This is a genomic window from Geodermatophilus sp. SYSU D00814, from assembly GCF_054050055.1.
Window position 1 is genome coordinate 56,359 of record NZ_JBJGYP010000005.1, and the last position, 161,732, is coordinate 218,090.

A 161,732-nucleotide genomic window follows, 5' to 3' on the forward strand; every position below is an offset into this window, starting at 1 on the left:
CTCGCGGGCGCCGGACCGGACGACGTCCGGTGCCCGCAGCAGGACCAGCGCCACCGCGCCGGCGACGAGCAGGAACCCCGCGTAGAGGAGGAACGGCAACCGAGGGGACAGGGTGGCCAGCAGGCCGCCGGCCGCGGGCCCGGCGATGCCGCCGAGGATGAACCCGCCCTGGTAGGTGGCCGCGGCGCGCCCCCGGTGCGTCGGGGGCGAGACCCGCAGCAGCAGCGCGAGGGCGGCCACGGTGAACATCGCGCTGCCGATGCCGCCGGCCGAGCGCAGCGCGAGGAAGACGGGGAAGGACGTCGCCAGCCCGGCCAGGCCGGTGGTGACCGCGACCAGCACCAGCCCGGTGGCGAGCACCAGGCGCTCGCCGACGCGCTCGACCAGCGAGCCTCCGCCGAACGCGGAGACGAAGCGGAAGAAGGCGAAGGCGCTCACCGCCAGGCCCACGGCCGTCGTCCCGACGCCGAAGGAGCGGGCGAACAGCGGGATGGCCGGGGCGACGATGCCGAACCCGAGCGCGACGACGAACGCCACGACCGCCAGCACGCCGACCTCGCGGGGGAGCCCCGCTGCCCCCCGTCGCAGCACGGGCTGGATGCTCGCAGGTCGCGCCGGGAGGTCGTCGACCGGACCCCGGGTACCGGGCGTGCGTGCCCACCCGCCGCCAGGTGCTGCTCGCCGCAGGCGCCGGCCTGCTCGCCGGGTGCGGCGCCCGGCTGCTGCCGGGGGACGGGGACGCGGCCCTCCTGACCGCGCGCCTCCCGGGCGCCGGCGACGGGCCGGTCCCGGCCCCGGGGACCCGCGCGCTGGGCCTGGAGGAGACCCGGGACACCCTGCTGCACGTCCCGGCGGCGGGGGTCGGGGTGCCGGCGCCGCTGGTGGTCGTCCTGCACGGCGCGGGCGGGGACGCCGAGGCCGGGCTCGGGCTGCTGGAGGTGCCGGCCGGCGAGCACGGGCTGCTGCTCCTGGCGCCGGCCTCCCGCGGCCCGACCTGGGACGCCGTCGCCGGGGGCTACGGCCCCGACGTCGCCGTGCTCGACCGGGCGCTGGCCGCGGTCTCCCGCACCGTCCCGGTCGACCCCGCGCGGGTCGCCGTCGCCGGGTTCTCCGACGGCGGGTCCTACGCGCTGGGCCTCGGCCTGGCCAACGGGCGGCTGTTCCGGCGCGTCGTGGCGTTCTCGCCGGGGTTCCTCCCGCCGGGCCCGCGCAGCGGCCGGCCGCCGGTGTTCGTGTCCCACGGCACCGCCGACGGCGTGCTGCCGGTCGACCGGACCAGCCGACGGGTCGTGCCCGCGCTGCGCGACGACGGGTACGACGTCACCTACCGGGAGTTCGACGGCGGCCACGTCGTCCCGCCCGAGGTGGCCCGGGAGGCCGCCGGCCTGCTCGGCTGAGCGGCGGCGTCAGCCGACCTCCGCGGCGAGGGCGCGGATCGGGCCGGACCACGCCCCGGGGGCGGTCCACACGAAGCTGTGCGCCCCGGGCACCGAGGCGAACCGGCCGTCGCGGGCGAGGCCGGTCAGCGCGCGGGCCCACTCCTCGGTGCAGATCCGGTCCTCGCGGCCGTGCAGCACCAGCACCGGGACCGGCACGCGCGGGACGGCGTCCTCGAGGCGGTCGGCCAGGTGGGCCCGCAGGGCGTGCACGATGCGCCGCGTGCCGGCGCGCTGCCGCTCGGGCCGGTGGGCCTCGTCGAGGTCCGGGGGCTCCAGCCGGTGGTTGCGGTACCAGGCGCGCAGCACGCCGCCGAGGCTGCGGTACCGCGGGTCGACCGTCGGGCCGGCCAGCACCAGCCCCCGCACGCCGGGCGGGTTCCGCAGCGCGGCGCGGGCGGCGACCTGCGTGCCGCCGGAGTGCCCGGCCAGCACGACCCGCTCCAGCCCCGCGGCCGCGAGCCAGGCGACCACGGCGTCGCCGAACTCGACGACGTCGAGCTCGTGCGGCGGCTCCCCGCTGCCGGAGAAGCCGGGCAGCTCGACGAGGTGGGCGCGGGTCCAGGTCCCCAGCGCCCGCAGCCCCGGGACGAGGTAGTCGGACACGCCGATGCCCTGCACGACGGCGACCTCGGCGACGCCGGCGCGGGGCCGGCCCACCGAGCGGCTGTGCACCCGGCCGTACGGCGTCTCCCGGTCGGCCGGGACGAGGTCGGTGGACAGCGGGCACCTCCAGCGGCCGGGCGGTGCGGCACCAGGGCCAGTGTGTCCGCGCGGCCTCCCGGGTGCGCGACGTCCGGGTGGCTGGTTGGCTCGCCGCACGCGGCCGGAACAGGTCGGCCGCCCGGGCCGCTGACGGGAGACGACGTGGCCACGACCATCGCAGGGATGTCCAAGCAGACGGCGGCGCGGGCGCTGGGAGCCGCCGGCGTGGCGTTCGGGGCGCTCAGCGTCCTCGCCCCGCGCGCGGTCGCGGCCGGCTACGGCGTCCCCCCGACACCGCAGGGCCTGCAGCTGCAGCGCCTGTTCGGCAGCCGCGCGCTGGCCGTCTCGGCCACCGCGCTGACCGCCCGCACCCCCGAGGAGGTCGACCGCAACCTGGCCCTGGTCGCCGCGGCGAACCTCCTCGACGTGGTCACCGCGCTCGCGGCGGCCGCCGGGTCGGGCCGGACCACCACCGTGCGGGCGGTGGCCAGCTCGGCGCTCTACGGCGCGGCGGCCCTGGCGGTCCGCGCGATGCGGGACTGACGGCGGACGAGCGGCGCAACGGCGAGCAGCCCCCGGGCAAGCCGCTGCCCGACGTCGTCGCGCCCGACCTCGACGTCCTCTTCTGCGGGATCAACCCGTCGCTGCTCTCCGCCGCCCGCGGGCACCACTTCGCGCGGCCGGGCAACCGGTTCTGGCCGGCGCTGCACCTGGCCGGGCTGACCCCGCGCCGGCTGGCCCCCGAGGAGGACCGGGAGCTGCTGTGCCACGGCCTCGGGGTGACCAACCTGGTGGACCGGCCCACCCGGACGGCGGCCGAGCTCACGCCGGAGGAGCTGCGCGACGGCGCCGCGGCACTGGCCGTCCTCGTGACCGGGTACCGCCCGCGCACCGTCGCCGTGCTGGGCATCACGGCCTGGCGGCTGGCCACCGGGTCACCGCGCGCCGGGTGGGGGCGGCAGGACGCCTCGATCGGCGGCGCGCAGACCTGGGTGCTGCCCAACCCCAGCGGCCTGAACGCGCACTTCCAGCTGCCCGACCTCGCCCGCCTCTACGCCGGCCTGCGCCGCTGAGGCAGCCGGCGGGCACCGGCCTGCGCCTCCTGCGCCAGCCGGCCGACCAGCGCGACGGCGCCGCCGAGGTCCAGCCCCGCGCCCTCGGACTGCCCGGCGACCAGCTCGTCGTCGGGCAGCGCCTCCCGGGTGGCCGCCACGTAGCGCTGCCCGTCGAGCGGGTCCATCCGCAGCGGGTCGTAGCCGACCAGCCGGGCGTTGGCCTGCACCGCCCCCAGCAGCACCGCGGCGGTGTGCGGCTCGCCGGTCGCGGTGGCCGTGCCGACGGCGGCCAGCAGCCCGGCGAGGGTGCCGGTGGCGTCGCCCTCGCGGTGGGTGAGCTCGAGCATCTGCCACAGGTCGGCCAGCGCCTCGGCCGGCCGGCCGACGTCGGTGAGGACCTTGGCGCGGATCCACAGCACCGACGAGTGCGCCCACGAGTGGCCCAGCTCGACGGCGAGCCGCTCGGCGCGGGCCAGGTGGTCCAGCGCGCCGTCGACGTCGCCGGCGACCCGGGAGAACTGCCCGAGCGTCATGGCGATCTCGACCTGCACCCACTCGATGCCCGACGCCTGTGCCAGCTCCAGGCCGCGGGCGATGTCCTGCGGCGTCTGCGCGTCGGGGTCGGGCTGGCCGATCAGCGCCCGCACGAACCCGCGCAGGACCAGCGCCAGCGCCAGCACGCCGTCGGACTCGTCGGGGGCGGAGGTGACGATCTCGTTGGTCCGCGCCCAGATCGAGGGGACGTCGCCGGAGAGGTAGGCCAGCAGCGCGTCACCGAGCAGCGCGCCGCTGCGCACCTGCGGCGGCGCGTCCGGGGTCGCCTCCAGCGCGGCGGCCAGCCAGCGGCGGCCCTCGGCGACGTGCCCGCGGCGGTACCACCACCACGACAGCGCCGAGCCGATGCGCAGCGCCGCCTCGCCCTGGCCGGTGGCCAGCGCGTGCCCCAGAGCGGCGCGCAGCGCGGGCTGCTCGGCGTCGAGCCGCCGGGCGCTGGCGGTCCACTCCGGACGGCGCAGCGTCGGCTCGAGCCGCTCGGTGAGCTGCACGGCGAAGCCGGTCAGCCGGTCGCGCAGCCGCCGCGCCTGCGCCTCGTCGAGGCCCTGCTCGGCGTACTGCCGCAGCGTCTCGAGCATCCGGTACCGGCCGGCGCCGTGGTCGAGCTCGACCAGGGACTTGGCCACCAGCACCCGCAGCAGCTCCAGCGCCCCGCCGTCGACCTCCGGGCCGGCGACGGCCTCGACCAGGTCGGGGCCGAAGGTGCCCGGCAGGACCGCCACGGCGCGGTAGACCGCCAGCTCCGGCGCGGAGAGCAGGTCCACGCTCCACTGCACCGTGGCCGCCAGGGTGCGCTGGTGCGGCACGGCGGTGCGCCAGCCGCCCGACAGCAGGGCGAAGCGGTCGTCGACCCGCCCGGCGACCTCCGCCAGCGGCAGGGTGGTCAGGCAGGCGGCGGCCAGCTCCACCGCCAGCGGCAGCCCGTCGAGGGCGGCCACGAGCTCGCGGACCTGCGCCAGGTCCGCCTCCGACGGGTCGGCCAGGTGCGGGGCGGCCAGCCGGGCGCGGTCGAGGAAGAGCCGCTCGGCGTCGCTGCCGGGGGCGCCGGCCGGCATCGGCCCGCAGGGCAGCACCGCCTCGCCGGGCAGGCCCAGCGGCTCCCGCGAGGTGGCCAGCACCCGCAGCTCCGGGCAGCGCGGCAGCAGCTCGGCGCAGGCGGCCGCGGCCGCCTCCACCACGTGCTCGCAGTTGTCCAGCAGCAGCAGCAGCGGCCGGTCGGCCACGGCGGTGGCGACGGCGCCCAGCGGGTCGCCGCCGGCGAGGGTGACGCCGAGGACGGTGGCCACCTGCGCGGCGACCAGGTCGGGGTCGGTGACGCCGGCCAGCTCGACCAGCGCGGCCGGCGGCGCACCGTCCGGGCGCCGCCGGGCGGCCTCCAGCGCCAGCCGGGTCTTGCCGCTGCCGCCGGGGCCGACCAGCGTCACCAGCCGCGGGCCGGCCAGTGCGGCGGCGACCTGGGCGAGCTCGCGGTCCCGGCCGACGAACGCGGTCAGCGGCACCGGCAGCGGGCGGCCGAGCCGGACGGCGGGCCGCTCGGGCGCGGGCGCCGCCGGCGCGGCAGCGGGTGCGGCGGGCGCGGGACGGGGCGCGCCGGCCGCGGCCAGCGCCGGGTCCTGGCGCAGGATCTGCCCGTACAGCGTCTGCAGCGGCCGGCCGGGGTCGACGCCGAGCCCGTCGGCGAGCAGCCGCCGGCCCTCCTCGTAGACCTCCAGCGCCTCCGCCTGCCGGCCGCACCGGTACAGCGCCAGCATCAGCGAGGCGCGCAGCCCCTCGCGCAGCGGCTCGGCGCGCAGCAGCTCGCGGACGTCGTCGACGATCTCGGCGTGCCGGCCCAGCCGCAGGTCCAGCTCGGCGGCGAGCTCGCGGGCGGCCAGCCGCAGCTGCTCGAGCCGCTCGGACTCCTCGACGGCGAAGGTGGCCGACACGTCGGCGTAGGCCGGGCCGCGCCACAGCGCCAGCCCCTCGGTGACCGCCTCGCGCGCCCGCTCGACGTCGCCGCGCGCGGCCAGGTCGCGGGCGGTGCGCAGCAGCTGCACGAACCGGACGGCGTCGACGTCCTCGGGGGCGACCTCGAGCCGGTAGCCGGGCTCGCGGGTGACCAGCAGGGTCCACCGGCCGCCGGTGACGTCGGGCTCGAGCTCGCGGCGCAGCCGGGACACGATCGACTGCAGCGTGGCCGACACCGCCGCGGGCGGCTGGCCGCTCCACACCCGGTCGACGAGCAGGTCGACGGGGACGGTGCGGCCCGGGTCGACCAGCAGGGCGGCCAGGACGGCGCGGTGCTTGGGGGACTGGGGCGCGAGGAGGGTGCCGTCGCGCCGCACCTCCACGGGTCCCAGCACGCGGAACGAGGTGCCGGTCATCGCGCGGCAGCCTAGGAACCGGAACGCCTCCGTGGTGGTGTAGCCACTCCATCGAGTCCGGTCCGTGACCTGCCCCCGGGCGGCCGACCGTGCGCCGACCGTGCGCTGACCTGGCGCCCAAGCGCCCGGCAAGGGCGCACCAAGGACGGCGGCCGACTCTTGCGCTGCACCGTCGCCGCGCACCTGGGAGAACCCCCGTGACCTCCGCACCCGTCCTGCCCGCCGTCCTCCCGCCCGACCTGTCGGCCGCGCTGCGGTCCCGGCTCTCGCCCGCGGCGGAGGTCCGCGAGGACGCGGTCGTGCAGGTGGCCGAGGCCGCCGACGTCGCCGCGGCGGTGCGGCTGGCCGGCCGGCACGGCGTCGGGCTCGCCGTCCGCGGGCCCGGGCGCGGGGCCGGACGGGCGCGGCGGCTGCTGGTCGACCCCGACCGCCTGACGGAGGTGACCGTGTCCTCCTCGGGCTGGGCCCGGGTGGGGGCCGGCGTGCGCTGGCGCGACCTGGCCGGGGAGGCGGGCCGGCGCGGCCTGACCCCGCTGACCGGCGGGTCGGCGGCGGAGCGGGTCGCCGACACGGTGACCGGGGGCGGCGTCGGCCCGCTGGCGCGCACCTACGGCCTGGCCGGCGACCGGGTGCGGGCGGTGGAGCTGGTCACCGGCGACGGCGCGCTGCGGCGGGTCACGCCGGCCGAGGAGCCCGGGCTGTTCTGGGGCGTGCGCGGCGGCGGCGCGGCACTGGGGGTGGTGACCGCCGTCGAGCTGGACCTGCTGGCCGCCGGCCCCCGCTACGGCGGGCAGCTGCGCTGGGCGGCGGCCGACGCGGAGCGGGTGCTCGACGCCTGGCGGGCGTGGACGCCCACGCTGCCGGCTCAGGCCGGAACCTCGCTGCTGCTGACCCGGCCGCGCTCCGGCGAGTGCGGTGTGACGGTGCGCTTCGCGTGGGCGGGGGACACCGAGGACGGCGTCGAGGTGCTCGACGGGCTGCTGCGCCCGCTGGCGGCCACCGCGCGCCCGCTGGACTCCGAGATCGCGCCCCGCGGCCCGGCCGGGCTGGCCACCCGGGAGCAGGAGGCGGGGATCGGGTCCTCGCTGCTGCCCGACCGGGTCCCCGACGACGCCGCCGCCGCGCTGCTGCGGGCCGTGCGCGGTGCCCGGCCCCGCACGGTGGAGGTGCGGCTGCTCGGCGGCGCGCTGGGCTGGGTCCCCGAGCGGGCCAGCGCCGTCTGCCACCGCGACGCCCGGCTGGCGGTGCGGCTGGTCGGCGGCACCGGCGTCGAGGACCGCGCGGCCACCCGGGCGGCCGCGGCGGAGCTGGCCGACGCGTTCGACACCGACCTGGCCGGCCGCGAACCGGCGCACGGGTTCGCCGCGGTGCCCGACGTGCTGGCCCGCACGCCCACGCCGTCCGCGCGCGACCGGCTGGCGGCCCTGGCGGCCACCGCCGACCCGCACCGCATCCTCGAGGGCGCCGCCGGCGGCGACCGCCGCGGGGACTGAGGCCGGTCAGCCCGCGGCGGCGTGCACCGCGTCGGGCGAGGGCTCGGCCTGGAAGTCGGCCTGCCACAGGTCCGGGCCGAACACCTCGTACTGAACGTCGCGCGGGGGGACGCCCCGGTCGATGAGCGCGCTGCGCACCGCCCGCATGAACGGCAGCGGTCCGCAGAGGTAGTAGACGGCGTCGTCGGGCAGGTCCACCGCGTCGAGGTCCATGACGCCGGCGTGCACGCCGTCGACCGGCAGGGTGCCGGTGGCCCCGCGCTCGTACCAGACGTGGATCCGCGCGCCGGACAGCCGCCGGACGTCGCCGAGCACCTGCTCGCGCAGGGCGAAGGACTCCTCGTCGACGTCGGCGTGCAGCAGCGTGATCGGCAGGTGGGAGCCCGCCGCGGTCAGGTGGGAGAGCATCCCGGCCATCGGGGTGACGCCGATGCCGGCGCTGGCGAAGACCACCGGGCGGCCGGAGTCGTCGAGGACGACGTCGCCGAAGGGCAGCGACATCGTCAGCCGGTCGCCGACGCCGACCCGGTCGCAGAGGTGGGTGGACACCTCGCCGTCGGGCCTGCCGTCCCCGTGCACGCGCTTGACCGAGAACTGGCGGTGCTCGCCGTCGTCGGCCCGGGTGAGGCTGTACTGCCGCGGCTGGCGCACGCCGTCGGGCATCGGCACCTGCACCGTCACGTACTGGCCGGGCAGCGAGGTCCTGACCAGCCGGTCGTCGACCCGCCGGACCCGGAAGGTGACGACGTCGGCGGTCTCCTGGACCTTCTCGGTCACCTCCCACTCGCGCCAGACCGTCTCCGGGCGCACGCCGCGGGCGCTGTAGAGGCCGCGCTCCTGGTTGATCAGGGCGTAGGCCATCAGCCAGTAGACCTCGTCCCACGCGGCGGCGACCTCCGGCGTCACCGCGTCGCCGAGGACGTCGGCGATGGCCCAGAACAGGTGCTCGTGGACGACGTCGTACTGCGCGGGGGTGATGCCGAGCGAGGCGTGCTTGTGCGCGATGCGCGACAGCAGGCGCTCGGGTACCTGCTCGGGCGTCTGCACCAGCGTGCTCGCGAAGACGGCGACCGACCCGGCGAGGGCCACCTGCTGCTCGCCGGTGGCCTGGTTGCCGCGGTTGAAGACGCCGTCGAACAGCTCCGGGTGGGCGCCGAACAGGTGCGCGTAGAACCGCTGGGCGATCTCGCCGACGTGCTCGGCGACCACCGGCAGCGTCGCCTCGATGACGGGTCGGGAACGGTCGGACAGCATCGGTCCTCCTCGGACGGTCGACGGACGCGGCTCCCGACCCTGCCAGGAGGGACTGCGCACGGCGACTGCTGCCGTACCGGTACGACTCTGGCCGTCCGTTGTGATCGTCGTTACAGTGCCCGGACGACGGTCCGGCCACCCGGCCGGCCGAGGCCAGGCTCACGGGGGGCCCGCGTGGACATTCCGGCGATGCGCGCCAACTTCGCGAAGGCCGCGGCCGCGGGGGACGAGGCGCCGCTGTGGTTCTACGCGCACCTGTTCCTCGCCCACCCCGAGACCCGGCAGCTGTTCCCGGTCTCGATGGCCCACCAGCGCGACCGGCTCTTCGCCGCGCTCGGCGAGGTGGTGGCCCGGGTCGACGACCTCGACGCCCTCGTGCCGATCCTGCAGCAGCTCGGCCGCGACCACCGCAAGTTCGGCACGGTGGCCGAGCACTACCCCGCGGTGGGCGCGAGCCTGCTCGCCACCCTCGAGCACTTCGACGAGGAGTGGGACGAGGCGCTGGCCGCGGACTGGACGGCGGCCTACGAGCTGGTCGCCCAGGTGATGGTGCAGGCCGCCGAGGACATGTCCGACCAGCCGCCGTGGTGGGACGCGGAGGTGGTCGCCCACGAGCGGCGCACCGTCGACACCGCCGTCCTGCGCCTGCGGTCGAAGGTCCCGCTGCCCTACCGCCCCGGGGAGTCGATCTCGCTGGAGACGGAGCTGCGGCCCCGGCTGTGGCGCTACTACTCGCCGGCCAACGCCTGCCGGCCCGACGGCGAGCTGGAGATCCACGCGCGGGCACAGCCGGGCGGCCCGGTCAGCACCGCGCTGGTGCGGCAGGTCCACGTCGGCGACGTGCTGCGCCTGGGGCCCCCGGTGGACCACATGCGCTTCGACCCCGACTCCGACCGCGACCTGCTGCTGGTGGCCGGCGGGACGGGGCTGGCGCCGCTCAAGGCGATCGTCGACCACGTCGCGCGCAACGGCGGCGCGCAGCGGCGGGTGGACCTGTTCGTGGGCGTCCGCCTCGAGGAGGACCTCTACGACCGCGAGGACCTCACCCGGCTGGCGCAGGACAACCCGTGGCTCACCGTCACCGTCGCCGTCTCCGAGGACGAGCACACCCAGTTCGCCCACGGCGACGTCGGTGCGGTGGTCGCCCGCTCGGGGCCGTGGGGGAGCAGGGAGGCCTACGTCGCCGGCCCGCCGGCGATGGTCGACGACACCGTCGACAGGCTGCGGCAGCAGGGGCTGCCCGAGGAGCGCATCCGCACCGAGGTGTTCGCACCCAGCCGCCCCGGACCCGATGTGCACGGAGAGGTGACGACATGAGCACGACCCCCGAGCCCGCCGGCCCCGTCGGCCGGCGACTGAGTCCGGCCGACGTCCGCGACGTCCGGTTCGGCCGGTCCTCGGTGTTCCGCCCGGGCTACGACGACGTCGAGGTGGACCGCTTCCTCGAGCGCGTGGGGGAGGAGCTGTCCCGGCTGCACGCGGAGAAGGCGGAGCTGCGCGACCGGGTGCACGCCCTGCAGGCCCGCCTCGACGACGACGCCCCGCGGGCGGAGGCCCCCTCGGCGCAGGCCGTGGGCATCCTCGCGGCCGCGCAGCAGACCGCCGACCAGTACGTCGCCGAGGCCGAGGCGATCAGCCGGGTGATGACCGCCGAGGCGCGCGAGCACTACGAGGAGCAGGTGCGGGAGGCGCGGGAGAAGGTCGGCGCGATGATCCAGGCCGCCCACGAGGCCGCCTCCCGGATCGCCGCCGCCCAGGGCACCGCGGCCGCCGCGGCCCAGCCCGCCGGCGTCGACACCCGCACCGAGGAGGAGTTGCAGGAGCAGGTGCGGTACCTGCAGGCCTTCGGGCAGGCGTGCCGCACGCAGCTGCGCGCCTACCTCGAGGCGCTGCTCGCCGACGTCGAGCGCGAGTGGGGCGCCGCCTCCCCGCAGGCCGTGCCGGTGGCGCCGCGCCCGCAGGCCGAGCCGCTGCGGGCCGACCCGGCACCGGCCGCGGCGATCGCGGCGTCCGACCCGGCGGCGTCCGGTGGCGAGGGGTCGGGCCCTCCGTCGTCCGGCACGGCCGAGCCCCGGACGGTGGAGGCGGCAGCGGTGCTGCTCAGCGACGAGTCGCTGCGCGGGCAGGAGGCCGGCCGCCGGCAGTGAGCCGGCGGCCCGGCCCCGTCACGCCGCCGGGTGCGGGCGGGCCAGCCGGGCGGCGAGCACGTCCTCGGGCAGCACCGCCTGCCCGGTCGTCCCGCGCCCGAGCAGCCGGCCGTGCGCGTCGACGGCGGTCAGCGCGCAGGTCAGCCGGTTGCCCTGCACCTGCGTGCAGGTCGCGGTGACCCGGACCCGGTCGCCCACCCACGCCGGCGCCAGGTGCTCCACCGACACCGCCGTCCCGACGCCGGCCTCGCCCGGCTCGAGGTGGGCCAGCAGCAGCTTGCGGCCGGCCTCCTCGAAGTGCTTGGCCATCGCGTAGGTGGCGTAGACCGGGTGCACCCGGCCGAGCTCGTCGAAGTCCACGGTCATCGCCGCGGTGACGACGACGTCGAGGACGGCGCTCTCGCCGGCGTCGACCGGGGTCACGCGTCGAAGTCGACGGTGACCGCGTCGGACAGCGGCAGGGTCTGGCAGGTCAGCACGTAGCCGGCCTCGACCTCGGCCGCCTCCAGCGCGTAGTTGCGCCGCATCTCCACCTCGCCGTCGGTGACCCGTGCGCGGCAGGTGCCGCAGACGCCGCCCTTGCAGGCGAAGGGCAGGTCGGAGCGGACCCGCTGCGCGGAGTCGAGCACCGGGACGTCGCGGGGGAGGGCGAGGGTGGTCGAGCGGCCGTCGAGGACGACGGTGACCTGGCTGCTGGGGCCCTCGACGGTCTCGTCGTCGCCGCGCATCGGCTGCGGCGGGACGTCGTCGACGTAGAACAGCTCCTGGTGCACCCGCTCGGGCGGGACGCCGAGGCCGGCGAGCAGCTCGCGGGCGTCGGTGACCATGCCGTGCGGGCCGCACAGCCACCAGTGGTCGACCTGCCCGGCGTCGACGAACGTGTCCACCAGCGTGCGCAGCCGCTCGGCGTCGAGCCGGCCGGTGGTCAGCTCGGCGTCGCGGGGCTCGCGGGAGAGCACGTGCACCAGCTGCAGCCGGGTGCCGTAGCGGTCCTTCAGGTCGGCCAGCTCGTCGGCGAACATGACGGTGTTGGTGCGCCGGTTGCCGTAGAAGACGGTGACGGTCGACTCGCCGTCGCGCAGCACCGAGCTCGCCAGGCTCAGCGCGGGGGTGATGCCGGAGCCCGCGACGACGAAGACGTGGTCGGCCGGCTGCGAGAGGTCGGCGGTGAAGGTGCCCGACGGCGGCAGCACCTCGATCGCGTCACCGGGCCGCACCTCGTGCACCAGGTAGGAGGAGAAGAAGCCGCCGGGGACCTCGCGCACGCCGACCCGCGGCGGGGCGCCCACCGGCGCGCAGATGGAGTAGGAGCGGCGCTCGTCGCGGTCGCCGTCGACCCGGCGCAGGGTGAGCGCCTGCCCGGGCCGGAAGGCGTAGTCCTCGGCCAGCTCGGGCGGGACGTCGAAGGTGACGGCGACGGCGTCGTCGGTGAGCTGCTCCACGCGGGCGACCCGCAGGGGGTGGAACTGCGGCCGGCGGCGGGTGGGTGCGCTCAACTCAGATCTCCTTGACGTGCTCGAACGGCTCGCGGCAGCTCCGGCAGCGGCGCAGCGCCTTGCACGCCGTCGACCCGAACTCGCTGAGCTCCTCGGTGTCGGGGGAGCCGCACAGCGGGCAGGACGCCGTCCGCCGGGGAGGGCCCAGCTGCAGCGGCACGGGGCCGGCGGGGCGGTGCGGCGCCGGGCCGGGCGGGGCGATACCGGCGGCGGCGAGCTTGCGGCGGCCGACGTCGGTGATCCAGTCGGTGCTCCACGCGGGGGAGAGCACGGTGCGGACCTCGACGTCGTCGAAGCCGGCCGAGTGCAGCGCGTGCAGCAGGTCCGCGCGCATGACGCCCATCGCCGGGCAGCCGCTGTAGGTGGGCGTGATGTCGACGACGACGGTGCCCTCGTGCACCCGCACGTCGCGCAGCACGCCGAGGTCGGCGAGCGTGAGCGTGGGCAGCTCGGGGTCGGTGACGGTCTCGGCGACCGCCCGCGGGTCGGTGCTCACCGCCGTCACCAGGTGGCCGCCGGGTGCTGGCGGGCCAGGCCCTGCAGGGTCTCCAGCAGCGCGGCCACCTCGGGGCCGTGCTCGCCGAGCCGGCCGCGCGGCGGCGCGTCGGCCGGCCACGGGGGCACCGGCAGCGTCGCGCGCTCCAGCACGGTGGTGAGCACGTCGCGCACCTCGGCGCGGACGTCGGCGGGGTCGACGGCGACGCCGGCGGCGACCAGCCGCCGCTCCACGTCGGTGGCGGTGAACACGTCGGCCAGCAGCGGCCACACCGCGTCGACGCCGTCCTGCGCGCGGCGGGAGGACTCCGCCGTCCCGTCGCCGAGGCGCAGCACCCAGCGGGCGGCGTGGTCGCGGTGGTAGGTGAGCTCGTGCACGCCCTTGGCGGCGATCGCGGCGAGCACCGGGTCGCGGGAGTCCCGCAGCCGGGCGAACACCGCCAGCCGGACGGTGGCGGCCACCAGCAGGCGGACCATCGTCTGCCCGAAGTCGCCGTTGTCCGCGGCGGCCAGCGCGGTGCAGCGGAACTCGTCGGGGTCGCGGAAGTAGGCCAGCGCGTCCTCGTCGGGGATCGACGCGGACGCCCGCTCGCGGGAGCGGCCCAGCACGCCCACCGACCCGGCACGGGCCAGCAGCAGCCGGGCCTGCCCGAGCAGGTCGAGCGCGACGTTGGCGATCGCCACCTCCTCCTCGAGCTCGGGCGCGGCGGTCACCCACTCGGTGAGGCGCTGGGCGAGGACGAGGGCGTCGTCGCCGAGCATCAGGCAGTAGGTGCCGAGGTCGGTGCGGTCGACGCCGTCGGGGACGGTGGTGTCGACGCCGGCCAGCGGCTCGTCGAAGCCGGTGCCGAACGCCCAGTGCCCCTCGCCGCCGTGCGCGTGGTCCAGCGCGTCGTAGACGGTCTCCTCGTGCCCCATCTCAACCGTTCCTTCCGTGGTGGACGCGCCCAGCCGGTCGGCCCCCTCTCAGGGCCCCGCCGCCCGAGGTACGAGGGCGGCGGGGGGAGAAGGGGTCCTTCTCACATGTGGGGGACGTCCTCGGGGATGTCGTAGAACGTCGGGTGCCGGTAGACCTTGTCGCCGCTGGGGGCGAACATCGGGTCCTTCTCGTCGGGGCTGGAGGCGGTGATGTCGGCCGCCCGCACCACCCAGATGCTCACGCCCTCGTTGCGGCGGGTGTAGACGTCGCGGGCGGCGTGCACCGCCATCTCGTCGTCGGGGGCGTGCAGCGAGCCCACGTGCACGTGGTTGAGGCCCCGCTTGCCGCGCACGAACACCTCGTACAGCGGCCAGTCGCGCCGGGCGGTCGACGCCTGCGGCTCGACGGGCACCTCCGGCCCGGTCGGGACGGCGCCGTGCCCGCCCTCGGCGGTGACGTCGGTGCTCACGCGGCGCTCCCGGCGTGCTCCCCGGCGTGCTTGGCGGCGTACGCGGCCGCGGCCTCGGTCACCCAGGCGTTGTCGTCGCGGGCGGCCCGGCGGCGGGCGACGCGGACGGCGTTCATCGGGCCCTCGCCGCTGATGACCCGCTTGAACTCCGCCCAGTCGATGGCGCCGAAGCGGTGCTTCCCGGCCGCCTCGTCCCACACCAGGTCCGGGTCGGGCAGCGTCACGCCGAGGAACCGCGCCTGCGGCACGGTCATGTCGACGAAGCGCTGGCGCAGCTCGTCGTTGCTGTGCCGCTTGATGCCCCAGGCCATCGACTGCGCCGAGTTGGGGCTGTCGTCGTCGGGCGGGCCGAACATCATCAGCGAGGGCCACCACCAGCGGTCGACGGCGTCCTGCACCATGGCCCGCTGCTCGGGGGTGCCGCGCACCATCGTCATCAGCAGCTCGTAGCCCTGCCGCTGGTGGAAGGACTCCTCCTTGCAGACGCGGATCATCGCGCGGGCGTAGGGCCCGTAGGAGGAGCGGCACAGCGGCACCTGGTTGCAGATCGCCGCGCCGTCGACCAGCCACCCGATGACGCCGACGTCGGCGTAGGTGAGCGTCGGGTAGTTGAAGATCGAGCTGTACTTCTGCCGGCCCTCGATGAGCTTGTCGGTGAGGTCGGCCCGGTCGGCGCCGAGGGTCTCGGCGGCCGAGTACAGGTACATCCCGTGGCCGGCCTCGTCCTGCACCTTGGCCAGCAGGATCGCCTTGCGCCGCAGGCTCGGGGCGGCGAGCAGCCAGTCGCCCTCGGGCTGCATCCCGATGATCTCGGAGTGGGCGTGCTGGGCGATCTGGCGGACCAGCGTCTTGCGGTAGCCCTCGGGCATCCAGTCGCGCGGCTCGATGCGGTGCTCGGCGGCGACGGTGGCGTCGAACCGCTCCTGCAGCGACGCCTCGTCGGGGGTGCCGGCTGCGGTGCGGTCCAGGGTGGGCGCTGACATCGGGGTCCCTCGTTCGCGACGGCGGGAGGTCAATTACTGACCGGATGGTCGGTATCAGTGTGCACGACGCCGCGGGCCGGCACAACCCGGGCACGGGAGGGCTTGACAGCACCCGGCCGGGGGGAGTCCGATACCTGACCATCCGGTCGGTAATGGCGTCCCCGTGGCGGGTGCCGGCCGCCCGGCGACGACGCCCGCGCACCTCCCGGAGGCCTGCCGAGATGACGGTCCTGACCAGCGAGACGCCCCGGCGCCTCGGTGTCGCCCCCGAGCCCGGGACGCTGGACCCGGCCGAGCGGGTGTCGGTCGACGAGCTGCGCGCCCTGCAGCTGGAGCGGCTGCGGTGGTCGCTGCGGCACGCCTACGACAACGTGCCGCACTACCGGCGCGCCTTCGACGACGCGGGCGTGCACCCCGACGACTGCCGCGAGCTCGCCGACCTGGCGCGGTTCCCGACGACGAGCAAGGCCGACCTGCGGGAGAACTACCCCTTCGGCATGTTCGCCGTCCCGCAGGAGCAGGTGCGCCGCGTGCACGCCTCCTCCGGCACCACCGGACGGCCGACCGTCGTCGGCTACACCGAGCGCGACATCGACACCTGGGCCACCGTCATGGCCCGCTCCATCCGCGCCGCCGGCGGCCGGCCCGGCGACACGCTCCACAACGCCTACGGCTACGGCCTGTTCACCGGCGGGCTGGGCGCGCACTACGGCGCGGAGAAGCTCGGCTGCACCGTCATCCCGATCTCCGGCGGGATGTCGGCCCGCCAGGTGCAGCTGATCACCGACTTCCGGCCCCGCGTGATCATGGTGACGCCGTCGTACATGCTCGCCCTGATCGACGAGTTCGAGAAGCAGGGCCTCGACCCGCGGGCCAGCAGCCTCGAGGTCGGGATCTTCGGCGCCGAGCCGTGGACCGAGCAGATGCGCCGGGAGATGGAGGAGCGCCTCGACATCCAGGCCGTCGACATCTACGGCCTGTCGGAGGTCATGGGCCCCGGCGTCGCCCAGGAGTGTGTGGAGACCAAGGACGGCCTGCACGTCTGGGAGGACCACTTCTACCCGGAGGTCATCGACCCGGTCACCGGCGAGGTCCTGCCCGAGGGCGAGGTCGGCGAGCTGGTGTTCACGTCGCTGACCAAGGAGGCCATGCCGGTCGTCCGCTACCGCACCCGCGACCTCACCCGGCTGCTGCCCGGCACGGCCCGGCCGGGCATGCGGCGGATGGAGAAGGTCACCGGCCGCACCGACGACATGATCATCCTGCGCGGCGTGAACCTCTTCCCCACCCAGATCGAGGAGGTCGTGCTGCGCACCCCGGGGCTCTCGCCGCACTTCGGGCTGGAGCTGGTCACCCGTGGCCGGCTCGACCACCTCGTCGTCCGGGTCGAGGCCCGGCCCGACTGCCCGGCCGAGCGGCGGGACGCGGCGGCCCGGGAGGTCGCCGAGGGCGTCAAGGAGACCGTCGGCTCGAGCGTCGAGGTCCTCGTGGTGGACCCGGAGACGCTGCCGCGGTCGATGGGCAAGCTGCAGCGGATGGTCGACTCCCGGGCGAGGGCGTGACCGAGACCCGGGTGCGGCGCGGGCGGCCCGGGCACTCGCTGGACAGCCTGCTCGACGTCGCCGTCGCGGTGTTCAACGAGCGCGGCTACGACGCCACGAGCATGGAGGAGCTGGCCGCGCGGCTCGGGGTCACCAAGTCGGCGATCTACCACCACGTGACCAGCAAGGTCGAGCTGCTGCGGCTGGCCCTCGACCGCGCGCTCGACGCCCTGTTCGCCGTCACCGAGGAGCCCGCGGCCACCACCGGCCCGGCCATCGACCGGCTCGAGCACGTCGTGCGCGGGTCGGTGCGGGTGCTGGCCGCCGAGCTGCCGTTCGTCACCCTGCTGCTGCGGGTGCGCGGGAACTCCCCGGTCGAGCAGGCGGCGCTACAGCGGCGCCGCGAGTTCGACCGCGTCGTCACCGACCTGGTGCGCGCCGCCGAGGAGGAGGGCGACGTGCGCCCCGACGTCGACCCCGCCGTCACCAGCCGGCTGCTGTTCGGCACCGTCAACTCGCTCACCGAGTGGTACCGCCCGGGCGGCAGCCTCTCGGTCGACGCCCTGGCCGACGCGCTCGTCACCACCACCTTCGAGGGCCTGCGGGCCCGCTGACCCCTGGAGACCCGCATGACCGCACCCCTGCTCGAGAGCTACGCCGCCGGCCGGTGGTACGCCGCGCCCGACGAGGGCACGCCGATCGCCGACGCCGTCACCGGCGAGACCGTCGCCCGGATCAGCAGCACCGGCCTCGACGTCGCCGCGATGCTCGACCACGCCCGCACCGTCGGCGGCCCGGCGCTGCGGGAGCTGACCTTCCACCAGCGCGCCGGGCTGCTCAAGCAGCTGGGCCTGCGGCTGATGGCCGACAAGGACGCCTTCTACGCGCTGTCCCGGCGCACCGGCGCCACCGACGGCGACAGCGCCGTCGACGTCGACGGCGGCTTCGGCACGCTGCTGTCCTACGCGAGCAAGGGCCGCCGCGAGCTGCCCGACGACACGGTCGTCCTCGACGGCGCGGTCGAGCCGCTGGGCCGGCGGGGCACCTTCGCCGGCCAGCACCTGTACACGCCGTTGCGCGGGGTCGCGGTGCAGGTCAACGCCTTCAACTTCCCCGTGTGGGGGTTCCTGGAGAAGCTGGCGCCGGCCTTCCTCGCCGGCGTGCCGACGATCGTCAAGCCGGCCGGCCAGACCGCCTACCTGACCGAGGCCGTGGTCCGCGCGATCGTCGGGTCCGGGCTGCTGCCCGAGGGGTCGGTGCAGTTGCTGGCCGGCAGCCCCGCCGGGCTGCTCGACGGGCTGGCCGGGCAGGACCTCGTCTTCTTCACCGGCTCGGCGGCGACCGCCCGCAAGCTGCGCAGCCACCCTGCGGTCGTGGCCAACTCGGTGCGGTTCAACGCCGAGGCAGACTCGCTCAACTGCTCGGTGCTCGGCCCCGACGCGACGCCGGAGACCCCCGAGTTCGGGCTGTTCGTCGACCAGCTGGTCACCGAGATGACGGTCAAGGCCGGCCAGAAGTGCACCGCGATCCGCCGCGCCCTCGTGCCGCGGGAGCTGGTCGACGACGTGGTCGAGGCCACCCGCGAGCGGCTGGCGCAGGTCGTCGTCGGCGCGCCGGGGGCCGACGGCGTGACGATGGGCGCGCTGGCGAGCCTCGACCAGTGCGAGGAGGTGCTGCGCGCGCTCAAGGCGCTGCGCGGGGTCGCCGAGCTGGTGGCCGGCGACCCCGAGCACTTCGACGTGGTGGGCGCCGACCGCGACCGCGGCGCGTTCCTCCCGCCGCTGCTGCTGCGCTGCGACGACCCGGCCGCCGCCGAGCCGCACGACGTCGAGGCGTTCGGCCCGGTCAGCACCGTGCTGCCCTACGACGGGGTGGCTCAGGCGGTCGAGCTGGCCGCGCGCGGGCAGGGCAGCCTGGTCGGCTCGGTGGTCACCCACGACCGGGAGTTCGCGCGGGCCTTCGTGCTCGGCGCCGCGCACGCGCACGGCCGGATCCTCGTGCTCGACCGCGACGACGCCGGGGAGAACACCGGCCACGGCTCGCCGCTCCCGGTGCTGGTGCACGGCGGCCCCGGCCGCGCCGGCGGCGGTGAGGAGCTCGGCGGCATCCGCGGCGTGCTGCACCACATGCAGCGCACCGCCGTGCAGGCCTCGCCCGACGCGCTGACGGCCATCGGCGGCCGCTGGGTGACCGGCGCGCAGCGGCGCGACGACGGCGTCCACCCGTTCCGCAAGTCGCTGGCCGAGCTGCGCATCGGCGACTCGGTCACCGCCGGCCCGCGCCCGGTGACGCTCGCCGACATCGAGCACTTCGCCGAGTTCACCGGCGACACCTTCTACGCCCACACGGACGAGGAGGCCGCGCGCGCCAACCCGCTCTTCGGCGGCCGGGTCGCGCACGGCTACCTGATCGTGTCCTGGGCGGCGGGGCTGTTCGTCGACCCCGACCCGGGCCCGGTGCTGGCCAACTACGGCGTGGACGACCTGCGGTTCCTCACCCCGGTCAAGCCGGGGGAGGAGCTGACGGTGACGCTGACGGCCAAGCAGATCACCCCGCGCGGCGGCGCCGACCACGGCGAGGTGCGCTGGGACGCCGTCGTCGTCAACGGCGAGGGGACGCCGGTGGCCACCTACGACGTGCTGACCATGGTCGCGAAGACCTGGCCGCCGGTGGCCGCGGGCAGCTGAGGCGTCCCGGGGTCAGGCGGCTGCCCAGCGGATCGGCAGCCGCTTGACCCCGCGCTGGAAGTTCGACCGCAGCAGCGCCGGGGGCCCGTCGAGCTGCACGGTGCGCGTCCGCCGCAGCAGCTCGGCGAACAGCGCGCGCATCTGCACGCGGGCCAGCTGCGCCCCGAGGCAGAAGTGCGGGCCGTGGCCGAAGGACAGGTGCGGGTTGGGGGCGCGGCCGACGTCGAAGCGGTCGGGGTCGGCGAACACGGCCTCGTCGCGGTTGGCCGAGGTGAACGACACGACCACCTTGTCCCCGGCCGAGACGCGCACGCCGGCCAGGTCGACGTCGGTCGTGGCGGTGCGGCGGAACACCATGACCGGGGTCCACCAGCGCAGCACCTCCTCGACCGCGCCGGGCAGCAGCGACGGGTCGGCGCGCACCGCGGCCAGCTGCTCGGGGTGCTGCAGCAGCGCGATCAGCCCGCCCGGCAGGCCGTTGCGCAGCGTCTCGTTGCCCGCGACGGCGAAGAGCCAGAACAGGTTCTCGAACTCCTCCGTGCTCACCTGGCCGCCGTCGTCGTCGACCTGCGCCAGCAGGACCGACATGACGTCGGCGCCCGGTGCCCGGCGCTTCTCCTCGGCCAGCAGCCGGGCGTAGGCGTAGAGGTCGGGCATGCCGGCGCGGGTGCGCGGGTCGGGCATCCGCCCGTCCGGGCCGGGCGCCGGACGCAGCGCCAGCGCCTCCCGCGCCATCGCCGTCCCGCCGGTGCCGTCGAAGGCGGCCGACGTGGCGTAGTCGGGGTCCTGCCAGCCGATCACCCGGTTGGACCAGTCGAACATCAGCCAGCGGTCCTCGGCGGGCACCCCGAGCACGTCGGCGAGGGTGAGCAGCGGCAGGTCGGCGGCGACGTCCTTGGCGAAGTCGCACCGGCCCTCGGCGGCGCCGTCCACCGTGCGCTCGACCAGGCCGGCCGCTGCGGCCTCGATCGCCTCCGTCAGCGCGGCGACCGCGCGCGGGGTGAACGAGCGCGACAGCAGCCGCCGCAGCCGCGAGTGGTCGGGCGGGTCGGTGTTGAGCATCATCCGGCGCACCCACGCGAGGTCGGCGGCGTCGCGGACCTGGGTGGCGCCCAGCCACGAGGAGAACGTCGCCGGGTCGCGCAGCACCCGCTCCACGTCGGCGTGCCGCAGCACCAGCCAGAAGCCGGGACCGGCCGGCTGGCCGTGCAGTGCCGGCTCCTCGACCCACACGACCGGGGTCTGCGCGCGCAGCCGGCGCAGCAGGTCGAACGGCGGGCCGGTCTCGTAGGTGACCGGGTCGACCAGCGCGAGGGTCTCCGCGTCGGACAGCGGGGGGACGGTCCCCGGCGGTCGGCTGCTCACCCCGCGAGTCTCGTGTCGGCCCGGCGGGCGGACAAGGTGCGGCGCGCACCGGGGGGATGGGCACAAGCGCCCATTGAGGACCCGGCCGCCCCGGGGTTGTCTCCTGCCCGGGGAGGGGCCCCAGTCGGGAGGAGACGGCGATGGCGACCGGTGCGCTGTGGGACGAGAAGTACATGTGGTGGGACACCCGCTCGGCCGGGGCCTTCATCCCCGCCGGGGGGTGGATCGAGCCGGACGAGCACGCGGAGAACCCGCGCACCAAGCGCCGGCTGAAGAACCTGCTCGACGCCTCGGGGCTGTCCAAGCGGCTGCAGTGGCTCGACGCCCGGCCGGCCACGGTCGAGGAGCTCTGCCGCGTGCACGACGAGGAGTACGTGCGGCGCATGGAGGAGATGTCGGCCGCCGGTGGCGGTGACGCCGGGGAGCTGGTCCCGTTCGGCCCGGGCGGCTACGACATCGCCCGCCTCGCCGCGGGCGGGGCCGTCGTCGCCGCCGAGGCCGTGCACGCCCGGACCGTCGACAACGCCTACGCGCTGGTGCGCCCGCCGGGCCACCACGCCGAGCGCGACCGCGGCCGCGGGTTCTGCATGTTCGGCAACGTGGCGATCGCCGCCCGCCACCTGCAGGCGGTGCACGGCGTGGGCCGGATCGCGGTCGTCGACTGGGACGTCCACCACGGCAACGGCACCCAGCAGGCCTTCTACGGCGACGCCGACGTGCTCACCGTCTCGCTCCACCAGGACTCCTACTACCCGCACGAGAGCGGCGCCGGCGACGAGACGGGGGAGGGCGCGGGGGCGGGGACGAACCTGAACGTCCCGCTGCCGCCCGGCACGGGCGTCGGCGGCTACCTGTACGCGATGGAGACCCTGGTGGTCCCGGCGCTGCGGCGCTTCGCCCCGGAGTTCGTGTTCGTGGCGTCCGGTTTCGACAGCAGCGCGCTGGACCCCCTGGGCCGGCAGATGCTCCACTCCGACGCCTACCGGGAGATGACCCGCATGGTCGGCGACGTCGCCGCCGAGACCGCCGGCGGGCGGCTGCTCGTCGTCCACGAGGGCGGCTACTCCGCGGCGTACGTGCCCTTCTGCGGGCTGGCGACCATCGAGCAGCTCAGCGGTGTCCGCACCGGGGTCGAGGACCCGTTCCTCGACTTCCTGTCGGCGATCGGCGGCATGGACCTGCAGCCGCACCAGAAGGACGTCGTCGACGCCCTGTCGCCGGTGGTGGACGCCGTGCCGACGGCCTGACGCAGGGGCACCCGGCACGGACGGGCACTCAGCCGGGCACTCAGCCGGGCGCTCAGCCGGGCACTCAGCCGGGCAGCAGCCGCCAGCCGTCGCGCACCGCGCGGGCCGCGGCCGCGGCCCGGCTGGGTGCCCCGCACTTGGCCAGGACGTGCTCGACGTGGTGGGCGGCCGTCCGCTCGCTGATGCCCAGGCGGCGCGCCAGCGCGTGGTTGGACGCCCCCTCGGCGAGCAGCGAGAGGACCTCGAGCTCGCGGGGCGTCAGTCCGCCCGGCAGGTCCCCGGGCCGGCCGGCGACCAGGGTCCCGCCGGCGACCGCGAGCAGCCGCACGCGGTACCAGCCCGGCGGGCCGCGCCAGTACCAGGTGCCGTCCGCCTCGTCCCGGCGCCGGGCCCGCACGGCGCGCAGCAGCCCGGGGTCGACCGGCAGGGGGACGCGGCCGGGCAGCGGGTGCGGCGGCCCGCCCTCCCGGGGGACCAGGCAGGCCGCCTCGCCCGGGGAGAGGGCCGTGGAGAGCACACCGAGCCAGCGGGTGCCGTCCACCGCGGCGGCCAGGGCGGGCGCGGCGTGGTGCAGCGCGGCGACCACGTCGGGTGCGGGGCCGGCCTCGGTCCTCGCGCTGACGTGCAGGTCACCGGTCCAGCGGCCGTCCCGGGTGACCAGCCGTGCGGTGGCCCCGCCGCAGAACCCCGCCGGGCCGAAGACGTCGCGCACCGACGGCGTGGACGTGTAGCCCTCCACGTCGCGCCAGCACCGCGCCCGGCGGGTGGGGTCGGTGACCAGCAGTCGGTAGCCGACGTCGTCCTCCAGGAACCCCGGACCGCCGAGGTGGTCGAGGACCGGGCCCGGGTAGCCGTCGGAGGCGAGCGCGAGGTGCCGCCCGCTCAGGGGCTCGCGGACGTGCACCGCGACGGCGGCGACGCCGTGCTGGTCGCGGAGCTCGGCGACGACCTCGTCGGCCGTGGCGCGGGCGGTCGAGGCCGACGACGCGGCCGTGACGAGGCCGAGCGCGAGGTCCAGTGGGTCCGGCACGGGCGCGACCTCCCCTGCGGCCGGCTCAGCCCTGGGTGCCGGCCGACGGCAGCAGGTCCCGCCGGGGCCCCGTCCGGCGGTCGCGGGCCAGGGCCAGGACGCCGGCTGCCAGCGACCCGGCGACGAGCACGAGCCCGGTCCACGCCAGGCCGCCGGGAGCCGCGCCGGAGTGGGCCGCGTGCCCCGTGCCGCCGCCGGCCGGCCCGGCGAGCAGCTGCACGTGCAGGGCGAGCATCGTGACGTCGGCCAGCAGGGTCACCTGCCACGCCGAGCGGCTCGGCCGCCGCCACAGCCGCCACGCGCAGGGCAGGCAGACCGCCGCCGTCGCGGCCATGGCCAGTGAGGCCAGGGACGTGACGTCGAGCAGCAGCAGGTGCACCAGGCCGCCGGCCACGGCGAGGGCGGCGGCCGCCCGGCCGAGGGCGGGTGCCCCCGGCCGGGCGGCGACGGCAGCGGCCGTCACGACCCGTGCGACGCGCAGTGCGACGAGGTCGACCGCGGCAGGCCGAGCGCGGGGTTGCGGTCGAAGAAGCCGACCGGCTTGAGGGTGAAGCCGGTGTAGTCGGTCGGCATGACCGGCCAGTCCTCCGGGCGCGGGAAGTGGGTGAGCCCGAAGGTGTGCCAGAGGACGACGTCGGTGTCCTCCAGCGGGGCGTCGTCGGCGACGAAGGACGGCAGCCCGCCGGAGCCGGGGTGCTGGTTGACGAAGTCGCCGGCCGGATAGCGCTCGGCGGGGTCGTACTCGGTCACCCACAGGGTCTTGGTCGAGAACGCCGCGCGCTGGGCGATCGAGGACTCGTCGTCGGCGAGCAGCACCGGCGAGGCCTGCGGGTGCAGCGCGTAGCCCACGGGCTGCCCGAGCCGGTTGGTCCTCGACGGGTTGACCACGTGCCAGGTCCGCCCCACCGTCGCGTCGCTGACCCGCTGCGCCTCCGACTCCCGGGTGAGCGGGGTCAGCCGCCGCTGGAAGGCGTTGCCGTACGGGTTGGTGTCGCTCACCGGGAGCCGGACGGCGTCCACCTCGTGGACGGTGTTGCCGGTGCCGTCCACGGCCATGTCCAGCCGGGCGGAGAACAGGTGCTGGTGGAACGGCGCGCCGAGCCCCGGGGCGACCTCGGTGGCGTAGGGGTGGTCCTCCCCGCGGTAGGCGGAGGTGAACACGATGCCGGTGGCCTTGCTCTCCAGCTGGATCGTGCCGTCGGTGTAGAGGTACCAGTAGAAGCCGTAGTCGTAGTTGCCGATGGTCGTGAAGAAGCTGATCACCAGGCGGCGCGAGCGCCGGGTCTCGGCCATCCCGTTGAACAGGTCGGTGTGCTTCCAGGCGACGCCGTAGTCCTCCTCGTGCAGGCAGATCGCGTTGCGGATGGTCCGCGGCGCCCCGTCCTCGTCGGCCAGGGTGCCGTCGAAGTAGTGGATCTCGCCCAGGCAGTCGCAGCCCAGCTCGAGGGAGTTGGTGTAGCGGGCGAAGAGGTACTCGCCGACGTCGAAGTAGTTCTGCCAGAACCGCACCGGCGAGGGGTCGGCGTAGGGCACGACCATCTCCGCGATCGAGGCGCGGTGCACCACCGAGCGGCCGTCGATGGACAGCTGGTGGAGGACCAGGCCCTCGCGGGCGTCGAAGCCGACGCGGAACTCCCAGCCGGCCCAGCGGACGACGTCGTCCTCGACGGTGAAGCTCGGGCCCTCGGGCTGGGTGATCTCGATGGGCTTGAGGTCGCGGACCGCGTGCGGGTGGGTCTCCTGGTCGAGGTCGGCGCGCTCGGCCGGGACCGCCAGGTCGAAGTGGTCGTGCACGGCGGTGGTGACCCCGCGGGTGATGTCGACGTAGGCGACGACGCCGTCGACGGGGTGCGCCCAGGGGAGGTCGGCCGGGTCGGTCTGGTGGAAGCCGAGGACGCGCACGATCCGGTGCCCGGACTCGTCGGGGAAGTACGAGCCGGCCGACAGCGGCACGGCCCGCACGTCGGCCACCTGCAGGCCGCGCTTCTCCATCGCCGCGACCCAGCGCTCGTCGGCGGCGAGGATCGGCTCGATGGCCTCGAACTCGGCGTCGAGGATCGGTACCTGGCCGTCGGCGGCGCCGTCGATCTCGAGGTCCTCGACGACCGTGCCGCCGGTGATCGAGACGGTCAGGTCGCGGCCGTTGCCGGTGGCGCGGTCGAGCAGCAGCACGCGCGCCCGCCGCTCGACCGGGTCGCCCGGGGTCCAGGCGAGCACCTCGCGCTTGTGCGGCTCGACCAGGCCGACGTAGACGAACTTGGAGCTCTCCTGCACCAGACCGGCGTCGCGGACGATCGCGGCGGCGGCGGTGATCTCCTCGGCGGTGAGCCGGGACAGCGGGTGGGTGGCGGTGGAGCGGGGGGCGGTCAGGGTCATCGGGTTCCTCCTCAGATCTGCGGGGCGTGGTCGGCGGGGGTGGCGGCGGTGAGGTCGCGGGCGGCGTGGGGGCGGGCGCGGGCGAGCAGCCAGCCGGAGGCGAGGGCGACGGCGAGCAGGACGCCGGCGCCGACGCCGAGCGCCGTGGAGCCGCCCATGAGCAGCGGCAGGTTGCGGACGAGCAGCACGAGGATCAGCGCCAGGCCGACCGCGCCGAGGCCGGGGGCGACCAGGGTGTGCCACGGCCGCCGGTCCAGCCCGGTGCGGCGGAAGAAGACGACGACGGCGACGCAGGCCAGCAGCATCAGCACGACGATGCCGACGCTGGCGATGCCGGCCAGCCAGGTGAAGATCTCCAGCACCGGGTCGAGGCCGGCGAGGGCGCACACGGCCATCAGCAGGCCGCCGACCGCGGTGGTGATCAGCGAGGCGACGTGCGGCGAGGCGTGCCGGGTGTGGCTGCGCCCGCAGGCGACGGGCAGGACGCCGGTGTTGCCGAGGGAGAAGACGTAGCGCGAGAGCACGTTGTGGAACGACAGGATCGCGGCGAAGAGGCTGGTCACGAACAGCACCTGCATGACGTCGGCCGCGGCCGTGCCGACGTAGTCCGCGGCCGTCGCCACCACGATCCCGCCGGGGTCGGCGGCCGCGGCGTCGACGATCGCGCTGTCGCCCCACGCACTCACGATGGCCCAGGAGGACAGCGTGTAGAAGACCCCGATGATGGCCAGCGCCAGGTAGGTCGCCCGGGGGATGGTCCGCTCGGGGTCGCGCGCCTCGTCGCGGAAGATCGCGGTCGCCTCGAAGCCGATGAAGCCGGCGATGGCGAACATCAGCCCGATGCCGGGGGCGCCGGAGAGGACCTCGGCGGGCTGCAGCAGCGCGGTGGACAGGCCCTCGTCGCCGCCGCCCTGGAAGACGACCGCGGCGTCGAGCACCAGGACGATGCCCACCTCGGCGACGAGCAGGACCCCGAGCACCCTGCTGGACAGCTCGATGTGCCGGTAGCCGAGCAGGCCGGTGACGGCCAGGACGACGGCGGTCCACAGCCACCAGGGCAGCGACGGGCCGCCGTAGCCGGTGACCAGGTCGTCGAGGAGGAACCCGACGTAGCCGTAGACCGCGCCCTGCACGGTCACGTAGCTGATCAGCGCGACGAGGGCGCTGCCCAGGCCGGCGCCGCGGCCGAGCCCGGTGCCGACGTAGGAGTAGAACGCGCCGGCGTTCGGCACGTGGCGGGTCATGGCGGTGAAGCCGACGGCGAAGAAGAGCAGGACGACGGCCGCGACGACGTACATCGCGGGGTAGCCCGCGCCGTTGCCCGCGGCGATGCCGATGGGCACCGAGCCGGCGATGACCGTCAGGGGCGCGGCGGCGGCCACCACCATGAAGACGATGGCGCCGGCGCCGAGGCGGCCGGTCAGCCGGTGGCGCTCGGCGGTGCCGGTGGCCGGCGCGGCCGGTGGTGGGTCGGAGACGGTGGCCATGGGCGACCTCCGGTGCGGCGGCAGCCGGGAGCTGCCGGGCGGACGGGCGATGGCTGATGAGCCTGACCCGGCCCGCGAGGTGCGCGGTTACACGGCCGTCATGACGCGGAAACGTTCTCGTTACACCGAACGGGAGACGGCGGTCACGTTTTCTCATTCGGGGAGGACGTCGACGACACGCGCTCTGCCCTACCCTCGCGCAGCAGTCGAGGGGAGTGGCATGGCGCAGCGCAGCACCGCCGTCCGGCTGCCCGCGCGGTCGCCGGTGGAGGGGCTGCGCCGGCGGCGTCTCAGCTTCGCCGAGGTGCTCGCCCAGTCGGTGTCGGCGCTGGCCCCGACGGCGGCGATGGTCGTCGTCCCCTCGATCGTGCTGGTCGAGGCCGGTGCGGCCACCCTGCCGGCGTTCGTCGCCGCCACCGCCCTGGTGCTGCTCATCGGCTGGTGCCTCACCCAGTTCGGGCGCCGGATGGCCGCGGTGGGCGGCACGTACAGCTACACCGCGAAGGGCCTCGGCCCGGTCGGCGCGCTGGTCGGCGGCTGGGCGCTGCTCATCGGCTACGCCGCCGTCGCGATGTCGGCCCTGGTCGGCTCGGCGCTCTACGGCGCCGGGCTGGTCGGACTCGAGCCGACGCCGTCGGTCGTCGCCCTGCTGGCCGGCGGGCTCGGGCTGCTGGCCGCCACCTTCGCGGTGCGCGGCATCCGGCTGTCGGCCCGGGTCGCCCTGGTCCTCGAGGTCGTGTCGGTGCTGCTGGTCGTCGTCGTGCTCGGGGTGCTGCTGGTGGTCGCCCGCGGGGCCCCCGACACCGCGGCGCCCGTCGTCGACGCGCCGCTGCACTGGGGTGGGCTGGCCGTGGGCGTGGTGCTCGGCGTCACCGCGTTCATGGGCTTCGAGAGCGCCGCCGTGCTCGGGGTGGAGGCGCGCCGCCCGCTCGTCGCCGTCCCCCGCGCGGTGCTGTGGACCCCGGCCGTGGCGGGGGTGCTGGTGTTCGCCGCCGCGGTCGCGCAGGTGGTGCTCCTGCGCGCCGCTCCGCTGGACGTGCTCACCAGCCCGGTGCCGGTGGCCGAGCTCGCCGACCGCAACGGCCTGCTGCCCCTGCGCCGGCTGCTGGACCTGGGCATCGCCGCGTCGTTCTTCGCCTGCGTCACCGGCTCGACCAACGCGCTCGGGCGGGTGCTGTTCTCGATGGCCCGCGAGGAGGTGCTGCCGCGGACCCTGGGCCGCACCCACCGCCGGTTCGAGACCCCGCACCGGGCGCTGGCCCTGGTGGTGCCGGCGGTCGTCGGCGTGCCGGTCGTCGCGCTCGCCCTCGGGGCCCGGCCGCTGTCGGTGCTGGTCGGCTCGCTGACCGTCTCGGCCTTCGGCTACCTGGTCGCCTACGTGCTGGCGTGCCTGGCGATGCCGCTGTTCCTGCGCCGGATCGGGGAGCTCACCGTGCTCCCGCTGCTCGGTGGCGTGCTGGCCGCGGCGGTGGGCCTGGCCGGGCTGCTGGTCGCCGTCGCCGGGGCCGCGCGGTGGGACGGCGAGGCGACGGCGACGGTCTTCCTCGCCGCACTGGCGCCCGGGGTGGCGTGGGCGCGGTGGCTGCGGTGGCGCAGCCCGGAGCGGCTGCGCGCGGTCGGCGTGTACGACCAGGCCACGGCCAGCAGCGTGCTCCCGGGCAGCGTCGCGGCCGAGCCGCCGCGATGACGGCCATCGACCGGGGGCTCACCGGGCGTCAGCCCAAGGCCGTCCAGAGCGCGCTGGCCATCCTCGAGACGGTGGCCCGGGTCGGGGCCGGCGTGACGGCGAAGGAGGTCGCCGACGAGCTCGGGCTCCCGCCGGCGACCACCTACCGGCTGCTCAACCTGCTGGTGGGGGAGGAGTACCTGGTGCGGCTGCCCGACCTGCACGGCTTCGCGATGGGCCGCAAGGCCGCCCGGCTCACCGGCGCCGCGGCCACCGCGCCGCTGTGCACCGCGGCCCGCGAGGTGGTCGCCGAGCTGCGCGGCCAGGTGCGCTGGGGCGTCCACCTGGTGCTGTGCACGTCCTCGACGCTGCACTGCGCCGACGTCGACCCCGACCACCCGCTGCAGGCCCCGGAGCTCGTCGAGCGCCACCTGCACGCCTCCGCGCCCGGGAAGCTGCTGCTGGCCGAGCAGGCCGACTGGCAGGAGGTCCTCAGCCCCGCCCGGCTGCACCGCCTCACCGACCGGACCGTCGTGCGGCCGGCCGACCTCGACGCCGAGCTGCGCGAGACCCGCCGGCGCGGGTGGGCGGTGCAGGCGGGGCAGGTGCACGAGGACCTGACGTGCGCGGCGGTCCCCGTGCGGGCGCCGGCGGGGGCGCTGGTGGCCGCCGTCGTCGTCACCGTCCGGGGCGCCGCCCCCGCCGCGCTGGCCGCCTCCGCCGGCCTGGCGGAGGGGTTCGCCCGCCGCCTGGGCCCGCTGCTCGGCTAGTCGAAGACGACGACGCCGCGGATGTTGCGGCCGGCGTGCATGTCCTCGTAGGCCTGCGCCACCTCGTCGAGCGTGTACTCCTTGGTCACCAGCTCGTCGAGCTTGAGCTGGCCGGCCTGGTACATGCGCAGCAGGTTGGGCACGTCGTGGCGGGGGTTGGACTCGCCGAACAGCGAGCCCTGCAGCCGCTTCTGCATGAGCGTGAGGTCGCCGAGGGAGATGGGCGCGCCGACGGCGGTGAGGTCGCCCAGGCCGGTCAGCACCACGGTGCCGGCCTTGCGGACGCTGGCCAGCGCCTGGGCCACGTGCTCGCCCTGGACGACGCCGACGGTGACGATCGTGGCGTCGGCGCCCTGCCCGTTGGTGATCGACCGGGCGTACTCGGCCGCCTCGTCGATGCCCTCGAAGAAGTGGGTGGCGCCGAACTGCTGCGCCCACTCCGCCTTGGCCGCCACCGGGTCCACGGCGATGACCGTCGTCGCGCCGGCGTGCACCGCGCCCTGCAGGGCGTTGGCGCCGATCCCGCCGATCCCCATGACGATCACGGTGGCGCCCGGCTCGATGTTCGCGGAGTTGACCGCCGAGCCGAAGCCGGTGGGCACGCCGCAGCCGACCAGCGCGGCGGCCTTGAGCGGGATGTCCTCGTCGATCCTGATGACGGAGTCGACGGAGGCGGTCGTGTACTCGGCGAACGTGGAGATGCCGCACTGCTGGCCCACCGGCTGTCCGTTCTCGCTCATCCGGAAGCTCGTCGGGTCGTCGGCGCGGGCGCCGGTGAGCAGCGAGGCGCCCAGGTCGCACAGGTTGCTCATCCCCTGCGCGCAGAACTCGCACTTCCCGCAGGCGGGCAGGAACGAGAAGACGACGTGGTCGCCGACCTCGAAGCCGGGGGTGTTCGGCCCGACGGCGGTGACCACGCCGGCACCCTCGTGGCCGCCGACGAACGGGTAGATGCCGACCGGGACGTCCCCGGTGGCGACGTGGTCGTCGGAGTGGCAGAGGCCGGACGCGGCGATCTTGACGGTCACCTCGCCCTGGCGGGGGTCGTCGAGCTCGACGGTGGCGGTCTCGTACGTGCCGGGGGCCTGGCGGACCAGCGACACCTTGGTGGTGATGGGCACGGGGACTCCTCTCTCGGCGGGGTGGCTCGGGCACGTCCGCGGACGTGCCCGGGTCGGGCGGGTGGTGACAGGGGGTGTGGGTCAGGGCAGGGAGGAGGGCTCGACGCGGCCGGTGACCTCGCCGAGGGAGATCCGGCCGCCGCCGGTGCCCGGTGCGGTGGCGGTGAGGGTGACGACGTCGCCGTCCTGGAGGAAGGTGCGGGTGGAGCCGTCGGCGAGGGTGAGTGGCTCCTCCCCGCCCCAGGAGAGCTCGATGAACGAGCCGCGCTGGTCCCTCGCCGGGCCGGAGACGGTGCCGGAGGCGAACAGGTCGCCGGTGCGCAGCGAGGCGCCGTTGACCGTGGTGTGGGCCAGCTGCTGGGCGGCGGTCCAGTACACGAGGTCGAACGGCGGGCAGGACACGAGCTCCCCGTTGAGGCGGACCTCGATCGCGATGTCGAGCCCCCAGGGCGGCGTGCCGGCGTCGTCGAGGTAGGGCAGCAGCGCCACGTCCCGGGCCGGCGGGGCCACCCGCGCGGCCTCCAGGGCCGCCAGCGGCACCACCCAGGGGGACACCGAGGTGAGGAAGCTCTTGCCGAGGAAGGGCCCCAGCGGCACGTACTCCCAGGACTGGATGTCCCGCGCCGACCAGTCGTTGACCAGGCAGACGCCGAAGACGTGGTCGGCGAAGGCGTCCAGCGGCACCGGCGCGCCCAGCTCGGAGCCGGTCCCGACGACGAAGCCGACCTCGGCCTCGATGTCGAGGCGCTGCGAGGGGCCGAAGGTCGGGGCGTCGTCGGCGGGGCCCTTGCGCTGCCCGCTCGGTCGCACCACCGGCGTCCCGGAGACGGCGACGGTGCCGGCGCGGCCGTGGTAGCCGATGGGCAGGTGCTGCCAGTTCGGCGTCAGCGGCGGGGAGTCGGGCCGGAACATCCGGCCGAGGTTCTCGGCGTGGTGCCGGGAGCTGTAGAAGTCGACGTAGTCGGCGACCTCGACCGGCAGGTGCAGCGTCACCTCCGACCGCGGCACCAGGTGCGGCTCCACCCGGGCGCGGTGTGCCTCGTCGGTGAGCCACCCGGTCAGCTGCGCCCGCAGGTCCGCCCAGGCCCGCGGCCCGCGTGCCAGGAAGGCGTTGAGCGAGCCGGTGGCGTGCACCTCGTCGCCGGTGGCCGCGGCGAGGTCGAGCACGGCGTCGCCGACGGCGACCCCGGTGCGCGGCGCGGTGCCGGGCGTGGAGAAGACGCCGTGGGGGAGGTTGTCGACGCCGAAGCCGGTGTCGTCGGGCAGGTCGAGCCAGCTCATGCAGAGGTCCTGTCGAGGGAGGGGAGCAGCCCGAGGGCGACGAGGTCGTCGACCGGCTCGAGCACGCTGCAGGTGCCGAAGGAGGTGAACACGGCGCGGGCGCGGGCGGCACGGTCGGCCGGCCAGCCGCGCACCGCACCGGCCACGGCGGCGGGGTCGGTGCGGACCAGTTCCGCCGCGGCGGCCTCCGCGCTCGCCCCCGAGGCCAGCGCGTCGGCCGCCAGGAGCACGGTGAGGAAGCCGTGGTGGGCGGAGCCGGTGGCCGGGTCGGTGTGCGGCAGCGCGGCGTGCAGGCCGGCGGTGCACTTGACCGCGACGCCGCGGGCGACGCAGGCGGCCAGCGTGCCGGCGAGCTCGCCCGCGGAGGGGAACAGGTCGGCCCGCAGGCCGCCGGTGCGCAGCTTGGCGCGGGCGCCGGTGCCGGCGAGCACGTCGAGGACCGCGTCGCGGCCGGCGGTGCGCGGCACCTCGACGGCCACCGGGACGCCCGCGGGCACCACTGTGGCGGCCGCGGCGAGCGCCTCCCGCGCGGCGCCCGCGTCGGCGACGACCGGCACCTCGACGGCGGCCAGCCGCAGCCGCGGGTCGGCGTCGACCCGGGTCGTGGCGGCGGGCAGGTCGCCGGCCGCCGCAATCAGGGAGACGCCGAACCCCTCGCCGTCGTCGAGGTGTGCGGCCAGCTCGTCGAGCCGGGCGGCGGGGACCACGAACGGCCCCACCAGGTCCCCGAGCCGGGCCCGCAGCTCGCGGTGCGCCGGCACGGCGGCGGCCATCGGCGCGTCGCCGGGCGGGAACAGCGCGGCGTCGTCGAGGAGCCCGGTGAACAGGCCCGTCATGCCGAGGGGCCCCGGCCCGACCAGGTCCAGGCGTACTTCCCGTCGTCGGCGGCCAGGCCGGCCTCGCCGAGGTCGAGGGGGCGGAAGGTGTCGACCATGACGGCGAGCTCGTCGAAGTACTCCGCGCCCAGCGAGCGCTCCACCGCGCCCGGCTGCGGGCCGTGGCTGTGCCCGCCGGGGTGCACCGAGATCGAGCCCTTGCCGATGCCCGAGCCCTTGCGGGCCTCGTAGTCGCCGTCGACGTAGAACATGATCTCGTCGCTGTCGACGTTGGAGTGGTAGTAGGGCACCGGCACCGCCTGCGGGTGGTAGTCGACCTTCCGCGGCACGAAGTTGCAGATCACGAAGTTGGCGCCCTCGAACACCTGGTGCACCGGCGGCGGCTGGTGCACGCGGCCGGTGATCGGCTCGAAGTCGGCGACGTTGAAGGCGTAGGGGTAGAGGCAGCCGTCCCAGCCGACGACGTCGAAGGGGTGCTCCGGGACGACGTGGACGGTGCCGGCGAGCCCGCCGGGGCCGGCACCGCGGTGCTTGACGTAGATCTCGACGTCGGTGCCCTCGCCCAGCAGCGGCTCGGCCGGTGCCCGCAGGTCGCGCTCGCAGTAGGGCGCGTGTTCGAGGAACTGCCCGTACTTCGACAGGTAGCGCTTGGGCGGGGCGATGTGGCTGTTGGCCTCGATCGCGTAGGTGCGCAGCGGCTCGGGACCGGTGGGGATCCAGCGGTGCGTGGTGGTCCGCGGCAGGACCAGGTAGTCGCCCTGGCCGACCTCGAGCACGCCGAAGGTGGTCTCCACGGTGGCGCTGCCGCGCTCGACGTAGACGCACTCGTCGCCGGTGGCGTTGCGGTAGTACGGGCTGGTCAGCGACGACACGGCGTAGGAGATGCGGACGTCGCCGTTGCCGAGCACCAGCCGCCGGCCGGTGACCGGGTCGGTGGCCTTGTGCTCCTCGCCCGGGAACAGGTCGTGCAGCCTCAGGTGCCGCGGGACCAGCGGCGCGTTGGGGGTCAGGGTCTGGTCGGGCAGCTCCCAGGGGCGGGCGTCGACGATCGCCGAGGGGACGCCGCGGTGGTACAGCAGCGAGGAGTCGCTGGAGAAGCCCTCCTCGCCGACCAGCTCCTCGGAGTAGAGGCCGCCGTCGGGGCGGCGGAACTGGGTGTGCCGCTTGGGCGGGACCTCGCCCACCTGCCGGTAGAACGCCATCGGGGGTGCCTCCTGGTCTAGGCCGGGACGGGGACAGGGCGGGCGAGGGCCCGGGCGACCGCGGCGGCGACGTCCGCGCCGCGGGTGAGGACGGCGGCGACGTGGGCGTCCGGTCGCAGGACCCACACCTCGCCGGGACGGGCGCCCAGAGCCTCGCGCAGGACCGGGGTCGGGTCCAGGTCGGCCAGGCGGTGGACGGCCACCGGGAGGTCGCCGAGGCCGGCCAGGTCGGGCACGGGCGCGTCGTCGCCGAGCAGGACGGTGACGCCCTCGCGGGCCAGCTGCCGCAGCCGGACCACGTCGGTCCGGCCGGGCACGGTGACCGGGCAGTCGGGCACCAGCACGCCGGGGGCGGGCACCGGGACGTCGCCGCGGGCCGGGCGGCCCGGGAACGGGCGGGCCGGGTCGGGGGTGGTGAGCGGGGAGTCGACGTACCAGAAGGGCTCGGCCAGCCGGCCGGAGTCGACCTGGGCGCGCGCCGCCGGGTCGTCGGCGGCCCGCTCGAGGACGTCGAGCCGGTGGCGGGCGTCGGCCTCGGTGCCCGGCACCAGGAAGCGCATCGTCGCGGTGGTGACGTCGATGTTCTCCTGCGCCGCGGCGTGCCGTTCGTCGTGGTAGCTCTCCAGCAGCTCCTCCGGCGCCCAGCCGCGGCGGACGAAGGCGATCTTCCAGGCGGCGTTCTCGGCGTCCAGCACGCCGGAGTTCAGGCCGCGGGCACCGAACGGGCTGACCAGGTGCGCCGCGTCGCCGGCGACCAGCACCCGCCCGACGCGCATCCGGTCGACCAGTCGGGAGTGGAAGCGGTAGACCGACTTCCAGACGACCTCGTAGGGGCGGTCGCCGATCACCTGGCGGATGCGCCGGTCCAGGGCGCCCCCGGCCTCCTCGGCGGCGAGGTCGAAGTCCGGCGGCACCTGCCAGTCGATGCGGAAGGTCGAGTCCGGGCAGGGGTGGATGAGCACCTGGCGGCCGGGGTTCCACTCCGGGTCGAAGTAGAAGCGCCGCTCGGTCTCCCAGCCGGGCAGGTCGGTGCGGATGTCGCAGATCAGGAAGGAGTCGGCGAACGACTCGCCGGGGAAGGACAGCCCGAGCATCGAGCGGACGGCGTCGCTGCGCGGACCGGGACAGGCGACGGCGTGCGAGCCGGTCAGCCGCACCTCGCCGTCGGCGGTCGCGCAGGTGACGGTCACGCCACCGGTCCCGTCGGCGGAGCCGTCCTGCTCGAGACCGGTGACCCGGTGGCCCCAGCGGACGTCGACCAGCGGGGTGGCGGCGATGCGCTCGTCGAGCAGCGCCTCGGTCTCGCACTGCGAGACGTTGACGAACGGCGGGAAGGGGGAGCGGCCGCGGTCGGCGAAGGTGAAGGAGAACAGCTCCCGGTCCCGGTGGAAGGTGCGGGCGGTGGTCCAGGTGACCCCGCGGCGGGCGACCTCCGCGCCGACGCCGACGGCGTCCCACACGTCGAGGACGTCGCGCTGCTGGCAGATGGCCTTGGACCCGACCGGGTCGCGCTCGGCCCGCGCGTCGAGGACGACGACCGGCAGGCCCCAGCGGGCCAGCAGCAGCGCGGCGGTCTGGCCGACCGGGCCGGCGCCCAGGACCAGCACCGGCGTGTCGGGGGAGGTGGTCATCGCGGTGGTCCCGTCGGCTCAGCCCTGCAGCTGGTCCCACACGGCGCGGTCGCGCTCGGCGGTCCAGATGACCGGGCGCTCGACCCCGGAGAACTCGTCCCACAGCCGGGAGACGTCGAAGGGCAGGCAGTGCTCGAAGATCGGCCAGGAGCCGTACCGCGGAGCCAGCGCGGCGTGGGTGGCCTCGAAGGCCTGCTTGAGGGTGCCGCCGGCGCGGTGCACGTCGCCGACGGTGCGCTGCATGGTGAGCAGGAAGTCGCGGGTCTGCTCGATCGCGGCGTCGACCTCCTCGCGGCCGCGCGCGATCCGCCCGCGGCCGCCGACGAGCTGCCGGGCGCCGAGCGCCTTCACCCGGTCGAGGGTGCCGGCGGCCCAGTCGAGGTGGAACGCGTCACCGGTGTAGAGCGCGGCCTGGGACTCGACCAGGTCACCGGCGAAGACGATCTCCTGCTTCGGCAGCCAGGCGACGATGTCGCCCTCGGTGTGGCCGCGGCCGAGGAACTCCAGCACCAGCTCGCCGCGGTCGCCGCCGAGCTCGACGGTCAGCCGGTCGCGGAAGGTCATGGTGGGCCAGGTCAGGCCGGGGATGGACTCGGGCTCCTCGAACAGCCGCGGCATCCGGCCGTACTCGCTCTCCCAGTCCTGCCGGCCGCGCTCGGCGATGAGGTCCCGGGTCTGCTCGGAGCTGACGATCACCTCGGCGTCGAAGGCGCTGGCGCCCAGCACCCGGACGGCGTGGTAGTGGCTGAGCACCAGGTACCGCACCGGCTTGTCGGTGTGCTCGCGCAGCCGGGCCAGCCAGCGGCGGGCGGCGACCGGGGTGGCCAGCGCCTCGAAGCAGACGAGGAAGTCCTCGCCCTCGATGGCGCCGAGGTTCGGGTCGCCCTCGGCGGTCAGCGCGTACACGCCGTCGGCGAGCACCTCGAGGGTCTGCTCCTTGACGCCGAGGTCGGCGGAGGAGGCGAAGGGCTTGGCGGTCATGGGCTGCTCCCGGTGCTCGCTATCCGAACGGCGCGTTCGTTTACTGGTGGGAGCGTAGGCGTGCGTGGTCCGGGACACAACCCCGTGGGCCGGTCCTCCAGGTCCGCGGTTCCCGGGCCCGCCCGGGACCGGCGGGTCAGCGCAGGGCGGCGGCGACCTGCGCGGCCGCGGCGGCCACGGTGCGACCCAGCCGGTCGGTGTCGGCGCCGTCGTCGACGTAGACCACGGCGATCGCGGCGCGGGCGCCACCGTCGGGACCGAGGACGGGCGCCGCGACGGAGCGCAGGCCGGGGACCACCTCGCCGTGCGAGCTCGCCCAGCCCAGCCGGCGGGCCTCGACGAGCTCGGCGCGGTCGCCGGGGGAGGGCGGCTGGGGCAGGAGCAGGGCCAGCCCCGGGGCGCCGCGGTCCACGGGGTGGCGGGTGCCGGGCCGGTAGGCCACGTGGGCGGCGGTGTCGTGCGGCTCCACGGTCACCACGGTCACCGCCTCGTCGCCGGCCCGGACGACGAGGAACGCCGTCATGCCCAGCTCGGCGGCGAGGGCGTCGAGGCGGGGGAGGGCGGCGGCCTGCAGGTCGGTGCGCACCCCGCGGGCGAGCGCGGCCATCCCGAGGCCCAGGCGGAAGCGGCCGGCGGTGTCGCGCTCGACGAGCTGGTGGTCCTCCAGGGTCCGCAGCAGGCGGTAGGCGATGGAGCGGTGCAGCCCGACGGCGGCGGCGACCTCGGCGACGGGCTGGGGCGCGGTCGCGGTGGCGAGGTGCTCGAGGATGCGCAGGCCCCGGTCGAGCGTCTGGGACTGGGGCGCGCTCGCGCCGTCGTCGGCCGCCATCCCCGGTGCCTCCTCCGTCGGGTCCGACCAGCCTACGGCCGCCGCCCCGGCCGGCCGGGGGCGCGGCCGGGGCGGTCCCCCGGGCGGGTCAGCCCCGGTCGGGACGGGGCCGGTAGGGCAGGCCGGGGTTGAAGACCTCGAGGGTGTAGGCGTCGAGGCGGCGCAGCCACGCGCGGGTGCGGGTGGCGAGCGGGGCGGGCCGGTGGGCGGTGGTGGCGGTGCTGTCCATGGCGTCTCCAGGGAGGATCTCGATCGGGGACGTCGTCGTCCGGACGGGTCCCACGGTCCCCTCCCGCTGTTGCAGGGCGGTGTCACCACGCCCAACGGCGGGTGAACCGGGGCCGTGTCGTCGGCCACGTCCCGGGGGCGGGCGCAACTCCGGTGACAGGCCCGCGCTGCGGTGCTCCAATGGGCCGCGCACGGGGGAGTGCACCGAGTCTCGGAGGTCCTCCGGTGGACCCTGTCACCACGGCCGTGCGCCCGACCGCGGACCGTCGTCGCGAACTGCTGCCGGTCATGCGCGGGCTGCTGCTGGTGTTCAGCGTGCTGACCGCGCTCGGGTTCACCGCGCTGTTCGTCCTGTCGACGCGCACCGACGAGTCCTTCGCCTGGACGATCCAGCCGCCGGTGACCGCCGCGTTCCTCGGCGCGGGCTACGCGGCCGGCTTCACCCTCGTCGTGCTGTCGCTGCGCGACCCGGTGTGGGCGCACAGCCGGGTGCCGGTGCTCACCATCCTGGTGTTCACCCTGCTCACGCTGGTCGCCACGCTGGTGCACGCCGACCGCTTCCACTTCGCCGCGGAGTTCGCCGACTCGCCGGCCCTGGCGCGCGGCGCGGCGTGGTTCTGGACCGCCGTGTACGTGCTCATCCCGCTCGGGATCCTCGTCGCCCTCGTCTTCCAGGAGCGGGCACCCGGCACCGACCCGCCGCGGCGGTTCCCCGTGCCGGCCGTGCTGCGGGCGGCCCTCGCCGTCGAGTCGGTCGTGCTGTTCGCCGTGGGCGCCGCGATCTCCGTCGCGCCGTCGAGTGCCGAGACGCTGTGGCCCTGGACGCTCACCCCGCTGACCGGCCGGGTGGTCGGCGCCTGGCTGGTCGCGTTCGGCCTCGCCACCGCCCTGGCCGCGCTGGCCGGGGACCTGGAGCGGATGCGCACCGCGGCGATCGCCTACGCCGTGTTCGGCGCGCTGGAGCTGCTGGTGGTGCTGCTGCACCGCGAGCACGTGGCGTGGGACCGGCCGGTGGCCTGGTGCTACGTCGCCGCCGCCGTCGCGATCCTGTTGACCGGGGCGGCCGGCTGGCGGCTGGCCCCGGTGCCCGGGCGCGCGGCGCACGCCCGCCACCGGCCCTGAGCCGGGGACGTCCCGCTCAGCGGGGATCCGGCACGGCGGGGGAGGACCGCAGCGCCACGGGGCGGCCGGACCGCTCGGCCTCCTCCAGGGTGCCGGTCAGCAGCTCCCGGCCCGGCGGCGACAGCGCGGTGACCGAGCGGGCGTCGACGACGTCGACCCGCACCGGCTCGCGGCCGTAGCAGCGCCAGAACGCCTCCACCGCGGCCGCGTCGACCTCCCCGGCGAGGACCAGCACCCGCCCGGCGGAGGTGTTGAGCAGGCGCACCACGCCCCGGCGCGTGACGGCGGAGACGGGCACGCCGCCAGTGTGCGCGCCCGGGGTCCCCGGCGCTGTCGCACCCGTCGGCGAGACTGCGCGGGTGGACCGGGTGCTGCTGCGCCGCGACGGCGCGGCGGTGACGGCCACCGCGTGCGGCGACGACGGCCCCCCCGGCGCGGTCACCCGGCTCGCGCCCGACGAGCTGCCCGGCTGGGTCGCCGCCCGCGAACGGGCGGCCCCGGTGCGCTGGGTGTGGGACGACACCACCCGCTGGTACCCGGCGCTGCTCGACGCCGGTGTGCGGGTGCAGCGCTGCACCGACCTGCGGCTGGCCGCCGCGGTGCTGCGCCGCTCCCCGCTGGCCGGTCCCGGGCCGGCGGCGGACCCGGGCTGGGCGGCGCTGCAGCCGGTGACCGCCGACGACCCGGCGCTGTTCGACCTGGCCGACCCCGCCGACGAGCTCGACCCCGTCGCCGAGCACCGCCGGCAGCAGGCCGTCGTCGCCGCGTCGGCCCACCCCGGCCGGCTCGGGCTGCTGCTCGCCGCGGAGTCCTCCGGGGCGCTCGCCGCCGCGGAGATGACCTGGGCCGGGCTGCCCTGGCGGGCCGACGAGCACGGCCGCCTGCTGACCGCGCTGCTCGGCGACCGGCCGCCGGCCGGGCTGCGCCCCCCGGTGCTCGAGCGGCTGGCCGGCGAGGTGCGCACCGCGCTGCGCGCCCCCGACCTCAACCCCGACTCGCCGGCCGCGCTGCTGCGCGCGCTGCAGACCGCCGGGCTGCCGGTCGAGGACACCCGCTCGTGGACGCTGGAGCGCCTCGAGCACCCGGTCGTGGCGCCGCTGCTGGAGTACAAGCGGCTGGCCCGGCTGCTGGCGGCCAACGGGTGGGCGTGGCTGGACACCTGGGTGCGCGACGGCCGGTTCCGCCCGGTGTTCCTCCCGGGCGGCGTGGTCACCGGCCGCTGGGCCTCCTCCGGCGGCGGCGCGCTGTCGGTGCCGGTGCAGGTGCGCCCGGCGGCGGTCGCCGACGAGGGGTGGCGGCTGGTCGTCGCCGACGTCGCCCAGCTCGAGCCCCGGGTGCTCGCCGGCATGAGCCGCGACGGCGCGCTCGCCGAGGCCGCGCGGGCCGCCGACCTCTACGCCGGCATGGTGGCCGCCGGGGTGGTGGCCACCCGGGCCGAGGCGAAGGTCGGCGTGCTCGGCGCCCTCTACGGCGGCACCCGCGGCGAGAGCGGGCGGGTGATGCCGCGCCTGGCCCGCCGCTACCCGCGCGCGATCGGCCTGGTCGAGGACGCCGCCCGGGCCGGCGAGCGCGGCGCGGTGGTGTCCACCCTGCTCGGCCGCGGCTCGCCGGTGCCCGGTGGCGCGTGGGCGCAGCGGGACGCCGACCTCGGCGAGGCCCCCGAGCCCGGCGGCCGCGACACCGACCGCGCCCGCCGCTCCTGGGGCCGGTTCACCCGCAACTTCGTCGTCCAGGGCACCGGCGCGGAGTGGGCCCTGTGCTGGCTGGCCGACCTGCGCAACCGGCTGTGGCGCCTCGGCGAGGGTCGGCTCGACCGGCGCCCGCACCTGGCCTTCTTCCTGCACGACGAGGTCGTCGTCCACACGCCGGTCTCCCTGGCCGACGAGGTCGCCGAGCAGGTGCGGCAGGCGGCCGCCTCGGCCGGGCGGCTGCTGTTCGGCGAGTTCCCGGTGGACTTCCCGCTCGACGTCGCCGTCGTGCGGTCCTGGGCCGACGCCGGATGACCTCCCTGTGGGCGGGCCGCGGGTCTACCGTCGTCGCGTGCTCCGCCGAGCCGCCGCCCTGGCGGCCGCGGTCGCGGTCCTCGGGGCGTGCACCTCGTCCACCGCGACCTCCGGGGAGGAGGCCGCGGCGACGGTGTCGTCCGGCCTGGAGGAGCAGATCGCCCGCAGCGAGGCGCTCGTCGACGAGGTGCTGACCGACGACGAGCCCGGGTGCTCCCTGGCGGTCGGGGTCGACGGCGAGGTCGTCTGGGCTGCGGCCCGGGGCGTCGCCGACGTGCGCACCGGCCGCCCGCTGACCCCGGAGACCACCTTCGACGTCGCCTCGGTGAGCAAGCAGTTCACCGCCACGGCCGTGCTCCTGCTGGAGCAGGACGGCGTCCTGACCCTCGGCGACCCGGTGTCCCGGTGGCTGCCGGGCCTGCCCGCCTGGGGGCAGGAGGTGACGCTCGACCAGCTCGTCCACCACACCAGCGGCATCCCGGACTACGTCGCCGACCTCGAGGCCGCCGGGTTCGCGATCACCGACGTGACCACGCAGGAGCAGGCGGTGCAGGCGATCGCCGCCCATCCGGAGCTGCCGGAGGCGGAGGGCTTCGCCTACTCGAACTCGAACTACGTGCTGCTGGCCGAGGTGGTCCGCGCGGCGTCCGGGCAGCCCCTCCCGGAGTTCCTCGCCGAGCGCGTGTTCGGGCCACTCGGCCTCGTCATGGCGGTCGACCCCACGGTCGCCGATCCCGACTCGCCCGACGACTCCTCGGCGCGCGGCCACGTCAAGGACACCGCCACCGGGCCGTGGCGGGTCGCCGGCTCGCGGTGGCAGCAGGTGGGCGACGGCACCGTGCGGGCGACGCCGTCGGAGCTGGTGCGCTGGGCCGACGAGTACCGCACCGGCCGGCTGGGCGGTGAGGAGCTGCTGGCCGCCCGGCTCGCCGACCCGGCGCCGGTCAGCGGCACCGGCGACTACGGCGCGGGCATCGGGCTCGCCCGAGGCGGCGCGCTCGAGCACGCGGGCGACTGGGCCGGCTCCCTCAGCATCATGCGGGTCTCGGCCGACCGGCACACGGCGGCGGCGGTCAGCTGCAACGGCGACGAGCCGGGCGTGACTGACTTCGCGCGCATCTGGCGGGTCCTGCCCGGCGTGTGGGCGGTCTGAGCCCGCATCGCGCAGGGGGATGTGGACGGCGCTGATCCGGTGGATGCTGTGACGCGAGTCACAGCGGATGCGCGGACGGGGGCGGTGCGATGAGCGTGCTGCGGCGGGCCGTCCCCGCCCGGCGCGCCCTGTCGGCCACCGCCCGCGTCGCGGTTGCGGGCGTGCAGGTGGCGGCCACGCCCGCCCTCCTCACCGCCGGGCTGCTGGCCGGCACGTCGCGGGCCGCGGTGCGGACGGCGTCGGGGCTGACCTCGCGGGTGGCCGGGCGGCCGGTCGACCTCGCGCAGGCGGCCGTGTCCGGCGCCCGCTCGGTCGGCACGCTCGTGACCGGCGCCGATCCGCTGCCCACCGGGCGGGTCCGCGACCTCGCCGGGGTCGTCACGGGGGTGTTCGAGCCGGTGCACCGCCGCCGGACGCCGCGCGTGTGGGCCGACCGGGGGCTGGTGCAGGTCGAGGTCCCGGCGCCGTCCCCGGACGCCCCGCCCGAGGCCCGGCACGCGCTGCGCCGGCAGCTCGAGCGCCTCGAGGGCGTGCAGTGGGCGACGGTCAACGACGTCCTGGGCCGGGTCCTGGTCGGCGTCGACCAGCGGCGGGTCGACGTGGAGGACGTCGTCGAGAGCGTGCGGTCGGTGCAGGCCGCCGGGCGCCGGCGCGGCGTCCTGCCCGAGCCGGCCGACCACCCCGCCGACCTCGAGCCGCTGCTGGCCGCGGCGGCCGCGGCGGCGGTCGACGCGCTCGGCGTCGCCGCCGCGCTCACCGGCCGGGCGCTGCCGGTCCCCGCGCTCAGCCGGCACGCCACGCTGGCGGTCACGCTGCTCGACAGCCAGGACTGGTTCACCGAGCTGCTCGTGCGGCGGATCGGCCGGTTCGGCGCCCGGCTGGCCCTCGAGGGGCTCTCGGCGGTGCTGCACTCGGCCACCCAGAGCCCCACGGTCCCCGCGATCAACGCGGCCGCCTCCGCCCTGCAGGTGCTGGAGGTGCGGGCCCGGCGCCAGGTGTGGCGGCGGCGCGAGCAGGAGCTGTGCCGCCCCGAGCCGGACGCCGCCGACCCCGACTCCGCCGACCCCGACCCCGGCCCCGCCGACGCCGGGCGGCGGCCGGTCCCCCTGGCGGCGGGTGCCGTCGGCCGCTACCAGTCCCGGCTGGGGCCGACGACGACCGCGCTCGCGCTGACCGTCCTGGCCCTCACCGGCCGGCCCGGCCGCTCCGCCGACCTGGTCAAGGCCCTCTCGCCGAAGGCCGCGCTGCAGGGCTCCGAGTCCTTCGCCGCGACGCTGGACCTGCTGCTGTGCCGCTCCGGCGTGCTGCCGCTCGACGGCGCCGCCTACCGCCGCCTCGACCGCGTCGACTGCGTCGTCGTCGACGGCGGCGCGCTGTGCACCGGCCCGCCGGTCGTGCTGGAGGCGACCGCCGAGGCGGACGGGTGGGACGACGCCGCCGTCTGGACCGCCGCGTCCCGGCTGCTCGCCACCGACGCGGCCGCGGACGGCGGCGGGCGCGGCACCCGGCTGAGCGACCCGCGCGAGGCCCCGGACGCGCCGGGCGCGGTGCTGCGGACCGTGTACGACGGGCGCCGCCGGGTCGGCACCGTCCTGGTCGCCCCCGAGCTCGACCCGCACGCCGAGGCACTGCTGACCACCGCGGCCGCGACCGGCTCCCGCCTGGTGCTCACCCCCCACGCCGGTGCGCGGGAGGTCACCGGGCTCGCCGACGAGGTGGCGCCGGGGGACGAGTCGCTGCACGCCGTGGTGCGCCGCCTGCAGGCCGACGGCCGCGGCGTGCTGCTCGTCGCCGACGCCGGCACCGCCGCGCTGCTGGCCGCCGACGTCGCGGTGGCCCCCGTCCGGCCGGACCGGTCACCGGCCTGGGGCGCGGACCTGGTGACCGGGTCCGGTCTGGCCGACGCCTGCCGGGTGGTCCGGGCGGTGACCGACGCGCGGGCGGTGGCCCGCCGCTCGGTGCAGAGCGCGGTGACCGGCAACGTCCTGGGCGGCCTGCTGGCCGCCGTCGGGTCGGCCGGCCGCGGGCAGCGCCGGGCGACGACGCCGGGCAAGACGGCGACCGTGTGGGCGATGGCCGACGGCACCGTGACCGCCATCCGGGCCGCGCGCCGTCCACCGCCCGCGCCGTCGGTGCACACCCCGTGGCACGCCCTCGACCCCGACGACGTCCTGCGCCGGCTGGCGGAGCTGCCCCGGGCCGACGACGCGCCGCCCGGGCCGCTGGCGCGGGCGTGGCGGCGGGGGACCGGCGTGGCGGCCGTGCGCGTGCCGGTCCGGTTCGGGCGCACGGTCGCCGCGGAGCTCGCCGACCCGCTCACCCCCGTCCTCGGTGCCGGCGCCGGGGCCACCGCGGTCCTCGGCGACACCGTCGACGCGTTCCTGGTCGGCGGGGTCACCGTCGGCAACGCCCTGCTCGGGGCGGTCCAGCGGATGCGCGCCGAGACCGCCCTGGAATCGCTGCTGCTGGAGCAGGACGCCTGCGTGCGCCGGGAGACCGACGGCGGGCCGGAGGAGGTCCCGGCGGGCGCGCTGCGGGTCGGCGACGTGGTCCTCGTGGCCTCCGGCGACGTCGTGACCGCCGACGCCCGCCTGCTCGAGAGCGAGGACCTCGAGGTCGACGAGTCCAGCCTGACCGGCGAGTCGCTGGCGGTGGCCAAGTCCGTCGCCGCGACGCCGGGCGCCGAGGTCCCCGACCGCCGCTGCGTGCTCTTCGACGGGACGACGGTGGTCGCCGGCAGCGGGCGCGCCGTCGTCGTCGCCGTCGGGTCGGCCACCCAGGCCGGGCGGGCCGCGCGGGCGGCCGGGGGCACGGCTCCGGCCGCGGGCGTCCAGGCCCGCCTCGCCGAGCTCACCCGGTCGGTGCTGCCGCTGACCCTGGCCGGCGGCGCCGCGGTCACCGCGCTGGGCGTGCTCTGGCGCCGGCCGTTGCGCGAGGCGGTCGGCGCGGGGGTCGCCGTCGCGGTCGCCGCCGTCCCCGAGGGCCTCCCGCTGGTCGCCACGGTGGCGCAGCAGGCCGCCGCCCGCCGGCTGTCGCGGCGCGGGGCCGTGGTGCGCAGCGCCCGCGTGCTCGAGGCGCTCGGGCGGGTGGACACCGTCTGCTTCGACAAGACCGGGACCCTCACGGAGAACCGGCTGCAGGTGGTGCGGCTGGTGCCGCCGGCCGGCGGTGGGGACGACGAGGAGGACCTGCTCCGCCTCGCCGCGGCCGGGGTGGGCACCGGCGACGCCGAGGCCCACGAGACCGACCGCGCCGTCGTGGCCGCCGCCGACGACCGCGGCGTGGCGTCCGACGGGGAGCCGGAGGCCTCGGTGCCCTTCGCCACCGGGCGCGGCTTCTCCGCCGCACTGCGCTCGGGCCGGCTGGTGGTCAAGGGCGCGCCGGAGGTCGTGCTCGGGCTGTGCACCGACGCGGGCGGTGCCGGGGACCGGGTGCGGGAGCTGGCCGGCGAGGGGCTGCGGGTGCTCGCCGTCGCCGACCGGGAGCTGGACGGGCAACCGGAGGACCTCGAGGCCGCGGCGACCGGGCTCACCCTGCGCGGCCTGGTGGGCCTGGCCGACACGGTGCGCGGCTCGTCGGCCGCGGCGGTCGAGCAGCTGGGTGCCGCGGGCATCCGGGTGCTGGTGGCCACCGGCGACCACCCCGAGACCGCGGCGGCGATCGCGGCGCAGGCCGGCGTGCCCGACGCCGACCGGGTGGTCACCGGCGCGCGGCTGGCGCGGGCGTCGGAGGCGGAGCGGGCCCGCCTGGTGCAGGAGTCGGCGGTGTTCGCCCGGCTCACCCCCGAGCACAAGGTGCTGCTCGTCGGCGCGCTGCGCCGCGCCGGGGCCACGCTGGCGATGACCGGCGACGGGGTCAACGACGCCGCCGCGATCCGCCTGGCCGACGTCGGGGTCGGCGTGGCCGGCGCGGAGTCGCCCGCCGCCCGCAGCGCCGCCGACCTGGTGATCACCGACCTCGACCTGACCCGCCTGGTCGACGCGGTCGCCGAGGGGCGGGCGCTGTGGTCGCGGGTGCGCGACGCCGTCGCCGTCCTCGTCGGGGGCAACGCCGGCGAGGTCAGCTTCACCGTCCTGGGCACCGCGCTGGGCGGGCGCGCGCCGGTCGGCACCCGCCAGCTGCTGCTGGTCAACCTGCTCACCGACATGTTCCCGGCGCTGGCCGTCGCCGTCGCCCGCCCGCGGGCGGCCGCCGCGGGCGAGGACGACGGGCCGCTGGCCGGCCACCCGCTGGCGCCGGTGCTGCGCGCCGGCCCCCACCGCGGGTTCGACCGGGCGGTGCGGCGCCAGGTCGCCGTCCGCGGCGCGGCCACCGCCGCCGGCGCGACGGGCGCGTGGGCCACCGCGTGGCTCTCGCTGTCGCGCCGCCGGGCGAGCACCGCGGGGCTGGCCGCGCTCATCGCCACCCAGCTCGGCCAGACCGCCTGGGCCGGCCGCCGCAGCCTGCTGGTGCTCGCCACCGCGGCCGGCTCGCTGGCCGTGCTGGCCCTGGTGGTGCAGACGCCGGGGATCAGCCGCTTCTTCGGCTGCACGCCGCTGGACCCGCTGTCCTGGCTGGTCGTCCTCGCCTGGGCCGCCGCCGGCACCGCCGGTGCGGAGGTCGTCCCGGCGCTGCTGCGGCGCCGGCGCGCGGTCGGGAGCCGTCCGGCCGCACCTCCCGTGCCGGCCGCCTGATCGCCCGCCCCACCCGGCGACCCGTGCGCGGGTCCGCGGCACCGGTGCGCGCGGACCGCCGCCCTCCGGAGGGGTTGAGGACCGTGACCAGCGGGAACCGGAGGGAGGTGCCCCGGAGGACGGGTCCGGGCGCACCGCAGACGCCCCGCTGGGGCGGGCGTCCGGGGGACGGCCCTCGCGGGCACAGCACGGGACGGAGCCAGGGACGTGACCTCGCTGGGGACCGGCCGGCAGACGCTGGGGGACCGCTACGAGCTGCAGGAGCTCATCGCCACCGGCGGCATGGGCCAGGTGTGGCGGGGGCGCGACCAGCTGCTGCAGCGGCCGGTCGCGGTCAAGGTGCTGCGCAGCGAGTACGCCGACGACCCTGTCTTCCTCGAGCGGTTCCGCTGCGAGGCGCGGCACGCGGCCGCGCTGAGCCACCCCAACATCGCCGCGGTCCTCGACTACGGCGAGTCCGACGACGCCGGCACCGGCGAGCACCTGGCCTACCTGGTGATGGAGCTCGTCGACGGCGCGCCGCTGTCCGAGCTGCTGGCCGTCGACGGGCCGCTGGAGCCCGACGCCGCGCTGTCGGTGCTCCGGCAGACCGCGGCGGCGCTGTCCGAGGCGCACCGCGCGGGCCTGGTGCACCGCGACGTCAAGCCGGCCAACATCCTCGTGCGGCCCGACGGGCGGGTGAAGCTCACCGACTTCGGCATCGCGTGGTCGGCGCAGAGCGTGCCGCTGACCGGCACCGGCCAGGTGATCGGCACGGCCCGCTACATGTCGCCGGAGCAAGCGGCCGGCGAGCGGGTCAGCCCCGCCAGCGACGTCTACGCCCTCGGCCTGGTCGGCTACGAGTCGCTGACCGGGCACGCGGCGTTCGACGGCACCAACCCCGTGACGGTGGCGCTCAAGCAGGTCCGCGAGGACCCGCAGCCCCTGCCCGACGACGTGCCGCCGCGCGTCCGCTCGCTCATCGGCGCCGCGCTGGTCAAGGACCCCGGCGAGCGGCTGCCCGACGCCGGTGCGTTCCTGACCGCCGTCGAGGAGACGATCGAGCAGGCCGCCCGGCCGGCGCCGCCCGTCCCGCCGGCGACCCGCGCCGTCGCGGCCGATCCCGTGGAGACGGCGGAGGTGCCGGCAGCTCCCGCGCCGGGCGGCGTGGCGGCCCGCCGGCGCACGCGCCTGCTCGTCCTGACCCCGGTGCTGGCGCTGCTGCTGGTGGGCCTGCTCGCGGTCCTCCTGTGGCCGGGCGGCTCGGGCGGCGACCCGGCCCCGGCGCAGGCCGCGGAGACCAGCGCCGGCGCGGGGGGCAGCGCGGCGGCGGCCACCGCGACCGTCCTGACGGCGAGCGACCACGTCGGCCGCCCCGCCGACGAGGTCGCCGCGGACCTCTCCGCGCTCGGGCTCACCGTCGAGCAGCGGACCGAGGAGACGACGGCCGTCGAACCCGGCACGGTCGCCGACCTGGACCCGGTGGGTGTCCCGCTGCAGCGCGGCGACGTCGTGACGCTCGTCGTCGCCACCGCACCCTCGGCGCCGGCCCCGGCGCCCGGTGGCGGCGCGCCGGCCGGGAGCGCGGGCGGGACGGCACCCGAGAGCGCGCTGTCCGGGCCGGCCCCCGCACCGGCGGCCACCGCACCCGCGGAGCCCGCGCCGGCAGAGCCCGCGCCGGCAGAGCCCGCGCCGACGGACACGGCGCCGACCGACAGCGCACCGACCGACAGCGCACCGACCGACGCCGCGCCCACGGACGCCGCGCCGACGGACACGGCGCCGACCGGCACGACACCGACCGACACCACGCCGACCGACACCACGCCGACGGACACGGCTCCGACCGGCTCCACGCCGACCGACACCGCGCCCACGGGCACCCCGCCCACCGACCCGACGACCACGGACCCGGAGCCGTCGGACCCGGAGCCGTCGGACCCGGAGCCGTCGGACCCGGCCACGTCGGAGCCGTCGGCACCCGCCTCGTCCCCGCCGTCGTCCGCGGGCTCGGCGACGTCGTCGGCACCGGCCGGCGCCCCTCCGGCCCCCGACACCGGCGCGGCCGGCTGAGCGGCGGCGGTTAGGGTCCTCCGCCATGCCGACCAGCTCACCCGGGGACGCGACGGCGGGGACGATCGAGGCGCTGGGCCTGCCCACCCGGGCGGTCACCGCGCTGACCCGCGCCGGCATCACCGACGTCGCCGCGCTCGCCGCCCTCACCCGCCGCGAGCTCGCCGCCGTCCCCGGCCTCGGCGCGGGACTGGTCACCGCGATCCGCCGGGTCGTGCCCGAGCCGCCGACCACCCTGCCCCGCACCGCGACGCCCGCGCGCGACGACCGGCTCGCGCCGCCGGCCGACGACGACGGCGGCCCCGACTCCCCGGCCATCCCCTCCTTCGCCTCGCTGCGCGACCCGCGCCGCCGCACCGCGCTGGACCTGCTGGTGCCCGAGTCCGGCACCCCCGACGCCGAGGCCTGGAGCGAGCCCGCGCCCGACCCCGGGCCGCCGGCCGGGCGTCCCCCGGCACCGCCGGGGGACGCCGGCCGCGGTCCAGCCGCCGCGCCCCGCCCGGCCGAGTACGCCGACCTGCTGCGGCTGGGCGCGCGGCTGGCGCGCGTCGCGGTCACCGTGCCCGGCCGGGTCGCGCTGTGGTCGGTCCGCACCCAGGTCGACTGGCTGCGCCGGCTGCTCGGCAGCTGAGCCGGGCCGGGCGCGGCGCCGGCGACACGCCGGGCGGGGACGCGACGCTCGTCACGCTCGCCCGGGCCGAGATTGTCACGGAGCGGTAACGGCCACTACCGTGGCCGCCGTCCGACCGGTCGTCGCGTCCCCGTCCGGGGAGTCCGGACGGATGCCGCCGAGTCGCCCTCCGGGGCGAGCCGGGGACCCACCGCACCACTGGGGTGAATCCCGCACGCCGGACGCCGTCCGGCCGCGGGTAGGGCTGCTTCCCGCCCGAACCCGTCAGCTGACCCGGTAGGCGGCCATCGGGAGAAACGGAGAGCCGCCGGATGGCGCGCTTCTGCAGCACGACCGCACCACCCCGCCGGCTCCGCCGCACCCGGGTGCGCTCCCGCATCTGACCGCGCCCGGCCGTCCTCGACGCCGCACCGCGCCCGTCCGGACCTCCCGGACGGCGCACGCCGGTGCGCCCGCGTCGCGCTCGACGGCCGTGCCGCCTCCTGCCCGCACCCCACCACGGCGCCGCCCCGGCCGCGCCGTGCCTCCCCCTGGAGCACCCCCACCGCATGGACGCCCGCACCACCGGCACGGACGCCGCCACCGCCGAGATCCGCCGTTCGCCCGACACCCCCGACGGCCCCGCGCGCCGCCGCCCGCCCGTCCGCCGGCCCGCCCTGCTGCTGGGCGTGGCGGCCGCCGGCGCACTGCTGGCCAACGTGCTCGTCGCCCCCGACCCGGCCGCCGAGGCGCAGGCCGGGACGTCGGAGACGGTGACCGTCGCCCAGGCGCTGGGCCTGCCCGCGCGCACCGGCCCGGCCGCCGAGGCACCGCCGGTGCAGCCGGAGGACCTGCAGCCGCTGGAGGCCCTCGCGGCCAGCCGCGGCAGCCGCGAGGCCGCCGAGACCGCCGCCGCGCAGGCGCAGGCCGGCGCCGACCAGGCCGTGCTCGACGCCCAGGCCGCCGAGGCCGCGGCGCGGGCCGCCGCGGAGGCGCAGGCGGCGGCGGAGGCCCAGGCGGCCGCCGAGGCGCAGGCCGCGCACGAGGCCGCGCAGGCGCAGGCCGCCGCGGAGGCCGAGCAGGCCGCCTCGGCCGACCAGGGGTCCGCCGAGGCCGCCCCGGCGGCGGCGTCCTCCTCGTCGTCCTCGGCCACCGGCACCACGGCGTCGCGGGTCGCCCGGATCACCAACACCTCCGGCCCCGTGCGCGCGGTGGTGCAGGCCGCCGCCGACGCCGTGGTCAGCAACGTCCCCGGCGCCGCCTCGATCACCCTCGGCGGCACCCGCGCCAGCGCGACCGACCCCGGTGGGCACCCCTCGGGCCTGGCGCTGGACTACATGGTCATGAGCGACACGGCCCTCGGTGACGCGATCGTGCAGTACCACATCGCGCACTGGGACGAGCTCGGCGTCGACTACCTGATCTACGAGCAGAAGATGCTCTCCTCGCCCGGCGGCTCGTGGTCGCAGATGGAGGACCGGGGCAGCGCCACGGCCAACCACTACGACCACGTGCACGTCAACTACACCGGCTGAGGGATCCCGCCCAGCCACCGCACCGGGTCCTCGAGCACCGCGTCGAGGGCGCGCAGCGCCGCGCCGGTCGCCCCCGCGGCCGGCGTGGTGCCGCCCGCCGCCACCTCCGGCCGGCGCCACCGGGCCGAGAGCACCCGCCGGGCCAGGTGCTCCTCCAGCCGCGGGCGGAGCAGGCCGGTGAGCTCGGCGAGGTGCCCGCCCAGGACGACCGTGGGGATGTCGAGCACGTTGACCACCCCGGCCAGCGCGACGCCGAGCGCCCACGCCGCACTGTCCAGGGCGCGGCGGGCACCGGGGTCGCCGGCCTCGGCCCGGGACCGCAGCTCGGCGGGGCCGGCGTCGGCGGGCACCCCGGCGGCGGCCAGCAGCGCCAGCCGGCCGGCGTAGCGCTCCAGGCACCCCGTCGACCCGCACGGGCAGTCCGGCCCGGCCGGGTCGACGCAGACGTGGCCGATCTCGCCGGCCCAGCCGGAGCTGCCGGTCATCACGCGGCCGGCCAGCACCGCGGCGCCGCCGATGCCGATCTGCCCCGACAGGTAGACGAAGTCGCGGTGCGCCCCCGGGCGGCCCGGCGCGTCCTCCGCCACGCTGCGCGCGGCCAGGTCGGCCTCGTTGCCCAGCACCGGCACCGGCGCGCCGGGGAGGAGGTCGGCGAGCACCTCGGCGGGGCGCACCCGCGACCAGCCCAGGTTGGGCGCGCGCAGCAGCAGGCCCCGCCCGGCGTCGACCAGGCCAGGCAGCGCCAGTCCCGTCCCCACCACCCGGACGCCGTCGGGCAGCGCGGCGAGGACCTCGGCGCCCAGCCGGCCGAGCAGGGCCAGCGTGGTCCCCGGGTCGCTGCCGCGCAGGTCCTCCTCGTGCAGCCGCTCGGCCACCGTCCGCCCGCGCAGGTCCAGCACCCGCACGGCGACCAGCCCGGCGTCGACCTGCATGCCCAGCCCCGCCGGCCCGGAGCCCGGCGCCAGCGGGGTGGCCGGGCGGCCCCGTCGCGCGGCGGGCCCGCGCTCCACCTCGTCGAGCAGGCCGCCGGCGACCAGGTCGTCGACCAGGCGGGACGCCGTGCCGCGGGCGGTGCCCAGCGCCGCCGCGACGCCGGCCCGGGACAGCTCGCCGGGGTCGGCGCACACCGCGCGCAGCACCAGCGCCAGGTTGGTCGCCCGCAGCGTCGACTGCCGGGCGCCGGTCGTCGCGCGGCCGTCGTCCACGGGTTGAGGTTATCGGCCCGGATCGTTTATGTTCTACCGCAGCACAAAAGCGGTGGCCCGCGTCACCCGGACGAGCGCCCCGGTGCCCGGCGGAAGGATCCCCATGCCCCTGCAGCCCACCCGTGAGGACAGGTTCAGCTTCGGTCTGTGGACCGTCGGCTGGCCGGCGCGCGACCCCTTCGGCGACGCGACCCGCCCCGCGATCGACCCGGTCGAGTCCGTCGAGAAGCTCGCCGAGCTCGGCGCCTACGGCGTCACCTTCCACGACGACGACCTGATCCCCTTCGGCAGCGACGACAGCCAGCGCACCAAGACCATCGAGCGGTTCAAGCAGACGCTGGCCGACACCGGCCTGGTCGTCCCGATGGTCACCACCAACCTGTTCACCCACCCGGTGTTCAAGGAGGGCGCGCTCACCGCCAACGACCGCGGCGTCCGCCGGTACGCGCTGCGCAAGGTCATGCGCAACATGGACCTCGCCGCCGAGCTCGGCGCCTCCACCTACGTGCTGTGGGGCGGCCGCGAGGGCACCGAGGTCGACGGCGCCAAGGACCTCAAGGCCGCGCTCGACCGCTACCGCGAGGGCATCGACACCCTGGCCCAGTACTCCGAGGACCGCGGCTACGGCCTGCGCTTCGCGCTGGAGCCCAAGCCCAACGAGCCGCGCGGCGACATCTTCCTGCCGACCATCGGCCACGCCATCGCCTTCATCCACAGCCTCGAGCACGCCGACCTGGTGGGTGTGAACCCCGAGGTCGGGCACGAGCAGATGGCCGGGCTCAACTACACGCACGGCATCGCCCAGGCGCTGTGGCAGGACAAGCTCTTCCACATCGACCTCAACGGTCAGAAGGGCCCGCGCTACGACCAGGACTTCGTCTTCGGCCACGGCGACCTGCTGAGCGCCTTCGCCACCGTCGACCTCCTGGAGAACGGCTTCCCGTCCGGCGGTCCGCGCTACGAGGGTCCGCGCCACTTCGACTACAAGCCGCTGCGCACCGAGGACCTGCGGGGCGTGTGGGAGTCGGCCGAGGCGAACATGCGCAGCTACCTGCTGCTCAAGGAGCGCGCGCAGGCCTTCCGCGCCGACCCGGAGGTGCAGGAGGCCCTCGCCGACGCCGCCGTGCCGGAGCTGGCGCAGCCGACCCTCGGCGAGGGCGAGTCGTTCGACCAGCTGCTCGCCGACCGCTCGGCGTTCGAGGACTTCGACGCCGACGCCGCCGGCGCCCGCCGGGGTGGCCAGGTGCGCCTGTCCCAGCTCGCCGTCGAGCACCTGCTCGGCGCCCGCTGATGTCGCTGGTCGCGGGGGTCGACACCTCGACCCAGGCCTGCAAGGTCGTCGTCCGGGACGCGGCGTCCGGTGCCCTCGTGCGCGAGGGCCGGGCGCCGCACCCGGAGGGCACCGAGGTGCCCCCCGCGGCCTGGGCGGCCGCCCTGGAGCAGGCGGTGGCGCAGGCCGGCGGGCTCGACGACGTCGCCGCCGTCGCCGTCGGCGGGCAGCAGCACGGCATGGTCTGCCTCGACGAGGACGGCCGGGTCGTGCGCGACGCCCTGCTCTGGAACGACACCCGCTCCGCCGCCGCCGCCGCCGACCTCACCCGCGAGCTCGGCGGTCCGCAGGCCTGGGCCGACGCCGTCGGGCTGGTGCCGGTGGCGTCGTTCACCGTCACCAAGCTGCGCTGGCTGGCCGAGCACGAGCCGGAGCACGCCGCGCGCACGGCCGCGGTCTGCCTGCCGCACGACTGGCTGACCTGGGTGCTGGCCGGGACGCCGGGCCTCGACGCCCTCGTCACCGACCGCGGCGACGCCAGCGGCACCGGGTACTGGTCGGCGGCCACCGGCGAGTACCGCCCCGACCTGCTCGAGCGCGCGTTCGGGCGCAGCCCGGCCGTCCCGCGGGTCCTCGGCCCGGCCGAGCCGGCCGGCCGGTCCGCCACCGGCGCCGTCCTCGGCCCGGGCACGGGGGACAACGCCGCCGCGGCGCTCGGCCTGGCCGCCGAGCCCGGCGACGTCGTCTGCTCGGTGGGCACGTCCGGCGTCGTGTCGATCGTGTCCGACACCCCCGCCGCCGACGCCAGCGGCGCGGTCGCCGGGTTCGCCGACGCCACCGGCCGCTTCCTCCCGCTGGTCGCCACGCTCAACGCCGCGCGGGTCCTCGACGCCACCGCCCGGCTGCTCGGCGTCGACCACGAGGAGCTGTCCCGGCTGGCGCTGTCGGCGCCGCCCGGCGCCGGCGGCCTGGTGCTCGTCCCGTACCTGGAGGGGGAGCGGACCCCGGACCGGCCGGACTCCACCGGCGCGCTGCACGGGCTGACGCTGGCCACCTCGACCCCGGCGCACCTCGCGCGCGCCGCGGTCGAGGGGCTGCTGTGCGGGCTGGCCGACGGGCTCGACGCCGTCCGCGCCACCGGCGCGCAGGTGCGGCGGGTGCTGCTCGTCGGCGGCGGCGCCCGGTCGGCGGCGGTGCGGGCGATCGCCCCGGCCGTGCTGGGCGTGCCGGTGCTGGTGCCGCCGCCGGGGGAGTACGTGGCCGACGGCGCCGCCCGGCAGGCCGCCTGGGTGCTGTCCGGGGACGCCGAGCCGCCGGCGTGGGCGCGGCCGGGCACCGAGGTGCACGAGGCCGACCCCACCCCGGCCGTCCGCGAGCGGTACGCCGAGGTGCGCGACCTGACCGCCCGCCGCACCTGAGCGCACCCGGACCCGCCGGTCCCGCCCCGGCGGGCCTGGGGGAGGCTGGCTCCCCGTGACGACGAGGACGCGGGGGGACCGCCGGTGAGCGAGGCGTTCCTCCCCGAGGGCCTCACCGGGGGGCTGCTCGCCCTCGTCCTGCTCGCCGCGCTCACGGCCGGCTGGGTGGACGCCGTCGTCGGCGGGGGCGGGCTGATCCAGCTGCCGGCGCTGCTGCTGGTCCCGGGACTGTCCCCGGTGCAGGCGCTGGCCACCAACAAGCTGGGGTCGGTGTTCGGCACCACCACCAGCGCGATCACCTACCAGCGGCGGGTCCACCCCGACCTGCGCACCGCGCTGCCGATGGCCGCGGTCGCCCTGGTGGGCTCGTTCTGCGGGGCGTCGGTGGCGGCGCTGCTGCCGGCGGAGGTGTTCAAGCCGGTCATCGTGGTCGCGCTGGTCGGCATCGCGCTGTTCACCGCGTTCCGCCCGTCGCTGGGCGAGGTGACGGCGCTGCGGCACACCGGCCGCCGGCACCACGGCACGGCGCTGGCCGTCGGGGCGGTCATCGGCTTCTACGACGGCGTCCTGGGGCCCGGCACCGGCTCGTTCCTGGTCTTCGCGCTGGTCTCGCTGCTCGGCTACGACTTCCTCAACGCCAGCGCCAAGGCCAAGATCGTCAACGTCGCCACCAACCTCGGGGCGCTGGCCTTCTTCGTGCCGCACGGGTCGGTGGTCTGGGGCCTGGGTCTGGCGCTGGGCGCGGCCAACACCCTGGGCGGTTACGTCGGCTCGCGGACGGCGACCAGCCGCGGCACCGGCTTCATCCGCGTCGTCTTCCTGGTGGTGGTCACCGCGCTGATCGTGCGGCTGGGCTGGGACGTCTGGACGGAGAACGTCCGCGGCTGAGGCCGATGGACCCTGGTGCCGACGGCGCTGGCGCGCGAGCCTGGGGCGCCGGTCGCGGTGTCCGGCGGAGCAGGGGGACCCGGGCCGGGGAGGCCGGCGGCAGCCCATGGAGCACGTCGACGAGCGGACACAGGACCCGGCCGAGGCGATCCGTCCCGGCACGAGGCGCCTGCTGGTGGCCTTCCTGGTGCTCACCCTCCTCGCGGTCAACCAGCTGTTCGTGCTCGCCGACGTGGCCGACCGGTTCTGGGCCTGGACCATCGCGACCGAGCCGACCGCCGCGTTCCTCGGCGCCGCCTACGGCGCCGGCGCGGTGCTGTCGGTGCTGTCGCTGCGCGAGGACCGCTGGAGCCGGATCCGCGTCCCGGTGCTCACCGTCACCGTCTTCACGGTCGTCACCTGCGTGGCCACGCTCGTGCACACCCACCGCCTGCACCTGCTGACCGGCGGGCCGGTGGCCCGGGTGGCGGCCTGGATGTGGCTGGCGGTCTACCTCGTCATCCCGGCGCTGTGCGTGGCGGTGGTGCTCGCACAGGAGGTCCGCCGCCGCGGGCGGCCGCCGGTGCGGGCACCGATGCCGGGCTGGCTGGCGGGGCTGCTGGCCGTCGAGGGGGCGGGCATGCTCGCGGCGGGCGGGGTCCTCTTCGCCGGCGGGCTGTTCGTGCACCACCACGTGGAGACCGTCACGTCCTTCTGGCCGTGGGAGATCACCCCGCTGAGCTCCCAGGTGATCGGCGCCTGGATGATCGCCCTCGGCGTGGCCGCGGCGCTGGTCATCCGGGAGCGGGACCTGGGCCGGCTGTTCGTCGCGGGGGTCACCTACACCGTCTTCGGGGTCCTCGAGCTCGTGGCGCTGGTCTGGTACCTGCCCGAGATGGACACCGGCGACTGGTGGGTGTGGGCCTACGGCGTGTTCCTCGTCGCCGTCGTCACCACCGGTGCCGTCGGCGCCCTGGCCGCCCGGGTCGCCCGGCGCGGCGAGGCCGGCACGGCGCGGACGCCGGCGGCGGCCGGCTGACCGGGGTCCCCGCCCGATGCGGGGACCCCGGCCGGCTCAGGTGCCCCGCAGCTCCCGGCGCAGGATCTTGCCGGTCACCGTCTTGGGCAGCTCGTCGAGCAGCTCGACGCTGCGCGGGTACTTGTAGGCGGCCATCCGCTCCCGGCAGTGCGCGATCAGCTCCTCCGGGGTGGCACTCGCCCCCGGCCTGAGGCTGACGTAGGCCTTCACCGTCTCCCCGCGCTTCTCGTCGGGGACGCCGACGACCGCCGACTCCCGGACGGCGGGGTGCTCGGCCAGGACGTCCTCGACCTCGCGCGGCCACACCTTGTAGCCCGACGCGTTGATCATGTCCTTCTTGCGGTCGACGATGAACACCCAGCCCTGCGGGTCCATGAACCCGACGTCGCCGCTCTTCAGCGCCCCACCAGGGAGGCCCGCCGCCGTCTCCTCGGGCTTGCCCCAGTAGCCGGCCACCACCTGCGGGCCCTCGGCGACGATCTCGCCCACCTCGCCCAGCGGCAGGTCCTGCCCGTCGTCGCCCTGGATCCGGACGACCGTGTTGGGCGCCGGCACCCCGACCGACAGCGCGCCCGAGGTCGGGTCCACCGGCGACGGCGACCCGAAGGGCGTGACCGTCATCGGCGACGTCGTCTCGGTGAGGCCGTAGGCGTTGTGCACCTGCTTGCCGGTGGCCTCGGAGAAGCCGCGCTCGGCGGCCGGGGAGATCGCCGCGCCGCCGGAGTAGATCGAGGTGAAGGAGTCGAAGTGCTCCTTGCTGAACCCGGGGGCGTTGAGCAGTGCGCTGAACGCGGTGATCGCGCCGATGGTGAACGCCGGCCGGTGCTCGAGGAACGCGTCGAGCACCACCTGCGGCTCGAACCGGTAGGCGAGCACCAGCGGCGCCGGCACCAGCATGGTCACCGCGACGTGCCCGATCAGGCCGGTGATGTGGAACAGCGGCGCGATGCCGAACACCGGCCCGTCCCGCCCGGCGTGCACCCAGTCCCGGTACACCTGAGCGGTGAACACGACGTTGCGGTGGGTGTTCATCGCGCCCTTGGGCACGCCCGTCGTCCCCGACGTGTAGGTGAGGAACGCGACGTCGTCGGGCCCGAGCGTCACCGGCGGCGGCGTCTGCCCCCGGTGGGCCCCGATGAACTCCAGCAGGTCGGTGGTGCCCTCGTGCCGCTGCCGCGTGACGCCGGCGAACAGCCGCTCGTCGTCGCGCGTCTGCAGGTCCAGCCCGCTGGTGGTGAGCACCAGCCGCACGTCGGTGTCCGGGACGACCTCGCGGGCCACCTCGTCGTAGAGGGTGTCCAGGCTGAGCAGCACCGTCGCCCCGGAGTCGGCGAGCAGGTAGGACAGCTCCCGCTTCCGGCTCATCGGGTTGATCGACACCATGACGCCGCCGGCCTTCCAGGTGGCGACCATGGCCATGACGAACTGCGGCACGTTCTGCAGGTAGACCGCCAGCCGGTCGCCGCGGGAGAACCCGTTGGCCAGCAGGCCGGCGGCCAGCGCGTCGGTCATCTCGTCGAGGTCGCGGCGGACGACGGTGCCGTCGAAGTAGCGCAGCGCGTCGCCGTCGGGGTCGCGCCGCACGCCGGCCCGGAACATCGACAGCGCGTCGGGGAACTCGATCTCGTAGTCGGCCGGCTGGTCGCCGTAGAGGGCCAGCCAGGGCCGCTCGTCGTAGGCGCTCACGACGGGCTCACTTGATCACGACGGGGTTGACCGGGGAGCCGCTGCCCTGGTGGACCTTCAGCGGCGCGGCGACGTAGAGGCCCTCGTACTGGCCGTCCTCGGCGGAGTCGGCGGCCAGCGCCTCGAGGTCGGCGATCTCGGTGAGGGTGACCCCGAGGTTGCGCATGAGCGCGTTGTGCAGCACCAGCGCGACGCCGTTGTTCGGGTCGGTGGTGACCTCGTTGGCGATGGTGTCGGTGACCAGGTTGGGGATCTCCATGTCCTGGAACCACTGCACCAGCTCGGGGCTGTATACCAGGCCGGGCTCGTTGAAGCCCTCGTAGAAGGCCTCGCCCTGCTCGAAGAACAGCTGCAGGAAGTTGGTGCGCACGATGAGCACGTCGCGCTTCCGGATCTGCACGCCCTGCTGCTCGGCGCAGGCGAGCAGGTCCTCGTGGGTGAAGGTCTCGCCCTTGTCGAGGGTGGGCTTGCCGCGGAAGCGGGCCATGTCCAGCAGCACCCCGCGGCCGACGACGCCGCGCTGGGCGATCGGCTCGACGCTGGCCTTGTCCAGCCCGCCGACGGTGGTGCGGGCGTCGTAGCCGTTCCAGATCTTCCCGCCGTACCAGACGTGGCCGAGGCCGTCGTACTGCGTGGAGCCCTGCAGGAACGCGTTGATCTTGTCGTCGGCGTAGTGCAGGCCGCCGGGGTACTGCGGCGCGTCGGGGGAGTCCCAGGTGGACTCGTCGAGGATCTGCGTGCGCTCGGCGGGGGAGCGGCCGGGCCACACCGGGTCGCCCTTGGGGTCGCCGATGAGCCGCTGCAGCGTGAAGACCTTGCCCTGGCGGACCAGGCCGACGGCGGCGAGCACCTGCTCGGGCCCGAGGTAGTTCAGCGCGCCGACCTCGTCGTCGTCGCCCCACTTCCCCCAGTTGGACGGGGAGTCGGCGAGGAGGTCCTCGAGCGAGGGGACGGCGGTGGTCTCGGGTTCTGCGGTCACTGCTGACCTCCGGGGAATGCGGACGGGAAGGTCTCCGACCCTGCCCCGCTGTGGTGCAGAACACAACCGGCGGGCACCATCGACCGCACCCGACGACAGCCCGCCCCGCCCCGGCCGCCCGGAGGTCCCCGTGAGCACTCCCGTCCCCGAGTCCGTGTTCACCTACGGTGCGCCGTCGCTGAAGTTCGGCAGCGGCGCCTCCGAGGAGATCGGCTACGACCTCAGCCGCCTGGGCGTGCGCCGCGTCCTCGTGGTCACCGACCCCGGGGTGGCGGCGACCGGGCTGCCCCAGCGGGTGGCCGACCAGATGGGTCGCTTCGGCATCGAGGCGCGGGTGTACGACGGCGTGCACGTCGAGCCGACCGACGTCAGCCTCACCGAGGCCATCGAGCAGGCGCGGGAGTCGGGGCCGTGGGACGCGTTCGTCGCCGTCGGCGGCGGGTCGAGCATCGACACCGCCAAGGCGATCAACCTGCTCACGACCAACCCCGGTGAGCTCATGGACTACGTCAACGTGCCGGTCGGGAAGGGGCAGGCGCCGAGCGAGCCGCTGCGGCCGCTGGTCGCCGTCCCCACCACGACCGGCACCGGGTCGGAGAGCACCACGATCTGCGTGATGGACGTGATCGCGCAGCGGGTGAAGACCGGGATCAGCCACGCCCGGCTGCGGCCCACCCTCGCCGTCATCGACCCCGACCTGACCCTCACCCAGCCCCCCGGCGTCACCGCCGCCTCGGGCATGGACATCCTGTGTCACGCGCTGGAGAGCTACACCGCCCGCTGGTACACCACCTACGACCGCAAGACCCCCGAGCAGCGGGTGCCCTACTGCGGGTCCAACCCGATCTCGGACATGTGGTCGGAGAAGGCGCTGTCGCTGCTGGCGGGCTCCTTCCGGCGGGCGGTCCGGCACGGCGACGACACGCAGGCCCGCGCCGACATGGCGATGGCGGCCACCTTCGCCGGCATGGGCTTCGGCAACGCCGGGGTGCACGTGCCGCACGCCAACGCCTACCCCATCGCCGGGCAGGTCAAGGACTTCCACCCCAAGGACTACCCGGCCGGCGAGCCGATGGTGCCGCACGGGATGTCGGTGGCGCTGACCGCGCCGGAGGCCTTCCGGTTCACCTTCGAGGCCTCCCCGGAGCGGCACGTGCGCGCCGCGCAGCTGCTCGCGCCCAACGCCGGGCAGCCCGACGAGCCCGCCGAGTTCCTGCCGACCGTGCTCACCGACCTGATGCGCGACATCGACATCCCCAACGGGATCGCCGCCGTCGGCTTCGACGAGGGCGACGTGCCCGACCTGGTCGAGGGGACGATGAAGCAGCAGCGGCTGCTGGCCACCTGCCCGCGGGAGGTCACCGAGGACGACGTCGCGGGGATCTTCCTCCGGTCGATGTCGCTCTGGTGACCGGTCTCAGACCGCGACGATCGACTTGGTGACCTGCGCCGAGGCGACGAGAGCGCCGTCGACGGTGGCCTCGGCGCGCAGGAACGCCACCGCCCGGCCGCGGCGCAGCACCGACCCGGTGACGTCGACCCGGGCGCCGGCGCGCACCGGGCGCAGCAGCGAGGCGGTGAGGTCGTGGGTGACGGCGTGCTCGCCCTCACCCAGCGAGGGCAGCAGCGCGAGGAACGCCGCGACGTCCAGGAAGGTGTAGACGACGCCGCCGTGCAGCAGCGCGGCCTGGTTCTGCGCGGCCGCGCCGACGGGGAACCAGATGCCGGCCGGCGGGTCGGCGGGGTCGCGCAGCTGCATCTCCAGGTGTCGGTGCAGCGGGATGTCGAGCACGGCCTGCACGCGGGCGGTCAGCATCTCCGGGGACGGCACGCCCGGCAGCCTCGCACGCCGCGCGGGTCAGCCCCCGGACGGGCCCGGCATGGCCGAGCGGCCGGCGCCCGGCGCGGCCTCCGACCGCAGCAGCGGCAGGGTGCGCCAGGGCACCAGCTCCGAGAGCACGACGACGCTGGTCGAGCGCACCACCGCCGAGGAGCGGTTGAGGTCGACGAGCATCTGCTGCAGCGCCTCGTGCGAGCGGGCCGCCACCCGGACCAGGACGTCGCCGCTGCCGGTGGTCGCGTGCGCCTCCAGCACGCCGGGGAGGGCCTCGAGGTCGCGGCGGACGGCGTCGATGGCGCCCTGGGCGATCTCCAGGGTGACGAAGGCCTGCACCCCGAACCCGGCGGCGCGCACGTCGACGTCGGGGCCGTAGCCGGTGACCACGCCGGCCTCCTCCAGGCGCTGCAGCCGCGCCGAGACGGTGCCGCGGGCCACGCCGAGCAGCCGCGAGAGCTCCAGCGGCCCGGCCGAGCGGTGCTCCCGCACGGCCTCGAGCAGGGCGACGTCGAGGGCGTCGAGCACCCGGCGGTCGGTCACGCGCTGGTCCTCCTGCTGCTGGTCCCGGCGACCAGCTCAGGGGTCGGACTGCTGGTCGTCCTGGTCAGTCGTACCAGCACCAGCCGTACCGGTTGCCCAGGTGTCCCCCGCGGGTGTGCAGTGCCCCGGTGAGCCTCGAGCAGATCCTCAACGACGACGAGAAGCTGGCCGGCCTGGGCGCCGACCAGCTGCAGCAGCTGGTCGGCCTCGTCGAGTACGACGCCTCGGCCGACCCGTTCCCGGTCAGCGGCTGGGACTCCCTGGTGTGGGTGGTGGGCAACGCGCTGCAGACGGCGCACTTCCTGCAGTCGGCGTTCGGCATGGAGCTGGTCGGCTACACCGGCCCCGAGACCGGCAACCGCGACCACCACGGCTACGTGCTGCGCTCCGGTGCCGCGCGGTTCGTCGTCCAGGGCGCCTACGACCCCGACAGCCCGCTGGCCGACCACCACCGCCGGCACGGCGACGGCATCGTCGACATCGCGCTGTCCGTGCCCGACGTCGACCGCTGCGTCGCGCACGCCCGCGCGCAGGGCGCCACCGTGCTGGAGGAGCCGCACGACGTCTCCGACGAGCACGGCACCGTGCGGCTGGCCTCGATCGCCGCCTACGGCGACACCCGCCACAGCCTGGTCGACCGCTCCCGCTACACCGGCGTCCACCTGCCCGGCTACGTGCCGCGCACCTCGACGTACCAGAAGCGGCCCGGCGCGCCGAAGCGGCTGTTCCAGGCCGTCGACCACGTCGTCGGCAACGTCGAGCTCGGCGCCATGGACACCTGGGTCGACTTCTACAACCGGGTCATGGGCTTCACCAACATGGCCGAGTTCATCGGCGACGACATCGCCACGGACTACTCCGCGCTGATGAGCAAGGTGGTCGCCAACGGCAACCACCGGGTGAAGTTCCCGCTCAACGAGCCGGCGATCGCGAGGAAGAAGTCGCAGATCGACGAGTACCTGGAGTTCTACCGCGGCGCCGGTGCCCAGCACGTCGCGCTGGCCACCAACGACATCCTCGCCACCGTCGACGCCATGCGCGCCGAGGGCGTGGAGTTCCTGACGACGCCGGACTCCTACTACGAGGACCCCGAGCTGCGCGCCCGCATCGGCGAGGTCCGCGTCCCGGTCGAGGAGCTGCAGGCCCGCGGGGTGCTGGTCGACCGCGACGAGGACGGCTACCTGCTGCAGATCTTCACCAAGCCCACCGGCGACCGCCCGACGGTCTTCTTCGAGCTGATCGAGCGGCACGGCTCACTGGGCTTCGGCAAGGGCAACTTCAAGGCCCTCTTCGAGGCGATCGAGCGCGAGCAGGAGCGCCGCGGCAACTTCTGACGAAGGACCCCCTCGCCCCCACCGCTCGCACGTTCGCGGTGGGCCCCGGCGAGGGCCGTTCCAGCACGTCACCGGGACGGCGCCGAGTGGGCAGTGGGTGCTGCCCGACACGGCGTGTCGGCGGGTGTCGTCGCCCGCAACCGACCACTCGGAGCGGAAGGGCTCCTCCTCGCGCGTCCCCACGGCCCGCGTCACCGCCGCACGAGCGGGGGCGCGGGCCGACGCGGGTCGGTTCCGGCACCTGTTCGTGCCGGGATGCTGTCACTGCGTGACCGGGTGGTGGCACGCTGACGGCTGCGCGGCGCGCACCCGGGCCGCGCGGCAGCGGCGGGTGGACGACGGAGGAGGTGCGGTCGTGGTCCGATCCCCGGAGACCCCCGGCCCGGTGCGGGGGCGCTGGACCGGCGGCACGCCGTCGATGTCGGCGTCGCCGCTGCAGCGCGAGCACGGTGCCCCCGGGCAGCCGCGGCTGCTCATCATGGACGTCTGCGGCGCCTTCATGCGCCCGCTGGGCGGCTGGCTGCCGGTGGCCCGGCTCGTCGGGCTGATGGCCGTCGTCGGGGTCGAGGAGCCGGCCACCCGGTCGGCGGTCTCGCGGATGCGCCAGCGCGACCTGCTGGTCCCCGAGACGCGTGGCGGGCAGCGCGGCTACCGGCTGTCGGAGCGGGCCCTGGCCGCTCTGGACGAGGCCGACCGGCGCATCTACTCGCGCGTGCCCTCCTCGACGGTCGCGGAGGGCTGGGTTCTCGTCTCCTACTCCGTCCCCGAGCGGGAGCGGGACAAGCGGCACGTGCTGCGCAGCCGGCTGGAGTGGCTCGGTTTCGGGATGCTCGGCAGCGGGCTGTGGCTGGCCCCGCGCTGGATCCAGCCGGAGCTGGAGGCGGCGGTCGAGGCCCTGGGCTTCGAGGAGTACGTGACCGTCTTCGAGGCCCACCACCTCGGCTTCGAGGACCTCCCCGCCCTGGTCGGCCGCTGCTGGCACCTGGAGCAGCTGCGCGACCTGTACGCCGAGTTCCTCGACACCGCCGGGACCACGGCGGAGCGGTGGCGCTCGCACCCCGGCGACGACCGGGACGCCTTCGTCGACCACGTCTCGACGCTGCACCAGTGGCGCAAGTTCCCCTACCTCGACCCCGGACTGCCGGCGGAGCTGCTGCCGCCGGAGTGGGAGGGGAAGCGCGCCGCGGACCTGTTCTTCGAGCTCCGCGACCGGCTGGAGGAGCCCGCCCGGCGGTTCGTCGCCGACTTCGTCTCCGGCTGACCGATCGCCCCGGGGCTGCGGCTCTGGTAGGACAGGCGGCGTGCAGACGGCGGACCTGCGCAGCCGCTTCGCCTCCAGCGCCGTCGCCCGGCTCGCCACGGTGCGGCCGGACGGCGCGCCGCACGTGGTGCCCGTCGTCTTCGCGCTGGTCGACGGCACGGTCTACTCGGCGGTCGACGCCAAGCCCAAGCGGACCCGCCGGCTGCAGCGGCTGGCCAACGTCCGCGCCGACCCGCGGTGCGCGCTGCTGGTCGACCACTACGACGACGACTGGTCGCGGCTGTGGTGGGTGCGCGCCGACGGGACCGCCGCCGTCGTGGAGGACCCCCCGGCGGCCCACCCGGGCGTGGCGGCGCTCGCGGCGCGGCACCCGCAGTACCGGGCGGAGCCGCCGGACGGTCCGCTGCTGGTGGTCACCGTCGAACGCTGGAGCGGGTGGTCGAGCACGTCCTGACCCGCACGTCCCGAGCAGGAGGAGGAACCAGGTGGAGATCGGCATCGGCATCCCCAACAGCGTCCGCGGCACCACGGGCGCGCAGCTGCTGGACTGGGCCAGGCGGGCGGAGGCCGCGGGCTTCTCCAGCCTGGCCTCGATCGGTGCGGTCTCCTATCCCAGCTACGAGGAGCTGACCGTCTTCGCCGCGGCCGGGGCGGTGACCGAGCGCATCCGGTTCTTCACCAACGTCCTCATCTCCCCGGCGCGCAGCACCGCGGAGCTGGCCAAGCAGGCGGCCACGGTGCAGGAGCTCACCGGCGGGCGGCTGACGCTGGGGCTCGGCGCCGGCTGGCGCGACGTCGACTACCGGCTCACCGGGCGGGACTTCTCCTCCCGGGGGCGGCTGTTCGACGAGCAGCTGGCCGACCTGCACCGGGCGTGGACCGGCGAGCCGATCGTCGAGGGGACCCGGCGGGTGACGCCGGAGACCGGGCACGACGCCGTGCCGCTGCTCATCGGGGGCAACACCGAGGCCGCGATCCGCCGCACGGTCGAGTTCGGCATCGGCTGGACCGCCGGTGGCCTGCCGCCGGAGATGACCGCGCCGTTCCTCGACCGGGTCCGGACCGCCTGGCGCGAGGCCGGCAAGGAGGGCTCGCCGCGGTTCGCGGCGCTGGTCTACTTCTCCCTGGGCGACACCGAGGAGGCCTCCCGGCGCTACCTGCTCGACTACTACGAGCCGATGGGCCGCGAGACCGCCGAGATGATCGCCGGCAGCGCGCTCCGGTCACCGGAGGCGGTCCGGGAGGCCGTCGCCGGCTTCGCCGAGATCGGCGTCGACGAGCTGCTCCTCGACCCCACCGTCTCCGACCCGGCCCAGGTGGAGCTGCTCGCCGAGGCCGCGCTGTAGCCCGCCGGCCGACGGGTCAGGCGCTCAGGCGCTCGCGGCGCTCCAGGCGCACCCGGCGCCGCTCGCGCTCGGACAGGCCGCCCCAGATGCCGAAGCGCTCGTCGTTGGCGAGGGCGAACTCCAGGCACTCGGTGCGCACCGAGCAGCCGGCGCAGACGCGCTTGGCCTCGCGGGTGGAGCCGCCCTTCTCCGGGAAGAACGCCTCGGGGTCGGTCTCGGCGCACAGCGCGTCCAGGCGCCACGCGGCCGAGCCGCCCTCGGTGGTGTCGGCCCAGAAGGACAGCGGGGTCTGCGCGTCGGGGGCAGCGGCGTAGTCGTAGCCCCCGTCGTAGCCCTCGTCGTAGCCGAAGTCGGGGTCGTCGAAGCGGAGGTCGGCCTCGTCGCCGGGGACCAGGCTGAGGTGGGTGCGCGAGAAGGAGTGCACGGGAAGCTCCTCGGATCGGTGTGCGGCGTGGCGCCCTGTGACGGACGGGTACGCCCTGGCTGCTGTCCGTGACGTTACGCAGCGGGCGCTGCCGGACGCACTGGCAGGAACTGCGCGAAACCCCGCCGTCCGCTTGGCGCATCGTGCCCTCGACCGGGCGGCCCGGCGTGTCGTCACCGGCGGGCCACCCGGACGCGGTAGCGGAGCGGGGGAGATCTTCCGGTGCGACCTGTCGATCTGGTGCGGTGCTGCGTGTCGTAGAGGTGGAGGGCCCGACCGGCGGGCCCCCGGGACCCGGGAGGGCCAGATGGCGCAGTACCTGATCCTGATCTACGAGGACGAGGCGTCCTACGCGACGGCGGCGCCCGAGGTGTGGGGCGAGGTCCTCGAGGAGCACAACCGGTTCGCCGCCGGCGTCGACGGTCTCGGCGCCAAGCTGCTCGGCGGGTCGGCCCTGCAGCCGACCACGACGGCGACCAGCGTGCGCGGCGGGTCGGACGTCACCGACGGCCCGTTCGCGGAGACCAAGGAGGCCCTCGGCGGCTACTACCTCGTCGACGCCCCCGACCTCGACACCGCCCTGGCCGTCGCGCGGACGGTGCCGGCGCGCTTCGGCGGGGTCGAGGTCCGCCCGGTCATGGTGTTCGACTGAGCCGACCGTGACCGCCGACCCCGTGCCCGACGCCTCCGCCGTCGCCGCCGCGGTCGCCGACGCGCACCGTCGCGAGTGGGCCTTCGTGCTCGCCGCGACGGTGCGCGTCACCCGCGACCTCGACGTCGCCGAGGAGTGCGTGCAGGAGGCCTTCGCCACGGCCCTCACCGACTGGCGCGACACCGGTGTCCCGTCGCGGCCCGGGGCCTGGCTGACCACGGTGGCCCGGCGGCGGGCGCTCAACGTGCTGCGCCACCAGGGTGTGGCCCGCCGCTCCCTGCCGCTGCTGGTCGAGGACGACGTCGCGCCCGACCACGCCGAGGACGACACCGGGGACGGCACGCACGGCTACCCCGACGACCGGCTGCGACTGGTGGTGACCTGCTGCCACCCGGCGCTGGACCGCGCGGCGCAGGTGGCGCTGACGCTGCGGCTGCTGTGCGGGCTGAGCACCGCCGAGGTCGCCCGCGCCTTCCTGGTGAGCGAGCCGACCATGGCCGCGCGCCTCACCCGCGCCAAGAAGAAGATCGCCGTCGCCGGCATCCCCTACCGGGTGCCGCCACCGGCGGAGCTGCCCGAGCGGGTCGACGCCGTCCTGGCGGTCGTGCACCTGCTGTTCACCACCGGCCACACCGTGCCGGCGGGGGAGGAGCTCGTCCGCCGCGACCTGGTCGAGCGCGCGCTGCAGCTGTGCCGGATGCTGCGCGCCCTGCTGCCCCGCGACCCCGCGGTGGCCGGGCTGCTGGCGCTGCTGCTGCTCACCGACGCCCGCCGGGCCACCCGCACCGGCGAGGACGGCCGGCTGCTGCTGCTCGAGGAGCAGGACCGCTCCCGCTGGGACGCCGCCGCCGTGGCCGAGGGGGTCGCGCTGGTGCGCGAGGCGCTGCGGGGCCGGCCGCCCTCGCGCTACGCCCTGCAGGCGGCGATCGCCGCCGTCCACGCCGAGGCGCCCACCTGGGAGGCCACCGACTGGGCCGAGATCGTCGCCCTGTACGGGGTGCTCGGCCAGGTCTGGCCCTCCCCGGTGGTCGCGCTCAACCGGGCGGTCGCCGTCGGCTTCGCGTCGGGCCCCGCGGCCGGGCTGGCCGCGCTCGACGAGCTGGCCACCGAGCCGCAGCTGGCCGGCTACGGCTACCTGCCGGCCGCGCGCGCCGACCTGCTGCGCCGGCTGGGCCGGATCGAGGAGGCCCGGCTGGCCTACACCGAGGCGCTGCACCTGACGGCCAACGCCGTCGAGCGGGAGTTCCTCGCCGGCCGGCTGGCCGAGCTGGGCTGACGCCCAGCGTCCAGGACGCTCAGCGCCCCAGGTGGGCGCGCAGCGCGGCGACCACCATCCGGTGGTCCTCCAGCTGCGGCAGCCCGGACACCGCGACGACGCCGACCGGCCCCACGCCGCGCACCAGCAGCGGGACGGCGCCGCCGTGCGCGGCGTAGCGCCGGGGGTCCAGGCCCGAGGACTCCTCGAAGGTCGTCCCGCGCTCGACCCAGGTCTGCCGGACGTACAGCGAGGCGTGCCCGAAGCGGTGCACCACCCGGCACTTGCGCGCGATCCAGTCGGCGTTGTCCGGCGTGGCGCCGGTCAGCGCGGCGGAGAACAGCCGGTGCCCGTTGCGGACGATCTCCACGGCGACCGGCGCGTCGGCGCGGCGGGCGGCGGCCACCAGCGCCGAGCCCAGCTCCCAGGCGTCCTCGTTGGTGAACCCCGGCAGCTGCAGCTCGTCCTCCTCCGCGGCGAGCTCGGCGACGGTCGGGAAGGCGGTCACGCCGCACCCCCGCCGACGACGACGTCCCACTGCCGGACCGACCACGCGGTGACCAGACCGTGGACGACGTAGGGGTCGGACCCGGCGAACCGCTCGACGACGTCGCGCTCCGCCGTCCACACCAGCAGCGCCCGGTCGTGCGGGTCGGGCAGCGCCCCGGCCAGCAGCAGCTCGCCGCGCTCGTGCGCCGCGCGCGCGAGGGCCAGGTGCTCCTCGCGCAGCGGCGCCCGCCGGGTCAGGTAGTCGTCGGCCAGCTCGTACTCCAGGACCAGCATGGGCCCACTCTCACACGTGGGCGGCGACGGTCCGGTCGAGGTAGTCGTTGCGGAAGGCGCCGCGCGGGTCGAAGCGGCGCACCAGCTCGCGGAAGTCCCCCAGCCGCGGGTACAGGCCGGCCAGCTCGCCGGCGCCCGTGGTGAACAGCTTGCCCCAGTGCGGACGGGCGGCGAACGGGCGCAGCGCCTCCTCGACCGCCGGGAGCAGGGCGCGCACCCGCGGCTCGTCGGGGACCCAGGTGAAGTGCAGCGCGACGACGTCGGTGCCGTACGCCGGGCTGAGCCACAGATCGTCCCCGGCGACGGTGCGGATCTCGCTGACCAGCAGCAGCGGTGCGATCCGGCCGGCCAGCGCGCGCAGCGCGTCCACCGCCGCGCGGGCGTGCTGCCGCGGCACGAAGTACTCGCTCTGCAGCTCCTCGCCGCGGCTGGGGGTGAACCCGAGCTGGAAGTGCGGCAGCCGCTCGTGCCACTCCCCGGGGACGCCGAGCTGCTCGGTGAGGTTCTCGACGGGGGTGTCGGGCAGCATGTGGCTCGGCTCGGTGGCCGACCGGGCGCCGAAGAACTCCTCCGGGGCCACCTCGAGCTCGTCGACCCGCGACTTCACCCACACCTGGGTGACCTGGTGCCAGTTCGTGAACACGCTGACGCTGTAGGCGGCGTCGGCCACCTCGTCGAAGTCGGCGAGCAGCCGCTCCCACGTCAGCCCGAGGTAGACGTTGTTGCGCACGGAGAAGGTCGGCTGGAACCGCAGCCCGACGCGGGTCACCACGCCCAGGGCGCCGAGGTGCACCACGGCGCCGTGGAGGTCGGGGTCGCCCTCGCGCAGGCGCACCAGCTCGCCGTCGGACCGCACGACGTCGAGCCCGGCGACGGAGGTGCTCAGCGAGCCGTTGCGGCCGCCCGACCCGTGGGTGCCGGTGGCGGTGGCGCCGACGACGGTGATGTGGGGCAGCGAGGCGAGGTTGTGCAGGGCCCACCCGTGCCGCGCCAGCTCGGGGAGCAGGTCCCCGTACCGCGTCCCGCCGGGGACCCACACCACGCCCGGGGCATCCCCGCCGGGCAGGTCGAGTTGGACGTCCCACTCCAGCGCGTCGAGGGAGACGAGGTCGGCGGGGGTGTCGGCGATGTCGTTGAAGCAGTGCCGGGAGCCGAGGGCCTTGACCCGCGGGCTGCCGGCGACGATCTCCTGGACCTCGGCGACGCTGGTCGGCCGGTGCAGCCGGGCGGCCCGGTAGGCGAGGTTGCCGGCCCAGTTCCTCCCGGCCGGCCCCGCGGTGGCTGCGGCCGTGACGTGCTCCTGCATGGCTGCTGCGGTCTCCCCTCGGCGTGCCCGTGCCCATCCAACACCGGAGACGGCGAGACCCCCACGGCCCGGGGCCGTGGGGGTCTCGCGTCGTGCGGGGGCGCTCAGACGGCGCGGACGTTCTCCGCCTGCGGGCCCTTCTGGCCCTGGGTGACGTCGAACTCGACGCGCTGCGCCTCGTCCAGCGAGCGGTAGCCGCTGCCGCTGATCGCCGAGAAGTGGCAGAAGACGTCGGGGCCGCCGCCGTCCTGCTCGATGAAGCCGAAGCCCTTCTCCGCGTTGAACCACTTCACGGTGCCCTGCGCCATGTCGTTCTCCTTCGTCCGTGCTGGGGGTGTCGGGTCCGGCAGGTGCCGGTTCCCGGGTCGCCGCACCGACCGGCAGGACCGAGTGGAACGTCAGGCAGAGACGACTGCGGACGTCCGAGAACGAAGCAGAGGTACGACAGCGACCGGGCACGACTGTACCGGCTGCCCCGCGGCAGGCGGTGCCACGGCCGCCAGCGTCACAGTGGGCGGCGTCACCAGCGGAGCGGGTCGACCACCCGGGACTGCGCCGTGCGGCAGGCGCGGCAGTTGCCCCACGCGACCAGGGACAGGTGCGTGGTCGGGGACCCGCACTCGGGGCAGTCGACCGGCTCGGGACGGGCGCGGGCTGCGCCGAGCTCGCGCGAGCGCTCCTCGTGGACCGCCTCGTCGCCCCGGCAGGGGCACCCGAGATGGGCGTCGGCACAGCGAGCACGGTGTGTGGTGATGGGACCCCCTCCGGTCGAGGAGGACGCTACCCGCTGCCGGCCGGTACCCGGACCGTCAGCGCCGGCCGCCGGCGCGCAGTTCGAGCCACAGCCAGCCGGCGAGAGCGGCCGGGACGGCGACGAAGGCCGACAGCGCCGCGACCGGGCCGACGAGCGAGCCGAGCCACGCGAGCAGCAGCGGCGTGCCGAAGCCGACGTAGGCGAAGGCGTAGAAGGCGCTGTTCATCGCCCCGCGGGTCTGCGGCGGCGCGAGCCGGGCGGTGAGGGTGAGCCCGGCGGTGAGGCACAGCCCGCCGCAGCTGCCCATGAGCAGCGACGCCGGGACCAGCAGCGGCTCGGACCGGGTGACGACGGCGACCACGGCCAGGCCGACACCCACCGCGCCCAGCGCCATGCCCAGCGGCGCCGCGCCACGCTCGAACCGGCGTCCGACCCGCGCGGCGACCGCGCTCGCACCCAGGGCCAGCCCGCCGACCAGCCCGGCGTAGGCCACGCCGACGCCGTCGGGGACGACCAGCAGCGGCAGCAGGGTGGCGGCGACCGCGGGGAAGGCGAACACCCCGGAGGCGGTGGGGGCCAGCACCGCCCAGAAGGGCCGGCGCGCCTCCCGGGGCAGCCCCAGGGTCATCAGCTTCCCGGGGCGGCGGACCTCGACGGTCTCGGGCACGGTCAGCAGCGCGCCGAGGCCGACGACGAGGACGGCGACGTGCACGAGGTAGGGCAGCGTCGTCGGCGCGGGGCCGTACTGCGCGAGCAGCCCGCTCATCGCCGGGGCGATGGCGAAGCCCAGCGACGTCGACACCGCCCCGCGGGTGGCCGCCGACTGCTGGCCGCGCGGACCGGCGAGCTCCTGCAGCCAGGCGTTGGCGACGGAGAACACCACCCCCGAGACGACGCCCTGCAGCAGCCGGCCCAGGTAGAGCAGCGGCAGGTGGTCGACGGCGGGCAGGAACAGCAGCGACACCAGCCCGGCGAGGACGGAGAACGGCAGCACCAGCGCGCGGCGGCCGAAGCGGTCCGACGCCGCGCCGGCCACGGTGAGCGCGGCGATGAGGCCGATGGCGTAGCAGCCGAAGACGGCGGTGAGGTCGGCGTCGGACAGGCCCAGCGTGCGCCGGTACACCAGCAGCAGCGGGGTGGGGACGTTGGTGCCCAGCGCCACGGTGAACAGCCCCAGGGTCAGCGCGTCGAGCTGCCGCCGCGTGCCCCGCCGGGTGTCCTGCGGGGGCGCGGCGTCCGGCACGCGGCGGACGGTACCGCCCCCGCCGTCCGGCGACCGGGTGCGCCGGCCCGGTCGCTGCCAGGATGGGCGCCGGCGACGGAGGAAGGAGGGCACCCCCGTGTCCCTGCACCGGCACTACCCGCCCGACCTCTACCGCGGCACCACCGGGGAGGCCAGTGCCTGGTCGCGCCCCGCCGACCGCCCGCCCGACACCGTCTCGGCCACCGGCGTCACCTGCGAGTTCCTCGCCACCGGCGACCAGACCGCCGGCCGCTTCGGCCTGTACCGGTGGACCTTCGGCGCGGAGCCCTCCGGTCCGGGGCCGCACTTCCACCGGTCGATCTCCGAGCAGTTCTACGTGCTGTCGGGCACGGTCGAGGTCTACGACGGCCGGTCGTGGGGCACCGCCGGCCCCGGGGACTTCCTCTACGTGCCCGAGGGCGGCGTGCACGGCTTCCGCGGCGGGGACCGCGCCACGATGCTGCTCATGTTCGCCCCGGGCGGCCCGCGCGAGGAGTACTTCGAGACGCTGGCGCGCGGGGAGCGCATGACGCCGGAGGAGCGGGCGGAGTTCATGCTCCGCCACGACACCTACTGGGTGTGACGCCCCGCCGGACCGCGTCGAGTGGGCAGTGGCGGTCGACGACACGCGCGGGCACGCCGTGTCGGGGAGCAGCTACTGCGCACTCGGCAGCGCGGGTCCTCAGCGGTGGATGACCTCCCGGAACCGGGCGCAGCTCTCCTCGATCGCCGCCTGCGCGGCCGGTGAGGCGGCGCCCATGTCGAAGAAGCCGTGGATCAGGCCGTCGTAGCGCAGCACGTGCGCCGTCCCGCCCGCGGCCTCGAGCGCCTTGCCGTACGCCTCGCCCTCGTCGCGCAGCGGGTCGTACTCGGCGGTGACGACGACCGCCGGCGGGAGGCCGGACAGGTCGCCGTGGTGCAGCGGTGACAGCCGCGCGTCCCGGGCGTCCTCCCACGCCCCGGTGTAGTGGCCGTAGAACCAGTCCATCGTGTCCTGCTCGAGGAAGTAGCCCTTGGCGTTCTCCTGGCGGGAGGGGTACTCGCCCTCGGCGTCGACGGCGGGGTAGATCAGCAGCTGCCCGACCAGCGGGGTGCCGTCGTCGCGCAGGGTCTGGGCGACGACGGCCGCCAGGTTGCCGCCGGCGCTGTCGCCGGCCACCGCCAGGCGCGGGTCCCCGCCGAACTCGTCGAGGTGCTGGGCCACCCAGCGGGCCGCCGCGACCGCGTCCTCGGCGGCGGCGGGGAAGGGGTGCTCGGGCGCCAGCCGGTAGTCGACGGCGACCACGACGGCCTCCGCGTGCCGGCAGACGTTGCGGACCATGTTGTCGTGGGTGTCGAGGTCGCCGATCACCCAGCCGCCGCCGTGGAAGAAGACGACGGTGGGCAGCGGCCCGGAGGCGTCGGGGCGGTACACCCGCGCCCGCAGGTCGCCCGCGGCACCGGGCACGGTGCGGTCCTCGGTGCTGCCCACCGGGACCACCTGCTCGGGCGTGCGCACGTCCCGGGTGAGGGCGAGGTAGTAGGCGCGCCCGGCCTCGGGCGTGCCCTCGCTCAGCGGCGGCGCGCCCGACTCCTCGAGCGCGGTGAGCAGGGCGGCGATGTGCGGGTCGACCGGCACGGGGGCTCCTGACGTCGTCGGCGGGGGTGGTCAGCGGTACACGAGCGAGCCGTCGTCGAGGTCGGCCTTCGGCAGCAGCTCGGCCTCCTGCGCGTGCTCGAGCATGTGGGTCCACGGCTCGCGGTCGCCCTGCTTGAACAGCAGGTGCTGGGAGCGCAGCACGTAGCCGGCATTGAAGTTCTCCGGGTCCGACCACGGCCCGAGCTGCATCCCGGCGTCCTCCGGGCGCAGCTCCGGCACGACGCTCCGGGCGCCCTTCTCCTGCATGCGCGCGAAGAGCCGGTCGACGAGGTCGCAGACGAGGTCCACGCGCAGCGTCCAGCTGTGCCGGAAGTAGCCGAAGACGTAGGCCATGTTCGGCACGCCGCTGATCATCAGGCCGCGCCAGGTGACCCGCTCGGGGAAGGCCACCGGCTCCCCGTCGACGGTGAAGGAGACGTCGCCGAACGCCGAGAGGTTGAAGCCCGTGGCGGTGACGACGACGTCGGCCTCGAGCTCCTCGCCGGCGCCGACCCGGATGCCCTTCTCGGTGAACGTGTCGATGGTGTCGGTGACGATCGACGCCTTCCCCTCCCGGATCGCCGCGAACAGGTCGCCCTCCGGGACGATCGCGATGCGCTGCTGCCACGGCCGGTACCGCGGCGTGAAGTGCTTCTCGACGTCGAACCCCTCGGGCAGCAGGGGCCGCATCGACTCGATGAGGAAGGCGTGCAGGTCGTCGGGGGCCTCGTGCGACATCCGCGCCAGCTCGTTGAACTGGGCCGCGTAGGCGCGGCGGAGGATCTCGTGCGTCCAGTCCTCGGGGATGTCCAGGGCCCGCAGCGTCACGGCGAGCTCGTGGGTCAGCGGCGGGGCGAGGAAGTAGGAGGGGGAGCGCTGCAGCATCGTCACGTGCGCCGCGTCCTTGGCGATCGCCGGGATCAGCGTGGCGGCGGTCGACCCGGAGCCGATGACGACGACGCGCTTGCCGGTGAGGTCGAGGTCCTCGGGCCAGGACTGCGGGTGGATGACGAGGCCCTGGTAGGAGTCCATGCCCGCCCACGTCGGCCGGTAGGGCTCGGCGTGGTTGTAGTAGCCCTGGCACATCCACAGCCAGTCGGTGGTCATCCGCAGCTTCTCGCCGGTGTCCTCGCGGGTGACCTCCACCGTCCACCGGGCGTCCTCGCTGGACCAGGAGGCGGTGGTGACGCGGTGCCGGTAGCGGATCCGCGGGGCGAGGTCGTCCTCGGCGATGACCTCGTCGAGGTAGGCCAGGATCTCCTCGCCCGCGGCGATCGAGGGGCCGCGCCACGGCTTGTGCCGGTACCCGTAGGTGAACAGGTCGCTGTCGGAGCGCACGCCCGGGTAGCGGTGGGTCCACCAGGTCCCGCCCCGGGTCTCCTGCGCCTCGAGGAGCACGAACGTCCGGTCGGGGAACCGTTCCCGCAGGTGGTGCGCGGCCCCGATGCCCGACACCCCGGCCCCCACGATGAGGACGTCGACGTGCTCGACGTCCTCCGCGGTCGGTGCCGGGGCCTCGAGGGTCGCCGTTCCGGTCGTGGTCATGGCCTGACCTCCCTGGAGCTGTGACGCAGGTCACGAACCTAGCCCGAGGAGCCACCCCACCGGGAGTCCCCGGCGTGTCGACCCGCCGACTCACGGCCGGACCTCACCCGGTGAGCACGGGCAGCGCGTCGACGCCGTACACGAACGACAGCCGCCGGAACGACAGCCGCTCGGGCGGGACGGCGAGGGCCAGGTCGGGGAAGCGCCGCAGCAGCGCGGGCAGCACCACGGTGAGCTCCAGCCGGGCCAGCTCGGCGCCGACGCACCGGTGGATGCCGTGCCCGAAGGCCAGGTGCCCGCCGCGCGGTGACCGGCCCGGGTCGACGGCGCCGGGGTCCGCGCCGGCCCAGGCCGGGTCGCGGTCGGCGCCGCTCAGCGAGACCAGCACGACGTCGCCGGCGCCGATCCGCTGCCCGCCGACGTCCACGGCGCGCCGGGCGAAGCGGGGGAAGGCCACCTGCACCACCGACAGGTGGCGCAGCAGCTCCTCCACCACCCGCTCGACGTCGCGCGGGGAGCCCTCGCGCACCAGCGCCGCGGTCGCGGGGTCGCGCAGCAGGACCAGCGTGCCCAGGGAGATCATCGCGGCGGTCGTCTCGTACCCGCCGGTGACGACGCCGTCGGCGAGGCCGACCAGGTCGGCGTCGGAGACGGTGTCCCCGGAGGTGCGGACGATCCGCCCGATCAGGCCGTCGCCGGGCTCGCGGCGCTGGGCGGCCACCGCCTCGGCGAGCGACCGGCGCTGCGCGGAGACCGCGCCGAGGGCCCCGGCGGTGCCCCGGGTGGCGTCGAAGCGGCGGGCGCCCAGCCGCCGGAGGAGCCCCCCGTCGGCGCCGTCGAGCCCGAGCAGGTCGCAGATCGTCTGCAGGGGCACGGGCGCGGAGACGTACCGCGCGAGGTCGGCCGGTGACCCGGCCGCGGCCAGGGCGTCGAGCTGCCGGTGCACCGTCCGCTCGACGGCCGGCGCCAGCCGCTGCACGCGGGCGCGGGTGAACTCGGGCGCGACCAGCGCCCGCAGCCGGGTGTGGTCCGGGGGGTCGGTCATGCCGAGGCCGCCGACGTCGTCGGCGGTGACCGGGCCGTCGCCGCCGAACAGGTGGCGCACGTCGGTGCTGAACGCGGCGTTATCGGCGAGCACCGCGCGGGCCTCCGCGGCGCCGGTGACGAGGTGCACCGGCAGGTCGAAGGGCAGCTCGAGGCGGTGCACCGGCCCGCGCGCCGCCAGCTCGGTGAACTCCGGCACCGGGTCGAGGCCGTCGCGCCGCAGGGGCAGCGTGGCCGACCGCGGGAGGGCACGCAGGACGGCGGGGTCCGGTCCCCGGCGCCGGACCCGGCGGGCCAGCCGGGCGCCGAGCCACGAGCGGAGTCGCGCGCGCAGCCGGGGGACCGGCCCGGTCCGGGGCGGTGCGGGGCGCTCCGGCGGTGCGGGGGTGCGGACCTGCTCCAGAGTGCTCATGGCGCCTCGTCTCGGCCACCGGCGGCGGGGCTCCGGCGGGAGGTGACCGCGTCCCGGCCGGGCAGGTCGAGCCTCCCGACCGGGCACCGCGGCGACCATCGGGTGGCGCCCCCGACCGCGCACGGTCGGCTGGGGGAGGACCCGTAGGGGCGCCGCCGGACCGCGGGGGCCCGGCCGTCCCCCGACGAGCGGGACCGCGGCCGGTGTGGCCTGCTGGACGCATGGAACTGCGCACCCTCGGCCGCAGCGGCTGTGCCGTCTCGGCCCTGTGCCTGGGCACGATGACCTTCGGCGCCGAGACCGACGAGGCCGGCGCGCACGAGCAGCTCGACGTCTTCGTCGAGGCGGGCGGCACGCTCGTCGACACCGCCGACGTCTACTCCGCCGGCGCGTCGGAGGAGATCGTCGGGCGCTGGCTGGCCGCCCGCCCGGCCGACGTCCGCGACCGCGTCGTCCTGGCGACCAAGGGCCGCTTCCCGATGGGCGCCGAGCCCAACGCGCTGGGCAGCTCCCGTCGGCACCTGCGGCGCGCTCTGGACGACTCGCTGCGCCGGCTCGGCGTCGAGCACGTCGACCTCTACCAGCTGCACGCGTGGGACCCGCTGACCCCGCTGGAGGAGTCGCTGCGCTTCCTCGACGACGCCGTCTCCGCCGGCAAGGTCGGCTACCCGGGCCTGTCGAACTTCACCGGCTGGCAGCTGCAGCGCGCCGTCGACGTCGCCGAGCGCGACCGCCTCGCCGTCCCGGTCACGCTGCAGCCGAACTACAGCCTGCTGGTGCGCGGCACCGAGGCCGAGATCGTGCCGGCGTGCCTGTTCAACGGGCTGGGCCTGCTGCCGTGGGGTCCGCTCGCCGGCGGCTGGCTGTCGGGCAAGTACACCCGCGACCAGCGGCCGCAGGGCACCACCCGCCTCGGCGAGGACCCCGACCGCGGCATGGAGGCCTACGACCGCGTCGGCGGCCGGGAGCGCACGTGGGACGTGCTGGAGGCCGTGCAGGACGTCGCGGAATCGCGCGGCGTGTCGATGCCGCAGGTGGCGCTCGCCTGGCTGCGCGCCCGGCCGGCCGTGACCTCGGTGATCCTCGGGGCGCGCACCACCGGGCAGTTGCGCGACAACCTGGGCTCGGCGGACCTGGTGCTGTCGGCCGAGGAGACCGCGCGGCTGGACGCGGTCAGCGACCCGGCCGCCCCGGACTACCCCTACGGCGAGCTGGGGGTCGAGCAGCGCAGCCGCAGCCTGTCCGGCTGACCGCCCGGTGCGCGGCGTGCTGCGGGCGCTGCTGGTGGTCGTCGTCGTGTGCGCGGTGCTCGTCGGCCTGCTGTGGGCGTTCCAGCGCCGCCTGGTGTACCTGCCCGACGACGGCCCGGTGCCCGCCGCCGCCGACGCCGTCCCCGGCGGCCGCGACGTCCCGCTGCGGACCGCCGACGGGCTCGAGCTCGGGGCGTGGTTCGTCCCGGCCGGTCCGGGGGCGCCGGTCGTGCTGGTGGCCAACGGCAACGGCGGGCACCGGGGCCTGCGGGCGCCGCTGGCGCGGGCGCTGGCCGACGCGGGGCTCGGCGTGCTGCTCTTCGACTACCGCGGCTACGGCGGCAACCCGGGCAGCCCCAGCGAGGAGGGTCTGGCCCTCGACGTCCGGGCCGCGCGCGAGTGGCTGGTCGAGGAGGCGGGCGTCTCGCAGGAGCGGCTCCTCTACTACGGCGAGAGCCTGGGCTGCGGGGTGGTCACCGCGCTGGCGCTCGAGCACCCGCCGGCGGGGCTGGTGCTGCGCTCGCCGTTCGTCGACCTCGCCGCCGCCGGCGGCCACCACCACCCGTTCCTGCCCGTCCGGCTGCTGCTGCGCGACCGGTACCCCGTCGCCGAGCAGGTGGCCCGGATCCGGGTGCCGACGACGGTCGTGCTCGGCGAGGCCGACACGATCGTGCCGCCGGCGCAGAGCCGGCGGGTGGCCGAGGCCGCCGCGGGGCTGCACCGGCTGGTGGAGGTGCCCGGCGCCGACCACAACGACGCCGTCCTGCTCGACGGACGGGCCCTGGTGGCCGCCGTCGTGGAGCTCGCCGACCGGGCGCGGGGGTGAGGCGGGCGCGGGACTCAGCGCGCCCACAGGGAACCCGGCCGGAACCGGTGCAGGAGCCGGCGCGGATGCGCGCCGCGACGGCCGGCCGGAGGGGCCGGGACCGGGCCGGCCGGCGCGGCGGTGGCCGCCCGCAGCGCGTCCCGCCGCCGCTCGAGCTCGGCGACCTCGGCCAGCAGGGCGCCGCGCCGCGCCGCGGCGTCCCGGTCGAGGCGCTGCCGGACCGCGGCCGCCTCGTCGTCGGCGCGCTGCCGCTGCTCGCGCCCGGTGTCCAGCATCCGGACGATCTCCTGCCGGGCGTGCAGCCGGGCGGCGGCCGCGTCGTCGGCGGCCTGTCGGCGGACCGCCGCGGCGTGCTCCGCGGCGGCGTCCTCGACCGCCCGCGCCTCGGCGAGCCGCGCCGCGATCGCCGCGTCGGTGTCCCGGCGCGCCTGCTCGGCCGCCTCGAGGACCCGGCCGGCCTCGGCGGTGGTCTGCTCCGCCTGGGCGGCCGCCACAGCCAGCACCCGCTCGGCGTCGGCCGCGGCGTCGGCGCGCACGCCCCGCGCGCAGGCCAGCACCTGCTCGGCCTCGGCCGCGGCGGCGCGCCGGTCGGCCCGGGCCTCGGCGCGGATGCCGTCGGCATGGTCGGCCGCCGCGGCCAGCAGCGCCGCGATCCGCCCGGACACCCGGACGAGCTCGGCGCCGCCGGAGGAGTGGGCCAGCAGGTCCCGGGCCTCCGCGAGCGCGGTCGCGGTCGCCAGGTGCCGGGCCAGCAGGTGCTCGCGCTCCCGCTCGGCCGTGGCGAGCTCGTCCTCGGCCCACCGGACGTAGGTGTCGACCTGGAAGCGGTCGTAGCCGGCGAGGGCGCGGTCGAACATCGGGCCGGCCGCGAGGACGGTGGGCAGGTCGCCGGCGACGTTGGGGCGCCGCAGGTCGGGGAGGTCGGTGGAGGAGGCCCCGGTGGTGCCGGGGTCGGTGCGGAGCTCGATGCCCATGCCAGCTGCCTCTCCGCGGTCGGGTCCGGGCTGGGCACGCTACGGCCGCCGGGGCCGGCCGGCGCCCGGGATCCGGCGGTGGTCACCCGGGGGCGTCGTGAGCCCGCCCGAAGGGGCGACGGCCGTGCCGGGGTGCCACCCCTGCGTCACCAGTGCGTCACCTCTCGCGACGTCGCTCCGGCGGGTGACAGCGCCGCCGTCGCGGGGCGCGGCGCCGGTGCGGGCGAGCACGCTGACCCCATGGACGACGTCCCGAGCACGCCGGCCCCGGGTGACCTGACCGTCCCGCTGCTGTCCGGGTGGGAGGGGGTCGGGGCCGGGCTGCTGCTGCTCGCCGCCCTCGCCGTGGTGGTCCTGCTGCTGGCGGCCGCCCGGCCCGGAGCCGGCAACCGGGTGGAGTGGCAGGCGTGGCTGGACGCCCGCTCGGGCCGGGCCGGCGCCGCACCGGCCGAGCCCGCCGACGGGCCCGGGTCGATCGCCGAGCGGTGACCCGGCACGCCCGGCCGGGGTCTCAGCGCGGTGGGCCGGGCAGCACCGAGCCCTCCAGCACCGACCCCACCCAGTGCAGCGGCCGGGCCCCGCCGTCGGAGGGCTCCCAGGCGTCCCGGGACAGGACCGTGTCCCACAGGTGCAGCTGCGCCCGCCAGTGCCGGGCCACCGCCCGGCGCAGCGGGCCCGCTCCGGGCGGCCCGTCCCGGCGCGGCAGGACGGCGGCCGTGAGGACGACCCCGGTGAGGACGGCGACCAGCGGCGACATGTCGCCACGATGGCCCCTGGCACCGGCCGGCGACAGGGGTGGAACGGCCTCGTAGCGCAGCGGGGCTGCCGGGTTCAGGGGCTGGGCGGCGGGGCCGTCTCGGTGGGCGGCGTGGTCTCCGTCGGCGGCGTTGTCTCGGCCGGCGGCGTCGTCTCGGCCGGCGGCGTCGTCCCGGTGGGCGGTGCGGTCTCCGTGGGCGGGGTCGTCTCGGTCGGCGGCGTGGTCTCCGTCGGGGGTGCGGTGGTCGGCGGCGGAGTGGTCTCCGCCGGTGGGGTGGTCTCGGTGGGGGGTGTGGTCTCCGCCGGCGGGGTGGTGGTCTCGGCGGGCGGTGTCGTCGCGGTCGGCGGGGCGGTCGTCTCCGCGGGCGCGGTCGTCGTCGGCACCGCGGTCGTCGTCGGTGCCGGCGGTGTCGTCGGAGGGGGAGCCGTCGTGGGCGGCGGGGTGGTGGTGACCGGTGCCGGCCGGGCGGTCGTCACCGGCGCGGGCGGCGGCGCCACCTCCTCGACCGGCGGGGGCGCGGCCTGCGGGGGCGGCGCCGGCGCCGCGGCCACCGGCGGCGCGGCCTGGATCACCGAGGCGCCGCGCGCCGGCCCGGGCGGGACGACCACGCCGCGGTCGGCGCTGGGCACCGCGGACGGCGGCGGTGCCGGGTCGGGGGAGGACAGGGCCTCGGTGGCGTAGGCGACGCCGCCGACGACGGCGAGCACCACGGCGGCGGCCGCGGCGGCCTCCACGGCGCGGGGCAGGCGCCGGCTGCGCACCGCGACCGACGGGGCCCCGACGCTGACCACCGGGTGCCGGGCCGGCGCCACGAGCGGGACCGGCTCCGGCCGGCGGTGCCGGCCGGTCTGTGCCCGCGGCGCCAGCACCCCGCACAGCAGCGCGCCGGCGAGCAGCACCCCGGCGCCCAGCAGCAGCGCGGAGGCGTAGCCGGCGCCGAACGCGTCGCGGGCGCCGTCGGCCACGGCGGCGGCGCCGGGTCCCTCCCGCTCGGCCACCGCCAGCGCCTGGGCGACCCCGGACTCCGCCCAGGTGGCGGCGCGATCGGGCAGCCCGGCGAGCGCCGGCCGCAGGTCGTCCCGGTACCCGGCCAGCAGCACGCTGGCCGCCACCGCGCCCCCGAGCGCGCCACCGACCTCCCGCGTCACGTCGTTGACCGCGGCGGCGAGCGTGCGCCGGTCGGCGGGCAGGCCCTCGATGATCAGCGCGGTGCCGGGGGTGAGGGCCAGCCCGAACCCGACGCCGAACACGAACAGCGCCCCGGCGAAGTGCCACAGCGGGGACCCGCCGTCGGCCTGGGCGGCCAGCAGCGCCAGGCCGGCGGCCATCTGCCCGAGCCCCCAGGCCGCCACCGTGCGGGCGCCGAGGCGCCGCAGCAGGACCGGGGCCAGCTGCGCGGTGGGGCCGATCCCGAGCGCCATCGGCGCCAGCCACAGCGCGGCCTGCAGCGGGGTGAGCCCGTGCACGTACTGCAGCCACTGCGGCGCGAGGAAGAACAGCCCGAAGGCGGCGAAGAACTGCAGGAAGACGGCGGCGCTGCCGGCCGACAGCCCGCGGTCGCGGAACAGCCGGACGTCGAGCATCGGGGCGGCCGCGCGCAGCTCGTGGACGGCGAACGCCACCAGGCACACCGCGCCCGCGGCGAGCACGGCCACCGTGACCGCGTCGGTCCAGCCGCGCTCGGGGCCCTCGATGATCCCCCACACCAGCGCGCCGAGGCCGAGCAGCGCGAGCAGGCCGCCGAGCGGGTCCAGCGGCAGGTCCGGGTTGCGCGAGGGCGGGACCACCACCAGGCACAGCACGGCGACCAGGGCCGACAGCAGGCCGAACGCCAGCTGCACGCTGCCCCACCAGGCGAACTCCAGCAGGACGCCGGCGAGCACCAGGCCCAGCAGCGCGCCGGCCCCGGACACCGCCGCCCACACCCCGATGGCCGAGGCCCGGCGCTGCGGCGGGTAGGCGTCGACCAGCACCGACAGGGTGGCCGGCATGACCGCGGCCGCGCCGGCGCCGGCCAGCCCGCGCAGCGCGATCAGCGCCGCCGGGTCGGCGACCAGCCCCGAGGCCGCGCTGCAGCCGGCGAACACGGTCAGCCCCAGCAGCAGCGCGCCGCGGCGGCCGTAGCGGTCGGCGGCGATGCCCAGCGGCAGCAGCAGGGCGGCGAAGGTCAGCGCGTAGACGTTGACCGCCCAGGTCAGCTCCGTCTGGGTGGCGCCGGTGTCCCGGGCGAGCTCGGGTAGCGCCAGCGCGAGCGACGAGCCGGCGCCGATGACCAGGGCGAGGGCGGCACACATGACGGCGAGCAGGGCGCCGAGGCCCCCGCGGGTCGTTCGGGCGTCGGCCACGCGGTCTCCTGTGGTCGCCTGACAGGCCGGTGCTGGGCGGCGCTCAGGGTGCTGGCCTGCGGATACGCACCACAAGCCCCGCACGGTGCTCGGCGGCCGGCCGGCGGCTCACCCGTCCGGGTGACCCCGCATGGCGTGACGCTGCGTGATCCACGGCGTCACCCGGCGGGTCCTCCCGCCCCGTCCCGGTCCGGCCGGCCGGTGCGGTCGCCGCGCCCCGCGCTCCCGCCGTCCGCTTGCCCCGCCGCCCGCCGCGCAGGATGCTGCCCGCACCCGATGCCGGAGCAGGTGGCGTCGTCCACCACGTCGTCACCCCCGCTCCGGCGCAGGACACGGCGCACGCGCCCGAGCCCCAGGAGGAGCCGGTGACAGCGACCCAGACCCGTACCAGCAGGGCCGGTGACAAGCTCTCCGGCCGGGTGGCCTTCGTGACCGGCGGCACCCGCGGCATCGGGGCGGCCATCTGCCGCAGCCTGGCCGCGCAGGGCGCCGACGTGGCCGCCGGCTACAGCGGCAACACCGAGCGGGCGGAGATGTTCGCGCAGGACTTCTCCGGCGCCTACCCCGACAGCCGGATGAGCGTCCACCGCGGCGACATCGCCAGCCCCGACGACTGCCGGCGCACCGTCGCCGAGGTCATCGAGCGGCACGGCCGGCTCGACATCCTGGTCAACAACGCCGGCATCACCGCCGACCGCACGGTGCTGAAGATGACCGACGACGACTGGCGCCGGGTCATCGACGTCAACCTCTCCGGCGCCTTCTACCTGTCGCAGGCGGCGCTCAAGCACATGCTCGAGCGCGGCAGCGGCCGGATCGTGATGATCTCGTCGGTCATCGGGGAGACCGGCGGCATCGGCCAGTCCAACTACGCCTCGGCCAAGGCCGGCCTCCTGGGGCTGACCAAGACGCTGGCCCGCGAGGCGGCGATGCAGGTGCAGCGCTCGGGCAAGACCGACGGGCTGGGCATCACCGTCAACGCCGTCACGCCCGGCTACACCGCCACGGAGATGCTCGAGAGCGTGCCGGAGAAGGTGCTCGACGGCCTCAAGGGCAAGATCCCGCTCGGCCGTCTCGGGGAGCCGGAGGAGGTCGCCCGCGTCGTCCACTTCCTCGCCGCCGACGCCTCCGGCTACATCACCGGGCAGGTGTGGGGGGTCAACGGCGGGCTGGACATGTAGCCCGCGCCGTGCAGCCCTGCCGCCGACCCCCGGGGCTCCGTTCGACCCATCGACCAGGGAGAGGTACCCGCGTGTTCGAACGGATCGCCGTCGTCAACCGTGGTGAGCCCGCGCTGCGGCTGATCCGCGCGGTCCGCGAGCTCGACGCCGAGCACGGCACGCGGACCCGGGTGGTCGCGCTGCACACCGAGGCCGAGCGCCGCGCCACGTTCGTGCGGGCCGCCGACGAGGCGGTCGTGCTGGCCGACACCGGCGGCGTCAACCCCTACCTCGACCACGCCGAGCTCGGCCGGGCGCTGCGGGTCAGCGGCGCCGACGCGGCCTGGGTCGGCTGGGGCTTCGTCGCCGAGGACCCCGCCTTCGCCGAGCTGTGCGCCGACCTCGGCGTCACCTTCGTCGGGCCGCCGCCGGAGGCGATGCGGCTGCTGGGCGCCAAGATCGAGGCGAAGGTGCTCGCCGAGCGGGTCGGCGTCCCCGTCGCGCCGTGGAGCGCCGGCCCGGTCGAGGGCGCCGACGACGCCCGTCGGCACGCCGAGGCGATCGGCTACCCGCTGATCGTCAAGTCGCGCAGCGGCGGCGGAGGGCGGGGCATCCGCGTCGTCCGCACGCCCGGCGAGCTCACCGAGGCCCTCGAGCGGACCCGGTCGGAGGCGGCGAAGAGCTTCGGCGACCCCGTCGTCTTCATGGAGCGGCTGGTCGAGGGCGGCCGGCACGTCGAGGTCCAGGTGATCGCCGACTCCCACGGCACCGTCTGGGCGCCCGGGGTGCGCGACTGCTCGGTGCAGCGGCGCAACCAGAAGGTCATCGAGGAGTCGGCCTCCCCGGCGCTGTCGCCCGAGCAGGACGCCGCGCTGCGGGAGTCGGCGATCGCGCTGGTGCGGGCCGCCGGGTACGTCGGCGCGGGCACCGTCGAGTTCCTGTACCAGCCGCAGGAGCGGCTCACGACCTTCCTGGAGGTCAACACCCGGCTGCAGGTCGAGCACCCGGTCACCGAGGCGACCACCGGCCTGGACCTGGTCAAGCTGCAGCTGCACGTCGCCGCGGGCGGCCGGCTGGAGGGCGACCCGCCGCCGGCCACCGGGCACGCCGTCGAGGCCCGGCTGACCGCCGAGGACGCCGAGCAGGGCTTCGCGCCGGCGCCCGGCCGGGTGGAGCTGCTGCGGCTGCCGACCGGCCCGGGCGTCCGCGTCGACACCGGGCTCGGCGTCGGCGACGTCGTCCCGCCGCAGTACGACTCGATGATCGCCAAGGTCATCGCCTGGGGCCGCGACCGCCCCGAGGCCCTCGCCCGGCTGCGCTGCGCGCTGCGGGAGACCACCGTCGTCCTGCGCGGCGGGGCGACGACGAAGTCCTTCCTGCTCGACCTGCTCGACCGCCCCGAGGTGGTCGAGGGCACCGCCGACACCGGCTGGCTCGACCGCTCGGGCCTCGCCGAGATCGTCGGCGGCGACCGCGGCGCCGGGGACGCGTGGGTGGCGCTGGTGCAGGTCGCCGTCGACATCGCCGCCGCCGAGGAGGCGCGGGAGCGAGAGGCGTTCCTGGCCTCGGCGCGCGGCGGGCGGCCGCGGGCGCCGCACGAGGTGGGGCGCACCGTCGAGCTCGGCGTCCGCGGGCAGGTGTACCGGCTGACCGTCGCCACCGTCGGGCACGACCGCTACCGGGTCGGGCTCGACGGGCGGGTCGTCGACGTCGAGGTCGACCGGCTCGGCCCGCTGGAGACCCGGCTGGCCGCCGCCGGGCGGCGCTACGCGGTGGTCGCCGTCGAGGCGCCCGGGTCCTCGCTGGTGGAGGTCGACGGCGTCACCCACCGGGTCGGCCGCGACGTCGGCGGCGTGGTCCGCGCGCCGGCCCCGGCGGTGGTCGTCGCCGTCCGCGTCGCCCCCGGCGACGAGGTCGAGGCCGGCGCCCCGGTCGCGGTGGTGGAGAGCATGAAGATGGAGACGGCGGTGCGGGCGCCGTTCGCCGGCCGGGTCCGCGAGGTGCGGGCGGTGGTCAACAGCCAGGTCGACGCCGGCGCGCCGCTGCTGCTGCTCGACCGGGCCGGCGGCGACGTCGAGGAGGCCACCGGCGAGCGGGTGGTGCTGCCCGGCGGCGACGACGAGCCCGACGGCGACCCGCACGCCCGGGCGCTGGCGCTGCTGGCCGAGCTGCGGGCGCTGGTCACCGGGTTCGACGTGAGCGCCGGTCACGCGCGGCGGCTGGTCGCCGAGTACGCCGCCGCCCGCGACGGGCTGCCCGCCGACGACGCGCGGCTGCTGTCGGCCGAGCTCGACGTGCTGGTCACCTTCGCCGACCTCGCCGAGCTCTCCCGCAACCGGCCGGCCAGCGCGGAGGAGGAGGCCGACACCCAGGTCCACAGCCCGCGCGAGCACTTCCACGCGTTCCTGCACTCCCTCGACGCCGAGCGGGAGGGGCTGCCGGAGACCTTCCGCGCCCGGCTGCGGCGGGCGCTGGCCCACTACGACCTCGACCAGGACGTGTCCGACCTCGAGCCCGGCCCGGCGCTGGAGGAGGCGGTGCACCGGGTGTTCCTCGCCCAGCAGCGCACCGCCGAGCAGCTGCCCGCCGTCTCGGCGCTGCTGGACCGCTGGCTCACCGCCGACCGGCTGCCCGACGGGCCCTCCCGCGCGGAGGTGGGGGAGGTGCTCGACCGGCTGGTGGTGGCCACCCAGCTGCGCCACCCCTCGGTCGGCAACCTCGCCCGCGCCGTGCGCTTCCGGCACTTCGAGGAGCCGGTCGTCCGCGCAGCCCGGCAGGAGGTCCTCGACCGCGCCGCGAAGCTGCTCGAGGAGCTCGACGAGGCCGGCGCCCGCGGGGACACCGCCGAGAGCATCCGCCGGATGGAGGCGCTGGTCGCCAGCCCCGAGCCGCTGGTCCGGCTGCTGGCCCAGCGCCTGGCGCGCACCACGAGCGTCCCCGACCCGGTGCTGGAGGTCCTCACCCGCCGCTACTACCGCAGCCGCAACCTCGAGGACGTCCGCTCGAGCCTGCTCGACGGCGACACCTGCGTCACCGCCGAGTACGCCCTCGGCGGGGAGCGGCTGCACCTGCTGGCGCTCATGACCCGCGCCGAGCGGCTGCCGCAGGCGCTGGCGGCGGTGGCCGGCGCGGTCGACCGCCTCGCCGACCCGGGGCGGACCGTCGTCGACCTCTACGTCGACTGGCCCGACCGCCCGGCCGACCCCGACGCCCTGTCGGACACCGCCCGCGGCCTGGTCGACGGCGTCCCCGGGCTGCGCGCCGCCCGCCGCGTCACCGTGACCGCGTCCACCCCCGACGGCGGCCCCAACGGCGGCGAGGTCGAGACGCTCACCTTCCGCCCGGACGACGACGGCCGGCCGGCCGAGGCGCGGCTGCTGCGCGGCCTGCACCCGCTCACCGCCCAGCGGCTGGACCTGTGGCGGCTGGAGGCCTTCGACGTCGAGCGGGTGCCCTCGCCGGAGGACACCGTGCTGCTGCACGTCACGGCGAAGGACCACCCCAACGACGAGCGGTTCATCGCGCTGGCCGAGGTCCGCGACCTGACGCCGGTGCGCGACGAGCGCGGCGACGTCGTCGGGTTCCCCACCATCGAGCGCCAGCTGCTGTCCTGCCTCGACGGGCTGCGGCGCTCGCAGTCGCTGCGGCGCTCGCGCCGGCCGCTGGAGCACAACCGGATCCACCTCTACACCTGGCCGTCGATCGAGGTGCCGCTCGCGGAGGTCGCCGAGTTCGCGCGCACCGCCGCGCCGCTGACCCTCGGCGCGGGCCTGGACCAGATCGTGCTGTTGGCCCGGCTGCAGGAGGAGGAGGGCCGGCCGCCGCGCGACGTGGCGCTGCGCTTCGCCAACCGCCCCGGCGTCGGGGTGCGCATGGCGGTCACCGACCGCCCCACCACGCCGCTGCGGCCGCTGGACGACTACACCGAGAAGGTGCTCAGCGCCCGGGCCCGCGGCGCCCCCTACCCCTACGAGCTGGCCCCGATCCTCGCCGGGCCGGGCGGGTCGTTCACCGAGCTCGACCTCGGCGAGGACGGCCGGCTGGCGCCGGTGGAGCGGCCGCCGGGGCAGAACCGGGCCGGCGTTGTCGTCGGCCTGGTGAGCACCCCGACGCAGCGCTACCCGGAGGGCGTGACCCGGGTGGCCCTCTTCGGCGACCCGACCAAGGCGCTGGGCACCGTCGCCGAGCCCGAGTGCTCCCGCATCGTCGCCGCCCTCGACCTCGCCGAGGAGCGGGGCATCCCGGTCGAGTGGTTCGCGCTCTCGTCGGGTGCCCGCATCTCGATGGACAGCGGCACCGAGAACATGGACTGGGTGTCGCGGGCGCTGCGCCGGATCATCACGTTCACGCAGGCCGGCGGGGAGGTCAACGTCGTCGTCACCGGCATCAACGTCGGCGCCCAGCCGTACTGGAACGCCGAGGCGACGATGCTCATGCACACCCGGGGCATCCTCGTCATGACGCCGGACAGCGCGATGGTGCTGACCGGCAAGCACTCCCTGGACTACTCCGGCGGCGTGTCGGCGGAGGACAACTTCGGCATCGGCGGCTACGACCGGGTCATGGGGCCCAACGGGCAGGCGCAGTACTGGGCGCCCGACCTCACCGGCGCCCTCGACGTGCTGACCCGCCACTACGACCACACCTACCGCGCGCCGGGGGAGCGGTGGCCGCGGCCGGCGGGCACCTCGGACCCGCGCGACCGCGACGTGCGCTCCTTCCCGCACGAGCACCCGGCCAGCGACTTCACCACGGTCGGCGACGTGTTCTCCGCCGAGGCCAACCCCGAGCGCAAGAAGGCCTTCGACATCCGCACGGTGATGCGGGCGGTCAGCGACCAGGACCACCCGGTGCTGGAGCGGTGGGCCGGCATGGCCGACGCCGACACCGCCGTCGTCCTCGACGCCCACCTCGGCGGCCACCCGGTGTGCCTGCTCGGGGTGGAGTCCCGGCCGATCCCGCGGCGCGGCAGCCGCCCGGCCGACGGGCCCGACCAGTGGACGGCGGGCACGCTGTTCCCGCGGTCGTCGGCCAAGACCGCCCGCGCGATCAACGCCGCCAGCAGCAACCGGCCGCTGGTCGTGCTGGCCAACCTGTCGGGCTTCGACGGGTCACCGGAGTCGCTGCGCAACCTGCAGCTGGAGTACGGCGCGGAGATCGGCCGGGCGATCACCAACTTCGACGGGCCGATCGTGTTCTGCGTCGTGTCCCGCTACCACGGCGGCGCGTTCGTCGTGTTCTCCGGCGCCCTCAACGAGCAGATGGAGGTGCTGGCCGTCGAGGGCTCCTACGCCTCGGTGATCGGCGGCGCCCCCGCCGCGGCCGTCGTCTTCTCCCGCGAGGTCGACCGGCGCACCGCCGCCGACCCCCGCGTGCGGGAGCTCGAGGCCGCCCTCGGCTCGGCCGACGCCGTCGAGCAGGCGCACCTGCGGGCGGAGCTCGCCGGCGTCCGCAGCGCCGTGCGGTCGGAGAAGCTCGGCGAGGTCGCCGCCGAGTTCGAGGCCGTCCACGACATCGAGCGCGCCCGCCGGGTGGGCTCGGTGCACGACATCGTGCCCGCCGCCGAGCTGCGGCCCCGCCTCATCGCCGCCGTCGAGCGGGGGATGGAGCGCGCCGTCCGCAGCTGACCGTCGACAGGGAGGACCCCCGTGAACACCTTCGTCCTGAACCGGCACGGCCGCGTCGTGTTCCCCTCGAACGTCATGCCCGAGCTGGACCTCTCCACCGTGGAGACGCTCGAGCAGCTCGACAGCGTCATCCGGCGGGACTTCGAGACCAAGGCCCCCAGCGGCACCGAGATCCTCGGCAAGGTGCGCACCGGCGCCTACGCCACCCGCTACGACCTCATGCGCGACGTCGCGCTCAACCTGTTCTGGGCCAACCGCTTCTCGATCACCATGTACGACAAGCGGCCCACCCGCTGGGCCGACGTCCCCCGCACCCGCGACGACGTCTTCCTGCCGGTGCTGCGGCCGTGGGAGGACGGCGAGACGAAGATCGCCGCCGTCGAGCAGGCCTACCCCACCCTGCCGGCGCGGTGGGACGCCGAGGTGGAGGACCGCGTGTTCGGCATCCTCTTCGACGTCTACGGCCACCGCCGGCACCAGGCCACCACGCTGCCGGCGGTCAAGCCGACGGTCGCGGAGTTCCTGGCGCAGTCGGGTGCCCTGACCTTCCGGCTGGCGTCCTACGACCCCGACCACCCGGTGTACAGCTACGACGACATCGTCGACTGCAGCGAGGACGTGCCGGAGCTGGAGGCGCTGCACCGCTGGGCGATGGTGCTGCACAACCAGTACCCGTGGGACCGCTCGCAGGTGGAGCTGACCGAGGCGAGCCGGCTGCGCGACGACGACTGGGTGGTGGCCTTCCACCCGCGCGACCGGGAGGTGCGCGGCTTCCTGCGCCGGCTGCGCGCCGGTGTCCCGCCGCGGCACGCCCCCGCGCCGCGCGAGTCCCGCCCGCCGGTGCGGCCGTTCCCGGCGGTCGACGTGCGGGCGCGGTTCGCCGTCCGGCCGCGGCTGGAGGCGCTGGTGGCCGTGCACGGCGACCAGGTGTGCAGCAACGAGGACCTGATCCGCAACACCGCCTACAACTGGTCGCCGATGAGCGCCGAGGAGATCGCGGCCAAGACCGGCATCCGGGAGCGGCGCTACAGCTCGCTGCCGCTGGAGGAGCTGGCGCTGCAGGCCGCCGAGGGGGCGCTGGCGCGGGCCGGCCGCGAGCCGGAGGAGATCGGCGCGGTGCTGGTGTGCACCTGCACGAGCTCCCGGCTGATCCCGTCGCTGGCCACCTACCTGTGCGGCCAGCTCGGGATGCACCAGGTGTACGCCGCCTACGACGTCATCGCCGCCTGCGCGGGCATGCCCTACGGCGTCGCGGACGCCACCCGGCTGCTGCAGGAGGTCGAGCGGCCGGTCCTGGTCGTCTGCGCCGAGAAGTTCTCCGACAAGATCGGCAACGTCCGCACCTCGCGGATGATCTTCGGCGACGGCGCGGCGGCGATGGTGGTGGGCCCCGCACCCGAGGGCGACGACGGCGACGTCGACCTGCTCAAGACCTACGCCAGCGGCCCGGCGAGCGAGGTCAACTCGATCCTGTGGCCCAACCCGGAGTTCGACAACAACATCACCGTGTTCGGGCCGCAGGTGAAGGCGCTGGCCGGCCGCTACCTCACGCAGATGATCGAGGAGCTCGGGCAGCTGCCGGCGCCGGAGGGGCGGGCGGGCTCGATGATGGACGCCATCGACCTGATCGTGCCGCACCAGGCGAACAAGACGATGGTGGTGCAGCTGGCCGAGCGGGCCGGGCTGTCGGCCGACCAGCTCTACTTCGACATCGACGAGGTCGGCAACACCTCCTCGGCGAGCATCCCGCTGGCCATCCACGACGCCGTCCGCGACGGGGTCATCACCGAGCCGGTGCGGGTGTTCGCGCCCGGCTTCGGCGCCGGTGCCGTGGCCGGGTACGTGGTGCTGCGGGTCGACCCGGCGGTGGTCGCGGTGTCGACGCCGTCCGTGCCGCACGAGCACGGCGCCGACACCCCCGCGCCCCCGCCGTCCGACGAGACCCGCTCGGCCTCGGAGGGCATGCAGGAGGCCTTCGGCTGACGGCTGGTCCAGGTCCCGGCCCGTGGCGGGCCGGGACCGCCGGGCAGGCGGGATCAGAAGGGCGGCGGGTCGTCGTCCGGGTCGGGCGGCCCGTCGGCTTCCGGTGGTGGCTCGGGTGTCGGCGGTGGTGGTCGCAGGCCCGGTGGCCGGGTGGTGCGGGTGATGCCGGACGGTGTGGTGACGGTGAGGGTGCCGTCGGGACCCATCTGGAAGCGCCAGCCGCGGGCGAAGGTCTTCACCCGGTGATGCGAGCGGCAGAGGCAGCAGAGGTTGGCGCAGTCGGTGGCCCCGCCGGCGGCGTGGGGGAGGACGTGGTCGGCGTCGGCCCAGCCGACCCGCTGCCCGCAGGTGGGCATCCGGCAGGTGCGGTCGCGGGTGCGCACGAACGCCTGCTGAGCGGCTGAGGGGGTGTAGCCGTCCCGGCCCGCCGGCCGGTCGAGCACCGCGCACCCGCACTCGGCGTCCCCATGCTCCTCGCAACCGCGGGCGGCCAGCTTCCGCAGCCGGTCGAGGGTGGCCGCCGCCCGGAGCGTCCCGTCGCCCTCGGTCAGCGCCACCGTCACCGACCCACCCTCGGGGGCCTGTACGCCGAGGGCGTCGAGCTGGGCGAGGAGTGCCCGTAGGTGGGCGGCGGTGATCGGCAGCCCGTTCACCTCCCCGGCCTGGTCCGATCGGCCGGACAGGGCGGCGAGGGTGGCGATGATCTGCAGGTGCGCGGTCACCGGCGGGCGGCTGTCGTCCCCCGGGCGCCGGATCAGGTCGGCGAACACGGCGGTGCGCAGCTGCCCGATCGGCCGCGGGTCGCCGTCGGCCTTGAGCATCCGGGCGAGTGCATCGACGGTCGCGTGGCAGGCCGCGGCCACGTCGGTCGGTAGGTCGGCGGCCAGCGTGCTCATCCCGTCAGTCGGGGACGGGTAGACGCGCACGTCGGCCTGTCGTTCGGCGGTCGTGCGGCGCTGGTCGACCGCGTCCGAGTCGGCCTCCAGCAGGAGTTCGAGCGCGCGCTTCTTGACCTTGCCGACGGTCAGCTGTGCCGCCTCGGGCAGCACGGCGGCCTCGATGCGCCGGGCGAGAGCCGGGGCGGTGTGCTGCAGCACGTCGACCAGCGCCTTCGCGCGGGCCTCGTCCAGCTCCCCGGCGGCCAGCGCCGCCCAGGTGGCGGGCAGCCGCTCGCGGTAGGTCCAGGCCCGGGTGGCCAGGTGGTTGGCGGTACCCCGGCCGCAGTTGAGCACCAGCGCCAGCTCGGCGGTGAAGAACTCCGACACCCCGGGCAGCTCGCCATCGGGCTTCCACGACCGCGCCCCCGGGGTGCCGGGTGCCGGGTCGTCGTCAGCGGGGCTGTCGTCGGCCAGGCCGAGGACCAGCTCGGCCTCGTAGGCGGCGGTCTGCGCCTTGAGCGCGGCGATCTGCTGCAGCTCGGTGGCCTTCTGCTCGCGTGAGAGCAGGGCCACCGGCAGCCGACGGAACTCCGGCGGGCGGGAGGCGAGCAGGTCGAGGAGGTCACCCGCTACCGGCGACTGGACGTCCGAGACCTCCTGCACGACTCCGAACCTACGCACGGGGTACGACAGTTCCCCCAGGTCAGCAGCGTGTGAGGGTGGGCAGTCCGTCGGCCGACGTCACGGCAGGCGGATCTCGGCGACCAGTTGGGCGTGGTCGGAGACCGTGCGGTCGGGGCGCTCGTCGCTGACCTGGCTGTCGACGAGGTGGTCGTTGAGGTATCGCATGCCCACCACCTCCCCGATCCGCTGCGGGTTGCGCTCGTAGAACTCCTGGCTCACCAGCACGTGGTCGAGGTTCTCGTAGTGCCCGTTGAAGACGTGGGTGTAGCTGACGTCGCGTCCGCTGCGGCGGGTGGTGATCTCGTGGGCCGAGTACAGCAGCCGGTCCCAGTAGGCCCTGCGGTCGTCGGGATCCCTCGGCCAGAACCTCGACGGCGCGTCGCCCGTGACGATGTCGGTGGTGACCGCCCGGGCGGCGTCGTTGAGATCACCCAGCACGATCACCGGTCGGGCGTTGTCCACGACCTCCTGGAGCACGAGGAAGCGCAGCGCCGCGGCCTCGGCGGCGCGGCGGATCAGCGCCCGCGCCTTGCCGAGCGCCTCCTCGCGCGGGTCGTGCTCCGGTGCCCCGGGGTCGCGGATCGGCCGCTTGGACTTCAGGTGCGCGACGAAGACCGTCGTGGTGGTGCCCGTGGCGGGGTCGAGGACCACGCGCGTGCGCAGGACCGGGCGGCTGAAGGTCCCGACCGGCAGCGCGACCCCCTCGACCTCCGCGTCCACCCCGGGCGGGAAGTCGGTGACGGCCGTGACCGGCTCGTCGACGGGCAACCGGGTGGCCAGGCCGAGCCGTGGACCGCTGACGCCGTCGGCGCCCGGGGCCACGACCGTGCCGCCGGGGAACTGGCCCGACCGGTCGCAGACGTCCCGCAGGGCCTCCTCGTGGAAGACCTCCTGGAAGCCGACGAGGTGCGCCTTCATCCGGGTCAGCTGCCCGGCGGTCCACGCCGCCTTCCGGGCGTACTCGCCGGCCGTGTACGGCTTCTCGTCGGGGTAGAAGCGCTCGCCCTGCCGGGCGAGGTTGAGCACGTTGAACGTGCCGACCTTGACGTCCACGTCCGGGTTCCCTCCGCCTGCGTCGCTCGCCATGCTCGACCGGCAGCGTCACCGCCACGTCATCGCGACGGCGCCGGACGGCCGCGGGCGACCGGGAGGGGGTCAGCGGCCGCCGGGTCCCTCGGGGGTGAGGTCCTCCGGCGCGGTGTTGGCGCCGCACAGGACGACGGCGACGCGCTCGTCGCTGTCGGGGACGTGGGCGCCGGACAGGAGTGCTGCCACCGCACAGGCGGCACCGTGCTCGACCACCAGCCGGTACCGCTCCCACAGCAGGCGCCGGGCCGCGACGACGTCGGCGTCGTCGACCAGCACCGAACGGGCACCGGTGCGACGCGCGACCGCCCAGGCGATGGCGCCGAGTCGCGTCGCGCCGAGGGCGTCGGCGGCGACCCCCGACACGGGCACGTCGACCGGCTCCCCGGCCGCGACGGCCTCGGCGAAGGTCGGGACGGTCCTCGGTTCGACGCCGACGACGCGGGCGCGACCCTCCAGGGCGGCGGCGACCCCGGCCATGAGCCCACCGCCACCGACCGCGACCAGGACGGTGTCCACGGCGCCGGCGAGCTGCTCGTGCAGCTCGAGGGCGAGCGTGCCCTGTCCGGCGCAGATCTCCGGCTGGTCGTAGGCGTGGCAGAACAGCGCACCGGCCGCCTCCGCGTGGGCGACGGCGGCGTCGTGGGCGTGGGCGTACCGGTCACCGACCTGGACGACCTCGGCGCCGAGGTCGTGCAGCCGCGCGACCTTGACCGCGGGCGCCGTGGCCGGGACGTAGACCCGGGCGGCGACCCCCTCCTGGGCCGCGGCGTGGGCCACCGCCAGCCCGGCGTTGCCCCCGGACGCGGCGACCACGCCGGCCGGACCCAGCTCACCCCGCTCCGCCGCCGCCAGCACCCGGTTGAGGGCGCCGCGGGCCTTGAACGACCCGGTGTGCTGCAGCTGTTCCAGCTTGAGGGCCACCGCCGTGCCGGGGAGGAGGTCACCGGCCTCCAGCACGGTGACCGGCGTGCGACGCACGTGCGCGGCGACGCGGCGCCGAGCGGCCTCGACGTCGTCCCTGCCGATCACGACGTCACCGTAGTGACGCCGGCCGGCCGGTCGACCGCGCCCGTCGACGCGGGCGGGACTCAGCCGCCGCCGCGCACCCGCACCGGCAGGCCGGGCGTCGTCTCCAGCGGTGACCCCTCGGCGTACGGAGCCCGGTCCTCGGCCGGGGGGAACGCCCCGCCCATGTAGATGGTCTCCCGGTCGATGAGGTCGCCGCGGAAGTGGAGGACGTCGACGAACGGCAGGGTCTCGTCGACGCCCTCGTAGCCGGCCTCGCCCTCGGCGATCCACGTGTCGCCCTCGCCCCGCACCGACCGGAGGACGAACCACGTCTCGAGCGGGTAGGCGGCGCGCCACGGCGTGAAGTTCGCCTTGCCGTGGAAGCGCTCGCCGGACTGCGGGAACTCCAGCAGCGCGTCGTCGGTGTAGACCTCCGACCCCTCCGGCTCGGGGTGGGTGAGGTTCCACAGCAGCGCCGCCTTGGCGCCCTCGTAGTCCACGGCCTACCGCCCGGACGGGACCCGGTCGCGGACGTAGGAGCCCGGCGCCGGCTCCAGCGGCGGGTGGGCGGCGCTCCCGGCCTCGGGGGGCGCCGGCACCTCGTCCCCGGAGTGCCCGATCGCCCACTCCGACCACGGCTCCCACCAGCTGCCGGTGTGCTCCTCGGCCGTCGCGCGCCAGGCGTGCGGGTCCGGCCCGGGCTCGTCGCCGGTCCAGTACCGCGCCTTGGGGTTGCCCGGCGGGTTGACCAGGCTCTGGATGTGCCCGCTGTTGCTGAGCACGAAGGTGCTCGGGCCCGACAGCAGCTGGGTGGTCCGGTAGCAGCCGTCCCACGGGGTGAGGTGGTCGGTGAGCGCGCCGGTGACGAACGTCGGGATGGTGATCCGGCTCAGGTGCACCGGCGTCCCGAGCACCCGCAGCGCGCCGGGCTTGACCAGCGCGTTGTCGGAGAAGATCTCCAGGAACTGCTCGTGCAGCCGCGCGGGCAGGTTCGTGCCGTCGGCGTTCCACGCCAGGATGTCGAACGCCGGCGGGTCCTCGCCCATCAGCCACTGCCGCACGAGGTAGTTGAAGACCAGGTCGTCGGGGCGCATCCAGGTGAACACCGAGCCCATCTGGCGGGCGGTGATGACGCCCTGCCGGCGGGAGTTGCGCCGGGCGACGTCGACGAGCCGCCGGCCGGAGAACGCGCCCAGCGGCGCGCGGCTGGCGAAGTCCAGCAGGGTGACCGCGTAGCCGGCGGCGCGCACCCGGTCGTCGCCGGTGGCCGCGAGGTGGTTGAGCGCCGTCGTCATGATCTGCCCGCCGGCGCACAGCCCCAGGGTGGTGACGTCGGGGGAGCCGGTGACCTCCCGGGCGACGTCGACGGCGCTGACCACGCCCTGCGCGTACTCGTCCAGGCCCCACGCGGCCTGCGCCTTCGTCGGGTTGCGCCAGCTGATCATGAAGACCTGCAGGCCCTGGCTGACGGCGTACTCGACCAGGCTGCGGCCCGGCCGCAGGTCGAGGAAGTAGAACCGCCCGATCGGCGGCGGGACGATCACCAGCGGCCGCTGCCGCACCCGCGGGGTGGACGGCGTGTACTGGACGAGCTCGACGACCTCGTCGCGGTGGACGACGGCGCCGGGCGTGACGCCGAGGTCCTCGCCGACGGTGAAGGCGCTGCGGTCGACCTGCGACGGCAGCCCGCCGTTGCGCACCAGGTCGTGCAGCACGTTCCGGGCGCCGCGGACCAGGCTGCGCCCGCCGGTGTCGAACGCCCGCTTGAGGGCGGCGGGGTTGCCGGCCAGCGTGTTGGTGGGTGCCATCGCGCTGGTGAGGGCGTTGAGGACGAAGCGCACCTGCTCGACCTCGCGCCAGTCGGCGCCGCCGGCCTCGAAGTCGTCGACCAGGCGGCGCAGCGACGCCGAGGCGGCCAGGTAGGACTGCGCGAGCCGGCGGTACCCGGGGTGCTGCGACCAGGCGGGGTCGGCGAAGCGGGCGTCCCTCGGGGAGGGCGCGATCTCGTCGGTGCCCCGCAGGATCCGGACGCCGTCGCGCCCGAGCCGCACGGCCTCGCGCGCCAGCGGGCGGGGCTGGGCGAGGGTGGCGACGACGCCGCGGACCATCCCGCGGGTCGAGGGCATCGCGACCGGTTCACCGCCCTCCACCGGCACGGTCGGCGGGGCCGGGTCCGCCGTGCGGGCGGAGCGCGGGCGTGGTGGTGTCGTCGTCACGGGACCCCCCTGTGAGCTGGATCACACGACGTCGACCGTACTGGCCCGTGCGCCCGCTGGGGAGGGCCGTCGGTCAGCCGGTCCCGCCCGCCCGCCGGTGGGCCGCCGCGACGCCGCTGGTGGGCAGCCGGACGCGGAGCACCGTCTCGCCGGGCCGCTGGTCGATCCCGATGTCCCCGCCGTGCCGCTCGACGATCCGCCGGGAGATGTCCAGGCCCAGTCCGGTGCCCTGGCCGACGCCCTTGGTCGTGTAGAAGGGGTCGAAGGCGTGCGCCAGCGTCTCGGGCGACATCCCGGGACCGCTGTCGGCGACCTCCACGACCACCGCCGTGCCCGGCTCCAGGCGCGTGGAGACGCGCAGCGTCCCCGACTCGCCCACGGCGTCCAGGGCGTTGGTGACGAGGTTGGTCCACACCTGGTTGAGCTCCGCGGCCAGCGCTTCGATGCGGGGCACGTCCGCGCCGTACTCCCGCACGACGCTCACCCCGGCGGGGATGCGGTGCTTGAGCATCGTCAGCGTGCTGTCGAGCCCCTCGGTCAGGTCGGTCAGCTGCACGGCGGCGCGGTCGAGCTGGGAGTAGGACTTGACCGCCGCGACCAGGTCGGAGATGCGCCGGGTGGAGTCCTTGACCTCCGCCAGCAAGCCGGTCGCGGTCAGGGTGCTCGCCACCCAGTCCAGCCCCGGCTCGAGCCGGTCGGCGCCCAGCGCCTCGGCCAGCTGCTCGGCCCACGCGACGTCGGCGCCGGCCCCCGCCAGGGTCGGCGCCAGCACCCAGTCGCGGGCCACGCCGTGCTCCGACAGCCAGTCGGCCAGCTCGTCCTCGCGGTCGGCCAGGTCGATCGGGCCCAGGGCCGGCCGGCCCTCGAGCTCCCGGCGCAGGGCGTCGAGCCGGGTGAACTGCTCGTCGGTGACCGCGGCCGCGGTGAGCCGGCGCACCGCGGCGACCACGTCGGTGTGCGCCTCGCCGAGGGCGTCGACGGCCCGGGTGGCCGCGGCCGCCGGGTTGTTCAGCTCGTGCGCCAGCCCGGCGGCGAGCTTCCCGAGGGCGGCGAGCGCCTCGCGCTGCCGCGCCATCGACTCGTAGTTGCGCGCCGAGCGGGAGACCCCCTCGATGAGCGGCAGGCCGAGCGGGAAACGGGCGGCCCACAGCCGGCGCAGCTCCTCGGCGGGGACCCGCAGGACCCGCCCGGCCGTCGTCGCCCTGCCGGTGGCGAGGTAGGCGCCGTGCTCGTCCCACGCCCGGAAGCCGCCCGCCCAGCGACCCGGGACGTCCATGGTCCCCAGCCGCGTCTCGTCCTGCCCGAGGTGGCGCAGCAGGTCGATGCAGCCGTCGAGGAGCACCCACCAGCTCTGCGCCGGGTGGTCCTCCTCGAACAGGACGTCGCCGCACGCGAACGCGACCTCGGTGCCGGCGTCGAGCAGCGTGCGCAGCTGGTCGTCGTCGCTGCCGGCGAAGAGCGCGAGCCCGCGCAGGTCGTCGAGGTGGACGGGCATGGACCGCTCCCTCCGGTGGCCGGCCCCCGAGCATGCCCGGGTCGGCCGCGCTCCGACAGGTCCCCGGCAGCGGCGGGAGCGCCGGTCAGACGAGGACGCGGCGGCCGTGGACGGCGTCGGCGGCCTCGGCGGCCAGCAGGATCCGGCGGGCCGGGCGGTAGCGGCCCTCGCGGAGGCTGCGGGCCTTGGCCGGGTCGGTCGCGGCCAGGTGCGCGCTGGCGGTGAGCGCGGCGCTGTTCTCGGCGAGCCCGACGAGCCGGCCCAGCGGGTGCGCGGCGGAGCGGCGGATCAGGCCGGAGATGTAGGGCTCGCCGGGGCGCGGGGTGACCGCGTCCACCGCCTCGACGACGACCTCCGGCACCCCGAGGGCGCGCAGCCGGTGCAGGTCGTAGCGGCGGGCCGGGTCGGGGTGGTCGCGGGTGGCCGTGACGATGTCGCGCAGCAGCCCGGCCATCTCCGCGTGCGGGCCGTACCGGCGCAGCGCCTCGGCCATCGGCCGCAGCGAGGCGAGGTAGAGGTCGTGGCCCCGGGCGTCCACCTGGCCCTCGTGCGCCGCCAGCGCGAGCAGGTGCGCGTCGGCGACGGTGAAGGCCACGGCGCCGAGGCTAGGCCGGGTCCGTCGACCGGTGCGGCAGGCCCGGCCGACCCACCAGGGAACCGCGCCTCGGCCGACGGCGGTGGACCCGATCGCCACCACCAGCTCGGGAACGCCAGGCGGGTGACCCCGACCAGCGTGCTGGTCGGCCGTGCGCCGGCCGCGCCGGACCGCCCCACCAGCTCCTCCCAGCACCCGACCCCCGCGTCGACGTCGGTGCCGAGCACGGTGACGCGGACGACGTCCCCGAGCGTCGTCCCCGCCTCGCCGAGCACCCCTCGGGGTCGTCCACGCGGAGCGACACCTGGGCACGCACGTCGCCCGCGTGCTCGGGCGTCCCGTCGGGCGCGGTGCGCACCCCGCGCAGTTCGCTCCGTCACCCCACCGGCGCGGCGGTCACGGCCCGGCGGTCTGCGCCTCCCGGTCCTCGTCGGCGTACCAGGCGGCCAGCCGCGCGAACCCCTCCTCGAGGGGGACCTCGGGGCGCCAGCCCAGCGCGGCCCGCGTGCGCCGCTGGTCGAACCAGTGGGCGGTGCTCAGCTGCTCGGCGAGGAACCGCGTGAGCGGTGGGGTCGAGCGGCGGTCGGTGGCGGCCCAGACCCCCTCGACGACGGCGCCGGCCAGCCACGCGACCCGGGCCGGCACCCGGCGCCGCGGGCCCGGTGCGCCGGCCGCGCCGCACAGCCGGCCGAGCAGCTCCCCGATCGGGCGGGGCTCGCCGTTGCTGACCACCAGCGCCTCCCCGTGCACCGGGCCGCAGGCGTCGACCGCGGCCACCAGCGCCGCGGCGGCGTTGTCGACGTAGGTGGTGTCGACCAGGGCCGCCCCCGAGCCGATCAGCGGCAGTCGGCCCGCCCGGCCCCGCGCGACGATCCGCGCCACCAGCTGCTCGTCCCCGGGCCCCCACACCAGGTGCGGGCGCACCGCGAGGACGGCGAGGCCGGGGGAGTCGGCGGCCAGCGCCAGCACCTCGGCCTGCGCCTTGGAGCGCGCGTAGGAGCCGCGCGCCGAGTCGGGGTCGGCGGGGTCGGCGCCCGCGCCGGTCAGCGGGTCGCCGGCGTGCGCGACCGACGGGGAGGACACGTGGACCAGCCGCCCGACGCCCTCGGCCGCGCAGGCGGCCACGACGTTCCGGGTGCCCCCGACGTTGGCCCGCTCGTACTCCGCCCACGGCCCGGTCACGTCGACCTTGGCCGCCAGGTGCACCACGGTGTCCTGGCCCCGGACCGCCCGCGCCACCGCCGCGGCGTCGGCCACGTCGCCGAGCACCTCGGCGCACGGCAGCCCGGCCGGGCGGCGCTGCAGCACCGTGACCTCGTCGCCGCGGGCCAGCAGAACCCCGGCCGTGGCCCGGCCGAGCATGCCGCTGGCCCCGGTGACCAGCACCCTCACCGGGCGCGGCCCCGGCGGCGGACGGGGGAGCCGGCGAGCAGCCGGGCGGCCCGGCGGGCCAGCGCGGTGCGGTCCACCTTCGACTGGTGCCGGACGTCGACTGGCAGCGACCGCGCCACGAGCACCGCGGCGACGTCGACCCCCGCCGCGGCCCGGACGGCGGCGGCCAGCTCGTCGCCGGCCACGGCGAGCCGGCGGCCGCGCCGGGCGGGCTCCGCGGGGACGACGACCACCACGACCACCTGGGCGCCGGCGGGACCGACGCCGACCGCCGCGGCCGCCGAGACCCCGGGCAGCCGCTCGACCCGCTGCTCGACGCCGACCGGCGTCACCACGCCCCCGGCGGTCGGGACCACGTGGGCCAGCCGGCCCTCGATCCACAGCCGGCCCTCGTCGTCGAGGTGGCCGACGTCGCCGGTGCGGTGCCAGCCGGGGTCGCGGGAGGCCGCCCGCTCGGTGGCCCACAGCGCGTCGTAGCGGTCCTTGACGTGCGGCGCGCGCACGCAGACCTCCCCGGTCACGCCCGCGACGCCGGTGAGCGGGCCGTCGGCCGCGCCCGTGGCCGACAGCGGGCTGACGCGCACCTCGACACCGGCGACCGGCCGGCCGACGCACACGCCCTCGCCGTCGCCGGCGCGCTCGATCTCGCCGAGGGAGACGTCGGTGACCGGCAGCGCCTCGGTCATGCCGTAGGGGGTGTGCGCCTCGGCCGCCGGCAGGACCTCGCGCAGCGACCGCAGGAGCGCGGCGGGCACGGGGGCGCCGGCCGACATCAGCAGCCGGACCCGGGCCAGCGCCGCCCGCTGCCCGGCCGTGAGCTCCGCCGCCGTCGCGGCGACCCGGCGCAGGGCGGCCGGCGCGGCGAACACCACGGTGGCGTCGACGGCGGCCGCGGCGTCGGCGAGCTCGGCGGCGGTGAGCGTGCCCGGTGCGGTGACGTCGACGTCGGGCACGGCCGAGGCGATGCCCAGGCCCGGCCCCAGGATCGAGAACGGGGCGAAGGCGGCGACCAGCGCGTCGTCGGGGGCGAGGCGGTAGGTGCGGCGCACCAGGTCCAGCTGGGCGCCGACCTGGCGCTGGGTGTAGACCACGCCCTTGGCCGGGCCGGTGGCGCCGGAGGTGAAGACGACGGCGGCGTCGGTGTCCGGCGGGGCCTCCGGCGGCACCGGCGCGCTCCGGCCCCGCTCCTCCAGCTCCGCCAGGTCGTGCGCGGCGCCGAGCGCCCGGCGGCGGGCGGGGGTCAGCGGGCCGGCCGCGATGCGCGTCCCGGGCAGGCCCATGGCCCGCGCGGCGAGCAGGCCCGGGGCGGCACCGAGGACGTGGTCGGCCGCCGCGCCGCGCAGCGCGCGGCGCATCCCGGCGAAGCCCAGGCCCTTGTCGGCCACGACGACGGCCGCGCCGGCCCGCCACACGGCGTACACCGCGGCGGTGAGGTCGGGGGAGGGCTCGAGCAGGAGCGCGACCCGCTGACCCGGGCGGACCCCGGCCGCGGCCAGCCCCGCGGCCAGGTGCTCGACCCGGCGCGCCAGCTGCGCCCAGGTCACGGCGGTGCCGCCGACGGTGACCACCGCCGGGGACGCGTCGGCCGCGCGGCCGGCCAGCGCCGCCCACGGGCGCGCGGGCGCCGCTGCCTCCGGGGCCGGGGGCGGGGACGTCGGGCCGGCGGAGAGGTCCTCGACCCACCGGGCGACGGCCGCCGCGTACTGCGGCGCGTCCTCGGGGAGCAGGTGCGAGGCCCCCTCGTAGCGGTGGACCTGGGCCCCCGGCAGCCGCTCGCGCAGGTCGGTGAGGTACCGCTCGCCGAACACCGGGTCGCGCGGGCCCCACAGCAGCAGTGCGGGGACGTCGAGGGTGCGCACGCCCTCGGCGATCGCCTCCTGCACCGCCCGGGAGGGGTGGCCCTCGCGGAAGGGGATGTCGGCGACGAAGTCGCCCACCGACCGGCGGCGTCCCGGCGACCGGTAGGGGGCGGCGAAGGCTCGGCGGACCCCCGGCGGCAGCGCCGGGCGGGACAGCGCGGTGGCGGCGCGCACGAACACCGGCGTGCCCACGGTGGCCGTCGCGCGGATGCCCGGGGCGTGAGCGAGCCGGATCAGCGCCGGCCCGAGGTCGCCCTCCGGCATCGCCACGGCGGTGTTGGTGAGCACCACCCCGCGCAGCTGGTCGCGGTGCTCGAGCCCCCAGCCCAGCGAGATGATCCCGCCCCAGTCGTGGGCGACGGTGACCACCGGCCCGCGGATGTCGAGCGCGGCGGTGAGGTCACCGAGGTCGGCCACCCGCTGTGCCAGCGTCCGCGGGCCGTCGAGCCGGTCGGACCAGCCCATGCCCAACTGGTCGGGTGCGACGACGCGCCAGCCCGGCGGCGGGGCGGCCAGCAGCCGGCGCCAGAGGTAGGACCAGGTCGGGTTGCCGTGGACGCACAGCAGCGTCCCGGCCGCGCCGTCCTCGGTCCCGGTGTCGGGGCCGGTGTCGAGCACGTGCCAGCCGTGCTCGCGGCCGTCGGCGTCCTTGACGCGGACCCGGCGGGACCAGGAGGGGTCCAGCCCGGGCAGGTCGGTCGGCGTGCCGCCCGTCACCAGGCGATCTCGAGGCAGCAGGCGTTCAGGCCCGAGCCGATGCCCATGAGCAGCACTCGGTCGCCGTCGACGAGGCCGCCGGCCTCGCTGGCCAGGGTGAACGGCACCGACGCCGGCCCGAGGTTGCCCCGGGTGGGGAAGGTGGTCGGGACCCGCGCGGAGTCGATGCCGAACCGGTCGCACATCGCCTGCGTGTGCACCTTGCTGACCTGGTGGACGACGTAGCGGTCCATGCCCACCCAGTCGAACTCGCCGGCGGCCTCGGCCCACAGCTCCTCCGACAGCGCGAGCCCCGCGGCGAGCAGGCCCTTGAGGTCGGTGTGCATGCCGTCGTTGTCGCCGGTGCACAGCTGGTGGTGCTCGGTGCCAGCGCGGCTGACCGAGCCGACCAGGCGGTGTCCCTCGGGGTGGCGGTCGGCGGGGCCGAGGACCATCGCCGCGGCGCCCGAGCCGAGCGTCAGCGTGGCGAAGTGCTGCATGACGTCCTTGGCGGTGGTCTCCGGCCGGTTGAGCAGGTCGATCGTGCGCTCCTGCACCGGCCGGGAGTCCTCGCCGTTGACGACGAGGGCGTACTCGACCATCCCGCTGTCGATCATCGCCGCGGCCAGCTCCATGCCGTTGACGAAACCGAGGCAGGCGTTGGTGACGTCGAAGTTCTGGCACGAGCTGGGCAGCCCCAGCGCGTCGTGCACGGCGACCGCCGTCGAGGGCTCGAGGTGCTTGCGGCTGACGGAGGTGTTGACCATCAGCCCGATCTGCGCCGGGTCGACGCCGCTCTCGCTGATCGCCTTGGCCCCGGCGGTGGCCGCGCCGTCGACGAAGGAGACGCCGTCGGCCCACCAGCGGCGCTCGCGGATGCCGGCGAGCCGCTCGAGCAGGCCCGGCCGCAGGCCCACCCGCCGGTAGGTGTCGACGAGGAGCGCGTCGAGGGCGTCGGAGGTCACAACCTGGGAGGCGTCCGCCGTCTGCACGGTCAGGATCGCGGTGTTGCGGAAGCGGTGGGTCGCGTTGCCTGTCATCCGGGTCCAGTCGTGAGCGCAAGGGGGAGGGCCTCTGCGGTGGTCCGCCCAGGTCCAGCGGGCTCTACCCGGCCGCAGCACCGGTACACCGACCCTCTCAGAGGCGCACCACGTACCCGGCACGCGGGTCCCCGCCGCCGCCGAGGACCTCGAGCCACACGTCGCGCAGCGACTGCGGCCCGGAGGACTCCCGCACGTCGACCCACGCCGCCACGGCGGGGGTGAACCGGCGCCACGCCTCGCCGGAGCGCTCCTCGAACCCCGCCCGCCCCCAGTCGGCGGTGCGGGCGGCCATCCGGTCGGGCGCGAAGAAGAACGTCGGGCGCGGGCCCTCCAGCGGGCCCGGCGGGCTGGTGTCCCGGTGGGTGACGCCGACGACCAGGTCCAGCACCAGGTCCGTGCCCAGGTGGCGGTGCAGCTCCTGGCGCAGCGGCGTGCTGCCGGCGAGGTCGACGTAGGCGGTGGGCTCGCTGGCGAGCTCGGTCACCGCGTCGTAGGGCAGCACGCGGTCGTAGCAGCCCAGCGACCGGGTGAACTCCACGTTGCCCGGGCTGGTCAGCCCGACCACCTCGACGTCGCCGCCGGAGAGCAGGAAGGCGGTGCCGTAGGCGGTCTTGCTCGACGCCGACGACAGGACCACCACGTCGGCGTCCTGCCCGGCGAGCTGGTCGGCGAGCAGGAAGGAGGTGAGGAACAGCGGCCGGAAGAGCACCTGCAGGTCCTCCTGCCCGGCGTCGGCGTCCGGGTCGGCCGGCGCGTAGGAGTTGTAGACGGCCGGCAGCGCGGCGCGGTGCGGGCTGCCGTCGCGGAACCCGTGAGCGCCGGCCCGCTCCGGGCGCACCAGCAGGTGGCTCGCCGGGGGCAGGTAGCCGTAGAGCCGCTGCCCGGCCTCGACGCCGTCGGCGCGGGAGGCGGCGACCTCGGCGAACCCCCACAGCGGCACCCGGCCGGCGCCGGCGCCGGCCGCGGGGAAGAAGTCCCAGTAGTGCAGCGTGTCGCCGAGGACGGCGTAGGTGACGTTGTTGGCCGTCACCCCGACGTGCTCGACCCGCAGCACGGCCTCGCCGTCGGACGGGTCGGGCACGTCGACGTCGATCAGCGAGGTGGCGGTCAGGTCGTCGCGGGCGACCTCGAGGGCCCAGCCGGGTGCGGTCACCCGGCCACCGTGCCGGTGCCGGGGCGCGGCGGTCAACGCCGCCGGGTCAGCCGCCCGCCGGCTCGCCGGCCGGCTCGTCGGTCAGGCGGGCGCGCAGCGTCGCGACCTCGGCGGTCAGCGCGCCGACGCGCTCGCGCGCCGCGCGCGCCTCGGTCTCCGCCGCGGCCGCCCGGCGCTCGGCGTCCTCGGCGCGCTGGGCCGCCCGCGCGGCGGCGGTGAGCGCCTCCTCGCGCCCCCGGCCGGCGGCGGCCGCCCGGTCGTCGGCCGCCTCGGCGCGGGCGCGGGCGTCCTGCTCGGCGCGCCGGGCCGCGTCCCGCTCCCGTTCCGCGCCGCGCGCCTGCTCGCGCGCGGCGGCGGCCGCGACCCGTTCCGCGTCGTGCGCGGCGAGGGCCTCGTCGCGCTCCGCGGTCCGGGTCCGCAGCACCCCGGTGAGGGTCTGCTCGGTCACCTCCCACCGGGCGCGGGCCTCGACGAGGGCGTCGTGCTCACGGGCGGCGTCGGCACGTGCGCGCTGCTCGGCCTCGCGGACCTCGGCGGCGTCCCGCTCGGCGGCCCGGCGTGCCTCCTCGGCGTCGCGGACCCGCACCTCGGCGGCCGCCCGCTCGCGCACGGCCCGGTCCCGCTCGGACTCCGCCTGCTGCCGCGCCGCCTCGGCGGCCCGGCCGGCCTCCTCGGCGGCCGCGGTGCGCCGGGCGGCCTCGGCGCGGGCCGCGGTGACCTGCTCCTCGGCGGTCGCCCGGGCTGCGGCGGCGTCGCGCTCGGCGGCCTCGCGGGCGTCCTCGGCCTCGGCGCGCAGCCGCTCGGCGAGGCGGGCCTGTTCCTCCGCGCGCAGCTGCGCGGCGTGGGCGGCGTCGACGTCGGACCGGGCCTGCGCCAGCCGCGCCTCGACGGTGGCCTCGTCGCGGTAGGCGTCGAGGGACTCCAGGGCGGCGGTGAGCAGGGCCGCCTGGTTCTCGGCCGCGGCCGCCGCCTCGCGGGCCGCGACCGCCCACCGTCCCACCAGCTGGCGGACCCGGCCCTCCGGCGGCAGGTCCTCGGCCAGCGCGGCCGCGGTGGCCCCGGCTCCAGGGGAGCGGCCGGCCGCCGCACGGGCGCGCGCCCGCCGGGCGGTCTCCGGGTTGTGGTCGGCCCGCTCGCAGAAGCGCGGGGACGGGCCGCTGCGCCCGGCGACTCGGGGTCGCGGTGGCTCGGCGCAGCCGGGGAAGGCGCACTCCTCGAGTGCGACGTCCGGAGTCGTGTCCGTCATACCCAGGACATTAGATGAATGGCTGTCTCCATGTATCACACCATGTATCCATCTGCGGTCGAGGGAGGGAAGATGGCTTCGTAGAAGAGATGCATCTCGGTAGCTATCGGTATCTGCACCTATGTTGATCACGTGAGCCGCAAGCGCATCGAACACACCTGCGGCCAGCCCCGCGGGACATGGCGCACCTGCCCGTGCACCCTCGCTGCTGTCGCGGAGAGCAAACGGAGGTGGACGGAGCGCAATCGACACCTCTACCGCGAGTCAGCACTCAAGCGTCGATACGGCGTGACCGCTGCGGAGTACGACCGGATGCGCGAAGCCCAGGGCCATCGCTGCGCGCTGTGCCAGACCCACGAGGACGACCTGCCGGTGCTCACCACGGGGCGGCGTCGACGCGACGGCTCACCGGCGGTGAACTCGGTCAAGCTGGTGGTCGACCACTGCCACACCTCGGGGGTCACGCGGAGTCTGATCTGCCACCGGTGCAACATCGTGGTCGGCTACGCGGAGAAGCACGCCGACCTCCTGGCGCTGGCCGCCGAGTACATCCGCCGTTCGCAGTGCTGTTGACGCTCACTCCACTCATGGCGATCGCAGAGGGAGACCCGTGACGTCCTCGACCGAGCGGCACGACACCACGCACCCCGCCGTCGCGCAGAGGCCGTCGAGGGACCACCACCTGCTCGAGGCAGGCGACCTCTCGTCAGTCGGCTCCTACGTCGCCGCCGCGCGGTCGGCCGCCACCCGGGACGCCTACGCGCGTGACCTGCGGGCCTGGGCGGCGTGGTGCCGCGAGCGGTCGCTGCCGAGCGGGCCGCCCGCCGACCCGCTCACCGTCGCCGCCTGGCTGGCCGCCATGGCCGACGACGGGCACAGCCCGAGCTACGTCGCCCGCCGGCTGTCGGCCCTCAACGACGCCCACCGCAGCGCCGGTCACCCCGCCCCGGGGGACAACGAGGGCGTCCGGCGCACGCTGGCCGGGATCCGCCGCACGGCGGTGCGCGCCGGTCACCGGCCGCGGCGGGCCCGCGCGGTCGACACCGCCACCGTGCGGGCGCTCGTCGAGGACCTCCCGGACACCCCCGCCGGGCTGCGGGACCGCTGCATGGTGCTCGTCGGGTTCGCGCTGGGGCTGCGCGCCTCGGACCTGTGCGCGCTGCGGATCGAGGACCTCACCCCGGCCGGGCACGGCGGCCTCGACGTGCTGCTGCGGTACTCCAAGACCGACCAGGACGGCGCGGGGGAGACCCTCGCCCTGGCCGTGGGCGTCCGCGAGGTGACCTGCCCCGTCCGCGCCGTCACCGCCTGGCGCGCGGCGCTGGCCGAGCGGGGCGTCACCTCCGGGCCGCTGTTCCGGTCGGTGGGCAAGGGCCGCGACCCGCGGCTGGGCACCGCCGCGCTCACCACCCGCAGCGTCGACCTGGTGCTGCAGCGCGCCGCCGCGCGCGCCGGCGTCTCGGCCGAGGGTCTCTCGCCGCACTCCCTGCGCCGCGGGTTCGCCACCACCGCCTACGCCTCGGGCGTGCCGGAGAAGGAGATCAGCCGGACCGGGCGCTGGCGGTCGCTGGTGGTCCGCTCCTACGACGCCTCGAGCCGGTGGGCCGACCCCGCCTCGGGCTCCCTCGGCCTCTGACGGGTCTGGCCGGCGCTCACACCCGCCCCGACCGGCGCAGCCACTCGAACGCCAGCCACCCGGGCAGGACCGGCAGCCAGAACGTGGCCAGCCGGTACAGGAACACGGCCGGGACGGCGACCGTGTGGTCCATGCCGGCCGCGACCAGCCCGGCCACCAGCGCCGCCTCGAGGGCGCCCAGGCCGCCGGGCGTCGGTGCGGCCGCGGCGACGGCGGCGCCCAGGAGGTAGACCACCCCGACGGCGGCCAGGCCCAGGTCCCCGCCGAGCGCCCGGGTGGAGGCGTACAGGCAGACCAGGTAGCCCAGCGTCGTCGCCGCCGAGCCGCCCACCAGCAGGACCAGCCGACCGGGGCTGCGCAGGGCCGCGGCGATGCCGTGGACCGACCGGCGCAGCGGGGGCAGCAGCCGCGCGGTGACCCGCCGCCGCAGCGCCGGCACCGCGACCGCGGCCAGGCACAGCACGAGCAGCGCCACCGCACCCCACAGCAGCGCCGGGGACCCGCCCGGCTGCAGCGACGCCAGCGAGCGGCCGGCCAGCGCGGCGAACCCCAGCAGCAGGACCACGTGGACGGCGGTCCCGGCGGCGTAGCTGAGCCCGACGCCGGAGGTGGCCACCGCCACGTCCATCCCGCTGCGCTGCAGGTACCGCACGTTCAGCGCCATCCCGCCGAGCCCGGCCGGCACCAGGCGCCCGGCGAAGGAGGAGGCGAGCTGGGCGGCGAACAGCGGCACCGGCCGCAGCCGCGCGGGCACCGCCCCCGCCAGACTCAGCGCGGCGCCGACGTAGGTCAGCACCGACGCCGCCACCACCACCGACGCCCAGTCCCAGTCGGCGTCCCGGACCCTGCGGACCATGCCCGGGACGTCCCCGAGCTGCGGCAGCAGGAGGTACCCGGCGAGCGCGAGGACCGCGACCAGCAGCAGCGTCCGGGGCCGGATCCGCTCCAGCCGGGCCAGCCCCGGCTCCGGGACGCCGCACCGCCGGGCGACGGTCGCGCGCAGCCGCCCGGCCAGCGCCCGGTCGTGCTTGAGCGCGTCCCGGGTGGCGCCGCTGAGCGAGTCCGGCTGCAGCCGGGGCAGGGACGCGGCCACCGCCTCCGGCCCGAGCGCGGCGACGGCGGTGTCGACGACGGGGTCGACCCCGGCCCGCAGCGCGAGGGCGACCAGCGCCTGGGCGACGTCGGCGTCGAGCAGCTCCGGGGCGGCGGCCACCTCGCTGAACCCCCAGTCGATCAGCCACGGCGTCCCCGACCGGTCGAGCAGGACGTTGGCCGCGCGCAGGTCGCGGTGGGCCACCCGGTGCCGCCGCAGGACCGCGACCTGCTCCCAGATGCCGGACAGCACCGGCCCGGTCAGCGCCGCGTCCGGCAGCCGGTCGAGGGTCGTGCCGTCGACGAGGTCGTGCGACAGCAGCCAGGAGTCGCGCCCCACCGGGGCGATCGCCCGCAGGCGGGGCGTGCGTCCCCCGGTGTCCCGGACGAACAGCGACACCAGCGCCTCGTGCTCCACCGTGCGGCGCAGCGAGGAGAACGGGCGCTCGTCGCCCACGTCGCGGAGCCGGAGGAACCGGTAGGCCCGGAACAGCAGGTCCGCGGCCCGGTTCTCGGCGCCCATGACCTTGGCGAAGACCCGCTGCCCGTCCCGCAGCACCGCCGTCCAGGGGACCGAGCCCCGGGCGTCGACGACGGCCGGCTCGACGGTGACCGCGTCCAGGCCGCTGCCGGCCAGCGCCGCGGCCACGGCGTCGCGGGTGGGCCGGGCGACGGGGCGGCCGAACAACAGCAGCGTCGCCGAGCCGACGGCGGTGCCGAGCACGAGCGCGACCAGCAGGTCGGTGGGCAGGGCCGGGGGCACCAGCAGGTGCAGCAGCGCGGTGGCGGTGAGGACGAGGACGCCGGCGCGCCGCCAGTGGCGGGACACGAAGGGTGCCAGCACCGCGAACGACGCCGCCGCGACGGCCAGTCCGTCGACCCCGAGGACGCCGTCGAGCTCCCACGGCAGCTCCGTCTCCCGGCCCGGGACGTCCGCGCCGACGCCGAGCACGACGTCCGCCCCGTGCGCGGCGCCGACGGCGGCGGCGCCGGCCACGAGCAGGTACCCGGCCAGGCGCGGGTCCCGGGTCAGCAGCGGTGCGGTCCAGGCCGCCACCACCGCCCCCACGACCAGCAGCGCGGCGGCGACCACGGCGGTCCGCTCCAGCAGCGGTGCGGCCGCGGACAGCCGCCCGACCAGGTCCCCGTCCAGCGCCGCGGCCTCCTCGCGCGCCCACCGGGCCAGCCCCAGCAGCGGTACGGCGACGAGGACGAGCACGCAGGTGCGCAGCACGTCGCTGGGCGACCGCTCGTAGCCGGTGACCTCCTCCCGCCGGTGCTCGCCCCTCGCCGGGACGGGGCGGGCCACCGCGACCGGCGCGGCTCCGGACACCGGGGCGTCCGGCGCCCGGGGAGGAGGGGCGCCCGAGCGGCCGGCGGTGTCCGTCGAGTCCATGCGGTCCGCCCTCCGCGGGTCGTCGCTGCGCACCGTGGCGCGGAAGGGTAGCCGCCTCCGACCCCCGCAGGAGGGCACTTGGGCCCGCCGCGGCCGCGGGTGGGGCCGCTAGCGTCGGCCGGGCCGCCGTCGGCACCCCCTCCCCAGGAGGCGCGTCATGACCTCGCCCGAGGACCCGGGACCGCTGCAGTCGACCCGGCCTGCCGCACCCACCGAGCCGTGGCAGGTCCCCGCACCGCCGCCGCCGGCCCAGGCGTCCGGGCCGCCGCCGGCCCAGGCGTACGGGCAGCAGGCGTACGGGCAGCAGGCGTACGGGCAGCAGGCGTACGGGCAGCAGGCGTACGGGCAGCAGGTGCCGCCGCCCCGCGGCCCCGAGCAGTCCATGCCGGCCCCGCCGGCGGCCGACCTCTACGCCCGGCCCACCGGGCCGGTCGGGCGGATCCGGCCCACCGGCCTGACGATGCTGCTCTTCTTCATCACCCTCGGGATCTGGGGCTTCGTCTACTACTACCAGGTCCAGGAGGAGATGAAGCGGCACAGCGGTGAGGGCATCGGCGGCCTGATCGCGCTGCTCATCGCGCTGTTCTTCGGCGTCGTGTCGCCCTTCGTGCTCAGCCACGAGGTCGGGGGGCTGTACACGCGCACCGGTCGCCGGCCGCCGGTCACCGCGCTGACCGGGCTGTGGTACTTCCCGGGCATCCTGCTGCTGGTCGGGCCCTTCATCTGGTTCGTGCAGACCAACCGGGCGCTCAACGACTACTGGGCCGGCCTCGGCGCCCGCTGACCCGGCGCCGGCTACCGGGACGCTGCGACCGACGGCACCCGCGGTGGGTGCTGCCGGGGGTCGCCCCCGGCCGCGATGCGGACCAGCGCCCGCAGGGCCGGCAGCGCACCCACGGGCTCGATCGCCGAGGGTGAGGCGCCGGGGTGGTGGCCGGCGATGCGGACCCGGAGGGCGGCCGGGCGGGCCCGGAAGACCAGCGGCGGCTCCAGCACGGCGGCCTCCCCGTCGACGCCGACCGGCACCGGCAGGGTCGCCGCGACCCGGAACTCGGGGGTCGACCACTGGCGCAGCAGGCGCCGCGGCGGCCCGGCCCGGCCGCCGCTGGGCGGGTCGACCACCGTCACCCCGAGGACGCCCTGGTCGATCGCCGGGCGGGTGCCCGCACCGGCGGCCCCGCCTAGGCGGTACTGGTTGTTGCCCACCAGGATGACCGCCGCCCCGCGCAGGGTGCGGCCGCCGGGCGTGGGCCAGCTCAGGTCCTGCGACCCGCCCTCCGCACCCAGGGACCGGGGCAGCGTGCCGAGCAGCGTCCGCACCTTCGCCGCCCGGTAGCCGCGGCTCTGGACCGCCTCGGCGTAGACCCCCAGCGAGACGTTGTTGACGAAGACCCGCCCGTTGACCTCGGCGAGGTCGACCACCCGCTCGTCCCCGTCGACGAGGGCGTCGAGCGCGCCCACCACGTCCTCCCGGTCCACGCCGAGGTCGACGGCGAAGTGGTTGCGCGTCCCGGCCGGGATGCACGCGAAGGGCAGGCCGGCGTCGGCGGCGAGGGCCGCGACCACGGCTTGCGAGCCGTCGCCGCCGGCCATGCCCACGGCGTCGGCGCCGTCCTCGACCGCGCTCCGGACGAGCGCCGCGAGGTCCTCGCCCGGCTGCAGCTCCAGCACGGTGATGCCCCGGTCCCGTGCGGCCGCGCTCAGCCCGGTCCGTGCCGCGCGGCCGTCCCCCGACCGCGGGTTGACGACGACGACCGGCCGCCGCGGGCGCTCGGCGGGAGGGAGGGTAACGTGGGTGCGGAAGGCCGCCCGGGCCGCGACGTGCCACACCACCGCGCCGACCGCGAGCAGGAACAGGGTGCGCAGGTACCCGGCGTCGATGAGCAGCAGGACGCCGCCGGCCAGGGCCGCGCCCGCCACGGCGAGACCGGCGACGCGCCCCCAGCCGCGGCGGAGCACCCCCTCCCACACCCCCGCGGCGACCAGCGCGGCGCAGGCGAGCAGGAGCAGCCCGCGCGGGAAGTCGTCCACCGCCGCCCGGAGGCCGAGCAGCAGCACCCAGGCCGCTGCCAGGAGCGACGTGACCGCGGCGACGCGGCGCCGGCGCCCGTGCCGTGCCCGCACCGGTCGGCCAGGTGGTCGTCGACGGTCCCGCATCACGCACCGGCCGCCACGAGCTCGCGCAGCTGCCGCGCCCGTCCGGCGTCCCAGCCCGGGGGCTGCAGGACGTGCGCCCACGCGTCGACGTACTGGGTCCGGTAGACGTGCCCGTGCCCCTCCGGCACGTTGCCGGCCGAGGGCAGGTCGGCCGTCAGCTGCCAGAAGGTCACGAACGGGATCCACCGCACGGCGTGCACGACGTCGTCGCCGCGGTGCTCCTCCAGCCAGGTCGGGCGGGCGTACAGCAGCTCCGGGGTCCACCACACGATGGGGTCGGAGGCGTGCATCAGGTAGAGCACCCGGGAGCCGTCCCACGGCTCGCCGGTGGGCGCGACCTCCTCGGCGGGGTCGTCGGTGAACCGCACCGTGCGCCCGTCGCGGTACTCGGGCGCGACCTCGCGGCTGTCCGCGTCGCGGTCGCTGACGAACTCCCGGTACAGCGTGTTGAACTCCGGCGGGCCGGCGAACACCGCCCCGCCGGTCCGGTTGCGCAGGTCGTACTCGCCGCTGAACGCGGTCTCGCCGCCGAAGGAGCCCAGGCTCTCCCCGGCCACGAGCAGGCGCGGCCGGTCGTCGAGCGGCAGCCGGTTCCAGCGCTCGTACACCGCGTCGAAGAGCTCCCGGCCGGCCTCCCGGGCCCGGTCGCTGTCGACCAGGTAGGAGAGGACCGACGGGAGGTAGGAGTACTGGATGGCCACCGTGGCGCTGTCGCCGCCGGTGAGGTACTCGAGGGAGTCCACCGCGCCGGGGTCGACCCAGCCCGAGCCCGTGGTGGTGACCACCAGCAGGTGCGCGCGGTCGAAGCCGCCGGCGCGGGCGAGGTCGTCGACGGCCAGGCGGGCCCGCAGCTCGGCGGTCGGCGCCGAGTCCAGCCCGGCGTAGGCGCGCACCGGCTGGCGGGCCGCGGCCCCGGTGAAGGCGCCGATGTCCTCGGCCGACGGGCCGGTGCCCACGAACGTGCGGCCCTCGCGGCCCAGGGAGGTCCAGCTGATCAGCGACCCGGGTCCGCCCGAGCGCTCGGGCACCGCGGGCTGCGCCACGCCGTCGTCGGTCCGGTCGTTGCGCACGGAGAAGGCCCGGTCGGCGGCGGCGACGAGCTGGTCGACCACGACACCGGTCACCAGGAGCACCACGCCGGTCAGGACGACGGCCCAGCCGAGCAGCCGGGCGGCGCGCGCGCCGATCCACCGGTCGAGCAGCTGCGCGGTCCAGTGGCCGGCGCGCCGGATCGCCCGCGCCAGCGCGACGAGGACGACGAAGACGACGCCGGCGACCAGCGGCACGACGACGACGGACACCGCGCTGTCGGCCGGCGCGTCCATCAGCTCCCGGATCCGTGCCTGCCAGTAGCGGCCGTACACCGTGGCCGCCACGACGCAGACCAGCGCCACCCCGGCCAGGACGAGCCACGAGCGCCGGCGGGCCGGCCGCGGGTCCCGGTCGACCAGTGCGCGCCAGGCCGCGGCGGCCGCCACCCCGACGCCGTAGCCGAAGGCGGCGGTGATGCCGCTGATGAGGCCCTGGGTCAGCCCGGTGCGGGGGAGCAGGGACGGGGTGAGTGACAGGCAGAAGAAGACGAGAGTGCCGACCGTGCCGGGCAGCGTGTAGCGGAACGGGCGCCGGCGCGGCCGCGCGACGGCCGGGCGCCGGGCGCCGCCGGCTCCGGTCCGGTCACCGGCGGGCCGGTCCTGCTGGTCCCGGGGCTCCGGGACCGGTACCGGGAGGGTCTCCCGGGAGGCGGAGCTGGACACGGCGGCCTCCGTCCTGCGGGGAGCAGGACCGAGGGTCCGCCGCACCGTCCCTCCCCGGCAAGGGGTCCGGCCCTCAGGACCCCGTCGGGGCCGGCGCGCCGGGCGGGTCGGGCCAGTCGCCCGTCCTCGCCGCGGCGTCGTGGGTCGAGGTGAGGAACCGCAGCAGGTGCGCGTCGGGGTCGGCGGCGGCCCGGACGTCGGCGTAGGGGAGCAGGAACTCCCCGAGGGCCCCGTCGTAGGCCGCGCCGGCCGGCTCGACGGCGGCCTCCCGGTAGCCCGGGGGCTCCGGGTAGGCGTAGGCGTAGAACGCGCCCTCGGCGGCGCCGCCGGGCCAGTACCCGCAGCTGGAGACCTCCTCGCTGTAGGCCTCCTCCATCACCCGGTCCGGGCAGTTGGGCACGCCTCCGGGGTGCCTCGGGGCGGGGCGGCCGGAGAAGCGGGTCGTGGCGAGGTCGAAGGCGCCCCAGAAGAAGTGCACCGGGCTGGCCTTGCCCCGGAACCGGCCGCGGAAGACGCTCAGCACCCGGTGCGCGCTCACCAGCGAGGTCCAGAAGCGGTGGACGGCCTCGGCGTCGTAGCTCGCGTGCTCCTCGTCCCGGTCGAACGGGATCGCGTCGGGCAGCTCGACCGGCACCGGCCGGAGGGGGACGTCCACGCCCAGCTCGGTGAGGTGGGACCGGAACTCGCGGTGGAAGTCGGCGACGCTGCGCGGCTCGAGCGCCATCCGGCGGGTCGCCCCGGTCGTGGTGTGCACCAGCAGCCGGTGGTCGGTGAGGTCGAACAGCACCTCCAGCCCCAGCCCGCTGCGGACCGGCACGAGCGAGGTGGTCAGCCCCCGCGCGGTCACGTACAGGGGCACCTGCCACCAGTGGTTGACCTCCGGCGCCAGCGCCAGCCGGACCTTGCCGACGACCTGGGTCCACAGGTGCAGCGTGTCGCGGGTGTCCTGCCACCCCGCCACCGGCAGCGCCGGCCAGCCGTCCACCGCGGCGCCGGTGGTGGCGTCGTCGCGAGCCGCGCCCCCCGCGCTCAGGACGGGTCACCCCAGGCCGCGGAGCGGTCGGGGTCGCGGTCGGCGACGACGTGCACGGCCGCCTCCTCCGCCGAGGCGGCGGCCGAGTCGATGCCGGCGTCGGCGGCGTGCAGCTCGGGCTCCTCGTCGTCCCACTCGCCGTCGTCCTCGACCAGCCGGCCGGCCCGCCGGTCGCCGACCTCGTCGTCGAGCGGCTCGCCGTCGGTGTCGGAGGTGTCGCCGAGGCCGTCGCCCTCGACCCGCCCGTCCTCGAGCCGGTCGGTGTCAGGCAGCTCGCGGGCCAGGCGGCCGCTGAGGCTCTCCCCGGCGGACTCCTCCCGCTCGGTGGTGCCCCACTCGTCGACGCCCCACGGCCGCTCGGCCGGGGACCAGCCGGTGTCGAGCACGTCCTCGACCCCGTCGAGGTCCTCCAGGGTGTCCTCGGCGTCGAGGAGGCCGGTGTCCTCCTCGGGGTCGGTGCCGTCGGTGTCGTAGATGCCGTCGGTCCCGAAGCTCCCGGTGCCCATGCCGGCGCCCCTCCCGGTCGGTGGCCGGCGGTCGCCGACCGCCCGCCGCTGGTGCGGCGAGCATCGGGTCCGGCATAGCGATCCTGCATCGGTCATCTGACTGAGCGCGCACGTCCCGTCGCGGCGACGGACGCCCACGGGCGTGTCGAGCGACCGGGCCGGCCGCGTGCGCGGGGCGGTTGTCCGCCCCCGGTTCGCGAGAGAGGCTCTCGCTTCCACGGGGGCCGGCCGGCCGTCCGTCCCCCGCCGGCCGGTCGGGACGGGACGGCTCCGAGGCGGAGGGGACACCGGTGGACGACGGCGACGCAGCGCACCCGGCGCAGGGACTCGTAGGCCGGTCGGAGGAGTCCGCCCTGCTGACCGCCTTCCTCGACCGGGCGGCCCGGTCCGGCGCGGCCCTGCTGCTCACGGGCGAGCCGGGAGTCGGCCGGACGGCCCTGCTCGACCTCGCCGCGCGGGCCGCGGCCGCCTCGGGCACCCGGGTGCTGGCCTCGGCGGGCGCCGAGCTGGAGGCGGAGGTGCCCTTCGCCGGGCTGCACCAGCTGCTCGTGCCGGTGCTCGACGAGTGGGCCGCGCTCTCCCCGCTGCACCGCGGCGCCCTGGCCCGCACCCTCGGCTACCAGGCCGGCCCGCCCGCCGACCGGCTGGTCGTCTCCACCGCCGTCCTCACCCTGCTGCGCCGGGTCGCCGACGGCGGGCCGGTGCTGGTGGTGGTCGACGACCTGCAGTGGCTCGACCGGGCCAGCGTCGCGGTCCTCGGCTTCGTCGCCCGCCGGCTCGCCGGCGCCCGGGTCGGGCTGCTCGCCGCGTCCCGCACGGGCGACGACGGGTCCCTCCCGCCGGCCGGCCTGCCCGAGCACGAGGTGCGGCCCCTCGACGACGGCCCGGCCGCGGAGCTGGTGGGCAGCCGCCACCCGGCGATGGCCGTGCGGGTGCGCCGGCGCGTCGTCGCCGCGGCCCGGGGCAACCCCTTCGCGCTGCTCGAGCTCCCGGCCGAGCTCAGCGGGCGGCAGCGCGCCGCCCTCGAGGCGCTGCCCCCGGTGCTGCCGCTGGGCCGCCGGCTGCGGACCCGGTTCGCCGGCCGGGTGGCCGACCTGCCGCCCGCCACCCGGCGGCTGCTGCTGCTCACCGCCCTGGAGGACACCGGCGACCTCGCCGTCCTGGGCGCGGCCTCGCCCGGGGAGGACTGGCTCGACGTCCTGGCCCCGGCCGAGGAGGCCGGCCTGGTCCGCGTCGACGCGGACACCCAGCGGGTGTCCCTGCGGCACCCGCTCACCGGCTCGGCCGCCGTCGAGCTGGCCACCAGCGGCGAGCGCCGCCGCGCCCACCTGGCGCTGGCCGACGTCCTCGCCGACCAGCCCGACCGCCGGGCCTGGCACCTGGCCGAGGCCGCCGTCGGCTCCGACGGGCAGGCGGCGGACCTGCTCGACGAGGCCGCGCACCGGGCGCTGCGCCGCGGCGACGGCGGACGCGCCGTCGCCGCGCTGCTGCGCGCCGCCGACCTGAGCCCCTCCGGTGCCCCGCGGGCCCGCCGCCTGGCCCGCGCCGCCTACCTCGGCGCGCGGGTCCTCGGCGACCTGCGCAGCGTCCCCTCCCTGCTGCTGCAGGCCCGGCGGGCCGACCCCGACGGCGGGGACGCCCTGCCGACGGCGCTGGCCGCCGCCGCCCACCTGTTCCTCGGCACCGGCGACGCCGACAGCGCCCACGCCGGCCTGGTCCGGGCGATCGGATCGGCGCTGCGCGGCCCGGTCGGGTCCGGCGACCTCGACGAGGCGCTGTCGGACCTGCTCGACGTCTGCTGCGCCGCCGGCCGCGCCGACCGGTGGCCGCCCCTGGAGGCGGCGACCGCCCGGCTGGGTCCCCGGCTCGGGCCCGTCCTCGCCGTCGCCCGCACCACCCTCGGCGCCCCGGCGCGCACCACCGCCGCCGACCTGCGCCGGCTCGACGACGTGCTCGCGGGGATCGACGCCGAGGCCGACCCGGCGCGGATCGTGCGGATCGGTGCCGCCGCCCTCGCCGTCGACCGGCTGGAGGAGTGCCGGCCGGCGCTGTGGCGGGTGGTCTGGGACGGCCGGGAGGGCGGTGCCGCAGGCTCCGCGGTCGGCGCCCTGGTGCTGCTGTGCCGCGACGGCTTCGACGCGGGCCGGTGGGAGGAGGCCCGCCGCACCGCCGAGGAGGCCGTCGAGCTGGGCGAGACGCTGGGCCACCGGCTGCCCGCCCTCACCGCGACCGGCGTCCTGGCGCTGCTCGCCGCCGCCGGGGGCGACGGGACGACGGCCCGCGCGCTGGCCGCCCGGGTGTCGTCCTGGGCGGGCCCGCGCGGCCTGCGCGGGCTGGAGCACGCCGCCTCCCGCGCCCGCGCCCTGGCGGCGCTGGCCGCCGGCGACGTGGAGGAGGCCTACCGGCAGGGGACGGCGGTCGGCCCGCCCGGGGTGCTGCCGCCGCACCTGCCGGTGGCCCTGGAGGTCCCCCTGGACCTGGTCGAGGCCGCGGTGCGCACCGGCCGGCGCGCGGAGGCGGCGGCGCACGCGGCGGCGCTGCGGGAGCTGGAGGTCGTGCGGCAGCGTCCCCGGCTGGCCCTGCTGGCGGCCGGCTGCGCCGCGCTGGCCGCGCCCGACGACCGCGCCGCCGCCTGCTTCGAGGAGGCGATGGCGGTGCCCGGCGCCGACCGCCACCCCTTCGAGCACGCCCGGGTGCGGCTGGCCTACGGCGAGCACCTGCGCCGGGTCCGGGCCACGGGCGCCGCGAGGCTGCATCTGGCCGCCGCGCTGGAGGCGTTCACCCGGCTCGGGGCCCGGCCGTGGGCGGCGAGGGCCGAGCACGAGCTGCGGGCGACGGGCGTGTCCCGCTCCCCGGCCGGGCGGGCCGCCCCGGTCGAGCTCACCCCGCAGGAGCATGAGATCTCGCTGCTGGCCGCGTCGGGGCTGACCAACAAGCAGATCGGCGCGCAGCTCTACCTCTCGCCGCGGACGGTGAGCGCGCACCTGTACCGGGTGTTCCCCAAGCTCGGCATCTCCTCCCGCGCGGCGCTGCGGGACGCGCTCAGCCGCGTCCCGCAGGAGGCCGGGGACCGGGGGCCGGCGTGACCGGCGGGTGCCCCGCCGGCGGGAGTCCGCACGGCCGGGCGCCGTCGACCTCCAGCAGCCGGCGCAGCTGCGCGTAGGCCGCCTCGGTGGCCGTCGGCAGGTGGTCGGCGTGCCCGCCCCGCCACGACCGCACGGCCAGCCGCAGCACGACCAGCCCGAGGGCCGCCTCGGCGACGACGTCGTCGTCGGGTCCGGGCAGGCCGCGCAGCTCGGCCAGCCCCTGCGCCAGCCTCGTCTCGACGTCGCGCTGGACGGCGAGCGTCCGGCGCATGAGGCCGTCGTGGCCGAGGACGATGCCGTCGCGCAGCGTCAGCGACGGCAGCTGCGACTGCAGGTGGCCGGCGAAGTGCACCAGCACCCGCAGCAGCTGCCGCGACGGTTCGGTCTCCCCGTGCGCGGCGGCGACGGCGGCCTGCAGCGCGGTGCCGAAGCCCGCCACGTAGTCGAAGACGACCTCCTCCTTGCTGCCGAAGTGGCGGTAGAAGGTGGCCGGCGCGACGTGCGCCTCGCGGCAGACGTCCTCGACGGTGACCTCGTCGAAGCCGCGCGCGGCGAACAGCCGCAGCGCCGTCTGCTCCAGCCGCTCGCGCGTCTGCCGGCGCTTGGCGTCACGCAGCGAGGCGGTCGCGCACATGGCTGGCTCCGGGGGCGGCTGGGCGTCGTCGGCGGGGTGCCGTGAGGGGCATCCTGCCCGGTCAGGGCGCCGCCGGGCAGGCCCTGGCGCGTCCCGGCGGCAGTCGCATGACCGATGCGGCGGCCGCGGCGCCCGGAGACGGTGTCCCCGGGCCGGCGGCACCGGCCCGGGGACACCGGACCGAGGCGAGGGAGTGGGCCGTGCCGACCTACCGGATGGTGTACGGCGACGGCGAGCAGGTCGTCCGCGAGACCTTCGACGACGTGGTGGTCGAGCGCGAGGACGGCTGGACCGTGCTGTTCCGCGGCAACTCGGCGATCCTGCGGGTGCAGGACGAGCACGTGCAGTCCCTGGAGCGGGTCGAGCCGCAGCCGGGCTGACGCCGCCCGCGGCCGGCGGTGGGCCCGGTCACATGACCGATGCCCCGCCACGGTGACCTGCGCAGACTCGGCGCACGGCCGGCCTGCCGAGAGGAGCCCGACATGACCCGCCCCACCGGTGGCACCCCCGGGCCCGGCGGCTCCGGCGGTGGCTCCGGCGGTGGCTCCGGCGACGGGTTCGCGGGCTTTGCGCAGGCGCAGCTCCCGGTCGGGGACGTCACCCTGCGGGTGCGCTCGGGCGGCTCGGGGCCGCCCCTGCTGCTGCTGCACGGCTACCCGGAGACGCACCTGATGTGGGGCGGCCTCGCCGGCGCGCTGGCCGAGGAGTTCACCGTGGTCGCGCCGGACCTGCGCGGCTACGGCGACAGCTCCAAGCCGCCGACCGTCCCCGGCCACGAGACCTACGGCAAGCGGGCGATGGCCGGCGACGGCGTGCGCCTGATGCGCCGGCTCGGCTTCGACCGCTTCGACGTCGTCGGCCACGACCGCGGCGGGCGGGCGGCCTACCGCATGGCCCTCGACCACCCGACGGCGGTGCGCCGGGTGACCGTCATGGACGTCGTCCCCACCGCCGAGGTGTGGGCCCGCGCCGACGCCCGCACCGCCCTCGGCTACTGGCACTGGGCCTTCCTCGCCCTGCCCGAGCCGGTGCCCGAGCGGCTCATCGCCCCGGACCCGGAGTTCTTCTTCTTCGACGCCGAGTTCGGCGGCGCCGTCCGCGGCTTCCGGCCCGAGGCGGTGGCCGACTACGCCCGCTGCGTGCGGGACCCGGCCGTGGTGCACGCCATCTGCGAGGACTACCGCGCCGGGGCCACCTGCGACCGGGACGACGACGAGGCCGACCGGGCCGCCGGGCGGCGGATCGGCTGCCCGCTGCAGGTGCTGTGGGCCGGCCGTGGCGCCCTGCAGGCCTGGTACGACACGCTGGCCGTGTGGCGGGAGTGGGCCGACGACGTCACCGGCGAGGCGCTCGACAGCGGCCACTTCCTGGCCGAGGAGCGGCCGGCGGAGACGCTGGCGGCGATCCGCCGCTTCCACGGCGACGGGGGGAGCCGCGCGGCGCAGCCGCTGCGCGGGGTGTCCGCCGCCCGCCGGTCCGGACCGTGAGGACGCCCGCGCCGCGGGGCGCGGGGGAGGGGAGACACCCGATGAGCGACCCGACGGGCGAGCCCGACCGCCGACTGGACGGCAACGCGGCAGCCGGTGTGCTGACCGAGATGATGACCCTGGACCCCACCACCGCGATGGTCACCTGCGCGCACTGCGGCAACCGGGCGGCGCTGGGCGCGCACCTGGTCTACGCCGACGCCCCGGCCATGGTGGTGCGCTGCCCGGGCTGCATGCAGGTCGTCATGCGCTGCGCGTCCGACGACGGCGGGCGGCGCCTGGAGATGAGCGGCGTGCTGCTGCTGGCCGCACCGCCGGCCGGCTGACCGCTCGCGGGGGACCGTCCGGGGGCCGAGTGCGCACCCGTGGTCGGCGGCACGCGCCGGCCCGCCGGGGCGGGCGGCGGCACCCGCCGCCTCGCGCGGGCCCGGCCCTCAGGCCGTGCCGGGCACCGCGGGCGCGGGCCCGTCGAGCGAGACGCGGCACAGGTCGAGCATGTCGACGATGCCCGCGAGCCTGCCCTCGGCGAGCACCAGCAGGTGGTGCAGGCGGTGGTCGACCATGGCGCGCAGCGCCTCGGGGACCGGGGTGTCCGGGGCCACCGTGACCGGCGGGCCGGACACCACGTCGCTGACCCGCAGCTGCTCGAGGTCGTGGCCGTCGGCCACCGCCTGGCTGACGTCGGCGTCGGTGACGATCCCGATCGGGACGCCGGTGTCGTCGGCGCGGGTGACGACGAGGGCGGTGTCGCCCGACCGCTTCATCAGGTAGGCCGCCGCGGCCAGGTGCGCCCGCAGCTCCACGCTGGTGACCGGGGGACGCATCGCCGACCCCACGGTCGGTGGTGCGCCGGCGGGAGCGGTCATGGCTCTCCTCGGGACGTCGGGGCGGTCGCGGTCACTGCGGGTCGGTCGAGCCGCCGAAGCGCTCGAGCCGGATGCTGCGCGGGTCGTGGCCGAGGTCGACGAGGGCGCCGGCGACGGTCTCCACGAACACGGTCGGCCCGCACACGAAGACCCTCGGCCGGTCGGCGGGTGCGAACGCCTCCCGCCGCAGCAGGTCGGCGTCGATGCGGCCGGTGCGCCCGGTCCAGCCCTCCGGCGCGCCGCGGGTCAGCGTGACCGTCGTCTGCGCGCCGAGGAGCTCCTCGCCCAGGACGTCGCCGGCGTCACGGGCGGAGTACAGCAGCCGGACCGGGGTGGGGTCGCCGGCCCGGCGGGAGTGGTCGAGCATCGCCAGGAACGGGGACACCCCGGCGCCGCCGGCCACGAGCTGCACCGGCCGCCGCTGCTCCGCCGGGGTGGCGGCGTCGGCGGCGGCCGACCAGACGAAGTAGCCGCCGATCGGCCCGCGCAGCTCCAGGACGTCGCCGGGGCGCATGTCCTCGGTGAGGTAGGGCGACACCTCCCCGCCGTCGAGGTCCTCGACGAGCAGGTGCAGCTGCGGGTCCTCCGGCGGCGAGGCGATCGAGTAGCTGCGCTGCGCGGTGTAGCCGTCCTCGGCCGTCAGCCGCACGTCGACGTGCTGCCCCGGCAGGTGCCCGGGCCAGCCGTCCACGTCGAAGACCAGCCGCCGGACCCGCGCGCTCGCGGGCCGGCTGCCGGCCATCCTGGCCTGCAGCCAGGTCAGTCGCCGCTGTACCGCTGCTCGAGCCACGGGTCACCGCGGTCGTGGTAGCCGAAGGTCTCCCAGAAGCCGGGCTCGTTGGTGCGGGTCAGCATCAGCCCGCGCACCCACTTGGCGCTCTTCCAGAAGTACAGGTGGGGGACGAGCAGCCGCGCCGGGCCGCCGTGCTCGGGCGCCAGCGGTTCCCCGTTGTACGTGTCGACCACCCACGCCCGCCCGCCGGTGACGTCGTCGAGGCGGTGGTTGGTGGTGTAGCCGCCGTCGCTGAACGCCAGCACGTGGGTGGTCCGGGTGCCGACGTCGGCCAGCAGGGTGTCGACCGCGACGCCCTCCCAGCGGGTGTCGAACTTCGACCACTTGGTCACGCAGTGGATGTCGACGGAGATGGCCTCGCGCGGCAGGGCCCGGAACTCCTCCCAGGTCCAGGTGCGCGGGGTCTCCACCTCCCCGCGCACCGAGAAGTCCCAGCGGGCCAGTGGGGTGTGCGGCGTCGGTCCGGCCGACAGCACCGGGAAGCGGCTGCCGGTGTCGTACTGCCCCGGTGGCAGGCGGTCGTCGGTGGTGCCGGACCTCCGGCGGCCGAACCCCCGAGAGACCAGTGACATGGCTGCCCTCCTCCTCGTGCGGCGGCCCCCGGCCCGTGCCGCCGGGGCCGCCGCCCGCCGGTCCCACCCTGTGGGGGACCGCGCGGGCCGGCATCGGTCAGATGACCGTCGCGCCGGTGCGCGGGGCCGGCGCGACGGGGTCGGGGACGGTCAGCCGCTCCCGGCCGCGGCGCGCAGCCGGAGCAGCGCCTCCAGGAAGGCCTCGGAGAAGGTCGGGAACGGCTGGATCACGTCCTCGAGCACCTCCAGGGGCACGCGGGCCCGGATGGCGAGGGTGGCCTGCTGCAGCCACTCCCCGGCGGCCGGTCCCAGGGCGTACGCCCCGGTCAGCCGGGTCCCGTCGGAGACGAGGGTGAGGAAGCCGGGCTCGGTGTCGTACGAGCGCGTGTAGGTCGCCGTGCGCGCCACCTGCGACAGCGGGACGGTGACCGTGACCGGGCCGTCGGCGGCGCCGACGGCGGCGGCCTCCGGGTCGGTGTAGGTCACCCGCGGGACGGCGGAGTAGTCGACCGTGCGGGGCCGGCCGAGGATGTTCGACGCCACCACGCGCGCCTGGTACTTGCCGACGTGCGTGAGCGGCCAGGGGGTCATGACGTCGCCGACGGCCCACAGCCCCTCGCGGGCGTTGCACCGGGTGTCCAGTCGCAGCTCCTCGAGGCCGACGGTCTCCAGGCCGATGTCGTGCACCCGGGGACGGCGGCCGGTGGCCACCAGCAGCCGGTCGCCGCGCAGCTGCTCGCCGCCGGACAGCTCGAGCACGAACTCGCCGTCCGCGTAGCGGGCCGCCGACGCCATCCGGCCCAGGTGCAGGCCCACGCCCTCGGCGGCCAGCGCCGTGCCCAGCGCCGTCCCCAGCGGCCGCGGCTCGCGGGAGAGCAGGTGGTCCATGCCCTCGACGATCGACGCCGAGCCGCCCAGCCGGGTGACGGCCTGGGCCATCTCCACGCCCACCGGGCCGCCGCCGAGGACCAGCAGGTGGCGGGGGACCGCGGTCATGCTCGTCGCCTCGCGGCTGGTCCAGAAGCCGGGCAGCTCGCGCAGGCCCGGGACCGGCGGCACGAACGGGTCGGAGCCGGTGGCCACGACCACGTGCTCGGCGGTGTGGATCTGCCCCGAGACCGCCACCCGGCCGTGGCCGGCGAGGCGGCCGTGGCCGCGGATGACGTCGATGCCCTCGCCCTCGGCCCACTTCACGGCGCCGGAGTCGTCGTAGTCGGACACCATGAAGTCGCGCCAGGCGAAGGCGGCGGCGGTGTCGAGCGGGCCGGTCACCGCCTGCGCGGCGCCGGGTGCCCGCCGCGCGCCCGCCAGCGCCTCCCCGGGCCGCAGCAGCGTCTTCGACGGGATGCACGCCCAGTAGGAGCACTCCCCGCCGACGCGCTCGCGCTCGACGACGGCCACCCGCCGGCCGCCCTCCGCGAGGCGGGCGGCGCAGTGCTCCCCGGGCGCTCCGCCGCCCAGCACGATGACGTCGTAGTCCACGTCTGCTCCTCGGGTGCGTTCCTCGGGGTCAGGGGCCCGCCGGTCCGGGGCGGTCAGTGCCGGGCGCCCTCGACGACGGCGGTCGCCTCGGCGACGGCCTCGTCGGCGGTGCGGCCCTGCCGGCGGGCCACGATGTAGCCGGCGTACCAGTCCGACCAGTGGTGCGGCGGCCCCACCGGCTCGTACTGCCCGTGGTGCTCCTCGGCCTCGCGCAGCAGGCCGGCCAGCGTCGCGACGTCCATCTCGTCCACGGTGTGCTCCTCGTGATCGCCGGACCCGGCACCGACCGGCGCCGGTCGGGTCCAGGCTGGCCCGGTGCCGCCCGCGGCGAGCCAGGGACAGTCCCTGGTCCGGCGCCTGGTCCCGGGGATCCGCGGGCGGGCCGGGACCCGACCGGGGACCGGCGGGCGAGGGGCCAGGGCAACTGCCGGGCGCGACCGGCCGCGGGGGCGGTGCAGGCTCGTCGGCGACGGGGCCGGAGGAGAGGGGCATCCCATGCGTTCGGACATCACGCCGGGCGGCGTCTTCCCCGACTACACCCTGCCCGACCACACCGGCACCGAGCGCACCCTCGGCGAGCTGCAGGGCGGCGACCCGATGGTCCTCCTGCTCGCGCGCGGCCACTACTGCCCGAAGGACCACCAGCAGCACCTGGAGCTGGCCGCCGCCCAGCCGAGGTTCGCGGTCGCCTACACCCGGATCGTCACCGTCAGCACCGACGACCGCCGGTCGCTGCAGGAGTTCCGGGCCTCGGTCGGCGCGCAGTGGACGTTCCTGTCCGACCCCGGGCGGGTCGTGCAGCGCGACCTCGACATCCAGGAGTACACCGACCCCGAGAACGACCCGATGATCCCGCACACGCTCGTCCTCAAGCCGGGCCTGGTCGTGCACTCGGTCTACAACGGGTACTGGTTCTGGGGCCGGCCCTCGCTGGCCGAGCTGTGGCGCGACCTGCGCGCGGCGACCGCCGAGGTGCGCCCCGACTGGGACCTCGGCGCGCCGGGGCTGCGCGAGGCCTGGGACGCCGGGGACTGGTCGCACTTCCACGGCTGGGACCGCCGCCTGCGCACCGGGGCCCGCGTCGCCGGGTGAGCCGCGCCCCGGGGGGACCCGGAGCGGGCGCCGGGCGCTCAGGCGTCGGCGCGGGCCAGTGCGGCGACCAGCTCGCGGCGGGAGCCGATGCCGAGCTTGGTGAAGACCTTCCGCAGGTGCCACTCGACCGTGCGGGGGCTGAGGAACAGCTGCGTGCCGATCTCGGGGTTGGTCAGCCGCTCGGCGGCCAGCCGGGCGATCTGCGCCTCCTGGGGGGTCAGCTCGTCGAGGGTCGCCACGACCCGGCGCCGCGCCGTCTCCCCGGTGCCGGTCAGCTCCTGGCGGGCCCGCTCGGCGAAGGCCTCCATGCCCATGTCGACCAGCATCCGGTGGGCGGTGCGCAGGTGGTCGCGGGCCTCCCGGCGCCGGCCCTCGCGGCGCAGCCACTCCCCGAACAGCAGGTGCGCGCGGGCCAGCGCCACCCGGATGCCCGTGCGGCCGAGGCGCTCGACGGACTCGCGGTAGAGCGCCTCGGCCTCCTCGCCGCCGGTGAGCAGCGCCCGGCAGCGGGCGTCCACGCCGAGCGCCCAGTCGGTGCCGCTGGACCGCGCGAAGGTGCCGAACCGCTGCGCGGGCCCGGTGGCCCGCTCGGGCCGGCCGCTGCGGACGGCCGCCTCCACGACCTCCGGCTCCACCCACGTCCACAGCTCGAGCCCGTCGGCCTTGCGGGCCGCCCCCTCCGCGGCGGTCAGCGCCTCGTCGTACCGGCACAGCCCGAGCATGAGCACCGACGTCGTCCAGTCCGCGGAGATCAGCCACAGGCCCTCGCCGCGCCGCACGACGTCCTCCCGGCTGGCGTCGACCAGCGCCCGCGCCTCGGCTTCGCGGCCGCGCCAGGTGGCCAGGGAGACCGCGCCGTAGGGGGTGACCCGGCTGCCGATCGCCTCGGTGACGGAGGCCGCCTCACCGACCAGGGACGTCGCCACGGCGAGGTTGCCCGCGAACAGCTGCATGCTGAACCGCTCGGTGAGCGCCATCGGCAGCAGCGACAGCGCGCCGGTCCGGCGGGCCACCCGCACCTGGCGCTCGCTGAGCACGTCCCAGCTCAGGTCGTCGAACAGCGCCCGCGCGGTGCGGCAGGCCAGCCACAGCCAGCGCAGCGCGTCGTCCTCGGGGAGCGGCTCGTCGCGCAGCGCGGCCAGGGCCTGGTGCAGCACCGGGACGCCGGCGCCGGGTCCCTGGGTCAGCAGCAGGGCCAGCCCGTCGAGGAGCAGGGCGCACGACCGCGGCAGCGCGCCGGGGGAGGGGCCCCACCCGGCGGACAGGACGGCGGCGGCGACGTCGCGCAGGTCCCCGCCCCGGGCCTCCCGCCCGGCGGCCACCGCCGCTGCGAACGCGTCGAGGTAGGTGGCCCGGGCCAGGGTCGCGTCCAGCGGCTCCAGCCGCCGCGCGGCCGACAGCAGCAGCCGGGGCGCGTCCCGGCCGCGGGTCGCCGCGAAGGTGACCTGGGCGGCCAGCAGCTCCGCCCGGGCCCGGTCCAGCTCGTCGAGCGGTCCGGCCTGCGCGGTGGACACCAGGTCCAGGGCCCGCTCGGGCGCCCCGGCGAGGTTGGCCGAGTGGGCCGCGGCCAGCGCGCGGCGGGCCCGCCGCCCGGGGCCGGGGGTGAGCGCCACCGCCCGGTCCAGGAAGACCGCCGCGGCGGCCTGCCCGCCGCGGGCGCGCACCCGGACCGCCGCCGCCTCCAGCTCGGCGGCGACGTCCTCGTCGAGGCCGCCGGTCCCCTGCGCCCGGTGCCAGGCGCGGCGGTCGGGGTCGGTGCCCGGGTCCAGGCACGAGGCCAGCGCGCGGTGCGCGGTGCGCCGCTGCTCCGGGGAGGCCGCGCGGTACACCGCCGAGCGCACCAGCGGGTGCCGGAAGCGGACGTGCGTGCCGATCTCCACCAGCCCCGCGTCGGTCGCGGGGACCGCCGCGTCGGGGCCGATGCCCACCCGCTCGGCGGCCCGCCACACCAGGACCGGGTCGCCGACCGGGTCGGCCGCGGCGATGAGCAGCAGCCGGCAGGTCACCTCGGGCAGCGGGGTCAGCCGGCGGCGGAAGCTGTCCTCGATCCGGCCGGCCAGCAGTGTGGCGTCGGGCAGCCCGAAGCCGCCGGCGAGCTCGGCGGGCGTGCGCCCCCGCGGGAGCTCGAGGAGGGCCAGCGGGTTGCCGTGGCTCTCGGCGACGACTCGGTCGCGCACCCGCGGGTCGAGCGTGCCGGTCACCGCCGAGTCCAGCAGCGCCCGGGCGTCGGTGGTGCTCAGGCCACGCACCTCGAGCTCGGGCAGGCCGGTGAGGGTGGGCTCCCGGTCGGAGGGCCGGACGGCGAACACCATCGCCACCGGCTCGGCCGCGAGCCGGCGGGCGACGAACTCCAGGGTCTGCGCGGAGGCCTGGTCGAGCCACTGCACGTCGTCGACGACGCAGACCAGCGGCCGCTCCTCGGCCACCTCCGACAGCAGGGTGAGCACGGCCAGGCCGACGAGGAAGCGGTCGGGCGCGGCGCCGGCCCGCAGCCCGAAGGCGGTGCCCAGCGCCTGCTGCTGCGGCGCGGGCAGCGTGGCCAGCCGGTCGAGGTGCGGGCTGCACAGCTGGTGCAGGCCGGCGAAGGCCAGCTCCATCTCCGACTCCACGCCGGCCGCGCGGGCCACCTGGCAGCCGACGGCGCGCTCGAGCAGGAAGTCGAGCAGGGCGGTCTTGCCGATGCCGGCGTCCCCGCGCAGCACCAGGACCTGGCTGCGGCCGGCCTTCGCCGCGGCCACCAGCCCGCTCAGGGTCTCGCACTCGGTCCGCCGGCCCAGCAGCCCGGGCCACGGGCTGGTCCGGGGGAGGGCGGACGCCGGCTGCGGCACGGTCGGGCGGGCACGGCGGACCGGTGCGGCCGTCCGGCGGCGGAGGTCGGTCACGGCGGCGGGGTCACGGCCGCCGGGGGCAGGGGCGGCAGGGTCGGGGGCGCCGGGGTCAGGGGCGCCGGGCCCGCGGGCAGGGGGTCCGGGAGCTGTGCCGCACCGCAGCGGGCGACGGGTTCCGGGTGTGCCATCGAGGGTCCCCTCGGCCGAGCCGGTCGTCGCAGGTCTCGCGACGCACCTCTCCGGGATGCAGGACTGACGACGACGAGAGTCCCTCTCGCGAGTCCGCAGGGGAACAGGCAGCGGGCCGGGAGCCCGGTGGTCCGGCCGGACCCCGGGTGGCGGTGACCCTCCGTCGCCGGACGTCACTCCGGACACCCGTCCGCGCGGCCCAGCCGGCGCCGGGCTGCCCCCGGCCGGAGCAGCGCCAGGGGGTCTCCCTGGCGCGCGTCCCGGGCGCAGCGGACGAGGGTCGAGCCGAGCACCCCGCTCACCACCGCTCGCCGCGTGCGAGACCGCGAGGAGGCACCCGTGACCCGGTCGACCGTCCCCACGACGTCCGCTGCTCCGCAGGAGTCCGGCGCCGCCGTCCGCCCGTTCCGCATCGAGGTCCCCGAGGAGGCCCTCACCGACCTGCGCCGGCGCATCGAGGCGACCCGCTGGCCCACGCGGGAGCTCGTGCCCGACCGCTCGCAGGGCGTCCAGCTGCGGACCGCGCAGGAGCTCGCCCGCTACTGGGCGACCGAGTACGACTGGCGCCGCTGCGAGGCGCGGCTGAACGCGCTGCCGCAGTTCCGCACCGAGATCGACGGCGTGGACGTGCACTTCCTGCACGTGCGCTCGCCGCACGCCGACGCGCTGCCGATGGTCATGACCCACGGCTGGCCCGGCTCCGTCGTCGAGATGCTCGAGGCGGTGGGACCGCTCTCCGACCCGACGGCGCACGGCGGGCGTGCCGAGGACGCCTTCCACCTGGTGCTGCCGTCCCTGCCCGGGTACGGCTTCTCCGGCGAGCCGGCCGAGACCGGGTGGGACGTCGCCCGCGTCGGGCGGGCGTGGGCCGAGCTCATGCGCCGGCTGGGCTACGACCGCTACGTCGCCCAGGGCGGCGACGTGGGCGCCGGCGTCACCGACGCGATGGGCCGCCAGGCGCCGGAGGGGCTGCTGGGGATCCACCTCAACCTGCTCGTCACCGCGCTGGCCGGCGGGCTGCCGGGCGACACCGAGCAGGAGCGCGCCGCCCTCGACGCGATCGCCACGTTCCGGTCGAGCGGCTACGCGTACTTCCTGCAGCAGGCCACCCGGCCGCAGACGATCGGCTACGGGCTGCTCGACTCACCGGTCGCCCTGGCCACGTGGCTGCTCGACCACGACACCGACGCCTACCACAAGATCTCCCGCGCCTTCGTCGACGGGCAGCCGTCGGGGAACCTCACCCGCGACCACGTCCTGGACAACGTCACGCTGTACTGGCTGACCGGCACCGGGGCCTCGGCGGCCCGGTCCTACTGGGAGAGCTACGGCCCCGACGCCCCCGCGGCGGCCGCTGCCGGGCAGACCCCGCCGCCGGTCACCGTGCCGGTCGGGTTCACCACCTTCCCGGGCGAGATCTGGCGCACCCCGCGCAGCTGGGCCGAGCAGAGCTACCCGACCCTCGCCTACTTCAACGAGGTCGACCGGGGCGGTCACTTCGCCACCTGGGAGGAGCCCGAGCTGTTCACCACCGAGGTCCGGGCCGCGTTCCGCCCGCTGCGCGCCCCCCAGGTGCCCGGGCCCCTCGTCGTCGCAGGGGTGGGCCGTCAGCGGCCCGGCAGGCGCTCGGTGATCTCCTGCAGCACCCAGCCGTTGCCGTCGGGGTCGCTGAACACCGCGTGGGACTGGTAGCTGCGGCCCTCGGGGTCGCGACCGGGCTCGCGCACGCCCGGGTCGTCGGGGTGGAAGCGGCCGGCCGAGCCGTGGAAGACCTCGCTGACCGCGGCACCCCGCTCCAGCAGCTCGGCGCGGGTGGCCTCGATGTCGCGGGTGACGAGCAGCAGGCCCTGCAGCGACCCCGGGGTCATGGTGGTGACCCCGGTGCCGAAGCTGATCGAGCAGCCCGACCCCGGTGGGGTCAGCTGCACGATGCGGAACCGCTCGCCGCCGACGATGTCGGCGTCCTCCCGCCACCCCAGGCCCTTGTAGAAGTCCTTGGCGCGGTCGACGTCGGAGACGGGCAGGACGACGACCTCGAGGCGCAGGTCCATGGGAGGGACTCCTCTCTGCTCGGAGCGCGTCAGCGCGGCTGGGGGACCCGGGGGCCGCGCAGGGACCGGAAGCCCGCGCGGAGCTGGTCGACGAAGAGGCCGGGCTGCTCCCACGCGGCGAAGTGCCCGCCCTTGGCGACCCGGTCGTAGTGGACGAGGCCCGGGTAGGCCCGCTCCGTCCAGCTGCGCGGGGCCTCGTACTGCTCGCCGGGGAAGACGCTGACCGCGACCGGGATCTGCACGCCCTTGGCGTCGAAGAAGCCGCCCCGGTACTCCCAGTAGAGCCGGGAGGCCGAGACCCCCGTGGTGGTCAGCCAGTAGAGCGTGATGTTGTCGAGCACCTCGTCGCGGGTCAGCTCGCCGGTGTCGCTGCTCTCCCGCTCGAGCGCCTGCGCCACCGCCGCGGCGGGCTGGCCGTCGGCGTCGTTGTGGTCGAGCAGCCAGGCGGCCAGGCCGACGGGGGAGTCGGCGATGCCGTACAGGGTCTGGGGGCGGGCGGCCATGTAGCGCGCGTACTCGACCTGCCGGTAGGTGCGCAGCAGTTGCTCGCAGGCGCGCCGCTCGTCCTCGGCGAGCCCGTCCGGCGGCGGGCCGCCGGCCACGAGGACCCGGTCGACGTCGGCCGGGACGACGGCGGGCATGTTGGTGTGGATGCCGAGCAGTCCCTCGGGGGCCTGCAGGCCCATCTGGTCGACGACGAAGGCGCCCCAGTCCCCGCCCTGGGCCACGTAGCGGTCGTAGCCCAGCCGGGTCATCAGCTGCGCCCACGCCCGCGCCATCCGCTCCGGTCCCCAGCCCGGACCGGTCGGCTTGCCGGAGAACCCGTAGCCGGGCATCGAGGGGATCACCACGTCGAAGGCGTCGGCGGCGCTGCCGCCGTGCGCGGTGGGGTCGACCAGCGGCTCGATGATCTTCAGCTGCTCGATCACCGATCCGGGCCAGCCGTGGTTGACCACCAGCGGCAGGGCGTCGGCGTGCCGGGAGCGCACGTGCAGGAAGTGGATGTCCAGGCCGTCGATCTCGGTGGTGAACTGCGGCAGCGCGTTGAGCCGGGCCTCGACCCGCCGCCAGTCGTAGTCGGTGGCCCAGTGCCGGGCGAGGGCCTGCATCGTGGCCAGCGGCACGCCCTGGGAGGTGTCGGGGACGGTCTCGCGCTCGGGCCACACGGTGGCCTCGATCCGGCGGCGCAGCTCGGCGAGGGCCGCGTCGGGGACCTCGATCCGGAACGGGCGGATCGCGGCACCGTCCGGCTCCTGGGCGGCGGGGATCGGCGCGGGCGCGGTCGACCGGGACATGCGGGCCTCCTGCGGTGGGGCGGCCGGCCCGGCTGCGGGGACGCCGGCCGCCGGCTTCTCGGGACCGGCCCACGCTGGCAGTCCCCGGGCGGGCGTCGCGCCCGTGCATGTCCCGGGTCGGCACCCGGTCGCGGGCCGGTGCCCGGCACCGGCGCCGGGCCGGGGGTCAGGGGACCCGCGGCCGCAGCAGCACGCCCTCGTCGGGCCGCAGCACGAGGTCGCCCGGCGTCGCGCCGTCCGGGCGCCCCGTCCGGCCGGGGTCGGTGGACAGCAGCACCTCCAGGTCCCCCTCGGGGAGGCCGTCGGCCGCCAGCGGCCTCGGTGCGGCGGCGAAGTTGACCGCGGCGACCAGCCGGTCGGCGCCCTCGCCGCGCACCCAGGCCAGGACGTCGGGGCCGGCGTCGAGCACCCGCTGCGACCCGGTCTGCAGGGTCGGCGAGCCCGCGCGCAGCGCGCCGAGCCGGCGGACCAGCGACAGGGTGGAGTCCGGGTCGGCGGCCTGGCGCTCCACGCACAGCCGCTCGGCGTCGGCCACCAGGGGCAGCCACGGCCGCCCGGTGGTGAACCCGGCGCCGGGGCCGGCCACCGACGGCGGGCGCCAGGGGATCGGCGCGCGCTCGGGGTCGCGCCCGTCGACGTCGACCACCCGGTCGGGCGGCACGTCGGCGTCGGGCAGCCCCAGCTCGTCGCCCTGGTAGAGGAACGGCGTGCCGCGCAGCGCGGTCAGCAGCAGCGCGACCGCCCTGGCCCGCGCCGGGCCGGAGCCGCCGTCGGGGCCGTCGCCGTCGTAGCGGGTGGCGATCCGCGAGTGGTCGTGGTTGCCGAGGAACCAGGCCGGCCAGGCCTCGGGCTCGGCCCGGGCCGTGAACTCCTCGACGGCGGTGCGGAAGGCGCCGGCGTCCCAGGGCAGGTGGACGAAGACGAAGTTGTGCGCCAGGTGCAGCTGGTCACCGCCGGCGAGGTAGGCCAGCACCCGGCGCAGGTCGAGCAGGTAGACCTCGCCGACGATCATCCGGTCGGGGAACTCGTCGACCACCCGCCGGATGCCGCGCAGCCGCTCGTGGGCGGTCTCCCAGTCCTGGTCGTGCCGGCGGGCGGACCCGGCGTTGCTGCGCAGCAGGGGGTCCTTCGCCAGCCGCTGCAGCGCGTCGATCCGCAGCCCGTCGACGCCGCGCCGCAGCCAGAACCGGATCGTGTCGTGCATCGCGGCCTCGACCTCGGGGTTCTCCCAGTTCAGGTCGGGCTGCTGCGGCGTGTAGGAGTGCAGGTACCACTGGCCGGTGGCCTCGTCGAACGTCCAGGCCGGCCCGACCGCGGCGAACTCCGAGCGCCAGTCGTTGGGCGGCCCGCCGCCGGGTGCGCCGTCCCGCCACACGTACCAGTCGCGCTTCGGGTCCTCGCGCGAGGACCGCGACGCCAGGAACCACGGGTGCCGGTCGGAGGAGTGGTTGGGCACCCAGTCCAGCACCACCCGGATGCCGCGCGCGTGGCAGTCGGCGACCAGGGCGTCGAGCTCGTCGAGGCCGCCGAAGAGCGGGTCGACGTCGCAGAAGTCGGCGACGTCGTAGCCGAAGTCGGCCATCGGCGAGGGGAACACCGGCGAGAGCCACACCGCCCCGACGTGCAGCGCCGACAGGTGGTCCAGGTGCGCCCGCAGGCCCGCGAGGTCGCCCACGCCGTCGCCGTCGGCGTCGGCGAACGAGCGCGGGTAGACCTGGTAGACGGCGCCGCGCCGCCACCATGGCGGCTCCGCCGTCCGCGGGCCGGCCGGGTCGGGGGCTGTCGGGGCGCCGCTCATGGTGCGAGCATCCCGCCATGACCGGCACGCCCGCTCGCCGCCGTCCGCCGCTCCGCTCGATCCGGCCGGGGGGTGGTACCGCCGGGCAGGCGGTGACGAGTCCGCCGCGCCGCCGGCCCCGGGTGGTCGTCGTCGGCGGCGGGTTCGCCGGCTTCCACGCCCTGCGCCACCTGCAGCGTCACCTGCCGCGGGAGGCCGCCGAGCTGGTGCTGGTGTCGCCCAACGACTACCTGCTCTACAGCCCGCTGCTGCCCGAGGTGGCCACCGGCGTCGTCGAGGCCCGGCACATCGCGGTGTCGCTGCGGCGCACCCTGCCGCGGGTGCGGCTGGTGCTGGGCCGCGTGTCCGACGTCGACCTGACCACGCGCATGGTCACCGTGCAGCGCGCCGACCTCGAGCACCGGCTCGACTGGGACCACCTGGTGCTGGTGCCCGGCTCCATCACCCGGCAGTTCGACATCCCCGGGGTGCCCGACCACGCCCGCGGCCTGAAGACGCTGGTCGAGGCGGTCTACCTGCGCGACCACCTCCTCGAGCAGCTCGACCTCGCCGACGCCCAGCCCGACACCGAGGCCGGCCGGGCCGCCCGCGCGGAGCTGCTCACCGTGGTGGCGGTCGGCGCCGGCTACACCGGCACCGAGTTCGTCGCCCAGGCCCAGCGCTGGCTGACCCGCATCGAGCGCCGCTGGGACCGCACCCGCGCCCGCGACGTGCGGTGGGTGCTGGTCGACGTCGCCCCGGCCGTCCTCCCGGAGCTCGGCCCGCGGCTGGGCGAGCACGCGCTGCGGGTGCTGCACGACCGCGGCGTCGACGTCCGCCTGCGCACCAGCGTGGCCGAGGCCGAGGACACCCGCGTCACGCTCACCGACGGCACGACCATCCGCACCCGCACCCTCGTCTGGGGCGCCGGGGTGGTGGCCAGCCCGCTGGTGATGGAGCTCGGGCTGCCCACCCGCCGCGGCCGGCTGGTGACCGACCCGGACCTGTCGGTGCCGGGGGTCGAGGGCCTGTGGGCGGCCGGCGACGCCGCCGCGGTGCCCGACCTCGCCGCCCGCGGGGTCGCCGACGGGCGGCTGCCCGACACCCCGCCCACCGCCCAGCACGCCCAGCGCCAGGGCGTCGCGCTGGGCCGCAACATCGCCGCCGCCCTGGGCCACGGCACCGCCCGCCCCTACCGGCACACCGACCTGGGCCTGGTGGCCGACCTCGGCGGGTTCGACGCCGTCGCCCGCCCGCTGGGCGTCCCGCTGACCGGGCCGGTGGCCAAGGTGGTCACCCGGGGCTACCACCTCTACGCGCTGCCGGCGATGTCCAACCGGGTGCGGGTGGCCCTCGACTGGGTGTTCCAGAGCGTGCTCCCGCCCGACGAGACCCAGCTGTCGGTGGTGCGCGAGGAGGACGCGCGGCTGGCCACCGCCCAGGCCACGGCCATCTACGGCTCCACGGCCTGAGACCCCGCGGCCCGAGACCCGCCGGACCGGCGTGAGGACACCCACGACTAGTGCGGCGAGCCATTGCCGAGACTCCTCCCGGTGCCGTAGGAAGACCGCGCACGCTGTTGCGCACGTCACACCGGAGGGTCTCCATGGGCGTCGAGCTGCGCGGACTCGAGGGCAAGGTCGTCCTCATCACGGGAGCGGGACGGGGTCAGGGCGCCAACCACGCCCGGGCGTTCGCCGAGGCAGGCTGCGACGTCGTCGCCGTCGACATCGCCGCGCCGATACCGGGTCTGTACGAGACCGCGAGCCCCGAGGACCTCGCGCTCACGGTCAAGCAGGTCGAGCAGTACGACCGGCGGGCGCTCGGGCTGACCGCCGACGTCCGCGACGAGGACGCGGTGCGGCAGGCGGTGGAGACCGCGCTCGCCGAGTTCGACCGGATCGACGTCCTGGTGAACAACGCCGGGATGGCGGCGCTCGACACGATCCAGGACATGAGCGCCGCCACGCTCGACGCGGTCGTCGACACGAACCTCAAGGGCCCGATGCACGTGGCCAAGTTCGTCGTCCCGCAGATGATCGGCCGGCAGGAGGGGAAGATCGTCAACATCTCGTCCGCGGTGATCGGCAGCGGGCACGCGATGCTGTCGCACTACGTGGCGAGCAAGCACGGCGTGGTCGGGCTGACCCGGGCGTGGGCCACCGAGCTCGCCGAGTTCGGCATCAACGTCAACGCCGTGGCCCCGGCGACCATCCGGCCCGGTCCCGACCGGCACGGCTCCGGCATGGTCACCGGGCTCTCGGCCGGCATGGGCATGGACCCCGCCGAGGCCTTCGAGGTCTTCTCCGCCCAGGGCAACCTCCCCGGACCCAAGTGGCGGGCGGAGATGCAGGACATCACCGACGCGGTGCTCTTCCTCGCCTCCGACAACGCCCGGGTCATCACCGGTCACACGCTGCACGTCGACTGCGGGCAGGCGACCCGCTGATGGGGTCCATGGTGGGAGCCGCCGTGCTCCGCAAGGAGGACCCCGCGCTGCTCACCGGCCGGGGCCGCTTCGTCGACGACATCCGGCTGCCCGGCACGGTGCACATGGCCTACGTCCGCAGCGTCGAGCCGCACGCCCGCATCACCTCCATCGACACCGAGGCCGCCCGCGAGCTGCCGGGCGTCCTCGGCGTGTGGACCGCCGCCGACCTCGACGGGCTGCCGCACGTGCGCTCCTTCCCCGGCACGCAGCGGCCCTGCCTCGCCCGCGACGCCGTCCGGTTCGTCGGCGAGCCGGTCGCCGTCGTCGTCGCCGACGACCGCTACCGCGCCGCCGACGCCGCCGCCGCGGTCGTCGTCGACTACGACCCGCTGCCGGCCCTGGTCACCATCGAGGACGCGCTGGCCGAGGGCGCCGCGCCGATCGTCCCCGGGCTCGCGGGCAACGTCGTCCTGGACCAGCCGATGTCGGCCGACGACGCCGAGGCCGAGCTCGCCGCCGCACCGCACCGCACCAGCCTGCGCATCCGCAACCAGCGGCTGGCCGCGGTCCCCATCGAGCCCGGCGGCTGCGTGGCCAGCTGGGACGGCAGCGGGCTGACCCTGTACGCGACCGTGCAGGCGCCGCACCCGGTGCGCAACGAGCTGGCCGCCATGTTCGGCCTGCCGCAGCACGAGACGCGGGTCGTCGCGCCCGACGTCGGAGGCGGGTTCGGCGCCAAGGCGAGCTTCTACCCGGAGTTCCTCCTCACCGCCGAGCTGTCGCGGCGGCTGGGGCGGCCGGTGAAGTACGTCGAGACGCGCAGCGAGAACCTGGTCGCGATGACCCACGGCCGGGCCCAGCTGCAGGACGTCGACGTGGGTTTCGACGACGAGGGCCGGCTGCTGGCCATGCGGGTGGCGATCGTGCAGGACGTCGGCGCCTGGCCGGACGCGACCGGCGCCGGGTTGCCCACGCTCACCGTCTTCATGTCCGGCGGCTGCTACAAGATCCCCAAGATCGCGGCGTCCTTCCGCAGCGTCACCACCAACACCACGCCGATCGCCGCCTACCGCGGCGCCGGCCGGCCGGAGGCGGCGTTCCTCATCGAGCGGGTCGTCGACGTGGTGGCCCGCGAGCTCGGCCGCGACCCGCTGGAGGTGCGGCGGGTCAACTTCATCCAGCCCGGCGAGATGCCCTACGCCACCCAGTGGCCGGGGATCGTCTACGACGAGAGCGACTACCCGCGGCTGCTGGACACCCTGCTGGAGCACCTGCGCGACGGCGGCGCGGACCTCGAGGAGCTCCGGCGCGAGGCGGAGGAGCGGCGCGCCGACCCCACCCGGCCGCTGCTGGGCATCGGCTTCTCCTGCTTCGTCGAGATGGGCGGCTTCGGCCCCACCCCGCTGTTCGAGCAGTTCGGCTACATCGGCGGGTGGGAGTCCTCCACCGTGCGGATGAACCCCGACGGCTCCGTGGTGGTCGCGGTGGGGACCAGCCCGCACGGGCAGGGGCACGAGACGGCGTTCGCGCAGATCGCCTCCGACGCCCTCGGTGGCGTCCCGGTGGAGCGGATCAGCGTGCGCCACGGCGACACCGGGACCGTGCAGGAGGGCATCGGCACCATGGGCAGCCGGGCCATCCCGGTCTGCGGCCCCGCGGTGCACCGGTCCAGCGACCAGCTGCGGCGCAAGCTGCTCGCGATCGCCGCCCACCTGCTGGAGGCCGACGAGTCCGACGTCGAGCAGGACGGCGAGCGGTTCGCCGTCCGCGGGACGCCCGGCGCGGAGGTGTCCCTCGCCGACGTCGCGCTGACCGCCTACAAGCCGCACAAGCTCCCGGAGGGCATGGACGTCGGCCTGCAGTTCATGGACTACTACGAGCCGACCAACCTCAGCTACCCGAGCGGCGCGCACGCCTGCGTGGTGGAGGTCGACCAGGCCACCGGTCAGGTGTCGATCCTGCGCTACGTGGCCGTCGACGACTGCGGGACGGTGATCAACCCGCTGACCGCGCGCGGCCAGGTCGAGGGCGGGCTGGCGCAGGGCATCGCCCAGGCGCTGCTGGAGGAGGTGTGCTACGGCGACGACGGCCAGCCGGTGACCTCCTCCCTGGTCGACTACGCCGTCCCGGGGGCCCCGGACCTGCCCGACCTCTCCACCCACCACCTCGAGGTGCCGACCAGCTTCAACCCGCTGGGGGCCAAGGGGCTGGGGGAGTCCGGCGCCACCGCGGCCCCGCAGGCGGTGGTCAACGCGGTCGTCGACGCCCTGGCCCACCTGGGGGTGCGCACCATCGACATGCCCATGACGCCGTTCCGGGTGTGGACGGCGATGCGCGCCGCCGAGCAGGGCAGGGGCGACGGCGCGGCCGTCGACGAGCGGCGTCCCCCGCCGGAGGCCCTGCAGCCCGACGACGGCGCACCGCCACCCCCCGACGGCATGCCGACCCCGCCCGCGGGTGCCGGCGAGGACTGGAAGGTGACCCCGTGAGGCACGACGTCAGCCTGCGCGTCAACGGCGTGGCCACCCGGCACACGGTGGAGTCCCGGCAGCTGCTGGTGCACCACCTGCGCGAGACCCTCGGCCTGACCGGCACCCACGTCGGGTGCGACACCTCCAACTGCGGCGCCTGCACGGTGCTGCTCGACGGGGTGGCGGTCAAGTCCTGCACCGTGCTCACCGTCGCCGCCGACGGCGGTGAGGTGCTCACCGTCGAGGGACTCGCCGAGGACGGCCGGCTGTCCCCGGTGCAGGAGGGCTTCCGGCAGTGCCACGGCCTGCAGTGCGGCTACTGCACGCCGGGCATGGTGGTCTCGGCGACCGGCCTGCTGCTGGACAGCCCCGACCCGACGCGGGAGGAGATCCGCGAGGGCCTCGAGGGCAACCTGTGCCGCTGCACCGGCTACCAGATGATCGTGGAGTCGGTCCGCTGGGCCGCCGAGCACGGTGGTGCCGGCGCCCCCGCGGAGGAGCACCGCGCCCGGTCGCAGGAGGCGGTCCGGTGATCCCCGCCGAGTTCGACCACGTGCGCGCCGACTCCCTCGACCACGCCCTCGCCCTGCTCGGCGAGCACGGCGACGACGCCAAGCTGCTGGCCGGCGGGCACTCCCTCCTCCCGCTGATGCGGTTCCGGCTGGCCGCGCCGCGCGTGCTCGTCGACATCAGCCGGGTGCCCGCGCTGCGCACCCTGGAGCGGTCCGACGGGCACCTGCGGCTCGGCGCCGGCCTGCGGCTGCGCGACCTCGAGCACTCCCCGGAGGTGCGCGAGCAGGTGCCGCTGCTGGCGGCCGCGGCCGCCACCGTCGGGGACCGGCAGGTGCGTGCCCGCGCCACCGTCGGGGGCACCGTGGTGCACGGGGACCCCGCCGCCGACGTGCCGGCGGTCCTGGTCACCCTCGACGCGACCCTGGTGCTGCGCGGCCCGGCCGGCGAGCGGGAGGTGCCCGCCGCGGAGTTCTTCGTCGACTTCTGGGAGACCGCCTGCCGGCTCGACGAGGTGCTCACCGAGATCCGGGTGCCGGTGCTGCCGGGGCGGGGCTGGGACTACCGGAAGTTCCGCCAGCGCAGCCAGGACTGGGCGACGGTGGGGGTCGCCGTCCAGGAGCGCGCCGACGGGTCGCACGCGGTCGGGCTGGTCAACATGGCCCCGGTGCCGTGGCGGTCCACGCCGGTCGAGGACGCCCTGCGCGCGGGTGCCCCCGTGGCCGAGGCGGCCGGGCACGCCGCCGAGGGCACCGCACCGCCGTCGGACCTGCGGGGTGACGCCGACTACCGCGCGCACCTCGCGCGGGTCCTCACCGCGCAGGCGCTGACCGCGGCGGGAGCCGGGCGCGGCGGCTGACCGTCAGCCGGGGCGGCCACCGGCGGCCCACACCGCCGCCCGCCGCACGATCTCCCGGTGCTCCGGGACGGCGTAGGACGGCACGTGGTGGCCCAGCGCGTCGTAGACCACCCGGCCCGCGCCCACCGTGCGGGCCCACAGCAGGGGGTGCTCGCGGCCGCCGTGGGGGGAGGTCATCAGCCCCTCCACGCCGTCGGCCAGGTCGAGGAACCCGTAGACCTCGTCGACGACGTCGAAGTCGGGCACCCCGGCCACGACCGGGTGCCGGTCGCGCGCCACGGTGACCCGGACGGCGGCGCCCAGCGGCGGGTGCGAGGAGCGGTCCCAGCGCCACACGCCGCCGAGCAGCTCGCGCCACTGCGGCCAGTCGTCGAAGCAGATGCTCGCGCCGTGCACCGCCAGCAGCCCGCCCCCGGACCGGACGTGGCCGAGCAGGGCCGCCCGGGCGGCGGCGGACAGGGACAGCGACCAGCGCTCGCGCAGGTGTGCGTAGCGCTCCACCCGCATCGTCCAGCGCAGCAGGTCCAGCACCACGAGCGGGCGGGGTCCCGGCCCGGGGTCCGCGAGCCCGGACAGCGCCGCCTCGACGTCCTCGGTGACGGTGGCGGTGAACCCGGCCTCCGCCAGCACCCGGGCGAGCTCCGCCGACGTCGCCGGGAAGTCGTGCGCCACGCCGCCGGACACGATCACGGCCAACTCGGTCGCCGTGCGTCCGCCCATCACAGCCCTCCTTGACGTCAGAAGACCAACTACTACAGGGTGACCGCGACGCAGGTCACACCCGAGGAGTGTCGATGACCGCGACCACGGTGGACGTCGTCACCGTCCGGACGTTCGCCGACGCCAAGGACGCCTACCGGCAGCGGGACCTCCGCCAGGCCCTCTACGACGAGGGTGAGGTGGTCATGGCCGACGTGCTGGTCAACCTGCACGGCGAGGACCACCGCCGCCGGCGACGGGTGGAGAACCGCAGCTTCCGGCGGGAGACCTTCGAGCACTACGAGCACGAGCTGTTCCCCGCGGTCACCGACCGCACGCTCGCCCCCCACCTGGCCGCCGGGCGGGCCGACCTCGTGCACCTCGGCCACGAGCTGATGCTCAACCTCGCGGCCCTGACCGCCGGCGTCGACCGCCCGGAGGGCACCGCCGGGGGTACCGCCCGGCTGCACCGGTACCTGCTGCTGTTCATCGAGGGCGCCACCCTCGCCCACTCCACGAAGGACAGGGACGAGCAGCGCCGCCGGGTGGCCGCCGGGCTGCTGGACTGGGACGAGGAGTTCCTGGCGCCCTCGATCGCGCGCCGGCGGGACGCGCTGGACCGCGCGGCGGCCGGGCAGCTGCCCGACGGGGAGGTCCCGCGCGACGTCCTCACCGGGCTGCTCCGGGCCCAGGACGAGCTGGACCTCCCGCACGAGGTCCTCCGGCGCGAGATCGCCTTCGTGCTGCTCGCCGGCGCGCACACCAGCGCGACGGCCTTCGTCCGCTCCGTCGACGCCCTGCTGTCGTGGACGGCCACCCACCCCGGTGACCTCGCGAGGGTCCTCGAGGACCCGCTGTTCGTGCAGCGCTGCGTGCACGAGACCGTGCGGCTCAACCCCTCCAGCCCGGTCGGCGTCCGGTGGGCGCTGGCCGACGTCACCCTCCGCTCCGGGGTGCGGATCCCCCGCGGGGGCAAGCTGGTCATCGACCTGGCCGCGGTCAACCGCGACCCCGCGGTCTTCGGTGCCACGGCCGCGGAGTTCGACCCGTACCGCGAGCTGCCGCACGGCGTGGCCCCGTTCGGGCTGAGCTTCGGCGGCGGGATGCACGTCTGCATCGGCCAGGACCTCGCCGCCGGGGTGGTGCCGGCCGGCGACGCCGACCCGCGGACCCACCTCACCGGCCTGGTCACCGGCGCGGTGCAGCGGGTCTTCGCCGAGGGGGTGCGGCGCGACCCGCAGGCACCGCCGCAGCGCGACGCGAACACCGCCCGTCCCTACTGGGGCACCTACCCGGTGCTCCTCGGCCGCCGCGGCTGACCCGACCCCGTCCCGTCCGGCCGCGGGCACGACCGAGCCAGGAGCCGCCATGGCCTACACCGTCTCGGTGGACAAGGACACCTGCCTGAGCTCCGGCCGGTGCGTCGCCGACGCCCCGGCGGCCTTCCGGTTCGACGACGACGAGCTCGCCGAGCCCGTCGAGCCGCAGCCCCGCGCCGACGACGACCTGCTGCTCGCCGTCGCCCGCGCCTGCCCGTCGGCGGCCATCGCTCTGCACGACGCGGCCGGCCGCCCGGTCGACCTGTCCTGACCCCACTCCCGAGGAGCCGACGTCCCGTGTTCCGTCACGTCGTGGTGTTCAGCTGGACCCCGGAGGCCACCGCCGAGCAGCGGGAGGCAGCGGTCGCGGCGATCCGGGCGTGGGGCGAGCAGGCCCGGGAGTTCGGCACCCTGACCCTGGGCGTCGACGCCGGGCTCGCGGAGGGCAACGGCGACGCCGTCGTCGTCGTGGACCTGCCCGACCGGGACGCCTACGCCGCCTACGCCGCCGACGAGCGCCACCAGCGGATGCTCCGCGAGCACGTCCGGCCCATCCTGGCGCAGCGGTGCGCCGTCCAGCACGAGCTCTGAGCCGCGGGAGGCCGGGTCAGCGCTCCCGGTCCAGCCGGAGCAGCCGGACGGCGTTGGCCGACAGCACCGGGGCCAGGTGGGCCACCTCCGCGACGGACGTCGCGCCGCCGGAGTCCCACCCGGCGAAGTTGGTCCCCAGCACCAGCCGTCCGGTCCCCACCACCCGGACGAGGAGATCGAGCGCATCGCGGCCGTGCACGTGCGTGTCCAGCCACAGCCGGCGCAGCAGCGTCGGCACGCCCTCCGTGCGCAGCGCGTCGGGCACCCAGGCCCGCGGCACCGCCGCGGCCCGGGCGAGGCGCCCGGCCAGGAACGCGGTGGCCCCGCCCCCGTGGGACAGGCAGACGTCCAGCCGCGGGTGCCGTTCCAGCACCCCGCCGAACACCAGCGCGGCCACCGCCAGCGTCTCGTCGTAGGCGAAGCCCACCAGCAGGTCCAGGTCGAACCGGCGCAGCCGCGGGTCGTCGGCCGGTCCCGCCCGGCCCAGCGGCGAGGGGTGCACGAACAGTGGGACGTCGAGGTCCACCACGGCGGCGTACAGGTCGTCGAGCGCCGGGTCGTCGAGGGTGCGCCCCCCGGGGTCGGTGTCGATGCAGGCCGCCGACAACCCCAGACCGCGCACCGACCGCTCGAGCTCGGCGACCGCGGCGCCGACGTCCTGCACCGGCAGCTGCGCCGCGCCGAGGAGCCGGGTCGGGTGGGCGGCCACCAGCCCGGCCAGCGCGTCGTTGTGGACCCGGGCGTAGCGGCTGGCCGCGGCCGCGTCGAGGTCGCCGAGGTAGGTGAGCGGGTTGGGCGAGAGCAGTTGCACGTCGATGCCGGCGGCGTCCATGGCCCGGAGGCGCACGCCGACGTCGGTGAACGCGGTGCCCTCGTACCGGACGCCGCTGAGCACGTAGCCGCCCACCCGGTAGAACGGCGTGCCGTCCGGGGCCGTCCCCTGCTCCGGCCCGGCCGCCCCGGCGGCGCCGAGGCTCGAGGGGAGGACGACGTGGGCGTGCACGTCGACCACCGGAGGAGCGGACGAGGTGCCGGCCATGACCCTCCCCGGCGATGGACGTGTGACCGGCGACACACTAGCGTCGCTAGGCGGCTGACGCCGCCCACGGCGCCGGCTCCTCGCCCCCGGAGGAGGTCGCGTGTCCGTCGACGAGGTGACGGCGACCCCGCAGCTGACGCTCCGCGGCTACGCCGAGCTGTGGGACGCCTTCCGCCAGCGCGACCTGCGGCAGCGGCTCTACGACGCCGGCGGGGTGGTCATGCGCGACGCGCTGCTCGACCTGCACGGCGACGACCACCGGCTGCGCCGCCGGGTGGAGAACCGGCTGTTCCGGCGCGGCACCTTCCGCCTCTGGGAGGCCGAGCTGGTGCCCGGCGTGATCCAGGAGGCCTTCGACCCTGCCCTGCGGGCCGGCCGGGCCGACCTCGTCCGGCTCGGGTACCGCACCACGATGGCCCTCACCGCCCGGGTCGCCGGCGCCGACCGCAGCACCGGGTCGGTCGAGGAGACCGACGCCCTGCAGCGGTTCGCGGTCACCTTCAGCGAGGGCGCCACGCTGGTCCACAGCACCCGCGACCACGCCGAGGTGCGGGCCGAGGTCGAGGACGCGCTGCGCCGGTTCGACGCGCTGTTCTTCACGCCCTCGTACGAGCGGCGGGTGGCACTCGCGGCCGACGCCTCCGTGCCCGAGGCGGACCTGCCCCGCGACGTGCTCATGGCGCTGGTGCAGCACGCGGGTGAGCTCGGCGTCGACCGCGACACCGTGCTGCGCGAGGTCGCCTTCTACCTGCAGGCCGGCTCGCACAGCACGGCGGCGGCCTTCACCCACACCGTCGACGAGGTGCTGCGGTGGGCGGGGAGGGACCCGGGCCGTGCCCGGCGGCTGGCCGACGACCTGTTCCTGCAGCGCTGCGTGCACGAGGCGTTCCGGCTGCACCCGGCCAGCCCGGTCGCCGAGCGCCGCGCGCTGGCCGACGTCACGCTGCGCGACGGCCGCCTGGTCCCGGCCGGGACGGTCGTCGTCATGGACATCCGGACGGCCAACCGCGACCCGGCGGTGTTCGGACCCGACGCCGGCGCCTTCGACCCGCTGCGGACGGTGCCCGACGGCGTCGCCCCGTGGGGGCACACCTTCGGCGGCGGCATGCACGCCTGCATCGGCATGGAGCTCGACGGCGGCACGGTGCCCGCCGACCCGCCCGGCACCGACCACGTCCTGGGCACGGTGACGCTCATGCTCCGCGAGCTGCTGCGGCACGGTGTCCGCCCCGACCCGGAGCACCCGCCGACCCGGGACCCGCACTCCCGGCGCGAGCACTTCGGCAGCTACCCCGTGCTGTTCGGCAGCCCGTGAGGCACGGCCGGCGGCCGGCGGTCCCCGGTCCGTGGAGGAGCAGATGAGCTGGGCGGTCGTCACCGGCGCGGGGCGGGGCATCGGCGCGGTCATCGCCCGCTGCGCGGTCGAGAGGGGGTACCGGGTCGCGGTCTGGGACGTCGACGGGGCGGCGGCCGGCGCGGTCGCCGGCGAGCTCGGTCCGGCCGCCGTCGCCGCCACCGTCGACGTCACCGACGAGGCCGCCGTGGGGGCGGCCCTCGACGCGGTGCCCGAGGCCCCGGCCCTGGTGGTCAGCAACGCCGGCCGCGTCCGCTTCGGCCCGCTGCTCACCCTCGACCGGCAGGACTGGGACGCGGTGCTCGCGGTCAACCTCACCGGCACCTTCCTCGTGGGCCGGGCGGCGGCGCGGCGGATGGCCGAGGCCGGGGGCGGCGCGATCGTCAACATCTCCTCGGTCAACGGGATCGCCGCCGCGCCGCACGCGGGGGCCTACACCAGCACCAAGGCCGCCGTCGTCCTGCTCACCGAGCAGATGGCGCTGGAGTGGGCGCCGCTGGGCGTGCGGGTCAACGCCGTCGCCCCCGGACTGATCCGGGCCGGCATGTCCGACCCGATCTACGCCGACCCCGAGGTCCGCCGGCAGCGGCAGGAGAGGGTGCCGCTGGGCCGCCTGGGCACCGCCGAGGACGTCGCCGCGGCCGTGCTGTTCCTCGCCTCCGACCGCGCCGGGTACCTGACCGGGCAGACGCTCGCGGTGGACGGCGGCCTGACCAAGGCGGCGCTGCTCGGCCTCGCGCGGCCGCGGAGCGTGGACCCGGGTGGCTGAGAGCCCGGGCCGGGCCACCCGTCCGGACGACGACGCGGGCGGGAGCGGCTGGCATGCTCACGACGCCGACGCGGGTCCCGCGGGGACGCCACCGGGAGGGATCGGGCCGTGACGCACGACGACGTCATCGAGCGGCTGCAGCACCTGGGCATGTCCGGGTACGAGGCCAAGGCCTACCTGGCGCTCCTCGGCGCCGGCGGGCCGGTCAACGGCTACGAGGTCGCCAAGCGGTCCGGGGTGCCGCGCAGCACGGTCTACGAGACCCTCGCCAAGCTCGTGTCGCGCGGCGCGGCCTTCGAGGTCCGCGGCGCCGCCGACTCGGTCGACTACCTGCCGTTGCCGGCCAAGGCGCTGCTGGCGCGGCTGAGCCGGGACTACTCGGAGTCGCTGGCCGCGCTCGACGCGGTGCTGCCGTCGATCACCGCGCCGCCCGCGGTGCACGTCGTGCACGACCTGTCCGGGGCCGCGGCGCTGCTCGACCGCGCTCGCGACGTCGTCGCCGGCGCCCGCCGGGAGCTGTTCCTGTCCATCTGGCCGGAGGAGATGGCGGCCCTGCGGGAGGGCGTGACGTCGGCGGAGGCCCGGTCGGTGGCGGTCACGGCCATCGCGTTCGGCGACGTCGGCGACCCGGTCGGCCGGACCTACCGCCACGAGCTGTCCACGCCCGAGGTGGTGCTGGAGAACCTCGGCTGCCGGATGCTCACCGTCGTCGGGGACCGGCAGGAGGCGGTGATCGGCGGGTTCACCGAGACCGGCGCCTGGGGCGTCTACACCGACAACCCGGCCGTCGTGCTGCTGTCGGTGGAGTACGTGCGCCACGACATCGCCATCCAGCTGATGGGCCACCACTTCGACGCCGAGCAGATCCGCACCTTCTGGCGGGAGGACCCGGACATGGGGCGGCTGCGCGCCGACCGGGGCCTGCCGGCGGTGACGCTGCGGGCCGGCGCGCAGGCGGCCCCGGCCCGTCGGGCGCGCCGGGGCAGGTCGGCGGGCTGAGCCGCCCCGGCGCGGGGCGCGAGGAGGGGAGGCGACGTGCGGGACCTCGCGGGCTCGTCGGTGCTGGTCACCGGCGGGGGCTCGGGCATCGGCGCGGGCGTGGCCCGGCACCTGGTGGGCCTCGGCGCCCGGGTGACGGTCTCGGGCCGGCGGGCCGAGCGGGTCGAGGCGGTGGCCCGCGAGCTGGGGGAGGCCTGCCTGCCCGTCGCCGCCGACGTCACCGTCTCGGCCGACCGGGAGCGGCTCGTCGCCGCCGCGACGGCGCACGGCGGCGGGCTCGACACGCTCGTCAACGCCGCCGGCAACATGTACCGCGGCGCCCTCGAGGAGCTCGACGAGCGGGCGATGCTCGACCTCTTCCACGCCAACGTGGTGGGACCGGTGCAGCTGTCGGGGCTGGCCCTGCCGGCCCTCCGTGCCAGCCGCGGGTCGATCGTCCTCTTCGGGTCGGTGCACACCCAGCGGGCCTTCCCCGGGGCCTCGCCCTACGCGGCGACCAAGGGCGCGCTCGAGGCGCTCACCGGTGTCCTCGCCGCCGAGCTGGGGCCCCAGCACGTCCGCGTCAACTGCGTGCGTCCCGGCGCGGTGCCCACCGAGATCAACGTGCGGGCCGGGCTCGGCACGCCCGAGCAGGCCCGGGCGCGGCTGGACGCGCTGGCCGGGGCCCACGCTCTGGGCCGCATCGGCACCGTCGGGGAGGTGGCCGAGGCGGTCGCCTACCTGGCCGCCGCGGAGTGGGTCACCGGCACGGTGCTGACCGTGGACGGGGGGCTGGCCCTCGGCGTCACCAACGCCTGACCGGCGCCGGCCGGTAGTCGTGAGCTCCCTTGACACCACCAGGGGCCCCTCCGACGATGAGGGGACCGCGGGGCCCCTGTCCGGGAGTGCGACCCGCCGCGCAGGGAGGTGGCGCCGGTGTCCGAGCCGATCCTCGTGTCCGGGGGCACGGTCATCGACGGCACGGGGGCCGATGCCCGGCCCGGGGAGGCCGTGCTGGTGCGGGACGGCCGGATCGCCGCCCTCGGGGCGCGCGCCGAGGACCAGGCCGCGGCCCTGCCCGGCCTCGTCCGGATCGACGCCACGGGGCGCACGGTCATGCCGGGCCTCGTCGACGCCCACACCCACCTGTCCTTCGGGGAGCCGACCGGCAACGACGAGCTGTTCTTCCACCGCACCGAGGCCTACAGCTCGATGCTGTCGGCGTACAACGCCCAGAAGGTGCTGCGCGCCGGCGTCACCAGCGTGCTCGACGCCGACTGCCTGTGGAACATCGGCGTCGAGCTGCGGGACGCCATCGAGGCGGGGTTCGTCGAGGGACCGCGGATGCGCGCCGGCGGCAACGCCCTGATGACGATGCTCGGCGGCACGGCCGGCCGGCTCATCCGGGACGAGGGCACCACCGGCTACGCCACCGTCGTCCACGACGTCGACGGCATCCAGCGGGAGGTGCGGCGGCAGATCAAGCACGGCGTCGACTGGATCAAGGTCATGGTGACCGGCCTGATCCCGTCGGTGAAGGGCCCGGAGGTCAAGGTCTGGAACCGGCGCGAGATCCAGGCGGTGGTCGACGCCGCGCACGAGCTGGGCACGCCCGTCGTCGGGCACTGCCGCAACTCCGTCAGCACCAAGGAGTCGGCCGAGGCCGGCATGGACCTCATCTACCACTCGTCCTACATGGACGACGAGGCGCTCGAGGCGGTGGTCGAGTCCGGGGCGACGCTGTGCCCGACGTTCACCCTGCTGGGCAACCTCGTCGACTACGGGGAGCGGGTCGGCACCGCCCCCGAGCTGCTCGACGTCTTCAAGGCCGAGCTCGACGTCACCGGGGTCATGGTCGACAAGGCCCACCGTGCGGGGGTGCGGGTGATCACCGGGTCGGAGACCGGTTTCGCGATCACCCCCTGCGGCGAGTGGCACGCCCGGGAGCTGGCGATGCTCGTGCAGTACGCCGGGTTCACGCCCCTGGAGGCCATCACGGCGGCGACCAGCCAGGCGGCCTGGGCCGTGCGGATGGAGGGCAGCCTGGGTGCCCTGCGCGAGGGGTACGTGGCCGACCTGATCGTGGTCGACGGCGACCCGCTGGCCGACATCGGCGTGCTCACCCGCGAGGGGGCGATCGTCGAGGTGGTCAAGGACGGGCGGCGGATCGACCTGTCCCGGCCCCTCCCGGAGCGCCGTCCCCGGGCGGGGGAGAAGGTCAGCTTCCTGGCCGCCTGCCCGCTCACCCGGGCCTTCGCCCTGGAGGACACCCGGCTGCAGGCCGCGAAGGCCGAGGGCGACGTCCTCTCCGACGAGCAGATGGCCGAGCTGGCCAAGGCCTGACCGGATCCGGTGTCGCCGGCGGGCCCGGCCGGGTGCCGCCGCGCGCCGCGGGGTGTCCGCGACCGATCGCGAGCGACACCATGGGCCCTGCGCCGGGCCGCCGGGAAGGGCGGCGCGGACGCGGAGAGGAGCGGCCGCCGTGGCGCGAACCGGGACCGGCCAGGGCCTCCGGCGCGACCGCCGTCCGGCGCGGCCGCCGCGTCCCGGGCCGGCCCCCGGTGAGTCCGCGCTGGTCCTCGGGGCGCTCGGGGTGGTCTACGGCGACATCGGCACCAGCCCGCTCTACGCGATGGAGACGGTCCTCGCCGTCGACGGCGGCGCGGTGGGTGCCGCCACCCGCGACGTCCTCGGGGTCGCCTCGCTGGTCTTCTGGTCGCTGACCCTCACCGTGACCGTCAAGTACGTCCTCGTCGTCCTGCGGGCCGACAACGACGGCGAGGGCGGGGTGCTGTCGCTGGCCACCCTCGTCGCCCGCTCCCTCGGTCCCGCCGCCGGCCCCCGCGCCGCCGTCGCCACGGCGCTCGGCGTGCTCGGCGCGTCGCTGTTCTACGGCGACAGCGTGATCACGCCGGCCATCTCGGTGCTGTCGGCCGTGGAGGGCCTGGAGGTCGTGGACCCCGGCCTGTCCCGCGTCGTGCTGCCGCTGGCGGTCGCGGTGCTGACGACGCTGTTCCTCGTCCAGCGGTGGGGGACCAGCCGCGTCGGGCGCGCCTTCGGGCCGGTGATGCTGGTGTGGTTCGGCGTCCTCGGCGCGGCCGGGCTGGCGCACGTCCTGGCGCGGCCGGGGGTGCTGCGGGGGCTCTCGCCCGGCTACGCGCTGGGGTTCGCCGTCGACCGGCCCGGGGTCGCCCTCGCGGTGATGGGCGCGGTGGTGCTGACCGTCACCGGCGCCGAGGCCCTCTACGCCGACATGGGGCACTTCGGGCGCCGGCCGATCCGCCGCGCCTGGTTCTCACTCGTCTTCCCCGCCCTGGTCCTCAACTACCTGGGGCAGGCGGCGCTGGTCGAGGGGGACCCGGCGGCGCGCGAGGACCCGTTCTTCCTGCTCTTCCCCTCCTGGGCGCAGCTGCCGGTGGTCGTGCTCGCCACCGCCGCCACGGTCATCGCCTCGCAGGCCGTCCTCGCCGGCGCCTTCTCGGTGTCCCGGCAGGCGATGGCGCTGGGCTACCTGCCGCGGCGGCGGGTGCGGCACACCTCCGCGCAGGAGGCCGGCCAGGTGTACGTCCCGGCGGTCAACGCGGTGCTGTTCGTGCTGGTCCTCGCCGTGACGGTGGGGTTCGGCTCCTCCGCCCGGCTGGCCGCCGCGTACGGCGTGGCGGTGACGGTCACGTTCCTCGTCACGACGGCGCTGCTGCTCGTGCTCGCCCGGGTGCGGTGGCGGTGGTCCCGGCCCCGGCTGGTGCTCCTCGGCGGCGTGCTCGGCGCGGTCGAGCTCACCTACGCCGTCGCGACCCTGCCCAAGGTGCCGCACGGCGGCTGGCTGACCCTGCTGATCGCCGGCACCGTCCTCACGGTCATGACCACCTGGCGCCGCGGCCGCGAGCTGCTGGAGGCCCGGCGCGCGCAGCGGGAGGGCCCCCTGGACGCCGTCCTCGCCGAGGTGCGCGCGGCCGCCGTCCCCCGCGTGCCCGGGGTCGCCGTCCACCCCCACCCCACGGACGCGACCGCGCCGCTGTCGCTGCGCGCGACCGTCGCCCGCTTCTCGGTGCTGCACGAGCGGGTCGTGGTGCTCACCGTCCGGACGGCGAGCGTGCCGCACGTGCCGGAGGAGCGGCGGGTCAGCACCCGTCCGCTCGGTCCCCCCGAGGCCGGCTTCCTCCACGTCGTCGTGGAGTCCGGCTTCCTGGACCGGACCGACCCCGAGGCCGCGCTGCGCCGCGCCCTGGACGGGGTCGCGGAGGCCGACGCGGACGCGGCGACCTGGTTCGTGACCCGGCCGACGCTGCGCCCGGCACCGCGCCCGAGACCGCGACCGGGCATGAGTGCCTGGCGCGCCCGGCTGTTCGTGCTGCTCGCCCACGGCGGGACCGGCTGGCCGGAGCACCTCGCGCTGCCCCCGGAGCGCACCGTCGTCATGGGCGCGGAGATCGACCTCTGACCCGTCGGGGGAGGATCGGCCGGCGGCCGGGGCCCCGGCCGGGCGACGGCGAGGGGAGCGGGACGTGACCGACGAGGGGGACCTGCGGCGGCGGTGGGCGCAGGGGCGGGCCTGCCACGGGGTGTGGAGCCTGCTGCCGGGTGCGGTGACCGCGGAGCTGCTCGCGCGCACCGGCGCGGACTACGTCGTCGTCGACCTGCAGCACGGCGCGGCGGCCGAGGCCGAGCTGCCCGGGGTCGCGGCGGCGGTGACCGCGGCCGGCGCGGTGCCCTTGGTGCGCACCCGCAGCCCGTCCTTCGCCGACGTCGGCCGCCCGCTCGACCTCGGCGCCCGCGGCGTCATCGTCCCCAACGTGCGCGATGCCGGGCACGCCCGGGAGGTCGTGGCCGCCTGCCGGTACGCCCCGGCCGGCGGGCGGTCGATCGGGCGGCTGTCGGGCGGGTGCGAGCAGCCCCTGGTGGTCGTGATGGTCGAGACCGCGAGCGCGCTCGACGACCTCGACGCCGTCCTCGCCGTCGAGGGGCTCGACGGGGTCTACGTCGGCCCCGGGGACCTGTCGCTGTCGCTGGGGCTGGCGGGGGCCGGCCGGCGGGAGGAGCTGCGCGGCGTGCTGTCCTCCGTCGTGGCCCGCGCGGTGGCCGCCGGCGTGCCCGTCGGCGTGCACGCCTCGAGCGGTCCGGAGGCGGCGGGGTGGGCCGCGGAGGGCGCCACGATCGTCACGGTCGCCGTCGACGCCGGCTCGCTGGGGGAGGCGGTGACCGGCTCCCTCGACGTCGTCCGCGCCCGCACCTGACAGCGCGCCCGACACCGCGCCCGACCGCGGTGCCCCGCCGGTGTATCAGCGGCGGGACCGGGCCCCTCTGCCGGTCGTCGTCACCGACCGAGGGGACCGCCCGTGGACCACGACCTGCGCCTCGCACCCCGCAGCGGACCGCGCGTCACGCTGCTCGACGGCTTCTCCGTCGCGGCCGGTGACCCGCCGGCGGCCGGGGAGCTGCCCCCGGCCGTGCAGCGGCTGGTGGCCCTGCTGTGCCTGACCGGCCGGCCGGCCCGCGCCGCCGTGTCCGGCCGGCTGTGGCCCGACGTCGACGAGGACCGGGCCCGGGCCAGCCTGCGGTCGGCGCTGTGGCGGCTGCGCCGCTGCGCCCCCGGGCTGGTCGACCACTCCGACGGCGCGCTGCGCGTCGCCGACGGCGTGCGCGTCGACGTGCGCGAGCTGCAGGAGTGGGCCGGGCAGGTCCGCGACCCGCGGGTGCCCGCCGGGCGGCTGACCCTGCCGCGCCCGGCCCTGCTGGGCGACCTGCTGCCGGGCTGGTACGACGACTGGGTCCTGCCGGAGCGCGACCGGCTCACCCAGCTGCGGCTGCACGCGCTGGAGACCCTGGCGGGGCGGCTGCGCACCGTCGGCCGCTACGCCGACGCGCTCCAGGCGGCCCACCTCGCCGTGCGGGCCGAGCCCCTGCGGGAGAGCGCCCACCGCACCGTGGTGCAGGTGCACCTGGCCGAGGGCAACCTGGCCGAGGCGCTGCGCGCCCACGACGCCTTCCGCGACCTGCTGCGCGAGGAGCTCGGCGTCCCGCCGACCGGGCAGATGACCCGGCTGGTGCAGGGCCTGGGCCGGCCGCGCCGGGCCGCCTCGTGACCGCCCCGGGGATCCCCGCCGTGACCGACCACCGCCCGTCCTCGCCGTACCTGCGCGCCCTCGAGCACGCCCGCGCCCTCGGCCGCGCCGACGGGCTCCTCGAGGCCGCCGTCGGGCCGGCGGGGGAGACGGTGCCGGCGGGGACGTGCTGCCACGGGCGCGGCCCCGACGGGCTGGCCCGCCTGGTCTGGGACGGCGGGGGCAGCGCACCGGCCGGGGTCCGGCTCAACGCACCCGCCTGGTACGCGGACGGCTTCCGCGGCGCCCTGGTCGAGGCCGGCCGGGACCGCCCCCGCGTGCCCCGGCCGCGGCCGCCCGGCGACTGACCGCCGTCCGCGAGGAGCTGCCGTGCCCCCGGTCCGCACCGCCCCCGCCGCGCGGGTGCTCGCCGCCGCGGCGGAGGTCGACGCCCGCCCGGGCCACGGGGACCTCGGCCCGCTGTCGGCCGCGCGCGGGTTCCTGCCCACCCGCCCGCCGTCGGAGCGGCTGCCGGGGACCCACGCGGCCTGGGACCGGACGGCGGCGGAGCTGCCGGCGCTGCTGCGCGACGTCGCCGTCCGGGAGGCCGTCGAGGAGCTGCCGCTGCTGCCGGCCGGCCCCGACGCGCTGCCGGACACCGCGCTGCAGCGGGCGGCCACCGTGCTGGGCCTGCTCGCCCACGCCCACGTGCACGGCCGCGCGCCCCGGCCGGCGGGCCTGCCGCCGGCCCTCGCCGTCCCCTGGGCCGAGGTGCTGCGCCGGCTGGGCCGCTCGCCGGAGCCGGTGCTGGGCTATCCCGACCTCATCGTGCACAACTGGCGCTCCGCCGCCGGGCGCGACGACCTCCCGCTGCTGTCCGACGACCTGCGCCTGCTCGTGCCCGCGGCCGGCAACGAGGAGGAGCGCGTCTTCTACCTCACCCAGGTCGAGGTGCTGGCGCGCTGCGCGCCGGTGGTGCCGGCCGCGGCCGACGCCCAGCAGGCGGTCCTCGACGACGACGCCGAGGCCCTCTGCGCTGCCCTCGACGCGGTGACCGCGGCGCTGCGGGCCGCGACCCGGTCCCTGCGGCTGATCGACCCCCGCCCCGGCGCCCGCACCCACGTCGACCCCGTCGTCTGGGCCAAGACCGTGGCCCCGCTCGCGGTGCCGCTGCGGCCCGGCGACCTCGGGCCCAGCGGCACCGCCTCGCCGGTCTTCGGCCTGCTCGACGCGCTCCTCGGCCGGCGCGGGCACTCCAGCCAGCTCGGGCAGGAGATCCTCCGGCACCGCCGCAGCGCCCCGCCGCGCTGGCGGCGGTTCGCCGACGCGGTCGAGGAGGTCCCGGTCGCCGCGTACGCGACCACCCGGCGGCGGCCGCAGCTGGCGGCGTCGTTCGACGCGGCGATCGAGGCCTACGCCGGCGCCGACGGGTTCCTCGGCCGGCACCGGCGCCTGGTGTCGGGCTACCTGGCCGTCGCCTTCATGGTCGGCCGCGGGGTGACCATCGGCGGCTTCACCGGGTCCCCGCGCGAGCTCACCTGGCACACCGTCGACGCGGCCCTCACCGCGTCCCGCACCGAGCGCGACCCCGCGCCCGCGGCCCGGCCCCGGCCCCGCTCCGCCGCCCCCGGCCGGCCGGTGCGCCGGGGGCACGGCCTGGCCGACCTCGCCGAGCACAACGACGACGAGCACGGTTGGTGGCTGGCGGTCGGCGGCCGCGTGCACGACGTCACCGCCTTCCTGCAGCGGCACCCGGGCGGGGCGGCGGTGCTGCGCGCCCACGCGGGACTGGACGCCACGACCGCCTTCGGCCGGGTGCACGGCGGCCGGCCGGGACCGGGGCACCTGCTCGCCGGCACCGACGTGGGGCCGCTGCTGCGACCCCGTCTGACCCTGGCCCGCCCGCTGCACGACGCCTGGGCCGATGCCCTGACCGGCCTGGTCCACCTGCAGAACGCGTTCGGTCTCGACCGCTCCTTCGGGCGCGACACCGACCTGTGCCGGCCCGGCGGCGCCCGCCCGTCGGCGCTGCAGGCCGACCGGGCCGCGGACACCGCGGCCCGCTTCGGCGACGAGTACCTGCCCCGGTTCGCCGCCGAGGTCCTCGCGCCCCTCGCCGCCCGCGTGCTGCGCGAGCAGGGAGCGGTGCCCCGCGGGATCAGGACCGTCCCCGGGCCGCCGCCGGCCGGCACCCTCCGGCACCGGCTCGACCTGGTCGAGCGGCGGCTGGCCGCCACCAAGGCGCTGCTGGTCGCCGGCGAGCGGGACTTCGACACCTGGGGCGACGCCGTCCTGGCCCGGGGCGGGCTGTGGTGCCTGGCCGCGCGGGCGGTCCCGGTCTGCGCCGGGGCGGCCACCGTCACCGTGCACCGGGCGCGGCCCGCGCGCTGAGGGCCGGCCTCCCGGGGGAGGCCGGCCCCCGACGGGGTCACACGGGCAGGATCCGCAGGGGGACGCCGAAGCCGCCGAGCCGGCGGGTGCCGTTCTTCTGCTCGGAGTGGTCGCCCGCGTCGGTGAGCAGCGCGTCGAGCGCCTCCCGGGCCGTGGCGGCCCGCCCGTCGCGGACCATCCGGACCACCGCCCCCGCCACCTGGGGCGCGGCGAAGGAGGTCCCGCTCCAGGTGGCCCACGAGCTCGGTCCGAAGCTGTCGGGGTCGACCAGGTCCGAGGCCGGCGACTCCTCGCCGATCACGTAGGTGGAGACGACGCCCTGGCCCAGGGTCGAGCAGGTCACCCAGTCGCCCCGCGAGGACCACTCCGCCCCCACGACCTGCTGGTCGTCGTCGTCGTCCAGGCGGAGCGCGGCCACGGCCACCACGTGCCGCGCGAACTCCGGCACGCCGGCGAACGCCGCGGGCCAGCACGGGCGGCGGTCGTCCCCGTAGTTGCCCGCCGCGCAGACGACGAGCAGGTGGCGCCCCTGGTCCTCGGCGACGGCGATCGCCGTGCGCAGGGCGTGCTCCATCGCCAGCGGCGGCCGGTCGCCCGAGGTCTGGAAGCCGAGGGACAGGTTGACCACCTCCGCGCCGTCCTCGGCCGCGCGGACCAGCTCGCGTGCGACGTCCACCTCGTCCCCCTCGCCCTCGGTGTCGAGCGCGAGCCGCACGTCCAGCCGCGCACCGGGCGCGACCTGCTCGACGACGCCGGTGGTGAAGGTGCCGTGCCCGGCCGCGCGGTCGAGGAAGCGGTCGGCCGGGACGACGTCGAGCAGGTCCAGGTTGTCCGTCCGCGCCAGGCCGGCCAGCCAGCCGTCCTCGCGCTGCTCCGCGCTCACCCCGTTGTCGACGACCGCGACCACGGGGTCCCCGCCCTGGCCGGGCTCGGGCCGGAAGTCCCAGGACACGCCGGGACCCGGTCCCGAGGGCTCCGGCCCGCCCGCCGCCTTCCGGATCGCCCCCAGCAGGGAGACGTGGCTGGGCGCAGCCCGCGCGCCGGTCACGGCGCCGGCCACCGCCCCGGACGCGCGCAGGCTCCGCGCGCCGGCTCCGACGGACACCAGCACGCGCAGGTCGTCCAGCCCGGGGACCGCCACCACCTGCGGCGCGTAGTACCTCGACTGCAGCTCGGCGACGACCGCGGGGACGTCGTCCCGGCGCACGACGAGCCGGTTGGGGGTGACGGCGGTCCCGTCGCGCTCGACCCGGATCCGGGCCGGCCCGACGGCGCTGCGCCGCTGCTTCAGATCGGCCAGGGCCCGCAGGTGGTCCTCCTGCAGACCGCCGGCGGCGGCCATCTCGGCCAGCCACGTCGCGATCTGCGCGCGCACCGCGGCCCGCTGGGCGGGGATCTGGTCCGGGGAGCGCAGGTCGCCCGGTGCCTGGGGGAACTGGTAGGCGTCCGCCATCGTGGATCTCCTCCTCGCCGCGCCGGATCCGGAGCAGAATCGTCCCGGTGACCGGCGTCACACGGGAAGAGTCGACCGGCTCCCTCCTGATACGCGCGCAGCGGGCCTACGACGGCGTCGTGGGCGACCCGCGGCGCTTCGACCGGGCCGCCGCCGACGTCGTCGAGGCCGCCCGCCGGGCCGCCGATCCCGAGGCGCTGGTGGTCGGCCTGCGGGCGGTGGCCTGGGCGGCCCGGGCCCGGCGGGACAACCGGCGGGCGCTGCGGCTGCTCGACGAGGCGCTCCGGCTGGCGCGGCAGGCCGGGCTGACCTCCCGGGTCGCGGAGCTGCTGGTGACCCGGGCGGCGGTCGTCCTCGAGCTGGGACGGGTCGCGCTCGCGCTGCGCGACCTGGACCGGGCCGTGCCCGCCGGCGGGCGCCCCCCGCCCGAGGCGGACTTCATGCGCGCGGTGCTGCTGCACAACCTGGGGCGGCTCGAGCCCGCTGCGGCGTCCTACCGCCGGGTGGTGGCCGACCCCGCCGCGACCCTGGACAACCGGGGGAGCGCGGCCAACAACCTCGCCCTGGTCGCCGCCTCCCGGGGCCGGTTCGACGAGAGCCTGCGGCACCTCGACCGCGCCGAGCAGCTCGCCGCCGGCATCGGACCGTCGATGTACGCCTTCGTGGCGCACAACCGGGGGCTGGTGCTGGCCCAGAGCGGGCGCCTGGCCGAGGGGCTGGCCCAGCTCGACCGCGCGACGGAGCTGTTCACGCAGACCGGCGTGCCGCTGGGCGAGTACCACATGGAGTACGCCGACGTGCTCGCCGAGCTGCGGCTGCTGCCGGAGGCGCGGGAGCTGGCCGGGCGCGCCGCGGCCGACCTCGAGGCCCAGGGCGTGCTGCTCCTCGCCGCGGAGGCGCGGCTGACCGTGGCGCACACCGCGCTGCTGGCCGGGGACGCCGCGGCGGCGCGGACGGCGGCCGACGCGGCCGAGGGGCTGTTCCGCCGGCAGCGCCGGACGGCCTGGGCCGCCCGCGCGACGGTGCTCGCCGCCGAGGCCGCCCTCCTCGACGGCACCGGCGACCTGACGCTGCTGCGGCGCGCGGCACGGGCCGCGGGGTTCCTCGACCGGGCGGGCGTGCCGTCGGCCGCCGCGGCCGCCCACCTGGCCGCCGGCCGGCTGGCCGCGGAGCTGGGGCGCCCCCGGGTCGCCCGGCGTTGCCTCGGGGCCGCGCGCGACCGCAGCCGGCGCGGCCCTGTGCTGCTGCGCCTGCGCGGGCACCTCGCCGGCGCCTGCGCCGAGCGGCTGGCCGGCCGGGACGACGCGGTGCTGCGGCACTGCCGTGCCGGGCTCGCCGACCTCGCCCGGCACCGCGCCGCCCTCGGCTCCACCGAGCTGCGGGCGCTGGCCTCCGGCCACGGGGTCGAGCTCGGCCGCCTGGGACTGGAGACGCTGCTGTCGACCGGCTCCCCGCTGCGGGTGCTGGGGTGGATGGAGCAGACCCGCGCCGCCGCGCTGCTCGGCGTCGAGCCGCCGGCACCCGACGGGCTGCAGGACGAGCTCGCCGAGCTCCGCCTGGTGCACGCCGAGCTGGCGCAGGCGCTGCGCGACACCGGCGAGGAGCCGGCCGAGCTGCGCGCCCGGCAGGGCGCCGCGGAGGCCCGGCTGCGGCGGGCCACCTGGCAGCGGCCGGGCTCGGGCGCGGGCCGGGCACCGGTGTGCACGCCCGCCGAGCTGCGCCGGCACCTCGACGGGCGCGCCCTGGCGTCGTTCGCCACGGTCGGCGGGGAGCTCGTCGCCGTCGTCCTGCACGGCGGCGGCAGCCGGCTGGTCCGGCTCGGCCCGGCGCAGCCGGTGACCGCCGAGTGCGACAGCCTGCTGTTCGCGCTGCGCCGCCTGCTGCGCCCCGGCCGGGCGCCGGCGCTCGCGGCCGCGCGGGCCGCCGCCGAGCACGCGCTGGACCGGCTGGCGGACCTGCTGCTGTCCCCGCTGGGCCTGCCCGCGGACGTGCCGCTGGTGGTCGTGCCCGACGGGCGGACCCGCCGCGTGCCCTGGCCGGCCCTGCACGGCGCCCCGGTGTCCACCGCGCCGTCGGCGGCGCTGTGGGCCCGCACCGCGGCCGCCCCCCGCTCCGCCGGCCCGGTGGTGCTCGTGGCCGGGCCGCGGCTGCCCGGGGCGGTCGCCGAGGTCGAGGCCGTGCGCCGGTCCCACCCGGAGGCGACCGTCCTGACCGGCGCGGCGGCCACGGTCGCCGCGACGACCGGCGCGCTGGCCGGCGCCGGCCTGGCGCACCTGGCCTGCCACGGCCGGCTGCGGTCGGACAACCCGTCCTTCTCCGCCCTGGAGCTGGCCGACGGGCTGCTGACCGTGCACGAGCTCGACCGCCGCGGCATCGCCCCCCGGCGGGTCGTGCTCGCCGCCTGCGACTCGGCCGCCGACGTCCCCTACGCCGGCGACGAGCTGCTCGGCCTCGTCAGCGCGCTCCTGGCGCGGGGGACGACGGGGGTCCTGGCGAGCACGGTCGCCGTCGGGGACGCGGAGTCCGTCGGCCTCATGGACGCCGTGCACCGGGGGCTGGCCGCCGGCCTGACCGGTGCCGACGCGCTGCACGCCGCCCGCGCCGCGCTGGACCCGGCCGACCCGCGCTCGTTCGTGCACCGGTGCGCCTTCGGCGCCTACGGGGCGGGGTGAGCGGCCCGCCGGGGTATCAGGCGCGCGTCCCTGGCCTCTGACAGGGAGCGGCGGGTCCGGGACGGTCCCGGGCGGCCGGCGCCGCGTGCTGGCAGCCGGCCCGGTCGGGGGGCACCATGCCGGTGCGGGATGCCCGTGCGGGGGCGGACGGGGAGGGAGGCGGCGGTGTCGGTACCGGGGCCGGGCGACGACGAGCTGCTCGGCGAGCTGCGCGCCGCACTGCGCGCGGCCGGCAGTCCCACCCCGGCGATGACCGACGCCGCCCGCGCCGCCTTCTCGTGGCGGACCGTCGACGCCGAGCTCGCCGCCCTGACCAGCGACTCGCTCCTCGACCGGACGGCGGGCGTGCGCGGGGGGCCCGGCGGACCCCGGGACCTGGTGTTCGAGGCCGGCGACCGGTCGGTGGAGGTGGCCCGGGACGAGGACTGCCTGGTCGGGCAGCTGGTGCCGGCCGCTCCGGGGGAGGTGTCGCTGCTGGCCCCCGGCGGCGAGGTCGACCGCACCACCGCCGACGAGTGGGGCCGGTTCCGGTTCGACCGGCCGGTGTCGGGCCTGACCCGGCTGCGCTGCGCCACGCCGTCGGGCGTGCTGGTCACCGACTGGGTGCGCCTGTGAGGCCCCGCCGCCTCACACCTCCAGCAGCGCCTGCACCGCCCGGTGGGTCCGGATCCGCGCGATGGCCCGGGCCCGGGTCGGCCCGATGCTGCCGACCGGCATGTCGAGCCGGCGGCTGATCTCCTCGTAGGGCAGCGGCGGGTCCTCGATCAGCAGCAGCAGGAGGGTGCGCTGCCGCTCGGGCAGCTCGGCGAGGGCGGCGAGCAGGGCCTCGTGCCGTTCGCCCTGCAGCAGCCGGTGCTCGGGACCGGGGGTGTCGTCGTCCGGCCGCGCCCGGGAGTCGAGGTCCTCGGAGGGGACGACGCAGTGGCCGCCGCGGAGGTGGTGGCACTCGTGGCGGGTCGTGGTGGCGATCCAGCCGGGCAGCGCCCGCGGTTCCCGGATGGCGCCGAGGTGCTCGACCAGGCGCAGCCACACCGTCTGGGCGACGTCCTGGGCCTCGGCGTCCTGCAGCCGGTGCCGGCGCACGATCGACAGGACCAGCGGCAGGAAGCGCTCGACGAGGCGGTCCCAGGCGACGGCGTCGTCGCCCAGCGCCCGGGCGACCAGCGTGGCGACGGCGTCCTCGTCGGCATCGGGCTCCACGGACCGTCCCCCTCGCTCCCGGACGCCACGGCTCCTCCAGCCTAGTGACGCCGGTGCCCCGCCGAGGACCCGTGAGGCGTTCAGCCGAGGGCCCGGGCCACCGCCTCCTCGGGGGGGGGGGGGGGCGCGCCGGCGCCCCCCCCCCCCCCCGCCCCCCCCCCCCCCCCCACCCCCCCCCCCCCCCCCCCCCCCCCCCCCCCCCGCCCCCCCCCCCCCCCCGCCTCGCCGGTCTTCGGCCTGCTCGACGCGCTCCTCGGCCGGCGCGGGCACTCCAGCCAGCTCGGGCAGGAGATCCTCCGGCACCGCCGCAGCGCCCCGCCGCGCTGGCGGCGGTTCGCC

General features: G+C 76.8%; 138 protein-coding genes and 1 riboswitch (1 of these 139 running past the window's edge). Of the genes, 66 read left to right on the top strand and 72 right to left on the bottom strand.

What is annotated here, in order from left to right:
- On the bottom strand, nucleotides 1-591 hold the beginning of the coding sequence (locus ACI780_RS05100) for an MFS transporter (RefSeq protein ID WP_456868756.1). 606 nt of this gene lie to the left of the window's left edge; the window shows 591 of its 1,197 coding nt (coding positions 1-591); the start codon lies at nucleotides 589-591; the stop codon falls past the left edge of the window.
- A 62-nt stretch (nucleotides 592-653) separates the two neighbouring features.
- Between ACI780_RS05100 and ACI780_RS05105 the strand changes: the two genes are divergently transcribed.
- Nucleotides 654-1,397, top strand: a complete 744-nt coding sequence (locus tag ACI780_RS05105) for an alpha/beta hydrolase (RefSeq protein ID WP_456868755.1) — start codon at nucleotides 654-656, stop codon at nucleotides 1,395-1,397.
- Nucleotides 1,398-1,406: 9 nt separating this feature from the next.
- On the opposite strand, the gene ACI780_RS05110 is transcribed toward ACI780_RS05105, so the two are convergent.
- Nucleotides 1,407-2,096 (bottom strand): alpha/beta fold hydrolase, encoded by a 690-nt coding sequence (locus tag ACI780_RS05110; protein ID WP_457001215.1) that lies wholly within the window; start codon nucleotides 2,094-2,096, stop codon nucleotides 1,407-1,409.
- Nucleotides 2,097-2,303: 207 nt separating this feature from the next.
- Here ACI780_RS05110 and ACI780_RS05115 point away from each other — a divergent pair, with 207 nt between their 5' ends.
- Both ACI780_RS05115 and ACI780_RS05120 read left to right on the top strand, forming a co-directional pair.
- Entirely contained in the window at nucleotides 2,304-2,684 is a 381-nt protein-coding gene (locus ACI780_RS05115) for a hypothetical protein (RefSeq protein ID WP_456868870.1), read from the top strand.
- A 101-nt stretch (nucleotides 2,685-2,785) separates the two neighbouring features.
- Nucleotides 2,786-3,214 (top strand): mismatch-specific DNA-glycosylase, encoded by a 429-nt coding sequence (locus tag ACI780_RS05120; RefSeq protein ID WP_457001408.1) that lies wholly within the window; start codon nucleotides 2,786-2,788, stop codon nucleotides 3,212-3,214.
- Here the strand turns inward: ACI780_RS05120 and ACI780_RS05125 are convergent.
- Nucleotides 3,193-6,114, bottom strand: a complete 2,922-nt coding sequence (locus ACI780_RS05125) for a BTAD domain-containing putative transcriptional regulator (RefSeq protein ID WP_457001217.1) — start codon at nucleotides 6,112-6,114, stop codon at nucleotides 3,193-3,195. The two genes, ACI780_RS05120 and ACI780_RS05125, sit on opposite strands and share 22 nt — an antisense overlap.
- Before the next feature lie 197 nt (nucleotides 6,115-6,311).
- Here ACI780_RS05125 and ACI780_RS05130 point away from each other — a divergent pair, with 197 nt between their 5' ends.
- Nucleotides 6,312-7,607: an FAD-binding oxidoreductase gene (locus ACI780_RS05130; RefSeq protein ID WP_457001219.1), complete on the top strand. Its 1,296-nt coding sequence runs from the start codon at nucleotides 6,312-6,314 to the stop codon at nucleotides 7,605-7,607.
- Between the two features lie 6 nt (nucleotides 7,608-7,613).
- Here ACI780_RS05130 and ACI780_RS05135 read toward each other — a convergent pair whose 3' ends face one another.
- Nucleotides 7,614-8,861 carry a globin domain-containing protein gene (locus ACI780_RS05135; RefSeq protein ID WP_457001221.1) on the bottom strand — a complete coding sequence of 416 codons (1,248 nt, stop codon included), beginning with the start codon at nucleotides 8,859-8,861 and terminating at the stop codon, nucleotides 7,614-7,616.
- 189 nt (nucleotides 8,862-9,050) lie between these two features.
- Between ACI780_RS05135 and ACI780_RS05140 the strand changes: the two genes are divergently transcribed.
- Both ACI780_RS05140 and ACI780_RS05145 read left to right on the top strand, forming a co-directional pair.
- Complete coding sequence (locus ACI780_RS05140; protein WP_456868750.1) at nucleotides 9,051-10,178, top strand: globin domain-containing protein; 1,128 nt, start codon at nucleotides 9,051-9,053, stop codon at nucleotides 10,176-10,178.
- A complete protein-coding gene (locus ACI780_RS05145; RefSeq protein WP_456868749.1) occupies nucleotides 10,175-11,008 on the top strand; it encodes a DivIVA domain-containing protein in 834 nt (277 codons plus the stop codon). Before ACI780_RS05140 ends, ACI780_RS05145 begins: the two co-directional genes overlap by 4 nt.
- An 18-nt stretch (nucleotides 11,009-11,026) precedes the next feature.
- Here ACI780_RS05145 and ACI780_RS05150 read toward each other — a convergent pair whose 3' ends face one another.
- From ACI780_RS05150 to paaA, 6 genes are all read right to left on the bottom strand, one after another.
- Nucleotides 11,027-11,431, bottom strand: a complete 405-nt coding sequence (locus ACI780_RS05150; protein ID WP_457001224.1) for a thioesterase family protein — start codon at nucleotides 11,429-11,431, stop codon at nucleotides 11,027-11,029.
- The gene (paaE, locus tag ACI780_RS05155) at nucleotides 11,428-12,504 is read right to left on the bottom strand and encodes a 1,2-phenylacetyl-CoA epoxidase subunit PaaE (protein ID WP_457001226.1); all 1,077 of its coding nucleotides are present in this window, start codon (nucleotides 12,502-12,504) and stop codon (nucleotides 11,428-11,430) included. Before paaE ends, ACI780_RS05150 begins: the two co-directional genes overlap by 4 nt.
- A 1-nt stretch (nucleotide 12,505) precedes the next feature.
- Nucleotides 12,506-13,000, bottom strand: a complete 495-nt coding sequence (gene paaD / locus ACI780_RS05160; protein WP_456868746.1) for a 1,2-phenylacetyl-CoA epoxidase subunit PaaD — start codon at nucleotides 12,998-13,000, stop codon at nucleotides 12,506-12,508.
- 5 nt (nucleotides 13,001-13,005) lie between these two features.
- Nucleotides 13,006-13,917, bottom strand: coding sequence for a 1,2-phenylacetyl-CoA epoxidase subunit PaaC (gene paaC / locus ACI780_RS05165; RefSeq protein WP_456868745.1), 912 nt, complete (start codon nucleotides 13,915-13,917; stop codon nucleotides 13,006-13,008).
- Nucleotides 13,918-14,018: 101 nt separating this feature from the next.
- Nucleotides 14,019-14,387 (bottom strand): 1,2-phenylacetyl-CoA epoxidase subunit PaaB, encoded by a 369-nt coding sequence (gene paaB / locus ACI780_RS05170; protein WP_456868744.1) that lies wholly within the window; start codon nucleotides 14,385-14,387, stop codon nucleotides 14,019-14,021.
- Nucleotides 14,384-15,370: a 1,2-phenylacetyl-CoA epoxidase subunit PaaA gene (gene paaA, locus ACI780_RS05175; RefSeq protein WP_457001229.1), complete on the bottom strand. Its 987-nt coding sequence runs from the start codon at nucleotides 15,368-15,370 to the stop codon at nucleotides 14,384-14,386. Before paaA ends, paaB begins: the two co-directional genes overlap by 4 nt.
- Nucleotides 15,371-15,591: 221 nt before the next feature.
- On the opposite strand from paaA, the gene paaK reads away from it, so the two are divergent.
- From paaK to paaZ, 3 genes are read left to right on the top strand one after another with little or no spacing between them, the layout of a single operon-like run.
- On the top strand, nucleotides 15,592-16,932 hold the full coding sequence (paaK, locus tag ACI780_RS05180) for a phenylacetate--CoA ligase PaaK (protein WP_456868742.1): 1,341 nt from the start codon (nucleotides 15,592-15,594) through the stop codon (nucleotides 16,930-16,932).
- Nucleotides 16,929-17,525 (top strand): TetR/AcrR family transcriptional regulator, encoded by a 597-nt coding sequence (locus ACI780_RS05185; RefSeq protein ID WP_456868741.1) that lies wholly within the window; start codon nucleotides 16,929-16,931, stop codon nucleotides 17,523-17,525. The genes paaK and ACI780_RS05185 overlap by 4 nt, the downstream gene beginning before the upstream one ends.
- Nucleotides 17,526-17,540: 15 nt before the next feature.
- Nucleotides 17,541-19,598: a phenylacetic acid degradation bifunctional protein PaaZ gene (paaZ, locus tag ACI780_RS05190; protein WP_457001232.1), complete on the top strand. Its 2,058-nt coding sequence runs from the start codon at nucleotides 17,541-17,543 to the stop codon at nucleotides 19,596-19,598.
- A gap of 12 nt (nucleotides 19,599-19,610) precedes the next feature.
- Here paaZ and ACI780_RS05195 read toward each other — a convergent pair whose 3' ends face one another.
- Nucleotides 19,611-20,963, bottom strand: a complete 1,353-nt coding sequence (locus ACI780_RS05195; protein ID WP_457001234.1) for a cytochrome P450 — start codon at nucleotides 20,961-20,963, stop codon at nucleotides 19,611-19,613.
- A gap of 140 nt (nucleotides 20,964-21,103) precedes the next feature.
- Between ACI780_RS05195 and ACI780_RS05200 the strand changes: the two genes are divergently transcribed.
- On the top strand, nucleotides 21,104-22,210 hold the full coding sequence (locus ACI780_RS05200) for a class II histone deacetylase (RefSeq protein ID WP_457001236.1): 1,107 nt from the start codon (nucleotides 21,104-21,106) through the stop codon (nucleotides 22,208-22,210).
- A 64-nt stretch (nucleotides 22,211-22,274) separates the two neighbouring features.
- Here ACI780_RS05200 and ACI780_RS05205 read toward each other — a convergent pair whose 3' ends face one another.
- Genes ACI780_RS05205 through ACI780_RS05220 form a run of 4 tightly spaced genes read right to left on the bottom strand, consistent with a single transcriptional unit; the run spans nucleotide 22,275 to nucleotide 27,103 of the window.
- Entirely contained in the window at nucleotides 22,275-23,240 is a 966-nt protein-coding gene (locus ACI780_RS05205; RefSeq protein ID WP_457001238.1) for a helix-turn-helix domain-containing protein, read from the bottom strand.
- 25 nt (nucleotides 23,241-23,265) lie between these two features.
- On the bottom strand, nucleotides 23,266-23,703 hold the full coding sequence (locus ACI780_RS05210; protein WP_457001240.1) for a hypothetical protein: 438 nt from the start codon (nucleotides 23,701-23,703) through the stop codon (nucleotides 23,266-23,268).
- The gene (locus ACI780_RS05215) at nucleotides 23,700-25,616 is read right to left on the bottom strand and encodes a primary-amine oxidase (protein ID WP_456868735.1); all 1,917 of its coding nucleotides are present in this window, start codon (nucleotides 25,614-25,616) and stop codon (nucleotides 23,700-23,702) included. Before ACI780_RS05215 ends, ACI780_RS05210 begins: the two co-directional genes overlap by 4 nt.
- 11 nt (nucleotides 25,617-25,627) lie before the next feature.
- Nucleotides 25,628-27,103: an APC family permease gene (locus ACI780_RS05220; protein ID WP_456868734.1), complete on the bottom strand. Its 1,476-nt coding sequence runs from the start codon at nucleotides 27,101-27,103 to the stop codon at nucleotides 25,628-25,630.
- A 220-nt stretch (nucleotides 27,104-27,323) separates the two neighbouring features.
- Here ACI780_RS05220 and ACI780_RS05225 point away from each other — a divergent pair, with 220 nt between their 5' ends.
- Both ACI780_RS05225 and ACI780_RS05230 read left to right on the top strand, forming a co-directional pair.
- Nucleotides 27,324-28,790 (top strand): APC family permease, encoded by a 1,467-nt coding sequence (locus ACI780_RS05225; protein WP_457001243.1) that lies wholly within the window; start codon nucleotides 27,324-27,326, stop codon nucleotides 28,788-28,790.
- On the top strand, nucleotides 28,787-29,539 hold the full coding sequence (locus ACI780_RS05230; protein WP_456868732.1) for an IclR family transcriptional regulator: 753 nt from the start codon (nucleotides 28,787-28,789) through the stop codon (nucleotides 29,537-29,539). The genes ACI780_RS05225 and ACI780_RS05230 overlap by 4 nt, the downstream gene beginning before the upstream one ends.
- On the opposite strand, the gene ACI780_RS05235 is transcribed toward ACI780_RS05230, so the two are convergent.
- The 8 genes from ACI780_RS05235 to ACI780_RS05270 all read right to left on the bottom strand — a co-directional run bounded on the left by ACI780_RS05235 (nucleotide 29,536) and on the right by ACI780_RS05270 (nucleotide 37,649).
- On the bottom strand, nucleotides 29,536-30,660 hold the full coding sequence (locus tag ACI780_RS05235) for an NDMA-dependent alcohol dehydrogenase (RefSeq protein ID WP_457001245.1): 1,125 nt from the start codon (nucleotides 30,658-30,660) through the stop codon (nucleotides 29,536-29,538). The genes ACI780_RS05230 and ACI780_RS05235 overlap by 4 nt on opposite strands.
- 81 nt (nucleotides 30,661-30,741) lie before the next feature.
- Complete coding sequence (gene fahA / locus ACI780_RS05240) at nucleotides 30,742-31,941, bottom strand: fumarylacetoacetase (RefSeq protein WP_456868730.1); 1,200 nt, start codon at nucleotides 31,939-31,941, stop codon at nucleotides 30,742-30,744.
- Nucleotides 31,938-32,777: a hypothetical protein gene (locus tag ACI780_RS05245; RefSeq protein WP_457001247.1), complete on the bottom strand. Its 840-nt coding sequence runs from the start codon at nucleotides 32,775-32,777 to the stop codon at nucleotides 31,938-31,940. The genes fahA and ACI780_RS05245 overlap by 4 nt, the downstream gene beginning before the upstream one ends.
- On the bottom strand, nucleotides 32,774-33,979 hold the full coding sequence (locus ACI780_RS05250) for a cupin domain-containing protein (RefSeq protein WP_457001249.1): 1,206 nt from the start codon (nucleotides 33,977-33,979) through the stop codon (nucleotides 32,774-32,776). Before ACI780_RS05250 ends, ACI780_RS05245 begins: the two co-directional genes overlap by 4 nt.
- 17 nt (nucleotides 33,980-33,996) lie before the next feature.
- Nucleotides 33,997-35,610, bottom strand: coding sequence for an FAD-dependent monooxygenase (locus tag ACI780_RS05255; protein WP_457001251.1), 1,614 nt, complete (start codon nucleotides 35,608-35,610; stop codon nucleotides 33,997-33,999).
- 18 nt (nucleotides 35,611-35,628) lie between these two features.
- Nucleotides 35,629-36,591 carry an MBL fold metallo-hydrolase gene (locus ACI780_RS05260; RefSeq protein WP_457001254.1) on the bottom strand — a complete coding sequence of 321 codons (963 nt, stop codon included), beginning with the start codon at nucleotides 36,589-36,591 and terminating at the stop codon, nucleotides 35,629-35,631.
- A 136-nt stretch (nucleotides 36,592-36,727) separates the two neighbouring features.
- Nucleotides 36,728-37,420 carry an IclR family transcriptional regulator gene (locus ACI780_RS05265; protein WP_456868725.1) on the bottom strand — a complete coding sequence of 231 codons (693 nt, stop codon included), beginning with the start codon at nucleotides 37,418-37,420 and terminating at the stop codon, nucleotides 36,728-36,730.
- An 88-nt stretch (nucleotides 37,421-37,508) separates the two neighbouring features.
- Nucleotides 37,509-37,649, bottom strand: a complete 141-nt coding sequence (locus ACI780_RS05270) for a hypothetical protein (protein WP_457001256.1) — start codon at nucleotides 37,647-37,649, stop codon at nucleotides 37,509-37,511.
- Between the two features lie 245 nt (nucleotides 37,650-37,894).
- Here ACI780_RS05270 and ACI780_RS05275 point away from each other — a divergent pair, with 245 nt between their 5' ends.
- Nucleotides 37,895-38,770, top strand: coding sequence for a hypothetical protein (locus tag ACI780_RS05275; protein WP_456868723.1), 876 nt, complete (start codon nucleotides 37,895-37,897; stop codon nucleotides 38,768-38,770).
- A 16-nt stretch (nucleotides 38,771-38,786) separates the two neighbouring features.
- On the opposite strand, the gene ACI780_RS05280 is transcribed toward ACI780_RS05275, so the two are convergent.
- A complete protein-coding gene (locus tag ACI780_RS05280; RefSeq protein WP_456868722.1) occupies nucleotides 38,787-39,068 on the bottom strand; it encodes a hypothetical protein in 282 nt (93 codons plus the stop codon).
- A 61-nt stretch (nucleotides 39,069-39,129) separates the two neighbouring features.
- On the opposite strand from ACI780_RS05280, the gene ACI780_RS05285 reads away from it, so the two are divergent.
- From ACI780_RS05285 to ACI780_RS05310, 6 genes are all read left to right on the top strand, one after another.
- A complete protein-coding gene (locus tag ACI780_RS05285) occupies nucleotides 39,130-40,773 on the top strand; it encodes a bifunctional 3'-5' exonuclease/DNA polymerase (protein WP_457001259.1) in 1,644 nt (547 codons plus the stop codon).
- 37 nt (nucleotides 40,774-40,810) lie between these two features.
- The gene (locus ACI780_RS05290; protein WP_456868720.1) at nucleotides 40,811-41,926 is read left to right on the top strand and encodes a serine hydrolase domain-containing protein; all 1,116 of its coding nucleotides are present in this window, start codon (nucleotides 40,811-40,813) and stop codon (nucleotides 41,924-41,926) included.
- 89 nt (nucleotides 41,927-42,015) lie between these two features.
- Nucleotides 42,016-46,599: an HAD-IC family P-type ATPase gene (locus tag ACI780_RS05295; protein ID WP_457001262.1), complete on the top strand. Its 4,584-nt coding sequence runs from the start codon at nucleotides 42,016-42,018 to the stop codon at nucleotides 46,597-46,599.
- Nucleotides 46,600-46,806: 207 nt separating this feature from the next.
- Entirely contained in the window at nucleotides 46,807-48,651 is a 1,845-nt protein-coding gene (locus tag ACI780_RS05300) for a serine/threonine protein kinase (RefSeq protein ID WP_457001264.1), read from the top strand.
- Between the two features lie 25 nt (nucleotides 48,652-48,676).
- The gene (locus ACI780_RS05305) at nucleotides 48,677-49,282 is read left to right on the top strand and encodes a DNA-directed RNA polymerase subunit alpha C-terminal domain-containing protein (RefSeq protein WP_457001266.1); all 606 of its coding nucleotides are present in this window, start codon (nucleotides 48,677-48,679) and stop codon (nucleotides 49,280-49,282) included.
- Between the two features lie 145 nt (nucleotides 49,283-49,427).
- Nucleotides 49,428-49,581, top strand: a riboswitch (cyclic di-AMP (ydaO/yuaA leader).
- A gap of 249 nt (nucleotides 49,582-49,830) precedes the next feature.
- Entirely contained in the window at nucleotides 49,831-50,796 is a 966-nt protein-coding gene (locus ACI780_RS05310; RefSeq protein WP_457001268.1) for a hypothetical protein, read from the top strand.
- Here the strand turns inward: ACI780_RS05310 and ACI780_RS05315 are convergent.
- The gene (locus ACI780_RS05315; protein WP_457001270.1) at nucleotides 50,784-52,001 is read right to left on the bottom strand and encodes an ROK family transcriptional regulator; all 1,218 of its coding nucleotides are present in this window, start codon (nucleotides 51,999-52,001) and stop codon (nucleotides 50,784-50,786) included. The two genes, ACI780_RS05310 and ACI780_RS05315, sit on opposite strands and share 13 nt — an antisense overlap.
- Before the next feature lie 103 nt (nucleotides 52,002-52,104).
- Here ACI780_RS05315 and xylA point away from each other — a divergent pair, with 103 nt between their 5' ends.
- The 4 genes from xylA (at nucleotide 52,105) to ACI780_RS05335 (ending at nucleotide 56,595) form a co-directional block, all read left to right on the top strand.
- Nucleotides 52,105-53,292 carry a xylose isomerase gene (gene xylA, locus ACI780_RS05320; protein ID WP_456868714.1) on the top strand — a complete coding sequence of 396 codons (1,188 nt, stop codon included), beginning with the start codon at nucleotides 52,105-52,107 and terminating at the stop codon, nucleotides 53,290-53,292.
- A complete protein-coding gene (gene xylB / locus ACI780_RS05325; RefSeq protein WP_457001273.1) occupies nucleotides 53,292-54,689 on the top strand; it encodes a xylulokinase in 1,398 nt (465 codons plus the stop codon). The genes xylA and xylB overlap by 1 nt, the downstream gene beginning before the upstream one ends.
- A gap of 84 nt (nucleotides 54,690-54,773) precedes the next feature.
- Nucleotides 54,774-55,577: a sulfite exporter TauE/SafE family protein gene (locus ACI780_RS05330; protein ID WP_457001275.1), complete on the top strand. Its 804-nt coding sequence runs from the start codon at nucleotides 54,774-54,776 to the stop codon at nucleotides 55,575-55,577.
- Nucleotides 55,578-55,683: 106 nt separating this feature from the next.
- The gene (locus ACI780_RS05335; protein ID WP_457001277.1) at nucleotides 55,684-56,595 is read left to right on the top strand and encodes a hypothetical protein; all 912 of its coding nucleotides are present in this window, start codon (nucleotides 55,684-55,686) and stop codon (nucleotides 56,593-56,595) included.
- Between the two features lie 36 nt (nucleotides 56,596-56,631).
- On the opposite strand, the gene ACI780_RS05340 is transcribed toward ACI780_RS05335, so the two are convergent.
- Both ACI780_RS05340 and ACI780_RS05345 read right to left on the bottom strand, forming a co-directional pair.
- The gene (locus tag ACI780_RS05340) at nucleotides 56,632-58,281 is read right to left on the bottom strand and encodes an AMP-binding protein (RefSeq protein ID WP_456868710.1); all 1,650 of its coding nucleotides are present in this window, start codon (nucleotides 58,279-58,281) and stop codon (nucleotides 56,632-56,634) included.
- A gap of 7 nt (nucleotides 58,282-58,288) precedes the next feature.
- The gene (locus tag ACI780_RS05345) at nucleotides 58,289-59,260 is read right to left on the bottom strand and encodes a cyclase family protein (RefSeq protein WP_457001279.1); all 972 of its coding nucleotides are present in this window, start codon (nucleotides 59,258-59,260) and stop codon (nucleotides 58,289-58,291) included.
- A 130-nt stretch (nucleotides 59,261-59,390) separates the two neighbouring features.
- Here ACI780_RS05345 and ACI780_RS05350 point away from each other — a divergent pair, with 130 nt between their 5' ends.
- Complete coding sequence (locus tag ACI780_RS05350; protein ID WP_457001281.1) at nucleotides 59,391-60,671, top strand: hydroxyacid-oxoacid transhydrogenase; 1,281 nt, start codon at nucleotides 59,391-59,393, stop codon at nucleotides 60,669-60,671.
- A 6-nt stretch (nucleotides 60,672-60,677) separates the two neighbouring features.
- Here the strand turns inward: ACI780_RS05350 and ACI780_RS05355 are convergent, their stop codons facing one another.
- Nucleotides 60,678-61,091 carry a PaaI family thioesterase gene (locus tag ACI780_RS05355; RefSeq protein WP_456868700.1) on the bottom strand — a complete coding sequence of 138 codons (414 nt, stop codon included), beginning with the start codon at nucleotides 61,089-61,091 and terminating at the stop codon, nucleotides 60,678-60,680.
- A gap of 27 nt (nucleotides 61,092-61,118) precedes the next feature.
- Nucleotides 61,119-61,637 carry an Lrp/AsnC family transcriptional regulator gene (locus tag ACI780_RS05360; protein WP_456868699.1) on the bottom strand — a complete coding sequence of 173 codons (519 nt, stop codon included), beginning with the start codon at nucleotides 61,635-61,637 and terminating at the stop codon, nucleotides 61,119-61,121.
- A 128-nt stretch (nucleotides 61,638-61,765) separates the two neighbouring features.
- Between ACI780_RS05360 and hppD the strand changes: the two genes are divergently transcribed.
- The 4 genes from hppD to ACI780_RS05380 all read left to right on the top strand — a co-directional run bounded on the left by hppD (nucleotide 61,766) and on the right by ACI780_RS05380 (nucleotide 65,578).
- A complete protein-coding gene (gene hppD / locus ACI780_RS05365; RefSeq protein WP_457001284.1) occupies nucleotides 61,766-62,971 on the top strand; it encodes a 4-hydroxyphenylpyruvate dioxygenase in 1,206 nt (401 codons plus the stop codon).
- Between the two features lie 355 nt (nucleotides 62,972-63,326).
- The gene (locus tag ACI780_RS05370; RefSeq protein WP_457001286.1) at nucleotides 63,327-64,232 is read left to right on the top strand and encodes a PaaX family transcriptional regulator; all 906 of its coding nucleotides are present in this window, start codon (nucleotides 63,327-63,329) and stop codon (nucleotides 64,230-64,232) included.
- A gap of 40 nt (nucleotides 64,233-64,272) precedes the next feature.
- Nucleotides 64,273-64,686 (top strand): TIGR03668 family PPOX class F420-dependent oxidoreductase, encoded by a 414-nt coding sequence (locus ACI780_RS05375; protein ID WP_457001288.1) that lies wholly within the window; start codon nucleotides 64,273-64,275, stop codon nucleotides 64,684-64,686.
- Between the two features lie 31 nt (nucleotides 64,687-64,717).
- Nucleotides 64,718-65,578, top strand: a complete 861-nt coding sequence (locus ACI780_RS05380; protein ID WP_457001290.1) for an LLM class flavin-dependent oxidoreductase — start codon at nucleotides 64,718-64,720, stop codon at nucleotides 65,576-65,578.
- A gap of 16 nt (nucleotides 65,579-65,594) precedes the next feature.
- On the opposite strand, the gene ACI780_RS05385 is transcribed toward ACI780_RS05380, so the two are convergent.
- On the bottom strand, nucleotides 65,595-66,002 hold the full coding sequence (locus tag ACI780_RS05385) for a WhiB family transcriptional regulator (RefSeq protein ID WP_457001292.1): 408 nt from the start codon (nucleotides 66,000-66,002) through the stop codon (nucleotides 65,595-65,597).
- 307 nt (nucleotides 66,003-66,309) lie between these two features.
- On the opposite strand from ACI780_RS05385, the gene ACI780_RS05390 reads away from it, so the two are divergent.
- Nucleotides 66,310-66,654, top strand: coding sequence for a YciI family protein (locus ACI780_RS05390; RefSeq protein ID WP_456868682.1), 345 nt, complete (start codon nucleotides 66,310-66,312; stop codon nucleotides 66,652-66,654).
- Nucleotides 66,655-66,661: 7 nt separating this feature from the next.
- Nucleotides 66,662-67,930 (top strand): RNA polymerase sigma factor, encoded by a 1,269-nt coding sequence (locus ACI780_RS05395; protein WP_457001294.1) that lies wholly within the window; start codon nucleotides 66,662-66,664, stop codon nucleotides 67,928-67,930.
- Nucleotides 67,931-67,949: 19 nt separating this feature from the next.
- Here the strand turns inward: ACI780_RS05395 and ACI780_RS05400 are convergent, their stop codons facing one another.
- From ACI780_RS05400 to ACI780_RS05420, 5 genes are all read right to left on the bottom strand, one after another.
- Entirely contained in the window at nucleotides 67,950-68,417 is a 468-nt protein-coding gene (locus ACI780_RS05400) for a heme-degrading domain-containing protein (protein ID WP_457001296.1), read from the bottom strand.
- A complete protein-coding gene (locus tag ACI780_RS05405) occupies nucleotides 68,414-68,692 on the bottom strand; it encodes a YciI-like protein (RefSeq protein ID WP_457001298.1) in 279 nt (92 codons plus the stop codon). Before ACI780_RS05405 ends, ACI780_RS05400 begins: the two co-directional genes overlap by 4 nt.
- A 10-nt stretch (nucleotides 68,693-68,702) precedes the next feature.
- Nucleotides 68,703-69,998, bottom strand: coding sequence for a D-arabinono-1,4-lactone oxidase (locus tag ACI780_RS05410; protein ID WP_457001300.1), 1,296 nt, complete (start codon nucleotides 69,996-69,998; stop codon nucleotides 68,703-68,705).
- 104 nt (nucleotides 69,999-70,102) lie between these two features.
- Nucleotides 70,103-70,306: a cold-shock protein gene (locus tag ACI780_RS05415; RefSeq protein ID WP_456868673.1), complete on the bottom strand. Its 204-nt coding sequence runs from the start codon at nucleotides 70,304-70,306 to the stop codon at nucleotides 70,103-70,105.
- Nucleotides 70,307-70,807: 501 nt separating this feature from the next.
- Nucleotides 70,808-71,995 (bottom strand): MFS transporter, encoded by a 1,188-nt coding sequence (locus ACI780_RS05420; RefSeq protein WP_457001303.1) that lies wholly within the window; start codon nucleotides 71,993-71,995, stop codon nucleotides 70,808-70,810.
- A 97-nt stretch (nucleotides 71,996-72,092) separates the two neighbouring features.
- Here ACI780_RS05420 and ACI780_RS05425 point away from each other — a divergent pair, with 97 nt between their 5' ends.
- Nucleotides 72,093-72,578, top strand: a complete 486-nt coding sequence (locus tag ACI780_RS05425) for a cupin domain-containing protein (protein WP_456868671.1) — start codon at nucleotides 72,093-72,095, stop codon at nucleotides 72,576-72,578.
- A 99-nt stretch (nucleotides 72,579-72,677) separates the two neighbouring features.
- On the opposite strand, the gene ACI780_RS05430 is transcribed toward ACI780_RS05425, so the two are convergent.
- From ACI780_RS05430 to ACI780_RS05440, 3 genes are all read right to left on the bottom strand, one after another.
- On the bottom strand, nucleotides 72,678-73,613 hold the full coding sequence (locus tag ACI780_RS05430) for an alpha/beta hydrolase (protein WP_457001305.1): 936 nt from the start codon (nucleotides 73,611-73,613) through the stop codon (nucleotides 72,678-72,680).
- Nucleotides 73,614-73,643: 30 nt separating this feature from the next.
- The gene (locus ACI780_RS05435) at nucleotides 73,644-75,158 is read right to left on the bottom strand and encodes a flavin-containing monooxygenase (protein ID WP_457001307.1); all 1,515 of its coding nucleotides are present in this window, start codon (nucleotides 75,156-75,158) and stop codon (nucleotides 73,644-73,646) included.
- Between the two features lie 103 nt (nucleotides 75,159-75,261).
- The gene (locus ACI780_RS05440; RefSeq protein WP_457001309.1) at nucleotides 75,262-76,614 is read right to left on the bottom strand and encodes a cytochrome P450; all 1,353 of its coding nucleotides are present in this window, start codon (nucleotides 76,612-76,614) and stop codon (nucleotides 75,262-75,264) included.
- A gap of 221 nt (nucleotides 76,615-76,835) precedes the next feature.
- Between ACI780_RS05440 and ACI780_RS05445 the strand changes: the two genes are divergently transcribed.
- The gene (locus ACI780_RS05445) at nucleotides 76,836-77,864 is read left to right on the top strand and encodes an aldo/keto reductase (protein ID WP_457001311.1); all 1,029 of its coding nucleotides are present in this window, start codon (nucleotides 76,836-76,838) and stop codon (nucleotides 77,862-77,864) included.
- 7 nt (nucleotides 77,865-77,871) lie between these two features.
- Complete coding sequence (locus ACI780_RS05450) at nucleotides 77,872-78,690, top strand: alpha/beta hydrolase (RefSeq protein ID WP_457001313.1); 819 nt, start codon at nucleotides 77,872-77,874, stop codon at nucleotides 78,688-78,690.
- A 14-nt stretch (nucleotides 78,691-78,704) separates the two neighbouring features.
- Here ACI780_RS05450 and ACI780_RS05455 read toward each other — a convergent pair whose 3' ends face one another.
- The gene (locus ACI780_RS05455) at nucleotides 78,705-79,664 is read right to left on the bottom strand and encodes a hypothetical protein (protein ID WP_457001315.1); all 960 of its coding nucleotides are present in this window, start codon (nucleotides 79,662-79,664) and stop codon (nucleotides 78,705-78,707) included.
- Between the two features lie 240 nt (nucleotides 79,665-79,904).
- On the opposite strand from ACI780_RS05455, the gene ACI780_RS05460 reads away from it, so the two are divergent.
- The gene (locus ACI780_RS05460; RefSeq protein ID WP_456868657.1) at nucleotides 79,905-80,153 is read left to right on the top strand and encodes a hypothetical protein; all 249 of its coding nucleotides are present in this window, start codon (nucleotides 79,905-79,907) and stop codon (nucleotides 80,151-80,153) included.
- 22 nt (nucleotides 80,154-80,175) lie between these two features.
- Here ACI780_RS05460 and ACI780_RS05465 read toward each other — a convergent pair whose 3' ends face one another.
- Entirely contained in the window at nucleotides 80,176-80,421 is a 246-nt protein-coding gene (locus ACI780_RS05465; RefSeq protein WP_456868655.1) for a hypothetical protein, read from the bottom strand.
- 74 nt (nucleotides 80,422-80,495) lie between these two features.
- Entirely contained in the window at nucleotides 80,496-82,766 is a 2,271-nt protein-coding gene (locus ACI780_RS05470; RefSeq protein ID WP_457001318.1) for an MFS transporter, read from the bottom strand.
- A 365-nt stretch (nucleotides 82,767-83,131) separates the two neighbouring features.
- Here ACI780_RS05470 and ACI780_RS05475 point away from each other — a divergent pair, with 365 nt between their 5' ends.
- The 3 genes from ACI780_RS05475 (at nucleotide 83,132) to ACI780_RS05485 (ending at nucleotide 91,536) form a co-directional block, all read left to right on the top strand.
- Nucleotides 83,132-83,947: a 3-oxoacyl-ACP reductase family protein gene (locus ACI780_RS05475; RefSeq protein ID WP_089403615.1), complete on the top strand. Its 816-nt coding sequence runs from the start codon at nucleotides 83,132-83,134 to the stop codon at nucleotides 83,945-83,947.
- A gap of 71 nt (nucleotides 83,948-84,018) precedes the next feature.
- Nucleotides 84,019-89,553 (top strand): ATP-binding protein, encoded by a 5,535-nt coding sequence (locus ACI780_RS05480; protein ID WP_457001321.1) that lies wholly within the window; start codon nucleotides 84,019-84,021, stop codon nucleotides 89,551-89,553.
- A 21-nt stretch (nucleotides 89,554-89,574) separates the two neighbouring features.
- Complete coding sequence (locus ACI780_RS05485) at nucleotides 89,575-91,536, top strand: 3-oxoacyl-ACP synthase III family protein (RefSeq protein WP_456868652.1); 1,962 nt, start codon at nucleotides 89,575-89,577, stop codon at nucleotides 91,534-91,536.
- A gap of 53 nt (nucleotides 91,537-91,589) precedes the next feature.
- On the opposite strand, the gene ACI780_RS05490 is transcribed toward ACI780_RS05485, so the two are convergent.
- The 12 genes from ACI780_RS05490 to ACI780_RS05545 form a co-directional block, all read right to left on the bottom strand.
- Nucleotides 91,590-93,077 (bottom strand): DUF222 domain-containing protein, encoded by a 1,488-nt coding sequence (locus tag ACI780_RS05490; protein WP_457001323.1) that lies wholly within the window; start codon nucleotides 93,075-93,077, stop codon nucleotides 91,590-91,592.
- A 78-nt stretch (nucleotides 93,078-93,155) separates the two neighbouring features.
- Nucleotides 93,156-94,151, bottom strand: a complete 996-nt coding sequence (locus ACI780_RS05495) for an endonuclease/exonuclease/phosphatase family protein (RefSeq protein WP_457001325.1) — start codon at nucleotides 94,149-94,151, stop codon at nucleotides 93,156-93,158.
- 102 nt (nucleotides 94,152-94,253) lie between these two features.
- Entirely contained in the window at nucleotides 94,254-95,216 is a 963-nt protein-coding gene (locus tag ACI780_RS05500; protein ID WP_457001327.1) for a threonine/serine dehydratase, read from the bottom strand.
- 59 nt (nucleotides 95,217-95,275) lie between these two features.
- Nucleotides 95,276-95,695, bottom strand: coding sequence for a nuclear transport factor 2 family protein (locus tag ACI780_RS05505; protein ID WP_457001329.1), 420 nt, complete (start codon nucleotides 95,693-95,695; stop codon nucleotides 95,276-95,278).
- A gap of 3 nt (nucleotides 95,696-95,698) precedes the next feature.
- Nucleotides 95,699-97,321 (bottom strand): PHA/PHB synthase family protein, encoded by a 1,623-nt coding sequence (locus ACI780_RS05510; protein ID WP_457001331.1) that lies wholly within the window; start codon nucleotides 97,319-97,321, stop codon nucleotides 95,699-95,701.
- A gap of 163 nt (nucleotides 97,322-97,484) precedes the next feature.
- Nucleotides 97,485-98,906, bottom strand: a complete 1,422-nt coding sequence (locus tag ACI780_RS05515) for an ATP-binding protein (protein WP_457001333.1) — start codon at nucleotides 98,904-98,906, stop codon at nucleotides 97,485-97,487.
- A gap of 85 nt (nucleotides 98,907-98,991) precedes the next feature.
- Nucleotides 98,992-99,501, bottom strand: coding sequence for a phosphohydrolase (locus ACI780_RS05520; protein WP_457001334.1), 510 nt, complete (start codon nucleotides 99,499-99,501; stop codon nucleotides 98,992-98,994).
- Nucleotides 99,502-99,897: 396 nt separating this feature from the next.
- Nucleotides 99,898-100,893 carry an NAD-dependent epimerase/dehydratase family protein gene (locus tag ACI780_RS05525; RefSeq protein WP_457001336.1) on the bottom strand — a complete coding sequence of 332 codons (996 nt, stop codon included), beginning with the start codon at nucleotides 100,891-100,893 and terminating at the stop codon, nucleotides 99,898-99,900.
- On the bottom strand, nucleotides 100,890-103,469 hold the full coding sequence (locus tag ACI780_RS05530) for an alpha/beta fold hydrolase (RefSeq protein ID WP_457001338.1): 2,580 nt from the start codon (nucleotides 103,467-103,469) through the stop codon (nucleotides 100,890-100,892). The genes ACI780_RS05525 and ACI780_RS05530 overlap by 4 nt, the downstream gene beginning before the upstream one ends.
- Complete coding sequence (locus ACI780_RS05535; protein ID WP_457001340.1) at nucleotides 103,466-104,488, bottom strand: 3-oxoacyl-ACP synthase III; 1,023 nt, start codon at nucleotides 104,486-104,488, stop codon at nucleotides 103,466-103,468. The genes ACI780_RS05530 and ACI780_RS05535 overlap by 4 nt, the downstream gene beginning before the upstream one ends.
- Before the next feature lie 97 nt (nucleotides 104,489-104,585).
- The gene (locus tag ACI780_RS05540) at nucleotides 104,586-105,644 is read right to left on the bottom strand and encodes a DUF2855 family protein (protein ID WP_457001342.1); all 1,059 of its coding nucleotides are present in this window, start codon (nucleotides 105,642-105,644) and stop codon (nucleotides 104,586-104,588) included.
- A gap of 46 nt (nucleotides 105,645-105,690) precedes the next feature.
- A complete protein-coding gene (locus ACI780_RS05545; RefSeq protein ID WP_457001343.1) occupies nucleotides 105,691-106,890 on the bottom strand; it encodes a hypothetical protein in 1,200 nt (399 codons plus the stop codon).
- A 132-nt stretch (nucleotides 106,891-107,022) separates the two neighbouring features.
- On the opposite strand from ACI780_RS05545, the gene ACI780_RS05550 reads away from it, so the two are divergent.
- Nucleotides 107,023-107,463, top strand: coding sequence for an endonuclease domain-containing protein (locus ACI780_RS05550; protein ID WP_457001345.1), 441 nt, complete (start codon nucleotides 107,023-107,025; stop codon nucleotides 107,461-107,463).
- 37 nt (nucleotides 107,464-107,500) lie between these two features.
- Nucleotides 107,501-108,526, top strand: a complete 1,026-nt coding sequence (locus tag ACI780_RS05555) for a site-specific integrase (RefSeq protein WP_457001347.1) — start codon at nucleotides 107,501-107,503, stop codon at nucleotides 108,524-108,526.
- 16 nt (nucleotides 108,527-108,542) lie between these two features.
- Here the strand turns inward: ACI780_RS05555 and ACI780_RS05560 are convergent, their stop codons facing one another.
- Nucleotides 108,543-111,014 (bottom strand): lysylphosphatidylglycerol synthase domain-containing protein, encoded by a 2,472-nt coding sequence (locus ACI780_RS05560; protein ID WP_457001350.1) that lies wholly within the window; start codon nucleotides 111,012-111,014, stop codon nucleotides 108,543-108,545.
- A 157-nt stretch (nucleotides 111,015-111,171) separates the two neighbouring features.
- Here ACI780_RS05560 and ACI780_RS05565 point away from each other — a divergent pair, with 157 nt between their 5' ends.
- Nucleotides 111,172-111,798, top strand: coding sequence for a DUF4234 domain-containing protein (locus tag ACI780_RS05565; protein WP_457001352.1), 627 nt, complete (start codon nucleotides 111,172-111,174; stop codon nucleotides 111,796-111,798).
- An 11-nt stretch (nucleotides 111,799-111,809) separates the two neighbouring features.
- Here ACI780_RS05565 and ACI780_RS05570 read toward each other — a convergent pair whose 3' ends face one another.
- The 4 genes from ACI780_RS05570 to ACI780_RS05585 form a co-directional block, all read right to left on the bottom strand.
- Entirely contained in the window at nucleotides 111,810-113,138 is a 1,329-nt protein-coding gene (locus ACI780_RS05570) for a diacylglycerol/lipid kinase family protein (protein WP_456868635.1), read from the bottom strand.
- A gap of 32 nt (nucleotides 113,139-113,170) precedes the next feature.
- The gene (locus ACI780_RS05575) at nucleotides 113,171-114,925 is read right to left on the bottom strand and encodes an alpha/beta hydrolase (protein WP_456868634.1); all 1,755 of its coding nucleotides are present in this window, start codon (nucleotides 114,923-114,925) and stop codon (nucleotides 113,171-113,173) included.
- 73 nt (nucleotides 114,926-114,998) lie between these two features.
- On the bottom strand, nucleotides 114,999-115,910 hold the full coding sequence (locus ACI780_RS05580; protein ID WP_456868633.1) for a DUF5996 family protein: 912 nt from the start codon (nucleotides 115,908-115,910) through the stop codon (nucleotides 114,999-115,001).
- Between the two features lie 44 nt (nucleotides 115,911-115,954).
- Nucleotides 115,955-116,464 (bottom strand): DUF5709 domain-containing protein, encoded by a 510-nt coding sequence (locus ACI780_RS05585; RefSeq protein WP_456868632.1) that lies wholly within the window; start codon nucleotides 116,462-116,464, stop codon nucleotides 115,955-115,957.
- 290 nt (nucleotides 116,465-116,754) lie between these two features.
- On the opposite strand from ACI780_RS05585, the gene ACI780_RS05590 reads away from it, so the two are divergent.
- Complete coding sequence (locus ACI780_RS05590) at nucleotides 116,755-119,550, top strand: AAA family ATPase (protein ID WP_457001355.1); 2,796 nt, start codon at nucleotides 116,755-116,757, stop codon at nucleotides 119,548-119,550.
- On the opposite strand, the gene ACI780_RS05595 is transcribed toward ACI780_RS05590, so the two are convergent.
- Nucleotides 119,507-120,184, bottom strand: a complete 678-nt coding sequence (locus ACI780_RS05595) for a TetR/AcrR family transcriptional regulator (protein WP_456868630.1) — start codon at nucleotides 120,182-120,184, stop codon at nucleotides 119,507-119,509. The two genes, ACI780_RS05590 and ACI780_RS05595, sit on opposite strands and share 44 nt — an antisense overlap.
- 200 nt (nucleotides 120,185-120,384) lie before the next feature.
- On the opposite strand from ACI780_RS05595, the gene ACI780_RS05600 reads away from it, so the two are divergent.
- From ACI780_RS05600 to ACI780_RS05610, 3 genes are all read left to right on the top strand, one after another.
- A complete protein-coding gene (locus ACI780_RS05600; protein WP_089403635.1) occupies nucleotides 120,385-120,564 on the top strand; it encodes a hypothetical protein in 180 nt (59 codons plus the stop codon).
- Between the two features lie 102 nt (nucleotides 120,565-120,666).
- On the top strand, nucleotides 120,667-121,671 hold the full coding sequence (locus ACI780_RS05605) for an alpha/beta fold hydrolase (RefSeq protein ID WP_457001358.1): 1,005 nt from the start codon (nucleotides 120,667-120,669) through the stop codon (nucleotides 121,669-121,671).
- A gap of 41 nt (nucleotides 121,672-121,712) precedes the next feature.
- Complete coding sequence (locus ACI780_RS05610; RefSeq protein ID WP_456868628.1) at nucleotides 121,713-121,997, top strand: DUF6510 family protein; 285 nt, start codon at nucleotides 121,713-121,715, stop codon at nucleotides 121,995-121,997.
- A gap of 108 nt (nucleotides 121,998-122,105) precedes the next feature.
- Here ACI780_RS05610 and ACI780_RS05615 read toward each other — a convergent pair whose 3' ends face one another.
- The 5 genes from ACI780_RS05615 to ACI780_RS05635 form a co-directional block, all read right to left on the bottom strand.
- A complete protein-coding gene (locus ACI780_RS05615; protein WP_457001360.1) occupies nucleotides 122,106-122,537 on the bottom strand; it encodes a CBS domain-containing protein in 432 nt (143 codons plus the stop codon).
- A gap of 31 nt (nucleotides 122,538-122,568) precedes the next feature.
- Nucleotides 122,569-123,279, bottom strand: a complete 711-nt coding sequence (locus tag ACI780_RS05620) for an FAD-binding oxidoreductase (RefSeq protein ID WP_456868626.1) — start codon at nucleotides 123,277-123,279, stop codon at nucleotides 122,569-122,571.
- A 17-nt stretch (nucleotides 123,280-123,296) separates the two neighbouring features.
- A complete protein-coding gene (locus ACI780_RS05625; RefSeq protein WP_456868625.1) occupies nucleotides 123,297-123,902 on the bottom strand; it encodes a molybdopterin-dependent oxidoreductase in 606 nt (201 codons plus the stop codon).
- A 150-nt stretch (nucleotides 123,903-124,052) separates the two neighbouring features.
- Nucleotides 124,053-125,384 carry a dihydrolipoyl dehydrogenase family protein gene (locus ACI780_RS05630; RefSeq protein ID WP_457001363.1) on the bottom strand — a complete coding sequence of 444 codons (1,332 nt, stop codon included), beginning with the start codon at nucleotides 125,382-125,384 and terminating at the stop codon, nucleotides 124,053-124,055.
- Between the two features lie 53 nt (nucleotides 125,385-125,437).
- On the bottom strand, nucleotides 125,438-125,635 hold the full coding sequence (locus ACI780_RS05635; protein WP_456868623.1) for a hypothetical protein: 198 nt from the start codon (nucleotides 125,633-125,635) through the stop codon (nucleotides 125,438-125,440).
- 244 nt (nucleotides 125,636-125,879) lie between these two features.
- Here ACI780_RS05635 and ACI780_RS05640 point away from each other — a divergent pair, with 244 nt between their 5' ends.
- Nucleotides 125,880-126,476 (top strand): peroxiredoxin family protein, encoded by a 597-nt coding sequence (locus tag ACI780_RS05640; protein ID WP_457001366.1) that lies wholly within the window; start codon nucleotides 125,880-125,882, stop codon nucleotides 126,474-126,476.
- 38 nt (nucleotides 126,477-126,514) lie between these two features.
- On the opposite strand, the gene ACI780_RS05645 is transcribed toward ACI780_RS05640, so the two are convergent.
- Complete coding sequence (locus tag ACI780_RS05645) at nucleotides 126,515-129,358, bottom strand: ATP-binding protein (RefSeq protein WP_457001368.1); 2,844 nt, start codon at nucleotides 129,356-129,358, stop codon at nucleotides 126,515-126,517.
- 474 nt (nucleotides 129,359-129,832) lie between these two features.
- Between ACI780_RS05645 and ACI780_RS05650 the strand changes: the two genes are divergently transcribed.
- Complete coding sequence (locus ACI780_RS05650) at nucleotides 129,833-131,185, top strand: epoxide hydrolase family protein (protein ID WP_457001370.1); 1,353 nt, start codon at nucleotides 129,833-129,835, stop codon at nucleotides 131,183-131,185.
- On the opposite strand, the gene ACI780_RS05655 is transcribed toward ACI780_RS05650, so the two are convergent.
- From ACI780_RS05655 to ACI780_RS05665, 3 genes are all read right to left on the bottom strand, one after another.
- A complete protein-coding gene (locus tag ACI780_RS05655) occupies nucleotides 131,101-131,544 on the bottom strand; it encodes a VOC family protein (RefSeq protein ID WP_456868619.1) in 444 nt (147 codons plus the stop codon). The two genes, ACI780_RS05650 and ACI780_RS05655, sit on opposite strands and share 85 nt — an antisense overlap.
- Before the next feature lie 29 nt (nucleotides 131,545-131,573).
- Complete coding sequence (locus tag ACI780_RS05660; protein ID WP_457001372.1) at nucleotides 131,574-132,839, bottom strand: epoxide hydrolase family protein; 1,266 nt, start codon at nucleotides 132,837-132,839, stop codon at nucleotides 131,574-131,576.
- 166 nt (nucleotides 132,840-133,005) lie between these two features.
- A complete protein-coding gene (locus ACI780_RS05665) occupies nucleotides 133,006-134,637 on the bottom strand; it encodes an alpha-amylase family glycosyl hydrolase (RefSeq protein ID WP_456868617.1) in 1,632 nt (543 codons plus the stop codon).
- A 92-nt stretch (nucleotides 134,638-134,729) separates the two neighbouring features.
- Here ACI780_RS05665 and ACI780_RS05670 point away from each other — a divergent pair, with 92 nt between their 5' ends.
- The 5 genes from ACI780_RS05670 (at nucleotide 134,730) to ACI780_RS05690 (ending at nucleotide 140,887) form a co-directional block, all read left to right on the top strand.
- On the top strand, nucleotides 134,730-136,088 hold the full coding sequence (locus ACI780_RS05670) for an NAD(P)/FAD-dependent oxidoreductase (protein ID WP_456868616.1): 1,359 nt from the start codon (nucleotides 134,730-134,732) through the stop codon (nucleotides 136,086-136,088).
- 134 nt (nucleotides 136,089-136,222) lie between these two features.
- Nucleotides 136,223-137,065 (top strand): SDR family NAD(P)-dependent oxidoreductase, encoded by an 843-nt coding sequence (locus tag ACI780_RS05675; protein WP_456868615.1) that lies wholly within the window; start codon nucleotides 136,223-136,225, stop codon nucleotides 137,063-137,065.
- A 23-nt stretch (nucleotides 137,066-137,088) separates the two neighbouring features.
- Nucleotides 137,089-139,536 (top strand): xanthine dehydrogenase family protein molybdopterin-binding subunit, encoded by a 2,448-nt coding sequence (locus ACI780_RS05680; RefSeq protein ID WP_457001375.1) that lies wholly within the window; start codon nucleotides 137,089-137,091, stop codon nucleotides 139,534-139,536.
- Nucleotides 139,533-140,051, top strand: coding sequence for a (2Fe-2S)-binding protein (locus ACI780_RS05685; protein ID WP_456868613.1), 519 nt, complete (start codon nucleotides 139,533-139,535; stop codon nucleotides 140,049-140,051). The genes ACI780_RS05680 and ACI780_RS05685 overlap by 4 nt, the downstream gene beginning before the upstream one ends.
- Nucleotides 140,048-140,887 carry an FAD binding domain-containing protein gene (locus ACI780_RS05690; protein WP_456868612.1) on the top strand — a complete coding sequence of 280 codons (840 nt, stop codon included), beginning with the start codon at nucleotides 140,048-140,050 and terminating at the stop codon, nucleotides 140,885-140,887. Before ACI780_RS05685 ends, ACI780_RS05690 begins: the two co-directional genes overlap by 4 nt.
- A 3-nt stretch (nucleotides 140,888-140,890) precedes the next feature.
- Here the strand turns inward: ACI780_RS05690 and ACI780_RS05695 are convergent, their stop codons facing one another.
- Nucleotides 140,891-141,607: a ThuA domain-containing protein gene (locus ACI780_RS05695; protein WP_457001377.1), complete on the bottom strand. Its 717-nt coding sequence runs from the start codon at nucleotides 141,605-141,607 to the stop codon at nucleotides 140,891-140,893.
- A gap of 74 nt (nucleotides 141,608-141,681) precedes the next feature.
- On the opposite strand from ACI780_RS05695, the gene ACI780_RS05700 reads away from it, so the two are divergent.
- The 3 genes from ACI780_RS05700 to ACI780_RS05710 are packed head-to-tail and all read left to right on the top strand — an operon-like array spanning nucleotide 141,682 to nucleotide 143,496.
- On the top strand, nucleotides 141,682-142,905 hold the full coding sequence (locus tag ACI780_RS05700) for a cytochrome P450 (RefSeq protein ID WP_457001380.1): 1,224 nt from the start codon (nucleotides 141,682-141,684) through the stop codon (nucleotides 142,903-142,905).
- Between the two features lie 49 nt (nucleotides 142,906-142,954).
- Nucleotides 142,955-143,176, top strand: a complete 222-nt coding sequence (locus ACI780_RS05705; protein WP_457001382.1) for a ferredoxin — start codon at nucleotides 142,955-142,957, stop codon at nucleotides 143,174-143,176.
- Between the two features lie 26 nt (nucleotides 143,177-143,202).
- Nucleotides 143,203-143,496, top strand: a complete 294-nt coding sequence (locus tag ACI780_RS05710) for a Dabb family protein (RefSeq protein WP_457001384.1) — start codon at nucleotides 143,203-143,205, stop codon at nucleotides 143,494-143,496.
- Nucleotides 143,497-143,512: 16 nt separating this feature from the next.
- Here ACI780_RS05710 and ACI780_RS05715 read toward each other — a convergent pair whose 3' ends face one another.
- The gene (locus ACI780_RS05715; protein ID WP_457001386.1) at nucleotides 143,513-144,535 is read right to left on the bottom strand and encodes an amidohydrolase family protein; all 1,023 of its coding nucleotides are present in this window, start codon (nucleotides 144,533-144,535) and stop codon (nucleotides 143,513-143,515) included.
- Between the two features lie 100 nt (nucleotides 144,536-144,635).
- Here ACI780_RS05715 and ACI780_RS05720 point away from each other — a divergent pair, with 100 nt between their 5' ends.
- From ACI780_RS05720 to ACI780_RS05765, 10 genes are all read left to right on the top strand, one after another.
- A complete protein-coding gene (locus ACI780_RS05720) occupies nucleotides 144,636-145,850 on the top strand; it encodes a cytochrome P450 (RefSeq protein WP_456868606.1) in 1,215 nt (404 codons plus the stop codon).
- 43 nt (nucleotides 145,851-145,893) lie between these two features.
- Nucleotides 145,894-146,658: an SDR family NAD(P)-dependent oxidoreductase gene (locus ACI780_RS05725; RefSeq protein ID WP_456868605.1), complete on the top strand. Its 765-nt coding sequence runs from the start codon at nucleotides 145,894-145,896 to the stop codon at nucleotides 146,656-146,658.
- Between the two features lie 108 nt (nucleotides 146,659-146,766).
- Entirely contained in the window at nucleotides 146,767-147,657 is an 891-nt protein-coding gene (locus tag ACI780_RS05730) for a TrmB family transcriptional regulator (protein WP_457001389.1), read from the top strand.
- A gap of 36 nt (nucleotides 147,658-147,693) precedes the next feature.
- A complete protein-coding gene (locus ACI780_RS05735; RefSeq protein ID WP_456868603.1) occupies nucleotides 147,694-148,455 on the top strand; it encodes an SDR family NAD(P)-dependent oxidoreductase in 762 nt (253 codons plus the stop codon).
- Between the two features lie 117 nt (nucleotides 148,456-148,572).
- Nucleotides 148,573-149,979 carry an amidohydrolase family protein gene (locus ACI780_RS05740; protein ID WP_456868602.1) on the top strand — a complete coding sequence of 469 codons (1,407 nt, stop codon included), beginning with the start codon at nucleotides 148,573-148,575 and terminating at the stop codon, nucleotides 149,977-149,979.
- A gap of 139 nt (nucleotides 149,980-150,118) precedes the next feature.
- Nucleotides 150,119-152,077 (top strand): potassium transporter Kup, encoded by a 1,959-nt coding sequence (locus ACI780_RS05745; protein ID WP_457001392.1) that lies wholly within the window; start codon nucleotides 150,119-150,121, stop codon nucleotides 152,075-152,077.
- 64 nt (nucleotides 152,078-152,141) lie between these two features.
- A complete protein-coding gene (locus ACI780_RS05750; protein ID WP_457001394.1) occupies nucleotides 152,142-152,870 on the top strand; it encodes an HpcH/HpaI aldolase family protein in 729 nt (242 codons plus the stop codon).
- A gap of 102 nt (nucleotides 152,871-152,972) precedes the next feature.
- Nucleotides 152,973-153,719, top strand: a complete 747-nt coding sequence (locus ACI780_RS05755) for an AfsR/SARP family transcriptional regulator (protein WP_457001396.1) — start codon at nucleotides 152,973-152,975, stop codon at nucleotides 153,717-153,719.
- 20 nt (nucleotides 153,720-153,739) lie between these two features.
- Nucleotides 153,740-154,045, top strand: a complete 306-nt coding sequence (locus ACI780_RS05760; protein ID WP_456868598.1) for a hypothetical protein — start codon at nucleotides 153,740-153,742, stop codon at nucleotides 154,043-154,045.
- A gap of 22 nt (nucleotides 154,046-154,067) precedes the next feature.
- Nucleotides 154,068-156,068, top strand: a complete 2,001-nt coding sequence (locus ACI780_RS05765; protein ID WP_457001399.1) for a cytochrome b5 domain-containing protein — start codon at nucleotides 154,068-154,070, stop codon at nucleotides 156,066-156,068.
- A gap of 37 nt (nucleotides 156,069-156,105) precedes the next feature.
- Here the strand turns inward: ACI780_RS05765 and ACI780_RS05770 are convergent, their stop codons facing one another.
- Nucleotides 156,106-157,521 carry a S8 family peptidase gene (locus ACI780_RS05770; protein ID WP_457001401.1) on the bottom strand — a complete coding sequence of 472 codons (1,416 nt, stop codon included), beginning with the start codon at nucleotides 157,519-157,521 and terminating at the stop codon, nucleotides 156,106-156,108.
- Nucleotides 157,522-157,568: 47 nt separating this feature from the next.
- Between ACI780_RS05770 and ACI780_RS05775 the strand changes: the two genes are divergently transcribed.
- Both ACI780_RS05775 and ACI780_RS05780 read left to right on the top strand, forming a co-directional pair.
- Nucleotides 157,569-160,193 (top strand): CHAT domain-containing protein, encoded by a 2,625-nt coding sequence (locus ACI780_RS05775; protein ID WP_457001403.1) that lies wholly within the window; start codon nucleotides 157,569-157,571, stop codon nucleotides 160,191-160,193.
- Between the two features lie 165 nt (nucleotides 160,194-160,358).
- The gene (locus ACI780_RS05780) at nucleotides 160,359-160,808 is read left to right on the top strand and encodes a hypothetical protein (RefSeq protein WP_456868594.1); all 450 of its coding nucleotides are present in this window, start codon (nucleotides 160,359-160,361) and stop codon (nucleotides 160,806-160,808) included.
- Between the two features lie 12 nt (nucleotides 160,809-160,820).
- On the opposite strand, the gene ACI780_RS05785 is transcribed toward ACI780_RS05780, so the two are convergent.
- Complete coding sequence (locus tag ACI780_RS05785) at nucleotides 160,821-161,393, bottom strand: RNA polymerase sigma factor (protein WP_456868593.1); 573 nt, start codon at nucleotides 161,391-161,393, stop codon at nucleotides 160,821-160,823.
- Nucleotides 161,394-161,732: the final 339 nt, after the last annotated feature.

Bases quoted from the DNA above. Each gene is read 5' to 3' on its own strand.
- ACI780_RS05125 (WP_457001217.1), bottom strand. From the start codon at position 6,114: ATGACCGGCACCTCGTTCCGCGTGCTGGGACCCGTGGAGGTGCGGCGC.
- ACI780_RS05625 (WP_456868625.1), bottom strand. From the start codon at position 123,902: ATGTCACTGGTCTCTCGGGGGTTCGGCCGCCGGAGGTCCGGCACCACC.
- ACI780_RS05145 (WP_456868749.1), top strand. From the start codon at position 10,175: ATGAGCACGACCCCCGAGCCCGCCGGCCCCGTCGGCCGGCGACTGAGT.
- ACI780_RS05465 (WP_456868655.1), bottom strand. From the start codon at position 80,421: ATGTCGCCGCTGGTCGCCGTCCTCACCGGGGTCGTCCTCACGGCCGCC.
- paaC (WP_456868745.1), bottom strand. From the start codon at position 13,917: ATGGGGCACGAGGAGACCGTCTACGACGCGCTGGACCACGCGCACGGC.
- ACI780_RS05265 (WP_456868725.1), bottom strand. From the start codon at position 37,420: ATGGCGGCCGACGACGGCGCGAGCGCGCCCCAGTCCCAGACGCTCGAC.
- ACI780_RS05675 (WP_456868615.1), top strand. From the start codon at position 136,223: ATGGGCGTCGAGCTGCGCGGACTCGAGGGCAAGGTCGTCCTCATCACG.
- ACI780_RS05250 (WP_457001249.1), bottom strand. From the start codon at position 33,979: ATGGCGTTCTACCGGCAGGTGGGCGAGGTCCCGCCCAAGCGGCACACC.
- ACI780_RS05245 (WP_457001247.1), bottom strand. From the start codon at position 32,777: ATGACGGGCCTGTTCACCGGGCTCCTCGACGACGCCGCGCTGTTCCCG.
- ACI780_RS05200 (WP_457001236.1), top strand. From the start codon at position 21,104: ATGGCGACCGGTGCGCTGTGGGACGAGAAGTACATGTGGTGGGACACC.
- ACI780_RS05725 (WP_456868605.1), top strand. From the start codon at position 145,894: ATGAGCTGGGCGGTCGTCACCGGCGCGGGGCGGGGCATCGGCGCGGTC.
- ACI780_RS05435 (WP_457001307.1), bottom strand. From the start codon at position 75,158: ATGACCACGACCGGAACGGCGACCCTCGAGGCCCCGGCACCGACCGCG.
- ACI780_RS05585 (WP_456868632.1), bottom strand. From the start codon at position 116,464: ATGGGCACCGGGAGCTTCGGGACCGACGGCATCTACGACACCGACGGC.
- ACI780_RS05220 (WP_456868734.1), bottom strand. From the start codon at position 27,103: ATGGCCACCGTCTCCGACCCACCACCGGCCGCGCCGGCCACCGGCACC.
- ACI780_RS05610 (WP_456868628.1), top strand. From the start codon at position 121,713: ATGAGCGACCCGACGGGCGAGCCCGACCGCCGACTGGACGGCAACGCG.
- ACI780_RS05270 (WP_457001256.1), bottom strand. From the start codon at position 37,649: ATGGACAGCACCGCCACCACCGCCCACCGGCCCGCCCCGCTCGCCACC.
- ACI780_RS05620 (WP_456868626.1), bottom strand. From the start codon at position 123,279: ATGGCCGGCAGCCGGCCCGCGAGCGCGCGGGTCCGGCGGCTGGTCTTC.
- ACI780_RS05455 (WP_457001315.1), bottom strand. From the start codon at position 79,664: ATGGGCATCGAGCTCCGCACCGACCCCGGCACCACCGGGGCCTCCTCC.
- paaZ (WP_457001232.1), top strand. From the start codon at position 17,541: ATGACCGCACCCCTGCTCGAGAGCTACGCCGCCGGCCGGTGGTACGCC.
- ACI780_RS05405 (WP_457001298.1), bottom strand. From the start codon at position 68,692: ATGCTGGTCCTGGAGTACGAGCTGGCCGACGACTACCTGACCCGGCGG.
- ACI780_RS05225 (WP_457001243.1), top strand. From the start codon at position 27,324: ATGGCGCAGCGCAGCACCGCCGTCCGGCTGCCCGCGCGGTCGCCGGTG.
- ACI780_RS05335 (WP_457001277.1), top strand. From the start codon at position 55,684: ATGGAGCACGTCGACGAGCGGACACAGGACCCGGCCGAGGCGATCCGT.
- ACI780_RS05615 (WP_457001360.1), bottom strand. From the start codon at position 122,537: ATGACCGCTCCCGCCGGCGCACCACCGACCGTGGGGTCGGCGATGCGT.
- ACI780_RS05260 (WP_457001254.1), bottom strand. From the start codon at position 36,591: ATGACCGCCAAGCCCTTCGCCTCCTCCGCCGACCTCGGCGTCAAGGAG.
- xylB (WP_457001273.1), top strand. From the start codon at position 53,292: ATGTCGCTGGTCGCGGGGGTCGACACCTCGACCCAGGCCTGCAAGGTC.
- ACI780_RS05230 (WP_456868732.1), top strand. From the start codon at position 28,787: ATGACGGCCATCGACCGGGGGCTCACCGGGCGTCAGCCCAAGGCCGTC.
- ACI780_RS05665 (WP_456868617.1), bottom strand. From the start codon at position 134,637: ATGAGCGGCGCCCCGACAGCCCCCGACCCGGCCGGCCCGCGGACGGCG.
- ACI780_RS05410 (WP_457001300.1), bottom strand. From the start codon at position 69,998: ATGCAGGAGCACGTCACGGCCGCAGCCACCGCGGGGCCGGCCGGGAGG.
- ACI780_RS05595 (WP_456868630.1), bottom strand. From the start codon at position 120,184: ATGTGCGCGACCGCCTCGCTGCGTGACGCCAAGCGCCGGCAGACGCGC.
- ACI780_RS05705 (WP_457001382.1), top strand. From the start codon at position 142,955: ATGGCCTACACCGTCTCGGTGGACAAGGACACCTGCCTGAGCTCCGGC.
- ACI780_RS05440 (WP_457001309.1), bottom strand. From the start codon at position 76,614: ATGAGCACTCTGGAGCAGGTCCGCACCCCCGCACCGCCGGAGCGCCCC.
- paaK (WP_456868742.1), top strand. From the start codon at position 15,592: ATGACGGTCCTGACCAGCGAGACGCCCCGGCGCCTCGGTGTCGCCCCC.
- ACI780_RS05445 (WP_457001311.1), top strand. From the start codon at position 76,836: ATGGAACTGCGCACCCTCGGCCGCAGCGGCTGTGCCGTCTCGGCCCTG.
- xylA (WP_456868714.1), top strand. From the start codon at position 52,105: ATGCCCCTGCAGCCCACCCGTGAGGACAGGTTCAGCTTCGGTCTGTGG.
- ACI780_RS05415 (WP_456868673.1), bottom strand. From the start codon at position 70,306: ATGGCGCAGGGCACCGTGAAGTGGTTCAACGCGGAGAAGGGCTTCGGC.
- ACI780_RS05695 (WP_457001377.1), bottom strand. From the start codon at position 141,607: ATGGGCGGACGCACGGCGACCGAGTTGGCCGTGATCGTGTCCGGCGGC.
- fahA (WP_456868730.1), bottom strand. From the start codon at position 31,941: ATGAGCTGGCTCGACCTGCCCGACGACACCGGCTTCGGCGTCGACAAC.
- ACI780_RS05295 (WP_457001262.1), top strand. From the start codon at position 42,016: ATGAGCGTGCTGCGGCGGGCCGTCCCCGCCCGGCGCGCCCTGTCGGCC.
- ACI780_RS05140 (WP_456868750.1), top strand. From the start codon at position 9,051: ATGCGCGCCAACTTCGCGAAGGCCGCGGCCGCGGGGGACGAGGCGCCG.
- ACI780_RS05715 (WP_457001386.1), bottom strand. From the start codon at position 144,535: ATGGCCGGCACCTCGTCCGCTCCTCCGGTGGTCGACGTGCACGCCCAC.
- ACI780_RS05510 (WP_457001331.1), bottom strand. From the start codon at position 97,321: ATGCCCTCGACCCGCGGGATGGTCCGCGGCGTCGTCGCCACCCTCGCC.
- ACI780_RS05390 (WP_456868682.1), top strand. From the start codon at position 66,310: ATGGCGCAGTACCTGATCCTGATCTACGAGGACGAGGCGTCCTACGCG.
- ACI780_RS05655 (WP_456868619.1), bottom strand. From the start codon at position 131,544: ATGGACCTGCGCCTCGAGGTCGTCGTCCTGCCCGTCTCCGACGTCGAC.
- ACI780_RS05545 (WP_457001343.1), bottom strand. From the start codon at position 106,890: ATGACGGACACGACTCCGGACGTCGCACTCGAGGAGTGCGCCTTCCCC.
- ACI780_RS05660 (WP_457001372.1), bottom strand. From the start codon at position 132,839: ATGTCCCGGTCGACCGCGCCCGCGCCGATCCCCGCCGCCCAGGAGCCG.
- ACI780_RS05460 (WP_456868657.1), top strand. From the start codon at position 79,905: ATGGACGACGTCCCGAGCACGCCGGCCCCGGGTGACCTGACCGTCCCG.
- ACI780_RS05215 (WP_456868735.1), bottom strand. From the start codon at position 25,616: ATGACCCTGACCGCCCCCCGCTCCACCGCCACCCACCCGCTGTCCCGG.
- ACI780_RS05700 (WP_457001380.1), top strand. From the start codon at position 141,682: ATGACCGCGACCACGGTGGACGTCGTCACCGTCCGGACGTTCGCCGAC.
- paaA (WP_457001229.1), bottom strand. From the start codon at position 15,370: ATGTCAGCGCCCACCCTGGACCGCACCGCAGCCGGCACCCCCGACGAG.
- ACI780_RS05255 (WP_457001251.1), bottom strand. From the start codon at position 35,610: ATGACCACCTCCCCCGACACGCCGGTGCTGGTCCTGGGCGCCGGCCCG.
- ACI780_RS05565 (WP_457001352.1), top strand. From the start codon at position 111,172: ATGACCTCGCCCGAGGACCCGGGACCGCTGCAGTCGACCCGGCCTGCC.
- ACI780_RS05770 (WP_457001401.1), bottom strand. From the start codon at position 157,521: ATGGCGGACGCCTACCAGTTCCCCCAGGCACCGGGCGACCTGCGCTCC.
- ACI780_RS05515 (WP_457001333.1), bottom strand. From the start codon at position 98,906: ATGCCCGTCCACCTCGACGACCTGCGCGGGCTCGCGCTCTTCGCCGGC.
- ACI780_RS05305 (WP_457001266.1), top strand. From the start codon at position 48,677: ATGCCGACCAGCTCACCCGGGGACGCGACGGCGGGGACGATCGAGGCG.
- ACI780_RS05135 (WP_457001221.1), bottom strand. From the start codon at position 8,861: ATGCTGTCCGACCGTTCCCGACCCGTCATCGAGGCGACGCTGCCGGTG.
- ACI780_RS05560 (WP_457001350.1), bottom strand. From the start codon at position 111,014: ATGGACTCGACGGACACCGCCGGCCGCTCGGGCGCCCCTCCTCCCCGG.
- ACI780_RS05535 (WP_457001340.1), bottom strand. From the start codon at position 104,488: ATGACAGGCAACGCGACCCACCGCTTCCGCAACACCGCGATCCTGACC.
- ACI780_RS05640 (WP_457001366.1), top strand. From the start codon at position 125,880: ATGCGTTCGGACATCACGCCGGGCGGCGTCTTCCCCGACTACACCCTG.
- ACI780_RS05605 (WP_457001358.1), top strand. From the start codon at position 120,667: ATGACCCGCCCCACCGGTGGCACCCCCGGGCCCGGCGGCTCCGGCGGT.
- ACI780_RS05310 (WP_457001268.1), top strand. From the start codon at position 49,831: ATGGACGCCCGCACCACCGGCACGGACGCCGCCACCGCCGAGATCCGC.